Raw genomic sequence first — 227,427 nt, 5'->3', positions numbered from 1 at the left:
TCGCTGCTGCTGTTCGTTCTTCCGATGCTGATTCTGCTCGGTGTCTTCATCTTCATCATGAGTCGCATGCAGGGCGGTGGCCGCGGCGGCGTCATGGGCTTCGGCAAGTCGAAGGCCAAACAACTCAGCAAGGACATGCCCAAGACGACGTTCCAGGACGTCGCAGGTGCCGACGAGGCAGTCGAAGAGCTGTACGAGATCAAGGATTTCCTGCAGAACCCGGCTCGCTACCAGTCGCTCGGCGCGAAGATTCCGCGTGGCGTGCTGCTGTACGGCCCTCCCGGAACCGGCAAGACACTGCTGGCACGCGCCGTCGCCGGTGAAGCAGGCGTTCCGTTCTTCACCATCTCCGGCTCGGACTTCGTCGAGATGTTCGTCGGTGTCGGCGCTTCCCGTGTCCGCGATCTGTTCGAGCAGGCCAAGCAGAACAGCCCGTGCATCATCTTCGTCGACGAGATCGACGCCGTCGGTCGTCAGCGTGGCGCAGGCATGGGTGGTGGCCACGACGAGCGTGAGCAGACCCTCAACCAGCTTCTCGTCGAGATGGACGGCTTCGGCGAGCGCACCGGCGTCATTCTGATCGCCGCCACCAACCGGCCCGATATCCTCGACCCGGCGCTGCTGCGACCAGGCCGTTTCGACCGCCAGATACCGGTCGGTGCTCCGGACCTGGCCGGTCGACGTGCGATCCTCGCGGTGCATTCCGCCGGCAAGCCAGTCGCTCAGGACGCCGATCTGGAAGGTCTCGCCAAGCGGACCGTCGGAATGTCCGGCGCGGACCTTGCCAACGTCATCAACGAGGCCGCTCTGCTCACCGCCCGTGAGAACGGCACCGTCATCACCGAGGCCGCGCTGGAGGAATCCGTCGACCGCGTGGTCGGAGGGCCGCGCCGCAAGAGCCGGATCATCAGCGAGCACGAGAAGAAGATCACCGCGTACCACGAGGGTGGCCACACCCTCGCGGCGTGGGCGATGCCGGACATCGAGCCCGTCTACAAGGTCACCATCCTCGCCCGCGGTCGGACGGGTGGTCACGCGATGACCGTCCCCGAGGACGACAAGGGCCTGATGACCAGGTCGGAAATGATCGCGCGGCTCGTGATGGCGATGGGTGGCCGCGCGGCCGAGGAGCTGGTGTTCCACGAGCCGACGACGGGCGCATCCTCGGACATCGACCAGGCGACCAAGATCGCTCGCGCGATGGTGACCGAGTATGGCATGAGCAGCAAGCTCGGAGCAGTTCGCTACGGGCAGGAACAGGGCGATCCGTTCCTCGGCCGCTCGATGGGTGTGCAGTCGGACTTCTCGCACGAGGTCGCCCGCGAGATCGACGAGGAGGTGCGCAAGCTCATCGAAGCCGCGCACACCGAGGCGTGGGCCATTCTCAACGAGTACCGCGACGTGCTGGACACGCTCGCGACCGAATTGTTGGAGCGCGAGACGCTGACCCGCAAGGATCTCGAGAAGATCTTCACGGGCGTCACCAAGCGGCCGCGGATCACACTGTTCAACGACTTCGGTGAGCGCATCCCGTCGGACAAGCCCCCGGTGAAGACGCCGGGTGAGCTCGCGATCGAACGCGGCGAGCCGTGGCCTCCGCCGCCCATCGCGCCCAAGGTCGTTCCGCCGCAACAGTTCCCTCAGCCCAGCTACGCAGGCTCCCCGCAGCTGACCAAGTCCGGTCAGGACGGCTACAACGGTCAGGACGGGTACAACGGCGGCAGGCCGGGAGCGCACACCAACGGTGCCCCGGCCAACGGTTCCCAGCACAACGGTGGCCCGGTCAACGGTGGCCCGGTGCACGGTGGTCCTGCGAACGGTGGTCCTGCGAACGGTGGTCCTGCGAACGGTGGTCCCGCGAACGGCGGCACACCGTACGGCAGTGCCCCGTACAACGGTGGATCGCGCGGAGGCCAGCACTCCGGTGGTGCCGACGCCACGGGCAGCCACCCGGGCAACGGCAACTATCCGGGCGGGAACTACACCGGTGGCGGTGCTTACAACGGTGGCGGCAGCTACCGCAACCCCGAGACTCCGCGATCGCGTCCGGATTACGGCGCACCTGCCGGCTGGTCGGCACCGGGCTGGCCCCCGCGTGACGCTTCCGGTCCCGGCGGCGGTCGCCCGGGTGAATCGGGTCCGCAGTTCCAGGCGCCGCCGACGTACCAGTCTCCTCAGTACCGTCCGCCTCAGTACCAGCCCCCGGAGTACCGCGAGCCAGGTAACGATGGCAGGTCCGGCACTCCGGATTCCGATGACGCGTCCGGCAGTCAGGGTTCGGCGGGCCAGGGTGGAGGCTCGGCCGCGTCGGGTCAGTACGGCGACCAGCGCCCGTCTCCTCAGTACCGCGACCCCGCCGGTTCGCAGTGGGATCCCCTGGGCGGATTGCCGCTCGGCGGTCCCGTGCCCCAGCGTCCGAACGAACAGGGTCCGAACGAACAGCGTCCGAACGAACAGCGTCCTGATGCACCGCGTCCGGAGAACCAGCGTTCCGATGCGCCGGAGTCCGAGCACGGCGGCGACGAAGGTCCTCGCACGCAGCGGTGGGAAGGTCCCGGCGGGCACAGTTAGGTCAGTCGGGATCGGGCGATAGGCTTACGTGGCGCAATGAGTGGGCCTGCGGTTGTGAGCCGCGGGTGGACCGAAGGAAAGAGCACACGTGTCAGTCACGCGGATGGACGATGAGGGCGCCCCGGTTGCGCCGGACAACCTCGTCGCAGTTGCAACAGGGCGCACGTTCGACCAGCCGCGTGCCGAGGCCGCGGTCCGTGAGTTGCTGATCGCCGTCGGAGAAGATCCTGACCGTGCCGGCCTGCTCGACACCCCGGCGCGCGTGGCCCGTGCGTACAAGGAGATGTTCGGCGGGCTGTACACGGACCCGGATTCGGTGCTGAACACGACGTTCGACGAGGGCCATCAGGAACTCGTTCTGGTGCGGGGTATCCCGATGTTCTCTACGTGCGAGCATCACCTGGTCTCGTTCCACGGCGTCGCCCACGTCGGGTACATTCCCGGCAAGAGCGGCAAGGTGACCGGCCTGTCCAAGTTGGCCCGCGTCGTGGATCTCTACGCCAAGCGTCCACAGGTGCAGGAGCGTCTGACCAGCCAGATCGCCGACGCCGTGATGCGCAAGCTCGACCCGCGCGGCGCCATCGTCGTGATCGAGGCGGAGCATCTGTGCATGGCCATGCGCGGCATTCGCAAGCCGGGAGCCAGTACGACGACGTCGGCCGTCCGCGGACTGTTCCAGTCGAGTGCAGCGTCTCGATCCGAGGCGTTGGATCTGATTCTGCGGAAATGACGTCTTTTCGGCCGTTTCGGCCCGGCGCCCATGTGGTGATGGGCGTTCTCAACGTCACGGCGGATTCGTTCTCCGACGGTGGTCGGTATCTCGACGTCGACGCTGCCGTCGCACACGGTGTTCAGCTGCACGCCATGGGTGTGGACATCGTCGACGTCGGTGGCGAATCGACGCGTCCGGGAGCGGAACGCATCGATCCGGAGGTCGAAGCCCGACGAGTGGTGCCGGTGATTGCCGCCCTCGGTGAGCAGGGCATCCCGACGAGCGTCGACACGATGCGCGCATCGGTTGCCGCCGCCGCGATCGAAGCAGGCGTCACCATCGTCAACGACGTGTCCGGTGGCCGGGCCGACCCGGACATGGCGTCGGTCGTCGCGGACGCAGGCGTGCCGTGGATCCTGATGCACTGGCGGAGCTCGGAGAACTATGCGCACTCCGGTGCGGCCGATCACTACGACGACGTCGTGGCGGACGTTCGACGCGAGCTGCTTCACCAGGTGGATCGCGCTGTCGCTGCCGGAGTCGACCGATCCAACATCGTGTTGGATCCCGGCCTCGGTTTCGCCAAGAACGCCCACCACAACTGGCAACTGCTCCACGCGATTCCCACGTTCGTGGAATTGGGAATGCCCGTCCTGATCGGGGCGTCGCGCAAACGCTTCCTCGGGTCGCTGTTGGCGCAGGACGGCGTCGACCGCCCGCCGGCCGGCCGTGAGGTCGCGACTGCCGTCGTATCGGCGCTCGCGGTGGCAGCAGGGGCATGGGGCGTACGCGTGCACGACGCCCGCTCCACGCTGGACGCGGTGGCCGTCGTCGACGCATGGGAGGCAAGCGCATGAAGGGCGAGCATCGGGTGAGCGACCGAATCGAGTTGCGCGGGTTGAAGGTTCGCGGACACCACGGAGTCTTCGACTTCGAGAAGCGCGACGGCCAGGACTTCGTCGTGGACATCACCGTCTGGATGGATCTGAAGCCGGCTGCCGCGTCCGACGACCTGACGGCAACGTTGCATTACGGCGAACTGGCCGAGGCCGCCGCCGCCATCGTGGCGGGCCCGCCCCGGGACCTGATCGAAACGGTTGCCGCCGAGATCGCAGATTCGGTCATGACCGATACCCGGGTCGACGCCGTCGAAGTGGTATTGCACAAGCCGTCGGCTCCGATTCCTCTGGAATTCGTCGATGTCGCCGTCGTCGCCCACCGAGTGCGCTCATGACGCAGGTCGTACTGTCGATCGGCAGCAACGTCGGTGATTCGCTCGCACACCTGCGGTCCGTCACCGACGATCTCGGACCGCGAGTGCGAGCGGTGTCGAAGGTCTACGTGTCAGCGCCGTGGGGTGGCATCGAACAGCAGGATTTTCTGAACGCGATCGTCGTCGCCGACGACCCGGAGCGCGGACCGTACGAGTGGCTGGAGTTCGCCAGGGAACGCGAAGCGAACGCCGAGCGGGTTCGTGAGGTGCGGTGGGGCCCTCGCAGCCTCGACGTGGACATCGTGGTGTGCCGATCGGATGCCGGCCAGGACGTCGTCGGAACCGATCCGCAGTTGTTGCTGCCGCATCCCCGTGCCCACGAGCGCGCGTTCGTCCTGCTCCCGTGGCTCGACGTGGAGCCCGACGCCACCCTCGCGGTCGGCACGGACGCCAGGCGCGTCGACGACTGGCTCGCGACGTTGAGCGCCGAGGAACGCAGTGGCGTCCGGGCGACCGACATGACACCCGTCTCCGCAGAAGAGCGTCGAGAGTAGACGCGCGCGGATGACCGAGATGAAACCGACACGGGTACGAGACCTCGTCTCCATCGCGCTGTTCGCAGCCGTCGCGATGTGGCTGCTGGTCAGGTCGTTCTACGGGATGCTTCCGCCGATGTCGGTGCTCGTCGGCGCATCGCTGTACCCGATCGCCATCGGTGAGCTGATCTTCGCGTTCGTGCTGCGGTCGCGAGTGGGGACCAGCCGGATCGGCGACGGACCACGCCACGTTCACCCCATCACGGCCGCTCGGGCCCTGGCCCTGGCGAAAGCGTCGGCGCTGGTGGGGTCGGCCGTGACGGGTATCTGGGCCGGTTTTCTCGTTCACATCCTGCCCCAGGCGTCGACCGTGCGAGCCGCGGCCGCCGACAGGCCGGGAGCCATCGTCGGGCTGCTTGCCGGTCTCGCTCTCGTCGGTGCCGCACTGTGGCTCGAACAGTGCTGTCGCACACCGGAGGATCGCGGAGACGATCCGCGCTGACTCGCGTGGGTCCCGTCACGTGGCCGAACCACCCAGCAGGCGCTGTGGCGATCCACAACCGAGGTTGACCGGTTCGTGGCGATTTGCCAGCTACCCTGGTTGCCATGACCGAACCGACTCGCGCAAAGGCCGCACGCCGTTCGCGGCGCAGTGCGAGCCAGTTGTTCATAGCCGCGTTGGTCGTCTTCGGAGTCGCGGCGAGTGTGCTGCTGCTGTTCAGCGAGAACGTCCAATGGTTGCGGGTGGGCCTCGTCTCCGCGTTGTGGGCGGCGATCGTGGGCGCGTTCGCGATGACGAAGTATCGACGCGAGGCCGCGGCGGATCAGACGAAGGCCAAGGACCTGCAAACGGTGTACGAGCTGCAACTCGCGCGGGAGATCTCCGCCCGGCGTGAGTACGAGCTGGGTGTCGAGGCGCGTGTGCGCAGCGAAGTGCAGCTCGAGACCAGTGAGGTCGCGGCCCTGCGGGCGGAACTCGCGCACCTGCGGGAGAACCTGCAGATGTTGTTCGACGGCAATCTCCCCACCGAGCGGGTAGCCCTCCGCGCCGAGGCGACGCGGGTGGCCGAGCTCGGCGGAGGCCGCAACTACGACGGGTACCAACCAGCGCCGTCGGGGTTGTACATCCCCGGGCGTACCGGTGCCAACGAGCCCGACTCGGCGCTCAGGGATCCGCGAGGCCAGCGGCCGAGCGCCCCGGTCTCGCCGGTTCAAGGAATCGCCAACCCGTACGACGAACCCGTGACCGCGGAAACATCGGTGCTCTACCCCGACGTGCCGATCGGCAGCGAGGTACCACTCGGCTACACGCACGCTCCCACCTCCCCAGCTGCCGCGCCCCAGGCGTCCGGCGATGGAACTTCCGGTGGTGGAACTTCCGGTGGTGGAAGCCCGGTACAGCCCCGGCGAGGTGACGCGCGGGCTCCCGGCGGTGGCCGACGGGTCCCGACGCCTCCCCGCGCCTCCGCTGCGCCGTCGGCGTACCCGGAGCCATCCCCCGAAGTACCAGTCGAAGCCGAGTACGCAGACGTGGTGCACGACTCGCCGGCCGAGGTCGTTCCCGAGCCACAGTCGCAGCCCGAGCCCGAGCCCGAGCCCCAGCCCGAAGTTCGGCAGCATTCCGAGCCCGAGCCGCAGCCCGAGGTTCGGCAGGATCCCGAGCCCGAGAGCCCGTCCCAACATTGGGATCTTCCGGATCCCGAGCCGCGGTCACGGCGTCGGCGCCGGGCGGAACCCGAGGACGGGGACACCGCCGGAGCGCACTCCAACGGTCGTTCCGTCGCGGAGATCATGGCAGGACTGCAGTCGGGTTCCGGTGAGCCCACCGAACGCAGGCACCGTCGTCGCGCCGACTGACGCGATCGTGAACTAGATCACGTTGATGCGCCGTGGCCGGTGCCTGCCTGTGAGGCTATTCTCTTGGACAGGACGTCTGGTACCCGCCGAGCGGGACTGGAACGAACGAGAGGAAGTAATCGGTGACCTCATCCGAGTTCACTGCTGATCCCGCACCTGCGCGTTTGGCGGTCGGCATCGTGTCGGCAGGTCGCGTCGGCACAGCTCTCGGCGAAGCTCTCGAGCGCGTCGGACACGTCGTCGTCGCCTGCTCTGCCGTGTCCGAGGATTCGGTGCATCGTGCGCGCACACGCCTTCCGGACACGCAGATACTGCCGGTCGACGAGGTCGCCACCCGCGCCGAGTTGCTGATCCTCGCGGTCCCCGATTCCGAACTCGCCTCGCTTGCAACGGGTCTGGCGGCAACGGGCGTCGTGGCGCCGGGCAAGCTCGTCGTGCACACTTCCGGCGCCAACGGTGTGGGCATTCTGTCGCCGCTGTCCGCTCGGGGTGCCGTGCCGCTGGCGATCCATCCGGCGATGACCTTTTCCGGACTCGCCGAGGACACGGATCGACTGGCCTCGGCGTGTTTCGGCATCACTGCGGCCGACGAGATCGGTTACGCCGTCGCGCAGGCGCTGGTGCTCGAATTGGGCGGAGAACCGGTGCACGTCGCGGAGACGGAGCGAGCGCTGTATCACGCCGCTCTGGCGCACGGATCCAATCATCTCGTCACCCTCGTCGCCGACGCCGTCGAGGCTCTGCACGTTGCTCTCGACGGCCCGGGATTTCCCGGCATGGACACCGAACCCGGTGTGCCGCAGCGTGTTCTTGCGCCGTTGCTGAATGCTGCGCTCGAGAATGCGCTTCGACGTGGACAGTCTGCGTTGACGGGGCCGGTCGCCCGCGGGGATCTGAGCGCAGTGCAGAAACATCTGAGTGTGCTGCGGGAGGTGGACCCGCGGATTGCCGAAGGGTACCGAGCCCTGTCGCTGCGGTCCGCGCAGAGAATCGGCGCACCCGCGCCACTGGTCGAGTTTCTGGAAGGCGAACGATGACACTGGCAGGTAGCTACAAGGCCGGGGAACTCACGGTCCACCACGATCCCGCCGTGATCACCTCGGTGTCCAAAGCTCTTCGCGCAGTGGGCAAAACTGTGTCTCTCGTGCCGACGATGGGTGCGTTGCACGCAGGTCACATCCACCTCGTCCGGCAGGCCAAGCTCACCGGAGCTGTCGTCATCGTGTCGATCTTCGTCAATCCTCTGCAGTTCGGGGCAGGGGAGGACCTGGACGCCTACCCGCGCACGCTCGACGCCGACGTCGAACTGCTTCGTGGGGAAGGGGTCGAGCTGGTGTTCGCGCCCTCCGCGTCGGACATGTACCCGGCCGGTCCGCGCACCACCGTGCATCCAGGCCCGCTCGGGGCGGAGCTGGAAGGCGCTTCCCGGCCCACACATTTCGCGGGCATGCTCACCGTGGTCGCGAAGTTGCTGCAGATCGCGTCGCCGCACGCGGCGTACTTCGGCGAGAAGGACTATCAGCAGCTCACTCTGATCCGTCAGATGGTTCGCGATCTGAACTTCGACGTCAAGATCTACGGCGTGCCGACGGTCCGCGAGCAGGACGGGCTCGCACTGTCCTCCCGCAATCGGTACCTCGACTCCGCGCAGCGAGACGCCGCGATGGTTCTCTCGGCCGCTCTGGTAGCCGGAGCGCACGCAGCGGCAGGTGGTGTGTCGGCGATCCTGTCGACCGCGCGGGGTGTGCTGGACTCGGTCCCCGGGGTCGACGTGGACTACCTCGAGGTCCGCGGCGTGGACCTCGGGCCGGCCCCGGAACGAGGAGACGGGCGACTCCTCGTCGCCGCCAGAATCGGAACCACCCGCCTCATCGACAACGTCGGGGTGGCCGTGGGCACCGGCTTCCTCGAAGCAGGAGTGGAGCCTGCGGAACGACTCGGTAATGCAGGAGTGGAGCCTGCGGAACGACTCGATAAAGCAGGAGTGGAGCCTGCGCAGGCGAACGAATTTACCAAAGCTGAAGGGTGACAACATGTTTCGCACAATGATGAAGTCCAAGATCCACCGCGCCACCGTCACGCATGCCGACCTGCACTACGTTGGCTCGGTCACGGTGGATCTGGATCTGATGGAGGCTGCCGATCTGCTGGAAGGGGAGCAGGTCACCATCGTCGACATCGACAACGGTGCGCGCCTCGAGACGTATGTGATCACCGGTGAGCGGGGCAGTGGCGTCATCGGAATCAACGGTGCGGCAGCTCATCTCGTCAACCCCGGTGATCTGGTCATTCTGATCGCCTATGGAGTGATGAACGAGCAGGAGTGCAAGGACTACGCGCCGCGAGTGGTGTTCGTCGACGACAAGAACGCTCCGGTGGAGTTGGGCTCCGATCCTGCCCACGCGCCCGAGGGGTCCGGTCTGATCACTCCACGCACGCTGCGCGCCGACTCCGTGCTGGTCTAGCTGTGCTGCTCGCAGTCGACGTTCGCAATACCTCGACGACGCTCGGATTGTTCAGCGGAAGTGGTGATCACGCGACGCTGCACCGAGACTGGCGGGTGCGGACCGACCCCAACGTCACCGCCGACGAGCTGGCGTTGATGCTTCGTGGGCTGATCGGGCCCGATGCCGAGCAGATCACGGGAGTGTCGGCGTTGTCGACCGTGCCCTCGGTGCTGCGTGAGACGCGCACGATGCTGGCCCGATACTGGAAGCATGTGCCGCACGTGGTGGTGGAACCCGGTGTGCGCACGGGAGTTCCGTTGCTGGTCGACAATCCCAAGGAGGTGGGTGCGGACCGCATCGTGAACACGCTTGCCGCGCATGATTTGTACGGGAGTGCCTGCATCGTGGTGGATTTCGGCACCACGACGTGCGTCGACGTGGTCTCGGCCAAGGGTGAGTTCCTCGGCGGCGCCATCGCACCGGGCCTGGAGATCTCGACGGCGGCGATGTCGTCACGTTCCGCGGCGTTGCGTGAGGTGGAATTGCTGCGACCGCGTTCCGTCGTCGGCAAGAACACCGTCGAGTGCATGCAGGCCGGGGCGGTCTTCGGGTTCGCGGGCCTGGTCGACGGCCTGGTGAATCGGGTCCGGCGCGAACTGCCGGAGTTCGGGGGCAAGGACGTCGCCGTCATCGGGACGGGTGAGAGTGCGCCGCTCATCATGGCGGAAAGTGCGTCCGTCGAGCACCACGAGCCGGATCTGACGCTCGAGGGCCTGCGTCTGGTGTTCGAGCGAAACCTGGCGAAAAGACGGACCCGCTAGCGCAACTGGAACGGTTGTGTAAGAATCGTCGTCGTGATGATGTGCATGGGACCCCAGGAGTGTTGTCGAGGCTGACCGCTGCCTCGTTCAATTACCTATCCTGGAGAAGTTTCCATGCTTTCCACACCTGTCTTTTCTGGATCTCTGTCGTCCACTTCTGCGCCCAATCTGACGCTTCCGACTCGGTTGCGGCCTCACGACCTGCTGCGGATCACCGATCAGGGTGCGTCCGACGTCCTCGAAGGACGCTTCGACCACCTGCTGCCCGCCGGTGGCAACTGGCCCACCGGTGAGCGCTGGTCGACGCGGTTGCACGCCGACGACGACCTGGATGTCTGGTTGATCAGCTGGGTACCGGACCGCTCCACCGAGCTGCACGATCACGCCGGATCGCTCGGTGCACTCACAGTGCTGAGCGGATCGCTCGTCGAATACCGTTGGGCGGGAGACGGACTGAAGCGTCGTCGACTCGACGCCGGGGATCAGGCGTCCTTCCCGCTCGGATGGGTACACGACGTCATGCGCGCACCCGCATCGATCACCGGGCAGGAGCGGAGCCTGCGGAGTGACCCGATCACTGGGCAGGAGCGGAGCCTGCGGAGTGACTCGACAACTCCTCACCCGACACTGAGTGTCCACGCCTATTCACCGCCGCTGACCGCGATGTCCTACTACGAAGTGACCGACAAGTCGGCACTCCGACGAACCCGCACCGAGCTGACCGATGAGCCCGAAGGACCTTCGAAATGAGCAAGACCGTCGTCCAGATGCTCGACGAAGCACGGACTCGAATCGACCGGATGACCGTCTTCGAACTGCGTGACGCCGTCGAACGCGGCGCGATCGTCGTCGACATCCGTCCGCAGGCCCAACGGGCCGTCGAAGGGACGCTGCCCGGCGCGCTGGCCATCGAACGCAACGTGCTCGAGTGGCGTCTGGATCCCACCAGCGACGCTCGGTTGGTCGCGGCGGTGGATCACGACGTCGAGTGGATCGTGATCTGCTCCGAGGGGTACACGTCTTCCCTGGCTGCAGCGTCGCTGCAGGAGTTGGGGTTGCACAAGGCGACCGACCTCGTCGGTGGCTACCAAGCGCTCAAGTCCGCTGGACTGCTCGGTGTTCTGACGAAGGCGCGGCACTGCGTCCGTGAAGCAGAAGCCGTCACGGCGCACTGATTCTGTCTTTGTCGCACGCGCCGGATAAAGTGTGCTTCCGTGACTGACGCAGCTTCCCCCACCGCCGCCGTTCCAGAATCGTCGGACGCCCAAGAGCTGTCGGACACTCCGGAACAGCTTCGGATTCGTCGTGCCAAGCGGGACCGTCTGCTCGAGCAGGGGCAAGAGGCGTATCCCGTGTCCGTGGACCGCACGCATTCGCTGCTGGAGATCAGGGAGCAGTTCCCGAGCCTCGATGCCGATACCGCTACGGGTGAGCTCGTCGGCGTCGCCGGACGCGTCATCTTCGTCCGCAACACAGGAAAGCTTTGTTTCGCGACGCTGCAGGAGGGCGACGGCACCCAGCTCCAGGCGATGATCAGCCTCGCCGGAGTCGGGGAGGACGCGCTGGCAGCGTGGAAGTCGGACGTCGACCTCGGTGACTTCGTGTTCGTGCACGGCGAGGTCATCTCGAGTCGCCGCGGCGAGCTCAGCGTCATGGCCGACAAGTGGCAGATCGCGTCGAAGGCATTGCGTCCGTTGCCGGTTGCGCACAAGGAATTGAACGAGGAAACGCGCATCCGTCAGCGTTACCTGGATTTGATCACTCGCCCCGAGGCTCGTGAGGTCGCGCGCAAGCGCATCGCCGTCGTGCGTGAGCTTCGCACTGCACTCGAGCGCCGCGGCTTTCTCGAGGTCGAGACGCCCATGCTGCAGACGCTGCACGGTGGCGCGGCTGCACGCCCGTTCGTCACGCACTCCAATGCGCTGGACGCGGACCTGTACCTGAGGATCGCGCCGGAGCTGTTCCTGAAGCGCTGCGTCGTCGGCGGTATCGAGAAGGTCTTCGAGATCAACCGCAACTTCCGTAACGAAGGCGCGGATTCGTCGCACTCACCGGAGTTCGCGATGCTCGAGACGTACGAGGCGTACGGGACGTACGACGATTCCGCACGGATGACGCGTGAGTTGATCCAGGAAGTCGCGCAGGCCGCCCTCGGCACACAGATCGTGCTGCTCCCCGACGGCACCACGTACGACTTGAGTGGCGAGTGGACGACGCTCGAGATGTACCCGTCGCTCTCGGAGTCCATCGGAGTCACCGTCACCCCGGACACGACTGTCGACGAGCTGCTCGCGCTCGCCGAGAAGGTCGGGCTCGAGGTTCCTCGCAAGGACGGCAAGCCCATCTACGGCCACGGGAAGCTCGTCGAGGAACTGTGGGAGCACCAGGTCGGCGACGGCCTGTCCGCGCCCACGTTCGTTCGTGACTTCCCGGTGGAGACGTCGCCGCTGACTCGCCAGCATCGCAGCAAGCCGGGCGTCACCGAGAAGTGGGATCTCTACGTCCGCGGCTTCGAACTGGCCACGGGGTACTCCGAGCTCGTCGACCCGGTGATCCAGCGTGAGCGTTTCGAGGATCAGGCCCGTCAGGCTGCCGCCGGCGACGACGAGGCGATGGTGCTCGACGAGGACTTCCTGGCGGCGATGGAGCAGGGCATGCCGCCCACCACGGGCACGGGCATGGGAATCGACCGGCTCCTGATGGCGCTGACCGGCCTCGGCATTCGGGAGACCATCCTGTTTCCCATCGTGAAACCGCAGGGCTGAGTCCCTCGGCTGTTCGCCAGCAGCGGACAGATAATCGGAAACGAATACGCATCGGCCCGCGTTAAGAACTGTAAGCAGGCACTTCAGTCACCCACAGCAACGCCGAGCGTTGATCCGAGGGGACCGAGGGTCGGCGAGTGAACGACCGGCCAACTACAGTGAGGCTGGAGGCGTAGACGTCGTAGTTGTCGTCGTCGAGCGCCTCCGATGCCGAGCGACCCCGTGTACTGGATACTGTGGTGCTAGAAGACCTGGTGGGAAGTGCTACCTCCCACCGAGAAGTGAGGGAGAGCGATGTTCGAGAGGTTCACCGATCGCGCGCGGCGTGTTGTCGTCCTGGCTCAAGAAGAAGCCCGGATGCTCAACCACAACTACATCGGCACGGAGCACATCCTGCTCGGGCTCATCCACGAGGGTGAGGGCGTAGCGGCGAAGTCTCTGGAGTCGTTGGGTATCTCCCTTGAAGGAGTCCGCAGCCAGGTCGAGGAAATCATCGGTCAGGGCCAGCAGGCTCCGTCCGGTCATATTCCGTTCACCCCGCGCGCCAAGAAAGTCCTCGAGCTCAGCCTGCGTGAGGCTCTGCAGCTCGGTCACAACTACATCGGTACCGAGCACATTCTGCTCGGGCTGATCCGCGAGGGTGAAGGCGTCGCCGCCCAGGTTCTGGTCAAGCTCGGTGCCGACCTCAACCGCGTGCGTCAGCAGGTCATCCAGCTACTGTCCGGCTACCAGGGCAAGGAGCCGTCGGAGTCCGGCAGCAGCCGCGGCGAGGCCGGTACGCCGTCCACGTCGCTGGTGCTCGACCAGTTCGGGCGCAACCTGACCCAGGCTGCACTCGAAGGCAAGCTCGACCCCGTCATCGGCCGCGCGAAGGAAATCGAGCGCGTCATGCAGGTCCTGAGCCGCCGTACCAAGAACAACCCTGTTCTGATCGGTGAGCCCGGTGTCGGTAAGACCGCTGTCGTCGAGGGGCTCGCGCAAGCAATCGTCAACGGCGAGGTCCCCGAGACCTTGAAGGACAAGCAGCTCTACACCCTCGACCTCGGGTCGCTGGTTGCAGGCAGCCGTTACCGCGGTGACTTCGAGGAGCGCCTGAAGAAGGTTCTCAAGGAGATCAACACTCGCGGCGACATCATCCTGTTCATCGACGAGCTGCACACGCTCGTCGGCGCAGGTGCCGCCGAGGGCGCTATCGACGCGGCCTCCATCCTCAAGCCCAAGCTTGCTCGTGGCGAGCTGCAGACCATCGGTGCAACCACCCTCGACGAGTACCGCAAGTACATCGAGAAGGACGCTGCTCTCGAGCGGCGGTTCCAGCCCGTCCAGGTCGGCGAGCCCACCGTCGAGCACACCATCGAGATTCTCAAGGGTCTGCGCGATCGTTACGAGGCACACCACCGTGTCTCGATCACCGACGGTGCACTCGTCGCGGCAGCAACTCTGGCGGACCGGTACATCAACGACCGATTCCTGCCGGACAAGGCAATCGACCTCATCGACGAAGCGGGCGCGCGGATGCGCATCCGCCGGATGACCGCGCCGCCGGACCTGCGCGAGTTCGACGACAAGATCGCCGACGCGCGTCGCGAAAAGGAATCCGCGATCGACGCGCAGGACTTCGAGAAGGCCGCGAACCTGCGCGACAAGGAAAAGCAGCTGGTTCAGCAGCGTGCCGAGCGCGAGAAGCAGTGGCGTTCCGGTGACCTCGACGTCATCGCCGAGGTCGACGACGAGCAGATCGCCGAGGTCCTCGGAAACTGGACCGGTATCCCCGTCTTCAAGCTCACCGAGGAGGAGACCACCCGTCTGCTCCGTATGGAGGACGAGCTGCACAAGCGGATCATCGGGCAGGTCGAGGCCGTCAAGGCCGTCTCCAAGGCCATCCGCCGTACGCGTGCGGGTCTGAAGGACCCCAAGCGTCCGTCCGGCTCGTTCATCTTCGCCGGCCCGTCCGGTGTCGGTAAGACCGAGCTGTCCAAGGCACTGGCGAACTTCCTGTTCGGCGAGGACGACGCGCTCATCCAGATCGACATGGGCGAGTTCCACGACCGCTTCACCGCGTCGCGTCTGTTCGGTGCTCCTCCCGGATACGTCGGATACGAAGAGGGCGGCCAGCTCACCGAGAAGGTCCGCCGCAAGCCGTTCTCCGTCGTGCTGTTCGACGAGATCGAGAAGGCACACCAGGAGATCTACAACACCCTCCTGCAGGTGCTCGAAGACGGCCGTCTCACCGACGGCCAGGGACGCACGGTCGACTTCAAGAACACCGTGCTCATCTTCACCTCGAACCTCGGTACCTCGGACATCTCGAAGGCAGTCGGTCTCGGCTTCTCCTCGGGTGAAGGCACCGGCTCGAACTACGAGCGCATGAAGCTGAAGGTCAACGACGAGCTGAAGAAGCACTTCCGCCCGGAGTTCCTGAACCGTATCGACGACATCGTCGTGTTCCACCAGCTCACCCAGGACGAGATCATCCAGATGGTCGATCTCATGCTCAACCGCGTCGAGGGGGCGCTGAAGAACAAGGACATGGCCATCGAGGTCACCGAGAAGGCGAAGTCCCTCCTCGCCAAGCGTGGATTCGATCCGGTTCTGGGTGCGCGGCCGCTGCGTCGCACCATCCAGCGCGAGATCGAGGATCAGCTGTCGGAGAAGATCCTCTTCGGCGAGATCGAGCCCGGACAGATCGTCCTGGTCGACGTCGAGAACTGGGACGGCGAAGGCGCAGGCGAGGACGCGAAGTTCACGTTCCGCGGCGAGAAGAAGGCCATCACCGTTCCCGACGAGGTTCCGGTCGACCTGGCCAAGGCCGCTGGCGACAGCGACAGCGAGTAGTCGGGTAGTTCCACCACAGCGGGCCGCATCCCTCACGGGGTGCGGCCCGCTCTGCTGCGTAGGGGTGTTCAGCTGCCTGCCTCGCCGGGGGTGTGAACACGTCGGGCAGCCGGCATCGATGCCGGGGGTGGGCCGGGCTGGGCCTGGGGTGGGCCGGGATCAGCGCGCGAGGAGGCCCGCAATCCAGGGCATGACGTCGCCATAGGCGATCAATCCACCGGGGGCGTGGTTGACGCCGGGAACCGGGACGCGGGGGATCGGGTACTCGATGTAGGTGAGGTCGGTGAATCCGGCTGCTGTCCAGCGATCTCGGAGTGTCCGGCTCTGCTGGATCGGCACGGTGTCGTCGGCGACGGATTGCGACAGAAGAACCGGGGCGCTCGGCATTCCGTATCCGACGGTGTTCGCGCGCATCAGCGATGCCGCGGGCTCCTCGGCGAGCCGTGCTGCGAGGGATCGGCCGTCGGAGGTGAGGTCGGTCGATCGCAGGAGCCGGTTGGCGGCTATATCGGTCGAGCACCAGTTCTGTGACTCGTCGAGCAGGGCCTGACCGTTCGAATTGAATTGTGAGCGAAGTCGTTCGGCGTCGTCAGGGTGCGCGTTGATCAGCCCGCCGACAGCGTAGAGCAGTGCAGGAGCAAGCGGCGTGTTGTCGAGGTTGTCGATGTTGAGCGTCGGATCGGCCGGTGGCGCGCCGATGTACGAGCCGCGGACGTCGAGTTCCGGTGCGTACGACGCCGCCAGTTCTGCCGCGGCCCCCGCGGCGTGGCCGCCTTCGGAGTAGCCGAACAGGACGACAGGTGCGTCCGAGTCCCCGGCGCCGACGCGTGCGACGTCGAGCAGGGCGTGAGCTGCGTCGACTCGTTCGAGGTAGGTGTGCCCGCCCGGGGTTCCGAGGCCCACGTAGTCGGTGGCGGCGACGGAGTATCCGGCGAGGAGGAGTGGTAGGACAGCGGGGGAAGACCCGACGGTTCCCAGCACTGCCGAACCGGCGCATCGGTCGGCCATCCCGGATGTTCCCGGGGCGTAGGCGATGACGGGCCTCGGGCCTGGCCCCGGCCAGGGTGCGGTCGGTGTCATCGTGTAGCCGGAGACTACCGTCGGGTCGCCCTGAGTGTTCGTGGTGCGGTAAAGAATTCGGTCGATGTCCAGCCCGAGTCCGTCGCCGAGAGGTGGTCCGACGCGGATCGATCGCACGACATCGCCGTCTGCTCGCGCGGCGATGTCGGGTACGGGTGCGGAGTAGAAGTCGGTGAGCGGATCGGCCTGAGCAGGTGCCGCTCCCAACGAGGCCACGACGAGGGCGATGAGCACCGTGCACCGGATTCGAGTCACAGCCGTCACCGTAGTGCGGACAGACCGGGGTCGCAGGCCAACGACGCGCCCACTCTTGCGAGCGAGAGGGGGCGGCAGAACTTCGCACCCAACAGGTGAGGCGCAGTGTGCGGGCGATGCGCTTGACTGACGGTCGTGCCCCTCGACTCGAAGCCGGCCCGCGCCGGACTGGTGTTGTTCGTTCTGATCCTGGTCGCTGCGGTGGCGAATCTGAACCTTGCCGTAGCGAACGTGGCGCTGCCGGAGATCGGCCGGGACTTCGACGCGAGCCAGACGCAGCTCAACCTGATCGCCGTTGCCTATTCGCTCGGGTTGGCGGCGTCGGTGCTGTATCTGGGCGCGCTCGGTGACCGGTACGGCCGCAAGATGCTTCTGGTGCTGGGCATGGCGTTGTCGGTGCCTGCATGTGTGATCGCCGGATTCGCGCCGAACTTCGAGGTGCTGTTCGGCGCACGACTACTGGGAGGTGTGTCGGCGGGCCTGGCGTATCCGACGACGCTGGCGTTGATCACGGCGCTGTGGTCGGGGCCGGCGCGGACCAAGGCCATTGCACTGTGGTCTGCGCTGGGCGGTGCCCTGTCCGCACTGGGACCGCTGCTGTCGGGGGCGCTGCTCGAGAAGTTTCACTGGGGTGCAGTGTTTCTCGTGACGCTTCCGCTGGCCGGACTGGCGTTGCTGCTGGCTGCCGTGCTCGTACCGTCCCACGCCAACGAGACCACCGACCCGGTGGACAACCTCGGCGGCATGGTGTCCGTGGTGTTCATCGCGGCGCTCGTGCTGAGCATCAACTTCGCACCGGTCGACGGCAAAGGGACACTCGCGATCGGACTCGGGGCGATTGCCCTGGCGGCGGGTGCGGTGTTCGTGCTGCGGCAGGCACGTGCCGAGTTCCCGCTGTACGACCTGTCCATCGCTCGCCGCAAGACCTTCTGGGCGGCGGCGCTCGCGGGCATCATCGTCTTCGGTTCGCTGATGGGCGTCATCTTCGTCGGTCAGCAATTCCTGCAGAACGTGCTCGAGTACTCCACTCTGCAAGCCGGGGCGTCGACGCTTCCCGCGGCTGCCGCCATGGTTCTCGTCGCACCGCAGTCGGCGAAGTTGGTCGAGTCGAAGGGGTCGAGGTTCACGCTGCTGCTCGGCTACATGTTCATCGTTCTCGGTCTCGTCGTCGCGTGGGCTACCTGGAAGGAGAACGTCTCCTACCTGTTCGTCGCCCTGAGCTACGTGCTGCTCGGAATCGGCGTCGGGTTCGCCGGTACCCCGGCGTCGCGCTCGTTGACGGGGTCGGTGCCCGTCGATCGGGCAGGAATGGCGTCGGGAACGGCGGATCTGCAGCGCGATCTGGGCGGCGCGATCATGCAGTCGACGCTCGGGGCCCTGCTGACGGCGGGATATGCAGCGTCGTTGACGTCCGCGATCGCGAATTCGCCGCAGGCGAGCCAGGTCGGTACCGAGACTCAGTCGATCCTGACGAAGTCCTTTTCGTCCGCGGCCGACATGGCCGAGCGGTATCCGCAGTACGGCGATCAGATCATCGACGCCGCGAGGCAGGCGTTTCTCGACGGTGATCAACGGTCGTATGCGGCCGCGATCGCGGTGGTGGTCGTCGGAGCAGTCCTCGTGTTCTTCGCATTCCCTCGTCATGACGAGGAGAAAAGGCTTCTGGCGCACTATCATTCCCAGGACAGCAGGAGTCTGCCGGATTGAATCGCTAACCTTCGAGTATGCGGCCCTGTCGTCCGGCCGGGCGCATGTCGAGAGGAGTCAGACGCTATGCCCATACGTACATCGCGCACTGCATGGAACGGAACTCTGGAAGCCGGTTCGGGTCAGGTGGAACTCACCAGTTCCGGCGCAGCAACGTTCGACGTCTCGTTTCCCAAGCGTGCTGCCGAGAACGCCGACGGCACCACCAGTCCGGAAGAGCTGATCGCTGCGGCGCACTCGTCGTGCTACGCGATGCAGCTGTCCGCCCTCATCGCGGAGGCAGGTGGCACGCCGCAGAGTCTCGAGGTCAAGGCCGAGGTCTCTCTCGGACCGGACGACCCAGGGTTCAAGCTGACGGGGATCGCGCTGACCGTTCGCGGTGAGGTCGACGGCCTCGACGCCGAGGGCTTCGCGAAGGCAGCGCAGGCCGCGAAGGAGACATGCCCGGTCAGCAAGGCTCTCACCGGTGTGGAGATCACCCTCGACGCAGCGCTCGAGTCCTGACGGCCGACCACCGAAGAAAACGGGCTGATCGCCCGAAATTGTGACCTGTCACTGAAGAAGTGAGGGAGGCTAGATAACCTTTCAACCGTCGTGTCTGAGATCCTGGACAAGTCGAGCAATCCGAACGGCAAACGGCATCGAATGCAGTTCTTACGCCTGACGCGATTCGAACAAACGGACACGACGGTGGTTGGGACCCGGAAAGGACTCACTCGGGGCATGAGGTGGTCGAGCTTCCTGTCGGTAGGGCTGGTGGGTACCGGCGTCTACTTGTGGCTGCCGAGCGGATTGCCCAGGATCTCGGTGTACGCGCTGATCACCGCCGCCTGCGTCGTGACGTTCGCCTGCGTCAGCAAGCACCGGAGCCTCGCCAACCGACCCACGTGGTTCTTCCTGCTGATGGGCCTCGTGGCGTGGGGCCTCGGCGATCTGATCACCGCGGTGTATCTACTGGGCGACACAACCGTGCCGATGGTCTCGCCGGCCGACGCCGCCTACCTTCTCGGGCACGCTGCGTTCATCGTCGGTGTGCTTCTGATCCACGACGACAACGGCCATCGCGTTCTCCGGTTGGAGGACGCACTGGAGGGCTCGATCGTTGCCACCGGCGTCGGGCTGGCTGCGTGGATCTTCGTCGTCGGCAGCCGCCCGGACATCTCCCTCGGGTTCGATGCGTTCTCCGAGTACTGGCCTGTGGTGGTCTACACCACCGCAGACGGCTTCGTCGTCTCGTTGCTCGTCATCCTCCTGTTGTCCAAGCGTGCACGAACATTGCCGTTCACGATGACGGCGGCGGGTTTCGTGACGTTCGCGGTGTCGGCGTGGATCAATTTCCTCGCCGTCGAGCGGTTCGAATTCCGCGACACGAGCGTGGTCAGCGCGGGATGGCTCATCGGCTACATCCTTCTGACGGCGGCGACCCTGTATCCGCCACAAAAACTCTGGACCGTGCCCGACGAGAAGCCGAGACGGGTCGTCGAACGCACTCGGCTCGCTGGGCTCAGTGCAGGCATTCTGCTGTCTCCCGTCGTGATGGGCATCGAACTCGTACGCGGCGTGCCGGTCTCCGAATGGGGCTGGGTCGTGTTCGGGTCGTCGGTTCTTGCCGTCGTACTGGTCGCGGCGCGGATGGCATGTTTTCTGGCGGCGCTGCGCCGACAGGCCGAAGCGTTGTCCATCGCCGCGGTGTCGGACCCGGTGACGGGGCTGGCCAACCGACGCCACCTCGAAGAACTTCTCGACCGCTCCCTCGCCGACGCCGGTGCCTGTGGTGTCGTCGTGTTCGTCGTCGACGTCGACCGCTTCGCGCAGATCAACGAGACCTTCGGCTATCCGGTCGGGGATCGCGTGCTCCGTGAGATCGGGCAGAGGTTGTCGGCGGCAGCGGCGAGCGATTCCGTCGTCGGGCGTCTCGGCGGTGACCAGTTCGTGGTGTCCCTGGCCGCGGACCGGTTGGTCGTCTCCACGTCGGTAGCTGCGGATCATTTTCGCAGCGCAGTCAGCGAGACCATGTTCGTCCGCGACATCAATGTGGCTCTGGACGCGACGGTCGGCGTCGTGGAGTCCTCGAAGCTTGCCGTCGTCGACGCCGAGGCCCTCCTGCAGCACGCCCACGTCGCGCTCACCTTCGCCAAGCACGGCCACGAACGCTCGTCGCTGTACAGCCCGGCTATGGACTCCGACCGCCACGATCAGATGCGACTGCTCGGGGAACTCGAAACCGCCATCCGCGAACGGCAACTGCGGGTGTTCTTCCAGCCGTGCATGGATCTGAAGACGGGCCGGATCTCGGGAGTCGAAGCACTGTTGCGGTGGCAGCATCCACGCGAGGGCCTCATTTCGCCCTGGTCGTTCCTCCCTGACGCGGAACGCTCGGGTCTGCTCCCTTCGATCACCGCCTACGTCCTCGACGATGCGCTGGAATGCTGCAGCACCCTCCGCCGAAATCGGTCGGACTTCCGCGTGTCCGTCAACCTCTCGGTCCGCAACCTGCTGGACGCCACCTTGGTGGAGAACGTGGCCACCGCCCTGCAATCCCACCGTGTCCCTGCATCGGCGGTGCAGTTCGAGGTCACCGAGACCACGGCCATGACCGACCCCCGTCGTTCCGTCGATTCGCTCGTCGCGCTCCGGGATCTGGGCGTCTCGCTCGCCATCGACGATTACGGCACCGGCTACAGCTCGTTGGCCTACCTGAGATCCTTGCCGGTCCAGACCCTGAAGATCGACAAGTCGTTCGTCACGGCCATGAACAGTCAACCGACCAATGCGTCGATCGTGCGGTCGACCATCGATCTCGGCCGGAGCCTGGGCATGACCGTCGTCGCGGAGGGCGTCGAGGACGCCAAGACTCTCGACCGCCTGCGCGCACTCGGGTGTGACGGTGCACAAGGGTTCCACATCGGTCATCCGGTCCCCGAGGAAGAACTGGAGACCTCGATCGATCGAATCGAGAGCCTCGTCGGGGCCGGCCGACCGAGCCCCGAATCGCACCCGTCACTGCCCTCGTCATCGGCTTCTCATGGTGCGAAAGCCGTCGGATCGGCAGCGAATCGAAACTGAACATCGAGGAGCCACAGGTCCCGGACTGGGTGGCAGAATTCGCCGCGATTGCCGAACGTTCGCCCGACGCGATGTACCTGCGGGGCGCGGACGGTCATGTGGCGTACGCCAATTCGGCCGCCCAGGGGCTCGTCGGGGCCGGGGCGGCCGGCATCGAGTTCAGGGAATCGCTGCGTGTCGCAGGAGATGTCGACCCAGTCCTGCGGGCACTCGGTGCAGGTGGCGTCTGGACCGGAGACAGTGTCCTGCGGCACGTGCGTTCGGGCGCCGACATCCCTGTCTGGGTATCGGCGTTCGTCGTCACGGGACGACATGCTCGCACGCCTGTCGTGGCCGTCGTCGCACGCGACCTTCGCGGACGGTTCGACGTCGAGTGCCGCCTGCGCGAAGCCGTCGCGGACGCCGCTGCCCACGCGCGTGAGCAGCGGACGGTCGCCGACCTGAGTCGAACTGCGTTGACTGCCGGTCGGTCTCGTATTCTCGCCGAGGCGACCGACGCTGCTGCGGCGCTCGCCGGGATGGACTGTGCCGTCGTCTTCGAGCCGAGCGCTCCGGATCGCTCCGAACTGTTGGCCGTGTCCTACTCCGGTCCCAGCGCCCCGCCGTCCGCAATTCCGTTGTCGCGCTTGTCGCATGCTGGACTCGCGTTGCGCTCCGACGCTCCGGTCACGTGCGCGGACCGGGACACCGAAACGAGATTCCCGACGGATTTCATGGTGGCACGAGGCGTGCGCAGCGGCGCCGCCGTGGTCATCGAAGGATCGGATGAGCCGTGGGGAGTGCTCGCGGTGTACAGCGCGGAGTCAGGGGAATTCAGCGACGGAGAGCTGGCCTACCTGCAGACGGTCGCAGGTGTGGTGTCCGCGGCGATGCGCAGGCAGGACCTGGAGACGGAACTGCGTCGTCGGATAGCGCACGATCCGTTGACCGGTCTGGCCAACAGGGTGCTGGTGCGTCAGCGCATCGCAGACGTGAGGGTCCACGGGAACCCTTGTCCGATAGCGGTTCTGGTGGTCGACCTGGACAACTTCAAGATGATCAACGACACCCTCGGTCACGCGGTGGGTGACCGGGCGCTCCAGTTCGTGGCGACTCTCCTGGCAGATGCCGTCGACCAGGGCGACATCGTGTCGCGGTTCGGCGGCGACGAGTTCGTCGTCCTGCACCTTGGACCCGATCCTGTGGGTGTGGCGATGCGCATTCTCGAGGGACTCGCAGTGTCGTTCGGAATCGACGGCTTCGACATCACCGTCGCGGCCAGCATCGGCATCGCGGTGGACGAGAACTACACCGCCGATGCCGACGACCTGTTCCGGCGCGCCGACTCGGCGATGTACACCGCGAAGAAATCACGAACGACGGGGTACGCGGTGCACGGACACTCGGACCCGCGGCACGGCTCAGCGCCCCGGAGTCACATCCAGCACGACCTCGAATTCGAGCAGTGACGCCCCCGAGGCGACCGGCTTCGCGCGTTCACCGGAATGAGCGGCCCTGGCAGGTCCCGACGCCCACTGCTGGAAGGCCTCTTCGGTCTCCCACTGCGTGACGACGAAGTAGCGGTCCTCGCCTTTGGTGGGGCGGAGAAGTTGGAAACCGAGGAAGCCGGGTGAACCCTCGACGGCACCTGCTCGTGCAGCGAAGCGCTTCTCCAGCTCGGGGCCAGCGCCCTCGGGAACCTCGATTGCGTTGATCTTGACGACAGCCATGACGCCAGATTACCTGCGCGGCTACCATCGTCCTCGATGCTGCACGACGAGGGTGGAGACGGCCCGCCGATCCTGCTGCTGCACGGGCTCATGGGCAGCTCCGGGACGTGGCGGCGCGCCCTTCCCTGGCTGCGCACCCTCGGCCACGTCCATACGTACGACGCTCCGGGCCACCGGCGTCCGCCGCCCTCGACATTGACCACCGAAGCCTTCGTCGAGGATCTGGCGGCGCATGCCGAGACGCTGGGCGGGGCGGCGGTGATCGGCCACTCGATGGGCTCCCTGCACGGATGGTGCCTGGCCGCTGCCCGTCCGGAACTGGTGACGGCCCTCGTCGTCGAGGACATCGCGCCGGACTTCCGTGGCAGGACGGCCGACGCCTGGGCCGCGATGATCAGGAACTGGCCGCAGCCGTTTCCGACGGAGGCCGCCGTCCTCGACTACTTCGGGGAGGTGGCGGGCCGATACTTCCTGGATTCGTTCACCCGACGGGAGGACGGGTGGTACCTGCACGGTGAGGTTTCGACGTTCGAGGCCATCTCGTCGGAATGGGGAAGGCGGGACTTCTGGGCGGAATGGGAAGCCGTCGACGTGCCGTCGTTGCTTCTCGAAGGTGAGTTCGGGATCACACCCGACGGGCAGATGGCGGAGATGCACGCGCGGAACCCGAAGTCCGAGTACGTGTTCGTGCCCGGCGCGGCCCATCTGATCCACGACGAGTCCCCGCAGATCTACCAGGAGGCGGTGACGAGCTTCCTGACCGCACTACGATGACGCGAATGTCGTCGGCGAAGCTCAACGGAATCGAAATCGACTACGAGGTCACGGGCTCCGGCCCCCTCGTGGTCCTGGTGATGGGAACCGGCAGCCCGGGGCGAGTGTGGAAGGCGCATCAGGTGCCCGCGCTGGTGACGGCCGGTTTTCGGGTCGTCACGTTCGACAACCGGGGTGTTTCGCCGTCGTTCGAGGCCGGCCGGTCCATGATGCTCGACGACCTCGTCGCCGACACGGCCGCGCTGATCGAGCATCTCGGTGGCATGCGAGCACGCGTCGTCGGTACGTCGATGGGGGCGCGCGTCACGCAGGAACTCGCGCTCGCCCGCCCCGACCTCGTCTCCCACGCCGTGATGATGGCGACGTACGGGCGGTCGTCGACGATGCAGAAGGCGTGGTCGCAGGCCGAACGCGATCTGTACGACGCCGGGATCACGCTCCCCGCGTCCTACCGTGCGGCGATGACCGCGATGAACAACTTCTCGCCCGCAACGCTGCGGAACGAGCAAGCGATCGCGGATTGGCTTGCCGTGCTGGAATTCTCGGGTGGGCAGCCGACTGCGGGCCGACGCGCACAGATCGGTCTGGAGATGCGCGCGGGCACCGAGCGGCTGACGGCGTATCGCAAGATCACCGCGAAGTCGCTGGTCATCGGATTCGCCGACGACCGATTGATCCCGGCGCACCTCAGCCGTGAAGTCGCACAGGCAATTCCGGGAGCGCGCTACGAGGAGATCCCGGACACCGGGCATTTCGGCTACCTCGAACGGCCGGACGTCGTCAACAAGGTCCTGGCGGACTTCCTGCGCTGATCAGCCCTCGCCCGCCAGACAGAACAGACCGGACTCGGTCTGCTCGACCAGACCGTCGAGCAGCAGCGAATCCAGCGCCCTGTCGCGCTGACCGGGATCGGTGAGCCACACGATGTCCAACTGCGCCCGTTCCACCGGGCCGGGACTCTCCCGCAGCACGGACATCAGCTTTCCGCGCACCTGTCGATCGGTGCCGGCGAACTTCTGCACCTTCTTGACCGGACCTGTGTACGCCGGTCTCCCCGCGTCGATCCACGAGCACTTCGGCAGCGGACACAACAGGCAGGCCGGGTTCTTCGCCGTGCAGATCAACGCGCCGAGTTCCATCAACGCCGCCGAGTACCGCGCCGCGCGAGCCTTCGGGCGGGGGAGCAGGGCGTCCACGTCCGCGAGATCACGCGTCGTCGACGGATTCCCCGGCTCCGCCTCGCCGTGCACAGCACGGGCGACGACACGACGAACATTGGTGTCGACGACCGGAACTCGCCGACCGTAGGCGAAACAGGCCACCGCACGCGCGGTGTACGCGCCGATGCCGGGCAACCCCAGGAGAGTGTCGACGTCGTCGGGCACCACGTCACCGTGCTCGGATGCCAGGACCGACGCGCATTCGTGCAACCGCAGAGCCCGACGCGGATAGCCGAGCTTGCCCCAGGCCCGCAGAACCTCGGCCTGCGACGACGCCGCCATCTTCGACGGAACGGGCCACTTCCGAACCCACTCCTCCCAGATCGGAGCCACGCGAGAGACCGGTGTCTGCTGGAGCATGATCTCGCTCATCAGTATCTGCCAGGCAGTCACTCCGGGCCGACGCCACGGCAGATCCCGCTCCTCGGCATCGAACCAGCTCAGCAACGCTGCCGTATCGATGGGCACGTGTCCTCAACAGCCTTTCGTCCGCGCGACGGTCCGGTGGCCGTCCGGGACCGGCGAGGGAACCTGACTCGCCGGTAATCGTCGACCCATGCACAATGACTTACATGCCTGCCTCCAACCCAGCATCAGCATGGAAGTCTCTCAAAGAGGGTAACCAGCGTTTCGTCGCCGGCGCCCCCCTGCATCCCAGTCAGGGTATCGAGGACCGCACCAGACTCGCCGACGGCCAGAGCCCCCGCGCAATTCTGTTCGGTTGCGCGGACTCTCGCGTCGCCGCCGAGATCATCTTCGATCAGGGCCTCGGGGACATGTTCGTCGTGCGCACCGCCGGCCACACCGTCGACTCGTCCGTGCTCGGCTCGATCGAATACGGCGTAGCCGTGCTCGGTGCGCACCTCATCGTCGTCCTCGGACACGACAAGTGCGGCGCCGTCAGGGCCACCACGGACGCACTCGATTCCGGCGACATCCCCGGCGGCTACATCCGCGACGTCGTCGAACGCGTCACCCCGTCGGTCCTGTCGGCCAGGCGCGACGGCTACACCGACGTCGACGATTTCATGGCCCGCCACGTCGAGGAAACGGGCAACCTGCTCATGCAGCGCTCCCGAATCATCGCGGAGAAAGTCGAATCGGGTGATGCCGCCATCGTCGGATTGACCTACAAGTTGTCCGAGGGAAGTGCGCGATTGCGAGAGGTCATCGGCGACATCGGCGAGAAGCCCTGACGTAAATACCCAGGTCCGACGCGACACGCCGTATGTGCTTGCGGGATGGCTGAGCTACCGCCAATTACGGTAGTTCTGTGTTGCAACCAACCGGGCCGCTGCCTCCCGAAATCTATTGGCGTCGTCGCGCACTCGCCATCGGTGCTGCCGTCGTCGTGCTCGGTTTGATCGTGTGGTTCATCAGCTCGCTCGGTGGCGGTGAGGACGATCAGCAGACCCAACCGGCGGGTGTCGTGTCGAGCGCAAGCCCCTCGACCACGGCCCCGTCGTCGACGAGTTCTCAGCAGCAGGCGTCCGCATCGGACGGCGGCTCGGGTGGGTCCGGCGGTTCGGGAGGATCCGGTGGCTCCGGCGGCGGCGCTCCCGCGTCGTCGGGAGCCTCGGGAACCTCCGCTGCTCCCGCTGCGGATCTCCCGGTGGCCTCCAACCAGTGCGCGGATCAGAGTCTCGCGATCAAGGCGACGCCGGACAAGGCGACGTACCGAGTCGGCGAAGAGCCAGGATTCACCGTCGTCATCACCAACATCAGCTCGACGGAATGCCAACGTGACGTCGGTGCCGGTCTGCAGCAGGCTCTGGTGTTCACCCTCGACGATCAGCGAATCTGGTCCAACACCGACTGCTTCCCGGACGCCCAGTCGGACCTGCGGTCCTTCAAGCCGGGTGAGCAGGCAGGGTTCACGGTCAAGTGGTCGGGAACCAACTCGGTTCCCGGTTGCGGTGAAGAACGCGTCCCCGTCGGCGCCGGTTCCTACAAGGTGATCGCCCAGCTCGGTGAACTGCGCAGCTCGCCGGAACCGTTCAACATCACCACCTAGACGTCAGTCGAACGGCCCCGCGATGGACGATTCGGCCAGGCGCGACAGGCCTTCTCGGATGTGCCGGGCCCAGAGGCCGCCGATGCCCTCGACCGATTGCAGGTCGGCGGCGGTGGCCGCGAGAAGCCCCTGCAGAGTGCCGAAGGATGCGACCAGACGGTGGATCTGGCTGAACTGCAGACGCGGTACCCGCGTCAGTACCCGGTAGCCGCGCGGGCTCATCGGAGTGTCGAGGGCCTCGATCGTCGCGGGATAGCCGAACGCACGCGCCAACGTCGTCAGGTCGAGAAGGTCGACGTCGGTCAGCTTGTCCAGAGCGCCGAGCGCACGCTCGACCGCTGCCGTGCCCGCAGGTTCCGTGCCTGCCAGGTAGTCCCGGACGACGAGTTGACGGTCGATGTCGTTGTCGCCGAGCAGCTCCTCCAGCTGCAGCGCCAATTGCCTTCCGTCCGTGCCGAGTTCGAGAACGTTCTGTTCGATCTCCACCGACACGCGTCGCACCATCTCGAGCCGCTGCGCGACGGTCAACGCGTCCCGCAGGGTCACGAAATCCTCGATCTCGACGACCGACAGTTGCCGGGTGTTGTCGTCGAGACGCGCTTTGTAGCGTTCGAGAGTCGCGACGGCCTGGTTGGCGCGCGATTGAATCGTCGCGGAACCTTCGACGACATGCCGGATACCGGCGACGTAGACGCTGACGATGCTCATCGACTGGCTGACGGAGACGACCGGGTAGCCGGTCTGCATCGCGGTCCGTTCCGCTGCGCGGTGCCGCGTACCGGATTCCACGGTGGGGATCTTGTGGTCGGGCACCAGCTGAACGTTGGACCGCACGATCCGCTTGCCGTCGGTCGACAACACGACGGCGCCGTCCATCTTCGACAGTTCTCGCAGTCTCGTCGGGGCGAACTCGACGTCCAACTCGAATCCGCCGTCGCAGATGGCTTCCACTTCGTCGTCGTAGCCGAGCACGATCAACCCGCCGGTACGGCCTCGCAGGATGCGCTCGAGCCCGTCACGGAGAGCAGTGCCGGGGGCAAGGCGGGCAATGGTCTCCCGGAGAACAGGGGACGTCGGCTCGCCGCGTGTCGAGTCGGTCATGCTCATCCCCTCGTCGATGTCGGCGTTCACGGATGCAGGGGTGGTGCGTGTCCTGCAGGAAAGAGGTTACGTGAGCGGGAGTGGAGCCTGCGGAATGACCCGATTATGCGGGAGTGGAGCCCGCGGAATGACCCGAATTTGCGTGCTGACTAGCGAGAGCGGGGACGGACGGAGGTCAGGGCGTCGGCGAGGTTGGTGACTGTTCTGACTTTCATTCCGGCGGGCATCGGGTCGTCGTGTGGAGGCGTGATGGCGTGGGTGAAGCCGAGGCGTGCCGCTTCGGCGAGTCTTCTGCCGAGGCCGGACACGCGGCGGATCTCGCCTGCGAGGCCGACTTCGCCCAGGATGACGAGGCCGGGATCGAGTGGCACGTTGTTGACGCCGGATGCGACGGCGGCGGCGAGGGCAAGGTCCACGGCGGGTTCGGTGGTTTTCATACCTCCGACCGTGGCGGCGTAGACCTCGCACTTGGCGATCTTGAGGCCGCAGTGTTTCTCGAGGACCGCGAGGATCATTGCGACGCGGGCGGAGTCGAGGCCGCTGACGGCCCGTCTCGGTGACGGCATGTGTGTCTCGACGACGAGTGCCTGCAGTTCGGCGAGCAGGGGGCGCTTGCCGTCCATGGTGACGGTGACCGCCGTGCCTGCGACGGACTCCGTCCGGTGGTGCAGGAACAGCCCGGATGGGTCGGAGATGCCGACGATGCCCGTCTCGCGGAGTTCGAAGCAGCCGACCTCGTCGGATGCGCCGAATCGGTTCTTGACGCCTCGGATCATCCGCAGGGTGGAGTGTTTGTCGCCTTCGAAGTGGAGGACGACGTCGACGAGGTGTTCGAGGGACCTCGGTCCGGCCACCGCGCCGTCCTTCGTGACGTGACCGATGAGCAGTACCGCGACTCCGGTCGTCTTGGCGAGCGAGGTCAATGCACTGGTGATGGCGCGTACCTGGGTGACGCCGCCGATGACTCCGTCGACGTCGGCGGCGAGCATCGTCTGTACCGAGTCGACGATGAGCAGGCTGGGCTTGACTTGCTCCACGTGCCCGAACACCGTGGCGAGGTCCGATTCGGCGGCGAGGAACACACGCTCGTGGACAGCCCCGGTGCGGTCGGCACGCAGACGTACCTGCCCGGCGGACTCCTCACCCGTGACGTACAGGGCGCGTCTGTCCTCACCCGTTCGTGCCCACCGATGGACGACCTCGAGGAGCAGCGTCGATTTTCCGACGCCCGGCTCGCCCGCGAGAAGTACGACGGATCCGGGAACGAGGCCGCCACCGAGAACCCGGTCGAACTCGCTGATGCCGGTGGAATTGGCCTGGGACGTCGTGCTGCTGATCTGGGTGATCGCGGCAGCGGGCGACGTCGGGATCATCGGCGCTAGCGTCGACCGTGTGTTTCCGGCCCCGAGGCCGGACGCGCCTGCTCGGGTGGCGACGGGTGCGAGGACCGTGGCCTCGTCCATCGAACCCCAGCTACCGCACTCCGGGCAGCGCCCCACCCATTTGGCGACGGTGTGATGGCAGGCCGAACAGCGGTAGTTGGACTTCAGTTTGGCCACGGGAGAAGACTAGAGGTGACCACCGACATCGAATGCGTCGAAGATCAGTTGTTCCCGTCCGCGCCTTCTTCGACCTCGGTCTCGACGACGCTCTGCTCGGCTTCCGCAGCTTCGCCGTGCAGCTCCGCCTCGACGGGGGACTTCTCGGAGATGTTGCGCTCGAGGACCTGACCGGCATCGACGGGAACGAGAAGCTCCACGTCGCCCGCGTCTTCGAAGGTGAAGGTGATCGGAACGGTCAAGCCCGGACGAACTTCCTCGCCGATGCCGTTGAGCTCGACGACGATGAACTGAAGCGGAATGTCGGGGTTGGTGGCCTCGTTGTCCACGGGCGTACCGGCGCCGAGTGCAGTCAGCGGTGCGATCTCGGTTCCACCCGGCTCTTCGCCGACGGTGATCGACGACGCCGCTGTCGTGGAGATGCGCGTCAGAGTGTCTGCGTTTGCAGGGCTGTTGTTGACGGCGATGAATCCGAGCTCCACCTTGCCGCCTGCCTCGATCGAGTACTCCTCGGTCTGCGGGTAGACGACGTGAACGTTGCGCAGCGAGATGTCACCGATGTCGGCGGAGTTTCCGTTGACGGCGGACACCTGCGTCGCCGTCTGCGAGATCTGGCCTGCGCCGCACGCGGACAGTGCGAGTACACCGCCGGCTGCGAGGGCGACAACGGCTGCCAGTCGCTTTCCGGGGCGTACCGCAGGCTCCAGGCTGGTACTGGTCTTCGGGTTCGCGGTCGCAGCAATGAACGCAGTCACTTCGTCGTCCTCCAGGTGTGGCCGGTGTCGATGGCGCGGGCGAGGCGGCTGCGTCGTTCAGCCGATTCGTCGGTCCACTAGGCAGAGTAGTAGTCAGCCCGCGGCGATGGATCGCTGGGGCGCGAACACGCTGTCCGATTGCCGACTTCTCGGCGTGTCGGCGGGGTGTCGATTGCATGCTCGGAGGGGTGAGAAAGCGCTGCTCCGTGTCGTCTGCGCCACACGGAGGAGGGATGCGAATCGGGGGTCGAGACCGGAGCCCGCGGGGCGACTCGAGAGGTCGGCACTGCACGTCCAGGCGCCCATGTCAACCCCTGCCGCGTCGGCTCCGTGCCCCTGACCTGCGCCGTTGATCCGGGCGCGTGGTAAACTGGGAAAATCGAAAGGGGCACGGGACACATGATTTTCAAGGTCGGAGACACCGTCGTTTACCCCCATCACGGAGCGGCGCTGATCGAAGCGATAGAAACCCGCACCATCAAGGGTGAACCGAAAGAGTACCTAGTTCTCAAAGTAGCTCAGGGCGATCTCACCGTTCGAGTTCCTGCAGACAACGCCGAATATGTCGGCGTTCGCGACGTAGTAGGACAAGAAGGACTGGACAAGGTGTTCCAGGTTCTTCGTGCGCCGCACACCGAAGAGCCCACCAACTGGTCCCGTCGATACAAGGCGAACCTCGAGAAGCTTGCTTCGGGCGACGTCAACAAAGTTGCCGAGGTCGTTCGTGACCTCTGGCGGCGTGAGCAGGACCGTGGATTGTCCGCAGGCGAGAAGCGCATGCTGGCCAAGGCCCGTCAGATCCTCGTCGGAGAATTGGCTCTGGCCGAGGGAACCGACCAGGCCAAGGCGGACACCATGCTGGACGAAGTACTCGCCGCAGCATCCTGATCACCAGCGACACCACGGTGACAGGAGCCACCTCGGGTTCCGTCGTCGCACTCGTTCCGGCGGCGGGGCAGGGCCTGCGTCTTCAGCAGGGTCTGCCCAAAGCCTTCGTGACAGTCGGTGGCACCACGCTTCTTCGACGCTCGGTCGACGGCCTGATCGCATCAGGATCCGTCGACCGAATCGTCGTGATGGTGCCGGAGGAACTCGTCGAGCACACGCGTGACCTGTTCGCCGACGTCACCGTCGTTGCCGGTGCAGCAGAACGCACCGACACCGTCGCCGTCGGACTGAAAGCAGCCGAGGGCGCGGACATCGTTCTCGTCCACGACGCGGCCCGCGCACTGACCCCTCCGTCGCTGATCGCGCGCGTCGTGGCGGAAGTTCGAGCCGGCCGGCGCGCCGTCGTACCCGCACTGCCGGTAGCCGACACCATCAAGACCGTCGACCTCATGGGCGCGGTTCTGGGCACCCCCGAACGCAGCGGGTTGCGCGCGATACAGACGCCGCAGGGATTCCGCGCCGACCTTCTGCACCGCGCCTACGCGGAAGTTTCGAGCATCGCCACCGACGACGCAGGCCTGGTGGAACGTCTGGGCGAAACCGTCCACACCATCGTCGGCGACGCACTTGCCTTCAAGATCACCACTCCGCACGACCTTCTTCTTGCGGAAGCCATCGTCGGGCGGGAGAACTCATGAGAGTCGGGATCGGTACCGACGTCCACCCCATCGCGAAAGGCCGACCGTGCTGGCTGGCGGGCCTCGAATTCGCCGATGCCGACGGTCTGGACGGGCACTCCGACGGTGACGTCGCATCGCACGCGCTGTGCGATGCACTGCTGTCCGCGGCTGGACTCGGTGACCTGGGTTCGGTGTTCGGCACCGGCCGCCCGGAATGGGACGGCGTCAGCGGGGCTGCGATGCTGACCGAGGTTCGACGATTGTTGACGGAGAACGGGTTCTCCATCGGTAACGCTGCCGTACAGATCATCGGCAACAGGCCCAAGATCGGCCCGCGGCGCGCGGAGGCACAGGAAGTGTTGTCCGCGGTGCTGGGGGCGCCCGTGTCGGTATCGGCGACCACCACCGACGGTTTGGGATTGACCGGCCGCGGCGAGGGAATCGCCGCCGTCGCGACCGCACTTGTCATGAGCGAGTAAATGCACCGGTAGGATTGCTGGTCGTGACCCTTCACCTATACGACACCGAGACGAGGGCCCTGCGGGAATTCTCCCCCTTGGTCCCTGGCCATGCTTCGGTGTACCTGTGTGGGGCAACGGTTCAGGGTGAACCGCACATCGGCCACGTTCGTAGCGGCGTCGCGTTCGACGTCCTGCGTCGCTGGCTGTCGGCGCACGACTACGACGTCGCTTTCATTCGCAACGTCACCGACATCGACGACAAGATTCTGAACAAGGCACGCGACGCGGGGCGCCCGTGGTGGGAGTGGGCCGCGACGTTCGAGCGGTCCTTCACGTGGGCGTACGACAAACTGGGTGTGCTTCCGCCGTCGGCGGAACCGCGCGCGACCGGGCACATCACGCAGATGGTGGAACTGATCGAGCGACTGATCGCATCCGGTCACGCTTACGCTGCCGACGGTGACGTCTACTTCGACGTTGTCAGCTTCCCCGACTACGGCGCGCTGTCCGGCCACAAGCTCGACGACGTCCACCAGGGCGAAAGCGTCGGCGCAGGCAAGCGGGATCCTCGCGATTTCACGCTGTGGAAGGCCGCCAAACCCGGTGAGCCGTCGTGGCCGACGCCGTGGGGCCGCGGTCGCCCCGGTTGGCACCTCGAGTGCTCCGCGATGTGCGAGGCGTACCTCGGATCCGATTTCGACATCCATTGCGGCGGTCTGGATCTGGTGTTCCCACACCACGAGAACGAGCGTGCCCAGAGCAAAGCCGCCGGTGACGGCTTCAGTCGGTACTGGCTGCACAACGGGTGGGTGACGATGGGCGGCGAGAAGATGTCCAAGTCGCTCGGCAACGTGCTGTCGGTGCCCAACGTGCTCAAAAGTGTTCGGCCGCAAGAGCTTCGGTACTACCTCGGCAGCGCGCACTACCGCTCGATGCTCGAGTACTCGGACAACGCATTGCAGACAGCGGCGGTCACGTACCGAGGCATCGAAGGATTCGTCAAACGGACCGTCGAACGCGCGGGCGATATTCCACTCGGGACGTGGACCGAGGACTTCGCCGCGGCATTGAACGACGACCTCGGCGTACCCAAGGCTTTGGCTGCCGTCCATGCGACGGTCAAGGCAGGCAACAGCGCCCTCGAAAGCGGCGACCTCCTGGGCGCCGTCGAGCAGGCCTCGAAAGTGCGGGCCATGTTGTCGATTCTCGGTGTGGACCCACTCGACCCACACTGGTCGTCGGGGGCAAGCGACAACGACGCCGTCGTCGGTGCGCTCGGTGTGCTCGTCGACGCAGAGTTGCAGCGTCGCGCGCAGGCGAAGATCGACAAGGACTGGCCGACGGCGGACGCGATACGCGACCGCCTCGCCAAGGCCGGCATAGATGTGACAGATACCCCGAGCGGGCCGGAATGGACCGTCGGGGACACGAGCAGTAACGACGAAGCAGGGCAGTGATGGCAGGCAATTCCAGTAGGCGCGGCGCAGTACGCAAGTCAGGCACCAAGAAGGGGCAGGTCGCCGGATCCGGTGGCAACCGTCGCCGGGGCCTCGAAGGACGTGGCGCGACCCCTCCGGCCGAGGCCAGGACCAAACATCCGGCGTCGCGCAGGGCGAAGCTGGCGGACAAAGCCGCCCAGAACAGCGGCGGCAGGAACGGCGGCACTCGCCAGGGTGGTGGACGCGTCGCCAGTCGCAAGAACGACGACGGTCCCGAGGTCGTTCTCGGTCGCAACCCCGTCGTCGAATGCCTCCGCGCCGGCGTCCCCGCCACAGCACTGTGGGTGGCCGTCGGAACGGACAGCGACGAACGACTGAAGGAAAGCGTTCAGCGTGCAGCCGACGCCGGCATCTCCATCCTCGAGGTGCCGCGGTCGGACCTGGACAAGCTGAGCGCCAACGGTCTGCATCAGGGTCTGGCCCTGCAGGTGCCGCCGTACCGCTACGCACACCCCGACGACCTTATCGGCAACGCTCGCGCTCAGCAGGAGCCCGCACTGCTGGTTGCCCTCGACAACATCACCGACCCGCGAAACCTCGGTGCCGTCGTCCGGTCCGTCGCCGCGTTCGGAGGCCACGGCGTCGTCATTCCGCAGCGCCGAAGTGCAAGCGTGTCCGCCGTCGCGTGGCGCACCAGCGCCGGTGCCGCCGCTCGCCTGCCCGTCGCCCGCGCAACCAACCTGACGCGAACGCTCAAGGATTGGCAGACCAAGGGCGTCACCATCGTCGGCCTCGACGCCGAGGGTGACACCACGCTCGACAACTTCGACGCCAGTGGCCCCGTCGCCATCGTCGTCGGCTCCGAGGGCAAGGGCCTGTCCCGTCTCGTCCGCGAGACGTGCGATTCCATCCTGTCCATTCCGATGGCCGGACCGGTGGAGTCCTTGAACGCCTCCGTCGCGGCCGGAGTCGTGCTGGCCGACATCGCACGGCAGCGCAGGCTCTGACCACACGGCTCCGAATCAGCTGGTAGGTTAGGCACACCTTAGAGAGGGTGTGTCGAATGATGTCGAAGAAGTCACGGCTGTACGCCGGTGTCGCGACGGCCGGACTGTTGCTCGGATCGGTCGCATGTTCGTCGGAGTCCGCTCCCGATACGGCGAGCGACACCAGATCCGTCGTCCACAAGCTGGGTACCACCGAGGTACCCGTGGACCCGGAGCGCATCGTCACGGTCGGGTACTCCGATCAGGACACCCTGCTCGCGTTCGGTGAGGTCCCGGTCGGCGTCACCGACTGGTACGGCGACTATCCGGACGCGACGTGGCCGTGGGCGCAGGATGCCCTCGGCGACGCCCACCCCGAGGTGTTGAACCGGGGCCAGTTCACCGGTGCGGCCAACATCGATTTCGAGGGCATAGCGAAGCTCGAACCGGACCTGATCATGGCGCAGTACATCGACGTGAGCACCGACGCGTACGCCAGGCTTTCGGAGATCGCACCTACGGTGACGGGTTCGCCCGACTATCCGGATTTCGGTATGCCGTGGCAGGAAAGCGTGCGTCTCGTCGGCGACACGCTGGGCGAGGCCGACAGAGCTGCAGAGCTCGTCCGGAGCGTCGACGCCGAACTCGGCGAGCAGCGCGAGGCCCACCCCGAATTCGAAGGAAAGACAGTAGCGGTGGTCGAATCGGGTGAGCCCGGTTCGTTCTGGGTGCGGTCACCCAACGATCAGCGGTCCCGCCTGCTCACTTCGCTCGGATTCGTCATCCCGCAGCAGATCACGGACCTTGCAGGGGATCTCGATGCATTCGAGATCAGCACGGAACAACTCGGGATGCTCGAACTCGACGTTCTGGTGTGGAACACCGGGGGCACCGAAGGCACGAGCGACCGAATCAGAGCGACACCCACGTATCAGGTGCTGAACGTGGCCAAGGACGGACGGGACGTTTTCGTCGACGACCCCATCGTCTCCGGCGCCCTCACATGGGGCAGCGTCCTGAGTCTGCCGTTCGCGATCGACGCGCTCGTCCCCGAGTTGGCGGCTGCTGCGTCGAAGTGACGCGCAGGCCGAGGCATCTATCGAGGACCGAAGCGCACCGAGTCGCCCGGCCGTAGCTGCCCCAGCCGCGATAGGTCGGCGTCGCGCACCACGCCGATCACCGGGTAACCGCCGGTGACGGGGTGGTCGGCCAGGAAGACGACGGGTTTGCCGTCCGGAGGCACCTGTAGAGCTCCGATCACCATTCCCTCGCTGGGCAGTTCAGTGGAGTCGGTGCGCACCAGTGCGGTGGCGCTTTCGAGACGTACGCCGACACGATCGGCGTCGGCGGTGACGGTCCATTCCTGCTCGAACAGTGCCGACGGATTGTCGAACCAGTCCGCACGTGGACCCGGCACGATCCCGATCGGCCCGGATGATGTGACTTGCGGCGCCAGTTCTGTTGCGGGCCAATCGGATACGTCGTCGCCGATCGCGAGGATGGTGCCTGCCTCGAGCGGCGGGGGTCCCAGGCCGGACATCGTGTCCGTCGACCGGCTGCCCAGAACCTTCGGGACGTCGACGCCGCCGCGCACGGCCAGATAGGTTCGAAGGCCCGACGTCGGTGTGCCCAGGCTCAATTCGTCGCCGTCGTTCAGAATCAGCGTGCACTCCATGCCGTCGGCGATGCCGCCGACCGTCACCGGGCACTCCGCACCGACGACGGCGACGACCACCTGTCCACGCGCCCGAACGCGGAGGCCACCGAAGGTCGCTTCGAGGGTTGCGGCGTCGACGGTGTTTCCGACGAGTCGATTCGCGGCGTCGTGTGCAGCCCGGTCCGCGGCGCCCGACCAACCGACGCCGATCCCGGAATGCCCGGGACGACCGCGGTCCTGGACGGTGCACAGGGGGCCCGGGGTGAGAACCTCGAGGGATTTCATCGTTGTTCGAACCGAACTGTGACGCCCGGCCGGAGCAGTGCAGGTGGATCACGTTCCACGTCCCACAGCACGGCATCGGTCCGGCCGATGAGCTGCCAACCACCCGGTGAACTGCGTGGATACACTCCGGAGAATTGACCGGCGAGCCCGACGGACCCGGCGGGCACCGTCGTACGCGGTGTTGTTCTCCGTGGCACGGTCAAGCGGTCGTCCTGACCGACGAGATAGCCGAATCCCGGTGCGAAGCCGCCGAATGCGACCGTCCACGTCTGCTCGGTGTGCGCCCGGACGACCTCGGCGACCGTCAGGCCGGTGGCCTCGGCGACGTCGCTCAGGTCCTCACCGTCGTAGGTGACGGCTACGACGACGGTGTCGGTGTCGTCCTCGACTTCCTGCGCGGACGGTTCGGTGCTGCGAACCCAGGCGAGTACGGCGTCTCGATTTCCGTTGTGCCGAACCAGAACTGTCCGTGTGGCCGGGACGAGGTCGACCACCGAGTCGATCCGCGATGCCGCCAACGACCGGTAGTTCGCCATGGCGTCGGCGAGATCTGCGTATTCGACGAGCACTGCCCGGTCTCCGGCGTCGCGGACGAACATCAGACGAACGCGGTGATGTCGATGTCGTTGTCGGACAGTATGTTCTGTACGGCCACGGCCATCTCGACGGCGCCGGGAGAGTCCCCGTGGACGCACACCGATTCCGCGTCGATCCGTACGGTCGACCCGTCGATCGCTTCGATCGTGCCCTCCTGCACCAGGCGCAGAGCTCGCCTCGCCACCTCGGTGGGATCGGACAGGACCGAATCGGCTTCCCGCCGGGACACCAGTTCTCCCGCCGGTGTGTAGGCGCGGTCCGCGAACGCTTCGCTCACCGTACGAAGGCCGGCCTGGCTCGCTTCCTCGAGGAACACCGAGCCGGGAAGCCCCAGAACCGGAAGCGCGGGATCGTAGGTGCGGACGGCATCGACGACGGCGCGGGCCTGCTCGCGATGGCCGACGATCGCGTTGTACAGCGCACCGTGCGGCTTGACGTACGAGACAGCGGAACCCGCGGCACGAGCGAGACCGTCCAGGGCGCCGATCTGATACAGCACGTCCGCAGTCAGGTCGGCCGGTTCCATGTCGACGAAACGCCTGCCGAAGCCCGCGAGATCGCGATACCCGACCTGAGCGCCGATACGAACTGCATTGTCGACAGCAGCCCGGCACGTCGCCAGAATCGTCGTCGGATCACCCGCGTGAAACCCGCACGCGACATTCGCGCTCGTGACGAGGGTCAGCATGGCGTCGTCGTCGCCGAGCTTCCACGTGCCGAAGCTTTCGCCGAGGTCGGAATTCAAATCGATGGAAGGCATCGTCGACGATTCTATGCGGCCCGAGGTGACCGAACGGCACATTCGCTCCGAGGTGCGCGGGCGACCCCAGTGCACACAAGTCGGGTCCGGAGGGCCGGATGTGACCCCAGGAGGCGATTCGTGTGCACTCAGGACCGGTGAAACCGGATCAGACGAGCACGCGCCCCGAGTTGGACTTCCTCCGCGAGCCGACGACCCGGCAGACGAGGTAGATGACGAACGAGATGGTGGTGACGAACGTCGAGACGGGAACGCCGGGAGCGAGCGACAGCAGGATTCCGCCCACTGCTGCGGTCTCGGCGAACACGATCGACAGGATCGTCGCCTTCAGCGGGCTCGCGGTGACGCGGGCAGCGGCGGCGGCGGGCGTGATCAGCAGCGACAGCACCAGGAGTGCTCCGACGATCTGGACGCCCAGAGCGCAGGCAACACCGACGAGCACCGCGAACACGACCGACAGTGCGCGCACCGGGACGCCACGGGCCAGGGCGACCTCCGGGTCGGTGCTGGCGAACAGCAACGGGCGGTAGACGACGGCCAACACGATCAGCACGACGACGGCGCAGATCAGCAGCAACTGCAGGCCGCTCTGCCCGACGCCGACGATCTGGCCGATGAGGAGCGAGAAGCTCGTTCCGGTTCGTCCTGGGTAGAGCCAGATGAAGAGGACCGACAATCCGAGACCGAAGGACATGATGACGCCGATGACGGAGTCGCGGTCGCGTGCCTTGGATCCCAGTAGCGCGAACATCACGGCGGCGACGACGGATCCCACGATGGCACCGAGCCCGACGGTGATGCCCACCAGCAGTGCCGCCGATGCGCCCGTCAAGGACAGTTCGCTCGAGCCGTGGACGGCGAACGCCCATTGTCTGCTGACGATGAGTGGTCCCAGTGCTCCGGCGAGGAGTCCGAGGATCGCGGCGGCGATGAGCGCTTGCTGGACGAAGTCGTATCCGAGCAGGTTGGCGGTGGAACTGAAATCGAGCATCTTGGAGAAGGCGTCGACGACTTTCTCGTTCATGAGACGTCCTCGGTCGGGGGGTGGTGCGCACCTGCGGTGCCGAGTGCGTCGATGGAGTCGCCGGTTCCGACGACGACGAGGCGTCCGCGGACTCGGAGGACCTCGACCTCGGTCCCGTAGAGCTCGGAGAGAACTTCGGTGGTCATGACCGTCGACGGCGATCCGATGCGGAACTTGCCGTCGACGATGTAGACGATTCGATCGACGAGGGGGAGGATCGGGTTGATCTCGTGGGTGACGAACAGGACGGCGGTGTCGTGCTCGCGGCGTCGGCGATCGATCAGTTCGGACACGAGGCGTTGGTTGGCGAGGTCGAGGCTGAGCAGTGGCTCGTCGCACAGCAGCACCGACGGATCGCCGACGAGTGCCTGCGCGATGCGGAGCCGTTGCTGCTCGCCACCGGACATCGTTCCGACGGGTGCTCCGGCGAACGCGTTCGCGTCGACCTGGTCGATGGCGGCCTGGACGATGCGCTTGCGCTCACGCATTCCGCGGAAACCGAGGCCCCACTTGTGCCCGTCCCAGCCGAGCCCGACGAGGTCTCGTCCGCGGAGCGGCAGGCCGTCGTCGATGCTGCGTTGCTGGGGGACGTATCCGACGCCGGACTGGCCCCGCCGGACGGGTGAGCCGCCGATGGTCGCCGTGCCCGACGTCAGCTGGTTCTGGCCTAGCAACACCTTGAGCAGGGAGGTTTTCCCCGACCCGTTGGGGCCGAGGATCGCCACGAATTCTCCTGGCTCGACCTCGAGGTCGAGGTTCTGCCACAACGTGCGGTCACCGAACGACAGCTCGGCGTCGCGCAGTTCTACAGCAGACATGGGTTACAGCTTTCCAGCACCTGGGTGGTCAGGCCCACTCAGGATGCACTGAGTGCGGCTTGCAGATCCTCGGCAGCCTTGGTCTGCCACTGGATGTACGTCTGGCCTTCCGGCAAGGTCTCGGTGACCTCGACGACAGGAATGTTCGCGGCCTCGGCCGTGGAACGGATGTCCTGGGTGACTGCGTCCTGGGTCTGGATGTTGTAGATCAGAACGTCGACGCTGTTCGAGGTGAAGAGATCACGTGTCGCGGCGATGGACGCGGGGGACGGGTCGTTGCCCTCCTCGATGGCGTCCTTGAAGTCCTCCGGTGTGCGATCGTCGAGGCTCGACTCCTCGATCAGGTAGTGCGCGATCGGTTCGGTCTGTGCGACAGGTGCATTGGGGTGATCGGCCGCGATCTTCGCGGTCACGTCGGTGATGGCGTGGACCTGCTCGTGGAACGACTCGGCGTTCGCGGTGTACTGCGCCGCGTTGTCCGGATCCAGCTGTCCGAGCTTCTCGGCGATGGATTCTGCTGTGGCAGCGGCGACTTCGGCGTTGTACCAGACGTGCTCGTTGACCTCGCCGTGGCTGTGGCCGTGCTCGTCCTCGGTGGCAGCCTCTCCGGCGGCGGGCTCGTCCTCGTGGGTGCCCTCGCCTTCGTGACCGTGTTCTTCTCCGAGGAGGTCGAAGGCGTTGACGCTCGGGACGTTCTTGCCCTCGGAGGACAGGATGTCGTCGATGAATTCGTCGTATCCGCCGCCGTTGTAGACGACCAGGGAGGCCTCGGCGACCTTGGCTGCGTCACCGGGGGACGCCTCGTAGGAGTGGGGATCGGCCGACGGGTCCGCGATGATGGAGTCGACGGTGGCGAGGTCGCCTGCGACGGCTTCGGCGACGCTGCCCCACACGTTGGTCGACGCCACGATGGTGACGGGGCCGTCGACGGCGGTCGCGGGGGCGGAGTCGGTGGAGGCGGTGGACTGCGTGTCGGAGCTGCAGGCGCTGAGCGCGAGGGCCGCTGCACAGGACAGGCCGACGAGGGTGGTGGCGGTGCGACGCATGGGGGCACTCCTTCGGAGTGAAGAATCAGATGCAATTGGAAACGGTTACCGTTGTATTCTAGCTTCGCGCACGTCAGCGATCGAATCGGGCAAACACGGCCCGATTTTCGCTGCGACCCGGTATGCGACTAACGTCCGAGTATGTCCAGGTCGAGGGAGCCGCGTCGCCCGGCCACATTGGCGTCCATCGCCGCCGAACTGAAGGTGTCACGCACCACGGTGTCGAACGCCTACAACCGCCCCGATCAACTGTCACCTGAGCTGCGGGAACGCGTGCTGATGGCAGCCAAACGTCGCGGATACGCCGGGCCCGATCCCGTGGCACGGTCGCTGCGTACCCGGAAAGCCGGGGCTGTCGGTCTGGTTCTTACCGAGGCGCTGAGCTACTCGTTCCGCGACCCGGCCGCCATGGCGTTCCTCGCCGGCCTCGCGGAATCGTGCGAAGCCGCCGGGCAAGGCCTGCTGCTGATTCCCGCAGGCCCGGACCGAGACGACACCGCCGCCGCGGCTGTCGTCCAACAGGCAGGGGTCGACGCCTTCGTCGTCTACTCCGTCGCCGACGACGACCCCTATCTCCTGGCCGTCCGCGAACGGCACCTGCCCATCGTCATCTGCGACCAACCACGAGGCGTCCCCGAAGCCGCACTGGTCGCCATCGACGACCGCGCCGCGATGAAACTCATCGCCGACCAGGTCATCGCCCTCGGGCACAAGCACATCGCGGTGCTGTGCATGCGCCTCGGACGGGACCGACGCGACGGCGTCGTACCCCCGGTGCGGCTGGCCAACAGTCACTTCCACGTCCAGCGTGAGCGTATCGCCGGAGTCCAGGACGCGATGCGGGAAGCCGGACTCGACCCGGACGCTCTGACCGTCGTCGAACGTTTCGAGCACACACGACGTTCCGGCCACTCGGCGGCAGCCCAAGCGCTGCAAGCGAATCGAGACACCACCGCGCTGCTGTGCACCACCGACGTCCTTGCACTGGGAGCGCTGAACTTCGCGAAGGTCACCGGCATCGACGTCCCCGGCGAACTCACCGTCACCGGATTCGACGGCGTCGAGGACGCCATCCGAGAGAACGTGACGACGGTTCGTCAGGACGCCGAGGAGAAGGGTCGACGCGCAGGCACATTGCTGACGTCGACCGCGCGCTCCGGCGTCGTGACCGCCGAATTCCTGCCGACCGAATTGGTCAAGGGACGTACTGCGGGTGCTCCCCCCACCGCGTGAGCGGCGGGGGTGTTCAGCTGAGCAACGCCGCGCACCTGAGCAGTCCGAGGTGGCTGTAGGCCTGCGGGTGGTTACCCAGTGACCGCTCCGCGACCGGATCGTATTCCTCGCTGAGCAGTCCGGTGGGTCCTGCCGCGCTGACCAGCTGCGCGAACAGGGCTTCCGCTTCGGCGCGCTGCCCGACGAGCAGGTAAGCCTCGACGAGCCAGGCTGCACAGAGGTGGAACCCGCCTTCGCCGCCGGGCAAACCGTCGTCGTGGTGGTACCGGTAGACGGTCGATCCACTGCGCAGTTCGGCTTCGGTAGCGGTGACGGTTGCGGCGAACCGCGGGTCCGAGGGATCGATCAGGCCGGACAGGCCGATGTGCAGCGTGGCGGCGTCGAGGTCCGTGCCGTCGTACGCCGCGGTGTAGGACTGGACCTCGTCGTTCCACCCCTGCTCGAGAACCTCGGCGCGAATCGTCGAACGCAGTGTCTCCCACGTTGGTTCGGCAGTGCGGCCGAAGCTCGCGGCGAGGGTCAGCGCCCGGTCCACCGTCAACCAGCCCATGACTTTCGAGTAGACGTGGTGGCGAGGATTGCCGCGGATCTCCCAGATACCGTGATCGGGTTCGGTCCACCGCCGCATCACGGCCTCCACCATGGACCGGACCAGCGACCAATCGTCCTCGGACAGGGCCTCTTTCCCTTCCAGCCCTGTCGCCTGACGCGCGTGCGCGAGCGACGAGATGAGGTCGACGATCGGCCCGAAGACGTCGAGCTGAACCTGCTGGTTCGCGGCGTTTCCGACGCGCACCGGCCGCGAGCCGGCGTACCCGGGTAGTTCGTCGATGACGGCTTCCGGTGGCAGTCCCAGACCCCAGATGGTGTACAGCGGATGCAGACGTTCCGGTCCCGGAACCGATTGCAGCACACCGTGAATCCAGGACAGGTAGCTTTCCGCCTCGGCGGTGGAACCGACGTTGACCAGCGCCGAGGCGGTGAGGGCGGCGTCGCGTAGCCAGCAGTAGCGGTAGTCCCAGTTCCTGACGCCGCCGATTTCCTCGGGCAGTGACGTGGTGGCGGCCGCCATGATGGAACCCGACTCCGCGTGAACGAGGCCGCGCAGTGTCAGGGCGGATCGCTTCATCAGATCTCGTTTGAGCGGCGGAAGAGCCAGTCCGTCGACCCACTCCTTCCAGTACGCCTCGGCCTGCCGACGTCGCTCGACCTCGGGTACTTCCGACGGTCCGAGATCCTCTGTTCCCAAACGCAATTCGAGAACGACCGGGCCGCTCGACGGATCCACCTCGGCATGAGCGGTTTGCTGGGTGCCGTCGGACACGACGTTCCACCGCACTCCGGGGCTTCGCAAGACCATCGGGTCGGCCGTGCCGTGAATGCGGAGGCCGTCGGCCTCGGGTTCGAGTTGCACTCGGACCTTGCCGAACTCGGGGCGAGGCGCAAACGTCACGACCGCCGCGGCTTTTCCGGTGATCACGCGTGTCACACACGTCTGACCGGTGGGCACGTCGTGCGGAAGGTAGTCGGTGACCTGGAGGCTCGACCACTTGGTCTGCACGGTCATCGTGCCGTCGACGTACTGCTGGCTCAGCGGTAGAGCCGTACGCGTCGGGCCGACGCTGAAATGGCCCGCTTCGTCGCCGCCGAGAAGGTGCGCGAAGACGGCAGCGGCATCGGGCTCCGGATGGCACAGCCAGGTGAGGTCCGCGTCGGGAGTCACCAGGGCGACGGCGTTGGGGCTGGCCAGCATCGTCAGCCGTTCGATACGAGGCGCGTCGGCTCCCGAGAGCCACTGGCGTCGTTCCTCGAGCAAGAACGCCAAGGCCAGCGCAACCTGCTGCGTGGAGTCGATCCGGAACTCGGCCGAACTGTCGCCTGCACCGACCTTGACGCCGATGTCCGGACCGTGGAGGCGAGCGAAGGCCTTCTCGTCGGTGACGTCGTCGCCGAAGAAGACCGCTGCGGTCGCGCCTTCCTGGTGCCGGAGGATGTCCAGGGCGACGCCCTTGTCGGTGACGATGACAGCGAGTTCGATCACCGACTTGCCTTCGGTGACCTGCACTCCGTCACGGCGGGCGACGCCCTCGCGCACGGCGTTCAACGCCCGTTCCGCGTCGACGGGCTCGGCGTTGCGTACGTGCAGCGCAGCGCTCGCCGGCTTGACCTCCACTCCGACGCCGGGGAATCGGCCGGCGATCGACTCCATCTCGGCGGAGATGTCACCGAGCAGCTTCTTGGCCTTGTCGTCGATCGCGTGGATGAAACCGATGTCGAACTCACTGCCGTGGCTTCCGACGAGCTGAACTTCGGCGGGCAACCGGGACAGTGTTGCCAGGTCACGTAGTGCGCGGCCGGAGATGACCGCCGCGGTGGTACCGGCGAGCGTCGCGAGCCCGCGCATGGCGCTGACGGCCTCTGCGTGGGGAAACGCCTTCAGCGGATCGGACACGATGGGAGCCATCGTGCCGTCGTAGTCCGAGGTGACGAGGAGGCGAGGGGTCCGGGCGACGCCGATGAGAGCGCGTCGGAGTTCCAGTGGCAGTTCCAGAGCAGTCACTCGAATGAATCTATGCGATAGCCGCGGAACCGGCTCACCGGTCCCCTCACGTCACATCGACGCTTCGGCGTTTCCGAGGAGCAGGTCGACGGTCAATTCCAGCCTCATCGCAACATCGTTCGCCGACGATCGCCGCGTCAACCACGCCACCAGATTGGACAACCAGACGTCGCTGACGACACGAGCGATGTTGAGCTGCAACTGTGTCGGCTCACCGTCGCTCATCGCCTCGGCGAACATTCGGTCCATCAATCGACCCACATGATCGACCTCGGCGGCCGCGGAGGCGTCGGCCGACATGAATGCTCGGGTCATCGCTTCGGTGAGCAACGGATCACGCTGCATCGCACGTGTGATCTGACTCAGGACCAGATGCATGCGTTCCCGCGGCGTCCGGCCGGACGGGAACGTGCGTTTCGCGGCGATCTTCTCGAACTCGCGGGCAAGCGCGGAGACGAGCAGATGCACTTTCGACGGGAAATAGCGGTACAACGTTCCGACAGCCACGTCGGCACGTTCGGCGACCGCACGCATCTGCACCGCGTCGTACCCGCCCTTCGATGCCAGCGCGAGAGTCGAGTCCAGGATTCGTCGGCGACGTTCACGCTGCGCCTCGGAACCGAGGACCTCGTCCACCAGGGCGCCCGCGGATCGCGGTGACTCGTCACGGCCTCGGCCGGTGTGTCGATCAGTGGGCATCGTGTCACTCACCCCGTGCAGTCTCGGACATCGCGGCGGCGGACTCGGTGACGATCTCGAGCATGGCCTGCTCCGCGGCGGCCGCGTCCCCGGCCTGGATCGACGACGCGACGACGCCGTGGAGACGAATCGCTTCCGGGTCGGCCTGGTGCGGCATCAACGCGTGCCGTGTCCGACCGGCGAGTACCTCGACGACGATCTCCGACATCGAGCGCAACATCGGATTGCCCGACGCCGCGAGCAACGTGCGGTGAAAATCGGAGTCGTGAGCGAGGTAGGCGTCGGAATTCGCGGCGCGAGAGGTGGCCGACATGCCGATCACCGCCGCGGTCAGCTGGCCGCACTGCTGCGGGGTCGCACGATCAGCGGCGAGGCGAGCAGCCAAAGGCTCTATGCCGGAACGAAGTTCACTGAGAACGATCAGCTGCTTCGCGCGATCGGGGCCGGCCAGTTGCCACCGGATCACCAGCGGATCGAGCGCGTTCCACGCCGTCGACTCCTGCACGGTGATGCCTACCTTGCGTCTGACGGTCAGGAGCCCGAGCGACTCGAGCACGCGGACGACCTCGCGCACCACGGTCCGCGAGACCTCGAAGCGGGCAGCCACGTCGTCGGCGGAAATCCGGGTACCCGGGACGATCGTTCCGTCGACGATGTCGCGTCCCAGTTTCTCCAGGACGGTGACGTGCAACTGCAAGGATTCGGCTACCACTTCTCGATCGTGCCACGTGTGCGCCGGGTTCTCTTCCCGCTACTGTGACGGGCGGGAGGGATGTCCAATGACTGCAGACAGAGTCGACGTGCGTTTTCCGTCCGGGGGTATCGAGTGCGCCGCCTGGTTCTACCAGGGGGCTGCCGGTGCACCGGTGGTGGTCATGGGGCACGGCCTCGGCGGCGTCAAGGAGATGAGACTCGACGCCTTCGCGGAGATGTTCGCGGCCCAGGGATATTCGTGCCTGGTGTTCGACTACCGGCACTTCGGCGGCAGCGACGGCGAGCCACGTCAGCTCCTCGACATCGACGAACAGTTGGAAGACTGGGCCGCCGCCATCGCGTTCGCCCGCACCCGGGCCGAGAAGATCGTGCTCTGGGGCACGTCGTTCGGCGGCGGGCACGTGATCGTCGCGGCGGCGCGGGACGGTCACGTCGATGCGGTGATCTCCCAGTGCCCCTTCACCGACGGCATTGCATCGGCGCTTGCGACGAATCCACTGGTCGCGGTGCGTGTTACTGCTCGCGCTCTGCGCGACAAGCTCGGTTCTGCGCTCGGCCGAGCACCCCGAACGATCCCGCTCGCCGGCAAGCCGGGCGCGACGGCGCTGATGTCGTCCGAGGATGCGCTCGACGGTTACCTGGCGCTCCTTCCCAGCGGGGCGTCGTTCCGCAACGAGGTTCTCGCCAGGGTCGGGCTGGACATCCCACTGCGACGACCGGGGCGTCATGCGTCGAACGTCACGTGTCCGATCCTGTTCACGGTGTGCGAGACGGACACCGTCGCCCCGGCGAAAGCAACTCTCCGGCACGCTGCACGCGCGCCGCGCGGCGAGGTCATGAGCTATCCCGACGGGCACTTCGCCATCTACGTCGGCGACGCCTTCGAGCGCGTCGTCGCGGATCAGATCGCGTTCCTGCAGCGAGTGGTGCCCGTCTAGCTATTTGTAGTACAAATCGGCCGAGGTCTTGTCATTCGTCGTACTTTTGGGCATAGTGAGCCGAGTCACCTCCCGGGGGAGGTGCCGACCACCTCACCGAAAAGGTAAATGCCCATGCTCACGACACTTGCTCAGGCCGCCGACGGCGCCACCGCGTCGGACGCTCGACTCATCCTGTCCGCGATCGTCGGCGTCGCGGTCATCATCGGTCTCATCACCTGGCTCAAACTCCACCCGTTCGTCTCCCTGACCATCGGAGCCGTCGGAGTCGGAATCGCCGCCGAACTCGGTGCAGCCGATTCGGTCGCAGCGTTCGTCGAGGGCTTCGGATCGACGATGGGCAGCGTCGGCATCCTCATCGGCTTCGGCGCGATGTTCGGAAAACTGCTCGCCGATTCCGGCGGAGCGGACCGCGTGGTCGACACACTCGTCGGGAAATCCTCGCCCGCGCTCCTTCCGTGGACGATGGCGCTCGTCGGCGCCGTGATCGGGCTTCCTATGTTCTTCGAGATCGGCCTCGTCCTGCTGATGCCGGTGATCATCCTGGTGGCCCGGCGGTCCGGTCAGCCTCTGATTCGAATCGCCATCCCGACGCTGGCTGGACTGTCCGCGATGCACGGTCTCGTGCCACCGCACCCGGGCCCGCTCGTCGCCGTCTCCGCTCTGGACGCCAACCTCGGACTCACGCTCGGTCTCGGAGTGATCGTCGCGATCCCGACGGTCGTCGTCGCCGGACCGCTGTTCGGCAAGCTCGCGTCCAAGTGGGTCGATGTGCCGGTTCCCGCCCTGTTCGAAACATCCGAGAACGAGGAATCGCGCCGACGCCCGACATTTGCGGCGACCCTTGCTGCGATCCTGCTGCCCGTGGTCCTCATGCTCGGCAAGGCAGCGGCCGATGTCATTGCCGCAGAATCGAGTTCACCACTGAAGGGTCTGCTCGACTTCCTCGGCACACCCGTGGTCGCGCTGGGAATCGCCGTCCTCGCCGGAATCTTCCTCCTCGGCCGCGGAGGTGGAATGGACCGGCCCGCGATCGCGAAATCCGTCGAGAGCTCACTGCCCCCGATCGCCGGAATCCTCCTGATCGTCGGCGCCGGAGGCGGTTTCAAGCAAGTACTCATCGACACCGGAATCGCCGACGTCATCGCCGACGCCATCAAATCCAGCAGCCTCCCCGTTCTCTTCCTCGCCTGGTTGGTTGCGGTACTGATTCGCGTCGCGACCGGTTCGGCAACCGTGGCCACGGTGACCGCGTCGGGAATCCTGGCTCCTGTTGCAGCAGAACTGTCCTCGACCCACGTCTCCCTGATGGTCCTGGCCATCGGCGCAGGCTCACTCTTCCTGTCGCACGTCAACGACGCCGGATTCTGGTTGGTCAAGGAATATCTGGGTACCTCCGTCGTGCAGAATCTGAAGACATGGAGCGTGATGGAGTGCGTGATCTCGGTGACAGGCCTGGCCGGTGTCCTGGCGTTGAGTGTGGTGATCTGACATGACAACGCACCCGGTACTGGTGATCATGGGCGTATCCGGATCCGGAAAGTCCACCGTCGCAGGCATTCTCGCCGGAGCACTCAAATGGGACCTGCAGGAGGGCGACGACCTGCACCCCGACGCCAACGTCGCGAAAATGGCCTCGGGCCACCCACTCACCGACGAAGACCGATGGCCGTGGCTCGAGACCATCGCGGACTGGATCCGAGCGCACGCAGAAGCAGGTGAGCCAGGAATCGTCACGTGCTCGGCACTCAAACGCAGCTACCGCGACATCCTCCGCCGAGGCTCGGAGGGCAACGTCGTCTTCGTTCACCTCGCAGGCTCCCGCGAACGCATCAGCGGCAGACTCAACGCCCGCATGAACCACTTCATGCCCAGCGGCCTCCTCGACACCCAGATGTCCACCCTCGAACCCATCGACCCCGACGAACCCGCCATCGTCATCGACGTCGGCCCACCACCCGCAGACATCGCCGCCTCGATCATCGCCGAACTCGAGACCTATCTTCGGACCGAATGAACCGTTCGGTCACTCCAAGTGACCGAACGGCACATTCGCTCACTTCAAGTGACCGAACGTCACGTTCGGTTCGGCGGAGGAGCGAGGTATGAAGCAGCGGTGCTGGTTTTTAAGCATACGAATGAACGACTTTCTTGCCAAAAATATGGTGAATGCGAGAAAGTGAACTAGTTCACGACTACATCATCCGCGCGGACAGGTCACGAGCCTTGTCGCACGAGCGTCCGAAGAGGAGACACCGATGGTGAGAGGTGCGCCGTCCAGGCCGGTGGAGTTGCCGGTACCGACCGCAGATGTGTGGGAGTGGCAGTTGCACGGTCGGTGTCGTGGGTACGACTCGTCGGTGTTCTACCACCCGGAGGGGGAGCGTGGACGCGCTCGCGCGCAACGCGAGCGCAAGGCGAAGGACATCTGCTCGACGTGTCCGGTGCTCCTCCGATGCCGAACGCACGCGCTGTCGGTGAACGAACCGTACGGAGTGTGGGGCGGAATGTCCGCGCACGATCGCGCCGACTACTACCGCGCCGAAGCACGCTTCGCCTAACGGGTCGTTTCTGCAGGCTCCGCTCCTGGCCTGATCTGGTCGTTCCTGCATGCCCCGCTCCTGGTCTGACGGGTCGTTTCTGCAGGCTCCACTCCTGGTGGCCTAGTCTCACCGACGTGGATCGAACTCCGTTGCCGCCTCGGGTGAAGGGATGGGACGTCGCCGTCTCGGTGACTGCTCTCGTGTTCACGGTGATGCTCGGCGGGGTGGCATTGCTGGTCGGGGTGTTTTCGCTGGCGTTTCTCGATCACTGCCCTCCGGAGACGTGCAGTGCCGACGGGGCGGTCACCGCCGTCGGAGCAACACTGGGGGCGGCGGGGCTCGTCGGCGTCGCGGGCCTGGTGACGACTCTCGTTCGCCTGGCTCGCGGACGCGCTGCGTGGCCGTTCGCCGTCGGCACCCTCGTCGTGTGCATGCTCACCTGTATGGCGGGCGTCGTCGGATACGCAGCGGCCGTCGGAGCTTGAGGGGCGAGGCTTTCTGTCGGTGGGCAGGTGCAGGATGTCGAGTCATGAACAAGGTCCTGCGGGCGACGCTGGCTAGTGCGGTCGTCATCACCACCGTCATCGGTATTGCGTCGTTCGTTCTCAGTTTCGCTGCGCTGTGGGACCTGGCGACCATGGCGGGTGTTCCACGGAGCCTGTCCTGGCTGTGGCCCGTCATCGTGGACGGCACGATTCTGCAGGCCACCATTTCGGTGATCGCTCTCGCCCAGTTCGAGGATCAACGCAGTGGTCGACGCTTCTTCTGGGCGGTGTTGGTCACGGCCGCTCTCGTCAGCATCGGGGCAAACGCCATGCACGCCTTCATTTCCGGTGCAGGCACATTGCATCCGGCGCTGTCGGCGACCATCGCCACCGTTGCGCCGGTCAGCTTGCTCGCCGCCACCCACGGCCTGGGCATTCTGGTCAGGGTGCCGTCGGGCACCGTGGTGACGGTCGACCAGATTCCCGACGCCCCCACACCCGACGCCCCCACACCCGACGCCCTCACGCCCGAGGCCGTCGAAACCGGTGCCGGCATCGAAGACCGTCGCGAGATCACCCGGCCGACCGGACCTATCGTCGAGACCGTTCCGGACATGCCGTCCGTTCGGCCCGCGCAACGAGTACAGCCGGAGAGCACAGACGTCGATCCGCTCGTCGACGTGGACCGATGGGTTCTCGACGACGACCGCGTCGAGGATCTCTACCCGGTCGATGCGCCCTGAGCAGGCACGAGGCAGTGAGCTCCGATGGACCGGCGCAGTCCGTGGCACCATCGAGAGGATGACCGACGTGACGCCGCTACAGCCAGGCCCCGGGCAGGAGTCGGTGTGGGACTACCCTCGCCCTCCGCGTCTGGAGCATTCGAACCGATTGATCACCGTCAGGTTCGGGGGAATCCTCGTCGCCGAGACCAGGGAGGCGTGGCGAGTCCTCGAAACGAGCCATCCCCCGACGTGGTACATCCCGCGCGACGACGTCGCCGCAGATGCCCTGAGGCCGTCGGCGGCACGGTCCACCCACTGCGAATGGAAGGGCGCGGCGACGTACTGGGATGTCGTCTGTGGTGACGCGGTCAGCGAAGGCGCGGCGTGGAGCTACGAGACTCCGACCGAGCAATTTCTGCCCATCACAGGGCATCTCGCGTTCTCGCCCAGTCGCTTGGAGTGCGAGGTCGACGGTGAACGCGCCACCCCGCAGGAAGGTGGGTTCTACGAAGGCTGGATCACCAGCGATGTCGTCGGCCCGTTCAAGGGGATTCCGGGCAGCTGGGGCTGGTGAACTACTGCCGCCGGAACCGCTCGTGGTGAACGGCGTCGGACAGGGGACGGCGATGGCGCCAGCCGAAGCGCTCGAGGTCGGGGACCTCCTGGAATTCGGTGACCGGTCCCACGCACAGCCACGCTATGGGCCGCACCGGGGACGGTATGTCGAGTAGTTCGGTGAGGAACTGCTCCTGGTAGAACGAGACCCAGCCGACTCCAATTCTTTCCGACACCGCTGCGAGCCAGAGGTTCTGGATGGCGAGTACCGCGGAGAACAATCCGGTGTCGTCGACGGTTGCGCGCCCGAGGATGTGTGTGCCGCCGCGCTCCGGGTCGTAGGTGACGACGACCCCTGTGCGGCTCGATTCGATTCCCTCGATGCGGATCGGGTCGAACGTCGCGCGCCTGTCCGCAGGCAGCGATTCGGCGAACGCCAGTCGTTCGGCGGCAACGTGCCTCTCGAACGCGGCAAGGGTGTCCGGTGACTGCACGACCACGAAGTCCCACGGCTGAGTGTTGCCCACGCTGGGCGCATGGTGGGCGGCATCGAGAATTCGGTGCAGCATGGCGTCGTCGATGCACGTTCCGTCGAACTCGGCGCGGACGTCACGCCTCGACCGGATGGCCGTGTGAACGGACATGTGTTCCCCGGCGCCGTTGCCGAAAGTCATGATGTTTGCACCTCTCCACCGATTCTCTGTTCGAGTGCAGCGACCACCGCGGGTATGTCGGCGGCCGGCACGGGACGGCCCAGATGGAAGCCCTGAGCGTGGTCGCAGCGAAGTTCCTTCAACGCCAGGAGCGTCTGCTCGTCCTCGACCCCCTCGGCTACGACGGTGAGCCCGAGTGTCCGGGCGAGGTCGATCGTGGAACGAACGATGACCTGGTGTGCGACGACCGATGTCATGTCGGCGACGAAGACCTTGTCGATTTTCAGTTGCTGCACGGGCAGGGTCTGCAGGTACGCGAGCGAGCTGTACCCGGTGCCGTAATCGTCGATGACGAGCGTGACGCCGAGATCACGCAGCTGGTTCAGGGTTTCGATCGCCCCTGGCGGGTCCGTCATCGACGACGTCTCGGTGATCTCGATCGCGAGTGTCGACGGGTCGAGGTGCGAGGTGTCCAGTACTCGCGCAACCTGCTCGACGAGTGTGGTGTCCAACAGGTTTCGGGTCGAGATGTTGACCGACACGGTCAGGTCGATGCCGTCTTCGCTCCATGCGTGCCGTTGGGTGGCGACCTCGGTGAGCACGTAGTCGAGTAGCGGTCTGATCAGGCCGGTGCGCTCCGCCACGGGAAGGAATGCCGCGGGTTCGACGAGACCGCGTTCCGGATGGTTCCATCGCAGGAGGGCTTCGACACCGATCGCCCTCATCGTCGTCAGGTCGACCTGCACTTGATAGTAGATAGCGAGATGTCTTTGCTCGATGGCGTTTCCCAGCTCGCTGAGCAGTGACAGCTGGGCGCTGTTGTCGCGGTCCATCGAACTGTCGTACACGGCAATACGTGGCTGCACTGTTTTTGCGTATTGTGTTGCGCGATAGGCCTGTTTGGCCAATCCTTCGGTGGTGGCCGAGACGTCGGATCGAGTCCTGTTCGCCGACAGGGCAATGCCGATGCTGACTTCCACGAGCAGCGTGGCCGGGCCGACGGTAACGGGCTGATTCAGTGACGCATGCAGGCGCCCGGCGACACTGACGGCGTCCGATCGCTCGGCGTGCAGGACCACGGCGAACTCGTCGGCCCCGACTCGACCGATCACGCCGACTCGACCGATCGAAGCGCCGAGCCGAATCGCAACCGCGCGCAGCACGTCGTCACCGATACCGTGGCCGAAGGTGTCGTTGATCTCGTGGAACCGGTCGACGTCGATGATCAGGAACGCCAGTGGCGTGTCGCGGCGACTGTCGTGGGACATCCATTTCTCGACGCCGATGCGATTGGACAAGCCGGTGAGTTGGTCCGTCTCGGCGACGCTGCGCAGTGCACGCGTCTGTCGTGCCAGAAGCAGGAGCAGCTCGGACACGCGGATGAACACGAGGACGACGAGAACGGTGGCGCATGCCACGACGCCCCAGCCCCATTCCGCCACCGGTTCGCCGCGGATCAAGAGGATGGCCATGGCTGCGGGCGCGGTGAGAGTAGCGGCAGTGACGACCACGACGGTGGGGAAGCTGAACGAGGCAGCCGCTGTGTCCGCCGGGCCTCGTCGCGGTTTCGGCGACGCGAGAGTGCACACCGACGGGTGCAGAGCGGCCGTTCCGACCAGGAGGTAGAAGGCGAGATACCCGGCGTCGGTCACGCCCGTACCTATTCCGACGAACGAAGTGGAGGTCGCTTCGGCGGCGAGATCGGCTGCCAGCACGACGAGTACGGCGACGGTGAGCAGACGATAGGAGGCGCTCCGCCACTGCGGTGCGCCGACGAAGTGAACGAGCAGACCGAGCAGGTACACATCCATCGCCGGATAGGCGACGGCCAGCACTCCTTCGGCGGTGGACACGTCGACCGAATCGGGACGTACGACGAACACCCACAGCAACAGACCGAACGCGATCATCACGATGGCACTGTTGGCCACGTGACCGAGTTGGCCTCGACGCCAGCCCCGGTGGACCAGAAGGTAGAGCCCCGATGCGAGAACGGGGTATCCGGCGAGATAGATGATGTCGACGACGGTGATGGCGGGGGGCGAGTCCGCCGTCGCCAGAGCGAACGCCGTCGCGTCACCCAGGGCCCAGAGTCCGCTCCCGATCGCGATCAGAATCCACCCGGACATCGATGCGGGCCGGTTCACTGCAACGCCGACGACGACTGCGGCGACGGACGCGACGGAGACGGCCACGAAGAGCGTGTTCGAGGGAGTGCCCGCCGGCATCGACAGGTACACGGCGCAGGCGACGATGCCGAACGCGGGGAACAGCCACCATTTCACCAGGGTGCGTCCTTCCCTGCGTCCTGTACCTGCGCTCGGCCGACGTGATTCACTCTAGGTGACCGGGCGCTCGTCGGTTGGCAAGACCGGCAGGCGCGAGCGGGCCGTTTTGCTAGGTAAGGCTTAGCTGGGTTAGCTTTGCTTGCGTGTTCAACAAAGCTATCGTTCGCGCCACCTCCGCTGTGGCAGTACTCGCCCTCGCCGCCGGTTGCTCGACCACTTCCGGGGACGAACCGCAATCCACCGAATCCTGGAACTACACAACCGCATTCGGCAACACCGTGACGGCGGATTCACCGCCGGACACAATCGTCGTCGACGCGTACAGTGCTGCCGCGCTATGGGACTACGGCATCCGCCCGGACGGTGTGTTCGGATTCGGACTGGCCGACGGATCCGCGCTCGGCACTGCCGAAGCCGATCGGATGACCGTCATCGGCACCGACTCGGTGTTCGACACCGAAGCAGCTGCAGCGCTGGATCCCGACGTGATCATCGGGTACGCGAAGAAGACTGCGCCGCAGTCCTGGACGTGGTGGGACGCCGCACAGGCCGAGCAGATCGCCGCTGTGGCACCGTTTCTCGGAGTCGACGTCAGTCTGTCGATCGACGAGTCGCTCGACCAGTACCGATCCATCGCCGAGGCTCTCGGCGCCGACGTCGACAGCCCCGAGATCGCGGCGGACCGTGAGGACTTCGAGGCAGCGAAGCAACGGGTGAAGGACGCAGTGTCGGCCAAGCCGGGGCTGACGGTCATGCCCCTGAACGTCGACACCGACGGTATCTACATCGGCACCGAGAACCTCGTCGTACTGAAACTGCTGCGCGAGCTCGGTCTGACCCTCGCCGGCCCGGAAGCCGACGGCCCGTGGTCGACGGTGAGCTGGGAGAACGTGCCGCAGTACCCGGCCGACATCGTCCTCGAATACCCGGCGAGCAAACCGATCCTCGCCGACTCGGTGATCTACCGGTCTCTGCCCGCAGTAGCGGCCGGCCAGGTCCTCGACTGGGACGACAAGCGCCCCAACACCTACGCCGAGTACGCCGACTGGCTCCGGCAGCTGGCGGAGTCCATCGAGAGCGCGAACAAGCTCACCTGAACCTGCGGACGCATAATCCATGGCGTCGGCGACGAGTTCGGATTACCGTCACGGTTCGTGATCACGTTCCGACGCGTCGTCGACGCGGACTTCCCGCTGATCGGGCAGTGGCTGTCGCATCCCCACGTTGCGCGGTGGTGGAATCAGGACTCCTCCGTCGCCGCGGTGGAACGAGACTTCGGTCCCGTGGCGCGCGGCGAGGAGCCTGCGCAGGATCTGCTGGCCTTCGAGGACGGCGCGCCGTTCGCGCTGGTTCAACGCTGCAGATGGGCCGACTACCCCGAAGACCTCGCGGCGATCGCCGCGTACATCGACATGCCGCCCGAGGCCACCACGATCGACTACCTCATCGGTGAGGTGTCCGAGATCCATCGAGGCCGAGGAACGCGACTGATCGCGGCGTTCGCGGAGGACACCTTCCGGGCCTATCCCTCGTCGAACAGCATCATCGTTCCGGTCGTCGCGGGCAACCGTCAGTCGTGGCGAGCGTTGGAGAAGGCCGGGTTTCGCCGTATCGGCGAAGCGCAGCTCGACGCGGACAATCCGATCGACCCACCACTGCACTACGTGCAGCGCCTGGACCGCGTCTGACGGACGACGACGCCGGGAGCACAATCTCCTCATGGAGATTGCTGTCCTGCTCGTCGTGCTCGCGATCGGTGTCCTCGCGGTCGCGGCACTCGCCGAACGACTCGACGTCCCGGCGCCCCTGCTGCTGATTCTCGTGGGGGCTGCGGCGTCGTACGTTCCCGGAGTCCCCGAGATCCACCTCGAACCGGAGGTGGTGCTTCTCGGACTGCTGCCGCCGCTGCTGTACGCCACGGCAATTCAATCGTCGTTGGTCGACTTCAATGCCAACCGACGGTCGATCCTGCTGCTGTCGATCGTTCTGGTGATCGCGACGACCTTCGGCATCGGCGCCGTCGTACATGCACTCCTCCCCGGCATCTCGTGGCCGGCGGCGTTGGCGATCGGTGCCGTCGTCGCGCCTCCGGACGCCGTCGCAGCCACTGCGATCGGCCGCCGCATCGGACTGCCTCGTCGCGTCGTCACCATTCTCGAAGGGGAGTCCCTGCTCAACGACGCCACCGCGTTGGTCGCGCTGAGCACGGCGATCTTCGCCCTCGGACATTCGGTCCACGTCGGTCGGGTCGGACTGGACTTCCTCGTGGCCGCAGGCGGGGGCGTGGCCATCGGTCTGGTGACCTTCGTGATCGTCGCGAAACTGCGTCGGCGATTGACCAATCCTGTTCTCGACACCGCCATTTCGTTCATCGTCCCGTTCGCCGCGTACCTCCTCGCCGAGGAGGTGCACGCGTCGGGTGTGCTCGCCGTCGTCGTCGCCGGGCTTCTGCTGGGGCACAAGGCGCCCATTCTGCAGTCCGCGCAGTCTCGAATCGCCGAGCGAATCAACTGGCGAACCATCGCCTACATCCTCGAGAACGCCGTCTTCCTGTTGATCGGTCTGCAAGCGTCGTGGCTGCTCCGCGACGTCGGGACCAGTGCTCTGCCCGCGACGACGATCATTGCCGTCTGCGCCGCGACACTCGTCGGCGTCATCGCGATCCGCATGGTGTGGGTGTTCGTCGCGCGCTTCGCGCTGATTCACCCCGGCGCCGACGCGTCGACCGGTGTGGTCCCGTCCTGGCGCTACACGCTCCTGATCGGGTGGGCCGGCATGCGCGGAGTGGTGACGCTGGCCGCCGCGTTCGTGATCCCGTTGGGGACCGAGTACCGCGAAATCCTGCTGTTGATCGCATTCACCGTGGTGGCAGGAACCCTGTTCGTGCAGGGCCTCACGTTGCCGGTCCTCGCTCGTCTGTTGAAGGTGCCGTCGCCGGACCCGATGGACGACGCGTTGGCGCGGGCGACCCTGCTGCAGCAGGCGTCGAAGGCCGGGGAGAAGGCACTGGACGAGCTCGAGTACGACGACCCGCACGGAGTGGAAGCCCTGGTCCGCCAACGCGTCGAGCAGCGGAATTTCTCGGCGTGGGAACGGCTGGGTACCACCGCCGAACAGGAGACCCCGAGCGAGCTGTACGCGCGGGTTCGCCTGACGATGATCGAGGCCGAGCGCGCGCGGATCCTGGAGATCAGAAGCACCGGCACCGTTCCGTCCGAGGTGGTCGGCGAGGTTCTCGCCATGCTCGACGTCGAGGAGTCGATGATCGACATCGCGGGTGAGGACCGCAGCGAGATCAAGGTGTCCAACGCGCGGCGCGTCCATCCCGGGGCGGGGTGCGAGGAACTGGACCGATACCCGGTGGCGGAGAACGTGTCCGACGGTACGTGCCATGAATGCATCCGCGAGGGGACGGAATGGGTCGCCCTTCGGCAATGCCTCGAATGCGGCAACGTCGCCTGCTGCGACTCGTCGCCCAAGCGACATGCGACGGCGCACTTCCATGCCACGACGCACCCCGTCATGGAGTCCGCCGAACCAGGCGAGAACTGGCGCTGGTGCTACATCCACCACGTCACCGCCTGAGAAAAATCCGCACTTGTCGGACCGGCGTGCGAACATATGTTCGTGATCATGCATGCCGATCTCGACTCGTTCTACGCGTCGGTCGAGCAGAGGGACGACCCGCGCCTGAGAGGACGACCAGTCCTCGTGGGCGGCGGTGTCGTGCTCGCGGCAAGCTACGAGGCGAAGGCCTTCGGAGTGCGTACCCCGATGAGTGGGTCGCAGGCCCGGGCACTGTGCCGCGACGCCGTCGTCGTTCCTCCCCGGATGGACGCCTACATCGAGGCGAGCAAGGCCGTCTTCGAGATCTTCCGCGACACCACCCCGCTCGTCGAGGGGATCTCGGTGGACGAGGCGTTTCTCGACGTCACCGGTCTGGGAAAGATCCGCGGCACTCCGGTGCAGGTGGCGCAGCGGCTCAGACGCGAGGTCAAGGAGAAGGTAGGGCTGCCCATCACGGTCGGCATCGCGAGCACCAAGTTCCTCGCGAAGGTCGCCAGCGCAGTCGGCAAGCCCGACGGCCTCCTGCTCGTCGAGCCGGGACGTGAGCTCGAGTTCCTGCACCCTCTGAAGATCGAGCGGTTGTGGGGCGTGGGGAAGGTGACGGCGGAGAAGCTGCATGCCTTCGACATCGTGACCGTCGGTGACATCGCCGCGCAGTCCGAGGCATCGATCGTGTCGATTCTGGGGAAGGGCGCGGGGCATCACCTGTACTCGTTGGCCAACAACCGCGATCCCCGACGCGTGCAGACCTACCGTGGACGCAGCTCGATCGGCGCCCAGCATGCACTCGGGCGTGGTCCGACGTCACCGAAGGACGTCGAGGCCTCGCTCATCGCTCTGGTGGACCGCGTGACGCAGCGGATGCGTGCCGCCGAGCGGACCGGCCGCACGGTCGTTCTGCGGCTCCGGTTCGCGGACTTCACCAAGATCACGCGCTCGCACACACTGAACCGGGCAACAGCGGACACTCGGGACATTCTCGATGCCGCCCTCGCGTTGCTGCGTGAGGCTGCGCCTCTGATCGCCGATCAGGGCATCACGCTGGTCGGGGTGACCGTCGCGAACATCGAGCGCACGGGCGCCGAGCAGCTCGAGCTGCAGTTCGATGCGCCACCGCGCAGCGGGGTGCAGGGCGCACCGAGCGCATCGGCGTTGGACATCGCTCTCGACGGTGTGCACAGCAAATTCGGGAAGAAGGCACTGACCCGCGGGGTGTTGCTGGGCCGCGACTCCGGACTGTCCGTGCCGCTACTTCCGGATTGACACCGTCAGCCGGAAATCCTTCGGCATCAGCGTCAGCCGCTCCTCGACCTTCAGGCGATACGTCGGATCTGCCTGGAAATCGAAGTGCTGCAGCAACGTACCGAGTACGAGGACGGCCTCGTGGATCGCGAACTGCCTTCCGATGCAGGCGCGTTCGCCGGTGCCCCAGGGCTTGTAGACGTGGCCCGGGCGTGAGCGCACCTCGGCCGAGACGAAGCGATCGGGATCGAACACTTCGGGGTTCTCACCCCAGACCGGGTCGCGATGCAACCCGGGAATCAGCACGAACGCCCAATCGCCCTGCTTCATCTCGTGTACACCGCCGATGACGGTGTCCTCCCGAGCTTCCCGCGCGAAGGCAGGTGCTGTCGGCCACAGCCGCAGGGTCTCGTCCAGTACTCGCCGGACGTAGCGCAGCTTGGGTACCTGCTCGAACGACGGTGCTTCACCGCCCCAGACTTCGTCGACCTCCGCGCGTGCGGCGTCCAGTACGTGCGGATTGTTCGCGAGGTAGTAGAGGGCGAACGACAATGCCCCCGAGGTGGTCTCGTGGCCTGCGATCAGAAAGGTCAGTATCTGCTGGCGAATGTTCACTTCGCTCAGCGCATTCGGGTTCCCGGAATCCCGCGCGGCGTCCAGCATGATCTCGAGCAGATCTGCATGGGCGCCCGGGTCGGAACGTTCGTCGCGGCGGGTGCGCACGATGTCGTCGAGGACCTGTTCGAGGTAACGCTGATTCGCGAGGTTGCGCCGGTCGGCTTTCTTGAAGACGAGGTTCGCCAACCAGGGGATGGGAACGATCTCGCGACGCTGATTGTGCGAGAGCACGCCGACCATCGCGTCGACGAATGGGTGGGGCTTGCTTCGGCTGAAGGAATCGAAACCGTAGCTGAACCCGGTGCGTCCGATGGTGTCCAGCGTCAGCTTCGTCATGTCCGAGGAGACGTCGACGGAGGTCTGCGAACGCCAGTGTGCCGCAAGCTCGGACGCAACGGCGAGCATGATGTCGTGGTATCCGCGCATGGCGCTCTGAGCGAACGCGGGGCGCAGGAGGTCGTGTGCCTTCTGCCAGTTCGGTTCATGAGAATAGGCAGTGAACAGTCCGTCACCGCCGACTGATCTGAGACCTTCGATCGCGGGGGACACGTGCTTGACGAATCTGGACTCGTCGCACAGTTCCCCCGCGAGGTCGGCGCCGGAGACGAGCACGTAGCGGCGACCGAGGACGACCCGCTCGAAGATCGGGCCGAGCCGGGCGGCGAGTGCCATCGAGTCCTGGACCGGCCTCGACGCGTGGGCGCCGACGACGTCGCCCAGGACGGGCAGGCGTCGGGGCGGGTGGGGGAGAGCTGCGCTGCGTACTCCGACGTCGACGACCATGTGCGACCTCTTCGCTCGTTACTGAACTCGGATACAACAGTGAACGTACTCGCTACTGAACTCGTGTCAAGTAGCATCCTGGGTGATGAACGGCGTTCGAAAACGACTCTCCCCTGACCTGCGGCGCGCGCAACTACTCGACATCGGGTCGAAGCTGTTCGCCGACAGGCCCTACGACGAGGTGTGGATCGAGGAGGTCGCCGACCTCGCCGGAGTGTCCCGGGGCCTGATGTACCACTACTTCGCGTCGAAGCGAGATTTCTTCGCGGAGATCTTGAAGGTCGAGTCCGCGCGCATCCTCGACACGACCGCGCCGGACACGTCACTGCCGGTGGCGGATCAGGTCGCGGCCGGCCTCGACGCCTACATTCGCTACACCGTCGAGCACGAACACGGCGTCCGGGCCATCAACCGCGGTGCCATGCTGGGCGACGCGGAAATCCAGGCCATCCTCGCCGACGAACTGGAAGTGCAGCAGCAGCGGATTCTGGCCGCGCTGCCCGCCGAGATTCGCGAGGACGAGATCACCCGGACGGCACTGCGTGGTTGGGTGTCGTTCGTGCGTGCGGTCTGCATGGACTGGCTCGATCGCCGATCCATCAGCGAGGACGAGGTCAAGGCGCTGTGCCTGCGTGCACTCGACGGGCTGCTCAGGACGTGAAGACCGGCGGAAAAGTCTATCGTGGCTGGTATGTGCCGAAACATCACCACCCTGCGCGGGCTGGAACCGCACGCGACGGACGAGGAGATCGAGGCTGCGGCCCGGCAGTACGTCCGTAAGGTCAGTGGCGTTCAGAAAACGTCCGACGCCACCCGCGATGCATTCGAGCTCGCAGTTGCCGAGGTCACCGCGACCACTCACAGACTGCTCGACGCGCTTCCCGAGCGTCGCCAGCCGCCACCGACGGTTCCGCCGCTGCGTCGCCCGGAAGTTCAGGCGCGGATCGCAGCGAAAGCCGCCGGCTGATCGATATCAGCCGACCGCCGAGAGGTACTCGCTGTAGAACAGACCCATACCGAGTGCCGAGGCGATGGCTGCCATCAACCACAGCCGGATGATGACGGTGGTCTCCGGCCAACTCGCGAGCTCGAAGTGATGATGGATCGGTGCCATACGGAAGACCCGAACACCGTTGGTGCGGAAGATCGCGACCTGGATGACGACGGACGCAGCCTCGACAACGAACAACGCGCCGATCGCAACGGCGAGCAGCTCGGTCTTGGTGACCACGGACAGACCCGCGAGCAGACCGCCGAGAGCGAGCGATCCCGTGTCACCCATGAAGATCTTCGCGGGCGCGGCGTTCCACCACAGGAAGCCGATGCACGCACCGGCCGCGGCGGCACAGACGATCGCGAGATCGAGAGGATCCCGCACGTCGTAACACCCGACGCGTGGGTCGGTGCTGCAGGACTGCCGGTACTGCCAGAACGTGACGACGGTGTAGGCCCCCAGGGCCAGCGCCATCGATCCCGCGGCAAGGCCGTCGAGCCCGTCGGTCAGATTCACCGCATTCGACCAGGCCACGACCAGGACACAGATGAAGCCGACGAACAACAGGGTCGGCATGTACACGATGGCGAAGTCGCGGACATAGGACAGGTTTCGGCTGCCGGGCGTCACTGCGTTGCTGTCCGGAAAGCGAAGGACGAGAAGCGCGAACACGACCGCAGCGCCGATCTGGCCGACGTACTTGGCGCGCGCGGTGAGTCCGAGGTTCCTCTTGTTTCGCAGGCTCGTGTAGTCGTCGACGAAACCGACGATGCCGAGGGCCGTCGTCAGACCCAGGACGAGCAAGGCCGACGCCGAAGGGCCCCCGCCGTCGTATGCGATGCCGACCACGTGCGCCCCGCCGTATCCGACCCACAGCGCGACGAGGATCGCGACGCCGCCCATCGTCGGTGTTCCGCGCTTCGACTGATGGCTCGCCGGTCCTTCCAGCCGAATCTCTTGGCCGAAGCCCTGCTTCGAGAACTGCCGGATCAGCATCGGGGTGAGCAGAATCGACACCGCGAGAGCTGTTCCTCCCGCGAAGAGAATCAAGATCACCGCGTGTCATCCCCCTGATCGTCTGGCTGCAGTTACTGCCCGGTTATCGGCCGAGTCAACGCGTGCTGTCCGGAGGAATCTCCGGAAGCCCCTCACTGGCACGCAATTTTTCGGCCATCGAGCTCAGTAGATTCTGTGACTCCTCGGACAGATCGAACGCACGCGCCGACAGACGCTTGAGGCCATAGCCTTCGAGCTGAGTCACCAACTCGAGGTCGTGATCGATCTTGCGCGCGTAGATGTCGTTGAAGAAGTAATCCGGCTTCACCTTGAAGAACCGGGCGAGTGCAGCAACGGTGTCGTTCGACGGATTCGTCCGCTGACCGGAACGCAGCTGCGAGATGTACGGCTTGGAGATCTGGTGGCCGTGCTCGGCGAGCGCATCGGCGACTTCTGCATTGGTGTGGGGCTTACGGCCAGGTGGATGCACCGTGTTGAACAGACTGTTCAACCGTGCCGCGAAGTCTGCAGGCATCGGGATCTACTCTCACCCTTCTCGGTATGACCGGGCCGTCTTCGACGCGGCCCGGAAACGATAACGAGTAGGTAACCACATTCCAGGCCGACTGGCTGTTTCGGCGCGACGAACGGTAGAACGTGTTGCTTTCGGATCGGACGACCGGAGAAATGCGGAGCCCGGCGCGGCCCCGCCATCGACCACGTCATTCGAACGATCGACGAGGCACGGGTTCGAGCGCAGGCCGTTTGCCGAGCGTTAACTGCTCACAGCGGATCGTGCTGCACGTGTTCCATCGGGGTGCCGACCTTCCGCAATGCGTAGAGCGTCGTCCGCACCATCGACGGCGAACCACAAATCTGGATCTGCCTGTCCGCCCACGAGCCGAACTGCGTGACGACCTTCCCGATGGACCCGTGCAGCCGATGATGCATGCCCCACGGCAGTTCCGGCGTCGGACCGGAATGCCACCACGGATTCTCGTCCTCCTCGGTCACCGGAACCACCGTCAACCACGGGTTGGACAGCGACAGCTGCCACAGGGTCTCGGCGTCGTACAGATCCCGGGGATACGTGCCCCCGACGAACAGGTGCACTCGCGGGTTGTGGCTGCGTCGAGCCATGTCCATCACCTGAGCACGGAGCGGCGCCAGGCCGGTGCCGCCTGCGATCATCAGCACGTCCTCGGCGATTCCTCGGTCGATCTGCAATCCACCCAAGGGAGGGCTGACGGCCCATCGATCGCCGACGACCGACTCGGTCACCATGGCGGGGGACGCCCAGCCGCCGGACACCCGCCGAACGTGAAACTCGATCTCGCCCTGCGGATTACACGGAATCGCCGGCGACAGGTACCGCCAGAGTTTGGGGCGTTGCGGAATCTGCACGCTCACGTACTGACCCGGGTAGTAGTGAATGCCCTCGTCCAGTTGGAGGCGAATGATCGCCAGATCGTCGAGCACCCGTTGATGCTCGACGATCGTGGCGCCCCAGTACGGGGGCAATTCGTCCGAGTCCGCCGCAACGGCCATGTTGTCGGTGACGAGCGCTAGCGTCCGATGCCAGGCGTCCTCGACTTCGTCCGTCCACACCTCGTTGCCGACGAAGTTGCGGAACGCCGAGATCAGGGCCGAGGCACCCGCTCGGAAGTGGGTGCCGTCGACGCCGTGCTTGCGGTGGTCTCGGCCAAGTTGCTGGAGGAACGACTCGACGCGCTCGTTCTTGTCGAGATTGTCGAAGATGTAGGCCAGCGCACGGACGAAATGGTCGCGTTGCTGGTCCATCGACGCCGGGAAGAACGCCCGGAACTCCGGATGGTCGACGAACAGCTGGGCGTAGAAGGACCGTGCGAGAAGCGCCGGACCGTTCTCAGCGGCCAGAACGGACTTGAAACCGGCACGAACCAGGGAGATCGCCCGTGCATCGAGCATCGATCAACCTCCGCCGCAGCTAGACGGTTCCAAAGTAGACCGCCCGAGGGTATCCCGATTACACACCACTGGCCACAGAAGAAAACTGAGAAAATCAGACTTGAGCGGAACAGACTCAAGTCTTGGTACGTTGTACCCACCGACATCAAATTTTCTCCCAGCAGAAAGCAGGTGACCGGTGGACAGTTTCACCCCCACCACGAAAACGCAGGCCGCACTCAGCGCCGCTCTGCAGGCCGCATCCGCGGCCGGAAACCCGGACATCCGTCCGGCCCATTTGTTGGTGGCGTTGCTCGATCAGACCGACGGCATCGCCTCCCCCCTGTTGAAGGCTGTCGGCGTCGATCCTGCGACGGTGCGCGGTGAAGCTCGCACCCTGGTCGATCGACTCCCGTCGGCAACCGGATCGACAACGACTCCGCAACTCGGTCGCGAAGCGCTGGCGGCCATCACGGCTGCCCAGAACCTCGCTACCGAACTCGACGACGAGTACGTCTCCACCGAGCACCTCATGGTCGGACTCGCGACGGGTGGCAGCGACGTCGCCAAGCTCCTGACCGGCCACGGCGCCGGACCGAACGACCTGCGCGACGCCTTCCAGACGGTCCGCGGCAGCGCGCGCGTCACCAGCGCCGATCCCGAGAGCACCTACCAGGCGCTCGAGAAGTACAGCACCGACCTGACCGCCCGGGCCCGCGAAGGTCAGCTCGATCCGGTCATCGGCCGCGACACCGAAATTCGTCGCGTCGTACAGGTACTGTCCCGCCGCACCAAGAACAACCCGGTTCTCATCGGTGAGCCCGGCGTCGGCAAGACCGCCATCGTCGAAGGTCTCGCGCAGCGCATCATCGCCGGCGACGTGCCGGAAAGCTTGCGCGGCAAGACCGTCGTCTCGCTCGACCTCGGCTCGATGGTCGCCGGTGCGAAGTATCGCGGTGAATTCGAGGAGCGGCTCAAGGCCGTGCTCGACGACATCAAGAACTCGGCCGGCCAGGTCATCACGTTCATCGACGAGCTCCACACCATCGTCGGAGCTGGCGCGACCGGGGAGTCCGCGATGGACGCGGGCAACATGATCAAACCGATGCTCGCGCGCGGTGAACTGCGGCTCGTCGGTGCGACCACGTTGGAGGAGTACCGCAAGTACATCGAGAAGGACGCAGCGCTCGAGCGTCGATTCCAGCAGGTCTACGTCGGCGAACCCTCCGTCGAGGACACCGTCGGCATCCTGCGTGGACTCAAGGAGCGCTACGAGGTGCACCACGGTGTGCGCATCACGGACTCCGCGCTCGTCTCCGCCGCCACTCTGTCCGACCGCTACATCACGTCGAGGTTCCTGCCGGACAAGGCAATCGACCTGGTCGACGAGGCCGCGTCGCGTCTCCGCATGGAGATCGACTCGCGTCCCGTCGAAATCGACGAGGTCGAACGAGCCGTCCGGCGACTCGAGATCGAGGAGATGGCGCTCGAGAAGGAGACCGACGATGCGTCGAAGGCTCGTCTCGAGAAGCTGCGCGCGGAACTGGCCGACGGCCAGGAAAAGCTCAACCAGTTGAGCACCCGCTGGCAGAACGAGAAGAACGCCATCGATTCGGTTCGCGTCCTCAAGGAAGAGCTCGAGAACCTGCGCGGTGAATCCGAGCGTGCCGAACGCGACGGAGATCTGGGCAAGGCAGCCGAACTTCGGTACGGCCGCATCCCGACGCTCGAGAAGGAGCTTGCCGAGAAGACACAGGCAACTCCGGCGCAGGACGACGTCATGCTCAAGGAAGAGGTCGGTCCAGACGATGTCGCCGACGTCGTCGCAGCCTGGACCGGCATTCCTGCAGGCCGCATGCTCGAGGGTGAAACCGCGAAGCTGCTGCGGATGGAAGACGAGTTGGGCAAGCGCGTCGTCGGGCAGAAGGACGCCGTGCAAGCGGTGTCCGACGCCGTCCGTCGTGCTCGTGCCGGCGTCGCCGATCCGAACCGTCCGACGGGCTCGTTCCTGTTCCTCGGTCCGACCGGTGTCGGCAAGACCGAACTCGCCAAGGCGTTGGCGGACTTCCTGTTCGACGACGAGCGCGCCATGGTCCGCATCGACATGAGCGAGTACAGCGAGAAGCACGCCGTAGCTCGACTCGTCGGCGCGCCTCCCGGCTACGTCGGCTACGAGGCAGGCGGTCAACTCACCGAAGCCGTCCGCAGGCGTCCGTACAGCGTGATTCTGTTCGACGAAGTCGAGAAGGCTCACCCCGATGTCTTCGACATCCTGTTGGCCGTGCTCGACGAAGGCAGGCTCACCGACGGGCAAGGGCGCACGGTCGACTTCAGGAACACGATTTTGATCCTGACGTCGAACCTCGGTGCCGGGGGATCGAAGGACCAGGTCATGGACGCAGTCAGGCGCGCGTTCAAACCCGAGTTCGTCAACCGCCTCGACGACGTGGTGGTGTTCGACTCGCTCTCCGAGGATCAGCTGGAATCGATCGTCGACATCCAGCTCGGCTTCCTGGCCCGCAGGCTCGCAGCTCGCAGGCTCACGCTCGATGTGACCTCGCCGGCGAAGCTGTGGCTGGCAGCTCGGGGCTACGACCCGTTGTACGGCGCTCGTCCGCTGCGCAGGCTGATCCAGCAGGCCATCGGTGATCAGTTGGCCAAGCTGCTGCTCGCAGGAGATGTCCGCGACGGCGACGTCGTGCCGGTGAACGTATCGGCAGACGGCGACGCACTGGTCCTGGGTTAGACCGAGTATTTCGCTCCACTCTTGCGCGATATTTGCGGGATTCCGTGAATATCGCGCAAGAGTGGAGCTCTGTGCACGCCTGGACGTTCGTCACCCGCGAGGTGCCGGACGTACCCTCGGTGTCATGAGTCATCCGGACGGTCAGCGCGCGAGAGTGGAGCCCGCGGAAGGACCCCACGACCGGCCGTGGGAAGACGGCACCGCGAATCCGCCTCCGGATCGTCCCGAACCCGATTACGTCGCCGACGGCTGGCAGGCATATCCGGACACTCAGCCGTACCCGGATTCCCAGCCCTATCAGCAGGCACAGCCCTATCAGCAGGCACAGCCCTATCAGCAGGCACAGCCCTACCAGCAGGCACAGCCCTACCAGGACCAGCCGACGCAGCAGTACGGATATCCCCAGCAGTACTCGCCGCAGCAGCAGTACCCAGCCCAGCAGCCCAACCCGACCCAGGTGTTTCCGGCGTACGACCCGAGGCAACACCAGGCTCCGCCCGAGTACGGCGAGTATCAGGCTCCGCCCGAGCCGAAGGGGCCGCGGCGGTGGATGTTCGCGCTCGTCGCCCTGGCCGCGCTGGCGGTCGTCGTGCTGGCAGGAATTCTGGTGTTGACCAATCAACGATCCGACACCGAAGACGTCGCGGTTCGGCCACCGACCAGCCTGGCCCCGATCCCCACGCTCCCACCGAGCCAGGCGCCCCTCGCGCCACCGTCGGCTCCCGGTGGACTCGTCCCGGGAGGTATCCCGGAAATTCTGGGGAACTCCGGCGCGGCGATCGGAAACATCACCGCCATCGACGGTCCGACTCTGACGATCCAGGGCATCGACGGCGCCCCCGTCACGGTTCTCGTCACCCCGCAGACGCAGGTCCTGTCCCTGTCCGGCTTCGACGCCTCCTCGCTGAAGGTCGGGTCGCTCGTCGTCGTGAACGGCAGCCCCATGGAGAACGGTGCCATCACGGCGGACATCATCGTGGAAACCCCCGACCTGGGCGGGTGAGCCATCACGAGGCCGAACCGCTGGACGCTATAAGCTGACCCTCGATGACGGCTATGTGGTTCGGACTTGCAGCGATCGCCCTCCTTGGTGCGGTCGCCCTTCTGTACATCGACCGTTCGCGCCGGGACCAGGTAGGCCGGGTACGGCAGATGTGGGCCAAGGCGCAGGGATACACGTACGAGGCGTCCGACGACGACATCGTGTTGCAGTTCCGTCGTGCTGCACTCGCCAAGCCCGAGCAGACCACTGCGGTGGACCTCGTGAGCGGAGTTCGACGTGGCGAGAAGTTCGTACTGTTCGACGTCGAGGAGACGTCGACGATCGTTGCAGTCCAACGACCCGTCGGATCCGACGTGGACATCGACCTTCGGTTGAAGTCGACGCCGCCTCCGCGCGAATCGGACATGGAGCTGCTCGGGTCTATCGGCCCCCGTGTCGTGTTCGCGACGAACGTCGAAGTGGCGCGCCGCGTGTGCGATCAACGCATGGCTGCGTTCACCGAATCCGTTCCGGCCGGCCTGAACCTGCTGTGGAGCGAGAACGACTGGACACTCGGATCGTTGCCGCTCGGCAGCACCGGACGCGACTGGGACGCCGCCATCGACGCAGTGGCGCGACTGTCCGGGATGCTGCATGTACTCCCGCCCGTCAACAACCGACGTCCATCCGGTCCCGCTCGAACCAGCCCTCCGCAGCGCAGTCGACCCGAAACCACCGTCGGGCGCCAAAGCCCAGAACCCAGGCAGAACCCAGAAGCCAGGCAGAGCCCAGTGCCCAGGCAGAGCCCAGCACCCAGGCAGAGCTCCGAGCCTCGTCGGAGCCCGGAACCCCGCCAGAATCCGGAACCCCGGCAGGCGCGCCCCGAGGTGCGGCGTCCCGAGCCCAGGCCGCCGCTGCGTTCCGGTCCCGTCATCCAACCGTCCGGACCCCGGCCACCGAGCCGTCCGACACCCATCACTCGCGACTCGGACCGCCGCCGCCAGGACTGATCCGCAGGACCGGACATTCGGCGGTGTGGGACTCCACAACACGTCGATCGCACCGTAGCCTTCAGTTTCATGACCGCCGAACCGATCGAACCAGCGTCCCCCCTCACCGTGCGCCCGGTTGCCCTCGTCACCGGACCGACGTCCGGTCTCGGCGCAGGATTCGCCACTCACCTCGCTGCTCGCGGCTACGACCTCGTGCTCGTTGCCAGGAACGAGGTGGGGCTGCGTTCGCTCGCGGACGACCTGCGCGTCCGCTTCGGAGCCGACTCGGAGATCATCCCGGCGGATCTGGCCACCCAGGCGGGACGGGACGTCGTCGCCGAGCGGCTGAGCCGGGGCGTCGAATTTCTCGTCAACAACGCAGGTTTCGGAACTTCGGGTGAGTTCTGGACAGCGGAACCCGAGCTGCTGCAGGCGCAGCTCGACGTCAACGTCACCGCGGTGATGCAGTTGACCCGAGCAGCGCTTCCGTCGATGGTTGCTGCCGCGAAAGGCACCGTGGTCAACGTGGCGAGTGTTGCGGGCATTCTGTCCGGCCGCGGATCGACGTACTCGGCGTCCAAGGCGTACGTCATCTCGTTCTCCGAAGGACTGTCCGGTGGCCTCGCCGGCACGGGTGTCCAGGTGCAGGCACTGTGCCCCGGGTTCGTGCGCACCGAGTTCCACCAGCGCGCGGGCATCGAGATGTCCAGCATCCCGAAGTTCATGTGGCTGAACGTGGAACAGGTCGTGCGTGAATCCATGCGTGATCTGGGCAAGGGCAAAGTCATCAGTGTGCCGGGCGCGCAGTACAAGGTCCTGACGGCGCTCGGCACCAAGGTCCCCAAGAGTGCTGTGCGGAAGCTGACGAATCTGGTCGGTCGAGGTCGCGGCCGAACCTAGGCGACTTCGGCGCGTATGGGCGAGCCTCCGAGCGCGATTCGAGTATCACCGTTAAATTCAGACCTTGTGACTGTTTTCGTGATCGTGGCGATCCTCGTACTTGCAGTTCTCGCCTACGCGGCGAGCGTCGAGCGTCGGGTGCGGCGTTATCGGTCGAACACGGCCGCGAGCAGGCAGCTGGTGACCGTGGAGCTCGAGCGTCGCTACGTTCAGCTGGAGCCGTTCATCGCGGCCGTCGAATCGTCCGGCCTGGACCAGGATCTGGTTCGTCAGCTCGTCGGCGCGAGGTCGTGGTCCAAGGCGGTACGAGACAAGAACCTCGGTCTTCAGGCACAGGCAGCCGCCGAGAACGCGCTGTCGGCGGCGGTGCACGCAGTGCTGTCCGAGTCCGACACCCACCCCAAGTTGCGATCCAACTGGGCTTTCCAAGGCCCCGCCGGCGACCTGGAAACAACGGAGAAGCGCATCGCCGGCGCAGTGCGCGTGTACAACGACAATGCGTACGCGTTGGCGCAGCTGCGTAGTTCGTTCGCGACCAAGCCCATGGCCACGGTACTGAAGGTGGTTCCGCCCGAGCCGTTCGTCGAGCACGTCGACCTCGTCGCCGACGAAAAGCCGGAGGACGTGCCCGCCTGAGCCTGTGGGATTCCGGCCGGTAGATTCATCGACTGAATCGACCGAAGGGAACCTCACATGGCCGACAGTGCCCAGCGTGCCGAACTGGCCGAGCTGGTTCGTGAACTGGCCGTAGTCCACGGCAAGGTGACGTTGTCATCCGGCAAGGAAGCCGATTACTACGTCGACCTCAGACGCGCAACGCTGCATCACCGCGCGAGCGCGTTGATCGGAACGCTGATGCGCGAATTGGTGGCCGACTGGGACTTCGACTCCGTCGGCGGCCTGACGATGGGAGCCGATCCCGTCGCGCTGTCCATCGTCCACGCGGAAGGCCGCCCGATCGACGGCTTCGTCGTGCGCAAGGCCGCCAAGGCCCACGGCATGCAGAGGCAGATCGAAGGACCCGACATCGTCGGCAAGCGCGTTCTGGTGGTCGAGGACACGACGACGACCGGCAACTCACCCCTGACCGCGGTGAAAGCCCTCCGCGACGCCGGTGCCACGGTCGTCGGCGTAGCCACCGTCGTCGACCGGGCCACAGGCGCCGACGACATCATCGCAGCCGAGGGCCTCGAATACCGCTCGCTCCTCGGGTTGGGCGACCTCGGTTTGTGAGTGTTCGTGTGGGTCACGGCCTACACGAACACTCACACCAGCTGCGCGACGACGAAGAAGTTGTCTCCCGTCGGTTCGCCGTTGCGTACGTCGCAGTTGGCGAGGATCAGTCGGCCGGGGACCTGCGCTCGCAGGTCGTTGTCGGCCAGGAGGGAGCCCTTCGGCAGAGGCCCGACCGATTCGACGCCGTATTCGAGAGTGCCGGTCGCTGTGCGCACTACGACGATGTCGCCGACCTGCGCCACTCCGAGTGACCGAAACGGTGCGTCCCGCGTCGAGTAGTTGTGGCCCACCACGACCACTGTCTGCTCAGTGTCGGTTCCGGGTAGCCCGCTCTCGGCCCACCACGCGGGTCGCTCGTCCACGGGGTTGAGTACTTGCGACGAGTCGCGGTACAGGCCGTCGGGATTGACCGTGCTGCTCATGTAGGTCTGCGACTCGGCGGATCGTAGCTCGATCCACTCCGGTTGCGCGGGAGCAACCGGAGACGGTGGAGCCGCAGAAATCTGCGCCTCCACCGCCGACCGATCGGGCGGTGTCACACTGGCCGGCTCCGACTGCGCACAGCCGGTCAGTGTGACACCCAGAGCGATCGCGACTGCGAACTTACGCAGATGCATCGGTCGAGTTGCGACGACGCAGGTAGAGCCCGCCACCCACCGCGGCAACAGCGACGACGCCGACGCCGGCCAAGATTGCCGGTGTCGCGGACGAGCTGTCCGAATCGCCCGACGCTTCGGTGGACGAATCGCCCAGTGCCAGATCGACAGCGGGCAGTTCTCCGGCAAGGACGGTGACACCGTCGTCGTCGGTGGTGAAGTAGTCCGCGACCGTGAACGATCCGTCCTCGTTGGACACGCCCACCAATTCCACACCGGTCTCGTCGACGACCACCGTGGTGTCGTCGACCTGGGTCACGGGGACGTCGTCCTTCGTCGTCCCGCCGATGTTGATGGTCCAGCTGAATTTCGGTCCGCTCGCCGCCAATTCAGCTGCCTTGGCCTTCAGATCGGCTTCGGCCTTGGTCGCTGCATCGGCTGCCGTCTTGGCCTCGGTCGCTGCGGTCTGCGCAGCCTTCACGTCCGCTGCTGCGGTGTCGGACGCGGCCTGAGCTGCCGTCAGATCGGCTTCGGTTCGCGTCACGTCGGCTTCCGCGGTGGCCAGTGCCGCATTGGCTTCCTCGACCGCGGCCTCTGCATCGGCGGCGGCCTTTTCGAGTGCTGCGATGTCCGCATCCGACGGTGCTGCGTCGAGGTCGGCCTGCGCTTGCGTTGCCGCGGCCGCAGCCGCAGTGGCCTTCTCCTGGGCTGCAGTCGCAGCGGTCCGTGCGTCGGCAGCAGCTTTGTTCGCGGCGGTTGCTGCCTCCGTCGACGTCGCCGCTGTCGCTTCGAGATCCCGTGCGTTGGCCTCGGCTGCCGCGGAGACGTCCAACGCTGTGCGTGCGGCAATGGCCGCCGACAGCGATTCGGCTGCTCTGGCCGCCGCCGCGCGGACAGCGGCACTCACCTTGGCGAGGTTGAGAGTCTTGAACGAATCCTGCACTGCGACGATCGAATCCTGCAGCGCCGTGGCAGCTGCTTCGGCGTCGGCAGACGCGGTGGCAGCAAGCTCGGCCTTGGCGGTCGCGTCGGCACGTGCTGCCGCTGCGGCCTCCACCGCTTCCGGGTCACCGGCACCGGCCGCTTCGGCTTCCAACCGGTCTGCCTCGGCGAGGGCTGTGGCTGCGGCAGTGTCGGCGTCGGTCTTGGCCTGTGCAGCCGCAGTATTCGCTGCTTCGAGAGCTGCGGTGTCGGCCTTGGCCTTGTTCACCGCTCCGACGGCAGCGATGCGGTCCAGTTCGGCGGCTGTTGCGTCGGCGTCGGCCTTCTTGGCCTTCACCACCGCGTCCGCCGCAGCGAGCTCTGCCTTGGTGACCGCGGTACTTGCCGCGGCATCTGCGGCGACGGCTGCATCGAGACGAGCCTGCGCCGCGGTGGATGCCTCCGCAGCGGCTTTGCTCTTGGCCTCGGCGTCCGCGAGCGCTTGCTTCTCGGCGTCGCTGAGCTGCGGGACGATGTCGACGTTGATCGTCGCCGTGCCGTCGTCGTTGAACACGACCCCGCCCGTTACCTGGGGGAGAGGTCGATCGGTCGACGGTGCTTCGGGTGCAGGCACCGCTGCTGCCGACGCATCACCTGCGCCGGGTGCAGGAACATCCGCAGGCGGTTGCACGAGTGCATCTCCCGACGGCGTGGCTGCTTCCCCGGTGGGCGCCTGCTCGTCGGCCGGCGGATCGGTAGGTGCCTGCTCGGCGACGCTGTTCGACGGTGGCGGAGTCTCCTCCTGTGCTGCGGCAATTCCTGGTGCAGCCAGTGCGAAGGAGAGTGCGACGGCGGCTCCGGCGGCGGCGATGCGAGTCCTCCGCGAACGGGCGATCGACTTCTGTGACATGGATGTTCAAGCCCTTCGGTCCTGGTGGCCGGAGCCACCGACACCTCCGTCCCGATCCGGAAATGCTTTTAGTGAGGCACACGTACTTGTGCTGCATGGACCGTAACGGACCGAAAGGTCTCTCAGGGTTTACCAAGGAATTGGTTATGCAACTGTTACTGATGGTGTTGGTGTGACGAAAGTGAACATCAGAGGATGAAATCTCAGTCGCCGACGGTGACTGCCCGGGCCTCGTCGACACTGTGAGGTGCGGGGTCGTGATCGTCGACGTGGGCGAGGACCTTGCGGCCGGTCGACAGGACGACGATCGCCAGAAGGGTGCAAACCGCGCCGACCCAGAACGGGACATGAGCGTTGCTCTCTCCCAGCTTGCCCGCGAGGTACGGTGCTGCCGCGCCGCCCACGAAGCGGACGAAGCTGTAGGCCGCCGAGGCGGTCGAGCGCTCCACGGGTGCGGAGATCATCACGGTTTCGGTGATGAGCGTGTTGTTCACGCCGAGGAACAGTCCGGCGACGACGGTGCCGACGATCAGTACCGTCTTGGTCTCGGTGAACAGGGCCATCACTCCGAGGTCGACGGCAAAGAGGAGCAGCGAAAGCATCATCATGTTCAGAGTTCCGTACGCGCGCTGCAACTTCGGGGCGAGGAACACTGATGCCACGGCGAGGCACAGGCCCCAGCCGAAGAAGATGAAACCGATGCTGTACGTGCCCATGTCGAGCGGAAACGGGGTGTAGGCGAGGAGGGTGAAGAAACCGTAGTTGTACAGAAGTGCGGTGATGCCGACGGTGAGCAGTCCGCGGTGGCGAAGTGCACGGAACGGATCGAGTATCGACGTCGTGTGAGCGGGCTTGGGAGTGTCCGGCAGCATGACGATCAACAGAATGAACGCGACGGCCATCAGCGCCGCAACGCCGAAGAACGGTCCACGCCAGGAGAATCCGCCGAGCACACCACCGACGAGCGGTCCAGTTGCGATGCCGATACCCAGTGCTGCTTCGTACAGGATGATCGCGCGCGCGACGCCTCCCGATGCGGCACCGACGATCGTCGACAACGCAGTTGCGATGAACAACGCGTTTCCGAGACCCCAGCCGGCGCGGAACCCGATGATCTCACCGACTGATCCGGAAACTCCTGCGAGAGCAGCGAATACGACGATGATGGCAAGACCGGCCAGCAGTGTCCGTTTCGGGCCGAAGCGGCTGGACACTACGCCGGTGATGAGCATCGCGACGCCGGTGACCAGCATGTAGCTGGTGAACAGCAACGACACCTGGGACGGTGACGCATCGAGTTGTTCGCCGATGGGTTTGAGGATGGGATCGACCAAGCCGATACCCATGAAGGCGATGACACTCGCAAAAGCGACTGCCCACACGGCCTTCGGCTGTTTCAGCAAGCTCTCGGTGTTCGTACTCACGGCTGAGTTCCCCACGACGAGGTTCCTTTCAATCCGTGATCGACGATTTGAGCACGCTGCGAAGCTCGCTCAGTCCGTCGGTCAGTTTCTGTAGTTGCTCCGGGTCCAGTTCGGACAGGTACGGCAGCAGGCCGTCGGCGATCTGGCGTCGTCCGGCGGCCAGCCATTGGGCGCCGGCGTCGGACATCCGGGCGACGACCGCGCGCGAGTCGCTCGGGTCGGTCGTGCGTTCGACGAGCCCGGCTGTGGCGAGCTTTCCCAGCAGCGACGTCGCCGACGGCTGCGAGCAGCGATCGAGGCGAGCGAAGTCGCTGACTCGTAGGGGTTGGTATTCCTCGAGGAGGGACAGCGCTCGCATCCAGGCCTTGGGCCACTCGTCGGAGCCGAAGTGCGCGGCGAGGCGAACGAACCGGGACGATCCCGTGACCAGCTCGGAGAGCAGGTCGCGGAGATGCTGATCGGAAGACGGTTGCTGCACTCCCATAAGCTTACATAAGCTAACTATATTTGCAAACCGGCGATGGAAACGAAAAAGTCCCGGCCGTGTGGCCGGGACTTTCACGTAGGTACGACGTTCAGCTCAGGCTGTTCTCGTCCATGAAGTTCTTGATGGCGAGGTCCCAGTCCGCGTCGCGCTTGTTGTCGAGGCGGAACCGGGTGGCGGAGTAAATGCCGTAGAAAAGGAGTCCGGCCAGGAACAGGCTGCCGATGCCCGTGAAGGCGGCGGCGGCGATGGCGTCGGAATTCGACAGTGGCTGTGATGCTCGGATGCCGTTGTCGTCGACCCAGATATCCACTTCGGTACCCACCGGCGAGCCGCTCACGACGGACACCTGGCCGGTGTGCTCGACGCCCTGGTACGTCCAGGTGGCGTCGACGGTGGAGCTGCTCTGCGAGCTGAAGTCGGACTGAACGAGCGGCGAGGGGGGAGTGACGGACACGGTCTCGGCGGTGACGGCGTGCCGGGTGTACTGCTGCGCGGAGACCTGCTCGTTCTGGAACGACAGCGTCGTCATCGCGAGCCACGCAGCAACGGGAAGCATCAGAATCGTCAGGGTGGTGAGGATGGTCTTCAGCCGTGCCTGGATGCGGTCGGAGCGACGGAGCAGCGGGTTCGAAGCGTAGGCGAGACCTTCCATGGTCGCCCTACGATCATCGGTGTGTTTCCTGCGCATTGTCGTCCCAACGTGTCGAATCGTGTGTTTACCTTCCAACGATGACAAGGTGTACAGCCCTGAATCAAGGCGAAGGGGCCAGCATCACACAATTGGTTAGTTCAACGAATGGTCTGGTCGACGAACTCGGAGTGCCTCGATGAACCGCTCGACGTTGTCCAGAACGGCGTTCGCCTCGGCGTCGGCAGCCACGGTGCTCGGAGCGGTCCTCGGCGCAGACAGACTGCATCGCTTCGCGAAGCCGTTGATCGCTCCATCGCTGATGGCGGGGTTGCCCAAGCCTGCGTCGACGCTGGGTCTGGCGCTCACCGCAGCAACCGTCGGCGACGTTCTTCTACTCGACCCGGACGACGATTCGCGGATCCTGCACGGCGCCGCCTCGTTCGCCGTGATGCAGGGGTGCTACTGCGGGCTTCTTCGCGCTCGAGGTGCACGCGTCACCGCATCGGCGGCGGCGCCGCGAGCGGCGGGCTGGCTTCTCGCGGTCGTGTCGATGGCAGCGCGTTCGCCCGACGTCGCACCCGGCCTCGGCGCGTACGGACTGACGCTGGCATCGATGTCGACGCTTGCCGCGGACCCGACGCTCGTGCCCGGCGCGAGAACGGCGGCCGGCGTCGTCGTTCCCGGTGCGGATCCGGCGTCGAGAATCGCTCTCGGCGGTGTGCTCTTCACGGTGTCCGACGCGTTGATCGTGGCTCGGCGGCTGCTGTTGACCACGGAGTCGCATCGGCGAGCGGCGGAGGGAGTGATTCTCGCGACCTACGCGGTGGCTCAGCTATTCCTCGTCGAAGGTCTGTCTCGGAAGAAGTAGAACGCGGTGGTGGTCGTCCGGATCGACCATGATCGGCACGACTGCGCCTTCGGCGAACCTCGAGATCTCCGAGCGAGGGATGGCGTAGACGATGCGGCCGGAGAACGACTCCGAGCCGGGCACGGTGAACTGCAGTTGAAGTTCGCTTCGGTTGTCGTCGAGTGGGTGCACTTCCTCGATGGTGGCCCAACCTTCGACGCCGTTGCGGGCGATCTGTCGCTGTTCGGCGGTCCGGCGGTTCGCCACCAGCATGGACAGGCCGAGCGCAGCTCCGAAACCGGCGATCAGAGCGGCAAGTTGGTAAGGCAGGGTTCCCGGGGGCGCCGACGGTCGGAACCACAGCGCCCACACCGCCAGGACGGCGACGTAGCCCACTGTGACGACTACTATCGCGCGCAAAGTTCGTTTGTGATTCACCCACATCTCCTACAGGCCACATCCAGAATAGCCCTGAAAAGTTGTCGGAGGTCTTACCGATAACCCTGGTAACGCCTATTCTGTCGAGGTGTCTACACCAACTGTGTTCATCACCGGCGCTGCTGCCGGGATCGGACGATCCACTGCTCTGAAGTTCGCTCGCTCCGGATACCTCGTCGGGGCCTACGACATCGACGAAACCGGGTTGGCGTCGCTCGGTAAGGAGATCACCTCCGCCGGCGGACGCGTCGTGACGGGAACCCTGGACGTCACCGACCCCAAGCAGTGGGAGGCTCGGTTGAAGGAGTTCGACGCCGAGGCCCACGGCCGGCTCGACGTCCTCGTCAACAACGCAGGCATCCTCGTCGCGGGCCAGTTCGAGGACATGCCGCTCGAGGTGCACAAGCGTCAGATCGACATCAACTTCAACGGCGTCGTGTACGGCACTCTCGCTGCGTTCCCCTACCTCAAGGCAACCAGAAACGCCCAGGTCGTGAACCTGTGCTCGGCGTCGGCCATCTACGGTCAGCCGGAGCTGGTCACCTACGGCGCGACGAAGTTCGCCGTACGCGGTGTCACCGAGGCGCTCGATCTCGAGTGGGCCAAGTACGACATTTCCGTCAAGGCCATGTGGCCGCTCTTCGTTCAGACCGCGATGACTCAGGGCGTCTCCACCGGAACGACCAACTCGCTCGGCATCAAACTCACCGCCGACGACGTATCCCAGGCGATCTTCGACGCCACCCGCCCCGCGAAGGGACTGCGGCGGAACAAGGCACTGCGCAAGGTTCACTTCCCGGTCGGATTGCAGTCCAAGGCGTTGTCGCTCGGATCCAGGTTCTCGCCGGCCTGGCTCACCCGCGAAGTCAACCGCCGCCTGAGCCACACCTGATCCTGCTCGACCCATCGACCCCTGCCACGCACCACCGAACGGCACGGGTTTCGGTTCGCCGGTAGGGTCGCTCTGCAACATGATGAGCGAAAGTGGGGTCGGGTTCTTTCATGGCGAGAGCGCGCTTGAAGAAGCGTTCGGTACTGGCAGCATCGGTGGCGATCGTGGCCGTACTGTCCGCGTGCGGTAGCGAATCCGGTGCGGATGCGACGTCCGCACCGGCTACCACGACGACAACCGTCGCGCCGCCGACGACGACGGTGGAACCGGTGTTGCCGCCGCCGTCCACCGAAGCCCCGCCGCCGCCCCCGCCGGAACCCGCACCCGAGCCCGCGCCGCCGCAGACGACGTACGCGGCACTCGACGGTGCGTACTACTTCTCCTCGCCGGACGGGTTGTTCCAGTGCGGGATCGTCACGCTGGCCAGCCGTACCGAAGCGGGCTGCCAGGGCACGACGTCGCCGGTTCCTCCGCGGCCCGAGGACTGCATGATCAGCTGGGGCAACGGCATTCGGGTCACCAACGAGGGTGAGGCCGAGTTCATGTGTTCCGGTGGTGCGGTGTACACCTCGGGCGGCGAGACGATCGATCCTCCGCTCGCAGTCGGGCAGGTCATCAACGCCGACGGGTACTCCTGCGAGTCGACGGCCGGCGGCATCTCGTGCACCAACGACGAGACCGGTCACGGCTTCCGCATCGCCGCCGACAGCAACGAAATCTATTGAGCGACATCGATGTATCAGGTCCGACCGAGTGGGGAGACAACCCCAACGGCGTCGGACCGTGGGAACAGCACCACGACGAACCCCGGCCGACGGGACCGCAGTTCGATCCCGAGCTGCTCGACGCCGGGGACCGGCGCAATGTCGTCGACGCCTACCGCTACTGGACGCGGGAGGCCATCGTCGCCGACATCGACACGAGGCGTCATTCGCTGCACGTCGCAATCGAGAACTTCGCCAACGACGCGAACATCGGGACGGTCGTGCGCACCGCCAATGCGTTTGCCGCGCAGGCGGTTCACATCGTCGGGCGGCGCCGCTGGAACAGGCGCGGCGCGATGGTCACCGATCGATACCAGCACATCCACCACCACGACACCGTCGACGACCTCCTCGCCTACGCCGCCGCCGAGGGTCTGACGGTCGTCGCGGTCGACAACACGCCGGGTTCGGTGCCGATCGAGACCGCGGAACTTCCGAGGGATTGCCTGCTGCTGTTCGGGCAGGAGGGGCCTGGGGTGACCGAGGATGCACGCAACGGCGCGTCGATGACGGTGTCCATCGCGCAGTTCGGGTCCACTCGCAGCATCAACGCGGGCGTTGCGGCCGGAATCGCCATGCACTCGTGGATCCGGCGTCATGCCGACTTGTCACAAGCCTGGCCCTGACTGTTTGTGCTTCGCCCCCGGGCAAGTGGCAGGATTGCCGATCATGCAGGAGCTATGGGCGCAGCGCGCGGACGCTGCGGAGGGGGCCGTCGTCGCGCGACACGTGCGTCGATTGTGGGGCTTGCCCGGTACGGCGCTCGGCGTCGTGGCGTGGCCGCCTGTTCGGCGGGAGCGACTGTTCCTGAAGTGGCATTACTGGTGGCAGGCGCACCTGCTCGATTGTGCGGTCGATGCAGCGAGCCGCGAGCCCACCGCCAAGAGGCGCCGCCGAGTGACCAAAATTGCTCGTGCGCACCGCATTCGAAACATCACCGGCTGGACCAACAACTATTTCGACGACATGGCCTGGCTCGGGCTTGCTCTCGAGCGGGCTCAGCGGCTGCATGCCGTCGGCAACCGCGTCGGGATCCAGAAGATCGAGATGGAGCTGTTCGACGCATGGTCTCCGCAGGCAGGAGGCGGCATCCCCTGGCGCAGGGGCGACGATTTCTACAACGCCCCGGCCAACGGACCCGCCTCGATTCTGCTGGCCCGGACGGGTCGGTTGTGGCGAGCGCAAGCCATGGCCGATTGGATGGACGTCACGCTGAAGGATCCCGAGACGGGTCTGATCTTCGACGGCATCCGTACCGGCGACGTGCTCGATCGTGCGATCTACAGCTACTGCCAGGGTGTGGTGCTGGGCATCGAAACGGAACTTGCGGTGCGGCTAGGGGGTCCGCGTCATCGTGCCCGGGTGCACGCGCTGGTGACGGCGGTGGACGATCGACTGTGTCGTGACCTGGTGATCGTCGGCGGGGGAGGCGGCGACGGCGGTTTGTTCGACGGCATCCTGGCCCGCTACCTGGCGCTGGTCGCGACAACCTTGCCCGGCGACAGCGACGACGATCGGTCCACCCGCGCACTGGCCGCGTCGATCGTGCTCGCGTCGGCGGAGGCGGCCTGGGAGAACCGCCTGGAAGTCGAGGATCATCCACTCTTCGGTGCAGCGTGGGAATCGCAGGCCACGCTTCCCGGGCCCGGGCATTCGGTGGCGAAGTTCAGCGGCGGAACGGTGCGTTCGTCGGCGGTGCCGGAGCGCGATTTCGCGGTGCAGCTGAGCGGCTGGATGTTGATGGAGGCCGCGTACACCGTGGCGGACGCAGGCTTTCGTTAGCTAAGGTACTGGCTATGGGGACTTCGTGGAATCCGACGATATACGGGCACTACGCGGACGAGCGGACTCGTCCGTATTACGAACTGGTCGCTCGGATCAGACACGAATCACCCGATACCGTCGTCGACCTCGGATGCGGGACCGGCGTACAGACCGCCACGCTGGCGCAGCGGTGGCCGACGGCCCACATCACCGGACTCGACTCGTCGGCCGAGATGGTGGCCGACCAACCGTCGGATCTGCCCGCCGGCGTGACCGTCCGGCAAGGAGACATCTCCGATTTCGACGCGACCGGCGTGGACGTCGTCGTGTCCAATGCGGCCCTGCAGTGGGTACCTCACCACCGAGAGCTCCTGGCGACGTGGGCATCGCAACTGGGCGCGTCCAGCACCCTTGCCTTCCAGGTTCCGGGCAACTTCGACGCTCCCTCTCACGTCCTGATGCGTCGCCTCGCGGAATCCGACGAGTGGGCGTCGACTCTGAGCGGCGTTCTACGCGGAGGTGACAGCGTCGACTCCGCCGAGCAGTACGCGTCGGCGATGCTCGACGCGGGATTGACCGTCGACGCGTGGGAGACCAGCTACGTCCACGTTCTGCAGGGCGAGGACCCGGTGCTGCGGTGGGTGACGGGAACGGGCCTGCGGCCCGTCCTGGATGCACTCGACGACGAGACCCGGCCGGTGTTCGTCGAACAGTATCGAGACCTCCTGCGCGACGCGTACCCGTCGACCGCGTCGGGAACGCTGTTTCCGTTCCGGCGCATCTTCGTCGTCGCCCGTAAGGACTGAGTTATTCGAGGACTTCTTCGACCTCGATGGTCTCGGACGGCTTCGACATTTCCTTGCGGTACTGCCAGATGCCGACGCCGGTGCCGAAGACCAGAAGCACGATCATCCCGATCAGAACCGCGGGCAGCAGCCACGGCACCATGTCGAGGAAGCTACCGAAGTAGAACCCTGCCAGCAGTAGTACCGGCGCCCAGATGATCGCGCCGAGCGTGCTGGCGATCGTGTAGCGGCGATGGTTCATCTTGGCTGCGCCCGCGACCATCGGGCAGAGCGTCCGCACCCAGGGAATCCAGCGGGCGACGAGCACGGCCCAGAAACCGTGTTTCTCCAGCAGCAGGTTCACCTTGTGCAGGTTCTTGGTGTTGAGGTACTTGCCGTTCTTGCGCGCGACGAGTGTGGAACCGGTGCGGTGCCCGATGACGTACCCCACCTGGTTGCCTGCGATGGCCGCGATCATCGCGCCGACGGACAACGCCCATATGTGGCCGGTGCCCGATGCATGGGTGGCCATGACGATTCCGGCGGTGATGAGCATGGAGTCACCGGGAAGGAACAGGCCGATGATGACGGCGCATTCGATGAAGACGAAGGTCACCACCACGAGCCACACCACGAGCGGGCCTGCGGTTTCCAGTGGGCCGAACTGACCCATTGCCTCGATCACGGTTGCAACACCCGCACTTTAAGCGCTCGGACGGTCCTGCTGGGTCTCGATGGCGTCTGCGGCCTCCGAGAGCGGTGTCTTGCGGGCTCGGACCATGCGCTTGCCGACCTCGATGACGATGGGCAGAACCGAGACGAAGACGATCAGCAGGAAGATGTAGTCGACGTTGTCGCGGATGAACTGGATCTGTCCGAGCAGGTAGCCGAGCATGGTGACGCCTGCGCCCCACAGGATGCCGCCGACGACGTTGTACGTCACGAAGATCGAGTACTTCATGTGCGAGGCGCCTGCGACCACCGGCGCGAACGTACGCACGATCGGGACGAAGCGCGCCAGGATGATCGTGATCGGGCCGTGCTTCTCGAAGAACGCGTGCGACTCGTCGATGTACTTCTTCTTGAAGAACTTCGCGTCGTTCGACTTGAACAGCGCAGCTCCACCCTTGCGTCCGATGAAGTATCCGACCTGGTCGCCCGCGATGGCGGCGATCGGGATCGTGATCAGCAGGACGCCGATGGGCGCGAACGGCGGGATCTCGTCGGACTTCGATGCGGCGATGAGGCCGGCGGTGAAGAGGAGAGAGTCACCCGGGAGTAGCGGAAACAGCAGCCCCGATTCGATGAAGACGACGAGCAGCAACCCGACCAGCACCCAGGTGCCGAACGAGTTGAGCAAATTCACTGGATCGAGAAACCCCGGCAGGAGCGCCAGGTTCGTCGTCACAGATTCCGAGGCGGCAAGAAGACTCACGGCGCCCACCATACCGGCCGAACCTGGGCCGACCTGAACAACAGCTGGTGAATTGCGACCGTCGAGATGTCCGATTAGTCACGTTCGGGCCGGGAGTGATCAGGTGGGTACCGCGACAGGCGCACCGGAGGCTTGCCATACTGCAACGGACAATCAATCTCTTCACATGGAGGAATGACGCCGTGCCGATCGCAACTCCCGAGGTCTATGCCGAGATGCTTGGCCGGGCCAAGGAACACCAGTTCGCCTTTCCAGCGATCAACTGCGTTGGTTCCGAGTCCATCAACGCCGCAATCAAGGGTTTCGCCGACGCTGGAAGCGACGGCATCATTCAGTTCTCGACCGGTGGTGCCGAGTTCGGCTCCGGCCTCGGCGTCAAGGACATGGTCACCGGTGCAGTAGCGCTGGCCGAGTTCGCTCACGTCGTCGCAGCCAAGTACGACGTCACGATCGCGCTGCACACCGACCACTGCCCCAAGGACAAGTTGGACACCTACGTCCGTCCGCTGCTGGCCATCTCGCAGGAGCGCGTCGACGCAGGCCGCAACCCGCTGTTCCAGTCGCACATGTGGGACGGTTCCGCAGTCCCGATCGACGAGAACCTCGAGATCGCCAAGGACCTGCTCGCCAAGGCAGCAGCTGCCCGCATCATCCTGGAAATCGAGATCGGTGTCGTCGGCGGTGAAGAGGACGGCGTCGAGGCCGAGATCAACGACAAGCTCTACACCTCCAACGAGGACTTCCTGAAGACCGTCGAGGCACTCGGTGCGGGCGACGCGGGTTCGCGCTACCTGCTCGCCGCGACGTTCGGCAACGTGCACGGCGTGTACAAGCCCGGCAACGTGAAGCTGAAGCCGTCCGTCCTTGCCGACGGCCAGCGTGTGGCGTCGGAGAAGCTCGGCCTCGCTGCCGGTTCCAAGCCGTTCGACTTCGTGTTCCACGGTGGATCGGGCTCGGCGAAGAGCGAGATCGAAGAGGCTCTGGACTACGGCGTCGTGAAGATGAACGTGGACACCGACACCCAGTACGCATTCAGCCGCCCCATCGCAGGACACTTCTTCAGCAACTACGACGGTGTGCTGAAGGTCGACGGCGAGGTCGGCAACAAGAAGGCCTACGACCCGCGTAGCTACCTCAAGAAGGCCGAGGCCGGTATGACCGCCCGTGTCATCGAGGCGTGCAACGACCTCAAATCCGCAGGTCGCAGCGTAAGCGCTGGCTGACCCACACGAGTGGAACGGAGCCTGCGGGTCACTCCGCAGGCTCCGCTCCAGGTAGGCCAGGGTCTGTCTCCACTCCCACGAGGGTCAGCAGACCTTCCAGGTTTCGTCTTCCAGCCGCAGATCGAACGTCCGAGGTGACCGCTCGTTCGGATTCGCTTCGGTGTACGCGATGATCTGCGCGATTGCAGTGTCTCCGGTGATCTGAACGGCATCGATGCCTTCCATCACCGGCACGTTCCCCTGTTCGACGGCGACGCGGTGCACGTCCGCGAACTCCGCATCCGGGATGTCCCGGTAGTACGTCGCCAGGTCCCCGCACGACGACGATCTCAGCGTCGCCAGGTCCCCGCTCGCCAACGCCTCGGTGAACGACGTGACCGATGTTCTGATCTGCGCCTCCGGCGAATTCTCGCCGCCGTCACGCGCCAGATAGAAGAATGCGGCGGCACCGACTGCGACGATCACGACGACGGCAGCGGTCAGGGCGCCCAGCCAGCGCTTGCTCGTCTTCCGTGCGGGAACGGAGCCTGCGGAGCGACCGGAAGGCGCCGGAGTGGAGCCTGCGGAGCGACCGGAAGGCGCCGGAGCGGAGCCTGCGGAGCGACCGGAAGGCTGCGGAGCGGTGCTCGCCGCCGACGGTCCGGCGGGTTGCTGAGCCGGGCGGGGGACCTCCCCGCGAGCCGGAATGCGCTGCGGTACAGCGTGGGGTCGCGGCGCAGGCCTGACAGGTGGCTCGACGGCAGGAATCGCGGTCGTCTCGGCCTCCGACGCGTCGGGTTGGGAAGCCTCGGCGTCTTTCTTGTCCTGAGGCGTGGCGTCGGGGAGTTTCGGCGGGGTGGGTGTGCTGTCCGACGTGTCGGGTTCCGACTTCGTTTCGTCCTTCTCCGACACCTGGTGCTCCCTACTTCATTCTTCGACTCTTTCGAAAACGAAAGCCTAGTGGCCGAGGGTGGGTGGCCGGTTGCAGGCGAGGCGAGTGTCGGGCTCGAGAGCGCTGGACGCGGGACCACCGGGTGGAGGGCACAGGAGCATTGCGTGGAGGGCACAATGGTCCCCATGACTTCATTCGGTGACTTGCTCGGACCGCAGCCGACGCTTCTGCCCGGCGACGACGAGGCAGAGTCCGCACTGCTCAACCACGAGGATCCGGCGAAGGTCGCGGCGGAGAATCCGACGGCGTCGATCGCCTGGGCATATTTGGCCGAGGCGTCGTTGGACGCGGGTCAGACCATCACTGCGTACGCCTATGCGCGCACGGGGTATCACCGCGGGCTCGATCAGCTCCGCCGCAACGGATGGAAGGGATTCGGGCCGGTCCCGTACAGTCATGAGCCCAACCGAGGATTCCTCCGCTGCGTCGCTGTTCTCGCGAAGGCTGCGCGTGAGATCGGCGAGAACGACGAGTACGCGCGGTGCCTCGACCTCCTCGAAGACAGTGATCCCAAGGCTGCGGAAGCTCTCGGGCTCGGCTGATCCTGCTGTAACGACGCTGCGTCCGACGGCTCGGCGGGGTAGGGCCCGTGTGAGGGCGGGCCGGGCGAGGTTGCAGCTGTCGTTGTTGCCGATCGTTCAGTGTGCGCTGGCGGCGGGTGTCGCGTGGTTCGTCGCGACGGACATCGTCGGTCATGCTCATCCGTTCTTCGCGCCGATCGCTGCTGTCGTGTCGCTCGGTGTGTCGTTGGGCGCGCGAATGCGCCGGTCCGCTGAGTTGGTGGTCGGTGTCACGGTCGGGATCGGTGTCGGTGACCTGATCATTTCGGCGATCGGCAGTGGGCCGTGGCAGATCGCGCTGGTGGTTGCGCTCGCGATGTCGACGGCGGTGTTCCTCGACGGTGGTCCGATCATCGCGATGCAGGCGGGTTCGTCGGCTGTGTTGGTCGCGACGCTCATTCCTCCTGGCGATTCGGGTGGGATCGACCGAATGGTCGACGCATTGACCGGTGGTCTGGTGGGCATCGCGATCGTGGCGCTCATTCCGACGCATCCGGTGTGGCGGGCGCGTAAGGACGCGGCGCGGGTGCTCGGTATCGCGTCGGATGTGTTGCAGAAGGTGGCCGACGGGTTGGTGGCCAACGATCCGAAGCCCATCGAGGAGGCTTTGAAGAAGGCTCGCGCCACCCAGTCGGACATCGATGCGTTGCGCACGAACCTGAAGGGTGGTCGGGAGATCGCGCGGATCTCTCCGTTGTATTGGGGTCATCGGAACAGGTTGGCGGGTCTGGAGAAGACGGCCGATCCGATCGACAACGCGATTCGCAACATTCGTGTGTTGGCGCGTCGCTCGTTGACGCTGGTGCGGGACGACGAGATTCTCGATCCTCGGGTCGTCGACGAGGTGGAGAAGCTGGCTCAGGCAACGGATGTGTTGCGCCGGATGGTGCTGGCAGATCCGGGCCGTCAGCCGGATGCCGCGGAAGCGGCGAGGGTTCTGCGCGCGGTGGCTGCGGGCGCGAAGCCCGAGTTGATCTCCGATGCGGGCCTGTCGGCAACGGTGGTGCTCGCGCAGTTGCGGTCGATCATCGTCGATTTCCTCCAGGTTGCGGGTCTGAAACGTATTTCTGCGCTGGCGACGCTTCCGCCTACCGTCGCGAAACCGGAGGTCACGCCGGACCTGTTCTGACCCTGTCGAGACCATTGCACATATGCGTATGTACGCATATGGTGAGGTCGGCATCGACGGAAGGGGAAGTGATGGGCGCGGGGCACGGGCACAGTCACGGCATACCGGACTCAGGTGGAACGGCCGGACCGTCCACCAAGCGGATCCGCAACATGGTGATTGCACTGGCCATTCTCGTGGTCTTCTTGATCCTCGAGGCGACGGTCGCGTTGATCATCGACTCCCTGGGCTTGCTGGCCGACGCCGGCCACATGCTCACCGATGTTCTCGGAATGTCGATGGGTCTCGTGGCCCTCCTTCTGGCCCGTAAGGGAAGTGCCGCCGCTGCACGCACGTTCGGCTGGCATCGTGCGGAAGTCCTGACGGCCATCGCCAATGCTGTTCTGCTCCTCGGTGTCGCCGCGTTCATCATGTACGAGGCGATCGATCGAATCGGCGACGCGCCGGAGATCCCCGGTCTTGCGCTGATCGTCACCGCGGCCGCAGGTCTGGTCGCCAATCTGGTCGTCATGGTGCTGATTCGCGGCGACGCGAAGGACAGCATCGCCGTGCGCGGTGCCTACATGGAGGTGCTCGCCGACGCTGTGGGCAGCGTCGGTGTCCTCGTCGCAGGCCTGGTGATGGTGGTGTTCGGATGGACGTGGGCGGACATCGTGGTCGGTGTCCTGATTTCGCTGTGGGTGATTCCGCGGGCCATCAAGCTGGCGGGCTCCGCGCTGCGCATCCTGACTCAGGCGAGCCCGGGTCACGTCGACGTCGAGGCCGTCGAAGCCGATCTTGCTGCCCTACCCGGCGTGGTCGGTGTGCACGATCTGCACGTCTGGACCCTCACCACGGGTATGGACGTCGCGACCGTGCACCTCGAATGCGACGGCTCCGGCCCGGTTCTGCTGGATCGCGCCAAAACGGTGCTCGCGGCCTACGGTCTGGACCACGCGACCGTGCAGGTCGAGCCGTCCTCCCAGGGATCTGCGTGCAAGAACGAACTCACTTGGTGAACGTCTTCACCGGGCTTCCCGGTCGCCACAGCTCGATCTGCATGTGATCGTCGACGAGTGAGGTCAGCACCACCTCGGTGATGTCGAGATCGAAGACGTTGTAGGGCGTCAGTTCCGGGGGTGCTGCGTCGAAGATCTTCTGCAGTGCATCGGGGTCGGTGAGTTCGACGGCTGTGCCCGCGATTTTCGCGTCGCCGCCTTCCATCGAATGGTGGCCGGGGTTGCTGTGCAGGGCGAAGCGTGGATCCCGTTGCAGATCTCTGGCTTTGAGTGCGTTGAGCATCGACCCCAGGCGCAGCACGCCGCCGTCGGCGAATTCCACTTCTGTCCCGCTGACCCGCGGAGACCCGTCCTGTCGAAGCGTTGCGAGCACATGGTGCTTGTTGGCGGAGAACCGTGCCGCCACCCCGTTCGCCAGGGCGGGTGCCGCGGACTCGAAGTCTTTCCATGTCGTCATGCCAGCAGTATGCGGACACATCACTGACACCTTCTGTCAGTAATATCGGCGGTGTGCGTTCCTCGCGGCTGCTGCAGTTGATGCTGTCCCTCCAACACGGCCGTGCGACGACCGCACAGGCGCTGGCCGACGAAGCAGGAGTGTCGGTGCGCACCATCTACCGCGACATAACCGCGTTGCTCGACGCCGGGGTCCCGCTCTGGACCGAGTCCGGACCGGGCGGGGGAGTGCGGCTCCTGGACGGATGGCAGTCGAAGCTGTCCGGCATGTCCGGTGTCGAGACCTCGGCGTTGATGTTGCTCGGCGTGCCGTCCGTGGCTGCAGATCTGGGGCTGGCCGACGTCACGGCTGCGGCCGAGACCAAGCTGCTGGGTGCGCTCCCATTGCCGTTGCGCGCCGGCGCCCAGATGTGGCGTGAGCGGTTGCACGTCGACGCCCCGGGCTGGTTCACCGACGTCGAACCGTCGCCGCATCTGAAGGTGATCAGCGCGGCTGTGTTGGCGGGTCGGCAGCTCGATCTCGACTATCGGGGCTCGACGCGCACCGTCGCCCCGCTGGGACTGGTGGCCAAGGCGGGCGTCTGGTACCTCGTCGCCGCCCGGGGAGACGCCGTCCTGTCGTATCGTGTCGACCGAGCCGAGGGTGCTCGGACGCGGACGGAACCGGTGGCCAGGCCCGACGGCTTCGATCTCGCTCGATGGTGGGCGGAATCGGCGTCGAAGTTCGATCGGGTACTGCTGACTTTCGATTGTCGAGTCAGGTTGTCCGCGGATGCTGTTCGCATTCTCCCTGCTGTCGTCGGTCGTGAAGCAACTCCGGCACTCCCTGGCGCCGACGTCGACGGGTGGACGACCGTCGATCTGCGGCTCGAGACGTTCGACGTCGCCCTGGGGCAGTTGACGACGCTGGGAGGTGGCGTCGAAGTGCTGGAACCGGTGGCGTTGCGGCGGGCGCTGCACCGGGTGGCGTCGGAGATGGCGTCGCGAAACTCCTGACTGCATTCGACCGAAGTCAGGGTAGTCTCGGGGCATGACAGCGATGACATTGTCGGGCCCCCTCGCCGACCGTGATTCGTGGACGGCGAATCACTGCTCGATCGACAAGGCAATGGGTATCGTGGGCACACGCTCGGCCGTTCTCATTCTGCGTGAGGCGTATTACGGGGCAACACGATTCGATCAGTTCGCTTCACGCGTCGGGATCACCGAGGCGGTGGCGTCGGCGAGGTTGAAAGAACTGACGGAGGCCGGACTGTTCGTGAAGTCGCCCTACCGAGATCCGGGCCAGCGGACACGGTACGAGTACCTGCTGACCGAAATGGGTGACGATCTGCTGCCCGTCGTGCTCGGACTGATGCAGTGGGGAGACAAACACCTGCAGTCCGGCCGTGGACCGTTGGTGGTGACGGACGGCAACGGCCGGGTTCAGGTGGAGGTCAGGAGCACCGACGGACGGGCGGTGGCTGCGGACGATCTGGAAGTCAGAGCCAGAACCGCATGAGGTAGTTGCCGTACTGCGCATAGATGTCGGGGACTCCGGAAAGTCCGAACATCCAGTAGATGGCGTCGAAGAACACGATGTTGACCTGGGGCACGAACAGGAATGCGACGAGGATCAGAATGCCGTACGGCTTGAAGTTGGCCAGCGCTCGGCGGGTGTCGTGGGACAGGTTGTTCTCGATCGCGGCGTAGCCGTCGAGACCGGGAACCGGAAGAAGATTCAGCACCGTGGCCATGACCTGCAGAAACGCCAAGAAGCTCAAGCCCCACCAGAACGCGCGATGATCCGAACCCGTTCCCCAGACGCGAATCACGACCAGCAGAACCACGGCGGACACAAGATTCGCACAGGGCCCGGCAAGAGCGATCCTGCGCTGGATCCTCGGCTCGAACATTCCGGTGCGGAGATACACCGCGCCGCCGGGAAGACCGATTCCGCCGATCGCGATGAACACCACCGGCAGCACGATCGACAGCAGCGGATGGCTGTACTTCAGCGGGTTCAACGTCAGGTAACCGCGCAGCTCGACCTCGCGATCACCGGCCCGGAACGCGGTGTAGGCGTGACCGAACTCGTGCAGGCACACCGTCACGATCCACCCGGCCAGGACGAGGACGAACACCCCTATCCGTGCCGAGACGTCGGCTGGCGATTGTGCAGTCCACGCAACGACACCGCCGACCACCGCAGCAGCCACCACGGCCAGGAAGACCGGGCTCGGGCGTACGCGTCGACGCCGCAGGGGGATGCTCACCGGACCAGCAACCACTCCACGTGATGGCGATAGAACGTCGATCGCTTCACTTCTCGGTCGCCGGGCACGCCGTCGCGAGTCAGACTCGCCGCGTACGCTCCGAGCTGCATGGCGCGGCCGTGGGCCCACCGATGCGGAAGCAGGCGTCGGCCCCCGGTGACGCGGGCCTTGAGCCCGGGCATGTTCGGCGTCGGGACGATCTCGACGGCATGCGCCGTGCCGGAGAACAACTTCGTGTCGTCGACGTAGGCCTCACCTTCGAGCGAACGCCCGGAAGTACCGTGTACGACGGCCCGGCCGACCACGGCCTTGCCTGCGTCGTCACGGATCAGCGGGGTCGGCGACGCCGTGCCCGTCATGGCAACCTTCGCGGCCCGCGACCCCGTTCCGAGGCGGTAGACATGCCCCGCGGCCGTCGCCGACTCGGGAACGAACGCGACTTCGACGTCGAGGCGATCGGTACGCATCAACCTCGTCAACACGGCCGCGAGGGACGCGTCGCCGCCGAGGACGATGACCCGCGGGCCAGGTGACCCGGCGGCGTCGGCCAGGAGGGCGTCGCACTCGTCGTTGGTGGGAATCTCCGACGCCGACGTCAGTGGCACATCCGTCAGCGAGATCGGCAGCGGAGGGTTTCCGCAGTGCAGGACGAACGGTGTCACTGTGCTCCCGTGCAGTTCTGTGGTTGTGGCCTGGTGCTCGGTCTCCACCGTAGCGCCATGACCGGTGCCACACTGCCTCGGCTAGACTGACCCCCCGGCCTGCCTCCACACCTGGAAGCAACCTCCCGCACGTCAATTACACAGCTAGTTTTTGCACAGAAGAGACACCAGGAGAGCACATGCCGGCGATAGTCCTGATCGGCGCCCAGTGGGGCGACGAGGGCAAAGGCAAAGCAACCGATCTGTTCGGCGAACAACTCCAGTGGGTGGTTCGGTACCAGGGTGGCAACAATGCGGGCCACACCGTCGTGCTCCCCAACGGGGACAAGTTCGCGCTCCACCTGATCCCGTCGGGCATTCTGACTCCGGGAGTCAAGAACATCATCGGAAACGGCGTCGTCGTCGACCCGGGCGTTCTGCTGACCGAGCTGGCCGGGCTCGAGGAGCGCAACGTGGACACGTCAGGCCTGCTGCTCAGCGCCGATGCGCACCTGATCATGCCGTACCACGTGGCCATCGACAAGGTCACCGAGCGCTTCCTCGGAGCCAAGAAGATCGGCACCACCGGTCGCGGAATCGGACCCTGCTACCAGGACAAGTTCGCACGCGTCGGCGTCCGTGCAGCGGATGTGCTGGACGAGAAGATCCTGACCCAGAAGGTCGAAGCTGCACTGGAATTCAAGAACCAGGTGCTCTCCAAGATCTACAACCGACGCGCTCTCGACCCGCAGCAGGTCGTCGACGAGGTCCTCGGGCAGGCGGAGAAGTTCAAGCACCGCATCGCGGACACGCGGCTCGAGCTGAACCTCGCTCTCGAACGCGGCGAGACTGTGCTTCTGGAGGGATCGCAGGGCACTCTGCTCGACGTCGACCACGGCACCTATCCGTACGTGACGTCGTCCAACCCGACGGCGGGCGGCGCGGCAGTCGGCTCCGGCATCGGACCCAACAAGATCACCACCGTCCTCGGCATCCTCAAGGCCTACACGACGCGCGTCGGGTCGGGTCCCTTCCCGACCGAGCTTTTCGACAACTCCGGCGAATACCTCGCGAAGCAAGGCGGCGAGGTCGGCGTCACCACCGGGCGTGCGCGTCGGACAGGTTGGTTCGACGCGGTCATCGCCCGCTACGCGACCCGTGTCAACGGCATCACCGATTACTTCCTCACCAAACTCGACGTGCTCTCCAGCCTCGATACCGTCCCGATCTGCGTCGCCTACGACGTCGACGGAGTCCGTCACGACGAGATGCCGATGACGCAGACCGGCTTCCACCACGCCAAGCCGATCTACGAAGAGATGCCAGGCTGGTGGGAGGACATCTCCGGAGCGCGCACCTTCGAGGACCTTCCGGTGAACGCACAGAACTACGTGCTCAGGCTCGAAGAGCTCTCCGGCGCCCACATGTCCTGCATCGGCGTCGGCCCCGGCCGTGACCAGACCATCGTTCGTCGGGACATTCTGAACTCCTGATTCGTTCGACAAAGGCCCCGTAGCGTTCGCGTTGCGGGGCCTTTCTCGTCTCGTGGCCTGGTTCGGCCGACGCGTATCGAAAGATACTTGTCGGTCGTTATCTTTGCGCATACGCGACCGTAGGTCCTCCGTCTGACCCTCTTGGCTGACTGCCTCGGCTCTTTCTGTGCTGCGATCGAATGAATCGACGCTTTACATCGACCGTGTCGGTGTAACTGTCGGTTAGGTAAAAGTCCAGTAAAAAGACCTTCGGACTTTTACATTCGCAGGGGTAACAGACCGCGTGGTACTTGCGAAACAATGGACGTCGCACCAGGTGCGCGGGCCGGCACCGGCCGACTCGACCCGAAGAACGCCGGGTCCCTCACTGGCCTTCCATTGGGCCCACACGAAGAGAGAAACGAATGAACAAGGCAACCAAAGGCGCCATAGCCGCGGGGGCGGCAGCTGTCCTGCTGCTCGGCGGTTTGGGATCCTTCGCACTGTGGCAGGACGATGCCGAAGTCGCGGGTGGAGAAATCAACTCTGGTGAACTGAACTTCGAACCGGTCGCGGGGACTGCTCTGTGGACCGAGACGTCGGTAACACCCAACGTCGTCATCGGGCCTAGCCCAGCTGGGTTCTTGATCGTGCCGGGTGACGTTCTGGAATACTCCTCGGACTACGTGGTGAACTGGGCAGGACCCAACCTCCGGGCGACGATTACTGCGGACTTCACGGAAGTGACCGGTGATCCCGCTCTCGCCGCCGCACTGGCCGGCGCGACCGTCTCGGTCAATGGTGGCACCGACCTACCCAATGGATCGGCCGTTCCGCTGCCGCTGACGGCGTCGCCACAGACCATCAGCGTCGAGGTTCGGATCGAATTCGACCCAGACACGGCTGGTTTGGTTGCGCAGAACGAGTCGGTCGACCTGGATTCCTTCACGCTGACGCTCGACCAGGTACGTCCCTGATCTCTGCGAAGTGATCAAGCACGGCCGATACTGGGCACTCGCAGCCGCGTCCGTCGTTGTGGTGGTTTTCGGATCAGCACAGACGACGGGCGCGCTGTGGCGTGACGACGCCATCGTGAGCGGTGGAACCATCAACTCCGGGACCTTGGACATCAAGGTCGGACCCGCAGGGGCAGAGGTGAACGATTATGTGCTCGCCGCGCTCGGCGGGACGAATCTCGGTCCGAACGGGTTTTCGCAGGCATCGTTGTCGATCAAGAATGCGGGAAACGTTCCCTTCGACTACCGACTCCAGAGCACAACGGTCACCGGAACGGTGCCGCTGACGTTGACGGCAAGCCTGGTCGGGGCGGCAGCGAATTGCCCGCCGACGACCGCGCCCACCGGCGCCACTCAGCTGTACACCGGCAATGCCGCTGGGGCGCAGGCTCCGATGGCACCCGCCGCACGTTTGCTCGCCCCCGGAGCGGCGGAGGTCTGGTGTTTTCGGGTGTCCGTAGGTATAGACCCGCCGAAGAGTCAGTCCTCGACGGTGAAATTCTCGTTCCGAGCGGATCAGACATGAGCACCGAAGACACCGACGTGATTCCCGTTGTCCCGCCCGAGATGAACGGGGACGAGCGCACCGGGGTGTGGTGGTGGGTGAGTCGAATCGTGTCGTACACGTTGCTGGCCGCGATGCTGTTCGTTCTGGCTGTCACCGTGGTCGTTCCGCGTGTGTCGGGGGCGACGCCGTACACCATCCTCACGACATCGATGAAACCCACGTATCCGCCGGGGTCATTGGTCGTGATCAAGCCTGTCGACCGTTCCGAGCTCGCTGTCGGAACGGCAATCACGTACCAAATCCGTTCCAATGAACCCGATGTGGTGACGCACAGAATCGTGGCGACTCAGCAGTCCGGTGGCGGTGTCACGACGTACATCACGCGTGGAGACAACAACGGGTCCGATGACGAGAACCCCGTGCAGTTCGGCCAGATACGAGGCAAGGTCTGGTATTCCGTGCCCTACATGGGGTACGTCAACAATTGGCTGAACGGTGAACAGCGCCGAATCACTGTGACCGTCATAGTGATCGGGCTCGCCGGTTATGCGCTGTTCATGTTCGTCGGCGCGGGTCTCGATCACCGTAAGAAGCGGAGGGAGGCGTCGTGAATTCGAACGTCGCCGTTCCGTGCGCTGTCCTGGTGACGGGACTGGCAATCGTAGTGTTGCTCGGAACAGGTTCCGCGAGGCACGTGCAGACCGTCGGGTACAGCTACGACGGCGAGACGTGGGGACCGACGTTGCCGAGTCCGCTCTTCGACAACGAGATTCGATGGGTCCCTGGTGACCGTCGCGATGCTGCATTCCATGTCTTCAACGACACCGACGACGATGGTCGAATCCAACTGAAGCTCGTCGCCGACAGCAGAGAGTTCGGCGAATCGCTGACGGTGTCGATCGATGGGACGGAGTACCGATCGGGTTGCGGAACCGTACTGATCGGCGCACATGAGAAACGTCGGATCGGTGCCACCGTCGACATGACAGTGAATGCGGGCAATGCGACCCAGAATTCCCGAGCGTTTGTCGACCTGGTGGTGCGGTGGGACAACGGAGACAGCGTGGGTTGTGTTTCGGAGAATCAGGAAGGGGCGTACTCGTGATGGCGAGTCACAAGCAGAACCTGGGGGTCCTTCGCCGGATCGTCTCGGCGCTGATCAGCGCGCGGGCTCGCGCCATCATGTCCATCGGTATCGTTCTCGGGCTGGGTGCCGTAGGAACCCTTGCGGCATGGTCGGATACGTCGACAGCTACCTCGGGGACGTTCACGACAGGCACGATCGACATCAAGATCGGCAACCCTGCGGTCGACAACAATCCACCTGCATTCGCAACAGCCCTCACCAATACCGCGATTGCCCCGGGCAATACAGTCACCGCGCCGCTACTCGTGCGGAACTCCGGGACGGTGCCGTTCAACTACACGCTTTCCGTGGCAGCGACCAACACAGGTCTGGGCGGTTTGCTGGAAAGTTTCGTGTACGGGAACTCGGACTGCTCTGGGCCCGCGGTCAGTACGGTGTCCGGGTTGTTTCCGTCGAAGCCTTTCCCCGGCGTGAATCGGCCCATCCCAGCCGGTGGAACCGACCAACTCTGCATCAGGGTGACAATGCCGTCGACCGCCACGGCCCCGGCGACTCCCGCGACCGGAACCATCACCTACTCACTCGTGGCGACGTCGACCTAGATGAGTACCAACGCAGTACGTTCACGCGCGCACTCGAATCGAAGGTGGGTGCGCGAGATCGCGCTGACCGTCGGCGCACTGGCCGGGTTGCTGTGTGTTTTGGTTGCGCTGGCTGCGGTTGTGTTCGGGATTACGCCGCTGGTCTTCCGATCCGGCTCGATGTCACCGGCCATCGAGACGGGTGCACTCGCGCTGAGTAAGACCACGCCCGCGGTCGACATTCAAGTGGGTGACATCGTCAACGTGACCAACGCGGCGGGCAACGGAATCACGCACCGAGTCATCGAAATCGGAGCCGTCGGAAGCGACAGCGTCGAGCTCTATTTGAAGGGCGACGACAACGCGGAACCCGACGCCGAGCCCTACGTCGTGTCGGAAGCGGGACGGGTCCTTTTCAGCGTCCCCAAGCTCGGCTACGCGGTGATGTGGCTGAGCGGACCTGTTGCGGTCTTTGCAGGCGGTGTTCTTGTCGGCGTTCTGTTGATGGTCGCGTTTCGGCCGCGTCGGGTATCTCCGTCGGAAACCGATGAGGAGCCGCATGGGCGGCACAGTCGACTGCCGACATCGGGACTGGTGGTCCTCGCAACGCTCGGGGCCGTGGCTTTGTCGTCGACGAATCCTCCTGTGGCACTGGCTGCTCCGTTGACCGATACTTCGATCGCAACGAGTGGGAATTTCCAATCCGTTGTTCCGATACCGACAGGATTCAGGTGCGATGACTCGGGTGGTGCTCAACTCAGCTGGCAGAACAATCCGGCCCTTGGCTATGAACTGAGTTTCACGCCTGCGCCGGCCGGTGTGACAAACCCTGTCGTCCTGCCTCCCGCCCCCGGAACCACACGAACGTGGAGCGCCGCGCAACTCCTGTCGCTGCTGATGATCGGCACCCGCACCTTTACTCTCAGGGCAACCTACAACGGCGTCCGGTCAGCGCCGACTGGTAGCAGAGGAATCAACTACATCACAGCCTTGCTCACCGCGTGCGTCGCGGTCGGTCCCGCCGGTGCAGCTCCCAGGCTCGCGCCCCAGGCTGCGCCCACGACAACAACACCTGCCCCGGCGTCGACGACGGCGCCTGCGACCACGACGGAGCAGCAAGCCACCACGGCAGTTCCGCCGGCAACGACGACGACAGTTCCGCCGGCAACGACCACGACAGTTCCGCCCGCAACGACCACCACGACGACCACGACGACCACAACAATGGTGCCGACCACCACCACAACTCCGCCTCCACCTGCTGACTTGGTAGCGCCTCGAACTTCCCCGTCGGGCTCGGCGGTGGCGAAGGTGGTGAGTGTCGACGGCTCGCCGACGTTGCAGATCACGGACTCGTCAGGCGACATGCAGTACAGCGGTCCGATCTCGTCGAGCTCGGAGTACGGCTATGGAGTGGCCTGGGCGTCGGGTGACCAGCTGTGGCTCCTCGGACCGAGCCAGTTGGTTCGACTGGACGGAACCGGCGGAGGGTGGAGTCGCACTGTCGTCGATCCGGCGTCGGGAGAAGTTCCGGCCGAGATTTCGGCTCTGTTGAACTGACGCCGAAAAAGAGTCGAAACATATATTTGCTAATTGACGTGCTTTATCAGCGAAGTGGGCGGACAATGGTCGCCAGGTAAAGCGACGGAAGGTCGGTCGATGTCCACTTCGTACAATGGTCTAGATGTCTTCGGGTACCAATTCGACCGCTTCGCCTATGAACATCCGTGGATCGGCGAGGCCGTCGGGGAATTCATGCTCGGACCGAGCGGCGGGGGCATGATGGAGTTCGCCAAGGCCACGGTGTTCGCACTTCCGGAGGGTGGGGCGCACGAGGTTCACGGCGAGATTCTCGCGTGGTACCTGGCGCACGGGGGTCCGTACGGTGCTCTGGGGTACCCGATCAGCAACGAAAAGCCGACCCCTACCGGCTACGGTCGCTACAGCTTGTTCGAGCGTGGCTCCATCGGGTGGATGCCGGAGACGGGAGCTTTCACCATCGGTGGCACGCGTGAAGACGACGTCAGGGTTCCCGGACCCGAGGCGGAGAGCGTGTCCGCGGTCGAGGTACCTTCCGGGACCGAACCAATTTCCGCTTGAAATACCGCACGTCGGAATAGGCGCACATAAACTGGAATTACGGTTTGTTTCGGCAGGCGACTATTGCTTTTATTTCACTCGGCGACCATTCGTATAATGTACTGACAAATGGATAATTCACTCGAGTGAATTAGTTTCGCATTCATCTCTCGCGCGTCGTCGACTAGAACAGCGTCGGCTCCCCGAAGCCGGGAATGCCTTCGATGGCAAGGATTCTTTGCTTCGTCGACGGTCCTCCGGGAGCCGAGAAGCCGCCGACCTCTCGGCCTGCGCCGAGGACTCGGTGGCACGGGATGATCACCGGCACCGGGTTGCGGCCGAGCGCACCGCCAACTGCCTGCGCTGCGCCCGGATGTCCCAGCCGCGCAGCAACAGCGCCGTACGTCATCGTCGAACCTCGGGGGATCGCGCGGGTGACGTCGTAGACGGCGTTGTCGAAGTCGGAGACGTCGAGAACGACCGGAATGGCCGACAGGGCGGGGTCCCCGCCGTCGAACAGTGCTGTGATGCCCTCGATGGCTACGGTGGCGACGCCGTCCGGGTCGCCGGGGAGGGCGTCGAAGCCGGTCAGGTAGTCGATCAATCGGTCCTCGGACTCGGGCAGGGCGACGGCGGTGACGCCGTCGGCGTTCCAGGCCAGGCCGCATTGTCCGAGGGACGTGTCGAACAGCGAGTACGGCATGCGTCCAGTATGGACTGCGTTCGAACTGGACTTCGATCCAAAGGCCAGTAGGATCGGGAAATGGCGATACGGGTGCTGAACGCAACTTCGATGGCGCGTGATCTGGGACGGTGGCGAACCGAAGCCGAGGACGCGTCCGGTCGCAAGCGCACGTCCCGCCCCACGTACCGGGCCTTGGCCGACGGGATCAGGCTGCTCATCCACGACGGCCGGATTCCGCTGGGAGTGGGGTTGCCGAGCGAGCGCGATCTGTCGTCCGCGCTCGACCTGAGCCGTACGACGATCACGTCGTCCTATGCCGTGCTGCGTGAAGAGGGCTATCTGATCAGCAAGCAGGGTGCCCGCAGCACTGTCGCGCTGCCGGACATGGCCAAGCCCAACGGGTTGCTGGTGCAGTCTCGCTCGACCGGGCCGGTCATCGATATGTCCCATGCGGCGATGGCAGCGCCGACGGACGCCATGCTGCACGCGTACAACTCTGCGCTGCAGGCACTTCCGGCCTACCTGTCCAACCACGGTATGGAACCGATTGGGCTTGCGGTGTTGCGTGAATCCATTGCCCGACGGTTCGTCGAGCGCGGGTTGCCGACGACCCCGGATCAGATCATGGTCACTTCCGGTGCGCAGCAGGCAGTTCGGTTGTTGCTGGGCACTCTCACGTCACCGGGGGATCGGGTACTGATCGATCACCCGACATACCCCAATGCGCTGGAGGCGATCAGGCGCGTCGGCGCTCGCCCGGTCCCGGTTCCGATCAGGCCGGACGGGGAGCCCTGGGATCTCGACGGAATCCGCAGTGCTGCACGGCAGACCGCATCCAAGGTTGCATACATGATTCCGGACTTCCACAATCCGACGGGCCGTTGCCTTCCCGCCGACGGTCGCGCCGAGCTCGCCAAGATCGCCAGGGACACGTCGATGACGTTGATAGTCGACGAGACCATGGTCGATCTGTGGCTGGATGCGCCTCCGCCGCCGCCCGTCGCGTCGTTCGGGCGTGTGTCGGGCACGGATGTGGTGACGATCGGTTCGGCGTCGAAATCGTACTGGGGTGGGCTGCGTATCGGATGGATCCGAGCCAATCCGTCGTTGATCAGCAGGCTTGCTGGATCGCGAGCTGCGCACGATCTGGGCACGTCCGTCATGGATCAGCTTGCCGCCGGGTTCCTGTTGCAGGACGCGGATGCGATTCTCGACACGCGCCGTGAGCAACTGCGCGAGCGTCGGGGCGTGCTGGAATCCGCTCTTGCGGAGCACCTTCCGGGCTGGACGTACCGACGGTCGACGGGCGGGATGTCGTTGTGGCTGCAGATCCCGACGCCCGTGTCGAGTGCACTCGCCGCGACGGCGCCGACGTTCGGCGCCGTCCTCGCGGCGGGCCCCCGGTTCGGAGTGGAGGGTGCGTTCGAGCGGTTCCTCCGTCTGCCGTACACCCGGGAGCCCGCGGAGATCACCGCGGCCGTCGTCGCGACCGCCGGTGCTTACGCTGCCCTGGCGCCGAGCGCGGACGACCGAGAGCCCGCGCTCGTCTTCTGATGTGAGTACTTGTGTAGGCCCTGGCCTACACAAGTACTCACAGCCAGAGGGTGTCCGGATCGACCGCAGTCGATGCGGGTGCGGTGGGGATTCCGTTGGGAGTGCGGGAGAAGCGGGGCGCCGGCCGGTGCTGGGTGATGCCGTCGACCTCGATCAGAGTTTCGCGCGCGGCCAGATGCTTGTGGTCCGATGCTTCGCCGAACGTGAGGATCGGCGAGACGCAGGCGTCGGTGCCGTCGAAGATGGCGGCCCACTCGTCGCGCGTCTTGGTCTTGAACACCCGCGTGAAGATCTCACGCATCTCGGGCCAGCGGTCGCGGTCGCCCTGGCCCGGTGTGGTGGCTAAGTCGAGTTCGAGCAGACGGAGCAGCTCGGCGAAGAACTGCGGCTCGAGTGCGCCGACGGCCATGTGCTTACCGTCGGCGGTTTCGTAGGTGTCGTAGTAGGGCCAGCCGGTGTCGAGCATGTTGACGCCGCGCTCGTCCGACCAGGCGCCGACACCGCGTAGGCCCCAGATCATGTGCGACAGCGCTGCTGTCCCGTCGACCATCGCGGCGTCGACCACCTGGCCCTTGCCCGAGGTCTGACGCTCGAACAGTGCGGCGAGGATGCCGAAGATCAGGAACATCGATCCGCCGCCGAAATCGCCGACCATGTTCAGCGGTGGTACTGGACGCTCACCCTTGCGTCCGATGGCGTGCAGTACGCCCGTCACGGAGATGTAGTTGATGTCGTGGCCCGCCGCGGACGCCCACGGTCCGTCCTGTCCCCATCCGGTCATGCGGCCGTAGACGAGCTTGGGGTTGCGTTCCAGCGCGACGTCGGGGCCGAGTCCGAGGCGTTCGGTCACGCCCGGTCGGAATCCTTCGATGAGGACGTCCGCACGTTCGATCAGTCCCAGAATTCTCTCGACGTCGGCCGGGTCCTTGAGGTTGGCCTCGACGAGGGTGCGGCTGCGCAGCTGCTGATCGTGCTCCGAGATCTGGCCGGCGCGCTGAACGCGCACGACCTCGGCTCCCAGGTCGGCCAGCAGCAGGGCGGCATGGGGGCCGGGCCCGATTCCTGCAAGTTCGACGACTCGAAGTCCTGTCAGCGGTCCACCGGTACTCGACACGTATTCCTCGTTCCGATCAGTATGAAATAAGCGAATCGAGGTTAACTTAGCGCGACTGGAGGCGCGAGGGAACCCCGAGGCCGTGGATAATGAGCGGCGTGAGCGCAGGAGACGAAGCAGTCCGGATCGGCACACCTCTGACCCCGGGAGCCACGCGAGTGATGCTCCTCGGCGCGGGCGAGTTGGGCAAGGAGGTGATCATCGCGTTCCAGCGCTTGGGCGTCGAGGTCATCGCCGTCGACAGATACGACAACGCGCCGGGCCATCAAGTTGCTCATCACGCCTTCACGATCGACATGAGCGACCCCGAACAGCTCCTGGCATTGATCGACGCTCAGCAACCGGACTTCGTCGTTCCCGAGATCGAGGCCATCGCGACCGACGCGCTCGCCGAGGTCGAGAGTCGAGGCAGGAGTGTCGTCATTCCGACGGCCCGGGCGACGCAGCTGACCATGAACCGCGAGGGGATCAGGCGGCTCGCGGCCGAGGAGTTGGGACTTCCGACGTCGCCCTATGCGTTCGCCGACTCGCTCGAGGACGTTCGCAGCTCCCTGGACTCCATCGGCTATCCAGCCGTCATCAAGCCGGTGATGTCCTCGTCGGGCAAGGGGCAGTCGGTTGTCCGAGGACCTGAGGACGTCGCGGCGGCATGGGACTACGCGTTGAAGGGCGGACGCGTCGACCTCGGTCGTGTCATCGTCGAGGGATTCGTCGACTTCGATTACGAGATAACACTTCTCACCATCAGGTCGACGGCGGGAACGGATTTCTGCGAGCCCATCGGGCACCGTCAGGAATCCGGTGACTACGTCGAATCGTGGCAGCCGCAACCGATGTCGGACGGTGCGCTCGCTGCGGCGAAGGACGTGGCGGACAAGATCACCACTGCTCTCGGAGGGCGAGGCCTGTTCGGCGTCGAACTGTTCGTTCAGGGCGACAACGTCTACTTCTCCGAGGTCAGCCCCCGTCCACACGACACAGGGTTGGTCACGCTTCGTACGCAACGGTTCTCGGAGTTCGAACTGCACGCCCGTGCCATCCTCGGACTCCCGGTGGACACCACGCTCGTCTCGCCGGGTGCGTCGGCGGTCGTCTACGGCGGCGTCGACGCGGAGGGCATCGCGTTCGAGGGTGTCGCCGACGCCTTGGCCGTACCGGAGACCGATGTTCGGTTGTTCGGCAAGCCGGAGAGCTTCGTGCGTCGACGGATGGGCGTTGCGGTGTCGACGGCGTCCGACATCGATTCGGCTCGCGCGCGGGCAACCGAGGCTGCAGGCAAGATTCGTCCCGTCACGTGAGTGCCTGGGGGGAGGTGCTGGTCGCTCTGGCGATCCTCGTGGGGTTGGTCGGGATCGTCGTGCCGATTCTGCCCGGCGTGATTCTGATCTTCGCGGCAATTGCGGTGTGGGCGTTCGTGACCGGTGGCGCCGCGGCCTGGGTGGTCCTGGGAATCGCGACGGTTCTGCTGGTCGCCAGCGGCGTCGTGAAGTACACCTGGCCGGGGCGAAAGATGAAGGACGCAGGCATCCCGACGCGTTCGCTGGTGGTCGGCGGTCTCGTGGGCATCGTGGGGTTCTTCGTCATCCCCGTCGTCGGCTTGTTCGTCGGGTTCGTCCTCGGCACTTATGTCGCGGAACTTCCCCGGCACCGCAATCACGGTCAGGCGTGGAGATCCACGGTCCATGCGACCAAGGCTGCGGGGCTGTCCATCCTCGTCGAACTGTTCGGTGCACTCCTCGCGACCGGTGTGTGGCTCGGAGCGGCGATCTTCATTTGACCCGGTACCAGGCCCGGGCGTTGCCGCCGAGGACCGCGGGAAGGTCGCCTCCCACGGCTTCGGCGACGAGATCGATATCGGTTTCCAGGAACCGTCGGGGCGCTCGGGTGCCCGGTAGATCGGTCCCGAACATCAGGGCGGCAGGGTCGACGGCGTGGATTTTCCTCATGGCATCGACGATGTCCATGTCGACTCGGCCGAAGGCGGAGGCTTTCACGCGGACGCCACGCTCGACGAGGTCGAGCAGGTAGGGCAGGCCCTGCGCGGACATGCCGAGATGGTCGATGCTCACCGCGGGAAGCTTGGACAGGATCGGTTCGAGCGAGAGCAGCATCGAGGCTTCGACGTACAGTTCCGCGTGCCAGCCGACCAGTTCGTGGGCTCTGCGGGCTTGGGCGGTGAGCGTCTGGACGTCCGTCGCGCCTCGTTTGAAGTTGAGCCTGATGGCGCGGACGCCGGCTCGATCGAGTTCGACGATCTCGTCGTCGGACGTATCGGGATCGAGCTGGGCGACGCCTACCCAGCTGGGCCCGAGCGCGTCCAACGCGGCCACCAGGTACGCCTGGTCGGTGGTGTGGAACGACGAACTGATGACCGCGCCGCCGGTGATTCCGAGGCCGTCGGTGTCGCGGTCGTAATCCTCGATGGTGTACGGCTCCGGTGGGTACCCCTGATTCTCGACCAGCGGGAATCGCGGGTCGAGGATGTATCGGTGGGCGTCGAACACAAGGGACAGCATGCCAGCAATGCGATTTCGGCACCCGGGGACCCGCGCCGGTGTTTGAATGCGAAACATGAGAGCTGAAGCAGAAATCGTCCTCGACGGGTACACCTTCCTCGAGTGTCCGCGCTGGCGAGACGGCCGAATCTGGGTGTCCGACTTCTACAGCCAGCGGGTGGTGTCCGCTCGCGGTGACGGGTCGGACGTTCGCGTCGAGGCCGAGGTGCCGCAGCAACCGTCGGGACTCGGGTGGTTGCCGGACGGCCGATTGCTCGTCGTCTCGATGCGAGATCAGAAGTTGCTCCGGCGTGAGGGCGACGGTTCGCTCGTCGTGCACGCAGATCTGTCGTCGTACGTGAAGGCGAACCTCAACGACATGCTCGTCGACGACCGAGGACGCGCCTACGTCGGCAATTTCGGGTTCGATCTGATGAACCTGGCGACGCCGGACACGGCCGATCTATTGCGCGTCGATCCCGACGGTTCGGTGCACGTCGTGGCGAAGGATCTCTATTTCCCGAACGGGATGGGTCTGACGCCCGACGGGGAGCTGGTGGTCGACGAGACGGTCGGCAACCGCATCAGTGTCTTCGCGGTGCACCCGGACGGTTCGTTGGGGGAGCGGCGCGACTGGGTGAAGTTCGCGGAGCTGCCGGACGTGACGTCGATGGAGTCCGCGCTGGGGCAGCTGTCCGTGGCGTCCGACGGCTGCGCGATGGATACCGACGGATCGTTGTGGGTGGCCGACGCGCTGGGTCAGCGAGTTGTGCACGTGGTGCCGGGCAAGGGAATCGTCGATCAGCTCGAATTCGACACCGGGGTGTTCGCGTGCGGCCTCGGTGGTGACGACGGCCGAACGCTGTACGTCTGTGCGGCTCCGGACTTCAACGAGCACCAGCGCAAGGTCGAGACGGAGGGGAAACTTCTGGCGGTGCGGGTCTAGCCGCCGTGAGTAGGAAACGCACAGCGCTCTGTGCGTTTCCTACTCACGCGTGAATCAAGCCTTGTCGGGCTCGGAAGCGCGGAGCATGTCCTCGCGTTCGACGACCTTGACGCGTTCGCGGCCTTCGGGCTCGCCGAGGGAGCGTTCGTGGGCGTCGAGGCGGTACCAGCCGTCCCAGGTGGTGAAGGGAACCTTCTTGTCTTCGAGGAACGTGGTGACCGCGTCGAGATCGGGGTCGGTGGCGCCGGTGAAGCCGGGTGCGTCCTCGAGGAGGTTGGCGACGGTTTCGTTGGCGTCGCCCTTGGTGTGACCGATCAGGCCGACGGGTCCACGCTTGATCCAGCCGGTGACGTAGGTGGCCGGGACCGGGGTGGTCGAGGACGGGGACTCCACGACGCGGCCTGCTTCGTTGGGGATGGTGCCGGCTTGGTCGTCGAAGGGGAGTTGGGCGATGTTCTGGGAGAGGTAGCCGACGGCGCGGTAGACCGCTTGGACGTCCCAGTCGTTGTAGGTGCCGGTGCCGCGGACGTTGCCGGTGCCGTCGAGTTCGGTGCGTTCGGTGCGTAGTCCGACGACCTTGCCGTTCTCGCCGAGGATTTCGGTGGGGGATTCGAAGAAGTGCAGGAACAGTTTGTGGGGGCGGTTGCCGACGTCGCGGATGGCCCAGTCCTGCAGGGTGTTGGCGACCATGTCGACCTGCTTGGATCCGCGGCGGGCGGCTTCGGAGCCTTCGTCGTAGTCGATGTCCTCGGGGGCGACGATGACCTCGATGTTGGGGGAGTGGTCGAGTTCGCGGAGTTCGAGGGGGGTGAACTTGGCTTGCGCGGGTCCGCGGCGTCCGAAGACGTGGACTTCGAGGGCCTTGTTGGCTTTGAGGCCTTCGTAGACGTTGGCGGGGATTTCGGTGGGGAGGAGTTCGTCGCCGGTCTTGGCGAGGACGCGGGCGACGTCGAGGGCGACGTTGCCGACGCCGAGGACGGCGACTTTCTCGGCGTCGAGGGGCCAGGTGCGGGGGACGTCGGGGTGGCCGTCGTACCAGGAGACGAAGTCGGCGGCGCCGTAGCTGCCGTCGAGGTCGATGCCGGGGATGTTCAGTGCGCGGTCGGCGTTGGCGCCGGTGGAGAAGATGACGGCGTCGTAGAAGCGGCGCAGGTCGTCGAGGGTGATGTCGGTGCCGTAGTCGATGTTGCCGAGCAGGCGGACCTGGGGCTTGTCGAGGACCTTGTGCAGGGCGGTGATGATGCCTTTGATGCGGGGGTGGTCCGGTGCGACGCCGTAGCGGATGAGGCCGAAGGGTGCGGGCATGCGCTCGAACAGGTCGATACTGACATCTGTGTCGGACTTCATGAGTGCGTCGGCGGCGTAGATGCCTGCGGGTCCGGCGCCGACGATGGCGACGCGGAGTGGACGAGTCTGATCGGTCATGTGCAGCGAACTACCTTCGTCGAGGGCATGTACGGACACCCCAGCATAAATTAAGTGTTACCTGATCTGGGCTGGTGGTCGTCACTCAAGGCTACGTCGCACTCCGGGCACACTCCAAGGCATCCGGACTTGAGCTATTTCCCGGTTTCAGGTAGGAATTGCATCATGCAGACGACATTCCTGGTCCGGCGAATCGCCCTGGACCTTTGTCGTACCTGCACCACCATGTGTTGTCGGTGACCTCTCCCGCGCACCGGGCCCTCTGAGCGCCCTTCGCTTCTTTCGCCACACATCCAGTACGGCTGCACCGACCACGGTCTCGGCGCGGACGGGCCATGCGGCTCGCCGTCGAAACGTCCGCGGCCATCATGAATCGAGGACAGACATGACCACTGTGGAAACCACGGTTTCACTCACGCTCGACAAGTTCGGCCCGAGTTTCGGTGCCGAGGTGATCGGGCTCGATGTGGCGTCGGCGTCCGATGCGCACATTCGAGCGGTGCGCGACGCACTGGTCGAGCACAAGGTTCTGGTACTGCGCGGGCAGTCCCTCGACGATGCGGGGCAGATCGATTTCGGTCGACGGCTCGGCGAGCTGACGGCGGGGCATCCGGTGCACGACAGTGGTCATGTCGCTGCCGAGGTCTATGCCCTCGACAGTCAGGACAACGGGTTCGCGGACATCTGGCACACGGACGTGACGTTCATGGAGCGTCCGCCGATGGGGTCGATTCTGCGGCCCGTCGTCCTCCCTCCGCACGGGGGTGACACCAACTGGGCGGACAGTCAGCTCGCCTACGAGTCGTTGGCTGCGCCGGTGCGGCAGATGATCGACCAGCTGACCGCGGTGCACGACGGTAACCGCGAGTTCGGCTACTACCTCGCGCAGAAGCGAGGAGGCAAGGGCAACGTCTGGGACGGCAAAGAGGTGACTGCGCTGGTACCCGTCGAGCATCCGGTTGTTCGGGTGCACCCGGAGACCGGTCGCAAGGGCATTTTCGTCAACCCTGGTTTCACGTCGCACATCGTCGGTGTCTCCGAGGCGGAGAGTCGGGGCATCCTCGACTTCCTGTACGCGCATCTGACCAAGCCGGAGCACGTGGTGCGTCACCGCTGGCGTCTCGGTGACCTGGTGCTGTGGGACAACCGGAGCACCTCGCACTACGCCAACCGTGATTACGGCACCGAGCACCGCAAGATGCACCGCATCACCCTGCGCGGCGACATTCCAGTCGGACCCCAGCAGCACTAGAGGTTTGCCGGGCGGGGAAGATTGTCGCCATGGCGTCGTGGCGTGAACGTAGGCAACAGTGGGTCGACAGTCGTGAGGAAGCGCAGAACAACGCGTCTGCAGCAGCTGCCGCGTCGGGTGAACGCCGCCCGCCGAACGCGTGGCCGTTTCTGATCGCCGTCGGCATCGTCGTCGTGCTGCTCGCCGGAATCTTTCTCGCGGCTCGGTTCGCTCCCGCCGAGGACAACGTCACTCAGGCTCAGTTGCTCACCGACAGCATCACCGAGTTCGTCGACGCCCAGAACGAGGGCGACGCCGACGCTCTGCGCGCCGTCACCTGTGACGAGCAGGTGAGCAGCCTCGTCACCGGGTCCGATCAGGACTACACCGACGCTCGGGTTGCCGATGTGGAGGAGAACGGCAAAATTGTGGTCGACGGGGCTCCCAGTGAGTACGAGATCAACGGTGACCGCGGGGTCGTCACGGTGCCGACGAAGTTCGAGAAGACCGGGGCTACGTCGAGCGAGGTGTGGAAGTTCGTCCGCGTCGACGACAAATGGCTGGTGTGCAACGTATGAAAGGCTTGATCCGTGACTTACGCAGGTGACATAACCCCGGAGGCGGCCTGGGAGCTGCTTCGTGACAATCCCGAGGCAGTTCTGGTCGACGTCCGCACGCACGCCGAGTGGCAGTACGTCGGCGTCCCGGACACGTCGTCGATCGAGCGGCCCACTCACCTGATCGAGTGGGTGAGCTACCCGAACGGCGCGCGGAACGAGAACTTCGTCGATCAGCTGAAGGAAGCCGGTGTCGACGGCGAGCGCCCGGTGGTGTTCCTGTGCCGCTCGGGGCAGCGTTCCATCGGTGCGGCGGAGGCCGCGACGGCCGCGGGTATCGGCCCGTCCTACAACGTGCTCGACGGTTTCGAGGGTGCAACCGACGCCGACGGTCACCGCGGCGTCGTCGGGTGGCGTGCAGTGGGACTTCCGTGGAGGCAGCAGTGAGCGAGCAGAGGATTCCGGGCCTGCCCAAAGGCGGAGGCTTCGACAAGAAGCTGCCTGACGGTGTGGGGCAGGGAACGCTGGGTGTTCGCGGCGGGTTGATGAGGTCCGGGTTCGACGAGAATGCGGAAGCGTTGTATCTGTCGTCGGGCTTCGTCTACGAGAGCGCAGGTGCGGCCGAGCAGGCGTTCACCGGGGAGATCGATCATTTCGTCTACTCGCGGTACGGCAATCCGACGGTCAAGATGTTCGAGGAGCGACTGCGGTTGATCGAGGGCGCCGAGGCGTGCTTCGGTACCTCCAGCGGTATGTCTGCGGTGTTCACGGCCCTCGGTGCGCTGTTGAAGGCGGGTGACCGTCTGGTGGCTGCGCGCAGCTTGTTCGGTTCGTGCTTCGTGGTGTGCAACGAGATCCTCCCGCGGTGGGGCGTCGAGACCGTGTTCGTCGACGGTGAAGACAACGCGCAGTGGGAAGAGGCGCTGTCGGTACCGACGACTGCGGTGTTCTTCGAGACGCCGTCGAACCCGATGCAGTCGCTGGTGGACGTCAGGCGTGTGTCCGAGCTTGCTCACGCGGCGGGCGCAACGGTGGTGTTGGACAACGTGTTCGCGACGCCGTTGCTGCAGAAGAGCTTGGAACTGGGTGCGGATGTGGTGGTGTATTCCGGCACCAAGCACATCGACGGCCAGGGACGTGTCCTCGGTGGTGCGATTCTCGGTAGCAAGGAGTACATCGAGGGCCCGGTGCAGACGTTGATGCGTCATACCGGCCCTGCGCTGAGCCCGTTCAACGCGTGGACGCTGCTCAAGGGTCTCGAGACCATGCCGGTTCGGGTGCGTCATTCGACGCAGTCGGCGCTCGAGATCGCGACGTTCCTCGAATCCCATCCTGCGGTGTCGTGGGTGAAATACCCGTTCCTGGAGTCACATCCGCAGCACGAGCTGGCGAAGAGTCAGATGACGGGCGGCGGAACCGTCGTCACTTTCGAGCTCGCTGCTCCCGAGGGTGAAGGCAAGAAGCGTGCGTTCGAGTTGCTCGACGCTCTGCGTGTCGTCGACATCTCCAACAACCTCGGCGACTCGAAGACTCTCATCACGCACCCTGCGACCACGACGCATCGCGCCATGGGGCCGGAAGGCCGTGCTGCAGTTGGTCTTTCCGACGGGGTCGTTCGTATCTCGATCGGCCTGGAGGACACCGAGGATCTCATCGCGGACCTGAAGCAGGCGCTCGGCTGAGCTCAGACGCCGAAGGCGGCCAGTACCGTTCGGAACTTGGCTGTCGTTTCGGCGAGTTCGGCGTCGGGGTCGGATTGGGCGACGATCCCGCCGCCGGCGGTGGCGAGGGCCGAGCGACCGTCGGCGGCGAGTTCGAGGCCTCGGATGGCCACCATCCATTCACCGTCACCCACGGCGTCGGCCCATCCGACTGCGCCTGCGTAGAAGCCCCGTGGTCCTTCGATCCGCTTGATCGCGTCCATCGCCGCCCGGCGCGGTACGCCCGCGACGGCAGGTGTGGGATGCAGGGCGATCGCCAGATCGAGCGAGGTCGTCGCCGCGTGGCGCAGAGTCCCGGTGATGGGTGTGCTGAGGTGCCACAGTTGCGGGGTGCTGCTGAGCTGCGGTTCCGGCGGGATGTCGAGGTCGCTGCACAGCGGTTCCAGTGCGGACCTGATCTCGTCGACGACGAATCGGTGTTCGGCTTGGTCCTTGGCGCTGGCTGCGAGGCGAGCGGCGATGGCGGCGTCCTCGTCGGGGATGTCGCTGCGCGCCGCGGTTCCGGCGAATGGATGGCATGTCACGGCGCGGCCGTGGCGCCGAATCAACAGCTCCGGGCTCGACCCGACGAGGTACGAGCCCGCATGCTCTGCCCCCGCTGCGGAGAGGTCGACGGCATAGCCGTTTCCCAGGACGTCCTTCTCGACGAGGGTGCCGAGCAGGGCCATGGGGTCGATCGGGGAGTCGGCAAACAATCGGAGCGATCGCGCCAGCACCACTTTCTGCACCGACCCGTCGCGCATGCTGTTCACCAGTGCGCGCACGCGCGCGACGTGTTCCTCCGCAGAAGGGATCTGTTCTCCGACGCGGACCCGGGGCAGCGCAGTCGTGAACGCTCGCCAGGGACCGTCGGTTCGACGCAGTGATGTCGGGTGTGTCAGGGCCACCGGGTCGGCGTCGTCGAACGGCAGGGCACCGACGACGGGCGTTCCACTGCGGACGGCTGCGACGGCGTCGTCCGTCGACGCGTACGCGTTCTCCACTCCGTCTGCTTCGACGTTGTAGGTGCTGCGTGACAGAACGAAGGTCGGTGTACCGGTGGGCGAGGGCGCCATCAGAACGGCGACTGGGTCCGGCCGACGAGATCGGCGACCGAGTTGATCACCTTCGTCGGGCGGAACGGGTAGTTCTCGACGGACGTCTTCGTGGAGATTCCGGTGAGTACCAGGATGGTCTGCAGGCCTGCTTCGAGTCCGGAGAGAACGTCGGTGTCCATGCGGTCACCGATCATCAGCGTGCTTTCGGAGTGACCGCCGATGGCGCGCAGCGCCGAGCGCATCATCAGCGCGTTCGGCTTCCCGACGTAGTATGGCTCTTTGCCGGTTGCCTTGGTGATGAGGGCTGCGACGGACCCCGTCGCGGGCAGGGAGCCTTCTCGCGACGGCCCGGTGGCGTCGGGATTGGTGGCGATGAACCGAGCGCCCTTCTCGACGAGGCGAATGGCGGTGGTGATGGCCTCGAACGAGTAGGTGCGGGTCTCACCGAGCACGACGTAGTCCGGGTTGGAGTCGGTGAGCACGTATCCGATGTCGTGCAGCGCCGTCGTCAGACCTGATTCGCCGACGACGTACGCGCTGCCGCGGGGACGTTGGTTCCCCAGGAAGTTGGCCGTCGCCAGTGCCGACGTCCAGATGGACTTCTCGGGGATGTTCAGGCCGGTGCGTTCGAGCCTCGCGCGCAGGTCGCGGGGTGTGCGGATCGAGTTGTTGGTGAGCACGATGAACGGAATCTCGTTCGCCTGCAGCTCCGCGACGAACGCGTCGGCGCCGGGTATGAGGTGATCCTCGTGGACGAGCACACCGTCCATGTCCATCAGGTAGGTCCAACGCTGGGGCTCGTCCTTGTCGCTCACCCCTACAGTCTTCCACTCGCGACGTTTTCCACTCGCGGGAAGTGCGATCTAGCCGGCTTTCTTCAGTGCCGTGCGCCGCAGGGCCCGTTCGCGGGCGGTCATTCCACCCCACACTCCGAACGGCTCGTTGGTCGCGAGGGCGAACTGACGGCACTGAACGATGACCGGGCATTGTTCGCACAACACCTTCGCCCTGTTCTCGCGCTGGCGCCGTGCGGTCCTGCCTTCGCCCGACGGGGAGAAGAACACATCGGAGATCGGATCGGGGCCTGCGGAGTCTTCGGTGGTGCCGTGCCCACGGCAAACCGCGTCCAACTGCCACTGCCATGCTGTTGTCGTTGGGGCCATGAACCGATGATGGCGTTCCTGCAGACCACGGAGAAGGTTTCGAATCATCGAGCGTCTAATGATGGAGTGAACATCTGGTGACCGCGTAGGGCAACGGTGTTCAGTGGTGACAGCGCCTCTACCGAGACCGGCAATAGAATCAGCCTGATTCTGAGTTTACCGAGTGCGCGAAAAGCATTGTCTTCGTGGGCCTTCGATGCACTTGTGCACTTCTCTTGTCGTCGAATTCAGGGAGATGTGAAGGTACGGGAACTAACCTCCTGACCGAAGTGTCTTCACTCGACGGGAGATCTGGATGACGACGTTGGCGGCGGTGCGGCCATCTCGACTGCGCGAACTGTACGAGGATTTCCACCGTTGGCCGGAGGTGGCGTTCCAGGAGAGACGGACTACGGCCGTGATCGCCGACGAGTTACGCGGCCGCGGACTTCACGTGTCCACGTCGGACACCGTGACCGGTCTCGTCGCGACGCTGGAGAACGGGCCGGGGCCGGTGGTCGGCCTTCGCGCGGACATAGATGCGCTGCCCATCGCGGAGCAGACGGGCGTTCCGTACGCGAGCACTACCGGTGCGATGCATGCCTGTGGCCACGATGTGCACATCACGTCGCTGATCGGCACGATCGACAGGCTCCTGGCGGTGCGGGACCGGTGGTCGGGCACCGTCGTCGCGATCTTCCAGCCTGCGGAGGAGGTCGGATCGGGGGCACGCGCGCAGTTGGCGTCGGGAATCTTCGACGATCATCCGACCCCGCACATCGTGCTCGGGCAGCATGCCAGCGGCGCACTTGCTCCGGGCACCGTCGGGTCACGGCCCGCGGTGTTGCAAGCCGCTGCCGATACCTGGCAGATAACTCTGCGCGGCGACGGTGGGCATGCTGCCGGTCCGCACAAGACCGTCGATCTCGTCGTGCTGGCGGCGTCGATGATCCTGCGTTTGCAGACCATCGTGTCCAGGGAGGTTCCGCCGAACGAGACTGCGGTGGTATCGGTGGGCACGATTCATGCGGGCACCGTCAGCAACATCCTTCCCGACGAATTGACGTTCACCGTCAACGCTCGGTCGTTCACCGAGGAGGTGCGGTCTCTGATCGAGCGATCCGTGCGTCGAATCGTCGTTGCCGAAGCCCAGGCCAGCGGCCTCCAGGCAGAACCCGAATTCGAGCACACGGTGCACTTCCCGCTGAACGTCAACGACGTCGCCGCATTCGAGACCGTTCGATCGGCGCTCGAAACCGAGTTCGGCGAGCACGGCTTCACCGTGGTCGACCCGGTCACCGGTTCGGAGGACTTCGGCGAATACGGCACCAGTTTCGGTGTCCCGTCTGTCTATTGGTACTTCGGCACCGGTCTGGCGGAAGAAGTGGCGAGCAGGGTTCCGGTGCCGAACGGTCACAGCCCCTGGTACGCGCCCGACCCCGACGTCGCCATCGACGTCGGGGTGCGAGCGTTCACCTCGGTTGCGCTCGCAGCGTTGAATTCGGTCGTGCCGCCTGTTCGTCAGAACGGCGGCGGCCGGTAGCGTTCACGCGCGGTCACGACTGCGCGATGTTCGAGGAGTCGTTCTCGGAGGAAAATCGCGTCGGCACGTGCCGTGGGGTCTGTCAGTCGCGCGATGTCACCGAGCGACGGCACGTAGGCAGCCCGATCGGTGTCGGCCACGTCGCCGTATTCGCTGTACTCACCGATGTACGTTTCCCACCACGTGGGTGCATACAGCTCGTCGGGTGGATCGCCGGTGGGGGTGGTCGGTCGGGGTGTGCGTGTGCGTTTGTTCTTGCGCGCGGGTACACCGTTGCCCGGGACCATCACCGTGCCGAAGGAGGACGGTGTAATTCTTCGCAGACCGGAGCGCGATGTCCAGAACACACTGTCGCCGTCCAGTTTCGCGGCAGCCCAGAGCTTCATGGTTTTGGCTTGATGGTGAAACGCGCACAGCGGCTGCAGATTCGACGCAACGGTCCACCCACCGGCCAGCGGGTCGGTGTGATCGAACGGAACGACATGGTCGATCTCGCACTGCGCGGCGGGCACACTGCACCCAGGGAACGTACAGGTGCAATGGGTCGCACGCGTCAGCGCGGCCAGCTCGGCCGACGGCCGGTACGTCAGTGCACCGGCAGGGGGTTCGCTGAACCCTCCGTGACCGTCCGGGTGCATCCCGGAGGCAAGCGAGGGGTTTTCGCCGACAGCGGCCAGAAATGCGTCGATGGCAGCCGACAGACGAACATCTCGTCCGGCGCCGTTACGGCCGGTCCTCGCCTGATTCGGATCGGGAAGTGTGGCGGCTGAACGGGTTCGGCCCCGCGCAATGATGCGGAAGGCTCTCGGCTCACCTGGTGATCCGGTAATGGTGTCGGGCTCGGGTTCGGGTGTCGTGTCACCTGAACTGTCGTCGGCAGCAGCTTTCTGTGCCTTGGCGGCGTCGAGGAATTCGGTGAGAAGTAACTGCCAGCGGGCGTCGCCTGCGATGAGGCGTGCCGTGTCGGGGTCCAGTACGGTGCCGTCACCGAGGGTCGCGGGTTCGCTGGCCAGACCGAGCAGTGTTTCCGCGCTGATCAGTATCTGCAGGAGGTGAGGGCGACGCCTCCGGCCGAGGTCGCCCGATCCGCGGACAGGGCAATCCTCCCTGCCGCACAGGCACGCGATGGCCTCCTCGCGGTGGATCAAGGCAACCAGAGCATGTCCGCGCAGCTGTCTCGTGGAACGCGGGTCGCGCGCACAGACCGTGCCTGCGATCTCGTCGAGAACCGAATTGCATTCCACGCCTTCGAGAGCGGTCATCTTTGCGAACAGAGTGGCCATTCCGTCGGCGCCGTGTTTGATCGATGCGCACCGTTCTTCCGATTCTGCTGCCTTGCGTGCCGCCAGTGCTTCGGCCTCGTTGTAGTCGAACCAGTGCGCCCAGATGCGCTCGCGCAATCGACGGATACTGCACCGACGTGCAGAGGCCAGAACATTTGCTTCGATCCCGCGGACGGTGTTGTCGCTCGCTTTCGACAGCACGAGCGCGATGGTGCGAACCCGTTGATAGTCGAGGTCGCCCGCTCTGAATGCGTCGAGGATGGCCGGGAGTCGCTCCTCCAATTCCCTGCCCACGATCAGTCTCTCGCGAGTCGCTGTGCGCGACAGAGCAAGAGTCACCGAGGCCTCGCATTCGACGGCTCGCTGCGCGAGTGTCACGTCCGCTTCGCCGCCCTGGCTGTGGATATCCGCCTCGGTGGCCAGCCTGAACTCTCCGAGTGCGTACACGCCGCGGATCAGTTCGGCCGAAGCTCGGTTTTCGGCCCTGCGTGACTCTGCAAGGCCGTCGAGGATATGCGCAGCCGCGTCGGCCTCGCTCCGTACCCGCTCTTCGATGCCCCCCGGCTTCCCCATGGCTTCGAACGTACTCGAACATGTGTTCGATTGCAACGCACTCCGAACAATCCGTTTTCCTGGATGCAAGGTTTGAAATCAGGGTGATTCGAACCCTAACGTCAAGCGCCGCTGCACAAATCGGTTGCGCTGACTTGACGGTTGCACTATCGAGCGAATACATTCCTGTCACCATCCAGAGCGACCGAGAGACCTTGGCTCTACGACGTCGCAGCAACCCCCTGCCTCACGGTAGGTGTGGGTGCTACCGCCAGGACCGATGGAGGACACATGAACAGCGCACCGCTGTACCGGACCGAGTGGCGTCGTCTGCACGTCGACCTGTGCCGTATCGCGACGTACTGCTGTAGCTAGCGCGCTACCCGCATCGCACCACCCCTCGCTCTACTTACCTCGGCAAAGGCTTCGATCATGCATGCTCACACCCGGTGGATCCGGTGACTCAATTGGACGCGCGGCCCGCCGCCGCAGAACCGACCGTCGACGACGAAGATCTGATCGTCGCCAAGAAATGGCACCCGTGGCGCTGGATCGTCAGCGTGGTGGTTCTCGTACTCGTGGCGCAGTTCGTCCACGGTCTGGCCACCAACCCGGGCTGGGATTGGACGACGTTCGCTCAGTACTTCACGGCGGCGTCGGTCATGTCCGCGCTGTGGTTGACGATCCAGCTGACGTTCTGGGGCACGCTGATCGGGTTCGCGATCGGTATCGGTCTTGCTGTCGCTCGGTTGTCCAACAACCCTGTTCTGCAGGTCATTTCGTGGTTCTACATCTGGTCGTTCAGGTCCATTCCGCTGATCGTGCAGCTTCTGTTCTGGTTCAACATCGCGTACCTGTATCAGACATTGACGCTCGGAATTCCCTTCGGTCCTGCGTTCTTCGAGTTCAACGTCAACAACGTCATCAGTGGATCGACGGCCGCGATCATCGGTCTTGCTCTTCATCAGGCTGCGTACTCGGCCGAGATCGTCCGTGCCGGCATCATCTCGGTGGACCAGGGTCAACTCGAAGCCGCTGCCGCGCTGGGTATCCCGAAGCGGCGCGAGTTCTTCAAGATCGTTCTGCCACAGGCGATGCGGGGCATCCTGCCGAATGCCGCCAACGAGGTGATCAGCCTCTTCAAGGGGACCTCGATCGTGTCCGTCATGGCGATCGCCGAGCTGTTCTATCAGGTGCAGGTCATCTACGGCCGTAACGGCCGCGTCGTTCCGCTGCTCATGGTCGCGACGGTCTGGTACATCATCTTGACCTCGGTTCTGTCCGTAGTGCAGTTCTACGTCGAACGGCACTACGCCAAAGGCGCGGTGCGGACCATTCCCCTGACGCCGATCCAGAAGATTCGCAAGCGGGTTGCCGAGATCACCGCACCGCCGCGCGGAGGAGCTACGCGATGACGACGCTCGACGCCACCACGCCCACCGAGAACAGCAAGTACGCCGTCGAGGTCCGGGGCGTGCACAAGTCCTACGGACCACTCGAGGTCCTCAAGGGTGTCGACCTCGTCGTCCGGCCCGGTGAGGTGACGGTGATCATCGGTCCCTCCGGATCGGGCAAGTCGACGCTGTTACGCAGCCTCAACCACCTCGAGAAGGTCGATCAGGGAACGGTCCGTGTCGACGGCGACCTCGTCGGATACCGTCGTCGGGGCAACAAACTGCACGAGCTCAGCAACAAGGACATCCTGAAGCAGCGCTCGCAGATCGGTTTCGTGTTCCAGAACTTCAATCTGTTTCCGCACCTGACCGTTCTCGAGAACGTGCTCGAAGCTCCGGTGTCCGCGCAGAAGCGCAAGCGTGCCGACGTCGAACCCGAGGCGCTCGCCCTTCTCGAGCGCGTCGGGTTGAAGGACAAGGCACACGACTATCCACGACGCCTGTCGGGCGGGCAGCAGCAGCGTGTGGCGATCGCACGCGCACTTGCTCTGCGTCCCAAAGTGATTCTGTTCGACGAACCGACGTCGGCCCTCGACCCCGAGCTGGTCGGAGAGGTACTCGAAGTCATCCGAGGACTGGCCCGTGAAGGCGCGACCCTGGTGATCGTGACCCACGAGGTCGGATTCGCCAAGGAAATCGCCGACACCGTCGTCTTCATGGATGCCGGGCAGGTCGTCGAACAAGGCACTCCTTCCGAACTGCTCGACAATCCACAGGAACCGCGCACCAAAGCTTTTCTCGCGCACGTTCTCTAGACCTCCACACCCACACAACACAAGGAACAACCATGCCCAGATTCAACCGGGGACTTATTGTCCTCGCGTCTGCACTCTCTGCTGCGGCCGTGACCCTCACCGCATGCAGCGAGCCGGCGGCGGAATCCGAGGTGGTGACCGAGACAGGTCAGACCTTCGATCTCTCGCCGGAGCAGGAAGGCCGCGTCCACGCCGACAAGGTGGACGACATCGCAGCCAAGGTTCCGCAGGCGATCCGTGACAGCGGCGTGCTGACCATCGCCGGAACATCCGGAACTGCCCCGCCGCTGCGCTTCTACGCCACCGACGACACCACCGTCGTCGGATCCGAGGTCGACTTCGGCATCCTCATTGCCGACATCCTGGGATTGAAGCCCGAGATCACCGTCGCCGACTGGGCGCAGAACTTCGTCAAGATCGACTCGGGCGAGAACGATGTCTTCATCTCGAACGTCACGGTCACCGAGGAGCGCAAGGACAAGTACGACTTCGCGACGTACCGTCTGGACAACCTCGCGTTCGAGACGCAGAAGGACACGGACTGGACTGTCGACAAGCGAGAGGACATCGCGGGCAAGAAGATCGGTGTCGGATCGGGTACCAACCAGGAGCAGCTGCTGGTGGAGTGGAACGAGGCCAACATCGCCGACGGGTTGGCTCCGGCCGAGATCGCCTACTACCAGAACACGTCCGACTATTACCTCGCACTGTCTTCCGGTCGCATCGACGGCTACGTCGGGCCGAACCCGAGCGCTGTCTATCACGCTGCCACCAGTGGCGAGAGCAAGATCATCGGCACGGTCTCCGGAGCAGGCGACGCTTTGCAGGGGGAGATCGCCGTGACGACGAAGAAGGACAACGGGCTCATCGAGGCCGTGCAGGAGGCGATCGACCATGCGATCGAGACCGGTGATTACCAGAAGGTCATCGACCGGTGGGGCCTGAAGGACGAGGCAGTCACCGAATCGGTCGTCAACCCGCCGGGTCTGCCGCGCAAGGCTGGATAATCGGTACATGAACGTAGTAGTCGTCGGTGGCGGAGTGATCGGTGCGGCGTCCGCCTGGGTGCTCGCACGGCGTGGCCACAGCGTCACCCTGCTGGAACAATTCGCGCCGGGCCATCGTAACGGCGCGTCACACGGAACTTCCCGCATCTTCCGTCATGCCTACGCCGACGACTACTACGTCGACCTCGCCGCGCGTGCGTACACACTGTGGCGAAAGCTCGAAAACGAGACCGCTACAGAGCTACTGACGCTCACGGGCGCCGTCGATCACGGTGCACCCGTCATCGTGACTCCGCGCGTCGAGGCGCTCGCGAAGGCCGGGCTGGCGAGCGAGGTCCTCGAACCGCGTGAGGCACAGAAGCGTTGGGCAGGGCTGAAATTCGACACAACAGTGCTTTATCACCCGGACGCCGGGCGGTTGCACGCCGACCGTAGTGTGGCCGCGTTCACCGCTGCGGCTGCCGCCTTCGGGGCGAGAATCGAGTACGGCAGTCCGGTGCGCAGCATCTCCGCGAGCGAGGTGTCCACCGACGCGCACACCTACGTGGCCGACCACATCGTGGTCGCCGCAGGTGCCTGGACGTCGAAGGTAGTCGACTCGCACGTCACCCTGCCCGAACTGGTCACCACACAGGAACAACCCGCACACTTCCTACCGACCACCTCGGCCGACTGGCCGAGCTTCATCCACCACCCCGGCGCCGAACTCGACGGTGAGGGGATCTACGGTCTGCAGGGCGAAGAGGGCGTCAAGATCGGCGAACACGGAACCGGACCGATCGTCGATCCCGACACGCGAAATTTCGTCGCTCGCGAGGACGGTGTCGACCGACTGCAGACGTATGCCCGCACCTGGCTGCCCGGCGTCGACGCCGCATCAGCCGACCCTCTGACCTGCCTGTACACCACAACGCCCGACTCCAATTTCGTCGTCGACCGTGTCGGGAACCTGACCGTCGCCGGTGGATTCTCCGGACACGGCTTCAAATTCGCGCCTGCGATCGGCGAGCTCGTCGCGGACCTGGTCGACGGTGGGACGTCCGAGACACCCTTGTTCCGGCTGGGAGCTCGACAGATTTCCTAGCAATCGGGAATGGAACAGCACCGGTCCCGGTTCGTACAACTGAAAACACCATCCAGACCATCCAGAGCGACCGAGAGACCTTGGCTCGACGACGTCGCAGCAACCATCACGCCGTGTGCGTGCGGGTGCTCCCGCCAGGACCGATGGAGGAGAAACATGACAACCTCGCTGGGAACCACAGCACTGCAGTTCGTTGCCGTCCACCAGACCGATCCGCTGGCGGCGCCGCTGATCGAGGAGCTGGCACTCGAGTATTCGAGCCGGTACGACACCACGCCGGGGCAGATGTACAGCGAGTTGACGTCGTATCCGGCCGACGAGTTCGAGCCACCGGGCGGTGCGCTGGTGGTGGCGATCGCCGAAGGTGTTCCGGTGGCCGGGGGAGCTTTTCGTCAGTACGACGCCACCACTGCGGAATTGAAACGCATCTGGACGTCGGCCTCGCACCGTAAGAGGGGTTACGGAAAGCTCGTCGTTGCCGAACTCGAGCGTATCGCGTCCGAGCGGGGTTACCGCCGTGTCTACCTGACCACCGGATGGAATCAGCCCGAGGCTGTTGCGCTGTACCTGTCCACCGGGTACACAGCGCTCTACGATCGGTCGCTGCCCTCGGCGGAAGTCGGCGTTCACCCGTTCGAGAAGTCCTTGAGCTGTGAGGGCGCAGAATGAAGTTTCTGCTGATGAGCCTCATCGCCCACCGACCGGATCCGATCTCGCAGGAGAAGAAGAGTCCTGCGGAGAGGTTCACGGATGTGGTCGAGACTGCAGTTCTCGCAGAAGAACTGGGTTTCGACGGATTCGCGGTCGGTGAACGTCACGAGGACCCGTTCATCTCGTCGTCGCCGCCGGTGGTGCTCAGCAACATCGCGGCTCGTACGTCGCGGATCGGGTTGTTCACCGCCGTCACGACGCTGAGTCTGTTGGATCCGGTTCGAGCGTTCGAGGATTACTCGACGCTGGGCAACCTGTCGGGTGGCAGGCTCGAACTGATCATCGGCAAGGGGAACGGTAGCGCGCAGGCAGATCTGTTCCATGTCACCCCGGACGATCAGTGGGACCGTAACCGCGAGGGTTACGAGTTGTTCCGCACGCTGTGGGAGAGCGATACCGTGACCTGGTCCGGTCGGTTCCGGCCGTCGTTGAACAACGCCAAGGCGCTCCCGCGTCCGCTGCAGGAGCGCATCAGAATCTGGCACGGTAGCGCAACCAGCACCGAGTCCGTGGATCTTGCTGCGCGCTACGGTGATCCGCTGTTCTCGGCGAACGTCAGCCACCCTGTTCAGCCGTACGCCGAGCTCATCCGCTACTACCGCGAGAGGTGGGAGCACTACGGGCGTGCTCCACAGGACGCACTCGTCGGCGCGGGCACAGCAGGCTTCCACGTGGCGCCGACCTCGCAGGAAGCTCTCGCTGCGTACCGCTTCACCTTCGAGGCACGCCTCGCGGCGCAGCGTAAAGCCGGTCTGCCCGTCGTCTTCGACACGTTGGAGGACCTGGTGGAGCGCAGCTCGGCGTTGATCGGCAGCCCTGAGCAGGTGATCGACAAGGTCGGCCGCTACCACGAACGGTTCGGCCACGAGGTGATCCACCTCAGCGCCGATGCCGACGGTGTGACCGCATCTCAACAGCGGCGCAGTCTGGAACTTTTTCAGTCCGACGTGGCTCCCGTTCTGCGCCACCGCATTCCCAGCCGGCCGCTGGTTTCCGAAAGTTCTCCGAAAGAGGTTCTGGTATGAGCATTTTCGCCCTCGGTATCGAGCTGGACGGGGAGGGAACGCATCCAGCGGCATGGCGTCGGGCGGCGCACGCACCGAGCGAATCCCTGTCCGGTCGAGTGCTCGGCCGCCGCGTCGCTGCCGCGGAGAACGCAGGATTCACGTTCGCGACGTTCGACGACTCCATCGTGGCTCCCACCGGGGACGTGGGCGCCCGGGTCGACGCCGTCAACCGCGCGTCGTTCGTTGCTGCGACCACGTCGACGATCGGGTTGGTTCCCGTCGTCGGGACCACCTACGCAGAGCCGTTCCACACCGCCTCGCAGCTCGCCACGCTGGACTACGCGTCCCGTGGCCGCGGCGGATGGATTCCGGTGCGGGTCGACGACGCTGCTGCGGCGCGGGCGTGGGGCCGTCCCCTCGTCGAGTCTGCGGTGGACCTGGACCGCGAACAGGCGGACACCATCACCGTCGTACGGCAGTTGTGGGATTCGTGGGAGGACGATGCCGTTGTGCGTGACGTCGCGACCGGACGCTTCCTGGACCGAGACAAGCTGCACTACGTGGACTTCGAGGGCGAGAGCTTCTCGGTGAAGGGCCCGGCGATCGTGCCGAGGCCGCCGCAGGGGCAGTTGGTCGTCTTCGGTACCGAAGACGACCGGGATCAGGTCGACGTCGTGCTCGAGTCGAACGAGAGCACACACCGCGGCGACGGGCTCACGTTCCTCGAACTGGACGTCACGCTCGACGCGTCCGGCGTCACGGCGTCCGAACGTACGGAGCTGTTGAATTCGCAGGGGAGTGCGCCGACGAGCGGACGGCGCGAATACGTCGGTGACGCGGCCGGATTGGTGAACCTTCTGACCGACATCGCAACGCGATACGACGGCGTTCGCCTGTTTCCGACCGTCGTCGACGAGGACCTTCCGGCCCTCGCGCGCTACGTTCTACCGCCGCTGTTGAAGTCAGGTGTTGCACATCGACCCGTACCCGGATCGACGTTGCGCGCCAACCTCGGACTGACTCGGCCCGCCAACCGCTACGAAAGGGTCTGACATGAGCCCGTACCGCCCCGACGCCCAGGTTCACTTCGGTGTCTTCTTCCAAGGCGTCAATCACACCACCATCTGGTCGGATTCGGCCAGCGGTTCGCAGATCGACTTCGAGACGTTCCGTCGGATGATCACGACCGCGGAACGGGGACTGTTCGACGCGTTCTTCCTCGGTGAAGGCCTGCGCCTGCGCGAGCAGGAAGGCAAGATACTCGACCTGGACATCGCGGGCCGTCCCGACGCGATCGCGCAATTGTCCGCGTTGGCCGGCATCACGTCTCGGATCGGCCTGGTCGCGACTCAGAACACGACGTACAACGAGCCGGGTGATCTCGCGCGTCGTCTGGCCGGCCTGGATGTTCTGTCCGACGGCCGGGCGGGATGGAATGCCGTCACCACCGACAATGCGTGGACGGGTGAGAACTTCCGGCGCGGCGGCTTTCTCGACCACGAACTGCGTTACGAGCGAGCCGGACAGTTCATTCGGACTGCCCGTGCGATCTGGGATTCCTGGTCGGACAACGCACTCGCGACCTCGCGTGACAGCCAGTACTGGGCCGAGAAGAACGCCGTCCAGCGGGTGTCGAGAACGACGTCCCAGTTCGACCTCGAGCTCGATGCGACTCTGCCACGCAGCGCGCAGGGGCATCCCGTCATCTTCCAAGCCGGTGACTCGTCGACCGGTCGCGATTTCGCTGCTGCGAACGCCGACGTCATCTTCTCTCGACACGGAACCGATTTCGACGAGGCACTGACCTTCGCCGACGACATCCGCGCCCGGCTTCGCACCGCGGGTCGTCCGGAGGACGACATCAAGATTCTTCCCGGTACTCAGATCGTGTTGGCGGAGAACGCGTCCGAGGTGGAGGAGAAGGAGCGGTGGGTTCGGGAGGGACAGTTCACCGGTCCGACCGCGCTGTCGCTCGTCGGCCTCGTCTGGGGCAAGGATCTGTCCGATCGCGACCCGGACGGGCCGTTGCCCTCCGAGGATCCGGTATCGGCGCCGATCTCCGGAACCCGGGGTGCGTTCCGAGACGGCAAGGATCCCAACGCGATCGCCAAGGAGTGGCGCGCATTGGCCGAGGCCAAGAACCTCTCGCTACGCGAGGTCGCCATCGAGACGACGGCGCGCTCCGGGTTCGCCGGTACGCCAGGGCAGGTCGCCGACGAGCTCACGAAATGGGTCCGCGAAGGAGCGACGGACGGATTCAACATCTCGCCGTACATCGTCCCCGGTGGCCTCGACGAGATCGTCGACTGGCTGGTTCCGGAACTGCAGGAGCGCGGTGCGTACCGGACCGAGTACACGGAGACCACGTTGCGTGGCCATCTCGGTCTTCGCGAACCGTTGACGTGGAGAAAGACCGGTGAGACCGATAGCAGCGCTGCAGGCTGATCTCGAGCAGCAACGAACCGGTGTCTCGCGAAAGGACGTATACGTCTGCGCGGCAGCGGGGTTCACCACCCTTCTGGACTCCGCGGTTCTGAGTATCGGCGTGCCCGCGATCCGGTCGTCACTGGATGCGGGCACGTCCGAGGTGCAGTGGATTCTGGCGAGTTACTCCCTGACGTTCGGTCTCGCTCTATTACCGGCAGGCAGGCTGGGCGACGTCATCGGGCGACGACGGTTGTTCCTCGCAGGACTCGGTGTGTTCTCCGTCATGGGCCTGATCGGGGCAGGTGCGGCCGAGCCGTGGATAATCGTCGCAGCGCGGCTGGGACAGGGGATAGGTGCCGGCACCGTCAGCTCGCAGGTTCTGGGCATCATCACCGATCGGTCCAGTGGCCGCGAACGCGCGAAGGCGCTCGGTGTCTACAGCACGGCGGGCGGCCTGGCCGGCCTCTGTGGTCCGATCCTCGGCGGAACGCTTCTCGGCGTCGCCGATCCAGACGTCGGCTGGCGCCTGCTGTTGCTGCTCAACGTCCCGTTCGCCGTAGCGACCCTGATCGCGGGTTCCCTGTGGCTGCGCAGGGATTCCAGTAGACGCTCCGGCGCCAGCATCGACGTGCTCGGTCTCCTCGCTCTCGGTGTCGCGACGCTTCTGCTGTTGCTGCCCATGGTGTCTTCGCTCGGCGCGGTGTTCTCGATCCTGTCGGTGGTCGGATCGGTGGGACTGCTGGTGGGCTTCTGGTTCTGGGAGAAGCGTTTCGCGTCGAGGGGCGGCACACCCGTTCTCCTGCCTGCACTGCTGGCCGCCAAGGGATACACGCTGGGGACGGCCGTTGCGATGTTCTGGTTCGGCGCCGTGCTGGCGCTGCAGGCGGTGCTGAGTCTCTACCTCATCGAGGGCCTGGGATACCCCGCGCTGCAGGCCGCTCTGATCATGGTCGGCAGTTCGATTCTGATGGCGGTGACGTCTGCGTTCGGATGGAGGGTCGTAGCGAAGTTCGGTCGCAGTGCCGTGGTCGGTGCGATCGTGCTCGAACTGTTCGTGGTGGCCGGCTACATCGGCGTGATCGCATACCTGCCCCGGGGTGCGACGGTACCGGCGTTCGTCGTGCTCGCGGTGTTGTCCGGCGTGGCAAGTGGATTCGTTGACGCACCGAATCGCGCGATGACGCTCGAGTACTCGCCTCCCCAGGCCAACGGCGTCGCGGCCGGATTTCTGCAACTGTCCCAACGACTTTCGGCAACAATTTCCCTCGCCGCGGTGCCGGGCATCTACCTGGGGGTTCTCGCGGCCGACGACACCGACTTCGGGCGTGCGGCAGGCCTCGGACTCGGGGTCAGTGGCATGATGCTGATCGGGTCTCTCGTATGTGCAGTGGCGGACAGCCGGCGTAGAGCTGATCGGAGACAGCAGTGACACGAACAGAAGCGACACGAACAGAAGTGAGCCAGAAGGCCTCGGTGACAACGAAGTTCTCGTGGTTTCTCCCGACGGGCGGTGACGACGAACGTCTGGGTGGTGCGTCGCACGGAGTCGGCATCGGGGCCACCGGAGTCGTCGTTGCGGACACCGGCCACCGGGAGGCGTCGCTCGACTACCTCACGCAGGTCGCGCAGACCGTCGATCGGCTGGGTTTTCACGCGGTTCTGACGCCGACGGGTGCGCATTGCGAGGACGCGTGGCTGGTGACGTCGGCGCTGATTTCGGCGACGAAGAATCTGAAGTTCCTGGTGGCTTTTCGTCCCGGTGCCGTGGCGCCCGTTCTGTCCGCGCAGATGGTGAGTACGTTCCAACGATTGTCGGCCGGACGCGCGTTGTTGAATGTCGTCGTCGGTGGAGACGACGCCGAGCAGCGAGCGTACGGCGACACGCTGGACAAGCAGTCGCGGTACCGTCGAGCGCAGGAGTTCCTCCAGATCGCGCGAGCCGTGGGCGACGGCGAGGCAGTCTCGGTGCACAGTGAGTTCTACGAGGTGGACCGGCCTGCAGGTGGATTCGGCGGGTACGCATCTACTCCGCTGCCCGAGGTGTACCTGGGCGGGTCCTCGCCGGAGGCGATCGACGTCGCAGCCTCCGAGGCGGACGTGTTTCTCACCTGGGGAGAACCGCCCGCGCAGGTCGCGGACAAGCTCGCCGCGGTCAAGGCCGCCGCGAGGGAGAAGGGGCGGAGCATTCGCGGCGGGATTCGCCTGCACGTGGTGACGAGGGAAACCAGTGAGGAGGCGTGGCAGGTCGCGGAGAATCTGATCTCGGGTGTCGACGACGAACTTGTTGCGCGGCGCCAGAAAGCGTTGCGCAGTATCGGGTCCGAAGGGCAGCGTCGAATGCTGGATCTGCACGGTGGCGATCGAACGAAGCTTGTGGTCGGACCCAATCTGTGGGCCGGATTCGGGCTCGTTCGCGGCGGAGCGGGCACGGCCCTCGTCGGGAGCCACGACGAGGTGGCCGAGCGAATCCGCGAGTACGTCGACGTCGGGATCGAGGAGTTCATCTTCTCCGGCTATCCGCACCTCGAGGAGGCCGAGCACTTCGGGGAAGTACTGCGCAAGAACTTCACCTAGTTTGCCGGTAGGAAACCGACCCAATTGGCGCAGCCCGACCGCGTCGTCGTAGACTCGTCGGCGAAACACCATCCAGAGCGACCGAGAGACCTGGCTCTACGACGTCGCAGCAACCCCCCGCGGGGTGAAACACGCGGGTGAGGGTGCTACCGCCGGGACCGATGGAGGAACGATGACCACCACGCAGCTCAGCGAGGGCTTCGTCACGGCCTGGGGCCGTATTCACGTGGATCTGTGCCGGTTGACCGGTTCGATCTGTCGCGGCTGAGTTCTCACTCGGTCTGCTGTTCTCTCCCTCCCTCTCCGCCTGACTCGGCGCGCCTGCGTGCGCGTCGACGGCGTCCTATCAAGATCCGGAGTATCTCGGTGTCTTCACGTTCCGTTTTTGCAGGTGTCAGCGCTGTCGCTGCCCTGAGTGTCGTGCTCACAGCCTGCGGAGGTGGCGGGGCAACCACCTCGGCCGATGCCGGAGAGCCCACTGCCGGCGGCACTCTGCGCTACGGATTGTCGGGTGCTCCCACCTGCTCGGACCCCGCTCAGTCCGGGACCAACCAGACCATCTACGTCGTCAGGCAAGTCGTCGACTCGCTGACGGATCAGGATTCGGAGACGGGGGAGATCACTCCGTGGCTCGCGGAGAGCTGGGAGGTGGCACCCGACGCGTCGTCGTTCACGTTCAAGCTGAAGGACGGTGTCACCTTCAGCGACGGCACACCGGTCGACGCGGAGGCGGTGAAGGCCAATTTCGACTCGATCGTGAACATCCTGACCACGGCCAAGTCGCCGCTCGGTGGTAGCTACCTGTCGGGTTACCAGGGCACCACCGTCGTCGACCCGCTCACTGCGCAGGTCGACTTCGACGGCCCGAACGCACAGTTCCTGCAGGCGACGTCGACGGCGCAGTTGGGCCTTCAGGCGCTGTCCACCGTCGCCAAGCCTGCCGAGGAACGGTGCGACGGCTCCAACGTCGGCAGCGGGCCGTTCACCTACGCCGATTATCAGCAGGACAAGTCGGTCACGTTGGCCAAGCGCACCGGGTACGACTGGGGCTCGGACGTGTTCGGACACGAGGGCGAGGCATACCTCGACACGATCGAGTTCACCGTCGTACCCGAGTCGGGTGTGCGTACCGGCAGCTTGTCCTCCAACCAGCTCGACGCCATCTCCGACGCGCTTCCTCAGGACGCGCCGCAGATCGAGGCCACCGGAGGGCAGATTCTGACGACGTCCAACCCGGGCACACCGTTCGGCTTCCAACCCAACGTCACTCGCGGGGTGCTGCAGGATCCTGAGGTCCGTAAGGCGCTGGTGCCGGCGATCAACCGTCAGGAACTGATCGACACCATTCTCGGACCCGACTTCAAGGTCGCGACGAGCACGCTGGCCAGCAAGACCCCCGGTTACACGGAGTTGGCGGACGTCACGTACGACCCGGAGAAGGCGAAATCGATTCTCGACGCAGCAGGCTGGGTGCCCGGTGCCGACGGAATCCGCGAGAAGGACGGCCAGAAGCTCTCGTTCAAGGTCATGTTCAGCGCGGTGTTCGCCGGTAATCAGGCGATCCTCGAACTGACGCAGCAGCAGCTTCGCGACGTCGGAGTGGATCTGCAGCTCGAGCTCGTTTCCAATTCCGAGGCCACGGCGCGTCAGGGGACGAAGGACTACGACTCGACGTACTACAACAGCACCCGCGCCGACGGCGACATCCTGCGTACGTCCTTCGCCGTGGACGGGCGAAACCTCAACGCCCGCGGACCGATTCCCGACCTCGACGCCTCGCTCGACGAGGAGTTGGCCACCACCGACACCGCTGCCAGGAACGAGATCATCGCTACCGCGCAGCAGCAGGTTCTCGACAACGGACTGTGGATTCCGACGATCGAACTGTCGCAGGCCATCGGTGCCGGACCGAACGTGCAGGACCTGAAGTTCGAGGCGTCGGCCCGGCTGCAGTTCTTCGACACCTGGCTGAGCGGACAATAACCATGATTCGTTATCTCGCACTGCGCGTCGTGCAGGCCGTCCTCGTTCTCTGGGCGGCGTTCACGATCTCGTTCATCGTGCTGTTCCTCCTGCCGTCGGACCCCGTCAGCATCGCCGCCGACTCGGCGGGGTCCGGTACGCCCGTCGACGCGGCGGCCATCGCCGAGTTGCAGGCGCGATACGGACTGGATCAGCCGGTGTGGGTGCAGTACTGGAACTCTCTGAGCGGTGCAGTGCGAGGTGACTTCGGGTTTTCCATCGCCACCGGTCAGAAGGTCACGACGGCCATCCTCGACGCACTGCCGAGCACCCTGGCGTTGGCGACGACCGCGCTGGTGCTGTCGCTGATCTTCGGCGGATCGGTTGCCTTCCTGGCCACCTACACGCGTGTCCAGTGGCTGCGTACCCTTCTGTTCTCCATCCCGCCGTTGGGCGTTGCGGTGCCGACCTTCTGGGTCGGGCTGCTTCTGCTGCAGGTGTTCTCGTTCCAACTCAGGATCTTCCCCGCGTTCGGTGACCAGGGAGCGTCGTCGCTCGTGCTGCCTGCGATCACGCTCGCGTTGCCGACGGGTGCCGTGATCGCTCAGGTTCTCGCCACGTCGATGACCACGACGTGGAAGCAACCGTTCGTCGAATCTGCCCGTGCCAAGGGAGTGTCACGTCTGCGAGTACAGACCAAGCACGTCGTGCGGCTGTCCTCGATTCCGGCCTTCACCATCGCCGGTGTACTCGTCGGCAACCTGCTCGCCGGATCGGTCGTCGTGGAGACGGTCTTCTCCAGGGCCGGTGTCGGCAGGTTGACTCAGACGTCCGTTCTGGCGCAGGACATTCCCGTGGTGCAGGGCATCGTCGTTCTGACGTCGCTGGTGTTCGTTCTGGTCAACCTGCTGGTCGACCTGTTCTATCCGTTGATAGACCCTCGGATCGTGTCCGAGTACAAGCAGTCCGCTCCCGCGAAGGAGAAGGCACATGTCTGACATCCTGACCCGCGTCGAGACGGTCGCCACCGCTGAACCCGTCGTCCCGAAGCCGAACCCTGTTCGTCGTAGACCGCGTGTGCGGTCACTGGTGAAGAACATCTGGCTAGCGCTGTCGGTCGTCGTACTGGTTCTCGCCGTCGGCTTCGCATTGTTTCCCTCGCTCTTCGCCAGTGGGGACCCTCTGAAGGGAACGCCTGCGGACAAATTGCAAGGGCCGAGCGCGGCGCACTGGTTCGGAACCGACAACATCGGACGTGACCTCTACACCCGCGTCGTCCACGGTGCCGGGTTGTCGCTCACCGCAACGTTGTTCGCGGTCGCGATTGCACTCGTGGCCGGATCGCTGATCGGTCTGCTCGCAGGCGCCGTCGGCGGCGTCGTCGACGCGATCCTGATGCGCATCGTCGACGTGCTGCTGTCGATTCCCGCACTTCTGCTCTCGCTGGCGCTGGTCACGGCGCTCGGGTTCGGTACACGCAACGTCGCCATCGCTGTCGGTGTCTCCCTCGTCGCGAACTTCGCGCGCGTCATGCGCTCCGAAGTGCTGCGGGTGCGGCAGTCGCTGTACGTCGAAGCCGCCTACGCCTCCGGCGTCCGGTGGTACGACGTGTTCGGGCGCCACATTCTCCGCAACTCCTACGGACCGGTCATCGCCCTTGCCGCAGTGGAATTCGGCCAGGCGGTGCTGGCGGTGTCCGCCCTCAGTTTCCTCGGATTCGGCGCTGTTCCACCGACACCCGAGTGGGGATCGTTGATCTCCGAGGGCCGGAGTTTCCTGGCCACCGCATGGTGGATGACCACACTGCCCGGCCTGGTGATCGTGGCCGTCGTCCTGTCGGCGCACCGCGTCGGCCACGCAATCGAGGGAGGCACACGATGAGCCCCATTCTGGAAGTCGAGAACCTCCAGGTGGCCTACGGCAACGGTGCCGCGGTCCGAGGAGTGTCGCTGACAGTCGAGCGCGGCGAAGTGGTGGCGGTGGTGGGTGAGTCCGGATCGGGCAAATCGACGACGGCACACGCGATCATCGGTCTGCTTCCCGGCGCGGGTCGCATCACGTCCGGCGAAGTCCGCTTCGACGGCAAGCGGATCGACGATGCCTCCGAGAAGGTGCTGGACCGCCTGCGCGGGGCTCACATCGGTCTGGTTCCCCAGGACCCGACGACGTCGCTCAACCCGGTCATCCGAGTCGGTGAGCAGGTGGCCGAGGTGCTCCGCGTGCACGGGCTGGCCACCAAGCGGTCGGCGAAGCTCGAAGCGATCAGGATCCTCACCGAGGCCGGGATCGACAACCCCGAGGTGCGGGCCCAGCAGTACCCGCAGGATCTCTCGGGCGGTCAGCGTCAACGCGTTCTCATCGGCATCGCACTGGCATGCACGCCCGAGCTCGTGATCGCCGACGAGCCCACGTCCGCGCTCGACGTCACCGTGCAGCGCCGCATCCTCGACCACCTGGACGCCCGTATCGCCGAGACGGGGACGGCCGTTCTGCTCATCACGCACGACCTCGGGGTCGCTGCCGACCGCGCCGACCGGCTCGTCGTCATGAGCAACGGTGAAATCGTCGAGACCGGGCGTACCTCCGAAGTTCTCGCGAACCCGAAGCACGAGTACACGAGGTCGCTGCTGGCAGCCGCACCCAGCCTGGGGACGGCACTGCGGCCGGCCAGGCCGTCGACGACACCGATTCTGACGGCCACCGAGGTGTCCAAGACGTTCCGAATCGGACGGCAGGAGTGGAGCCTGCGGAACGACCCGAAAGGCGGTGTGCACCTCGATGCGGTGAAGGCTGCGTCGTTGACGGTCGAACGTGGGCGGACACTGTCGCTCGTGGGGGAGTCCGGATCCGGCAAGTCGACGTTGGCGCGCATCACCATCGGGTTGGAGAAGCCGACGTCCGGGCGCGTCGAGTTCGACGGGACCGAGGTGACGGGCTTGCGTGGCTCGCGGCTTCGTGATCTTCGCCGACGCGTTCAGATCGTGTACCAGAACCCCTACGCCTCGCTCAACCCGAAACTGACCGTCGAGCAGATCATCGAGGAACCACTCGACGCGTTCAAGGTCGGGACGAGTGCCGAGCGTTCGGCGCGGACCGCGGAGCTGTTGAATCGAGTCGCGTTGCCTGCCGACTACTCCCGGCGCAAACCCGCGGAACTGTCCGGCGGGCAACGCCAGCGCGTTGCGATCGCGCGAGCGCTGGCACTCAGGCCGGACCTGGTGGTTCTGGACGAACCGGTGTCCGCACTCGACGTCTCGGTGCAGGCTCAGATTCTGGACCTTCTCGACGAGTTGCAGACCGGACTGGACCTGAGCTACCTGTTCATCTCGCACGACCTCGCCGTCGTGCGGCAGATCAGCGACACCGTCGCGGTGATGCAATCCGGGACGATCGTCGAATACGGGCCGACGGCACAGATATTCGATTCGCCACAGCGTGAGTACACCCGTGAGTTGCTGGCGGCCATTCCCGGCAACTCGCGCCCGAGAAGTCACGACAAGGAGACCGCAGGTGCCCGATAAGTTCTTGATCGCCGTCGAACTGCGCGGAGCCGGAATTCACCCGCATGCCTGGCGGCGGGAGGATTCTCGCGCCGAGGAACTGTTCACCGCGCAGTACTGGACCGATCACATCGAGGCGGCCGACCGCGCAGGGATCGACATCGCGTTCCTCCCCGACGCATTCGCGCTTCAGAGCGGTGATGGCGTCGAACTGGGCAGGATCGAGGCGGCGGCGATCGCCGCACGGGCTGCCGCGGGCACCCGCTCGATCGGCCTCGTCCCGACGGTGACCGTCACGCACACCGAGCCGTTCCACGTGTCGAAGCAGATCGCGAGCATCGACTACGCATCGTCGGGTCGCGCAGGCTGGGAAGTCGCTGTCTCGCAGGACGCCGACGAAGCGACGCTGTTCGGGCGCAAGGGCCCGCAGACCGTCGACGAACTCTGGAATGAGGCCGACGACGCCGCCGAGGTCGTCACCCGGTTGTGGGACAGCTGGGAGGACGACGCGGAGATTCGCGACGCGTCCACCGGACGCTTCATCGACCGAGACAAACTGCACTACATCGACTTCGAGGGCGACTACTTCTCGGTGAAGGGCCCGTCCATCACGCCGCGCCCGCCGCAGGGGCAGCCGATCGTCGTCGTCCGGGCCGAGGACGACCCGTCCACGGCCGTTGCCGCCAAGCGCGCGGACATCGCGCGAATCTCCGCGCCGACGATCGACGACGCAGCCGTCGTGGCCGCGCGGGTGCGTCGTGCCGTCGTGGCCGAGGGACGTGACCCTGCCGAGGTTCACGTGGTGCTCGATCTCGAAGTGCACGTCTCGGATACCGCGGCGGCCGACGTCGATCAGCTGAACAGCTGGTCGCCGTACGTGCCGGACTCGGTGAGCTTCCGGGGGAACGCCGCGGAACTGCAGGAGTTGCTCGACGGCCTCGCCGCATCCGGCGTCGTCGACGGCGTGACCCTGCGACCGTTGGCGCTCGCCCAGTCGGTCGAGGCCATCACGACCGATGTCGTACCCGGCTTGGCCTGGCACGATGGTGCAACGCCCCGTCTGCGCCCCGGTCCGCTGCTGCGCAGCAGGCTCGGCCTTGCACGACCGGAGAACCGATACGCAGTACGCCGTCAGGCAGCACAGGGAGCGTCGAAATGAGCGCGATCAAGAAGCAAATCCATCTGGGAGCGCACTTCCCGGGTGTCAACAACACGACGGTGTGGCAGGACCCGGAATCGAAGAGCCAGATCGAGTTCGACTCGTTCGTCCACCTCGCGGAGACCGCGGAGCGCGGGTTGTTCGACTTCTTCTTCCTGGCCGAAGGGTTGCGGCTGCGCGAGCACCGAGGCCGTATCCACGACCTGGACGTCGTCGGTCGTCCCGACACGTTGATCGTGCTCAACGCGTTGGCCTCCGTCACCACGCATCTCGGGCTGGCCGGCACCATCAACACGACGTTCAACGAGCCGTTCGAGCTGGCGAAGCAGTTCGCGACGCTCGATCACCTGTCCGGTGGCCGCGCGGCGTGGAACATGGTGACCTCGTCGGATGCGTTCACCGGCGAGAACTTCCGCCGCGGTGGATATCTGGACCGAGCGGATCGGTACGTCCGTGCTCGCGAGATCATCGACACGGCCCGAGAGCTCTGGGACAGCTGGTCACCCGACGCGCTCGTCGTCGATCGAGAGAACGGGGTGTTCGCACGTCGCGAGCACATCGCACAGGTCCGCCACACCGGACCGCAGTTCGACATCGATGCGGCGTTCACGGTGCCACGTAGCCCGCAGGGTCACCCGGTGCTTCTGCAGGCGGGCGATTCCGACGAGGGACGCGAGTTCGGTGCCGCGAAGGCCGACGCCATCTTCACCGTCCACGGCACGCTCGAGGCGGGGCAGGCGTTCTACTCCGACGTCAAGGGCAGGCTGGCGAAGTACGGCCGGGAGCGTGACGATCTGAAGGTCCTTCCCGCCGCGACGTTCGTCCTCGGCGACACCGCCGAGGACGCGGAGGAGCGAGCCGACGCCATCCGCCACCAGCAGGTCGGGCCGCAGACAGCGATTTCGTTCCTGGAGCAGGTGTGGGGGCGTGACCTGTCGGAATACGATCCCGACGGTCCTCTTCCCGACGAAGACCCGACGGACGACGTCAACATCACCCGAGGCCGGGTCCGCCACGCCGATCCGGTGCAGGTTGCGCGCGACTGGCGTGAGCGGGCCGAGTCGAAGGGTCTGAGCATCCGCGAACTGATCATCGAGGTCACCACGCGTCAGCAGTTCGTCGGCACGCCTGCACAGGTGGCCGAGGAGATCGACAGTTACGTACAGAACGACGCGAGCGACGGGTTCATCCTCGTCCCGCACATCACCCCGGCGGGGCTGGACGAGTTCGTGGACAAGGTGGTTCCGATTCTGCAGGACCGCGGCAGCTTCCGTACCGAATACTCCGGTACGACGCTGCGCAGCCACCTCTTCGGATCCGATTCCGCCGCGCTGAACCATCCGGACACCGAGCGAGAAGGAGTGCGAGCATCATGACCGCCACCGTGAACGAGACGTTCGAAGCATCGTGGAACCAGTGGCACAGCGAGCGTGAGAGTTACTACAGCGACCCACTCGGATGGGTGTCGCTCACCGGGCTGTACTGGCTGACGGACGAATTCGAGACCGTCGGAGATCTTCCCGGCCGCTGGCGCGCCGACGAGGATGTCGTTCATGTCGACGGATTGTCGGTCACCACGCTCGAACCGGTCGAGGGCGCACCGGGCATTCTGGTCGAGGACGGTGACCGACGCATCGAGGTCATCCGTCGTACCGGTTCGGTGGCGCTGCGAGTGCACGACCCCGCATCACCCCACCTTCAGGAATTCTCCGGAATTCCGACCTACGATCCCGACGAGAAGTGGAGTGTCACTGGCACGTTCACGCCGTATCCCGAGGCGAAGATCGTCACCACCGGTGCCGTCGTCGAGGGACTGGAGCACCACCACGCCGCGGTCGGTGTCATCGACTTCGAACTGGGCGGAGACAAGCAGCAGTTCGTAGCTTTCGGCGGCAAGGACGGTGGGCTGCGGGTGATGTTCACCGATGCGACGTCGGGTGTGACGACGTACCCGGCCGCGAGGACGCTCGTCGTGACCGATCCGACCGACAGCGGCGAGGTGATCCTGGACTTCAACCGTGCGTCGAACCTGCCGTGCTCGTTCACCGATTACGCGACGTGCCCCGTGGCGCCGGCGGAGAACAAGCTCGCCGTTGCGGTCGAGGCGGGCGAGAAGAATCCGCGTCCGTTCGGCAGCGCGTCGTGAGTAGGGTTCCGCTGTCGGTACTGGATCTGTCGCCGATCAGCGAAGGTTCCACCGCCGCCGAGGCATTGCGCAACACTCTCGACCTGGCGCGTCAGGCAGAGGAATGGGGGTACGAGCGCTACTGGGTCGCCGAGCATCACTTCGTCGCGGCCGCCAGTTCGTCCCCGGCCGTGCTCGTCGGGTTGATCGCGGCCGCCACCAACAGGATTCGCGTCGGGTCGGCGGCCGTACAGATCGGTCATCACACGGCTGCGTCGGTCGTGGAATCGTTCGGCACCGTCGACGCCGTGTATCCCGGTCGTATCGACCTGGGTATCGGACGATCGGGTCAGCGCAGGCAGGAAGCGCTGGCGGGTAAGGACGTTCCGGAGCCCGAGCACGAGGAACGGGTCGTCGACGGCATTCTGTTCCCGAAGCCGTTCCGTTCCGGCAAGCTCGTTCTCTCCGAGCGGGTGCTCGCATCGGGTGAGGTGCTGCAGCAACCACATGCAGTCGCCCCGGATTTCGACACCCAACTGCAGGACGTCCTCGACTTCCTCGGTGGGCGATTCTCCACGTCCGGTGGTGTGGAACTGACGGCCACACCCGGACTCGGTGCGCAGGTCGAAGTTTGGCTCTTCGGTAGCAGCGGTGGCCAGAGCGCACAGGTCGCCGGAGCACGAGGATTGCCCTTCGTCGCCAACTACCATGTCAGTCCCGGTACGACGCTCGACGCCGTCGAGGCCTACCGTGCGGCGTTCGTGCCCTCGGACACCGTGAAGGAGCCGTACGTCGTCGTGTCGGCGGACGTCGTCGTAGCGGACACGGATGCGGACGCGCAGTACCTGGCCTCGTCGTTCGGCCAGTGGGTCCACAGCATCCGTAGTGGACACGGTGCCATTGCGTATCCGGATCCCAAGACTGCGGCGCCGCTGACCCCGGAGCAGGCGGAGTTGGTGTCGGACCGAGTCGCCACTCAGTTCGTCGGCTCCGCCGTCACGGTGGCGGAGAAGCTCGACGGTCTGCAACGAGCCACGGGAGCCAACGAACTCGTCGTGACCACCGCGACGCATGGACACGGAGACCGGCTGCGGTCCTTCGAACTGCTCGGGAAGGAATGGGGACTGCCACGGCTGCGCGTGTAGGGGCCCCACGCGCATGATCGTTGTGGGCCAGGAACAATCCGTGACAGCGAGGAGTTGAAAAGTTAAATGACACGAGTAGCGGTAGCAACGGCATTCGGTGGACCCGAGGTGGTGCGCATCGTCGACGAGGCCTTGGCCGCCCCGGCGGCCGGCCAGGTCTCGATCGAGGTCAAGGCCATCGGCGTGAACCCGATCGACTACAAGCTCTACAGCGGAGCGTTCGGCTCGGACCCCTCCACTCTCCCACTTCATCTCGGAAGTGAGGCCAGCGGTGTCGTTGTCGCCGTTGGCAATTCGACCAGTGGTCCGGGCGGGCAGATCTCCGTCGGCGACGAGGTCATCGTCTCCGGGGCGAAGGGAGCGTACGCGGAGAAGCTGCTGGTTCCGGCAGATGCTGTGCTTCCCAAGCCTGCGTCGCTCGGCTGGGAGGCCGCAGCAGGACTGCTCGTCGTTGCCGGGACGTCGTACGACGCCCTCGAGGTCACGAAGGTCGCCGAGGGCGACACGGTGCTGGTACACGGCGCAGCGGGAGGTGTCGGGTCGATCGTCGTTCAACAGGCCAAGGCACGAGGCGCGCGGGTCATCGGCACCGCTCGGCCCGTCAACCACGACGCACTGCGTGAACTGGGCGCCGAGCCCGTCGAGTACGGTGACGGATTGCTGGAGCGGGTGCAGGAACTCGCTCCCGACGGAATCGATGTCGCGATCGACACGGTCGGTACCGACGAGGCCGTGGACGTCTCGCTTGCTCTCGTCTCGGACAAGGATCGCATCGTCACGATCGCCGCATTCGACCGCGCGGCCGAGGAAGGGTTCCCCTCCGTGGGCGGTGGCAACCCGGAGAGTGCGAAGCGCCGCAAGGCAGCCCGACTCGACCTGGTGAACTCGGCCGGTGCAGGCGATTTCATCGTGACAGTCGCCAAGACGTTTCCTCTCGCGGAGGCGGCCACGGCACACGAGGAATTGAAAGCCGAACACCCGCGCGGGAAGTTCGTGTTGATCCCGTAACTCGTGTGCCAGGTGTGGAATCAATCTCGATCGCCGATGGTTCGTCGAACGGTGAGCAACAGATACTGGGCGCTGCTGGCGTCGGCCATCGTGTCGGAAGTAGCGGCATCGCTGTCGTTGAAAGCTGCGCTGAACACGCCGGCCTGGTACGGCGTCGTGGTGGCAGGGTACGGCGCATCGTTCGTACTGCTGTCGCTGATCCTGCGGATGGGCTCGCCCATCGGGAAGACCTACGGGATCTGGGCTGCGTCGGGAATCGCGTTGACCGCCGTACTGGGTACCGCGGTGTTCGGTGAACCGCTGACGCCGACGATGCTGGCCGGCATCGTGCTGGTCATCGGGGGAGTGGTGTTGGTGGAATTCGGCGCGGGCAGGGCGCACGCCTGATGTGGTTGTTACTTGCCGGAGCAATCGTCACCGAAGTCATGGCCACGCTGTCCTTGCGAGCATCCGAGGGAGGACGCAAGAAGTGGTGGCTCGTCCCCGTCGTCGCAGGCTACGGAGCCGCGTTCACTCTGCTGGCCCTGACACTGTCGGCCGGGATGGCTGTCGGTGTCGCCTACGGCGTGTGGGCAGCGAGCGGCGTGGCCTTGACGGCCATCGCCGGCCGCTACCTGTTCCGAGAACCGTTGACCTGGGTCATGGGCGCAGGTATCGCCCTGATCATCGGCGGCGTTCTGCTGATCGAGATCGGTGCGTAGCGCTACACGGGTACCGCTGTGAACCGGTTGGCCGGACGCGGAAGACCGTAGTGCTCGCGCAATGTGGTCCCGGTGTACTCGCTGCGGAACAGCCCACGGGCCCGCAGAATGGGCACCACTTCGTCGACGAAGATCTCGAGTCCCGACGGCAACGCAGGCGGCATGATGTTGAAGCCGTCGGCTGCACCGCCGAGGAACCATTCTTCGATGGCGTCGGCGACTTGCTCGGGCGTGCCGGTGAACGTGTGGTGTCCGCGGCCGCCGCCGAGTCTGCCGATGAGTTCGCGCACGGTCAGCGACTCCCGTCGCGCAAGCTCGACGATCAGCGTGTAGCGACTCTTGGCTTCCTCGATGTCGTCTTCCGCCAGCAGATTCTCCGGTAGCTGCTCGTCGAGCGACAGCGCCGACGGATCCACCTTCAATGTCTTCGCGAGCTGCAGCAGTGCGTATTCCGGAACGATGAGGCGGTCCAGCTCGGCGTCGAGTGCACGAGCCTCGGCCTCGGTGGAACCGATCACCGGAACGATGCCGGGCAGAATCTTGATGTGGTCCGGGTCACGGCCGACGGCGACGGTGCGCGCTTTGAGGTCCGAGTAGAACGCCCTCGCGTCCTCGATGGTCTGCTGCGCGGTGAACACGGCCTCGGCGTACTTCGACGCGAGGACCTTGCCGTCGTCGGACGAACCCGCCTGAACCAGAAGCGGATACCCCTGTACCGGACGCGGAACGTTCAACGGGCCGCGCACGGTGAAGTAGTCACCTCGATGGTCGACGGTGCGAACCCGGTCGTTGTCACCCCACACTCCGGAATCCTTGTCCGCGAGGACGGCGTCGTCGTCCCAACTGTCCCAGAGTTTCTGCGCGACGTCGACGAACTCGGCCGCTCGGGCATACCGATCGCCGTGCGCAGGTAACGCGTCGAGATTGAAGTTCTGGGCCGCATCGAGCCCCGCTGTGGTGACGATGTTCCATCCCGCGCGGCCACCGGAGATGTGATCGAGCGACGCGAACGCTCGGGCCAGGTTGTACGGCTCGTTGTAGCTCGTCGTCGCCGTGGCTACGAGGCCGATTCGCTCGGTGACCGTCGACACCGCGGTCAGGATCTGAAGAGGTTCGAGATATCCCGACGGCCGACGACCGACGTCGGCGACGAGCTGGGGGCTGTCGGCGAAGAAGATCGAATCGAACTTCCCCCGTTCCGCGATCTGCGCGAGCCGCTGGTAATGCTTGATGTCGACACCGGCGAGCGGGTCGGACTGAGGTAGACGCCAGGACGACTCGTGATGCCCGGTCGTCATCAGAAAAGCGTTGAAGTGCAATTGCCTTGTCATGCCGTCACTTTCTCGAAAGCGCCGAGCGCGGTCAGCAGATCTTCACGCTGAGCGGCGAACTTCGGATCACTGTGTGTACGGGGCGTGTCGAGTTCGACTGTCCGATCGGAGACGATGCGACCGTCCTGAAGGACGAGTACACGATCTGCGAGCAGAAGAGCCTCGTCGACGTCGTGGGTGATGAACAGAACTGCAGGCGTGTGCTTGGCGCACAACTCGCGCAACAGAGCGTGCATGCGGATTCGAGTGAGTGCATCGAGGGCACCGAACGGCTCGTCCGCCAACAGGAGTTCGGGCTCACGCACCAACGAACGCGCCAGTGCAACGCGCTGCTGCTCGCCACCGGAAAGCTCCTTGGGCCAGGCCTTCTCGCGGCCGGCCAAGCCGACCTCGGCCAACGCCGCTTGGCCTCGCTCCGCTGCATCGCGGCCGGGAAGACCGAGGATCACGTTGTCCAGCACTCGGGACCACGGAAGCAGGCGTGAATCCTGGAACACCACGGACCGATTCGCCGGCACCTGGAGTTCACCCGAACCGAGTACGTCGTAGTCCAACTCCGCCAGCGCCCGCAGCAACGTGCTCTTGCCGGACCCACTGCGTCCCAGCAGCGCCACGAACTCACCCCGTGCGATATCGAGATCGATGGCATCGAGCACCACCCGATCACCGAACCCCCGGCTCAACGACCTCGCACTCACCACCCGACCGGCCTGATCGCCGCCCGTTCCTACCCGGCCGGCGTGATCCCCGCCCGTTCCTACCCGCCCAGTGTCCTTCCCGCCCGTTCCTACCCGCCCAGTGTCCTTCCCGCCCGTTCCTACCCGCCCAGTGTCTGGCGCCATGACAATGCTCTCCTTTCCACTCGCCTGACCAGGAAGTCGCCCACGAGTCCGAAGATCGCGTAGACGACCAGGCCGACGACGATGATGTCGATCTGTCCGTACGTTCGCGCCTGGGTCATCAGGTAACCGATGCCGCTGGTGGCGTTGACCTGCTCGACGACGACGAGGGCGAGCCACGAAATGGTCACGGCCATGCGAAGTCCGGTGAAGAAACCGGGCAACGCGCCCGGGAGGGCGATTCGCCGGACGAACTGCCACCTGGACAGACCGACCGTCTCGGCGAGCTCGACGTAACGATTGTCGACACTGCGCAACTGCGCATGGGTGTTGATGTAGACGGGGATCAGCACGCTGGTGGTGATGACGATGATCTTCATCGACTCGCCGATGCCGAACCACACGATGAACAGCGGAATGAGCGCAAGCGTCGGGATCGCTCGTTTGATCTGGACCGGGCCGTCGATGATCGATTCTCCGAGCCTCGACAGACCCGACACGAGTGCGAGTACGACACCGATCGCCACACCGAGAACGAGCGAGATCACTGCCCGCTGCAGCGACGTGAGCAGGTTGCTCTGGAGTCGACCGTCGTCGATCAGGTCTCGCGCGGCCTCGACGATGGTCAGCGGTGCGGGCAGGGTCTGAGGATCGAGTATCCCTGCCGCCGAGGATGCTACCCATGCCACGACCAGGATGAGCGGACCGATCGCGAGACCGTACGGTATGGCCTTACCAGGCCCCAGCCTGCGACGCGCGATCTTCCGGGGTCGTAGAACCGTCGACGACGCCGTGTTCTTCGATGTACCCGTGTTCTTCGAGGTACTCGCGGTCCTGGATTTTCTCTTGTTTCCTACCGGGGTTGCGATTGCCATCAGCTCTCACTCCTGGTGAACGATCCGCCGACTTCTTCGACGGTGCGGGCACCGACGTCGCCGAAACGGAGGTCGAATCCGTCCGAGGCCTGTACGGACTTGGGTAGCTCACCGGCGTCGTCGATGACGTCGATGGTCGACTGCTGCTGCTCCACGAGACTGTCCAGCTTGGGAAATGCGTACGCGCCGAGCGAGTCGACGATGCGCCGGCCGTCCTCGGGCGTCAACCCCTGCCCCTCGACGTAGTACTTCTGCAGCCACTCGTCGGGATGCTCGTTGGCCCACTGGACGGCACGCGTGAAGCTGGCGATGTACGCCTGCAGCGCAGCGGCTTTGGCGGGATCCTGAATGGCTTCACGACGGGCGTAGAGGTAGGACAGGCCCGTGGACGTGCCCCCGGACTCCGACGTGTCGATCAGCGTGGTCCCCGGATTGTTCAGAAAACGAGTCAGGTTCGGCTCGTTCAACGGAGCGACGTCCACCTGTCCGGTCCTGATGGCGTCGGGAAACTCCGAGAGTTGCAGACGGACCAGTTCGACGTCGTCGGTGCTCAGATCGGCCTTGGCGAGTGCGCGCAACACGATGGCCTGCTGCGCGGTGCCCTCGGCGTAGGCGATCTTCTTGCCCTTCAGATCGGCCAGTGTCGTGATGTCCCGGTCCGCAGCTACAGCCAACCGAGTGTTGTTCGGCTCGGATTGAGTGGCGTGGATGATCGGGACGTCCTGGCCGGCGATGAGCGCTTGGATCGGTGGGGTGTCGCCCACTCTCGCAGTATCGGCTGCGCCTGCCCGGAACGCTTCGAGAATGGCCGGGCCACCGACGAAGTTCGCGAACTCGTACTCGAACGGCAGCTTGTCCAGCTCACCCGAGGCGCGGAGGACGGATTGCTGGAACTCGGACTGGTCGGCGATGACAAGCGTGGTGCCGGCCGGGATCTCGGTCGGAAGTGCCGCATCCGACGCAAGTGCGTTCTCCGGAGTGTCGCTGCCGGCGCAGCCGGCGGCCATTCCGACCGCGAGGACAAGTGAGGTGAGGGCAATTGCTGTCCGCCGCGTCGATCTTCGGCTTGCCAAGAATGTTCGCATCCGCACAGCCAACATCGGCAGCGAAGCGCCGACAACAGTTTACGTTTCCGTGAATATAAGTATGTGCAGGTCGGTCCGAGCGCCCCGACTTCTCAGCCGTCGACTTTCCAGCCGTCGAATTTTTAGCCTTCGACGGCCACCGGATACGGAAGCGACGGGACCGAATCGAGGAGCTCGACGGTGTAGCTGTGCTGTGGGTCCTCGAAAATCTGCTCGGCTCTGCCTCGTTCGACGATCGCCCCGTCCTTCATGACCGACACGGTGTCGCTGACATGGCTGATCACACCCAGGTCGTGGGAGATGAAGATCATCGACACACCGGTTCGTGCCCGGAGGTCGAGCAACAGATCGAGTACCTGGGCCTGGATGGACACGTCGAGTGCCGAGACCGGCTCGTCGCAGATCAGGATGTCCGGCTCGGTTGCCAGTGCCCGGGCGATCGCCACGCGCTGACGCTGGCCACCGGACAGCCGGCGCGGTGTGCGAGCGAGGTGATCAGGGTCCAGGCCCACCTGGTGGAGCAGTTCGATCGTCCGAGCCTTGCGCGCGTCGGCATCGAGTGTTCCGGTCTCGACCAGTGCACGATCGATTACGTTGGCGACCGTGAATCTGGGGTCGAACGAGCTCAGTGGATCCTGCCAGATCGGTTGTATCCGCGACCGGTGCGCACGCCTGCCTCGTTCTCCCGGGCCGCTGGGTGAGTTCCAGTTCAGGCTCGCCCCACCGGGTGGGGTCAGACGTACCGTCCCGGTATCCGGTTCGACGAGTCCGAGGGCTATCGACGCGAGAGTGGACTTCCCCGAACCGGATTCGCCGACGAGACCGTGGATCTCACCCTGACGGAGCGTGAGCGAGACCGAATCGACCGCCCGGTGCCGTGAGCCGTCACGCCGATCGAAGGACTTGCTCACCGCGTCGACGACGAGCACAGGATCGCCTGAGTGGGCGGACGGGACAGCGATCGGTGTCCGGCCCACCAGAGTCGTTCCTCGTGTCGCTCCGCTCGGGGCTGCGCTCAACAGGGCTCGTGTGTACTCGTGCTGCGGATCCCGCAGAATATCTTGGGCTGCACCCTGTTCGACTATCCGACCGTCCTTCATCACTGCTATTCGATCGGCGAGTGCGGCGACGACGGCCAGATCGTGGCTGATGAGCAGCAGACCGGTGCCGTCGTCTCGGAGGTCACCGAGCAGAGCGAGAATGCGTGCTTGAACCGTGACGTCGAGCGCCGTGGTCGGCTCGTCCGCGATCAACAGTGAGGGGCCTGCAGCGAGACCCGATGCGATCAAAGCACGTTGACGAAGGCCGCCGGACAACTCGTGCGAGATCTGCGTAGCTCTGACCTCGGGGTCGTCGATACCGACCGAGCGGAGCAACTCCACGGCAGCACGTGAACGCGCGTGACGCGGGACGGTGTTGTGTATCGCCATGGGCTCGGCGACCTCGCGGCCGATGGTACGCAGCGGATCCAGCGACACCAGAGCGTCCTGCAACACCAGTCCGATCGTCGTGCCACGCAGTTGCCGGAACTGCTTCTCGCCGAACGACGATGCGTCGACGCCGTCGATGTGGAACCGCGACATGCGGACGTCCGCCCGTCGCCCGGCCAGGCCGATGACGGCACGTGCTGTGACGGACTTGCCCGAACCCGATTCGCCGACGAGGGCGAGGCACTCGCCGGAGGAGACGTGCAGTGACACGTCCTGCACGGCGCGCACCGGCGCCGATCGTCGACCGGCCGCCGGGAAGGACACGGACAGGTTCTCGATGTCCACCAAGCGTTGTCGTACCGGCATGGGTCAGACCTCCGAGTTTCTGCGCTGCAGTGCCCGCCCGAGCACGGTGATGGAGACGACGGTCGCGGCGACGGCCAGGCCGGGAAAGATCGAGATCCACCACGCCAACCTCAGGAACTCGCGGCCCTGGGCAAGCATCACGCCCCATTCGGCGTCCGGAGGCTTCACTCCCAGGCCGAGAAAGCTCAGTGCAGCGACGGAGATTATGGCGGTCCCGACACCGACGGTCGCCACCGCGAGCAGCGGGCGCACCGTGTTGGGGAGGATGTGGAGACGAACTATTCGCAGTCGCGGCGTTCCGAGTGCGACGGCGGACGTCACGTACCCCGCGCCGGCGACGGGGAGCGCCTGCGCACGTACGACCCTGGCGAACCGGGGAACCATTCCGAGAGCGACGGCGATCAGCGTGTTGAGCGGCCCGGGTCCGAGCACGGCGATCACGAGCAACGTCAGCAGCAGGTCGGGAAATGCCATGGCGATGTCGATGCCGCGTAGCAGTGTCGCGCGCACGACACGGGGACCGAGCGCGGCCGCGATGCCGAGTGCAGTGCCGATCACGACCGCGAGAACAGTTGCCCCCACGCCGATCAGCAACGAGAACCGTGCCCCGTGCACGACCCGAGCGAACACATCGCGACCCAGGTTGTCGGTCCCGAACAGGTGGTCGACACCGGGTTCGGCGAACGGTGAGGCGGGATCGGTGAGGTTCGGATCGGCCGACGCCAGCAGCGTCGGAAAGGCGGCCGCGATCGCTGCGATCACGACAAATACCGCGGCCAGGGCGAGGCCGGGGCGGGTGGTCCGCGGAACCGATCGCCGCGCGGTGAGTACACCGGTCACGCGGGAACCTCCTTCGCCGTGCCCGGGCGTCGGCGAGAGGTCGTGCGGAGCCGGGGGTCGATGACCACATACAAGGCGTCGAGCACGGTGTTGACGACGATGAACACCAGCGCGGACAGCAGGACTATGCCGAGTACGACGGGCATGTCCTTGGATCCGATGGCGGCGAGCGTCACGCGGCCGAGTCCTGGCCTGGCGAAGACGGTTTCGGTGAGGACTGCCCCGCCCAGGGTCGCGCCGACGAAGTACGCCGTCAGTGTCGTGGCAGGCAGGAGTGCGTGCCGAAAGGCGTGCACGAGAAGGACGCGTGCCCTCGATGCACCTCGTGCCTGGGCGGTGAGGACGAACGGTTGAGCCAGGGCGTCCTCGACACCGTCTCGAAGGACCTGCGACAGCAGACCTGCGACAGGAAGTGCAAGAGTGACGACCGGAAGAACAAGGGAAGCATCGGTTTTCGCGGACGACGCAGGGAACCATCCGAGGGTGAACGCGAACACCCACAGCAGCAGGATTCCGATCCAGAAGGTGGGGATCGACACGGACAGCAGCTCGAAACTCGACGCCCAGGACCGTGATCTGGGACGGCCTGCGGTGGTCAGCGCCAGGACGCACGCAATGACGACGGCGAGAACGACAGCCGGAACCGCCAGCGACACCGTCGGCCACAGCTCGGCCCCGATGACGTCGGCAACCGGTCGCTGCAACTGGTAGGACCGGCCGAGATCACCGGTGAAGACTCGCTTCAGATAGCTCAGGTATTGGAGCAGCACTGGCTGATCGAGCCCGTACGAGCTGCGTATCGCATCCCTCTCGGCGGGCTGCACCACGGAGTCGCTACCCAGGATGATGTCCACCGGATCGCCTTTGATTGCGTGCAGAGCCAGGAACGTCGCCGTTCCCGCACCCCACACCACGAGAACCGCGGCGAGCGCCTTACCGCCCACTGCACGGACCAGGCGGTGTGCGGTGGACGGCGGCGCTGTGTCGACCGGCGCTGTCTCGACCAACGGCGCTGTCTCGACCGGCCGTGAGGCGTCAGTCTGTGAGGAAGGCATCGTAGAACAGTGGTGATGCGTTGGTGGCGAACTTGATTCCGTGTACGCCGTTGGACGCCCCGAGCCGATAGGCCTGAACGTAGACCGGTACGTAGTACGCCTTGTCGATGACCTCGCGCTGCACGTCGGCGTAGATCTGCTCACGATCCGGGCCGTTGGCCGTAGCCGCGCCCCTGGTCAGGAGTTCGTCGAGTGCGGGATCGGTGTTCCGTGCATAGGCGCCACCGTTCGGCGGGGTGTTGGTGGAGAGAAAGACGGTACGGAGAATGTCCGGCTCCGGTCGCACGAAGAAGATGGCCGCAGCCTCGTAGTCACCCCGCGCAGCTCGGTCCGTCCACGTACCGGTGTCGATGGGCTCGACGACGAGGTCGAAGCCGACGTCGCGCTTGATCTGGTCCTGGAACGCTTCGAGCAGAGGCGCGTTCTCGGCGAAGTAGCTGGAGGAGTCGTACGGGAAACGTACGGTGAGGCGCTGACCGTCCTTGGTGCGGTACCCGTCGGCGTCGCGTCCGGTCCACCCCGCCTCGTCCAGAAGCGAATTGGCCTGGTCGGCGTCGAATCCCCACGACTGCGCGATCGAGGAATCGTAGTACGGCGTCTTCGGGCCGAGAACGTTGTCCGCCGCCGCGAGCTGTCCGAAGAACACCGATTGCACGAGCTCAGGCGAGTTGAGCGCGCTCTGGAAAGCCTTCCGAACTCTGACGTCCGTGAACGGTTCCGCCTGTGTGTTGAGGAAGATGCCGTAGTTGACACCTGGATTCTCGTACTTGATCAGTTGCAGATTCGGATCCTCTTCCACCACGGGCGCATTGGCAGACGGCACCGCCGCGATGGCGTCGACCTCGCCGTTCTCGAGCGACCCGAGGCGGGTGGAGTTCTCCGGCAGAATGCGGAAGTTCAGTCGGTCGAGGTACGCGGCGCCGGTGTGATCGGCGTACCCGGGTCCCCAGTTGTAGTCGTCACGCTTGGAGAGTTCGAAACCGACGCCCTTGGTGTAGCTGTCGAGGACGAAGGGACCGGAGCCGACGACGGTGGTGCACTCGGCATTGTCGGTGCCACGCAGGTGAGTCGGAGATTCGATACCCAGGAACGGTAGCGATGCGCCCTGCAGGAACGACGGATAGGGCGCGGTGAAGTCGACGCGGACCGTGGTCGGATCGACTGCGGTGACCTCACGCAATGGGCCCAGCAACGAGCGTGCGTAGTTGGACTTGGTGGCCGGATCGAATATCCGATCCAGATTGAACTTCACGGCGTCGGCGTCGAGTGGCGTTCCGTCCGAGAACGTGACGCCGTCGCGTAGCGAGAACGTGTAGCTCGTCGCGTCGTCGGACACTTCCCAGCTCTCCGCCAGCCACGGCGTGAACTCGTTGTTCTCGGTATGTCCCACAAGCGAATCGAGAACGTTGCGCGACACCAGTGCGGCAACGGAACTGCCGGTCTGCTGTGGATCGACACAATCGAGGTCCGAGTTGAGACCGAAGGTGAAGGTGCCGCCGCTGACGGGCTCGGCGTTCTCGTCGAACGTACTTGTGGTGTCGCTGTCGCCCGCGCAGGCGGACAGCAACAGACCGGCGGCGACGGCGAGAGCTGACGCCGACAGGACATGGTTGCGCCTCATGTCCCCCAGCCTGTATCAGTCGGGCAGGCCGTAAAACCCTTTCGATCAGCGTGATTCGTTGGCGCCGGACGTGAGGAGCTCGACGGCGAGAGCATCGTTGTGGCGGAAGAATCCGGCGTTGGTCCGAGGTCGCGGGAAGGCAGAGGACCAGGTGTGACCCGCGACCCACGGACCGACCGCGAACCGAGCGGGGTGAACGCTGCCGTCGGAGTGCAGGATTCGGGACCGTCCGTCGACGGAGATCTTGGCGGCACTGCGTTCGTTGGCGCGCACCTCCACCATCTGTCCACGTTCGTGCAGGGAGCGAAGCAGTGCGTCCCCGCTGGATCGGATGGACGCGACGGGAAGTCTGGCGTCGACGAGCGTTCGCGCGGTGACGGTGTCGTCGTGTGACGCGCTCCGAGCCGTGAACACGCCGGCGTTGGTATCGGCACTGAACGTGGTGTCGGGGCCGAGGAACCGAACGATCCCGCTCGACGCGAGCGCGCGCAGCTGTTCGAGACGTTGTGGAGGAGGGCCGCTGGCGATGAAACTGAAGAACGAGTGCAGCCACCCTTCGATGTCCTGCGCTACCGACTCGGCAGGAATTCGACCGCGTCTCAGCAATTCTCCCGTGGTCATGTACACCGACAGCAGCGCGTTGAACACCGCTGCGTCGCTACTGTAGTGATGATCGGCGCGTCGGGCCAGGTCCGATTCGATGTATCCGATGATGCGCGCGGTGGCGTCGTCGACGCTGTCGTACGTCTCACCGGTGAGAGGGCGATCGATCAGAGCGAGATCGATACGGTCGTCGTCTTTGGGTACGAACCGCTCGACCAGGGCTGCCGACTCCTTGGAACCCCAGGCGACAGCGTCGAACTCGATCTCGAAATCCTGCCACGTGCCGGTGGTGCGGTCGGCGTGCGAGGCGAACAGCTCGTGATAGTGAGCGCCGGCAAGCTCTTTCGCTGCGGTCGGCCACACGTCGCGCCGGAAGTCGAGAAACCCGTCCCCGGGGAAGCCGTCGGCGGTGAAGTACTTCGGGAGCGGTGGCCGGGCGGCGGCGATGTCGTAGCCGATCTTCGAGTGGTACGGCACGCCGCGGCGCGAGCCTGCATAGATTGTCGGCTCACGGCCCGACGGCCGGTAGGTCAAAGTTCCGTCCGGTAGCCGCGAGAACGTTCCACCGCGGCTTTCGGCGAGCAACACCATCCAGTCGACGAACGCGAGCCCCAGGCCTGCCACCAGGATGGGTTCCGACTCCGGGACGACGTCCGGATCCAGGTCGGCCGTGTACCCGGGCCCGACGTACGTCAGTCCGTGGGTACCGGCGAACGTGTGCAGATACTTCTCGGCGGACGACGGCAGGGCGTCCGGATGGCCCTGGGACAACAGCACGACATCGACCCCGACCACCGAACCGTCGTCGAGAATCAGGCGCTGCCCGGGCTCGTCGTCGACGATGTCGACGACGGTGTTGCGATGCACCGTGACATCCACGGGAGCGTCCGTCACGGCTCGCGCGAAGACCCACTCCAGGTAGCGGCTCTGCAGTGTCCGCGAAGCGAACGACCTGGGTGTGAAATCGGCAAGCTCGGCGGTGAGCGCCGGGTCGTCGCGGAGGGATTCGAGGTTGCTCTCGACCCATTCGGCGAGAGTCGGGCCGGTCGAGACCGGCCCGGCGACCACGGTGGTGTCGTCGGTGAACATGGTGACGTCGGCGGCGACCGAGTTCATCCACAGCAGCGGCGGTTGCGAGCCTCGCCAGATGCGGCCGGCGCCGGCAGGAAAAGGATCGAAGACGTCGACGGTGACGCGGCGCCCCGGCGTCGCGTCGAGATGGGCGAGCAGTCGCTCGAGGACACCGGTACCGCGCGGTCCCGCACCGACGATCGCAATACGGTGCGCGGGGGTGGTGCTCATAGTTCTGGTGCCTCCGTCGACCCTGGTAGTACCGCCTGATTGTTGCGGGAGTCGCATTGAAGAGTCAACGCAGAATCACGCTGATTCTATTTCTGTTCAGGGCCGTCGAAGCTCCTTAAACTTGCGTGTTGCTCTGCCGCGTGTGCTGTGTCCACGGCGGCTTTCCTGTTCGTTCTCGTTCGTTGGTGAGGTGCAGATGTCCATGGTGTTTACCCGATGAGCAGACGTCGAACACTCAAGACGGTCACCGGAGTCAGCGGCGGCCTCGACGTGTACGACGCCGCGGTCGACCCGACGCGGTCCACCCTCGCGTCGTCGATCGAGATCGCGAAGATCGCCGAGAACAACAAGATCGACGCGTTGTTCGCCGCGGACCTGTTGAGTTTCGGTGCACAGGGGGCGATCGGGGCCCAGGAGCCACTGATCTACCTTGCGGCGCTGGCGGGTGTGACCACGGACATCGGGTTGATCGCGACCGTGACCACGACGTTCCATCACCCGTACAACCTGGCGCGACTGTTCGGGACGTTGGATCACGTCAGCAACGGACGGGCCGCCTGGAACGCGGTGACGTCCTCGCTGGGTGAGGAGAACTACGGAGATCAGGACCTGCCGAGTCCCGAAGAACGGTATGCACGTGCCACCGAGTCGCTCGAAGTGGTGAACGCACTCTTCGACAGCTGGAAGCCGGGCGCGCTGGTGCCGGGTTCCGGCGGCGCAGTGTTGGATGCGTCGTTGGTGCGACCCATCGAGTACCGCGGCGCGTACTACACCGTCCAAGGGCCGCTGAACATTCCGTCGCTGCCTCAGGGCAGGCCCGTTCAATTTCAGGCCGGACAGTCTGCCGGAGGAATCGAACTCGGAGCGCGTTTCGCCGAAGTCGTGTTCACGTCGCTGGCGACCCTCGAGGATGCCATCACCTACACCAAGACCATCCGAGCCCGCGCTGCCGAGTTGGGGCGCGGTGACGAACTTCCGTTGATCTTCAGTTCGTTCCACGCAACGTACGGTGCGACGGAAGCCGAGGCCCGACAACGGGTCGAGGAGTCGATCGGCACTCTGGACCTCGTCGCCGGACGCGCACGGTTGGAGGACATGCTCGGAGGCGGAATCGACCTGTCGGAGCTGTCGTTGGACAAGCCGATCCCGGTGGAGTTGCTGCCCGACCCGAAGACAGTCAACCGCCGTCGTGGACGAGTGGAGATATTCGGCAAGCTCGCCGCGGAGGGAAAGACGCTGCGCGAGTTGATCATCGCCTCGAAGGACACCGGACATTGGGCCGAGTCCGGGACACCCGAGCAACTGGCCGACGCGATCGCGCAACGGTACGACGCCGGGGTCCTCGACGTGATCAGTCTCGGCGGTCTCGGTGATCCACGCACACGCGATTTCGTCGAGAACGGATTGCTGCCGGAGCTTCGGCGCCGCGGAATCGTCGGAAACGATTATCGCGGAGAAACATTCAGGGAGAATCTCGAACTCCCTCCACTCGCTCGATTCCAGGGGGAAGCATGAAACGGTCGGCTTCGGTTGTGCTCGCGGTGTCGGCGACGACGCTCGTCGCCGCATGCGGCGGATCGGCGGAATCGACGTCGCAGGACGGGGAGCCGCAAGCCGGTGGCACGCTCCGGTACGCGCTGTCGCAGGCCCCGACGTGCTCGGATCCCGCGCAGGGTGGCACCAACCAGACCATCTACGTGTCCCGTCAGATCGTCGATTCCCTGACCGACCAGGACCCCGAGACCGGTGAGATCACGCCATGGTTGGCCGAGAGTTGGGAAGTCAGCAGTGACGCAACGCAGTTCACCTTCGTTCTGAAGGACGGCGTCACGTTCAGCGACGGAACTCCTGTCGACGCGGAAGCGGTCAAAGCCACCTTCGATTCGGTCGTGAACGTTCTCGGCGCCCCCAAAGCGCAGCTCGGTGCCAGTTACCTCTCCGGTTACGCGGGCACCACCGTCGTGGATCCGTTGACGGCCCGAGTGCAGTTCGACGCCCCGAACGCGCAGTTCCTGCAGGCCACGTCGACACCTCAGCTCGGACTGCTGGCCAAGGCGTCCACGGACAAGCCTGCCGAGGAACGGTGCCTCGGCGACAACATCGGCAGTGGCCCGTTCGTCTACGAGTCCTATCAGCAGGACAAGGCGATCACGCTGAAGAAGCGCTCCGGCTACGCCTGGGGTTCGGGCGTGTTCTCCCACGACGGGGAGGCATACCTCGACGCGATCGAGTTCACGATCGTGCCCGAGTCCGGGGTGCGGACCGGCAGCCTGGCTTCGGACCAGCTCGACGCCATCAGCGACGCGCTGCCGCAGGATGCGCCGCAGATCGAGGCGTCGGGTGGCCGTGTGCTCACGACATCCAATCCCGGCACTCCGTTCGGCTTCACACCCAACATCACTCGTCCCGTTCTCGGCGACGTCGAGGTACGCCGTGCGTTGATCCCGGCCCTGAACCGTCAGGAACTGGTGGACACGGTGCTCGGGCCGGACTTCCTGCCTGCCACCGGGACGCTTGCGAGCAAGACCCCGCAGTACGTGAAGCTCGACGACGTCACCTACGACCCTGATCGTTCACGCGACATCCTCGACGCCGCCGGATGGGTCCCGGGCGCCGACGGAATCAGAGAGAAGGACGGCCGACGGCTGTCGTTCTCCGTCACGTTCAGCGCGGTGTTCGCCGGTAACCAGGCCATTCTGGAGCTGGTGCAGCAGCAACTCGCGGACGTGGGCGTCGAGCTCGTCCTCGACCTGGTCTCGACGCCGGAAGCTCTGGCGCGGCAGGCGAGCGGTGACTTCGACTCCACCTACGGAAACAGCACTCGAGCCGACGGCGACATCCTGCGCACCTCGTATGCACTCGACGGTCGCAACAACAACCGTCGCGGCCCCATCCCAGAACTGGACGATGTGCTGGCGCGGCAGTTGAGCACGACCGATCCCGCCGAGCGAAAGGAAATCCTCGCCGACGCGCAGCAACTGGTGTCGAGCAACGGACTGTTGATCCCGACCATCGAGCTCTCCCAAGCCATCGGTGCAGGGCCACGCGTACACGATCTGGAATTCGAAGCATCCGCCAGATTGCAGTTCTTCGACACCTGGATCGGGTAGTTCCGGCGGGCAGGTTAAGAATCAGGCTGATTCGAAGGGTCCCGCTGCGGTGTCGATGGGTCTAGGTTGCTCTACATGTCCTGGCTGAGGCGCTTGTTCGACCTGCGATGGTTCGACAGTCACACCGCATGCGGAGTCGGCTGTGCCCGGGCTGCGGTGGATCTGTCCGTTCACGGCTGAGCCTCGACCAGTCTGATCGGGGCCCTCGTTCTCTGGGGGTTCCACGTTCAGGTCTCGTCCCAGAGTCGGCAGTAGAAGTCGAGTTTCCGGCGGTCCAGTTCGATGCCGTAGCCGTCGAGAACTTCGGACGTGAACCGACGGCCGTAGTTCCACTCCGTGCTCATGATTGCAGGCGCCAGATCAGCCCATCGGTCGGCGACGCCCAGAGAACCCAGGTCGACGTGGGCGACCCAGTTGCCGTCGTTGTCCAGCAGCGTGTTCGGAGCGCACGCGTCGCCGTGACACACCACCGGGTCTATTGGAGGTGCTGTACCGACGGACGGATTCGACCCCAGCTTTTCGGCGGACTCGACTCGGGATTCGATCGACCAGTCGTAGGGGCACGTGGCGCGAGGCACTGCGTCGTGAAACGCGCGTAGACCGGTGCCGATGGAGCGGGCCGCGACGGTGGGATTCGCCGTCCAGGCATCGTCGACTGCATTTGTCCCCGGTAGCGCTACGGTCACCAGCCACTGCGCGTCGGAGTCGGAACCGGCGTCGACAACCTCCGGAACCCGAGTGTAGGCCGAAACCCAGCGCAACTTGTCGGCCTCGACAGCAAGGTCGATCTGCACGTCCAGCGGACACCATTTCACGAACACCTGTCCGGCGCGGAAAGTCAGTCCACCCAACTCGTTCAGCCAGACCGGCTCTATCTCGGAGCTGCCTGCGTGGCGCCGCACCACATGCGGAATCGACACCGAGGAATCCGGACGGGTCACGCCACCATTCCACCACAGCGCAGTAGTCGGCACCGGTCTCTTTCTCGACGACTGTGCTGCGCCTGTCAGAACGGTGCGGGGTCATCGGTGTCCGCTGCGTAGGTCGGCGGGGCAGTGGTGTCGTCGAGATCGGATTCGGGTTTATCGGTGCGGTGGTGGGGTTGTCGTCGTTTCTTCGGTATGTGGGGTAGGAGTGAGCTCGGGGCCAGGTCGGTTCGGCCGGTGGTGTTTCCGGGGAGGGTTACTGCCGTGGTGCCGGAGTTCGACTTCCAGTATTCGACGGCTCCGGCGAGCATGGTGGGTGTCCAGGCGCCCATGGTTTTGAGGGAGTGGTGGTATCTGCAGAGGCAGTGGAGGTTGGTGAGGATGGTCCAGCCGCCGCGGGTGGGGTTGCGGTGGTCGAAGGCGATGACGTGGTCGATCTCGCAGCCGGCTGCGGGGACGTCGCATCCGGGGTGGCGGCAGGTGCGGTCGCGGTGTCGGACGAGGTCTGCGAGCGCGGTGCCTGGTCGGTAGGTCAGTGCGCCGGGTGGTGGGGTGGTGAGTCCGCCGTGGCCGTCGGGGTAGAGAGCGACGGCGAGTGCAGGGTTGGTTTCGATGGCGGTTTCGAGTGCATCGATGAGTTGATAGGTGCCGCTGTAGTTTTCAGTAGAACGTCCGGTCGCCGTGTTCGGAAGAGTGGGTGGGGTAGGGAGTGTGAGTCCGCTGCGACGTCGTCCGCGGCCGAGTGGGTTGAAACTGATGTGCGTCGGTCGCGGTTGTGCCGGGGCAGTGGTGATGCCTGTGCGGTCGGCGAGGTTGGTGGCGTCGGTGAGGATGACGTTGAAGTGGCTGTTGGCGGCCAGTTCTCGGGCGTATTCGGGGTCGATGATGCCGTGGCCTGCGAGGTAGGCGGGGAGGTCGTGGAATCCGAGGAGTGTGTCGATGTCGATGGTGATACTGGTCAGTGGGGTACGGCGGTCGGGAAGTTGAGGGTTGGCGGTGCAGGGTTTGTCGTCGTCGGGTGTGCAGGTGCAGGTGAGGTGGGTGTCGCGGTGGATGAGTGCGACGAATGCTGCGGCGAGGCGTTGGCTGCGGGTGCGTGGGTCGCGGGGGCAGAGGGTGGCGGCCGTTTCGGTGATCAGTTGCCAGCATTGGGCGGCTTGGGCTGCTGGGAGGTTGGCTTCCAGGGTGGCGATGACGCCTTTGTCTCGGTAGCGCAGTGAGGTGAGTTTGTCGGTGACGTCTTTGCGGTTGGTTTCGGCTTCGTCGGGTGCGGTTCGAGTGATGATGGCGTTGATTTCGGTGGCGAGGGGCCCGGGGGAGAGGCGTCGGGCTGCGGTGAGGGTTTCGGTTTCGATGCGGTGGGCGGCGTCTGCGGTGAGGCTGGCGGTGGTGCGGTAGATGGCGCGGATGCGTGCGAAGTCGATGTCGCCGTCGGCGAATGCGGCGGCGACGGCGGGTAGGCGCAGACGTAGGTCCATGCCGACTTCGGCAAGGGTGTCGGCGACGGTTTTGGAGCAGCCGAGGGTGGCGGCGGTTTCCGAGGCGGCGTAGTTACCGGCATCGGTGATGAAGTCGCCGATCTGGACGGTCTGGTTCACGCAGGATTCCCAGATTTGGGCGGCGAGTGCGATTTTGCGGGCGCAGGCTCGGTTTTCCTCGCGTGCTGCGTCGGCGAGTTGGGTCAGTAGCACGGGATCGATGGTGGGTTGTGGTTGTGGTCCTGCGCATCGGGCGAATGTGCTGCGTGGTGCGGTGCGTGGCATATGGTGAACCCCCCGGTTCATGGGAACGTATGTTCGAATATACCGCTCCGCTCGGGATCTGGCAACAGTCTTGCTGTTGCTGTGCAACGGTTTTCGATGGCTGTGTCGCTACCACACGCCACCGACACTGTGGTGCTCAGCGCACCATTCGGATGGTGACGTAACCGTCGATCCCAAGGAGGTCCTGGGCTGAACCGTCGGGCTCGAAGCCGTTGCGTCGATAGAACTTCATGGCACGTCGGTTCGTTTGGGCGACCCAGAGTTCGGTCGGTTCGTCGGTCAGGACAGTGTCGAGCAGCAGTTGCCCAACGCCGGTGCCGTGGAACGCTTCCAGAACGTAGAGTGCAAACAATTTTCGTCGGCCGTCCTCGAGGCCGCAGTGTGCAATCCCGATGATGTTGGAATCCACCACTGCAACAGCAACATTCTGGCCTTGTTGGTTCGGGTCGAGTACTGTCCGCCAGTGCTGAGTTCGCCGTGTGATCGAACCCTCGTCGAAGTAGGTGTCCGGAACCGATCCTCCGTAGGTAGTGCGCCAGGCCTCGGTATGCATCCGAGCGATCGCCTCGGCCTCGTCTCGACCCGGCCGTCGTACTACTGGAGTCATGGTGTCACGCTAATCGGCAAATCGGGCACAGTCAGCGATATCATGCAGTCCGTTGCTGCAAACGAGCAGATATCCGGCTGAACACTGAGCTCATCGATTCGCGTCGGGGCTCTGACTGTTGGAAAGATGCAGAATCGATTGTGCAGCAGCAGCCTCGACGGTCTGAGCCTGCAGTACGGCTATCGTCATCGGGCCCACTCCGCCGGGGACGGGGGTGATCCACCCTGCTCGCTCGGAGGCACGATCGAATTCGACGTCGCCGACGTTGCCTGCGTTGTAGCCGGCGTCGACGACGACTGTGCCCGGTTCGATCCAGTCTCCGCGGATAAGTTCCGCGCGTCCGACGGCGGCGACGACGATGTCGGCTTCCGCGATTCGATCGGCAAGGTCCTCGGTATGGGAATGGCAGTACGTCACTGTCGCATTCTCGGCGAGGAGCAACATGCCGACCGGCAAGCCGAGAATTGCGCTGCGTCCGACGACGACCGCGTGTTTTCCACGCAGTTCGATTGCGTTGTCCTGCAGCAACCGGATGATTCCGCCGGGAGTACACGAACGAAAGCCATTTCCATGCAATGCCATAGCTGAAAACGATGCGGAGGTGACACCGTCCACATCCTTTCCCGGCGCGATGGCGTCGAACGCCTGTCGTTCGTCGATGTGGGCGGGGACCGGATGCTGAAGGAGGATGCCGTGTACGTCGGTGTCGCTGTTCAACGAGTCGATAGCGTCGAGTAGTTCTTCGGTGGTGGTACTGGTGGGCAACTCGATTCGTCGGGATTCGATGCCCACGTCTGTTGCACGCCGCGCTTTCATTCGGACGTAGGTGTGGGACGCAGGATCATCGCCGACAAGGATGGTTGCCAGACATGGCGTGACGTCCAAAGCGGAGACGCTCGAACGTACTTCGTTCAGCAGAGCTTCGGCCGAGCGGCGGCCGTCCAGAATTCGAGCAGTCAACATATGCTCCTTCACACCGTTGTAGTGTGAAGCACCCAGGCGGACGACGCTTCAGGCAGATCAGCACTTCCCGGTGGTGAACCACCCTCGCCAGTCGTGCGTGGAACCTACTCTAACGCCCGAAGCCGGAGGGTGCATGAACGCGGACTGTCTGCTCTGCCTCGAGGTCGAGGGGAAAGTCCCGCTGCCCGGTGGGGTGTACGAGACTCCGATGTCCGTGGCATTTCATCTACCCGAGCAACTGAGCGGTGACGTGTTGCTCGGGTATCACCTGGTGGTACCGAAGAGGCACGTCCACGATCACGGCGGACTCGACGAGAACGAGGTGAAGGACGAGCCCGGATCGCACAGAGTCGACTTCGCCACTGCTGCTTCGTTTGCCGAACGAGTTCGCTGGAATTTGGGTGATTTCAACCCTTGACGTAAAACGCGTCGATGGGTTGCATGGGCGGATGCCGAACGCACTGTCGCCGAGGTGTTGCGGGTCGATCTGACCCGCACCGACCATTCTTCACTCGACTCATGGAGCACACGCAGTGAAAACAATCATTCTTATCGGCATCGTGGGGCTTGCGGCCCAACTCGTCGACGGCGCACTCGGCATGGCGTACGGCGTCACGACGACGACGCTTCTGCTCGCCATCGGCACCAATCCCGCGGCCGCGTCGGCCACCGTGCACTTGGCGGAGATCGGCACCACGTTCATTTCCGGGCTGTCGCACTGGAAGTTCGGCAACGTCGATTGGAAGGTCGTTCGGCGGATCGCCCTACCCGGTGCGGTGGGTGCGTTCGTCGGAGCGACGGTTCTGTCCAACCTGTCCACCGAAGCCGCAGCTCCCGTCATGGCCTTGATCCTTCTGGGCCTCGGGTTGTACATCCTCATCAGGTTCACCGTCCAGGGGATTCCTCGGGGGAATCTCGGAAAGCCGCTGCGCAAGCGGTTCCTGGCGCCGCTCGGGTTGCTCGCGGGCTTCGTCGACGCCACCGGCGGAGGCGGGTGGGGCCCCGTGGGAACCCCGGCCATTCTCGCCAGTGGACGGCTCGAGCCGCGGAAGGTCATCGGCTCGATCGACACGAGTGAGTTCGTGATCGCGCTGGCCGCGAGCCTGGGCTTCCTGTTCAGCCTCGGCTCGCAAGGAATCAACATCAGCTGGGTCCTGGCGATCCTTGCCGGTGGCGTCGTCGCGGCTCCTCTCGCGGCCTGGTTGGTCCGTCACGTTCCGCCTCGGTTGCTGGGGGCTTCGGTGGGCGGCATCATCGTGCTCACCAACACGCGGAGCCTGTTCCGGAGTGGTTGGTTCGAGCTCAGCGGCGCAGTCCAGGCCACTGCGTACGTCACCATCGTCGTGGCCTGGGTGGGGTGCTTCGTGTTCTCACTGAAGGCGTACCTGCAGGACCGCGAGAACGAATCGGCGGACAAGATCTCGGAGGAGGCGAAGACCAATGCGGAGCAGGAAGTCGCTGTCTGACCTGGCCTCGATCGCCAGATCAGCCCTGATCGGGTTCGGATCGACCATTTTCGCCGGCCTCACCACGTACGGCGAGTACCACCTCGGCGCGCACTGACACACCGGAATTACGAACCTGCCCGATTCGAACCATTGACGAGGTTCTGTGCTGGTGGTGGACTTCGAGGATGCCATTCTTCGACGGGGCGCGGGGACCGATCTACTACCGGCACTGGGCCGCAGAGGTTCCGCGCGCGAACGTAGTGTTCCTCCACGGTTACGGGGAACATTCCGGTCTCTATCACCGATTCGCGGATTCTCTCAGCGCCGACGGTATCGACGTGTGGGCGTTGGATCTGATCGGCCACGGGCTGTCGTCGGGGGACCGCGGGGACTTCCGGTCGTTGCGTGACCTGCAAGCGGACGCGGGCGCCCTCACCTCGCTGGCCAGGGTGGGTGTGCCCGACGTTCCTACCGTCGTCATCGGGCACTCGCTCGGTTCGGTCGTCGCGACGCTGTCGGTCCTCGACGAGCCGGATCGCTACGTCGCCGCCGTGATCTCCGGTGCGACGCTGGCACCCATCCCGTGGTTGGACCCCGACAACGCTCGATTCGATCTCGATCCGAGTGAACTGTCGGCGGACCCGTTCTACCTCGACGCATTGATCAACGACCCGCTCGCATTCGTCAGTGCGGATTCGGGTCGACTGCTCGGTGCCGAGCTACGGACGGCGTGGGACAGGTTCGACGCCGACCTGGCCGCACTGCGGGTGTCGACGCTCGCAGTGCACGGCGACGCGGACACGGTGTCGCCTATCGAGAACGTCCGGACCTGGGCGGGACGAGTTCGTGAACTCGAACTACGTGAGATCGCCGGCGCCAGGCACGACGTGCTGAACGAGGCCGGGCATCGTCGAACCGCTGCCGTCGTCGCCGATTTCGTTCTCGAACGTGCCGATGCTGCATCACTTGTCGTCTACGAGGAGGAGCCGTCGTGGCGAGGCTGACGATCACCGACGCGCAACGGGCCGCCCTCGCCGACGCGGCCGCATTCCCGCTGCTCGACGCGATAGCCGGTCGACGGTCACGCCGTTTCCCTCTCGGTGGGAAGATCCCCGACGGTCCGCTGGCGTACGAGAGCACTCACCCGGTCACGCCGATCAGCGAGGTCGAACGGGCTCTTCTGCTGTCGGTCGTCGGCGGAGTCACCGGGTGGCACTACGGCATCACCCGCCACGGTGGGTACGCGCCGAAGTTCCCCAACTACTCAGGGAGTGCTGTGGGAAGAGCCTTTCCGTCGGCCGCCGGATTTCACACCAGTCAGCTGTTCTTCACCGACGATTCGGGAACGTACCTGCTCCCGACACGTGACACCCCACCGTCGCCCGGCGAGTTCGATCTCGAGGAGTGGCTGAATCACACTGCGGATCAGTATGTTCGGCTCGGTGACACGCGACTGGAAATCCCGCGCGAAGAGCCTTACATGGAGGGTCACAACACCTGGATAGCCAACCATCCGGGAAGCTTGCTCGCGTTTCCCGTTGCCGACCTCTCCGAGCACCTGATCGCCAACCTGTCCTTCTTCGCCGCCAACGGGTACGTCGTCTTCGACGACGTGCACGACCGGCCGATCCCGGGAATCGACAAGTTCTCGGCTCTGGCTCACTTCGACGATCCGGTTCCGCTGTCGTTCGTCGAGCAATACACCCTGACCGAGGCAAGCGCGGAGCTTGCGACGGCAACCCACAACGGCGTATTGGTTCTGCAGGCACTCGGTCTCGGCGGGTGGATGTTCGACGGACTCGACCGACTGTCCGTGCTGGGCGGATCCGGTGATCCGCGCGCTCCAGGTCTGGGCTTCCGGTCCGACAACGACCCGAGCTGGCCGTTCCCCAATGCAACCGGCTTGGACGGCGTGTTCGAGACATTGACTCCGCCGCATGTGAACACCGTCGCCGACGGTGTCGCCAAGTACATCGACCGCAAGTACGGGCCGGGTGGGCCGTTCCACCCGGACACACCCGGGGCATGGTCGGAGACGCCCAAGGTCCGTGCAGCCGCCCTGCCCGCGGACGCAGTGCAGGAACTCGTGACCGCGGAGGCGTCGTACATCTACGACGCATTCGGCAAACTGCCGGGAACCGTACCCACCGTCCACGTGCTGATGTATCTGCAGGCCCAGAACATCGACCTGGACTTCTACGACACTCACTTCGCCCCGGGGGCGTACCTTCACACCCACGCCGAGCATGCCCGGCGCGGGTGGTGAGGACGCTCCATCTCACTCCAGTTTGAACCCGACCTTGATCGTCACCTGGAAGTGAGCGATCGATCCATTTTCGATGTGGCCGCGGGTTTCGAGTACCTCGAACCAGTCGAGGTTGTTGAGGGTGGTGTTCGCGCGCGCGATCGCCTTTCGGATGGCGTCGTCGGTGCTTTCGGTGGAGGTTCCGACGATTTCGGTGACGCGGTAGATGTTGTCGCTCATGGGTTCTTTCGCTCCTCTGCAGTCTGGTGGACTTTCCGACTGCTGATACTTCTCCTGCAATGCCGATTTCGAAACAGAACGGTGAAATCGTCTGCTGTAGGCGCTGGTCGAGGCCACGCGCGGAAAAATCATCGTGATTCGAAGGGTGGTTTCCCGTCCGGCGACGGACCACACTCGGGCATCGGCATGAAGTGAAAAGCGAAGACCGGACGAGTTCTCCGAACCTGCAGCGCCTTTCATTCGAGCATGTCGCCCCATCGAGCGCCGGTGCTGTCCCTGTCGTCCTTCTCGAGGAGTATCTCCGCAATGACGCTTCGTCGCTTGTCCTTGTCCAGAATTCCGATGGCCGTTGCAGTTCCAGCCTCCGACGACGAAGCCGGACCGGGCACCGCAGCGGCGGTCTGAGGTGTACGACGTCAAGAGGCTGATACTGCTGCGAGATCTCGCGGAGTACGCGACGATGTCCGCCGTCGCCGAGCTGCACGGCATCACCACCTCGGCTGTGTCGCAACAGCTTCGTACTCTCGAAGACGAAGTCGGTGCCGTCCTGACGCGGCGCGACGGTAGGACGTTGCGGCTCACCGGCGCAGGCAGGGTGCTGGTGGATCACACAGCACGCGTTCTCGCCGCACTGGAAGAAGCCGAGAGTGCGGTGGCGGCGACCGGCGACGTCATCGCGGGTGTCCTGACCGTCGCATGCTTCCAGACCGCAATGGCGCAGCTCGCGCTGCCGGTGGCCGCGGGCCTGGAGAGCGCGCACCCGGGACTGCGTATCCGGTTGATCGAGTCGATGCCGGTCGATTCCGTTCCGGCGGTACGCAATCAAGAAGTGGATCTGGCAATCACGTACACCTACTCGTTCGGGGCCACCGACCTGCCCACCGGCATGACGACGGACTACCTGTTCGACGACCCACTCGTCGTGCTGGCGCCTACCGCGTGGCACGAGCGAATTTCGGAGATGGGTCTCGCGGCGCTCGCCGAAGCCGACTGGATCGCAGCAGCCGACGGTGCGCCCTCCGTACAGTCGGTGGTGTTCAGCTGCCGGCAAGCAGGGTTCACTCCGCGGATCCAGCACCGCAGCAACAGTTTCGCGATGATGGCCGTGATGGTAGGGCGCGGATTCGGTGCGACCATCGTGCCGCAGATGTCCGTGCCCGACGATTTCAGGCACCTCGTATCGCAACCCGGTGTCACCCAGCCGATCATCGACGGTGCCCGACGGCTCGGCGTGACGTACCGACAGGCCTCGAGCGAACGGCCGGCGGTAGCCGAGGCCGTACGCGCGTTCCATCGGCGCGTTCGCCCGGTCGAACTGGCGTCCTGACTTTGTCGAACCCCGGTTACTCGACCCTCGTGCATGTTCCTGGGTGCACACAGATCGCTTCGCGAGGGCCGGATGTGCCCTGCCGAACCGACTTGTGTGCACCCAGGAACACCGTCACCCCAGAACACGTCGCCAAGCACGTGGATCGGACGCTGACACCCGTGTTCACGCGCTGCGGAGGGATACCGGTTCGGTCACCACGCGGATGCCTGGTTCCGGATCGAATCGGTATCCGGTGCCGCGCACCGTGGTCACGAGCCGACCGAACGATCCCAATTTGGTGCGCACTCTCGACAGATGTACGTCCACGCTGCGACCGCCGCCGCTGCGGGTCAGCTCGTCACGTCCGACGACGACCCGCGGGTTGCGCACGAGGTGGGAGAAGATCTCGAACTCGGTGTGACTGAACGACACACTCTGTCCGCCGACGACGACGTCACGTGCAGGCAGATCGATCACCAGTGGCGAGTTGCGGTCGTTGAACCGCACGTCGAATCTCGTCAGGATGCGTGCGTTCGGGGCGAACGTTTCGGTGGTTCGGCGCAGCGCATCCGCGAGCGCGTGCAGTTGCGCCCTGGACAGGCCCTCCAGGGAGGGCGTACCCGTGTCGGAGATGTGCAGCACCACGGTGTCTTCGACAGTCATTCTCTCCCCCCCCGAAATCTTCGGCGCGACGGGTGAGTCCCGACGTCGGTCCATGGAATCTCGTCGACGCGCACTTGGGAAGATATTCGCTCGAGTTGATCGAAAACGAGAGGATCTGCGTGATCGAAACCGTTGACGTGCGCCGGCCCGCGGTGATGGACTTTTCGGCGTGAATGTCGAGAACGACCTGGTGACAGTGGCCCTGCGGACGGAGGAGGTCCCGTGGGACCACGCCGATGCCGAAGCCTTGCGGGCGGCGATGGCCGCGGAAGTCGGGCCGCGGTACGCCGACCGGGCCGCGGACATGGCCCGCACGCAGGCGAACGCCGTCGACCCGGACACTGTGCACCGCACCATCGTCGTCTACGCGGGAGAAACACCCGTCGGGCACGCAGCGGTCCGATGGAACGCCGGTGACCTGGAACTCAAGCGCATGTTCGTCCACCCGGACCACCGCGGAACCGGGGTGTCCACGGCGTTGCTCACCGCGTCGGAGGACGCGGCCCGAGAACTCGGACTGCCGCGGCTGATCCTGCAGACCGGCGACCGCCAGCCCGACGCCGTGCGCCTGTACGAGAAGAGCGGCTACACGCGCATCCCGATCTTCCCGCCCTACGAGGCCATGCCGTTCTCGAACACCTTCGAGAAAGTCTTCACCGACTGAGCCTGAACCCGATGTGGCTGCTGGAGGTGTCCTCCGTGACGCCCGAACGGGCCGAGGTGCGGTATCGCCGGCAGTAACTGGCGTGGCACAGGTGCGACCCGCCGCGGATGACGGCCCGGATGTCGCGGCGGGCGGCGTCGAACGTCCCGGTGGTCCATTCCCAGACGTTGCCGGTGGTGTTGTAGAGGCCGTAGCCGTTCGGCTCGAACGACCGGACGGGTGCAGTGAACACCGTGTCGACGTGCTCGCCGGGGAACTCACCGCGCCACGTGTTCATCCGGTCGAGCGATTCGTCCGCCCCCCAGGGGAACGGTTGCTGCTCCAACCCGCCGCGCGCCGCGTACTCCCATTGCTCCTCGCTGGGCAACGACGACCCGGCCCATGCGCAGTACGCGTCGGCGTCACGCCGGGACACGTGGGTGACGGGGTGATCGGCCACCGGGCTGATCGACGACGCCGGGCCCGACGGCCGCCGCCACGACGCCCCCGAGACGACGCGGAACCACGGCGTCGCGGTGACCGCGGGCGACGAGTCCTCGGCGGGGAGCGATCCGGCGAAGACGAGGGAATCACCGAACTGTTCGGCGTCGGTGACGTAGCCGGTCGCGGCGATGAACGCATCGAACTCGGCAACGGTGACCGTCGTCGGCGCGATAGAGAACGCCTCGACTTCGACGCGGCGGACCGGCCCCTCCAGATCGGCCGGATACGCCAGGGGATCCTCCGATCCCATCAGGAACGTCCCACCCGGCACCTCGATCAGCACGCCCGGCTCGGCGCCGCGCTCGGGAAGGTCCCGACGCCCACTGGACTCGTCGCGATCGGGCGCACAGCATCCACCGCTCATACCCCCATGCTGCCACCTGTCCCCCTGAGCGAGGGCCGGACATGTGCTAGGCAATAGGAATGACGAAAGAGAACGTCCTGCTGATCCACTGGCACGATCTGGGGCGGCATCTCGGCGCATACGGGCACCGCTCGGTATCGAGCCCGCGGGTCGACGCGCTTGCCGCGGAGGGCTTTCTATTCACGCACGCGCACGCGACGGCGCCGTTGTGCTCACCGTCGCGAGGGTCGCTCTTCACCGGCCGCTATCCGCACAGCAACGGGTTGGTCGGATTGGCTCACCACGGGTGGGAGTACCGCCCCGGTGTGCAGACCTTGCCCGCGCTGCTCGGTGAATCCGGTTGGCAGACGGCCCTGCTCGGCATGCAACACGAGTCCTCGTTTCCGTCCCGGCTGGGTTTCGATTCCTACGACGTCTCCAACTCGTACTGCGAGTACGTCGTGGAGAAGGCCGACGCCTGGTTGCGCGAGGATCGCACCGAGCCGTTCTTCCTGACCGCGGGATTCTTCGAGACGCACCGTCCGTACCCCGCCGAGCGGTACACCCCGGACGACGCCGATGCCGTGGAGCTTCCCGACTACCTGCCGGACACGCCGGAGGTCCGCGAGGACCTCGCCGAGTTCCACGGATCGATCACCGTCGCCGACGCTGCCGTGGGCGAGCTGCTCGACACACTCGCCGAGACGGGCCTCGACCGTTCGACGTGGGTCGTGTTCATGACCGACCACGGTCCGGCGTTTCCCCGAGCGAAGTCGACCCTGTACGAGGCAGGGACGGGGATTGCGTTGATCGTCAGACCACCGACCGATCGCGGTCTGGCGCCCCGGGTCTACGACGATCTCTTCAGCGGCGTCGACCTGGTGCCCACCCTGCTCGACCTCCTGGGTGCACCCGTGCCCGACGAGGTGGAAGGGCTCTCGCACGCAGCCAACCTCGCGTCGGGACGCGCGCCGGTGCGCGACGAGGTGTTCACCTCGAAGACTTACCACGATTCCTTCGACCCCATCCGCGCCGTGCGGACGAAGGATTTCAGCTACATCGAGAACTACGCCGAACGTCCCGTACTCGACCTGCCGTGGGACATCGAGGAGAGCCCGTCGGGCCAGGCCGTGGCCGAATCGGTGCGCTCACCGCGTGCGCCCAACGAGCTCTACGATCTGCGCAGCGACCCGGGCGAGACAGTGAACCTGCACGAGGATTCGGAGTACCGTGCCATTGCCGAGGACCTGGCTCTGAGGTTGCACACGTGGCGTGAATCCACGCGTGACGTGATTCCGTCGGACTTCGTCGGGTCGCGCATTTCCGACCGCTACACCCACGACTACCTCGTCACGAAAGGCCTGAAACTGCCGTCGCGGTCTCCGCTGTCGTCCGAGCGCGGGATAGCGGAGGGTACGCAGGACGGTACCGCTGCACACTGAGTTCGGTTTGGCAATGGTTTGACGCAACAGGATCGAAAATCCTGTTGTGCAAAGTGTTTCGCGTGTGTCTAGTATTCCCGGCATGAGCGATCAGCCGCGTTCGTACCTCGTCCTCGCGTCACAGCGAAGCGGAAGCACCCTGCTCGTCGAATCGCTTCGTGCAACCGGGCAGGCGGGCGAGCCACAGGAGTTCTTCCAGTACCTCCCGAGCACGTCGCTGGCGCCTCAGCCGCGTGAGTGGTTCGCCGGCGTCGACGACGAGAACATCCTGAGATTGCTCGCGCCGTGGAAGCCCGGAACACCGTCCACGGAGACGCCGCAGGAGTGGCGCGCCCGAATCCTCGATGCCGGGCGCACCCCGAACGGAGTGTGGGGTGGCAAGCTCATGTGGAACCAGACGCCGCTGCTCACCGCATGGGCCGACGGATTGGCAGGCCGGCAGGCCGACGATCCGGACGCCGGCGACCTGAAGACTGCCATCGAGGACGTACTGGGCCCGGACGTTCTGCTGGTGCATGTCGCACGGAAAGACACTGTGGCGCAGGCGGTTTCGATGTGGCGCGCCGTGCAGACCCAAGTGTGGCGTGGCCGTGCCGACCCGGAGGTGGACGCTCGCGCCGAGTACAACGCCGACGGCATCGCTCATCTCCACGCCATTCTGGAGGATCAGGAGCGGCAGTGGGCGCGATGGTTCGGCGAGGCCGGTGTCGAACCCCTCGACATCGACTACCACGAGCTGGCATCGGACACGACCGGACAGGTCGCCAGGGTGCTCGTCGCCTTGGGGCTCGATCCGGAGTTGGCGCCGCCGCCCGCCCTGCAGCGGCAGGGCAACGACAGGTCGAACGACTGGATCGAGCGTTACCGCGCAGAAAGGATTTCAGTATGACGACCACCGACGAGGTGACCCCCGACGTCACTCACGTGGACGAGCTCCGCGTTCTCGAAGCCGAGGCCGTGCACATCATCCGCGAGGTGGTGGCCGAACTCGAACGTCCTGTTCTCCTCTTCTCCGCGGGCAAGGACTCGATCGTTCTCCTTCGTTTGGCGGAGAAAGCGTTTCGTCCGTCACCGCTTCCGTTCCCGGTGATGCACGTGGACACCGGGCACAACTTCCCCGAGGTCATCGAGTTCCGTGATCGCAGGCTCGAAACGGCGGGACACAGACTGATCGTCGCCTCCGTGCAGGAATCCATCGACTCCGGGCGTGCGAGCGAGATCGGTGGCCCCAACGGCTCGCGGAACCGACTGCAGACCAGAACGCTGCTCGACGCCCTCGAGGCGGGCCGGTTCGATGCTGCCTTCGGCGGTGCGCGACGCGACGAGGAACGGGCACGTGCCAAAGAGCGCGTACTGAGTTTCCGAGATGCATTCGGGCAGTGGGATCCTCGTGCGCAGCGGCCCGAGCCGTGGTCGCTGTACAACGGCCGAATCAGACGCGGCGAGCAGGTGCGCGTGTTCCCGCTCAGCAACTGGACCGAACTCGACATCTGGCGGTACATCGAACTCGAAGGCCTCGAGCTCCCGTCGATCTACTTCGCGCACGAGCGCGAGGTGTTCGCCCGAGACGGAATTCTTCTCGCCACATCGGAATTCACATCTCCAGCAGAGACCGAACAGGCTGCGACGGAATGGGTTCGATACCGCACCGTCGGTGATCTCACCATCACCGGCGCCGTCCGCAGCCATGCAACCGACATCGCCGGAGTGATCGGGGAGATCTCGGCCGCGACGGTATCCGAACGGGGAGAGACGCGCGCCGACGACCGGACTTCGGTGGCCGCGATGGAAGATCGCAAGCGCGAGGGGTACTTCTGATGACACGGCAACTACTGCGACTGGCAACCGCGGGCTCGGTCGACGACGGCAAGAGCACGCTCATCGGACGGCTCATGTTCGACACCGACAGCCTACCCCTCGATCACCTCGAAGCAGTGACGCGCGACGACGGTGTCCCCGACCTCGCGGCCCTGTCCGACGGATTGCGCGCCGAACAGGAACAAGGCATCACCATCGACGTCGCCTACCGGTTCTTCTCCACCGAGAACCGCAGCTACATCCTCGCCGACACACCGGGTCACGAGCGGTACACCCGCAACATGTTCACCGGCGCATCGACCGCACACGTCGCCGTTCTCCTCGTCGACGCCCGGGCAGGCGTACTGCGGCAGACCAGACGGCACGCACGGATCTCGTCGCTGCTCGGCGTCCGGCACCTGGTCGCCGCCGTCAACAAGATCGATCTGATCGACTATGCGGAAGACAAGTTCCGTGACGTCGAAGCCGAGCTGCACACGCTCGCCGGCCGTCTCGGCGCCACCGATCTGACGGTGATCCCACTCGCGGCCAAGGACGGCGACAACGTCGTCCACCGATCGACCAACACCCCGTGGTACACCGGCCCCACCTTGCTCGAGTACCTCGAATCCGTCGAACTCGTCGCTCCTGCAACAAGTCCGGAGGAACTGCGCCTTCCCATCCAATGGGCGTCGCGACCCACGGCGAACGAGCGGCGACGCTACACCGGTCGCCTGTCCGCCGGAACGCTGCAGGTCGGTGACGCCGTGGTGGCACTGCCGTCCGGAGCGCGCAGTACCGTCACCGCGCTCGACACACTCGACGACAACCGCTCCACCGCGGTGGCACCGCTCTCGGTGTCCATCTCCCTCGCCGACGACATCGACATCGGTCGCGGCGACGTCGTCGTCAGCGGCGCCGAGGCCGCACACGTTCCGGTCCTCGCCCGCGAGATCGAGGCAACCGTCTGCTGGTTCGGCGACACCCCGCTGCGCGCCGGTGATCGCGTCGCGCTCAAGCACACGGCGTCGACCGTGCGTGCGACCGTGCAGGCACTGCACTCCCGGCTCGATCCCGAAACTCTCGACGAGCAGGATCAACCGGTCGAACTGACGCTCAACGACATCGGCACCGTGACACTGCGAACGTCCTCGGTGATCCTCGCCGACCCGTACACGGACAACCGCGACGCCGGTGCCTTCATCCTCATCGACGAGACGTCGAACGACACCGTCGGCGCAGGCACGATCTCCGAGGCCCGCGAGGTCAAACCCGGCGAACAGACCCGCAACGACATCAAATGGCACCCGTCGGCTCTCGACCGCGCCCACCGATGGTCGTCCACCGGTCAACACGGAGCGACGGTGTGGTTCACCGGGTTGCCGGCGTCGGGCAAATCGACCGTCGCCGTCGCACTGGAGCGCGCGCTCGTCGAATCGGGCCGCGCTGCATATCTTCTCGACGGCGACAACGTCCGGCACGGACTGTCCGACGACCTCGGATTCACCCCGGGCGACCGAGCCGAGAACATCCGACGCGTCGGGCATCTGACGAGGCTGCTCGCCGACGCAGGCGTCGTGGCCATCGCATCCCTCGTCTCGCCTCTCGAATCCGACCGTGCCATCGCGCGCGCCCTCAACGACGCTGCAGGACTCACCTTCGTCGAGGTCGCCGTCAGCACGCCGCTCGAAGAATGCGAGCGCCGCGACCCCAAGGGTCTGTACAAGCGTGCCCGCGCCGGCGAACTCAAGGGACTCACCGGCATCGACGCGCCCTACGAGCCGCCGTCGTCGCCCGACCTGACCATCGACACCACCGGCGCCGACATCGACGACCTCGTGGCCCAGGTCCTCGCCGTGCTCGACCGGGGGTGAGCACACTCGTCGTCCTCGCCGGACTTCCGGCCACCGGGAAGACGACGGTGGCGCGGGAAGTCGCGTCCCGTCTTCAGTGGCCGTACCTGCGACTCGACACGATCGAGCACCGCATCACCACCGCGGGAATCGTCCCGGGGACGGTGGGGTACTCGGTGCTGTACGCGCTGGCGGCCGATCAGCTCGCCGTGGGGGTGCCCGTGGTGGTCGACAGCGTGTCGCCGGTGGCCGCGTCGCGCGACGCATGGCGGAAGGTGGCGTCGGAAACCGGAGCCGAGATCGTCCTGATCGAGGTGGCCTGCTCCGACGTCGACGAGCATCGCCGACGCGTTCGGACGCGCGACGTCGGCATTCCTGGGCTGGCGGTGCCGACGTGGGCCGACATCCAGGGCCGCGACTACGAGCCGTGGACATCCGCGCATCACGTCCTCGACACGGCAGGCCATTCGGTGGAGGAATCGGTGGAGCAGGTGCTGCGTTGGATCGATGTGATGAAGGGCAGAGAGTTCTCGAAAGGCACACGGTGAGCATCAACTTCCTCGACGAGCAGGCGGGTCACCCGCTCGACGATCCGATTCGCAGTTCACTGCTGGGGGCGCACGCCAGGTTCGCGCGCACGGTGGGCCGCAGTTTTCGCTTCGACCCGGAGGTCGCGCCGTTTCTCGGCCACCCGCCCGTGCTCGAGCAGTCCGATTGGAACGACATCGTCGAACTGTTCGGACACGGTGAGATCGTGTCGCTGCGCGGCACCGGGCACGTGATTCCCGACGGCTGGGAGCTGATCGACCAGTTCGGCCTCGTCCAACTCGTCGGGACTCATCTCGAGACCCGGCCGTACGCGGATGCCGTCGTACTCGGCGCACCCGACGTTCCGGAGATGCTGGATCTCGTCGACCGCACCAAGCCGGGACCGTTCCTGCCGAGGACGTTCGAGCTCGGAACCTACCTCGGGATCCGCGACGCCGACGCCGGGGGTGCGCTGGTCGCGATGGCGGGGGAGCGGATGCACCCGCAGGGGTGGACCGAGATCAGCGCGGTGTGCACCGATCCGGCCTACCGCGGTCGTGGCCTGGCCACCGAACTCGTGCGTGCCGTCGGGCACGGTATCCGGGAACGCGGCGAGAAGCCGTTTCTGCACGCGTCGGCGTCGAACGAGAACGCCATCCGGTTGTACCTGTCCATCGGATTCGAGCTGCGCCAGCGTTCGGAACTGACGTTGGTACGCACTCCGGCCTGAGGTGTCCATTCGACTCAGGCTGATCCCAATCCTTTTTCCTACCCGGTCCGTGGGGAAAGATAGTTGGTTGATTCAGGCAAGTAACGCCACCTTTTCGTGAAAGAAGGACCATGAGCTCGAACGACGCATCACTGATCTCTCCCGCCGAGGCAGCTTCCGCCACCGCGACATTGATCGACGTCCGAAGTGAGAAGTCGCGAATCGAGTTCGGCACCGTCGCCGGAGCCGTCGTCGTCGACAAGGCTGCCGTCGAGGCCGAGTTCGGCGCCGCCGACCGTGATCGCGACGAGCCGATTGTCGTGTTCTGCGGATCCGTCAAGGGCTCGGGCCCCGTCGTCGACGAACTGAAGGGGCTCGGCTACACCAACGTCTCGCACGTGGACGGTGGGTTTCCTGCACTGAAAGAGCACGGCGTCCCGACGGTGCACACGCAGTGAGCACAGGAAACGGACTACTTCTGGCTGTCGAACTGGACGGCCGCAACGAATCGCCCAGGGCACTGAAGGAAGCGGTGACGGCCGCCGAACGCGCCGGGTTCACCCTCGTCACGTTCGGGGATGCGCTCGTTCCCGAAGCCGACGAGGAATACCGCATCGACGCAGGCACTCGTGCCGCGTTCGTCTCGTCCACGACGTCGACGATCGGACTGGGGCCGACGGTCCACACGCTCACCACCGAGCCGTTCTTCCTCGCCACCCAGCTGGCGAGCCTCGATCACACCTCGCACGGACGCGGTGCCTGGGTCGTCGGCGCCGACAATCGCAGCGCAGCCCACGATGCAGTGGGGACCGACGTGCGCGACGCCGACGCGATCACGCGGGAAGTACGCGACGTCGTCGATCTCGCACGGCGACTGTGGGATTCGTGGGAGGACGACGCCGTCATCCGCGACACCGCGACCGGCAGGTACCTCGACCCGGACAAGGTTCACCACGTTCGATTCGAAGGAGAGTTCTTCGACGTCGTCGGACCACTCATCACTCCGCGCTCGCCGCAGGGTCAGATCGTCGTCATCGGTCGCGCGGACCTCGGTATCGCCGATCTGCTCGACATCGTCCTCGTCGACGATCCGACCTCGGCCGCCGAGCACGACCGGCTGGTGTTCGCGGATGTGTCCGTGACGGACGATGTTTCGCCGCTCGTCGGTGTCGTCGACGGAGTGCGGTTCACGCCGGCATCCGCCGAGGAGCTCGGTGACCTGATCGACAGGGTCGCGCCCGCACTGGCCGAGGCAGGGGTACTGCGCCGCCCGGAACCGGGCCGCACACTCCGAGAGAACCTCGGACTCGACCGTCCCGTCAGCCGCTACGCCGTGACGGCACAGAACTAGGAGAACTCTTGTCGACCATCGACAGCCATCCCGACACCGGTGCCGCCTACGACGAGAACGCGCAGATCCACCTCGGAGTCTTCTACCCCGGCATCGGTGCCCAGACCGTGTGGGAGGACCCGAACGCCCCCGACCAGGTCGCCACGGACACGTTCGTCGAGGTCGCGCAGAAGCTCGAACGCGGACTGTTCGACGCCTTCTTCCTCGGTGACGGCCAGCGCGTTCGCGAGAACCGCGGCGCCATCCTGTCCACCGACATCGCGGGCCGGCCCGACGCCATCACCCAACTCGCGGCACTCGCGAGCGTCACCGAGCGCATCGGGCTCGTCGCAACGCAGAACACCACGTACAGCCTGCCGGTCGAACTTGCTCGGCGCCTCGCGAGCCTCGACGCGCTCTCCGAGGGGCGCGCAGGCTGGAACATCGTCACCACCGACAATGCCTGGACCGGTGAGAACTTCCGGCGTGGCGGGTGGCTCGCCCACGAACGTCGATACGAGCGCGCAACACAGGTCGTCGAACTCGCCAAGCAGTACTGGGCCGGTGAGAAGATCGGCTCGGACACCGACCTTCTGACAGCGCACGCGACGCCGAACGTCCCAGCCAGCGCGCAAGGTCGACCGATACTGTTCCAGGCCGGCGACTCGACGGGCGGCCGCGATCTCGCTGCGCGTCACGCCGACGTCGTGTTCTCGGCCAACAACGCCTACGACGACGCCGTCGCCTACGCACGCGATCTCCGCACCAGGACCGCGGCGTTCGGGCGGGCGGCGGATGCCGTGAAGATTCTGCCCGGCGTGACCGTCGTCCTCGGGGACACGCCCGACGAGGCCGAGGAGAAGGTCCGCTGGCTGCGATCCAACGCGCACAACGGTGTTCGCGCCATCGCGTTCCTGGAACACTACTGGGGCAAGGACCTGTCGGCGTACGACCCGGAGGGTCCGCTCCCGGACATCGATCCGGTGGACTCCGAGCTCGATCCATCCAGGGGCACGCTGTCGATCGACGCGCGCACCGGAAAGTTGGATCAGATCGAGCGGTGGCGAAAGCTGGCGTCGGACAAGGGGTTGTCCATCAGAGAGCTCGTTCTCGAAGTGTCGCCCGCGTCGCGTTTCCACTCGGGTACGCCGGCCCAGGTTGCCGACCGCTGGACCGAGCTGGTGCGCCACCGCGTCGTCGACGGATTCAACATCAATCCCTATCACCTGCGCGACGGTATCGACGACCTCGTCGACAAACTTGTTCCTGCCCTTCAGGAACGTGGTGTCCACCGCACCGAATACACATCCACCACATTGCGTGGCCACCTCGGTCTGGACGACGAGCACGCCGCATCGGACCGGAAAGCATCATGACCTACTCAGCAGCAGAGAACCGTTACGACAACGCGCAGTTCCGCCGCAGCGGTAGAAGCGGATTGAAGCTTCCCGAGTTCTCCCTCGGTCTGTGGCAGAACTTCGGCGACAACCGACATTTCCAGACCCAGCGCGAGATCATCCTCCGTGCGTTCGATCTGGGCATCACGCACTTCGATCTCGCCAACCGCTACGGTCCGCCGTTCCGTGCCGCGGAGAAAGTGTTCGGTCGGGTGCTCGGCAGCGATCTCGGGAAGTACCGTGACGAGATCGTCATTGCGTCGAAGGCGGGCAACCCCATCGGCGCGAGCCCGTACCTGGTCGGTGGCGGGCGGAAGACCCTGCTCGATTCCATCGACATCACCCTGCGTGACCTGGGAGTCGATCACGTCGACATCTTCTACTCGCACAGCCCGGACCTCGACACGCCGCTGGACGAGACCATCGGAGCCCTGGCCTCCATCGTGGCGCAGGGCAAAGCCCACTACATCGGCATCTCCAACTACACCGCCGAGCGTGCTCACGACGCGGCGATCATCGCGGAAAAGCTGGGCACACCACTGCTCGTGCACCAATCCAGGTACTCCATCTTCGATCGGACCGTCGAACGGAATGGCCACCTGGACACCGCAGCTCAGGACGGCACCGGTGTGGTCGCCTTCTCGCCGCTGGCACAGGGACTGCTCACCGACAAATATCTGCAGGGCACCGTGCCCGCGGATTCACGCGCCGCCGACAGTGCTTTCCTGAATGCCGACGACATCTCCGACGTCTACGTCGAGCGAGCCGCCGCGCTGAACAAGATTGCGCAAGCACGTGGTCAGTCGTTACCTCAGCTGGCGTTGCAGTGGGTTCTTCGCCGTCCGGAGGTCACCACCGCCCTCATCGGTGCGAGCTCGACAGCTCAACTCGAACACAACCTGGCAGCAACCACTTTCGCCGATCTGGACGACGCCGAGCTCGCCGCCATCGACGAGCACGGAGTGCACGGAACGGTGCTGCGCCCGAAGAAATAGCGGTTCCAGCCGATGGTGCATCATGTGGAGTGTGACCGACGAGCCGCCTGTTGGACCGCCCGCCCGCCCGGACGAACGATTCACCCTGGCCAGCGAGCGCACCTTCCTGGCGTGGATGCGCACGTCGCTCGGTTTGCTCGCGGGCGGCATCGCCATCGTCCACCTCGTTCCCGATTTCAGTACCGGATGGGTTCGCACGACGCTCGGACTGGTCCTGATCGGCATGGCGGCGTCGGCTGCCGTCGTCGGATTGCGACGCTGGTTGCAGGTCCGTCGGGCACTCGAAGCCGGAGCGCCGATGCCCGACGCCAAAGATCTCTGGATGTTCGCCGTCGGAATCGGTGCAGTTGCCGTAATGGCCGGAATTGTCACGGTGCTGGGGATCCACTAGCCCACCGTTTCCGTCGGGAGTGCACAATCGAAGGATTAGTGACATTCGACAAGGGAGCAGCGCGTGGCACAGGCTTTGAAACTGGGATACAAGGCGTCGGCGGAGCAGTTCGGACCGCGCGAGCTCGTCGAACTCGGTGTTCTCGCCGAGCAGCACGGCATGGACTCGGCGACGGTCAGTGACCACTTCCAGCCCTGGCGGCACGAAGGCGGACACGCACCGTTCTCGTTGGCATGGATGACGGCCGTCGGTGAACGAACCAAGACCATCCAGCTCGGCACCTCGGTCCTCACCCCGACCTTCCGCTACAACCCCTCCGTCATCGCCCAGGCATTCGCCACGATGGGCTGCCTGTACCCGGGGCGAATCATGCTCGGCGTCGGCACCGGCGAAGCACTCAACGAAATCGCCACCGGATTCACCGGAGAATGGCCCGAATTCAAGGAACGCTTCGCGCGCCTCCGCGAATCCGTGCGCCTGATGCGAGAACTGTGGCTCGGTGACCGCGTCGACTTCGACGGCGAGTACTACACCACCAAGGGTGCATCGATCTACGACGTCCCCGAAGGCGGAATCCCCGTCTACATCGCCGCGGGCGGACCCGTCGTCGCCCGGTACGCAGGCCGCGCAGGCGACGGCTTCATCTGCACTTCCGGCAAGGGCATGGAGCTCTACACCGACAAGCTGCTTCCCGCCGTCGAAGAGGGCGCAGGCAAAGCCGAACGCGACGCAGGCGACATCGACAAGATGATCGAAATCAAGATCTCCTACGACACCGACCCGGACCTCGCGCTGGAGAACACCCGATTCTGGGCGCCACTGTCACTGACCCCGGAGCAGAAGCACTCCATCGACGACCCGATCGAAATGGAGAAAGCAGCCGACGAACTGCCCATCGAGCAGGTCGCCAAGCGGTGGATCGTCGCCTCCGACCCCGACGAGGCCGTGGAGAAGGTCAAGCAGTACACCGACGCGGGCCTGAACCACCTCGTCTTCCACGCCCCCGGACACGACCAGAAGCGCTTCCTCGAACTCTTCGAGCGCGACCTGTCGCCGCGGCTGCGCAAGTTGGGTTAGTTCGACCGCTCCCCGCCGGCATGGATGTGCCACCGCAACGCGTAGGCGGTGGCACATCCATGCGGGTGGTCAGGGCTGCACGGCCGCCAGTTCGAACATGCGCATGTCCCGGTCGGTGCGGTTCTTGTACTCCCCGTAGACGCGGACCATGTCGTTGAACGCCGCGTAGATGCGAGCTTTCTCCGCGCCGACGACGGGGGTGGCGGTGACGGGGATCTTCTTGCCCCCGATGGCGACGGTGGCGTTGGGGTCGGCGAGGAGGTTCGACGTCCATGCCGGGTGGTGCTGTTGCCCGAAGTTGCTGCCGACGACGTACAGCTTGTCGCTCTCGCGGTAGTACAGCAGCGGGGACGTTCTGGGTCGACCGGATTTGCGGCCGGTCGTCGTCAGAAGCACCACCGGCGCGGCGATGGGACCGAGGATCGTGAACCGGCCGTTCGTTCGCTCGAGCAGCCTACGGTCGACGCCTGCGAGGTTCCGGATCACCCACGATCCTGGTTTGGTCGCGGCGAACGCGACGGCGGGTGTGCGGATGAAGCTCGTTTCGCTGCCCCAGCGCACATCGGGAAACGGTGATTCGGCCATGACCGATCTGACTACCGCAGGTCACCTTCTGTCAACAGCAGGAACCAGTACGCTGACTCCCATGGCCGAGCCTGCATCGAGCATCTACATCGCCTCACCCGAGGGCGACACCGGTAAGTCGACCATTGCACTCGGAGTGCTCCAGATGCTGTGTGCGTCTGCGGCCCGGGTCGGTGTCTTCCGGCCCATCGCGAGGTCGACGACGGAAACCGACTACATTCTGGAACTTCTCGTCGACCACACGACGGCGGATCTGTCCTACGAGCAGTCACTCGGCGTCACCTACGAGGCCGTGCACGCCGATCCCGACGCCGCGCTCGGCGAGATCGTCTCACGCTTCCACGACGTCGCCGCGCAGTGCGACGCAGTGGTGATCGTCGGCAGCGATTTCACGGACGTCGGCAGCCCGTCGGAACTGAGTTTCAACGCCCGTGTCGCAGCGAACCTCGGCGCGCCTGTGCTGCTTGCGCTTCGAGGCTCGGAACGGTCGACGAGCGAGATCGTCCAATTGGCGCAGCTGTGTCAGGCCGAGCTTCGTCAGCACCACGCGCACCTCGCCGCGATCGTCGCCAACCGATGCGATCCCGACAAGCTCGACGAGGTCACCGAGGCACTGACACCGCTCGGAGTGCCAGCGTGGAGCCTGCCGGAGATCCCACTGCTGATCGCCCCGACGATGGCCGAGCTGCTCGAGGCCGTCGACGGAAAGCTCTACAGCGGAGACCCCGAGCTCATGCAACGCGAAGCGCTTCGGGTCATGGTCGGCGGGATGACGGCCGAGCACATCCTCGAGCGTCTGACGGATTCAGTGGTGGTCATCGCCCCGGCCGACCGCTCGGACGTGCTGCTGGCACTGGTCAACGCCCATGAAGCAGAGGGCTTTCCCTCGCTCGCCGGCATCATCATGAACGGGGGCATCGAGCCGCACCCCGCGATCGCCAGGCTCGTGTCCGGTCTCGGTCCCAAACTGCCGATCCTGACGACGGACCTCGGTACGTTCGACACCGCCTCCGCGGCGGCGAAAGCACGTGGCCGGGTGGCCGTCGGCTCGCAGCGCAAGGTGGACACCGCACTGAGCCTGATGGAACAGCGCGTCGACGCTCGGGCCCTGCTGGATCGGCTGGAGCTGAGCATTCCGTCGATCACCACCCCGCAGATGTTCGAGTACCAGCTGATCCACCGCGCTCGCGCCGATCAGAAACACATCGTCCTCCCCGAGGGCGGTGACGACCGCATCCTTCGCGCGGCGGGAAGGCTGCTGCAGCGGCAGGGGGCCACGCTGACGATCCTCGGCGAGGAAGGCCCCATCCGGCGTCGCGCAGCGGAACTCGGTGTCGACCTCGGCGACGCGCAGGTGCTCGACCCCAAGACCTCGGACCACGCCGAGGACTTCGCCGCCGAATACACCGAACTACGCAAGCACAAGGGCATGCGCATCGAGCGGGCACGCGAGATCATGACCGACATCTCCTACTTCGGAACCATGATGGTGTACAAGGGAATTGCCGACGGCATGGTGTCCGGCGCCGCCCACACCACAGCCCACACGATCCGTCCGTCGTTCGAGATCATCAAGACGGCCGACGGCGTCGACACCGTCTCGAGCATCTTCTTGATGTGCCTGTCCGACCGCGTTCTCGCCTACGGCGACTGCGCTATCGTGCCGGACCCGACGGCGGAGCAACTGGCCGACATCGCGATCTCGTCGGCGACCACGTCCGCTCAGTTCGGCATCGAACCCCGCATCGCGATGCTGTCCTATTCCACCGGCGACTCGGGAACCGGCGCCGACGTCGACAAGGTACGCGAGGCCACGCGGCTCGTGCGGGAACGAAACCCGGAACTGCTCGTGGAGGGCCCGATTCAGTACGACGCAGCGATAGAGCCGTCCGTCGCGAAGTCCAAGCTGCCCGATTCCGATGTCGCCGGCCGCGCAACGGTGTTCATCTTCCCGGACCTCAACACGGGCAACAACACGTACAAGGCGGTGCAGCGCAGCGCAGGTGCCGTCGCGGTCGGGCCGGTTCTGCAGGGTCTTCGCAAGCCCGTCAACGACCTCTCTCGCGGTGCACTGGTGGAGGACATCGTCAACACCGTTGCCATCACGGCCATCCAGGCACAGGGGCACCAGGCATGAGCGTCCTCGTCGTCAACTCCGGTTCGTCGTCGGTGAAGTTCCAACTGGTGGAACCCGAGACCGGCCGGTCCGTCGCCTCCGGGCTGGTCGAGCAGATCGGGGAGCCGGAAGGTCGCGTCGTCCTCGAGTTCCACGGTGAGGAGATCGAGAACCGCCGGGAGATAGCCGATCACGGTGTCGGTCTCGCCGTCGCGTTCGAGATGCTGGAGAACGCGGGAGTGGAGCTGGGTTCCGACGTGACGGCGGTGGGCCACCGCGTCGTACACGGCGGGGAGATCTTCTACCGACCGACGCTGATCGACGACGCGGTCGTCAAGCAGATCTCCGACCTCAGTGCGCTTGCGCCGCTGCACAATCCACCCAACGTACTCGGCATCGACGTTGCGCGCGAACAATTGCCGTCCATCCCGCACGTCGCCGTGTTCGACACTGCGTTCTTCCATTCGCTGCCCGCCGCCGCGGCCACGTACGCGATCGACCGAGACGTGGCCCGCCGGAACGGGATCAGGCGCTACGGCTTCCACGGCACGTCGCACGAGTACGTGTCGGGTCGGGTGTCGGAGTTCCTCGGCCGAGACGACCTGAACCAGATCGTGTTGCACCTGGGCAACGGAGCGTCTGCATCCGCGATCCGCAGCGGCGTTCCGATCGACACCTCGATGGGCCTGACGCCCTTGGAAGGCCTGGTCATGGGCACCCGCAGCGGTGACATCGACCCGGGCGTCGTCATGCATCTACGGCGCAACGCGGACATGGACGTCGACGAGATCGACCAGTTGCTGAACCGGAATTCCGGGCTCAAAGGACTCGCAGGTGTCAACGACTTCCGAGTGCTCGCCCAGAAGATCGACGACGGTGACGACGACGCCGCACTCGCCTACGACGTCTACATCCACCGTCTCCGCAAGTACATCGGTGCCTACATGGTGAACCTGGGCCGACTCGACGCCATCACGTTCACCGCCGGCGTCGGCGAGAACGCCTCCGCGGTACGCGCCGACGCCCTGGCGTCGCTGGAAGGGTTCGGTATCGTCGTCGACTCCGAGCGAAATGCCGTACGCAGCAAGGATGCTCGTGTGATCTCGACCGACGACTCGGCGGTGACCGTCCTCGTCGTCCCGACCGACGAAGAACTCGCCATCGCCCGCGCCACCGAACAGGTCGTGTCGGAGCAGAACGGGTCAGAAGAGTGACTGTGGCCTGATGGCGTTGGCGAGGTCGACGAGCGTGTAGCGGTGCGCGCGGTCGGTCGCGTTACGGGCAAGGGCGCGTAACCCGGTCTCGGTGCCCGAGCGCAGGCCCGTCTCGGTGAACGGGGCACCGAGAATCGGCTCACGTTCGGTCTCGACAGCATGACCGGACCGAACCCAGTCCATTGCCATCGCCAGAACCAACGTGCGCATCTGCAACGCTCGAGGTTCGCGCCGGGGGAGCATGGCGACACGTCTCGCGGCCTCGCGGAAGTCGTCCTCCTCGAGGTCGGGGGACGGCCGATCCATCAACAGCGTCAGCACACTCGTCATACGAGCGACGGCGTAGTGCCGCGAGCTGATGGGAACCTGATCCAGCACTCCGACGGCCGCGGTGGGGTCGCTGCGATACATCATCTGGCGCGCAAGGCCGAAGGCGGAGCTGACGACGGCGCGATTGGTGCGCCACACCGAGAGATAGTACGACTCGGCGCAGGCCCGCCACTTCTCGCGCTCTTCCGGCTCCTGGACGGAGGTGCCCTCCATGATCAGCTCGGCGCTCGCGGCCAAGGCGATCTTGGGGGCCAGCTCACCCGGCATCGCATCGAGAACGTTCTCGAAATGCGTCGATGCGTCGGAGAACTCGTTGCGCAACAGGTCCAGAAGGCCGGAGTACCACTCGACCCGCCACGGATCGGGGCCGTCGGTGATCACCTGGTTCAGCACCGATTGCGCGGTCCCGGTATCTCCGAGGTCGATGTGCGCCTTCACCTCCGCGAGGGTGATCTCGAGTCCGCCCGGCGATCCGTCGGCGAACCTCTCGATACCGTTGCGGCGGGCGTGCGCAAGGGAATCGAGCGTCTGCTGCGGTTCGCTGTGCACCGCCGCCGCCAGTAGAGGTGCGCTCGGATCGAGTGGATCGACCAAGGGAACAGGAAGCGCGGAGACGACGTCGCGAGCACTGATTCTGTCGCCGCGCACCTTGCCGTCGACGTACGTGTCCGTGCGCCCGACGGATTCTTCGGTGCCGAACGTGGTGCGCGGCGGACTGAACGCCGTCGACAGGCCGGGACGTTCCGTTCCGGTCTGCAGCGACAGAATCTCGCGGAGTACACCGGTGGCCTGGCTGGCCAGCACGTCGGCGGTGGAGAACCGCTGTGCCGGATCGGGATTGGTGGCACGCAGCAGCAATCGATGGAACGAGGGGTACCGGCGGAGCAGTTCGTGATCCTCCGGCGACGGAATGCCCGGGTCGTACTTTCCCTTCGTCTGCGGCATGTCCAGAGTGAGAACCGCCAACGTGCGCCCGACGGTGTAGATGTCCGACGCCACCGTCGGGCCGGTCTCGACGATCTCCGGGGCTTGATATCCGGCAGTGCCGTAGAGGTATCCGAAATCCTCGATACCCGCGACCGCGCCGAGATCGATGAGCTTGATCTGATCGTCGGTGACCATGATGTTCTCGGGCTTGAGATCGTTGTACACCAACCCGATGGAGTGCAGGTAGGACAACGCGGGAAGAACCTCCAGCACGTAGGCGATGGCCTGCTCCACCGGCATCCGAACCCGCGCACCCGACTCGGCGTCCTTGCGAGAGGACAGAATGTCCCGCAACGAACGCCCACCCACGTACTCCATGACGATGAACCCGATGCGGGTGCCGTCGGTACGTGGCTGCTCGACGAAGTTGTAGATCTTCACGACGCCCGGATGCGCCACCTCCGCGAGGAACTGACGCTCGGCGACGGCGACCGCGTGGGCCTCGTCGTCACCGAAGTGCAGCAGACCCTTCAACACCACCCAGCGATCGCTGACGTTGCGGTCGATGGCCAGGTAGATCCAACCGAGACCGCCGTGCGCGATACACCCCTGCACCTCGTACTGCCCGACGACGAGATCGCCCGGCTCGAGCAGCGGCGTGAAATCGTACGTCGAGCCGCAATGAGGACAGATGCCCGACGGCTTGTCCGGCTCACCGTCTGCACTCCGGCCGACCGGTGAGTTGCATTTCCAGCAGAACCGTTTGCGTTGCGGAACAGTGGGATCCGACATCACCGCCGTCGCAGGGTCGACAGGATCGACACGAGGAATGTCCACCAGGCCCGCGCCGAGGCGTCGGCGAGGATCCGTTCGATTCGACCGAGTCGGCCTCGTCCGGCCGGACGTCCGCGACGAACGAACCTGCGAGACAGGAGAAGCCTGAGTTCGGTCGGCAGCCTGAGTCCTGTCGGCGGCCTGGGTGCGCTCGGACGCTTCGGTTCTGGCGACGGCTTCGGTACGGGACACGGCCTCGGTGCGGGACACGGCTTCGGTGCGCTGTGAGGGCGCGGTGGATCGACCGGTCGGAGTCTCGGGGTCTCGGGCGCTCATGTCAGTCCACGTACTGGGGGAACGGCGGGCCGGGCGAGCTGCCCAGGACCGACAGCCAGCGGGAGTACAGGCGGTTCCAGGTTCCGTCACCGCGGATTCGCTCCAGGGTGCCGTTGACGAACCGCACCAGATCCTCACTCTCCTTCTTGATTCCGACACCGTACGGCTCGGGGCTCAGGCTGTCGCCGACGAGTTCCAGGTACGGATCCTGCGCGGCGAGACCGGCGAGGATCGTGTCGTCGGTGCTGACGGCGTCGACCTGACGTTGTTGGAGGACGACGAGGCAGTCGGACCACATCGCGGCCGTGGTGATCTGCGCAGTCGGGACGATGCGCTGCAGCCGCCGCAGCGACGTCGTGCCGTCGACCGCGCAGACGCGTCGATTCGCCAGGTCCGCAACACCGTTGATGCCGGAGTTCTTGACCGCGAGCACCCGGTGCTGCGCCTGGAAGTACACCGTGGAGAACGACACTTCCTCCTTGCGCGCACAGGTGATGGTCATGGTCTTGACCACCACGTCGACCGTCGAGTTCTGCAAGGCCTCGATACGTTCCGCGGAGGTCAGGATGCGGAAGTCCACTCGATCCGGGTCACCGAAGAGGTCGCGTGAGATCTCGCGCGCGATGTCGACGTCGAACCCGACGAGCTTGCCGGTCATCGGATCACGGAAGCTGAAAAGGTTGCTGCCGGTGTCCAGCCCGACGATCAGTCGACCGCGCTCTCGGATCTGGTCGACGGTCGGAGACGGTGGCGTGTTCTCCGGGGCAAGACCGGCCAGTCCTGGTCCGAACTGCAGGGGACGAAGACTGGCCGTCGGGCGCGCGCACTGCGGGTCGGGGGAGTCGACTTCCGGTGCACCCGTTGCCGGGCCCGCACCGTCGGGCATGGGTGGTTCGGTGTAACTGATGTCCGGCTCGGGCGGCAACGCCTCCGGTGCAACGCAACTGGTGGTGAGCAGACCCACGAGGATCGCGGCGACGACGAGAAGAATTCGGTTCACAGGTACTCACGCAACCTTGGAACGAGACCGCCTGCGACGCCCGCCGCAGCGGCGATCGTGAGGACGATGGCTCCGGAGCTCAACGCGACGAGGGAGGTCTTGGCCCGCTCGACGTTGCCCCGAAGCTCGGTACGGCCCTGTTCGATGCCGGCGATCAGCATGTCGTCGAGAGCCTTGAACTGAACCGCCGAATCTGCGACGCCGCTTCCCGTCGCGATGGTGACGGCGGTGTTGAAATCGCCGACGGCCAACGCGTCGTCGATCCGCTGATGCGCGGTCTTCCACTTGGCCAACGACTCCGTCATCGCCGCATCACCGTCGAACAGATCGGCCAGTTTCTGCGTGTTGTCGTTGAATTCGGCGTCGTACTCGCGGGTGCTGCCGCGGCGCACGAGGTTGAGAGTCTCGTCGGACCTGGCCTGCTGAGCGAGGATGAACCCCGTGGTGAGCTTCTGCAGCGGGGTGACACCGCGGTCCAGCGCACGGTCGGTCGCGGTCGCGGAGATGAGCCCGGCCACCAGCATCCACCCGAGGAGCACCGTGACCAGACCCGACGCCGTCAGAAACCCCCAGTTCAGGGTCCGGTGCGTGCGCCGCGACAAGTACAGCTGAGCCAACACCAGCAGTCCGAGGACGACGACGATGGTCGCGATAGCGAACACCGGTGGGTGGACGAACCTTTCCTGATCCGTCGACACCCGCGATGCCTGCGCCGTGTACAGGCCCTCGGCGCGGGGAAGCAGCGAGGTCTGCATCAGCGTGGACGCCTCACCGAGGTACGACGATCCGACGGGATTGCCACTCCGATTGTTGGAACGGGCGGTCTCGACGAGGCCCGTGTACACCGGCAGTGCCGCACCGATCTCCGTGAGAGCGTCCCTGGCCTCGGTGTCGGACTCGCCGAGCCCGCCAGACGCCCGGATCAGCTCGGTGCCCGCGTCGCCGATGGCCTGCGCGTACCGGTCACGCACCGCCTGAGGTTCCAGGCCACCGGAGATGAACGCCGTCGACGCCGCGGCATCCGCGACCGACAGGGCGCCGTACAGATTCTGCGCGGAATTGGCCAGAGGCTCGGTGCGCACCAACAACGAATCGAGCGTGGACTCGCGATCGGACACAGCCTCACTCGTCACGAACCCCGTCGCGACCAGCAACACGATCAGCAGACCGCCCAGGGCGATCATGCGCGCAGGCGTCGAGCGTGCCAGGCGCCGCAACTCACGCCGCGAGTCGCTCTCCGAGGCCGTGGCGGCCGTCGTGGGAGGTACGGCAGCAGTGGGTGTAGTGCCGACCACGTTCACAGGTTCGAGCATATAAGTTTCCGCCCGCGGTGCGTACGTGGACGGCGAACACTCCGAAGGTGCAGTCCCCTAAGGTGTGGAGGTATGCGCGGCGACGGTGACGGGTGGGTAGTCGGGGAGAACGGCACGCGACACTGGGGAAGGTACGGAGCCGCAGGTCTGCTCCTGCGTGCACCGTCCGCAGACGGTGAGCCGACGGTACTGCTGCAACACCGCGCCCTCTGGAGTCACCAGGGCGGAACCTGGGCGCTTCCGGGCGGCGCGAAGGACTCGCACGAGAGCGCAGTGACGGCCGCCGTCCGTGAAGCCGACGAAGAAGCAGGAATCGGCGCGGCCCGGCTCAACGTCCGAGGAGAAAAGCTCACCGCGACGGCCCCGAGCGGTTGGACGTACACCACCGTCGTCGCCGACGCCGACACTCAGCTTCCCACCACCCCGAACGGTGAAAGCACCGAACTGCGTTGGGTTCCCGAAAGCATGGTCGACGCCCTGCCTCTGCACCCCGGCTTCGCGGCGAGCTGGCCCACCTTGCGGACCGAACCTCTCCGCGTACTGCTCGACACCGCCAACGTGCTCGGCTCCCGCCCCAACGGCTGGTGGAAGGACCGCAGCGGCGCAACCGGCGAGCTGCTGACCTCCCTCGCCGACGTCCTGCCGCGCACCGTCGAACTGCCCGGCGGCACCTACGGGTGGCTCACCACCATCGAAGCCGTCCTCGAAGGCGACGCCCGCGCAGCCCGATTCGACGACGCCCGAGTCCCCGTCATCCATGCGTCGGGCAGCGGCGACGACGAACTCGCCCGGCGCGCACACGACGGAAGCGCGCTGACCGCGCTCGTCACCGCGGACCGCGGCCTGAAGGAACGGTTGCCGACGGCGGTGCAGGTGCTCCCGCCGTCGACCGTCCTCGCCTGGCTGAGCTAGTTGCCCTTCAGCTTCTCCGCCAGCGCCTGAGCTGCGGCCTGCGGGTCGCGGGCCTGCGTGATGGCACGCACGACGACAACACGGTCCGCGCCGGCCGCAAGGACCTCGTCGACGTTGTCGGCGTCGACACCGCCGATGGCGAACCACGGCCGTGTCGGAGCCGAGTCGGCCGTGCTGCGCACCAGTTCGAGGCCCGCGGCCTTGCGATTCGGCTTCGTCGGCGTCGCCCACACCGGCCCGGTCGCGAAGTAGTCCACACCGTCCTCGATCGCCGCCAGACTCGCCTGGCTACGGTTCTGCGTCGAACGTCCGATCACCACATCCGGTCCGAGGATCTGCCGCGCGTAATGCACCGGCAGATCGCCCTGGCCCAGATGCAACACATCGGCGTTCGACGCCAACGCCAGGTCCGCGCGGTCGTTGACGGCCAACAGCGCGCCGTGACGCCTGGTGGCCGCGGACAGGACGGCCAGCGCAGCCAGTTCGTCCTTGGCCTCCAGCGGACCGAACTCACGCTCACCTGCGGAGTTCTTGTCGCGAAGCTGAATGATGTCGACGCCGCCGGACAGTGCCGCCTCGGCGAACTGGGCTAGATCGCCGAGCTCGCGCCTGGCGTCGGTGCACAGGTACAGGCGGGCAGAGTTCAAGCGTTCACGGGAGCTCTGAGTGGGATGCACGTCTCCAGACGGTAGTCTTCTCGTCGGAAAGACAGATACACGGGAGTCCTGGGGTACGCGGGGCTGAGAGTGGACACGCCCGTCCTTACCGTCAATACCTGAACCGGATCATGCCGGCGCAGGGAGTGAGGGTGGTTCTCGGTGAAGTTCGAAAAGTCGCAGTTCGACGGGCCGCAGTTCGAAAAGTCGGGGCTCGGAACGCTTGCCGTCGTCGGAGGCGGCGTCATCGGCCTCGCCGTCGCAGCCAGGGCGCAGCGCGACGGATGGTCGGTCCAGCTGTACGACCCGAACATCGGGTCGGGCGCGTCCTGGGTGGCCGGCGGAATGCTCGCACCGCTGTCCGAGGGATGGCCGGGCGAACACGAACTACTGAAGCTGGGGGCGCGCTCGCTGGACCGCTGGCCCGAGTTCGCACGCGAGCTCGGAGTCGACGTGTTCACCGCATCGGGCTCGTTGACCGTCGCACTCGACGCCGCCGACGCCCAGGACCTGCGGACCATCGCAGAATTCGTCGGCGAACACGGGCACCAGCTGGACATCCTGAACCGGGCGCAGATCCGGGAACTCGAACCTTCGCTCGCGCAGAACATCCGCCTCGGACTTCTCGCGCCGACGGAACAGGCCGTCGACAACCGCGCCCTCGTCGACGCACTGACAGCGTCCGCAGCCGGCGTCGACTTCGTCGCCGAACAGGTGACCGACCTCGACGCCCTGACTGCCGACCGAATCGTCGTCGCCGCCGGAGCGCAGGTCTCCGCCCTTCTCCCGGACATCCCCGTCCGACCCGTCAAAGGCGAAATACTCCGACTCAGACGACGACCCAGCGCGACGGCTCCGCCCAGCCGAACCATCCGAGGCAGCGTCCACGGCCGCCCCATCTACCTCGTGCCACGCGGCGACGGCCTCGTCGTCGGCGCCACCCAGTACGAATCCGGCCACGACACCCAGGTCACCGTCGCCGGAGTCCGCGACCTCATCGCCGACGCCGAACGACTGATGCCCAGCATCGGCGAATACGAACTACACGAAGCCGCCGCCGGACTGCGCCCCATGAGCCCCGACGGCCTACCGCTCATCGGCCGCGTCTCCGAACGCGTCATCGTCGCCGCCGGACACGGACGCAACGGAATCCTGCTGACACCCATCACCACAGACGCTGTCGCCGCACTACTCACCGGCGACACACTCCCCGAAGCCAAGGCTGCAGATCCAGCCCGATTCGAGACAGGAAGGCACCGATGATCACCGTCAACGGCGAAGAACACGCACTCTCCGAGGGGCTGACGATGCGTCGACTCCTCGCCGATCTGTCCATGCCGGACACGGGCATCGCCGTCGCCGTCGACGGAACAGTCCTGCCGAAGAGCCGATGGGACGCCACCACCGTCGAACCCGGCTGGACCATCGAAATCCTCACCGCGGTGCAGGGTGGCTGACGTGCTGACTATCGCGGACAGAACCTTCGAATCCCGACTCATCATGGGCACCGGAGGAGCAGCGAACCTGACCGTCCTGGAAGAGGCACTGGTGGCGTCGGGCACCGAGCTGACCACCGTGGCCATGCGACGCGTCGACGCCGCAGGCGGCACCGGTGTCCTCGATCTACTGCGCAAGCTCGACATCGCACCCCTGCCCAACACCGCCGGCTGTCGCGGCGCCTCCGAAGCCGTTCTCACTGCACAGCTCGGACGTGAAGCACTCGAAACCGACTGGGTGAAGCTCGAAGTCATCGCCGACGAGCGAACACTGCTGCCCGATGCCATCGAACTGGTCAAGGCCGCAGAGCAACTCGTCGACGACGGGTTCAACGTACTCCCGTACACCACCGACGACCCCGTCCTGGCACGCAGACTCGAAGACATCGGCTGCGTCGCCGTCATGCCACTCGGTGCGCCGATCGGCACCGGACTCGGCATCTCCAACCCACACAACATCGAGATGATCGTCGACGCGGCAGGCGTTCCCGTCATCCTCGACGCAGGCATCGGCACCGCCAGCGACGCAGCCGTGGCGATGGAACTCGGGTGCGACGCAGTTCTTCTCGCCACCGCCGTGACCCGCGCCAAAGACCCCGCACTGATGGCGTCGGCGATGCGGCACGCGGTGAGCGCCGGATTCGAGGCCCGCCGCGCGGGCCGCATTCCCAAACGTTTCTGGGCCCAGGCCAGTTCTCCTATGTGAGTGGTTGTGTAGGCCAGGGCCTACACAACCACTCACATAGGAGCGGGTGTCATCCGAAAGGATGAGTCGAATCGCGACTCGCGGGCGATGTGCGAGCACCCGTCGATCGGGCACAGTGGACCCCATGATTCAAGTGACGGGGTTGACGAAGCAGTACGGTGCGGTGAAGGCGGTCGATGATCTGTCTTTTTCCGTGAAGCCGGGGATTGTGACGGGTTTTCTCGGGCCGAATGGTGCGGGGAAGTCGACGACGATGCGGACGATTTTGGGTCTGGATCGTCCGACGAGTGGTCAGGCGTTGATCGAGGGTAAGCCGTATGGCGAGTTGAAGCAGCCGTTGCGGAGTGTGGGTGCGTTGTTGGATGCGAAGTGGGTGCATCCGAATCGTTCTGCGCGTGCGCATTTGGAGTGGATGGCTGCGTCGAACGGTATTCCGAGGTCTCGTGTGGACGAGGTGCTTCGGTTGGTGGGGTTGAGTGAGGTTGCGAAGAAGAATGCGGGTGGTTTCTCGCTCGGTATGTCGCAGCGGTTGGGTCTGGCGGGGGCGTTGTTGGGGGATCCGAAGGTGTTGTTGTTCGATGAGCCGGTGAATGGTCTCGATCCTGAGGGCATTGTGTGGATTCGTAAGTTCATGCAGCGTTTGGCGGCGGAGGGTCGGACGGTGTTGGTGTCGAGTCATCTGTTGTCGGAGATGGCGCAGACGGCGGAGCATCTGGTGGTGATCGGTCGGGGTCGGTTGGTGTCGGATACGTCGGTGCAGGATTTCATCGATCATGCGTCGGAGGCGTCGGTGAAGGTGCGTAGTCCTCAGTTGGATGCGTTGCGGAGTGCGTTGACGTCGGCGGGGTTGACGGTGCGTGAGCCTGCGGGGGTGGATCAGTTGCAGCCGGCGATCGTGGTGACGGATTCGACGACCGAGGTGATCGGTGATATCGCTGCTCGGCATCAGATCGTGTTGCATGAGTTGTCCTCGCAGCGTGGGTCTTTGGAGGAGGCGTTCATGAAGCTGACGGGTGAGGATGTTCAGTATCACGGTGCGGGTGCTGATGGTGTGGACGGTCAGGGGTCGGATTACAAGGCGATGGGTGGTGCTCTCTGATGGGTGTGTTGGCTGCGGAACGTATCAAGATCACCTCGACGAAGTCACCCTGGTGGTGCACGATCGCCATCATCGCCCTCGGGTTGGGGCTTGCCTTCGCGGTGGGACTGGCGGCCAAACTGGGTCTGCAGTCCTACAACAACCAGATCGCCGAGGGCAACAAACCCGAATTCGAGCCCTACCTACCGTCGGTCTTCGAAGTGGTCGGCAGTGGCGTCGGCGGCATGGGGCTCATGGTCCTCATGATCCTGGCTGCGCTGACGGTGACCAGCGAATACCGCTTCGGCATCATCAGAACCACGTTCCAGGCGGTCCCGAACCGCGCCGCAGTGCTGGTCGCGAAAGCGTCGCTCATCGGTGTGTTCGGTTTCGTGCTGACGTTCGTTCTCGGACTGCTGGCGTTCTACATCGGTAAGGCAGTCGCCGGACCGGATGCAGGCGCTCTGCTGAGCTTCGACATCGACGGCACCTGGCGAGCGATCTACGGAACCGCGATCCTGGCCTTCCTGCAGGTGTTCATCGCCGTCGGAGTCGGTGCGCTTCTTCGCCAGTCCGCAGGCGCCATCGCACTGCTGCTGCTCTGGCCGCTACTGGTCGAGTCGCTGTTCGGACTGTTCGGATCCTTCGGCCGCGCGATCCAGCCGTTCCTGCCCTTCGGAAACGCCAGCCACTTCCTCGGTGAAGCCGGAGGCGTCGACTATCACTGGGGACCGTGGGGAAGCCTGGTCTACTTCGCGATCTTCACCGCCGTCGTGTTCGGTGCAGCATTGCTGGTCGTCAACCGCCGGGACGCGTGAGTGTAAAGTAATACAAACCGCAAAGAACCTCCGAAGGAATACCTTCGGAGGTTCTTTGCATCTCAGGGAAAACCCTGACGAAATTCCGCTTTCCGTCATCCGTGAGAACGACTCGAAAGAATACTTCCGAGCGATGCGGTACGAACCGGAACAGGGCAGTATTTCCGTTCATGATCGAAGTGACGGGGTTGACGAAGCAGTACGGTGCGGTGAAGGCGGTCGATGATCTGTCTTTTTCCGTGAAGCCGGGGATTGTGACGGGTTTTCTCGGGCCGAATGGTGCGGGGAAGTCGACGACGATGCGGACGATTTTGGGTCTGGATCGTCCGACGAGTGGTCAGGCGTTGATCGAGGGTAAGCCGTATGGCGAGTTGAAGCAGCCGTTGCGGAGTGTGGGTGCGTTGTTGGATGCGAAGTGGGTGCATCCGAATCGTTCTGCGCGTGCGCATTTGGAGTGGATGGCTGCGTCGAACGGTATTCCGAGGTCTCGTGTGGACGAGGTGCTTCGGTTGGTGGGGTTGAGTGAGGTTGCGAAGAAGAATGCGGGTGGTTTCTCGCTCGGTATGTCGCAGCGGTTGGGTCTGGCGGGGGCGTTGTTGGGGGATCCGAAGGTGTTGTTGTTCGATGAGCCGGTGAATGGTCTCGATCCTGAGGGCATTGTGTGGATTCGTAAGTTCATGCAGCGTTTGGCGGCGGAGGGTCGGACGGTGTTGGTGTCGAGTCATCTGTTGTCGGAGATGGCGCAGACGGCGGAGCATCTGGTGGTGATCGGTCGGGGTCGGTTGGTGTCGGATACGTCGGTGCAGGATTTCATCGATCATGCGTCGGAGGCGTCGGTGAAGGTGCGTAGTCCTCAGTTGGATGCGTTGCGGAGTGCGTTGACGTCGGCGGGGTTGACGGTGCGTGAGCCTGCGGGGGTGGATCAGTTGCAGCCGGCGATCGTGGTGACGGATTCGACGACCGAGGTGATCGGTGATATCGCTGCTCGGCATCAGATCGTGTTGCATGAGTTGTCCTCGCAGCGTGGGTCTTTGGAGGAGGCGTTCATGAAGCTGACGGGTGAGGATGTTCAGTATCACGGTGCGGGTGCTGATGGTGTGGACGGTCAGGGGTCGGATTACAAGGCGATGGGTGGTGCTCTCTGATGGGTGTGTTGGCTGCGGAACGTATCAAGATCACCTCGACGAAGTCACCCTGGTGGTGCACGATCGCGGTGATCGTCCTCGGATTGGGCCTCGCGGGAATCGTCGGATTCACCTCCGAACTCGGCCTCGAATCCTACAAAGATCAAGTGGCTCAGGGTGACACACCGGACTACGATCCGTACCTCCCCACCGTCTACGACGCGGTCGGCAGCGGCGTCGGAGGTTTCGGAGTCATGGTGTTGATGATCCTGGCCGCCTTGACGGTGACCAGCGAGTATCGCTTCGGCGTCATCCGTACGACGTTCCAGGCGATGCCCAATCGCGCATCGGTACTCGTCGCCAAGGCATTTCTGATCGGTGTTCTGGGGCTGGTGCTGAGCTTCGTCCTCGGTCTCGGCGCGTTCTACATCGCCAAGGTGTTCGCAGGCGCCGAGGCAGGCGAACTGCTGAGCTTCGACATCGACGGCACGTGGCGCGTCATCTACGGGACCGCGATCCTCGCCTTCCTGCAGATCGTCGTCGCCGTCGGAGTCGGTGCCCTTCTTCGCCAGTCCGCAGGCGCCATCGCACTGCTGTTGCTGTGGCCGCTGGTGGTCGAGAACCTCTTCGGCCTGTTCGGATCCTTCGGTCGCGCGGTGCAACCGTTCCTGCCCTGGCTCAATGCCTCTCACTTCCTCGGATCCGACGGCGGAGTCGACTTCCACTGGGGACCGTGGGGGAGCCTGGTCTACTTCGTGGTCTTCACCGCCATCGTGTTCGGCGCCGCAGTGTTCGTCACCGATCATCGAGACGCCTGACGGCCGGAGAAGCTAGGGTGCTTCCATGCCACGGAAGACCTTGCTTGCAAGTTTCGCAGTCGGCGCGCTCGTCCTGGCCGGTTGCTCCACGTCCTCGGACAACTCCGGGGCCGAGGAGCAGCCGGCCGTGTCGGTTCCGACGCCGATCTCCAGTCCCGACGGCCCAGGGCTCGCGGACGCCGTCACCGGCGACGCCGTGGTCGCTCACCTCAAGGAGCTCGAACGGATCGCGTCGGAGAACAACGGCAACCGCGCCGCCGGCACCTCCGGATACGACGCCAGCGTCGACTACGTGAGCGGAAAACTGCAGGCAGCCGGATTCGACGTCGAGACACCGGAATTCGACTTCGACCAGTTCACGGTGGACACCGAGTTGCTGTCGGCCGGAGACGAGCAGATCTCGGTCAAAGCCCTCGGATACTCTCCAGCCACCCCCGAGGACGGCATCACCGCACGCGTCGTCGCAGCTCCCGCCGACGAGTCACCCGGTTGCGAGGCAACCGATTACGACGGACTCGACGTCAGCGGTGCCATCGTTGTCGTGAACCGGGGTCTGTGTCCCTTCGTCGCCAAACAAACCGTCGCGGCGGACCTCGGCGCCGTCGCGGTCGTCGTGGTCAACAACGTCCCCGGGCCCGTGGACAACGGCACTCTCGGCAGCAAGGACGACGCCAAGATCCCGACGGGCGGCGTCTCGCAGGAGGACGGCGCGGCCGTCGCGTCGGCGCCGGAACTGACGCTCACGCTGGACACGGTCACCACAACGACCAAGAGCCGCAACATCATCGCGCAGACCTCGACGGGAGACACCTCGAACGTCGTGGTCGCGGGCGCCCACCTGGACAGCGTCGAGGAAGGCCCGGGCATCAACGACAACGGCAGCGGCACCGCGGCGGTGTTGGAATCCGCGCTGCAACTCGGCAGCGAGCCGGACGTGACCAACGCCGTCCGGTTCACGTTCTGGGGCGCGGAAGAGAACGGACTCGTCGGATCGACTGCCTACGTCGAGGGCCTGAGCGACGAGGACAAGGCCGACATCGCGTTGTACCTCAACTTCGACATGATCGGCTCGCACAACGCCGGATACCTCGCGTACGACGGAGACGACTCCGACAAAGTCGGCGAACCGGCTGGACCGGCAGGGTCCGACGCCATCGAGCGTGTGTTCGTCGACTACCTCGGCGGAGAAGGAATCGCCGTCGACGGAACCGATTTCGACGGCCGATCCGACTACGGCCCGTTCATTGCCGCCGGCATCCCGGCAGGCGGAGTGTTCAGCGGCGCCGACGACGAGAAGACCCCCGAACAAGCAGAGAAGTGGGGCGGCACGGCCGGGGAGACCTACGACGAGAACTACCACACCGCCGAGGACACACTCGCGAACGTCGATCGCGAGGCACTCGCGAAGAACGCGTCGGCGATCGGTTTCGGAATCGGCACGTACGCGGAGTCGGTCGAAGGACCCAACGGCGTTCCGGTCGGGGACGCCCGCACCCAGGCGCGTTCGGGCCAGTGACCCACGAACCGGGGATCTTCGGGCTACGAAGTGTCTGTAACCCTCGGTTACGCTTCGTGTCGTGAAACTGTCGTCGATGGTCGGCTGGGTGCAGGATGTCAACCGCAGCCCAGGGGTCGTCGACGTGGTGCGGAGGTTCCGACGGGTTCTGCCGGGCGACCCCACGTTCGGTGATCCGCTGTCCCTGGCAGGCGAAGGGTCGGCACTCGCCGTGGCCCGCGTAGCCGACAAGTTCCGCGGTGACGAGCCTGGTGCCACCCGAGAAATCGGACTCGGAGCACTTCAGGTGTGGCAGGCAGTGCTCGAGAGAACCGGCCGAGGCCGGGGAGAACGCGACGTGACCATCGTCTTCACCGATCTGGTGGGATTCTCGTCGTGGTCCCTCGTCGCAGGCGACGCCGCGACTCTGACCCTGCTGAGGAAGGTGTCCCAGGCAGTCGAGCCGGCCGTCGCCGCGGGCGGTGGACACGTCGTCAAGAGGCTGGGCGACGGCATCATGGCGGTCTTCTACCGACCCGACCAGGCGCTCGAAGCGGTGGTCGCGGCACGGACGGCGCTGTCGGAGGTCGACGTCGACGGATACACACCGACCATGAGGGTCGGGATTCACACCGGAAATCCGCGACAGATCGGATCCGACTGGCTCGGCGTCGACGTCACCATCGCCGCCCGCGTCATGCAAACCGGCGGTAACGGCAACCTGATGATCTCCCGGAACGCGTTCGACGCAGTACACCCCGACACGGTCGACGCACTCGGATTGGTTCCGCGGCCCTACCGTCGCGGATTCTTCGCCCCCAAACTCACCGGCGTACCCGAGGACCTGAAGATTCTCCGGCTGGTACGCCACCGCTGACCGGGGTCCAGCGCGCCCTACGAGCTTTGGACGTGCAGCCTCCACAGCGGAGAGACGGGACCGTGGCCTGCGCCCAGGTCGTACGACGCCGCGAGGCACTCGGTGACCCAGTCCTTGCCGAACGCGACCGCGTCCGGCACCGAATACCCGTTGGCCAGCGCGCTGGCGATGGCGGCAGCCAACGTGTCTCCACCTCCGTGATCGTTGCCCGTGTCGATTCGCGGCCGGGAGAATTCGGTGAAGGTATCGCCGTCGAACAGGATGTCCGTGCTGGTCGTCGACGTGCGTAGGTGACCGCCCTTCACTATCGCCCACCCCGCGCCCAACGCATGCAGCGCTTCGGCCGCCCGGCGGGCGGTGGCGTCGTCGATCACGTCGATGCCGGTGATGAGGCGAACCTCGTCGAGATTGGGGGTGACGACAGTGGCGATGGGGATCAGAACGTTCCGGATGGCGTCCAACGCCTCCGCGTGCAGAAGCGGATCACCGTGCATCGACGCGCACACCGGATCGACGACGAGCGGGATCGTGCCGTTCTTACCGATGCCGACCTCGGTGCAGACATCGGTGACGGCTTCGATGATGGCTGTCGACGCCAGCATGCCGGTCTTGGCGGCGCTGATTCCGATGTCGCCGACGACGGTGCGGACCTGGTCTGCGACGACGGCCGGCGGGATTTCGTGGAAGCCACTGACGCCGACGGTGTTCTGCACGGTCACCGCGGCGACGGCGACGCACGCGTGCACCCCGCACATCGCCATGGTGCGGCTGTCCGCTTGGATGCCCGCACCGCCGCCGGAATCGGTCCCGGCAATGGTCAGAGCGCGAACCGGCGTGGAGCCGTTGGGGGGCAGCGGTAGGAACTTCACATCGCGACAGTACCGGCACGGCCGGTGTGGAGGACGCCCGGTTTTACCGCACCTTCGGGAGATGCACGGTAGTGCATGAATGTTGTTGCATCACAACGGTGATGGAAACTCTGTATGACCGATACCAGGGTCTGTGTTGCATGGAGGTTGCATACCTACGGAACCGAAGGTTTGTTGCTACAAACGGGTGACAAGCTATCTGATCGCATGTTTAATAGTGGTGCACGTCACATGTAATTGCTTCACTGCACATCCCGGAAATGCAAAGGAGGTGACCCATGCTTGCCAGTACTCCCAGTGCTGATGTCTCCATCAACACCGACCAGAATCGTTTCGAGTTGCGGCTCAACGGTGATCTGGTGGGAATCGTCGGCTACTTCGAAGTCGAGAACACGCAGAAGCGCGGAGCCCGTACGCACGTCGTGTCGTTCATGCACACCGTCGTCACCGAGGACTTCGGCCATCAGGGCCTCGCGGCTATCCTCGTCCGCCGATCCCTCGACAGTGCGCGCTCGTATGGATGGAAGGTGAAGCCGGTGTGTACGTACGTACAGCGGTTCCTCGCCGCCAATCCGGATTACTCCGACGTGGTCGTTCCGCTCTGAGTCGTCCGGTAACGGTCCGGGTTCGGCGCGACGTCGAATTGCTATCCAAGTAGCCGACTGTCCCTCGTGACGGGCCGACCTCCGCTCTACTCGGGGGATGGATCACACGTCGAGCACACTGGCAGCGTCGGTTCGCATAGTGGACAACGCCGAGCATCACCGATTCGACCTCTTCGTCGGGGGCGATCTCATTGGCATCCTCGGTTACCGCCGTTCAGGCAGTGACGCCTCCGTGGCGTTCATGCACACGGTCGTCACGGAAGATTTCGGTGACCGCGGCTGGGCGGGTGTACTCGTCAGGGGTGCACTCAACACCGCACGCGACCGGGGCTGGTCCATTCTTCCGGTATGCACCTACGTCCAGCGCTATCTGGCCCGGAACCCGGAATTCCTCGATCTCGTCGCACCGGACTGAGAGCAGTGCTCTTGTTTTCTCCGTGTGCCTGGTGAATACTCACTTCAGAACGAGAGCACCGCTCTCGCATCCTGAAGGAGGGCACGCATGCGATCGACTGTCGGGCTTCTGGTCGCCACGGGCGTTCTGTTCGCCGTCTATCCCGTTCTGAGGCCCTACTCCTCCGATTCAGGGCAGGCCGGCGCCGACGCGTTCGGGTCCGGACTGTGGGTAGCGGCGCACGTCAGCGCGATGCTCGGGTTCATCACGCTCGCTCTCGCAGTACGCACGATGAACGTCGGCGCCGTCGCCGAAGTGACGACGTGGGTCGGCGTCGGACTGACACTGCCGTACTACGGCGCCGAGACGTTCGCACTCCACGTGCTGGGATCCGACGCGCTGAGCACCGGCGATCTTCGGCTGATCGACCTCGCCGAACCCATCCGATACGGCCCCACACAAACGGTGATGTTCGGTGCCGGACTGATCCTCGTGGCCATCGGTACCGTTGCACTTGCGCGGCGCGTGCCCGGCTGGCAGTCCGCGCTCTTCGCGTCGGGCTTCGTCCTGTTTCTTCCGCAGTTCTTCGCGCCCCCGTGGTTGCGTGTTGCGCACGGACTGCTCGTTCTCGCCGGCGCAGCAGCGCTGGCGGTCCACGTCGCTGCGGGGCGTGATCGTCAGGAAATATCGACGACGACGGGTGCGTGATCGCTGGCACCCTTGCCCTTGCGCTCCTCACGATCGATCGAGGCGCCCGTCACCCGGGACGCAAGAGCCGGGGAAGCCAGAGCCATGTCGATACGAAGTCCCTGCTTCTTCGGGAAGCGAAGCTGCGTGTAGTCCCAGTAGGTGAACGTCCGCGGCTCGGGCGTGAACTGCCGAGTCACCTCGGTGAATCCGACCTCCGCGAACGACTCGAACGCATCCCGCTCCGGCTGCGACGTGTGGGTCTTGCCCTCGAACAACGCCGGATCCCAGACATCGTCGTCGGTAGGCGCGATGTTCCAGTCCCCGACGAGCGCGATCTGCGCGTCCGGGTCCGCCGACACCCAGGCCTGAGCGTCGGCCCGCAGCTTGGCGAGCCACTCGAGCTTGTACGTGTAATGCGGATCCGCCAGCTCGCGCCCGTTGGGTACGTACAGGCTCCACACGCGAACCCCGCCGCACGTGGCTCCGATGGCCCGCGCCTCGCGCACCGCCTCGACCTCCGGGTCCTTGCTGAACCCGGGCTGATCCTCGAAGCCGATCTGCACGTCGTCCAACCCGACCCGCGACAGCAAGGCGACACCGTTCCACTGGCTGAGGCCGACATGGGCGACCTCGTACCCGATCTCGGTGAACCGCTCGTACGGAAACTGCGCGTCCTTGCACTTGGTTTCCTGCATCGCCAGCACGTCGACATCGGATCGCTGCAGCCAATCCACGATCCGATCCTGACGAGAGCGGACGGAGTTCACATTCCAGGTAGCCAATCGCACGGCGATCAGACTAACGGGTGCTCACATAAGGTCGGCGTAGCGATAGCGATGATGCTCGGTGAAGCCGAGGCCCTCGTACATGGCCACGGCGCCTGCATTGGCCGCCGAGACCTGCAGGTACGCGTGCGTCGCACCCTGCGTGCGACCCCAGGCGACCAGTTCGCCGCAGATCCTCGTTCCGAGGCCGTTCCGTCGATGCGCCTCCGCGACCTCGATGGCCGTCAGACCGACCCAGCGTCGACCGTCGGGCGCGTCCGTCACCGCTGCACGCCCGATCGCCAGCATCTCGCTGGACGCCGAGCCGATCCGGCCGAACGCCGCCACACCGTCACGCACCGACGAGATGACCTCGAGCGCACCGTCGGGCAGGGGTCGCCCGCGGTAGCGGTACACGCCGAGCCAGTCGGCGTCGGGCACGTCGGAGAAGACCGACAGAGTTTCGACGGGCAGCTCCAACCGGGAGATGTCCGCGGCCATGACCAGTGTTTCGTCCCGCGTCACCCACCCGGCGGGCGGTGAACCCAGTCGGTCGGGCAGCAGGAGCACGGCAGGTAGGCCGCGCTCGGAGAACCATCGGACGATGTCGTCGAGGGACACATGACCGGCCGACGGTTCCACCGGCAACGCGGAGTTCGCCCGGCCGGTGAACCCGTGCCCGGCGCGCAGGAGCCAGCCGTCGATCCAGGCCTGTTCGACGCCGGGCCAGCCGTCGGCGGCAGCACGTTCCAGCGATCGAATCTCCGACGTGCGAATCGGACGCGGCCCGAGCTCCTTCAGCGCGACGACACGATCGGGCGCGACTCTGACTTCGCGACCGTCCGCGGACTGCACCGCGACCACCGACCGGCTGTGCTCGATCAGTTCGCCGATGACGTCCGTCATCGGGTGGCTGTGGCCGGGTGGCAGCCGGTAGCGCAGCATGACCCGCGGTCCCACCGCGTCAGTCCTCGTGGCCGAACGGATCTTCGACGGTGCCGGGGACCCAGGACAGACCCGGCTTGCCCCAACCGGCGCGTTTGATCGCCTTCTTCGCGGCACGCGCATTGCGGCCGATGAGAACGTCGACGTACAGGAAACCGTCGAGGTGCCCGACCTCGTGCTGCAGCATGCGAGCGAAGAAACCCGTTCCTTCGATGTCGACGGGCTCGCCCGCGGCGTCGGTGCCCGTGACGCGTGCCCAGTCCGCACGTCCGGTGGGGTACTGCTCGCCGGGAACCGAAAGGCAGCCCTCGTCGTCGTCCTCGGGATCCGGCATCGTCTCGGGGATCTCCGACGTCTCCAGAACCGGGTTGATCACCTCGCCGCGGCGACGGACGACCTTGCCGTCCTCGCCCTCGTCGGGGCAGTCGTAGATGAACAGCCGAAGGGGTTCGCCGACCTGGTTGGCGGCGAGTCCGACGCCGTTGGCGGCGGCGAGCGTGTCGTACATGTTCGCGATAAGGTCGGCGAGTTCGGCGGGCGTCTCGGTGACGGGCCGGGTGGGGGTGTGCAGTACCGGGTCGCCGACGATCCGGATCGGGAGAATTGCCATGGTCGACAAGAATACTGGCGTGAAGCCCCTCTCCGTGCACACGGTGAGGGGGCGCGACTCGCCGCACGTCCTGCGAGCTGTGCCCAAGCACTGCGCACCGTGGTTCAATAACAACCGAAACACACGTGTGTAATTTCGTGCCGACTGCCCGCCCCTCGGGTGCGTCGACGCGGGTCTGGGGCTCGTGGCAAAAGGTGGGGACCGGCATGACGGCACAGGACAGCATCACGGCACAGGATCGGGATCCGTCGACACGGATCCGCGAAGTCGAGGAGTGAGATGGACGGCGCAGCAGCGCGTGACTCGAACCAGTCTCAGCAACCGGGAAACACGGGGGACATCAACGAGGTCGGAGCAGACGGCCTGACCCGTCGTGAACACGACATCCTGTCCTTCGAGCGCCAGTGGTGGAAGTACGCAGGCGCAAAGGAAGAAGCCATCAAGGAACTCTTCTCGATGTCCGCGACTCGCTACTACCAGGTGTTGAACGCACTCGTCGACCGCCCGGAATCACTGGCAGCCGATCCCATGCTGGTGAAGCGTCTGCGCAGGCTCCGCGCGAGCCGTCAGAAGGCAAGGGCTGCGAGGCGACTCGGCTTCGAGGTCTAGCCGTCAACTAGTGTCTTCCAGTGTGAGCAGTCCCAACCCGGAATCGTCCGGCCCTCCGCTCCGCGCCTTGGCAATGGTTCTCATTTCGCTCGCGATTCTGTTCGCAGCGATCGGTGCACTGTCGTTGACCGGTTCCGGAGACAGTGAAGAAGCGGCCGCCCCCGAGGCCACCAGCGAAGTCGCGGAAGCGACCTCCCCGGCAGCTCAGGCGCCGGCGGCCTCGACCACCAGCGCCCCGACGACGTCCGTCGCACCGGCCGAGGTCGAGGTACGCGTGCTGAACAACAGCGACGTCTCCGGTCTGGCAGCCACCACTGCGGACACGCTCACCGCCCAGGGCTGGACGATCGCCGAAACGGGCAACTACGCCCAGACCCAGGTCCCCGCCACCACGGTGTACTACGGAGACGCCTCCGGCGCGGAGGCCGCGGCGCAGGAGATAGCCCAACAACTGGGCGCCACCGCCGAAGCCATGCCGGCCACACTGACCGGGTTCGGAGACAGCGTCGTCGTGATGGTCACCCAGTAGAGCCCCGACCGACCACGTGTCGACCGGGCTACTGCCGACTGGACTACTACCGGGGATAGTTATGATCTACGCAACGCCCAGCCTGTCCGACGAAGGAGCATTTTCCATGGCATCGACCAGCACAGCCCGATCCCGGACGATCAGGTCGTGGCGCTTCGCTACTCCCGTCGTCGCTGTCGCCGCATTCGGACTGGTCGCATGCACGGCCCCGGAAACCCCGTCCGACGTAGCGGGCACGACGCCTCCCGTCTGGACCGGCCACGAGGATCCCTCCGGTCACGGCGTCGCCGCCGACAGCCCTGAGGGCACCGTCGAAGCCGAGTTCGAGAACGCCGCAGGCACCACCGTCGGCACCGTCTCGTTCGTCGAAGAGGGCGACCACCTCGTCGTCACCGTCGAAGCAGAAGGCCTCACTCCCGGATTCCACGGTCTGCACGTCCACACCGCGGGCGTCTGCGAGCCCAACTCCGTGGCACCTGCAGGCGGCGAGCCCGGCAACTTCCTGTCCGCCGGCGGGCACCTGCAGGTCGGCGGCCGCACCGAACACCCCTCCAGCGGTGACCTGACATCGCTGCAGGTCGGCGAGGACGGAACGGCCATGCTGGTCACCACGACCGACGCCGTCACCCTCGACGACCTCCGCGCCGACGGCGGACGATCCGTCATCATCCACGAGGGCCCGGACAACTTCGCCAACATCCCGCCGCGCTACACCCTGCCCGACGGCGGCGCCGTTCCCGACATGAACACCCTCATGACCGGCGACGCGGGTGGCCGCGCCGCCTGCGCGGTCCTGGAATAAGCGGTTCCCGCTCACATGCCGGGCCGCCCCACCCACTCCGCAGGCTCCGCTCCTGCGGCATCGGGTCACTCCGCAGGCTCCGCTCCTGCGGCATCGGGTCACTCCGCAGGCTCCGCTCCTGCCATAGCGTTCAATTCCTCCCCGCGCCCGACCCTCGGCGTGGAGTGGGAGATCGCGCTGGTGGACAAGGATTCGCTGGATCTCGTCAACTCGGCCGCCGACGTCATGGACGGCGTGACCGAGCTGGCGGGCGCGGAGACTCCGCGCGTGACGAAGGAGCTGCTGCGCAACACCGTCGAGCTCGTCACCGGAGTGTGCGAGAACGTCGGTGAAGCGATGGACGACCTGGGCGAGTCGCTCGATCTGGTCAGGCGCGCTGCGGCCCCGCTGAACATCGACCTGTTCAGTGCCGGCACGCATCCCTTCGCGGAATGGTCGACGCAGGTACTCACCAGCACCCCGAGCTACGACGAGTTGATCGCTCGCACGCAGTGGTGGGGGAGGCAGATGCTGATCTGGGGCGTGCACGTCCACGTCGGCGTGTCCTCGCCGGACAAGGTGTTTCCGATTCTCAACTCGCTGCTGCTGCAGTATCCGCACCTGCTGGCACTGTCGGCGTCGTCGCCGATCTGGTCCGGAAACGACACCGGATACGCCAGCAACCGGGCGCTGATGTTCCAGCAGCTCCCCACGGCGGGCCTGCCGTTTCAGTTCGAGGACTGGGGTCAGTTCGAAGGCTTCGTTCGAGACCAGATGAAGACCGGCGTCATCGAACAGCTCGGCGGAATGCACTGGGACATCCGGCCGGCGCCGAAGTGGGGAACCATCGAGGTGCGAGTGTGCGACGGCGCGTCCACCAAGCGTGAGCTCGCCGCGCTGGTCGCACTGACGCATTGCCTGATCGTCGACCTCGACCAGCGTCTCGAAGCAGGCGAGACACTGCCGAGCATGCCCCCGTGGCACGTTCAGGAAAACAAGTGGCGTGCGGCCCGGTACGGGCTCGACGCCGAGATCATCCTCGACGCGGACAGCAACGAGCGCCTCGTCACCGACGACCTTGACGATCTCCTCGAACGACTCGCGCCCACCGCGGTGCGGCTCGGATGCGCCGACGAGTTGGCGTCGGTCGCCGACATTCCCCGGCGGGGCGCGTCGTATCAACGTCAACGCAAGGTCGCGGCAGATTCCGACGGAAACCTTCGCACCGTGGTGCAGTCGCTGGTGGACGAACTGCGCCGGTGATCGACCTTCGATCGTGACCTTCTGGATGTAATTCTTCGTTCATGCTCCGTTTACTATGAACGACGTGCTTCAGGGGGAAGAGCGAACGTCACACGTCGAGAGAGCGGCGCCGGGCGCACTACGCGTCTACGGTGTCGGCGCTGTCGTCGTTCTGATTTTCCTCGCATCGCTGCAGGTCGTCGCGTTCTGGAAGGGTTTCCCCGGCCCGCTTCCGAGTATCTGGAACGACTTCTTCGGCACCCCCAAGTCGATGGCCGTGCCGTGGGGCGGTCTGGCGTTGGCCCTCGTCGGCGTACGCATGCCGATTCGGCTGTGGGCACTCGGAATCGCCGTACTGATCGATGCCGTGGGCGCGCTCGCTCGGTTGGAAGCCGGTCACCCGTTCGTCGTCGGCAACGGAGCCGTGATCGCACTGGCCGGATTGGCCGTGTTCACCATCTGGCGCCGCGACGCCGGCGGCATCCGAGCAGTGTGCCTCGGCGGACTGCTCATCCTCGCCACCAAGGGCGGCGACGCATGGTTGCAGATCACCACCATCGTCCGGCCCTACGTCCTGGACGAGTACGCGCAACTAGCCGACCACGCGCTCGGCAACCCGTCGTGGATCGTCGGAAGCTGGCTCGATGCGCTCGGCCCGATCGTCTACGCGGTGCTGCACTGGGTCTACATCCAGCTCCCGGTCGCCGCCATCGCCATCGCGATCTACCAACTCCGTGGCGTCTCGCGCACCGGACTGTGGCCGTCGCACTACCTGGTCAGAACATTTCTTCTCATCGGCCTCGTCGGACCTGTCTTCTACGTGCTGTTCCCCGTCGTCGGCCCGGTCTTCGCATTCGGTTCGGCCGGCGAGGGGTTCCAGCTCGGAAACTACTGGCCGACGCTGGTTCCGTTCGACGCATCGCCGACGGCCATCGGTTTCGACGAACTGACTCCCCGAAACTGCATGCCGTCGCTGCACACCGCCTGGGCGCTGAGCTTGTTCATCCACTCGAGGCGTGGTCCGTGGTGGCTCCGATGGGGTGGAACGGTGTGGCTGGTGTGCACCCTGGCCGCCACGCTCGGCTTCGGCTATCACTACGGTGTCGACCTGGTCGCAGGCGTCGTACTGTGCCTGACCCTCGAATCGGTGCTGCGCGACCCCGAGCGCGGGCTGAAAGATCCTGCCCGCATCCGGATGGTCGCGTTCGGCGTCGCGACGATGGTGGGGTTGTTGCTCTGTTACCGCTACCTCGCCGTCCCCATGGGAACGTATCCGGAGCTGTTCGGGCCGCTGATCCTGATCGCGATGGGATCGGTGATCGGGATGTTCTACGCAACGTTCTTCGCGAACAGCACCGTCAGCGATCGTCCCCTTCGTTCGTCTCCATCTCGTTGACGATCAGCAGTCCGTCGCGACCACGCTGCTCGCGGTAGGCGACACGTCCGACGGTGTGCGCGATGACCGGAGCCGTCACCAGGGTGAACACCCCGACGAGCACCAGCATCCAGATGTCGACGTTGCCTCGCAGTTGGATCACGGCGCCCGCCAGCACCAGTAGCAGGCCGACGACCTGAGGCTTCGTCGCGGCGTGCATGCGTGACAGCGTGTCCGGGAAGCGCACGATCCCGACGGCCGCGGTGAACGCGAGGATCGCGCCCAGCAGAATCAGAATGCCCGAGATTACTTCCAATACCGTGTTCATTCGTCCCTCACCCTGAACCTCGCGACACTGACGGATCCGATGAAACTCACCAGCGACAGTGCGACGATCGCGGGCACGATGGTGGTGTCGGCGCTGTAGACAGCCCACACCGCCAGCCCGCACATCGACACCGCGAGGATGGTGTCCATGGCGACGAGGCGGTCGAGTGTGCTCGGCCCGTCGAGCAGACGGTAGGCGGTCACGACGGCTGCAGCGATGAGCAGGATGCCGGAAACGGCAAGTACGACGGTCACTTCCACTCACCCTTTCGTTCGTCGTCGGTCTTCTTGTCGTCCCGGAAAGTGCCGTCCGTACCCGGTGCCGACGCGATGTCGTCGCCCAGGACTCCGTGGTACCGCTCGTACTCCTGGAAGTGAAGCGGGCTCGGCTTCCAGTCGGAATCACGCTCGAACGCGGCGATGAACAGTTTCTCCAGGTGACGTACGTAGGCGTAGAACGAATCGACTGCCTTCTGGCTGCCCATGTCCAGCACGTGTACGTAGAGCAGGCGCCTGGTCTGATCGATCTCCAGAACCATGGTTCCCGGAACGAGATTCATGGCGTCGACGAACAACGTGAGAACCAGATCGGACTTGATGGCGATGCGGCAGCGGAGAACACCGGTGACCGGCGGAGCCTTGGGGCGGACCGCAAGCCAGGCGACGTTCACCGACGACTCGGCGGCGTAGTAGAAGAACCAGAAGGTCAGCTTCAGCAAGGACCACAGGTGAATTCGACCTTCGACGGGCACCTTCGGCAACGGAAGCAGGATCATGATCCCGAGGCCGACGACGATTCCGCCCAGGACGTTGGCGGCACTGACGTTGCCCCACAACAACACCCACACGGCGGTGAGCCAGCCGAGAATCCACAGGCGCAGCAGGACGAAGCGGTTCAGATATTTCATCGTCCAGCCTCTTCTCCGGCGACCTGGTCCATGGATTTGTCTCCGAGGAACTCGGCACCTCGTACGGCGTCGATGTAGACCGAGCGATCACGAAGGTCGGCGGCGGCGCGGTCGCTGATGTCGATGATGCGGCCCGCGAAGACCGTCAGCGCCAATCCGACTGCGACGAGCCCTACCGTCGGGATGAGCATGAACGCGGGCATACGGCCGACGTCCTCGCGGTCCGCGAGTTGGATGTCGCTGGAATCGTCGAGCAGAGCGGACGGGCTGTTGTCCGCGAGGTCGCCCTCGGGAGCGTCGGCGCGAGCACGCCAGAACGCCTTCGTCCACACGCGGGCCATCACGTACAGCGTCAGCAAGCTGGTGATGGTGCCGCCTGCAACGAGGATCCACGCGAGGACGCTGCCCTCGGCGCTACCGGCCTGCAACAGCGCCACCTTCCCGATGAAGCCCGAGAACGGCGGAATACCACCGAGATTCAACGCGGGCACGAGGAAGATGATCGCCAACACGGGGCTCGCGGCGGCCAGGCCGCCGAGACGTCGCAGCGAGGACGACCCGGCCTGACGCTCGATGAGTCCGACGACCAGGAACAGCGTCGTCTGCACGATGATGTGGTGCGCCACGTAGTAGATCGCTCCCGACAGTCCGGACTGCGTGGACAGTGCGACGCCGAACACCATGTACCCGATGTGGCTGACGAGAGTGAACGACAGCAGTCGTTTGATGTCGCTCTGTGCGATGGAACCGAAGATACCGACGAGCATCGTGAGCAGACCGCACACGAGCAGGACGTTGTCCAGGCCTCCGTCGGGGAACAGCAGCGTGTGTGCACGGATGATCGCGTACACACCGACCTTGGTGAGCAAACCGGCGAACACCGCGGTGACGGGGGCCGGGGCGGTGGGGTAGGAGTCCGGAAGCCACGTGGACAGCGGGAACACCGCAGCCTTGATGCCGAAGGCGACGAGCAGGACCGCGAAGATCGCCGTCCTGGTGCCCGACGGCACGTCGTCCAGGCGGGTGGCGATGTGCGCCAGATTCAGCGTGCCGGTCGCGGCGTAGACCAGCGCGATGCCGAACAGGAAGATCAGCGACGAGACCATCGACACCATGACGTACGAGACGCCTGCACGCACGCGGTCGGCGCTGGCTCCGAGAGTGAGCAGCACGAACGACGCGGCGAGCAGAACCTCGAATCCGACGAACAGATTGAACAGGTCGCCGGCGAGGAACGCGTTGCACACGCCCGCGCTCAACGCCAGATACGTCGGAAGAAAGATCGAGACGGGCTGGTTCTCGTTGCCGTCGCGAATGCCCTGACCGATGGAATACACCATGACCGCCAGCAGCACGATCGCGCTGACCAGCAGCATCAGTGCGGAGAGGCGGTCGACGACCAGTGAGATGCCGATCGGGGAGTCCCAACCACCGACCTGCAGCGCGAACGTTCCGTCGCGGTCGGCAAGGTACAGCAGGAATGCCGACACGACGACGATGGCCGTCAGCGAGACCATCGTGATGACGCGTTGGGCCCGTGGCCTCCTGCCCGCCACGAGTGTCAACGCTGCGGCGAACAAGGGGATCAGGACCGGTAGCGGGGTGAGAGCGCTGATGGTGCTTGCGGGGATGCTCATTCGGAGCCTCCCTTCTTGCGCTTCTTGGCGCTGGGTTTGGATGTGTCCTTCACTGCGCTGTCGATGCCGTCGAGGCCCTTCAAGTCCGGTTCGTCGTCGTCGTCGAAGTCACCCTCGTGCAAGTCTTCGTAGCACTCGAGGTCCTCGATGTTCTTGAGTTCCTCGATCGGAATCGGGTTGCCCTGGCTGTCGAAGGCGTCACCACTGAAACTCGGCTCACCGGTGACCGGGTCGTCGGACCGGTCGCGGTCCGGCATGTCGGCCATGGATCGGCGCTTGGAGACCTTGGTGTCCTCCGGGTCGTTCTCGACGTCGTCCTTGGTGTTGAGCGTGAACGAGCGGTACGCGAGTGCCAGCACGAACGCCGCGATACCCATCGTGATGACGATGGCGGTCAGAATCATGGCCTGCGCCAACGGATCCGCCATGGTCTCGTGGATCGACGTCGTTCGGCCGACTATCGGGGGATTGCCCGTCGGGCCACCGACGGTCAGCAGCAGGATGTTGATTCCGTTGCCGAACAACAGGAGTCCGAGCAGCATCTTCGTGATCGAGCGTTCCAGAAGCAGGTACACCCCCGTCGCGACGAGGATGCCGACGACTATCAGCATGCCGAGGTTCGCGGTCATCGGGCCTTCACCTGGCTCTGCATCTCCACCTGTGCGTCGAGACGTGCACCGAGGCTTCGGAGGACGTCGAGTACGAGACCGACCACGATGAGGTAGACACCGAGATCGAAGAACAATGCGGTGACCAACTTGATGTCACCGAGTATCGGCAGGGTCACCTCGAGGGTCGCCGACGACAACGCCGGGGCGCCGAGGAACATCGACGCGATCGCGGTGCCCGACGCGAGTATCAGGCCGAGGCCGAGGATCTTGCCTGCGTCGATCGGAACGGCTTCGCCGAGTTCGTATCGGCCGCCTGCGAGGTACCTCAGTACCAGCGCGAGACCCGCGGTCAGTCCACCGGCGAATCCGCCGCCCGGCGCATTGTGTCCGGAGAAGAAGAAGTACACCGACAGCACCATGATCGTCGGGAAGATCAGGCGAGTCGTGACCTCGAGGATCAACGACCGATGCCGAGGATCGATCAGGTCTCCGCCCAGCAACCACGTCGTGTCGGTGCCGGAGGGGCTGTCGGAATCGGTTGCCGGCGCATCCGAGACGCGGGGTGCGCTGCCGAAGCGTCGGTTGCGGAACACCAGCGATGCGACGCCGGTGGCCGCGACGAGCAGCACCGAGATCTCACCGAGCGTGTCCCACGCACGAATGTCCACCAGGAGAACGTTGACGATGTTCTTGCCGTCGCCCAGCAGGTAGGCGGCGTCGGGAAGTTGCAGGGAGATCGGGTCGGTGCTGCGCGCGTTCATCGCGAACGCTCCGAGGACGGTGACCGTCGCGCCGACGGCGATCGCGAGGGCTGCGCGAGGCAACCTCGACCCGGCTGCGCCCCGGTCGTCGACCTCGGCGGGCAGTTTCCGCAGCACGAGCACGAAGACGACCAGAGTCAACGTCTCCACCAGGAACTGGGTCAACGCCAGATCCGGTGCACCGTGCACCGCGAAGATGACGCCGCAGCCGTAGCCGGTGAGGCCGACGAGGATGACGCTGGCGAGGCGGTTGCGCATCACCGTCGCGCCGAGCGCCCCGGAGATCATGATGAGCGAGACGATGACCTGAAGTGGAGTGTCGAACAGGACGAAATCCAGTCCGGGTTCGCGTCCGAACGCCAGCACGGCCATCGGAAGCAGCACCAGCGTCAGCAGGATCGTTCCCTGCGTCAGAGGCAGCGATCCTCGCTGGGTGGTGCCGGTCAGACGGAGCGAGATGGTGTCCATCGACTTGAGCACCGCGTCGTAGACCCGGTCCGCGTTGCCGAGCGGCGGATGCTCGAACTTGAGGCGGTTGACCATGCGGTGCGCGATGAACAGACCGACACCGCCGGTGACGACGACGACCGTCAACCCGAGCGGCAGGTTGACGCCGTGCCACAGGGCGAGGTGGTACGGAGCCTGCCCGTAGGAATCGACGGTGGCCGCGTACGGACTGACGATGGCGTCGACGACGGGCGAGAAGATTCCTGCGGCTGCACCCAGAAGAGCGAGGAAGGCCGGTGCTGCGAGGAAGAGCGCCGTGGGCTCGTGCATGTTCTTCACCGCGGGGCTCGGTCGCTTGAGTTGCTTGCGCCCGAACGCTCCCCACACGAACCTGATGCTGTAGGTGACGGTCAGGATGGACCCGACGACCATGCCCGCCACGACAATCCAGGCGACGGCAGGGTTGAGCGTCGGAGTGTCGATGACCGCCGACAGTGCGGTTTCCTTGCCGACGAACCCGAGGAACGGGGGCAGCCCCGCCATGCTGGCCGCGGCAAGTGCGGCGACGGCGCCCAACAGCGGTGCCTTCTTGCCCAGGTGCGCGAGCTTGCGGATGTCGCGAGTGTGCGTCGTGTGGTCGATGATGCCGACCACCATGAACAGTGCGGCCTTGAACATCGCATGGGCGATGACCATGGTCAGACCGGCGAGCATCGCCTTCTCGGAACCGATGCCCACCAGCACCATCAGGAAGCCGAGCTGACTGACCGTGCCGAACGCGAGGATCAGCTTGAGATCGAATGCGCGCAGCGCACGCCATCCCGCCAGGATCATCGACAACAGACCGAGGGTGATCACCGTCGCGCGCCAGGGGCCGGAATCGGCGAATCCCGGGGCGAGGCGAGCGACGAGGTAGATGCCCGCCTTCACCATCGCCGCCGCGTGCAGATACCCACTGACGGGTGTCGGTGCGGCCATGGCGCCCGGCAGCCAGAAATGCAGTGGCACGATGGCGGACTTCGACAGCGCACCGATGAGGATCAGCACGATGGCAACGCCGGCAAGCCATCCCGACGGGGCGTCGGCGACCACGTCGGACAGGTTGTAACTGCCGGCCACCTGACCGAGGACGATGATTCCGACGAGCATCGCGAGACCGCCCGCGGTGGTGACCAACAGCGCCTGGGTGGCGGCGCGTCTCGAGGATGCGCGCTCGGCGTAATGCCCGACGAGCAGGAACGACAGAACTGTCGTTATCTCCCAGAAGATGTAGAGCACCAACATGTTGTCGGCGGTGATGAGTCCGAACATGGCGCCGGCGAACGCGACCATCTCGGCGGCGAAGATGCCGAGTCGTGGTTCGTCGTCCTCGAAGTACCGGGCGCAGTAGACGAGGATCAGCGCGCCGATACCGAGCACGAGCAGCGACATGATCGCGGCCAGTGAATCGAACCGCATGTCCAGGTCCATCGACAGGCCGGGGACCCACTCGATGTTCAGAGACTGTTCGGTGTTCCAATTGGCGAACACCCACACCAGGCTGACGAGTGGCACCAGTGCAAGCGGAAAGAATGCGTTACGGCCCCACCAGCGGACCAACAAGGGCGCAAACACGGCCGCAACCGTGTGCGCGAGCAAAATAGCGAGCAAAAACGTACTCCGTCGTCTCGGGTCGCGTGATCCTGGCGCGGATCACGCGGTGGTCGTGGGGCGGCGTCGAGTAGGCGAACAAACGGAAAATATGCTCGCGAGCCGTGTGCTCGGCCGGCGAGTATAAGTTCACTCCATCCTACTTTGCGTGGTCGACGCGCTGCCATTCGGTACTGTTTGCACCTTTTCGTTGACTCGGAGGCGTTCGCGTCGTACTGTAATCAACAGTTCAGTTGATAAAGGAAGTGGTTGACAATGGGCGCTCGAGCCGCCGACGACGATCGACTCGACGAAGCCTTCACGGCCCTCGCCGACCCGGTCCGTCGAGCACTCGTCGCCCGCTTGAGCCGCGGCCCGCAGACGGTCAACGATCTCGCCGAGCCGTTCGAGATCAGCAAGCAAGCGGTGTCCAGGCACATCCAGGTCCTCGAGAATGCGGGCCTGGTGACGAGGACCCGAGACGCACAGCGTCGGCCGGTCCACCTGAATCCCGACCGGCTCGAACAGCTCACCGTGTGGATCGACAAGTACCGCATCATCCACGAACAGCAGTTCCGCAAGCTCGACAAGCTGCTCGCAGAGTGAGTGGGGCCTGCGGAGCGAATCCAAACAGGAGTGAGTGGAGCCTGCGGAACGAATCCAAACAAGAGGCGAGTCGAAAGAACACTTCGAGAAGGAGAAGTCATGACGAATCCAGTTGCCATCACCGTCCCCGACGGCCTGCCGTTCATCACCATCACCCGGGAATTCGACGCTCCCGTCGAGGCGGTGTTCCGGGCGCACAAGGAACCCGAGCTGATCGAGCAGTGGCTCGGGCCCAACGGATACGACATGGCGATCGAGCGCTACGAGTTCGTGACCGGCGGCAGTTACCGATACGTGCACACCAACCCCGAAGGAGCGACATTCGCATTCCGCGGCGTCTTCCATGTGGTGCGGGAGAACGAGTTCGCCATCCAGACGTTCGAGTACGAGGATTTCCCCGACGTCGTCAGCCTGGAGGCGTTGACCTTCGTCGACCTCGGTGACGGTCGGACTCGGCTCGAGATCGCGTCGGCCTATCCGTCCGTCGAATCGCGCGACGGAATGGCACAGAGCGGAATGGAGAGAGGCGTCTCCGAGGGGTACGAGCGTCTCGACGCGATCCTCGGAAGGAGCTGACCGTCGTGGACTGGACTTTGGAAGTGGTCGTCGTACCCGTGTCGGACCTCGATCGGTCGATCGAGTTCTACCGGGACAAGGTCGGGTTCGATCTCGACCACGACACCCGCAACGAGCACATGCACATTGCGCAGCTGACGCCGCGAGGGTCGGGATGCTCGATCGTCGTCGGGTCGCTGGCGTCGCAGCGTGAGATGGAACCGGGTTCGTTGAAGGGGCTGCAACTCGTCGTGTCCGACGCGCACGCCGCCCGTGAGGAGTTGCTGTCCCGCGGTGTCGAGGCCGGTGAGATCACCGTGTTCGACGACAGGGACGGGGGCACCTTCTTCGGGTTCGCCGATCCCGACGGCAACACCTGGGCGGTGCAGCAGTTGAAGGTGCGGGCGGACAAGCCGCTGATCCCGCGGAACCAGTGATCAGGACTGCTGGGCTGGCGTTCGTCCGGGGTCGACGAATGATTCAGGCTCGTTCGGTGGGGAAGTCGGCGTTCTACATGGCGGGAGGCAAGATCGATCCGGGCGAGACGCCTCTCGAGGCGCTGCACCGTGAGATTCGCGAGGAGCTCGACGCGGCGGTGGTCGACGCTCGGCTGCTGGATGTGTTCGAGTGCGAGGCGTGGGGGCATCCCGCGGGAACCGAGCTCGAGATCCATTGCTTCATCGCGGGATTGGCGTCGGAACCGACGCCGACCAGCGAGATCGCGGAAATTCGCTTCTTCACTCGCGACGAGTACGCGTCGATGCCGGATGTCGCTCCGGGGTCGCTCATGGTGTTCGACCGGATGCAAGCGCTCGATTTGATCGACTGATGCGGGTACGTTGTCGGTAGGAGAACGCACGTTCTCCCGCCTCGACGCATTAGGAGTCTCCATGACGAGCTTGTCCCAGAAGGCAACAACCCTCCTCGAACTCCACCAGCCCGGAAACCCCGTCGTGCTGCCGACGGTGTGGGACGCATGGTCGGCCAACCTCGCGGTCTCGGCTGGATTCACGGCACTCACCGTCGGAAGCCACCCGGTGTCCGACTCCATCGGTAAGCCCGACAACGAGGGCATCACCTTCGACGAGCTGCTCACACGCATCTCCCAGATCACCTCCGCCGTCGACGTCCCGCTGTCCGTCGACATCGAGTCCGGATACGGCGAGGACCCCAAGCGCCTCATCGAGGGCCTCGTCTCCGCGGGCGCCGTCGGCCTCAACGTGGAGGACACGGTGCACAGCGAAGGTGGACGTCTGCGTGAAGCTCAGGAGCACGCCGACTTCGTTGGCGCGCTGCGTGCAGCATCGGACGCCACCGACGTTCACGTCGTCCTCAACGCCCGAACCGACCTGTTCGTCAAGCAGATCGGTGACGAGAACGACCGCGTCGACCGCGCGATCGCCCGGTTGAAGCTCGCCGCCGACGCCGGCGCCGACTCGCTCTACCCTGTCGGCTTCCACAACGACGCGGACTACAAGCGTCTGGCCGAGGAGCTTCCGCTGCCCATCAATGCCATCGCCAACCCCGCGGACGGCGATCTGAAGCACTTCGCCTCGCTCGGAGTCGGCCGGATCAGCTTCGGACCGCTCTTCCAGGGTGCGCTGGCCGGAGAGGCAAGCAAGATCCTCGCGCGCTGGAACTAGGCACTCACGGCGAAGTGCGCGAGCCGTAGGCCTCGAGGTGCGCCACTTGCTCGGGATCGAGCGAGGGGCGCACCGTCGCGCGTGCGGTCGCCACGTCTGCTGCGGTGACGTCGGCCGCATCCATCGACCGGCGCATGGCCGTCAGAGCGGCCTCGCGCAGGAGTGCCGCGCAGTCCGCCGCCGAGTATCCGTCCAGATCCTCGGCGAGGGCATCGAGATCGACGTCGTCGGCGAGGGGGACTGCTTTGCCGGTGGCACGCAGAATGTCCTTGCGCGCGTCGGCATCCGGGGGCGGCACGAACACGAGACGCTCCAGTCGGCCCGGTCGCAGCAGCGCCGGGTCGATCAGATCCGGTCGGTTGGTTGCGCCGAGTACGACGACGTCACGCAGAGGTTCGACGCCGTCGAGTTCGGTGAGCAGTGCCGCGACGACGCGATCTCCGACGCCGGAGTCCGACGATTGTCCGCGTCGGGGTGCGAGCGCGTCTACCTCGTCGAGAAAAATCAACGACGGCGCCGAGTCGCGGGCGCGCTGAAACAGCTCTCGCACCGCCTTCTCCGAGGATCCGACCCACTTGTCCATCAGCTCGGCACCCTTGACGGCGTGCACGCTCAGCTGGCCGGAACTGGCGAGAGCGCGAACCAGGAACGTCTTTCCGCATCCCGGAGGCCCGTAGAGGAGAACCCCGCGGGGAGGTTCGATTCCCAGCCGCGAGAACGAGTCCGGATGCCGAAGGGGCCACAGTACGGCTTCGGTGAGGGCTTGCTTGGTTTCCACCATGTCGCCGACGTCGTCCAGCGTGATGCTGCCGATCGCCAGTTCTTCGGAACCCGAACGAGACAGTGGGCGGATGACGTCGAGGGCGCCGAGCAGATCGCTCTGCAGGATCTTCGGATCCGCCTTGTCGGCGCTGGCTCGCGATGCTGCACGCAGAGCTGCCTCGCGCACCAGCGCCGCCAGATCTGCGACGACGAATCCCGGTGTGCGCAGAGCGATGTCACCCAGGATCAGACCCTCGGTGGGGGAGGCGCGCAGTAGATGTTCCAGTAGTGCGGTTCGGCCTGCGCCGTCGGGAAGCGAGAGCGTCAGTTCTCGATCGCACAGGTCCTGCGACCTCAGACGTGCGTCGGTCGCCTCGGGGTGAGCGGTGGTGGCCACCAAGGCAATTCCGGGCGTGTCGACACCCCGTTTCAGTTTCTCGAGCACCAGAGTGGACACCGGTTCCGCAGTCGCCGGCAGCAACGCGTCGATGTCGGTGACGAGCAGAACCCCGCCGGCGCGCAACCGCTCGAACGCGGACGCCACGGCGTCGACGCGCGCGGAGGCTTCCAGTGCCCCGATCGACGGACCGTCCAGTTCGACGACCGGCCGGCCGGCGAGAACCGCACGTGCGAGCGTCGACTTTCCGACTCCCGCCGGACCGGTGATCAGGACTCCTAGATGCGGCGACGCACCCAACGTGGCCAGCAGTTCCGATTCGTCGAGGGCCAACCGAAGCCACTCGGTCAACTTCGACTGCTGAGCGGCCACCCCGACCAGCTCCTTGACCTCGACCGGCGCGGGCTCGGCTGCGGCGGGTGGCTGTTCGTTCCTGTCCGACACGGGTGTTCGCGCTCCGGTGCCCCAGCTGACGGCCGAGTTGGGTTGCACGCTGACCGGACCTCCGCTCGGATCGGTGGCCGAGACCGTCAACAGCTCGCTGGTCCACGCAACCCCGAACGAACGTGACAATGCCTGGGTCGCGGCGCTCGTGCTGGTACCGGGACCGAGATCCCGTGGCAGCAGCGAGACGGTGTCGCCCGCAGTCAGAACCTTCCCGAGAAGGGCCTTGCGCAGCGTCGCGTCGGGAATGGATCCGACGGCCAGCGTCGAACCGGACAGCGTCACCGTCCTGGCCCCGTACACGGTGACGGGAGCGACGGCGATGGAGCCGTCCTCCTTGATGCCCGCGTTGGACAGCGTGACGTCGTCGAGCAGTGCTGTGCCCTGCGGGGTGCCGTCGGGTGCTGTGCCCACCACAGCCGAGGTCCGGCGCGCGCCGATCAGTGCAACAGCGTCCCACTCGCGAATGCCGAGGGCCGCCAACACCTCCGGGTGCAGCCGGACGACTCCTCGGCGCGCATCCGCAGCCGACGTGTTGAGCCGCGCGGTCAGCACCAACTCCGGTGCGGTCACCGTGACGTCTCGCTCATCGGGGGCTCTTCGGGCGACGAAGGCCGAGCCTGGCTGCGGACCTACGGTTGTTGCCCGGCGCCCGGCGGATGGCCCGGCGCTCCGCTCGACGCTCCGCCGGCTTGGCGTCCCAGGTGTAGGGGCGGGCGGCGACCCAGCGCTGCGACCGAACGGCGAACGGAATGTGCGCCAGGTACATCGCGACGAGAACCATCAGCAGAACCAGCGGATACGTGATCAACGCGGCAGCGGCCAGCGCCACCAGAATCAGAAGCGCGGCTGCCATTCGCGGCGGAACCGAGACTGTTTTGAGGGCGAGAGTCGGGATGCGGCTGACTGCGAGGCCCGCGGTGAACACGGTCCAGCCGACGACGACGTAGAACGACGACCACCAGCCGTCACCCCATTCCTGGAACGCCGCGATCGGGGTGAGCACGATCAGCGCACCGGCGGGCGCCGGGACGCCGGTGAAGAACTCACTGGCGTAACCGGGTGAGTCGTCCTCGTCGAGAAGAGTGTTGAACCGTGCCAGACGCAGCACCATCGCCACCGCGTACACCAACGCGATGATCCATCCACTGCTCGAACCTTCCAACAGCGTCACGTACAGCACGAGAGCCGGTGCCACGCCGAAGGAGATGGCGTCGGCGAGTGAGTCGAGTTCGGCGCCGATGCGGCTGGTGGCGTCGAGCAACCGGGCGATTCTGCCGTCGAGTGCATCGAGAATCGCGGCCGCGCCGATCATCGCCAGCGAGGTTCCCAGCTGACCGTCCAGGGCGAACTTCACCGCGGACAAGCCGGCGCACAACGCCAGAATGGTGACGACGGACGGCAGCAATCGGACGGCTGCGGGCGGGCGGGCGCGTCTGGTGATCATCGCCGGCTATCGGGGAAGCTCGCCGAGCACCGTCTCGGCTCCGACTGCCCGCTGGCCCGGTTCGACCAGCAGAGTCGAACCGGAAGGGAAGTACGTGTCCACCCGGGAGCCGAACCGGATGAGGCCGTAGGTGTCACCGATGGTCAAGGCGTCGCCGACCTTCGCGTTGTTGACGATGCGTCGAGCGATCAACCCGGCGATCTGCACGACTCCGAGATCGTGTCCCGACGGGGTGCGGATGTGCATGCTGTTGCGTTCGTTGACCTCGCTCGCCTCGGCGAGGTCCGCGGATTTGAACTGGCCCTTGCGGTGCACGACCTCGACGACCTCGCCGGCGACGGGCACGCGTTGCACGTGCACGTCCAGGACCGAGAGGAAGATGCTGACGCGGGGAACGGCCTCGGTTCCGAGATCGAGCTCGGCGGGCGGCACCGCGGTGTCGACGAGTGTGATCAGCCCGTCCGCAGGTGCGACGACGACGCCCTGACGGTTCGGCGGAACGCGGCTGGGGTGGCGGAAGAACGTGGCGCACGCGCCGGCCGCGGTGAGTCCGGCCCGGCGGATCCACTTGTGCCTGCGGCCGAGTGCAGCGACCGCGAGCGGCCCGGCGACGAAGGGAAGGCCTGCTGGATGCAGCGGCGGAACGGTGTTTTTCACCAGCTCGGCGACATGCGCTATGCCGCTGCTGGGTGGTTGACCGATCGGGGCTGGACGGCGGGCCACTTCGCTCCTTAGAACATCTCTGGGGGCAGTGCCTGAAACGGACACTGCCGGGGCTTCACACAGTACGTGAGAAGCCCCGGCAGCCGGGAACGAGCAGTGACCGTCAGGTCCTCGAGCGACCCGTCACAGCCTTGACGATGAACAGCAGAATCACTGCGCCCAGCAGGCAGGTGAGGAAGCTGAAGATCAGGCCGCCGCCCTTGACATCGACTCCGAAGACGCTGAGCAACCAGCCGCCGAGGAATCCTCCGATGATGCCGACGACGATGTTCAAGATGATGCCCATCGATGCGTCCGTCTTCATGATCTTGCTACCGATCCATCCGGCCAAGCCGCCGATGACGATCCAACCGATGAAACCGAGTGCGGGTGTCATGTCATGCCCCTTTTTGTTCGTTGCCGTTTGACAACTGGGGCTGCCCAGAAACTTCACTCGTCAAACATTTTACCGAGCGCGCTCGCTTTCCGACTTGATGCGCTGCAGGGTCTTGTTCATTCCGTCGACGAGTTCGACGTCGAACTGCTCGATGCCGCCGAGAACGTTCTTGACGAGGAAGCCGGACACGGCGCTCGTGCCCGTCGGGGCCTCACGCTTCTCCACCACGGTGGTTCCCGTTGCCGACGGGGTGAGTGTGTAGGACCAGATCGTCTTGTTCTCCGCGATGCGGAACGCGATGGCCTTGTTCGGCTGGAATTCGACGACCTTCGCCGTGGTCGGCCAGACCAGCAGGCCCTTCCGATTGATGTTGAGCGTCGTCGTGCCCTTGCGGACATCGCCACCGAAGACCTTCATCTTCTTGCACTGAGGACTCCACTCACCCATGCGCTTCAGATCCGAGACGACCTTCCACACCTGCTCGGGACTGGCGTCGACGTCGATGCTGGCTTCGAGGGTCTTGCTCACGTGTTCCTCCGTAGATGCAACCGATAGTTACAGGTAAACGTAGTCGACAGGGTAGGTGTGGCGTGGCACTTCCGCCCGTTCCGGCGGGGATCCCCGACGGTAACCGAGCACGGGGAACGTCACGCCCGCCCGAGCATCTCCAGGTAGTGAGGGTTGGTCATGATGCCGAGGACGTTGCCGAAAGGGTCGACCACGGATGCGGTGTCGAAGCCTTCGCCGCGGGCTCGGATCTCGTCGTGCAGTGTTGCGCCTGCGGCGAGGAGCTTCTCGAGCGATCCGGCGAGGTCGTCGACGTGCCAGAAGGTGATGGATTCGGACTTCGAGGTTCCCGGGATCGCGTATTTGCGGTCGACGATGCCCAGTTCGTGCTGGAAGTCGCCGACTCGGAACTCGACGTAGCCCGGTGTTCCGTCCGGGTTGTCGCGGCGAAAGTACGGAGCGATTCCGAGGATGTCGGTGTACCAGTGGCCTGCCGCGTCGACGTCGTCTGCGTAGAAGCTGATGTTGCTGAGTCCTCTGAGCATTGCGTTCTCCCTCTCTCGTGGTTGTGGAGTCGACTATGCACGTAAAAGTGCTCATCTTCTGAGCACTTTCGGAGGGATACTTTCCTGCATGCGCGCAGACCGGCTCGTGGCGACACTTCTCCTGATGCAGACCCGTGGGCGGATCACCGCAGCCGAGGTCGCCGAAGAACTGGAGGTGTCGGCCTCGACAGCACGCCGGGACCTGGAATCGCTGTCGTCCGCCGGTATCCCGGTCTATCCGCAACCGGGTCGGAACGGCGGATGGCAACTGATCGGTGGCGCACGAACGGACCTGACCGGACTGAGTTCCACGGAAGCGCAGGCGTTGTTCACGTTGGTCGGTCCGGGCGCCGCATTGTCGCCGGACGCCAAGGCCGCGGTGCGCAAGCTGGTGAAGGCGTTACCCGAACCCTTCAGGGTCGACGCGCAAGCCGCGGCCGATGCGACGACGATCGATCCGGCCAGGTGGGGGCAGGAGTTGTCCGCAGGCTCGGAGCATGTCGGACTGCTGCAGCGCGCGGTGGTTCGGCGAGTGAACGTGACGTTCGGTTACAAGACGTTCGGTCACACTGGGCCCGGGCACCGCGAGGTCGGTCCACTCGGGCTGGTGGACAAGAACGGGCACTGGTATCTGATCGCATCGACGGCTCACGGCCTGCGGACGTTCCGCCTCGACCGGATGTCCGAGGTCGCGCCCACCGACACGGTGTTCTCGCGTCCGGCGGATTTCGATCTCGCCGACGCGTGGGCGTCCGTCGTCGAGACCGTGGAAGACCGGCAGCGCGCGACGTCGGCGGTCGTCGAGATCCCGGAGAGGTTGCTGTCGGTGCTGCAGGCGCAGTTCGGCAAGCATTGTGTGGTGCAGAACGTCGTCGACGGACGGCTGAGGGCGACGGTCTCCGCGCCTGCGCCGGTGATGATCGCCCAGCACCTGGCGGGCTGGGGTGCCGAGCTCGAAGTCGTCGAATCCGATTCGGTGCGAGCCGAGCTCGCGCGAATCGGATCCGAACTCACCTCCCTCTACGGGTAGAGGCCCTCACATGCGTGCGTGACGAGCGAGGACGAAGGCGTACAGGCCGTAGAGCGCGATGCCGACGCCGGCGAGGACCAGGAGTATCTGGCCGAACGGTTGTTCACCGAGCGTCTTGACGGCACCGTCGATGCCGGTGGCCTTACTGGGGTCGGAGGTGAACACCGCGACGACGACCAGTGCCCCGGCGCCGATCAATGCGGCACCCTTGGCGGCGTACCCGGCGATGCCGAGATACTCGACGCCTTTGCTCTGGTTGCCTTCCAGGTCGTCGAGGAAGTTCTTCGATACGCCCTTGTAGACGTGGTAGCCGCCGACACCGATCACGACGAGTCCGACGACGATCAGCACGATCTTGCCGAATCCGTTCTCCATCAATCGCGCGGTCATGCCTGCGTTCTGTTGACCGCTCGATTGTCCGGAGCCCTTGGCGAAGCCGAAGGTGGACCAGGCGAACGCCAGGTAGACGACGGCGAGGGCGGCGGCTTTGAGCCGGTCCATCGCGCTGCCTTCGTCCTGATCCGACTTCTTGCCGACGACGGCTTCCATGACTCGCCACAGTGCGAGTGCGACGAACGCGACGACGGCGACCCACAGTGCGATGGCACCTCCGGGTTTGCTGCCCAGTTCGGCGAGCGCACCGGACTGGTCGGCGTTGCCGCCCTGCCCGAAGGCGAGTCGAACGGCGATGTAGCCGATGAGGATGTGCAGCAGCCCGCTGACGAAGTGACCGGCCCGGGCTGCTCGTTCGAACCACGTGTTGTTCTGGACCGTTTCCGCGGCGCCTGTTGCGCTCATTTCGTGCCCCCGACTTGTCGATTGGTAATCCATCTCTTTACCCGGCTGCGAACCCGACGAAACGCACATGCGTCGAAACTTCTTCAGCGCGCCTCACCCGCGAACGGTAACGAGAGGCGAAGACTGGGCGATGCAACGAACGAGGAATCAGGCCAAAACGAATTTTGTTCGGAGTGATCGATCGTGAACCTTCATTCGATCTTGCGTCGTCCAGGCTCGGGCGTGCCGCTGCTCGAATCGGCGCGGATGAGCGGAAGTCCAAGGAAGTGGCCGAGCGAAAAGCTCGAGCGCTTGTTGACCGCCCAGGAAATCGACCTCATCCGGCGCGGGCAGGTCTGACACCCCCTGCCGGCACCCCTGCTGGCACCAAGGCGCGGTGACGTCCGGCGCGGCATACTTGTCTTCAAGTAGCTGCCCGACCGGGAGGGTCATGAAGCCTGCAATTCTCAGCGTCGACGACGATCCGGGTGTATCCAGATCCGTCGCACGCGATCTTCGTCGCCACTACGGCGAGAACTACCGCATCATCAGGGCCGAGTCCGGTGCTCAGGCGCTCGATGCGTTGAAAGAACTGAAACTGCGCGGCCAGCCGGTCGCGATCCTGCTGGCCGATTACCGGATGCCGCAGATGAACGGCATGGAATTTCTCGAGCAGGCGATGGACCTGTATCCGGCGGCTCGCCGGGTCCTGCTGACCGCGTACGCCGACACCGACGCGGCCATCGATGCCATCAACGTCATCGACCTCGATTATTACCTCCTCAAGCCGTGGGATCCGCCGGAGGAGAAGCTCTACCCGGTGCTCGACGCTCAGCTCGAGGCGTGGGCGTCCAGCGATCACCGGCCGGTGGAGGAAACCAAGGTGATCGGCCACCGCTGGTCCGCGAGGTCGTCGGAGGTTCGGGAATTCCTGGCTCGCAATCAGCTGCCGTATCGCTGGTACATGGCCGACGACCCCGAAGGGGTGCGGCTGCTGACGTCGGCCGGTGTCGACGACACCGTGTGCCCGGTGATCGTGACTGCGGACGGCACAGCACTGTGTGCGCCGTCCGACTCGGAACTCGGCAATCATCTCGGCCTCACGACGACACCGTCCGGTGAGTTCTACGACCTGGTCGTCATCGGTGGTGGACCGGCAGGTCTGGGTGCGGCGCTGTACGGCGCGTCGGAAGGACTGCGCACGACGCTCATCGAGCGCACCGCGACGGGTGGGCAGGCAGGACAGAGTTCCCGTATCGAGAACTACCTGGGATTTCCCGACGGCGTGTCCGGTGCTCAGTTGGCCGAGCGTGCGCGTCGGCAAGCGTTGAAGTTCGGCGCCGAGGTGGTGACGACGCAGGACGTCGTCGGGCTCGAGGCCAACGGTTCGGCCCGGACGATTCGGTTCGCGGACGGTCGGAGCATCGACGCTCAGACCGTGATCCTGTCGACGGGGGTGGCGTACCGGCAGTTGGCGACGCCCGGCATCGAGAAGTTCACCGGCCGCGGAGTGTTCTACGGATCGGCGATGACGGAGGCCGCGCGCTGCGCGGAGCAGGACGTCTACATCGTCGGCGGCGCCAACTCGGCCGGTCAGGCAGCGGTGTACCTGGCCCGCGGAGCGAAGTCGGTGACAATTCTGATCCGTGGGCAGTCGCTCGAAGCATCGATGTCGTACTACCTGATCAAGCAGATCGAGGATCATCCGCGAATCACGGTACGGACGTGCACCGAGGTCGTGGGCGTCGGCGGCGACGATCACCTGGAGTCCATCACCCTGCACAACCGTGTGACGGACACCGACGAGACGGTTCCCGGGCAGTACCTGTTCCTGTTCATCGGTGCGGCACCTCGGACGGAGTGGCTCGACGGTGTCGTGGTGCGCGACGAGCACGGCTTCGTCGTCACGGGACCCGATCTGGTGGTCGACGGCAAGGGACCGACGGGATGGGATCGCGACAGGTTGCCGCACCATCTCGAGACCAGTGTCCCCGGCGTGTTCGCGGCCGGTGACGTGCGATCCGACTCGGCGAAACGCGTCGCGTCGGCTGTGGGAGAGGGAGCGATGGCCGTGATGCTGGTGCACAGATACCTGGCGAACCCGTGAGCGTGCAGAGCGACCCCGGATCGCTGCGGTGTAGTCCGGAGGAGCTGAAGACGCTGTTCCTGTTCGAGAAGTTGTCGGACGAGCAGGTGGAGAAGCTGTGCCACGAGGGGCACATCGAGATCATCGAGCCAGGGCCCGTGTTCAGCGAGGGTGAACCTGCCACGTGCTTCTACGTGCTGATGGACGGTTCGTTGGTGCTGACGAAGAACTCCAGCGGCGAGGAGATGGTGATCAGCCGGACGTCTCAGCGCGGGGTGTACGCCGGTGCGTGGCAGGCGTATCTGCGTGATCGGGTGCCGCAGACGTACCCGAGTTCGATGCGTGTGACCGAGACATCGCGGTTCTTCGTGCTCGACGCGGCGTGTTTCGCGGAGATCGTCGAGGAATGGTTTCCGATGGCGCTGCATCTGCTCGAGGGCTTGTTCGTCGGTGCGCTCAACACCAAGCAGATCGTCGACCAGCGTGAGCGACTGCTGGCGCTCGGGTCGTTGTCCGCCGGCCTGACGCACGAGCTGAACAATCCGGCCGCGGCAGCGGTACGGGCGACGGATGCGCTGCGCGATCGGGTCGCCCACATGCGCCAGAAGCTGAAGATGATCGCGAACGGTTCGCTCGACCCGGCGTCGCTGACTTCCCTCGTCGGATTGCAGGAGGAAGCCGTCGAGCTGGTCGCGAAGGCTCCCAAGCTGTCGCCGCTCGAGGCGTCGGATGCGGAGGACGAACTGGGGGACTGGTTCGACGATCACGGCATCGCGGGTGGGTGGGATCTGGCTCCGACGTTCGTGCAGGCAGGCCTCGACATCGCGTGGCTGGACAAGGTCGCGGCCACCGTCGACGAGTCCAAGACGCTCGAAGGTGCGATCCGCTGGCTCAACTACACCGTCGAGACCGAATTGCTGATGAACGAGATCGCCGATTCGACGACCCGGGTGTCGACGCTCGTCGGTGCGGCCAAACAGTATTCGCAGATGGATCGAGCGCCGTACCAGACGATCGACTTACGTGAACTGCTCGACAGCACTCTGGTGATGCTCGCACGGAAGATCGGCGACGACATTTCGGTGGTCAAGGACTACGACCCGGCAGTGCCTCCGATTCCCGCCTACGCGGCGGAACTGAATCAGGTGTGGACCAACCTCGTCGACAACGCCGTGCAGGCGATGAACGGGGCCGGAACACTGACCGTGGCAACGAGACTCGATCACGACCACGTATTGGTCGAGATCGGCGACACCGGGCCCGGAGTGCCGGAGAACATCCGTTCACGAATCTTCGAGCCCTTCTTCACCACCAAACCGGTCGGTGAGGGAACCGGCCTCGGCCTCGACATCTCGTGGCGCATCGTCGTCAAGAAGCATCACGGCGACCTACGTGTCGAATCCGAGCCGGGAAACACGCGTTTCGTCGTCAGGCTTCCCATCGAGCCGACAACCGAAGCAGAGCCCACAACCGAAGCGACAGAGGGGGAGTCATGACCGAGCCGATTCCTGGAATCGATGTCACCGCCGAGCCGTCGGGACCGGGGTGTCTCGAATGTTCGACCAGCGACGGTTGGTGGTTCCACCTTCGTCGGTGCGCGCAGTGCGGGCACGTCGGGTGTTGCGATTCGTCTCCGTCGCAGCATGCGAGCAAGCACGCCGAAAGCACCGGCCATCAGTTCATCAGAAGCTTCGAACCGGGGGAGAGCTGGTACTACAGCTACGCCGACGAGCAGATGTACGACGGGCCGGAACTTGCTCCGCCGCAGCATCATCCGCTCGATCAGTCGACGCCGGGGCCCGCGGACCGCGTGCCGTCGGGGTGGCAGAACTACCTCAACTGACATGAGCGAGAGCAAGACCGGGCCGACGGCGACGGACGTGGTCGCGTGGCTCGAGAGCGTCGAGCATCCGGTGCGCCGCGCCGACGGGTTGGCGTTGCACCGGCTGTTCACACGTGTCACCGGGGAACCTGCCGTCATGTGGGGTCCGTCGATGGTGGGTTACGGCCGGTACCACTACCGATACGACAGTGGCCGGGAAGGCGACGCACTCGCGGTCGGCTTCTCGCCCCGTAGGACCTCTCTCGTGCTGTACGGGTTGACGTACGCTCCCGAATCCCAGGCACTGCTGAACGAACTGGGCAAACACAAGCCCGGGGCCGGATGTCTGTACGTCAACAAGCTCGCCGACGTCGACTCGGCGGTGTTGGAGAAGATGATCGAGCTGTCGTATCCGTACGTGGTGGGTACGCTCGGCACATGACTCTGATCGCGGAGGATCTGTTTCTGGTTCTGGTCGACGACGTGACGGGTAAGCCGATCGTCGACAGTACGAAATTCCCGCGTGTGCTGGCGGGTGCGTTGGTGCTCGAGCTGGCCATGAACGGCGCCGTACGCATCACCGCGAAGGGTGAAGCGGTCAAGGACGGCAGGCTCGTGGTGTCGGGGCCGCCCCCGCAGGATCCGCTTCTCGCGCGGGTCCACGCGTTCATCGGAACCGAGAACAACCCGCCGAAACCGCAGAAAGTCATCGAGAAGCTCCACAAGAACCTGAAACAGGAGATCGGTCTCCGCCTGGCGCATCGAGGTGCGGTCACACAGCACGAGGACAGAATCCTCGGCCTGTTCCCGACGACGTCCTGGCCTGCCCGTGACACCACACGCACAGCATGGCTGATCCAGTGGATTCACAGCGCGATCGTCGACGGTACGACGCCGTTGCCGGAGATATCGGCTGTCGTGTCGATGTTGTCCGCGATCGACGCGGTCCACAAGGTGTTGCCTGCCGCCGACAAGCGAGCGGCGAAACGTCGAGCGAAGGACATCGCCGAGGGCGACTGGGCGGGCGAGGCCGTCCGGAAGGCAGTGCAGGATGTGAACGCCGCGCTGGCGGTGGCGATCGTCGTCCCCGCCATCGCTGCGTCCGGTAGCTGAGCACTGGGCAGCAGGTCCTGCGATGATCGTGCGATGACGCGATCTCTCGCCATTCTGATGTTCGACGACGTCGAGGTGCTCGACGCATGCGGGCCGTTCGAAGTATTCTCGGTGGCGAACCGAATCACCACGCGCGACGGGGGAGTGCGCGCGTTCGACGTGGTGCTCGTCGGAGTCGACGACGGTCCGGTGCATGCCCGCGGTGGCATGCGCATCGCGGTGGACACCACGATCGACGACACCAGGCGTTACGACGTGGTGCTCGTGCCCGGTGGTGTCGTCGACGAGGTACCTGCGGCCGCTGCGGCGTGGATCCACACGCAGTTCGGCACAACGGAAGTGACCGCGTCGGTGTGCACCGGTGCGTTTCTGCTGGCCGACGCCGGGGTGCTGGATGCACGTCCGGTGACGACGCACTGGGAAGACGTCGACGACCTCCGGCGGCGGTGGCCGAGTCTCGATGTCCGCGAGGATGTCCGGTATCTCGATCACGGCGACATCGCGACGTCCGCGGGCATCAGTGCAGGACTGGACCTGGCGCTGCACCTGGTCTCGCGACTGGTGAGTCCGGACGTCGCAACGAGCACCGCTCGGCAGATGCAGTACGAATGGTCAGACGGTCAGTAAACGCAGGACCAGTGCTGCGACAGCGACGACCGTCAGGAAGGCCGACGGTCCGATGCCTGCGGTGTCCTTGACCCGAAGGTGCGAGATCACGGCCCCGACGAAGTACAGGATGACGCCGACGGCTGCGGCCGCCCCGATGGGCCACCAGAAGAGTCCGACGATCAGGCCGACGCCGCCGGCGATTTCGAGGTAAGCGAGGACAGGAATCTTGTCCGCCGGAACGCCGACCTTCTCCATGATGGGGATGACGGACGGATTCTTGGTCAACTTGCCGACTGCGGAGAAGGTCAGTGACACGGCAAGAAAGATCGAAACGACAACGGTTGCAGCGAACATGGTGGTCAGGCCCAATCGAGTGTGTCGGCGGGATCCGATCGCGACAGGCGATCGAACCATGGGTTTTCACCGGGGTGTCCGATGTCGACGACCAGTATGGCCTTCCACCCGCCGTCTGGGAAATAGTCGGCGCGCTCACTGTCCGGGTCCACGACAACCTGTCGCCGCCGGAAGACACGAAAAAGGGGCCCGGTCGAACCGGGCCCCTTTTTCTACTTCTCGCTCAGGAATTCGACTGCGTCTGTCCCTCGTGGGAATCGGCGAATTCGGGAGTGTCGAACACTTCGCCTCCGAGCGGGTCGACGGGACCGCTGTCCGCCGAGTACTCCACTGCGCCGGTATCGGGATCGACCTCGAGCGATTCTGTCGACACTTCGTGCACGGCGAGGACGACTGCGCCGTCGGTGGGCGTGGCCACACCGATCTGCGACGGTCCGAGGCCCGAGAACGTCGACGAGATACCGGCTCCCCGACGACGTTTCTGTGTGTCCGCGTTCGTACCGGAGCTGTCGCCGTCTGCAGTGGGTGTCGCGGTGACCCGGACGTACCGCGGGGTCGTCGCGACGTCGTATCGGAACGCCTTCAACATGGACACGCACGCCAGCACGAGGATTATCGAGAACGGAACGGCCGTCGCGATGGACATCGTCTGCAGTGCCGTCAGTGACCCGGCGCCGCCGACGAGAAGCAGAATCGTCGCCGCGGTGCCTTCGAGGATCGACCAGTAGACGCGCGTGATCTTCGGCGGTTCCAGATCGCCTCCGGTAGACAGGATGTCGATGACGAGCGATCCCGAGTCCGAGGACGTGACGAAGAAGAACACGATGACGAAGATCGCGAGCAAGCTGCTGATCGTGGCCAGAGGCAAGCCGTCGAGCAGCTGGAAGAGCGAGGTGTTGGTGTTCACCGCGCCGTCGACGAGGAGATCGCCCTGCTCGCGCTGCCG

The 227,427-nt window shown here is 65.3% G+C and carries 233 protein-coding genes, 1 pseudogene and 5 riboswitches (2 of these 239 cut by a window edge); of the genes and pseudogenes, 152 read left to right on the top strand and 82 right to left on the bottom strand.

All coding sequences use genetic code 11. The features are described from left to right. The 15 genes and pseudogenes from ftsH to BH95_RS15765 all read left to right on the top strand — a co-directional run. A pseudogene (gene ftsH, locus BH95_RS15835) lies at positions 1-1,614 on the top strand (ATP-dependent zinc metalloprotease FtsH); its annotated part reaches 342 nt to the left of the window's first position; the annotation flags it as partial. 1,060 nt (positions 1,615-2,674) lie between these two features. Next, on the top strand, positions 2,675-3,301 hold the full coding sequence (gene folE / locus BH95_RS15830) for a GTP cyclohydrolase I FolE (RefSeq protein WP_019663055.1): 627 nt from the start codon (positions 2,675-2,677) through the stop codon (positions 3,299-3,301). Beyond that, on the top strand, positions 3,298-4,140 hold the full coding sequence (gene folP, locus BH95_RS15825; RefSeq protein ID WP_026347420.1) for a dihydropteroate synthase: 843 nt from the start codon (positions 3,298-3,300) through the stop codon (positions 4,138-4,140). Before folE ends, folP begins: the two co-directional genes overlap by 4 nt. Before the next feature lie 14 nt (positions 4,141-4,154). Then, a complete protein-coding gene (folB, locus tag BH95_RS15820) occupies positions 4,155-4,517 on the top strand; it encodes a dihydroneopterin aldolase (protein WP_026347421.1) in 363 nt (120 codons plus the stop codon). Next, positions 4,514-5,050: a 2-amino-4-hydroxy-6-hydroxymethyldihydropteridine diphosphokinase gene (gene folK / locus BH95_RS15815; protein WP_019663058.1), complete on the top strand. Its 537-nt coding sequence runs from the start codon at positions 4,514-4,516 to the stop codon at positions 5,048-5,050. The genes folB and folK overlap by 4 nt, the downstream gene beginning before the upstream one ends. A gap of 19 nt (positions 5,051-5,069) precedes the next feature. After that, positions 5,070-5,534 carry a DUF3180 domain-containing protein gene (locus BH95_RS15810; protein ID WP_179275297.1) on the top strand — a complete coding sequence of 155 codons (465 nt, stop codon included), beginning with the start codon at positions 5,070-5,072 and terminating at the stop codon, positions 5,532-5,534. Positions 5,535-5,638: 104 nt separating this feature from the next. Next, a complete protein-coding gene (locus BH95_RS15805; RefSeq protein WP_052060066.1) occupies positions 5,639-6,889 on the top strand; it encodes a DUF6779 domain-containing protein in 1,251 nt (416 codons plus the stop codon). Positions 6,890-7,011: 122 nt separating this feature from the next. Next, positions 7,012-7,926, top strand: coding sequence for a Rossmann-like and DUF2520 domain-containing protein (locus BH95_RS15800; RefSeq protein ID WP_019663061.1), 915 nt, complete (start codon positions 7,012-7,014; stop codon positions 7,924-7,926). Beyond that, positions 7,923-8,918 (top strand): pantoate--beta-alanine ligase, encoded by a 996-nt coding sequence (gene panC, locus BH95_RS15795; protein WP_037183057.1) that lies wholly within the window; start codon positions 7,923-7,925, stop codon positions 8,916-8,918. Before BH95_RS15800 ends, panC begins: the two co-directional genes overlap by 4 nt. A gap of 4 nt (positions 8,919-8,922) precedes the next feature. Then, positions 8,923-9,354 (top strand): aspartate 1-decarboxylase, encoded by a 432-nt coding sequence (gene panD / locus BH95_RS15790; RefSeq protein WP_019663063.1) that lies wholly within the window; start codon positions 8,923-8,925, stop codon positions 9,352-9,354. A gap of 2 nt (positions 9,355-9,356) precedes the next feature. Next, positions 9,357-10,157, top strand: coding sequence for a type III pantothenate kinase (locus BH95_RS15785; RefSeq protein WP_019663064.1), 801 nt, complete (start codon positions 9,357-9,359; stop codon positions 10,155-10,157). A 114-nt stretch (positions 10,158-10,271) separates the two neighbouring features. Then, the gene (locus BH95_RS15780; protein ID WP_094709823.1) at positions 10,272-10,907 is read left to right on the top strand and encodes a cysteine dioxygenase; all 636 of its coding nucleotides are present in this window, start codon (positions 10,272-10,274) and stop codon (positions 10,905-10,907) included. Beyond that, entirely contained in the window at positions 10,904-11,332 is a 429-nt protein-coding gene (locus tag BH95_RS15775) for a rhodanese-like domain-containing protein (protein WP_019663066.1), read from the top strand. Before BH95_RS15780 ends, BH95_RS15775 begins: the two co-directional genes overlap by 4 nt. A 39-nt stretch (positions 11,333-11,371) precedes the next feature. Continuing rightward, the gene (gene lysS / locus BH95_RS15770; protein ID WP_019663067.1) at positions 11,372-12,922 is read left to right on the top strand and encodes a lysine--tRNA ligase; all 1,551 of its coding nucleotides are present in this window, start codon (positions 11,372-11,374) and stop codon (positions 12,920-12,922) included. A 294-nt stretch (positions 12,923-13,216) separates the two neighbouring features. Next, positions 13,217-15,757, top strand: coding sequence for an ATP-dependent Clp protease ATP-binding subunit (locus tag BH95_RS15765; protein WP_019663068.1), 2,541 nt, complete (start codon positions 13,217-13,219; stop codon positions 15,755-15,757). A gap of 159 nt (positions 15,758-15,916) precedes the next feature. Here the strand turns inward: BH95_RS15765 and BH95_RS15760 are convergent, their stop codons facing one another. After that, entirely contained in the window at positions 15,917-17,092 is a 1,176-nt protein-coding gene (locus BH95_RS15760; protein WP_244164984.1) for a lipase family protein, read from the bottom strand. Between the two features lie 135 nt (positions 17,093-17,227). On the opposite strand from BH95_RS15760, the gene BH95_RS15755 reads away from it, so the two are divergent. The 4 genes from BH95_RS15755 (at position 17,228) to BH95_RS15740 (ending at position 23,313) form a co-directional block, all read left to right on the top strand. Further along, on the top strand, positions 17,228-18,799 hold the full coding sequence (locus tag BH95_RS15755) for an MFS transporter (protein ID WP_037183049.1): 1,572 nt from the start codon (positions 17,228-17,230) through the stop codon (positions 18,797-18,799). 66 nt (positions 18,800-18,865) lie between these two features. After that, entirely contained in the window at positions 18,866-19,303 is a 438-nt protein-coding gene (locus BH95_RS15750) for an OsmC family protein (RefSeq protein WP_037183047.1), read from the top strand. Between the two features lie 219 nt (positions 19,304-19,522). Continuing rightward, positions 19,523-21,865, top strand: a complete 2,343-nt coding sequence (locus BH95_RS15745) for a putative bifunctional diguanylate cyclase/phosphodiesterase (RefSeq protein ID WP_230594317.1) — start codon at positions 19,523-19,525, stop codon at positions 21,863-21,865. A gap of 29 nt (positions 21,866-21,894) precedes the next feature. Continuing rightward, positions 21,895-23,313, top strand: a complete 1,419-nt coding sequence (locus BH95_RS15740) for a sensor domain-containing diguanylate cyclase (RefSeq protein WP_019663073.1) — start codon at positions 21,895-21,897, stop codon at positions 23,311-23,313. On the opposite strand, the gene mhuD is transcribed toward BH95_RS15740, so the two are convergent. Further along, positions 23,266-23,574 carry a mycobilin-forming heme oxygenase MhuD gene (gene mhuD / locus BH95_RS15735; protein WP_019663074.1) on the bottom strand — a complete coding sequence of 103 codons (309 nt, stop codon included), beginning with the start codon at positions 23,572-23,574 and terminating at the stop codon, positions 23,266-23,268. The two genes, BH95_RS15740 and mhuD, sit on opposite strands and share 48 nt — an antisense overlap. 36 nt (positions 23,575-23,610) lie before the next feature. Here mhuD and BH95_RS15730 point away from each other — a divergent pair, with 36 nt between their 5' ends. Both BH95_RS15730 and BH95_RS15725 read left to right on the top strand, forming a co-directional pair. Then, the gene (locus tag BH95_RS15730) at positions 23,611-24,348 is read left to right on the top strand and encodes an alpha/beta fold hydrolase (protein WP_020110912.1); all 738 of its coding nucleotides are present in this window, start codon (positions 23,611-23,613) and stop codon (positions 24,346-24,348) included. 5 nt (positions 24,349-24,353) lie between these two features. Then, positions 24,354-25,160: an alpha/beta fold hydrolase gene (locus BH95_RS15725; protein ID WP_019663076.1), complete on the top strand. Its 807-nt coding sequence runs from the start codon at positions 24,354-24,356 to the stop codon at positions 25,158-25,160. On the opposite strand, the gene BH95_RS15720 is transcribed toward BH95_RS15725, so the two are convergent. Next, a complete protein-coding gene (locus tag BH95_RS15720; protein ID WP_020110911.1) occupies positions 25,161-26,036 on the bottom strand; it encodes an A/G-specific adenine glycosylase in 876 nt (291 codons plus the stop codon). It lies immediately after the preceding gene. A gap of 104 nt (positions 26,037-26,140) precedes the next feature. Here BH95_RS15720 and BH95_RS15715 point away from each other — a divergent pair, with 104 nt between their 5' ends. Both BH95_RS15715 and BH95_RS15710 read left to right on the top strand, forming a co-directional pair. Then, positions 26,141-26,764, top strand: coding sequence for a carbonic anhydrase (locus BH95_RS15715; protein ID WP_019663078.1), 624 nt, complete (start codon positions 26,141-26,143; stop codon positions 26,762-26,764). A gap of 77 nt (positions 26,765-26,841) precedes the next feature. Next, on the top strand, positions 26,842-27,582 hold the full coding sequence (locus BH95_RS15710; RefSeq protein WP_020110910.1) for a hypothetical protein: 741 nt from the start codon (positions 26,842-26,844) through the stop codon (positions 27,580-27,582). Between the two features lie 3 nt (positions 27,583-27,585). On the opposite strand, the gene disA is transcribed toward BH95_RS15710, so the two are convergent. The 3 genes from disA to BH95_RS15695 all read right to left on the bottom strand — a co-directional run bounded on the left by disA (position 27,586) and on the right by BH95_RS15695 (position 30,949). Continuing rightward, positions 27,586-28,683 carry a DNA integrity scanning diadenylate cyclase DisA gene (gene disA / locus BH95_RS15705; RefSeq protein WP_019663080.1) on the bottom strand — a complete coding sequence of 366 codons (1,098 nt, stop codon included), beginning with the start codon at positions 28,681-28,683 and terminating at the stop codon, positions 27,586-27,588. A gap of 149 nt (positions 28,684-28,832) precedes the next feature. Further along, on the bottom strand, positions 28,833-30,242 hold the full coding sequence (gene radA, locus BH95_RS15700; protein WP_020110908.1) for a DNA repair protein RadA: 1,410 nt from the start codon (positions 30,240-30,242) through the stop codon (positions 28,833-28,835). A gap of 44 nt (positions 30,243-30,286) precedes the next feature. Then, complete coding sequence (locus BH95_RS15695; RefSeq protein WP_371828088.1) at positions 30,287-30,949, bottom strand: hypothetical protein; 663 nt, start codon at positions 30,947-30,949, stop codon at positions 30,287-30,289. A 447-nt stretch (positions 30,950-31,396) separates the two neighbouring features. Between BH95_RS15695 and carD the strand changes: the two genes are divergently transcribed. The 6 genes from carD to BH95_RS15665 are packed head-to-tail and all read left to right on the top strand — an operon-like array spanning position 31,397 to position 36,530. Further along, complete coding sequence (carD, locus tag BH95_RS15690; RefSeq protein ID WP_019663083.1) at positions 31,397-31,885, top strand: RNA polymerase-binding transcription factor CarD; 489 nt, start codon at positions 31,397-31,399, stop codon at positions 31,883-31,885. A gap of 17 nt (positions 31,886-31,902) precedes the next feature. Further along, positions 31,903-32,583 (top strand): 2-C-methyl-D-erythritol 4-phosphate cytidylyltransferase, encoded by a 681-nt coding sequence (ispD, locus tag BH95_RS15685; RefSeq protein ID WP_037183042.1) that lies wholly within the window; start codon positions 31,903-31,905, stop codon positions 32,581-32,583. Further along, positions 32,580-33,044, top strand: a complete 465-nt coding sequence (gene ispF, locus BH95_RS15680) for a 2-C-methyl-D-erythritol 2,4-cyclodiphosphate synthase (protein WP_037164153.1) — start codon at positions 32,580-32,582, stop codon at positions 33,042-33,044. Before ispD ends, ispF begins: the two co-directional genes overlap by 4 nt. Before the next feature lie 23 nt (positions 33,045-33,067). After that, a complete protein-coding gene (gene cysS / locus BH95_RS15675) occupies positions 33,068-34,483 on the top strand; it encodes a cysteine--tRNA ligase (RefSeq protein ID WP_037185168.1) in 1,416 nt (471 codons plus the stop codon). Next, positions 34,483-35,472 carry a 23S rRNA (guanosine(2251)-2'-O)-methyltransferase RlmB gene (gene rlmB, locus BH95_RS15670; RefSeq protein ID WP_019663087.1) on the top strand — a complete coding sequence of 330 codons (990 nt, stop codon included), beginning with the start codon at positions 34,483-34,485 and terminating at the stop codon, positions 35,470-35,472. Before cysS ends, rlmB begins: the two co-directional genes overlap by 1 nt. A 56-nt stretch (positions 35,473-35,528) precedes the next feature. Beyond that, on the top strand, positions 35,529-36,530 hold the full coding sequence (locus BH95_RS15665) for an iron-siderophore ABC transporter substrate-binding protein (protein WP_244164981.1): 1,002 nt from the start codon (positions 35,529-35,531) through the stop codon (positions 36,528-36,530). Between the two features lie 17 nt (positions 36,531-36,547). On the opposite strand, the gene BH95_RS15660 is transcribed toward BH95_RS15665, so the two are convergent. The 6 genes from BH95_RS15660 to BH95_RS15635 all read right to left on the bottom strand — a co-directional run bounded on the left by BH95_RS15660 (position 36,548) and on the right by BH95_RS15635 (position 41,638). Further along, positions 36,548-37,393, bottom strand: coding sequence for a biotin-dependent carboxyltransferase family protein (locus BH95_RS15660; RefSeq protein WP_037183037.1), 846 nt, complete (start codon positions 37,391-37,393; stop codon positions 36,548-36,550). Then, positions 37,390-37,992, bottom strand: coding sequence for a 5-oxoprolinase subunit B family protein (locus tag BH95_RS15655; RefSeq protein ID WP_037143395.1), 603 nt, complete (start codon positions 37,990-37,992; stop codon positions 37,390-37,392). Before BH95_RS15655 ends, BH95_RS15660 begins: the two co-directional genes overlap by 4 nt. Then, a complete protein-coding gene (locus BH95_RS15650) occupies positions 37,992-38,750 on the bottom strand; it encodes a LamB/YcsF family protein (RefSeq protein ID WP_037183034.1) in 759 nt (252 codons plus the stop codon). The genes BH95_RS15655 and BH95_RS15650 overlap by 1 nt, the downstream gene beginning before the upstream one ends. 148 nt (positions 38,751-38,898) lie before the next feature. Then, complete coding sequence (locus BH95_RS15645; RefSeq protein ID WP_037164151.1) at positions 38,899-39,774, bottom strand: metal ABC transporter permease; 876 nt, start codon at positions 39,772-39,774, stop codon at positions 38,899-38,901. Beyond that, on the bottom strand, positions 39,771-40,592 hold the full coding sequence (locus tag BH95_RS15640) for a metal ABC transporter ATP-binding protein (RefSeq protein WP_037183032.1): 822 nt from the start codon (positions 40,590-40,592) through the stop codon (positions 39,771-39,773). The genes BH95_RS15645 and BH95_RS15640 overlap by 4 nt, the downstream gene beginning before the upstream one ends. 38 nt (positions 40,593-40,630) lie before the next feature. Further along, positions 40,631-41,638 (bottom strand): metal ABC transporter solute-binding protein, Zn/Mn family, encoded by a 1,008-nt coding sequence (locus BH95_RS15635; RefSeq protein WP_019663094.1) that lies wholly within the window; start codon positions 41,636-41,638, stop codon positions 40,631-40,633. 141 nt (positions 41,639-41,779) lie between these two features. Here BH95_RS15635 and BH95_RS15630 point away from each other — a divergent pair, with 141 nt between their 5' ends. Further along, the gene (locus BH95_RS15630) at positions 41,780-42,871 is read left to right on the top strand and encodes a LacI family DNA-binding transcriptional regulator (protein WP_026347426.1); all 1,092 of its coding nucleotides are present in this window, start codon (positions 41,780-41,782) and stop codon (positions 42,869-42,871) included. 13 nt (positions 42,872-42,884) lie between these two features. On the opposite strand, the gene otsB is transcribed toward BH95_RS15630, so the two are convergent. Genes otsB through BH95_RS15615 form a run of 3 tightly spaced genes read right to left on the bottom strand, consistent with a single transcriptional unit; the run spans position 42,885 to position 46,842 of the window. Beyond that, on the bottom strand, positions 42,885-45,431 hold the full coding sequence (otsB, locus tag BH95_RS15625; protein ID WP_019663096.1) for a trehalose-phosphatase: 2,547 nt from the start codon (positions 45,429-45,431) through the stop codon (positions 42,885-42,887). Positions 45,432-45,482: 51 nt separating this feature from the next. Beyond that, positions 45,483-46,130, bottom strand: a complete 648-nt coding sequence (gene kstR / locus BH95_RS15620; protein WP_037144636.1) for a cholesterol catabolism transcriptional regulator KstR — start codon at positions 46,128-46,130, stop codon at positions 45,483-45,485. A 4-nt stretch (positions 46,131-46,134) separates the two neighbouring features. Further along, positions 46,135-46,842 (bottom strand): FadR/GntR family transcriptional regulator, encoded by a 708-nt coding sequence (locus tag BH95_RS15615; RefSeq protein WP_037143407.1) that lies wholly within the window; start codon positions 46,840-46,842, stop codon positions 46,135-46,137. A gap of 67 nt (positions 46,843-46,909) precedes the next feature. Between BH95_RS15615 and BH95_RS15610 the strand changes: the two genes are divergently transcribed. The 7 genes from BH95_RS15610 to BH95_RS15580 all read left to right on the top strand — a co-directional run bounded on the left by BH95_RS15610 (position 46,910) and on the right by BH95_RS15580 (position 52,109). Continuing rightward, positions 46,910-47,782, top strand: coding sequence for an alpha/beta hydrolase (locus BH95_RS15610; RefSeq protein ID WP_037183029.1), 873 nt, complete (start codon positions 46,910-46,912; stop codon positions 47,780-47,782). Positions 47,783-47,896: 114 nt separating this feature from the next. After that, the gene (locus BH95_RS15605) at positions 47,897-49,273 is read left to right on the top strand and encodes a GntP family permease (protein ID WP_037183026.1); all 1,377 of its coding nucleotides are present in this window, start codon (positions 47,897-47,899) and stop codon (positions 49,271-49,273) included. A gap of 1 nt (position 49,274) precedes the next feature. Continuing rightward, positions 49,275-49,799, top strand: a complete 525-nt coding sequence (locus BH95_RS15600) for a gluconokinase (protein ID WP_019663101.1) — start codon at positions 49,275-49,277, stop codon at positions 49,797-49,799. A gap of 241 nt (positions 49,800-50,040) precedes the next feature. Then, on the top strand, positions 50,041-50,343 hold the full coding sequence (locus BH95_RS15595) for a WhiB family transcriptional regulator (RefSeq protein WP_033190153.1): 303 nt from the start codon (positions 50,041-50,043) through the stop codon (positions 50,341-50,343). Positions 50,344-50,486: 143 nt separating this feature from the next. After that, positions 50,487-50,810 carry a hypothetical protein gene (locus BH95_RS15590; protein WP_037164144.1) on the top strand — a complete coding sequence of 108 codons (324 nt, stop codon included), beginning with the start codon at positions 50,487-50,489 and terminating at the stop codon, positions 50,808-50,810. A gap of 44 nt (positions 50,811-50,854) precedes the next feature. After that, positions 50,855-51,553 carry a DUF2637 domain-containing protein gene (locus BH95_RS15585; protein ID WP_037164142.1) on the top strand — a complete coding sequence of 233 codons (699 nt, stop codon included), beginning with the start codon at positions 50,855-50,857 and terminating at the stop codon, positions 51,551-51,553. Positions 51,554-51,611: 58 nt separating this feature from the next. After that, entirely contained in the window at positions 51,612-52,109 is a 498-nt protein-coding gene (locus tag BH95_RS15580) for a DUF427 domain-containing protein (protein ID WP_026347429.1), read from the top strand. A 1-nt stretch (position 52,110) separates the two neighbouring features. Here the strand turns inward: BH95_RS15580 and bluB are convergent, their stop codons facing one another. After that, a complete protein-coding gene (gene bluB, locus BH95_RS15575; protein ID WP_037183023.1) occupies positions 52,111-52,764 on the bottom strand; it encodes a 5,6-dimethylbenzimidazole synthase in 654 nt (217 codons plus the stop codon). Then, on the bottom strand, positions 52,761-55,028 hold the full coding sequence (locus BH95_RS15570; RefSeq protein ID WP_037183020.1) for a putative bifunctional diguanylate cyclase/phosphodiesterase: 2,268 nt from the start codon (positions 55,026-55,028) through the stop codon (positions 52,761-52,763). Before BH95_RS15570 ends, bluB begins: the two co-directional genes overlap by 4 nt. 146 nt (positions 55,029-55,174) lie before the next feature. Here BH95_RS15570 and BH95_RS15565 point away from each other — a divergent pair, with 146 nt between their 5' ends. The 4 genes from BH95_RS15565 to dinB are packed head-to-tail and all read left to right on the top strand — an operon-like array spanning position 55,175 to position 59,861. After that, positions 55,175-56,128: an ABC transporter substrate-binding protein gene (locus BH95_RS15565; protein WP_244164980.1), complete on the top strand. Its 954-nt coding sequence runs from the start codon at positions 55,175-55,177 to the stop codon at positions 56,126-56,128. A gap of 57 nt (positions 56,129-56,185) precedes the next feature. Continuing rightward, positions 56,186-56,719, top strand: a complete 534-nt coding sequence (locus BH95_RS15560) for a GNAT family N-acetyltransferase (protein WP_019663109.1) — start codon at positions 56,186-56,188, stop codon at positions 56,717-56,719. 31 nt (positions 56,720-56,750) lie between these two features. Next, a complete protein-coding gene (locus tag BH95_RS15555; protein WP_037143430.1) occupies positions 56,751-58,616 on the top strand; it encodes a Na+/H+ antiporter in 1,866 nt (621 codons plus the stop codon). 36 nt (positions 58,617-58,652) lie between these two features. Beyond that, the gene (gene dinB, locus BH95_RS15550) at positions 58,653-59,861 is read left to right on the top strand and encodes a DNA polymerase IV (protein ID WP_019663111.1); all 1,209 of its coding nucleotides are present in this window, start codon (positions 58,653-58,655) and stop codon (positions 59,859-59,861) included. Here the strand turns inward: dinB and BH95_RS15545 are convergent. Beyond that, positions 59,847-61,241: a cytochrome P450 gene (locus BH95_RS15545; protein ID WP_019663112.1), complete on the bottom strand. Its 1,395-nt coding sequence runs from the start codon at positions 61,239-61,241 to the stop codon at positions 59,847-59,849. The two genes, dinB and BH95_RS15545, sit on opposite strands and share 15 nt — an antisense overlap. A gap of 85 nt (positions 61,242-61,326) precedes the next feature. Here BH95_RS15545 and BH95_RS15540 point away from each other — a divergent pair, with 85 nt between their 5' ends. Then, entirely contained in the window at positions 61,327-61,902 is a 576-nt protein-coding gene (locus tag BH95_RS15540) for a TetR/AcrR family transcriptional regulator (RefSeq protein ID WP_019663113.1), read from the top strand. A gap of 30 nt (positions 61,903-61,932) precedes the next feature. Further along, on the top strand, positions 61,933-62,208 hold the full coding sequence (locus BH95_RS15535; RefSeq protein WP_019663114.1) for a DUF2277 domain-containing protein: 276 nt from the start codon (positions 61,933-61,935) through the stop codon (positions 62,206-62,208). Between the two features lie 6 nt (positions 62,209-62,214). On the opposite strand, the gene mraY is transcribed toward BH95_RS15535, so the two are convergent. The 3 genes from mraY to BH95_RS15520 form a co-directional block, all read right to left on the bottom strand. Continuing rightward, positions 62,215-63,291, bottom strand: a complete 1,077-nt coding sequence (gene mraY / locus BH95_RS15530) for a phospho-N-acetylmuramoyl-pentapeptide-transferase (RefSeq protein WP_019663115.1) — start codon at positions 63,289-63,291, stop codon at positions 62,215-62,217. A gap of 55 nt (positions 63,292-63,346) precedes the next feature. Further along, a complete protein-coding gene (locus BH95_RS15525; RefSeq protein ID WP_019663116.1) occupies positions 63,347-63,766 on the bottom strand; it encodes a helix-turn-helix domain-containing protein in 420 nt (139 codons plus the stop codon). Between the two features lie 248 nt (positions 63,767-64,014). Then, the gene (locus BH95_RS15520; protein WP_037183017.1) at positions 64,015-65,178 is read right to left on the bottom strand and encodes a globin domain-containing protein; all 1,164 of its coding nucleotides are present in this window, start codon (positions 65,176-65,178) and stop codon (positions 64,015-64,017) included. Between the two features lie 178 nt (positions 65,179-65,356). Between BH95_RS15520 and clpB the strand changes: the two genes are divergently transcribed. The 6 genes from clpB (at position 65,357) to pyrE (ending at position 72,010) form a co-directional block, all read left to right on the top strand. Next, complete coding sequence (gene clpB / locus BH95_RS15515; protein WP_037183014.1) at positions 65,357-67,903, top strand: ATP-dependent chaperone ClpB; 2,547 nt, start codon at positions 65,357-65,359, stop codon at positions 67,901-67,903. A 124-nt stretch (positions 67,904-68,027) separates the two neighbouring features. Continuing rightward, positions 68,028-68,906: a DUF5666 domain-containing protein gene (locus BH95_RS15510; RefSeq protein ID WP_244164979.1), complete on the top strand. Its 879-nt coding sequence runs from the start codon at positions 68,028-68,030 to the stop codon at positions 68,904-68,906. Between the two features lie 53 nt (positions 68,907-68,959). Next, on the top strand, positions 68,960-69,895 hold the full coding sequence (locus BH95_RS15505) for a hypothetical protein (RefSeq protein ID WP_037183011.1): 936 nt from the start codon (positions 68,960-68,962) through the stop codon (positions 69,893-69,895). 69 nt (positions 69,896-69,964) lie between these two features. Next, a complete protein-coding gene (locus tag BH95_RS15500; protein ID WP_019663121.1) occupies positions 69,965-70,777 on the top strand; it encodes an SDR family NAD(P)-dependent oxidoreductase in 813 nt (270 codons plus the stop codon). Between the two features lie 66 nt (positions 70,778-70,843). Then, complete coding sequence (locus BH95_RS15495) at positions 70,844-71,413, top strand: LemA family protein (RefSeq protein ID WP_019663122.1); 570 nt, start codon at positions 70,844-70,846, stop codon at positions 71,411-71,413. A 57-nt stretch (positions 71,414-71,470) separates the two neighbouring features. Next, on the top strand, positions 71,471-72,010 hold the full coding sequence (pyrE, locus tag BH95_RS15490; RefSeq protein WP_037143444.1) for an orotate phosphoribosyltransferase: 540 nt from the start codon (positions 71,471-71,473) through the stop codon (positions 72,008-72,010). Positions 72,011-72,042: 32 nt separating this feature from the next. Here pyrE and BH95_RS15485 read toward each other — a convergent pair whose 3' ends face one another. The 5 genes from BH95_RS15485 to BH95_RS15465 form a co-directional block, all read right to left on the bottom strand. Next, on the bottom strand, positions 72,043-72,630 hold the full coding sequence (locus BH95_RS15485) for a class F sortase (protein ID WP_037143447.1): 588 nt from the start codon (positions 72,628-72,630) through the stop codon (positions 72,043-72,045). Then, positions 72,617-74,440, bottom strand: a complete 1,824-nt coding sequence (locus tag BH95_RS15480; RefSeq protein WP_037183007.1) for a hypothetical protein — start codon at positions 74,438-74,440, stop codon at positions 72,617-72,619. The genes BH95_RS15485 and BH95_RS15480 overlap by 14 nt, the downstream gene beginning before the upstream one ends. Before the next feature lie 203 nt (positions 74,441-74,643). Further along, complete coding sequence (locus tag BH95_RS15475) at positions 74,644-75,879, bottom strand: MFS transporter (RefSeq protein ID WP_037183004.1); 1,236 nt, start codon at positions 75,877-75,879, stop codon at positions 74,644-74,646. 13 nt (positions 75,880-75,892) lie between these two features. Next, a complete protein-coding gene (locus BH95_RS15470) occupies positions 75,893-76,348 on the bottom strand; it encodes a MarR family winged helix-turn-helix transcriptional regulator (protein ID WP_037183001.1) in 456 nt (151 codons plus the stop codon). A gap of 91 nt (positions 76,349-76,439) precedes the next feature. Then, positions 76,440-77,003, bottom strand: coding sequence for an Rv1733c family protein (locus BH95_RS15465; RefSeq protein ID WP_019667892.1), 564 nt, complete (start codon positions 77,001-77,003; stop codon positions 76,440-76,442). Positions 77,004-77,178: 175 nt separating this feature from the next. Between BH95_RS15465 and BH95_RS15460 the strand changes: the two genes are divergently transcribed. Then, a complete protein-coding gene (locus BH95_RS15460) occupies positions 77,179-77,850 on the top strand; it encodes a lysoplasmalogenase family protein (protein WP_037143459.1) in 672 nt (223 codons plus the stop codon). On the opposite strand, the gene BH95_RS15455 is transcribed toward BH95_RS15460, so the two are convergent. Continuing rightward, positions 77,815-78,267 (bottom strand): hypothetical protein, encoded by a 453-nt coding sequence (locus BH95_RS15455; RefSeq protein WP_037185166.1) that lies wholly within the window; start codon positions 78,265-78,267, stop codon positions 77,815-77,817. The genes BH95_RS15460 and BH95_RS15455 overlap by 36 nt on opposite strands. A gap of 88 nt (positions 78,268-78,355) precedes the next feature. Here BH95_RS15455 and BH95_RS15450 point away from each other — a divergent pair, with 88 nt between their 5' ends. From BH95_RS15450 to BH95_RS15430, 5 genes are all read left to right on the top strand, one after another. Further along, entirely contained in the window at positions 78,356-79,159 is an 804-nt protein-coding gene (locus BH95_RS15450) for an SDR family oxidoreductase (RefSeq protein WP_027499102.1), read from the top strand. 110 nt (positions 79,160-79,269) lie between these two features. Beyond that, a complete protein-coding gene (locus BH95_RS15445; protein WP_026348262.1) occupies positions 79,270-79,884 on the top strand; it encodes a DUF6636 domain-containing protein in 615 nt (204 codons plus the stop codon). Further along, positions 79,881-80,549, top strand: a complete 669-nt coding sequence (locus BH95_RS15440) for a TrmH family RNA methyltransferase (protein WP_037182999.1) — start codon at positions 79,881-79,883, stop codon at positions 80,547-80,549. Before BH95_RS15445 ends, BH95_RS15440 begins: the two co-directional genes overlap by 4 nt. Positions 80,550-80,592: 43 nt before the next feature. Then, entirely contained in the window at positions 80,593-81,705 is a 1,113-nt protein-coding gene (locus BH95_RS15435) for a glycoside hydrolase family 76 protein (RefSeq protein WP_026348263.1), read from the top strand. A 14-nt stretch (positions 81,706-81,719) separates the two neighbouring features. Next, the gene (locus BH95_RS15430; RefSeq protein ID WP_037143462.1) at positions 81,720-82,493 is read left to right on the top strand and encodes a trans-aconitate 2-methyltransferase; all 774 of its coding nucleotides are present in this window, start codon (positions 81,720-81,722) and stop codon (positions 82,491-82,493) included. 1 nt (position 82,494) lies between these two features. On the opposite strand, the gene BH95_RS15425 is transcribed toward BH95_RS15430, so the two are convergent. Together BH95_RS15425 and BH95_RS15420 are read right to left on the bottom strand one after the other, a co-directional pair. Continuing rightward, on the bottom strand, positions 82,495-83,145 hold the full coding sequence (locus BH95_RS15425; RefSeq protein WP_033188616.1) for a DedA family protein: 651 nt from the start codon (positions 83,143-83,145) through the stop codon (positions 82,495-82,497). Between the two features lie 30 nt (positions 83,146-83,175). Beyond that, a complete protein-coding gene (locus tag BH95_RS15420; protein WP_020113352.1) occupies positions 83,176-83,919 on the bottom strand; it encodes a VTT domain-containing protein in 744 nt (247 codons plus the stop codon). Positions 83,920-84,089: 170 nt separating this feature from the next. On the opposite strand from BH95_RS15420, the gene fbaA reads away from it, so the two are divergent. Continuing rightward, a complete protein-coding gene (gene fbaA / locus BH95_RS15415; protein WP_019667903.1) occupies positions 84,090-85,130 on the top strand; it encodes a class II fructose-bisphosphate aldolase in 1,041 nt (346 codons plus the stop codon). Between the two features lie 84 nt (positions 85,131-85,214). On the opposite strand, the gene BH95_RS15410 is transcribed toward fbaA, so the two are convergent. Beyond that, positions 85,215-86,021 carry an Rv0361 family membrane protein gene (locus BH95_RS15410; protein ID WP_037182996.1) on the bottom strand — a complete coding sequence of 269 codons (807 nt, stop codon included), beginning with the start codon at positions 86,019-86,021 and terminating at the stop codon, positions 85,215-85,217. A gap of 165 nt (positions 86,022-86,186) precedes the next feature. Between BH95_RS15410 and BH95_RS15405 the strand changes: the two genes are divergently transcribed. From BH95_RS15405 to BH95_RS15395, 3 genes are all read left to right on the top strand, one after another. Beyond that, the gene (locus BH95_RS15405) at positions 86,187-86,603 is read left to right on the top strand and encodes a DUF3151 domain-containing protein (RefSeq protein WP_026348265.1); all 417 of its coding nucleotides are present in this window, start codon (positions 86,187-86,189) and stop codon (positions 86,601-86,603) included. A 76-nt stretch (positions 86,604-86,679) separates the two neighbouring features. Next, positions 86,680-87,750, top strand: a complete 1,071-nt coding sequence (locus tag BH95_RS15400) for an FUSC family protein (protein ID WP_026348266.1) — start codon at positions 86,680-86,682, stop codon at positions 87,748-87,750. Positions 87,751-87,821: 71 nt separating this feature from the next. Further along, on the top strand, positions 87,822-88,748 hold the full coding sequence (locus BH95_RS15395) for a cation diffusion facilitator family transporter (RefSeq protein WP_037182993.1): 927 nt from the start codon (positions 87,822-87,824) through the stop codon (positions 88,746-88,748). Here BH95_RS15395 and BH95_RS15390 read toward each other — a convergent pair. Then, the gene (locus BH95_RS15390; protein ID WP_026348267.1) at positions 88,738-89,205 is read right to left on the bottom strand and encodes a pyridoxamine 5'-phosphate oxidase family protein; all 468 of its coding nucleotides are present in this window, start codon (positions 89,203-89,205) and stop codon (positions 88,738-88,740) included. The two genes, BH95_RS15395 and BH95_RS15390, sit on opposite strands and share 11 nt — an antisense overlap. Before the next feature lie 53 nt (positions 89,206-89,258). On the opposite strand from BH95_RS15390, the gene BH95_RS15385 reads away from it, so the two are divergent. Both BH95_RS15385 and BH95_RS15380 read left to right on the top strand, forming a co-directional pair. After that, positions 89,259-90,200 (top strand): helix-turn-helix transcriptional regulator, encoded by a 942-nt coding sequence (locus tag BH95_RS15385; RefSeq protein WP_037163981.1) that lies wholly within the window; start codon positions 89,259-89,261, stop codon positions 90,198-90,200. A gap of 34 nt (positions 90,201-90,234) precedes the next feature. Beyond that, a complete protein-coding gene (locus BH95_RS15380) occupies positions 90,235-90,705 on the top strand; it encodes a winged helix-turn-helix transcriptional regulator (RefSeq protein ID WP_037182990.1) in 471 nt (156 codons plus the stop codon). Here BH95_RS15380 and BH95_RS15375 read toward each other — a convergent pair. Continuing rightward, positions 90,686-91,459, bottom strand: a complete 774-nt coding sequence (locus tag BH95_RS15375; protein ID WP_026348268.1) for a site-2 protease family protein — start codon at positions 91,457-91,459, stop codon at positions 90,686-90,688. The genes BH95_RS15380 and BH95_RS15375 overlap by 20 nt on opposite strands. Next, positions 91,456-92,121 carry a hypothetical protein gene (locus BH95_RS15370; protein ID WP_026348269.1) on the bottom strand — a complete coding sequence of 222 codons (666 nt, stop codon included), beginning with the start codon at positions 92,119-92,121 and terminating at the stop codon, positions 91,456-91,458. Before BH95_RS15370 ends, BH95_RS15375 begins: the two co-directional genes overlap by 4 nt. A 179-nt stretch (positions 92,122-92,300) precedes the next feature. Here BH95_RS15370 and BH95_RS15365 point away from each other — a divergent pair, with 179 nt between their 5' ends. The 8 genes from BH95_RS15365 (at position 92,301) to BH95_RS15330 (ending at position 98,864) form a co-directional block, all read left to right on the top strand. Continuing rightward, a complete protein-coding gene (locus BH95_RS15365; RefSeq protein ID WP_019667913.1) occupies positions 92,301-93,593 on the top strand; it encodes an adenylosuccinate synthase in 1,293 nt (430 codons plus the stop codon). Between the two features lie 404 nt (positions 93,594-93,997). After that, a complete protein-coding gene (locus tag BH95_RS15360) occupies positions 93,998-94,549 on the top strand; it encodes an alternate-type signal peptide domain-containing protein (RefSeq protein ID WP_020113358.1) in 552 nt (183 codons plus the stop codon). Positions 94,550-94,559: 10 nt separating this feature from the next. Then, positions 94,560-95,114: a hypothetical protein gene (locus BH95_RS15355; RefSeq protein ID WP_037182987.1), complete on the top strand. Its 555-nt coding sequence runs from the start codon at positions 94,560-94,562 to the stop codon at positions 95,112-95,114. After that, positions 95,111-95,707 (top strand): signal peptidase I, encoded by a 597-nt coding sequence (locus BH95_RS15350; protein WP_037182984.1) that lies wholly within the window; start codon positions 95,111-95,113, stop codon positions 95,705-95,707. The genes BH95_RS15355 and BH95_RS15350 overlap by 4 nt, the downstream gene beginning before the upstream one ends. Then, the gene (locus tag BH95_RS15345) at positions 95,704-96,201 is read left to right on the top strand and encodes a hypothetical protein (protein WP_037182981.1); all 498 of its coding nucleotides are present in this window, start codon (positions 95,704-95,706) and stop codon (positions 96,199-96,201) included. The genes BH95_RS15350 and BH95_RS15345 overlap by 4 nt, the downstream gene beginning before the upstream one ends. After that, a complete protein-coding gene (locus BH95_RS15340) occupies positions 96,201-96,785 on the top strand; it encodes a SipW-dependent-type signal peptide-containing protein (RefSeq protein ID WP_020113360.1) in 585 nt (194 codons plus the stop codon). The genes BH95_RS15345 and BH95_RS15340 overlap by 1 nt, the downstream gene beginning before the upstream one ends. Next, positions 96,786-98,324 (top strand): signal peptidase I, encoded by a 1,539-nt coding sequence (locus BH95_RS15335; protein ID WP_244164977.1) that lies wholly within the window; start codon positions 96,786-96,788, stop codon positions 98,322-98,324. It abuts the gene before it with no gap. 99 nt (positions 98,325-98,423) lie between these two features. Then, complete coding sequence (locus BH95_RS15330) at positions 98,424-98,864, top strand: LGFP repeat-containing protein (RefSeq protein WP_019667920.1); 441 nt, start codon at positions 98,424-98,426, stop codon at positions 98,862-98,864. Positions 98,865-99,027: 163 nt separating this feature from the next. Here BH95_RS15330 and BH95_RS15325 read toward each other — a convergent pair whose 3' ends face one another. Then, positions 99,028-99,546 carry a methylated-DNA--[protein]-cysteine S-methyltransferase gene (locus tag BH95_RS15325; protein ID WP_037182977.1) on the bottom strand — a complete coding sequence of 173 codons (519 nt, stop codon included), beginning with the start codon at positions 99,544-99,546 and terminating at the stop codon, positions 99,028-99,030. Positions 99,547-99,606: 60 nt separating this feature from the next. On the opposite strand from BH95_RS15325, the gene yczR reads away from it, so the two are divergent. Then, positions 99,607-101,082 (top strand): MocR-like transcription factor YczR, encoded by a 1,476-nt coding sequence (gene yczR / locus BH95_RS15320; protein WP_037143478.1) that lies wholly within the window; start codon positions 99,607-99,609, stop codon positions 101,080-101,082. A gap of 37 nt (positions 101,083-101,119) precedes the next feature. Here yczR and BH95_RS15315 read toward each other — a convergent pair whose 3' ends face one another. Continuing rightward, positions 101,120-102,196: a CaiB/BaiF CoA transferase family protein gene (locus BH95_RS15315; protein WP_037182973.1), complete on the bottom strand. Its 1,077-nt coding sequence runs from the start codon at positions 102,194-102,196 to the stop codon at positions 101,120-101,122. An 89-nt stretch (positions 102,197-102,285) separates the two neighbouring features. Here BH95_RS15315 and purT point away from each other — a divergent pair, with 89 nt between their 5' ends. Together purT and BH95_RS15305 are read left to right on the top strand one after the other, a co-directional pair. Continuing rightward, positions 102,286-103,494 carry a formate-dependent phosphoribosylglycinamide formyltransferase gene (gene purT, locus BH95_RS15310; RefSeq protein ID WP_020113365.1) on the top strand — a complete coding sequence of 403 codons (1,209 nt, stop codon included), beginning with the start codon at positions 102,286-102,288 and terminating at the stop codon, positions 103,492-103,494. Beyond that, the gene (locus BH95_RS15305; RefSeq protein ID WP_037182970.1) at positions 103,491-103,973 is read left to right on the top strand and encodes a DUF456 domain-containing protein; all 483 of its coding nucleotides are present in this window, start codon (positions 103,491-103,493) and stop codon (positions 103,971-103,973) included. The genes purT and BH95_RS15305 overlap by 4 nt, the downstream gene beginning before the upstream one ends. On the opposite strand, the gene BH95_RS15300 is transcribed toward BH95_RS15305, so the two are convergent. Further along, the gene (locus BH95_RS15300; protein WP_019667926.1) at positions 103,966-104,712 is read right to left on the bottom strand and encodes an amidohydrolase family protein; all 747 of its coding nucleotides are present in this window, start codon (positions 104,710-104,712) and stop codon (positions 103,966-103,968) included. The two genes, BH95_RS15305 and BH95_RS15300, sit on opposite strands and share 8 nt — an antisense overlap. 46 nt (positions 104,713-104,758) lie before the next feature. Between BH95_RS15300 and BH95_RS15295 the strand changes: the two genes are divergently transcribed. Continuing rightward, positions 104,759-105,637: an SMP-30/gluconolactonase/LRE family protein gene (locus BH95_RS15295; RefSeq protein WP_037182967.1), complete on the top strand. Its 879-nt coding sequence runs from the start codon at positions 104,759-104,761 to the stop codon at positions 105,635-105,637. 54 nt (positions 105,638-105,691) lie between these two features. Here the strand turns inward: BH95_RS15295 and BH95_RS15290 are convergent, their stop codons facing one another. After that, complete coding sequence (locus tag BH95_RS15290) at positions 105,692-107,062, bottom strand: FAD-dependent oxidoreductase (RefSeq protein WP_037143485.1); 1,371 nt, start codon at positions 107,060-107,062, stop codon at positions 105,692-105,694. Positions 107,063-107,447: 385 nt separating this feature from the next. On the opposite strand from BH95_RS15290, the gene BH95_RS15285 reads away from it, so the two are divergent. Genes BH95_RS15285 through BH95_RS15270 form a run of 4 tightly spaced genes read left to right on the top strand, consistent with a single transcriptional unit; the run spans position 107,448 to position 110,532 of the window. Further along, positions 107,448-108,314 carry a TauD/TfdA dioxygenase family protein gene (locus BH95_RS15285; protein WP_019663192.1) on the top strand — a complete coding sequence of 289 codons (867 nt, stop codon included), beginning with the start codon at positions 107,448-107,450 and terminating at the stop codon, positions 108,312-108,314. 29 nt (positions 108,315-108,343) lie between these two features. Further along, positions 108,344-108,871: an Rv0361 family membrane protein gene (locus tag BH95_RS15280; RefSeq protein ID WP_037182964.1), complete on the top strand. Its 528-nt coding sequence runs from the start codon at positions 108,344-108,346 to the stop codon at positions 108,869-108,871. A gap of 12 nt (positions 108,872-108,883) precedes the next feature. Next, the gene (locus BH95_RS15275; RefSeq protein ID WP_019663194.1) at positions 108,884-109,297 is read left to right on the top strand and encodes a rhodanese-like domain-containing protein; all 414 of its coding nucleotides are present in this window, start codon (positions 108,884-108,886) and stop codon (positions 109,295-109,297) included. Positions 109,298-109,308: 11 nt separating this feature from the next. Then, a complete protein-coding gene (locus BH95_RS15270; protein WP_026347444.1) occupies positions 109,309-110,532 on the top strand; it encodes an O-succinylhomoserine sulfhydrylase in 1,224 nt (407 codons plus the stop codon). A gap of 2 nt (positions 110,533-110,534) precedes the next feature. Here BH95_RS15270 and BH95_RS15265 read toward each other — a convergent pair whose 3' ends face one another. The 3 genes from BH95_RS15265 to BH95_RS15255 all read right to left on the bottom strand — a co-directional run bounded on the left by BH95_RS15265 (position 110,535) and on the right by BH95_RS15255 (position 112,771). Then, positions 110,535-111,626 carry an isochorismate synthase gene (locus BH95_RS15265; protein ID WP_037182960.1) on the bottom strand — a complete coding sequence of 364 codons (1,092 nt, stop codon included), beginning with the start codon at positions 111,624-111,626 and terminating at the stop codon, positions 110,535-110,537. Continuing rightward, positions 111,626-112,384 (bottom strand): HAD-IIA family hydrolase, encoded by a 759-nt coding sequence (locus tag BH95_RS15260; protein ID WP_371828087.1) that lies wholly within the window; start codon positions 112,382-112,384, stop codon positions 111,626-111,628. The genes BH95_RS15265 and BH95_RS15260 overlap by 1 nt, the downstream gene beginning before the upstream one ends. 87 nt (positions 112,385-112,471) lie before the next feature. Then, positions 112,472-112,771: a WhiB family transcriptional regulator gene (locus tag BH95_RS15255; protein WP_026347446.1), complete on the bottom strand. Its 300-nt coding sequence runs from the start codon at positions 112,769-112,771 to the stop codon at positions 112,472-112,474. 295 nt (positions 112,772-113,066) lie between these two features. Between BH95_RS15255 and BH95_RS15250 the strand changes: the two genes are divergently transcribed. Further along, positions 113,067-114,293 carry an amidohydrolase gene (locus BH95_RS15250; RefSeq protein ID WP_033190166.1) on the top strand — a complete coding sequence of 409 codons (1,227 nt, stop codon included), beginning with the start codon at positions 113,067-113,069 and terminating at the stop codon, positions 114,291-114,293. Here the strand turns inward: BH95_RS15250 and BH95_RS15245 are convergent. After that, the gene (locus tag BH95_RS15245) at positions 114,272-116,149 is read right to left on the bottom strand and encodes an HNH endonuclease signature motif containing protein (protein WP_037182956.1); all 1,878 of its coding nucleotides are present in this window, start codon (positions 116,147-116,149) and stop codon (positions 114,272-114,274) included. The genes BH95_RS15250 and BH95_RS15245 overlap by 22 nt on opposite strands. Positions 116,150-116,317: 168 nt before the next feature. After that, positions 116,318-116,415: riboswitch (SAM riboswitch) on the top strand. Between the two features lie 162 nt (positions 116,416-116,577). On the opposite strand from BH95_RS15245, the gene BH95_RS15240 reads away from it, so the two are divergent. The 22 genes from BH95_RS15240 to BH95_RS15140 all read left to right on the top strand — a co-directional run bounded on the left by BH95_RS15240 (position 116,578) and on the right by BH95_RS15140 (position 138,747). After that, complete coding sequence (locus BH95_RS15240; RefSeq protein WP_037182953.1) at positions 116,578-117,543, top strand: amino acid ABC transporter permease; 966 nt, start codon at positions 116,578-116,580, stop codon at positions 117,541-117,543. Beyond that, positions 117,540-118,337 (top strand): amino acid ABC transporter ATP-binding protein, encoded by a 798-nt coding sequence (locus BH95_RS15235; protein WP_019663202.1) that lies wholly within the window; start codon positions 117,540-117,542, stop codon positions 118,335-118,337. Before BH95_RS15240 ends, BH95_RS15235 begins: the two co-directional genes overlap by 4 nt. A 32-nt stretch (positions 118,338-118,369) precedes the next feature. Then, entirely contained in the window at positions 118,370-119,344 is a 975-nt protein-coding gene (locus tag BH95_RS15230) for an ABC transporter substrate-binding protein (RefSeq protein ID WP_026347448.1), read from the top strand. A gap of 7 nt (positions 119,345-119,351) precedes the next feature. Further along, positions 119,352-120,428, top strand: a complete 1,077-nt coding sequence (locus BH95_RS15225; protein WP_037182949.1) for an FAD-dependent oxidoreductase — start codon at positions 119,352-119,354, stop codon at positions 120,426-120,428. Positions 120,429-120,482: 54 nt separating this feature from the next. Continuing rightward, positions 120,483-120,578: riboswitch (SAM riboswitch) on the top strand. 6 nt (positions 120,579-120,584) lie between these two features. Further along, the gene (locus BH95_RS15220; RefSeq protein ID WP_033190170.1) at positions 120,585-121,097 is read left to right on the top strand and encodes a GNAT family N-acetyltransferase; all 513 of its coding nucleotides are present in this window, start codon (positions 120,585-120,587) and stop codon (positions 121,095-121,097) included. Further along, complete coding sequence (locus BH95_RS15215) at positions 121,094-122,164, top strand: LLM class flavin-dependent oxidoreductase (RefSeq protein ID WP_037182946.1); 1,071 nt, start codon at positions 121,094-121,096, stop codon at positions 122,162-122,164. The genes BH95_RS15220 and BH95_RS15215 overlap by 4 nt, the downstream gene beginning before the upstream one ends. Next, complete coding sequence (locus BH95_RS15210; protein WP_037182944.1) at positions 122,161-123,198, top strand: LLM class flavin-dependent oxidoreductase; 1,038 nt, start codon at positions 122,161-122,163, stop codon at positions 123,196-123,198. Before BH95_RS15215 ends, BH95_RS15210 begins: the two co-directional genes overlap by 4 nt. A gap of 1 nt (position 123,199) precedes the next feature. Then, positions 123,200-124,591, top strand: a complete 1,392-nt coding sequence (locus BH95_RS15205) for an NtaA/DmoA family FMN-dependent monooxygenase (protein WP_037182941.1) — start codon at positions 123,200-123,202, stop codon at positions 124,589-124,591. Then, positions 124,563-126,002 (top strand): MFS transporter, encoded by a 1,440-nt coding sequence (locus BH95_RS15200; RefSeq protein WP_037182938.1) that lies wholly within the window; start codon positions 124,563-124,565, stop codon positions 126,000-126,002. Before BH95_RS15205 ends, BH95_RS15200 begins: the two co-directional genes overlap by 29 nt. A gap of 44 nt (positions 126,003-126,046) precedes the next feature. Continuing rightward, entirely contained in the window at positions 126,047-127,147 is a 1,101-nt protein-coding gene (locus BH95_RS15195) for an LLM class flavin-dependent oxidoreductase (protein ID WP_037185161.1), read from the top strand. Between the two features lie 65 nt (positions 127,148-127,212). After that, positions 127,213-127,315: riboswitch (SAM riboswitch) on the top strand. A 4-nt stretch (positions 127,316-127,319) separates the two neighbouring features. Continuing rightward, positions 127,320-127,415 carry a putative leader peptide gene (locus tag BH95_RS29910; RefSeq protein ID WP_329955143.1) on the top strand — a complete coding sequence of 32 codons (96 nt, stop codon included), beginning with the start codon at positions 127,320-127,322 and terminating at the stop codon, positions 127,413-127,415. 98 nt (positions 127,416-127,513) lie between these two features. Further along, positions 127,514-129,130, top strand: a complete 1,617-nt coding sequence (locus BH95_RS15190; RefSeq protein ID WP_020110843.1) for an ABC transporter substrate-binding protein — start codon at positions 127,514-127,516, stop codon at positions 129,128-129,130. 2 nt (positions 129,131-129,132) lie between these two features. After that, on the top strand, positions 129,133-130,107 hold the full coding sequence (locus BH95_RS15185) for an ABC transporter permease (protein ID WP_037112284.1): 975 nt from the start codon (positions 129,133-129,135) through the stop codon (positions 130,105-130,107). Then, positions 130,100-130,990, top strand: coding sequence for an ABC transporter permease (locus BH95_RS15180; protein WP_033190175.1), 891 nt, complete (start codon positions 130,100-130,102; stop codon positions 130,988-130,990). Before BH95_RS15185 ends, BH95_RS15180 begins: the two co-directional genes overlap by 8 nt. Then, positions 130,987-132,630, top strand: coding sequence for a dipeptide ABC transporter ATP-binding protein (locus tag BH95_RS15175; RefSeq protein ID WP_037182934.1), 1,644 nt, complete (start codon positions 130,987-130,989; stop codon positions 132,628-132,630). The genes BH95_RS15180 and BH95_RS15175 overlap by 4 nt, the downstream gene beginning before the upstream one ends. Then, the gene (locus BH95_RS15170) at positions 132,620-133,768 is read left to right on the top strand and encodes an LLM class flavin-dependent oxidoreductase (RefSeq protein ID WP_019663216.1); all 1,149 of its coding nucleotides are present in this window, start codon (positions 132,620-132,622) and stop codon (positions 133,766-133,768) included. The genes BH95_RS15175 and BH95_RS15170 overlap by 11 nt, the downstream gene beginning before the upstream one ends. Then, a complete protein-coding gene (locus tag BH95_RS15165; protein WP_019663217.1) occupies positions 133,765-135,144 on the top strand; it encodes an NtaA/DmoA family FMN-dependent monooxygenase in 1,380 nt (459 codons plus the stop codon). Before BH95_RS15170 ends, BH95_RS15165 begins: the two co-directional genes overlap by 4 nt. After that, on the top strand, positions 135,141-135,914 hold the full coding sequence (locus BH95_RS15160; protein WP_037163927.1) for a DUF1684 domain-containing protein: 774 nt from the start codon (positions 135,141-135,143) through the stop codon (positions 135,912-135,914). The genes BH95_RS15165 and BH95_RS15160 overlap by 4 nt, the downstream gene beginning before the upstream one ends. Beyond that, positions 135,911-137,038 carry an LLM class flavin-dependent oxidoreductase gene (locus BH95_RS15155; RefSeq protein ID WP_037182931.1) on the top strand — a complete coding sequence of 376 codons (1,128 nt, stop codon included), beginning with the start codon at positions 135,911-135,913 and terminating at the stop codon, positions 137,036-137,038. The genes BH95_RS15160 and BH95_RS15155 overlap by 4 nt, the downstream gene beginning before the upstream one ends. A gap of 66 nt (positions 137,039-137,104) precedes the next feature. Continuing rightward, complete coding sequence (locus BH95_RS15150) at positions 137,105-138,046, top strand: NADP-dependent oxidoreductase (RefSeq protein WP_026347449.1); 942 nt, start codon at positions 137,105-137,107, stop codon at positions 138,044-138,046. 36 nt (positions 138,047-138,082) lie between these two features. Continuing rightward, the gene (locus tag BH95_RS15145) at positions 138,083-138,433 is read left to right on the top strand and encodes a DMT family transporter (RefSeq protein WP_019663222.1); all 351 of its coding nucleotides are present in this window, start codon (positions 138,083-138,085) and stop codon (positions 138,431-138,433) included. Further along, a complete protein-coding gene (locus BH95_RS15140; RefSeq protein ID WP_019663223.1) occupies positions 138,433-138,747 on the top strand; it encodes a DMT family transporter in 315 nt (104 codons plus the stop codon). The genes BH95_RS15145 and BH95_RS15140 overlap by 1 nt, the downstream gene beginning before the upstream one ends. 2 nt (positions 138,748-138,749) lie before the next feature. Here the strand turns inward: BH95_RS15140 and BH95_RS15135 are convergent, their stop codons facing one another. The 9 genes from BH95_RS15135 to BH95_RS15095 all read right to left on the bottom strand — a co-directional run bounded on the left by BH95_RS15135 (position 138,750) and on the right by BH95_RS15095 (position 150,094). Continuing rightward, positions 138,750-140,078: an LLM class flavin-dependent oxidoreductase gene (locus BH95_RS15135; RefSeq protein ID WP_019663224.1), complete on the bottom strand. Its 1,329-nt coding sequence runs from the start codon at positions 140,076-140,078 to the stop codon at positions 138,750-138,752. After that, positions 140,075-140,779 (bottom strand): ABC transporter ATP-binding protein, encoded by a 705-nt coding sequence (locus BH95_RS15130; RefSeq protein WP_026347450.1) that lies wholly within the window; start codon positions 140,777-140,779, stop codon positions 140,075-140,077. The genes BH95_RS15135 and BH95_RS15130 overlap by 4 nt, the downstream gene beginning before the upstream one ends. A gap of 116 nt (positions 140,780-140,895) precedes the next feature. Beyond that, positions 140,896-141,792, bottom strand: a complete 897-nt coding sequence (locus BH95_RS15125) for an ABC transporter permease (RefSeq protein ID WP_037182928.1) — start codon at positions 141,790-141,792, stop codon at positions 140,896-140,898. After that, entirely contained in the window at positions 141,792-142,799 is a 1,008-nt protein-coding gene (locus tag BH95_RS15120; protein ID WP_020110833.1) for an ABC transporter substrate-binding protein, read from the bottom strand. Before BH95_RS15120 ends, BH95_RS15125 begins: the two co-directional genes overlap by 1 nt. 200 nt (positions 142,800-142,999) lie before the next feature. Further along, complete coding sequence (locus BH95_RS15115) at positions 143,000-144,673, bottom strand: dipeptide ABC transporter ATP-binding protein (RefSeq protein ID WP_244164973.1); 1,674 nt, start codon at positions 144,671-144,673, stop codon at positions 143,000-143,002. Positions 144,674-144,676: 3 nt separating this feature from the next. Then, on the bottom strand, positions 144,677-145,513 hold the full coding sequence (locus BH95_RS15110) for an ABC transporter permease (protein ID WP_037182923.1): 837 nt from the start codon (positions 145,511-145,513) through the stop codon (positions 144,677-144,679). Next, complete coding sequence (locus tag BH95_RS15105) at positions 145,510-146,568, bottom strand: ABC transporter permease (RefSeq protein WP_230595773.1); 1,059 nt, start codon at positions 146,566-146,568, stop codon at positions 145,510-145,512. Before BH95_RS15105 ends, BH95_RS15110 begins: the two co-directional genes overlap by 4 nt. After that, positions 146,549-148,189, bottom strand: a complete 1,641-nt coding sequence (locus BH95_RS15100) for an ABC transporter substrate-binding protein (protein WP_037163915.1) — start codon at positions 148,187-148,189, stop codon at positions 146,549-146,551. Before BH95_RS15100 ends, BH95_RS15105 begins: the two co-directional genes overlap by 20 nt. 45 nt (positions 148,190-148,234) lie before the next feature. Beyond that, the gene (locus BH95_RS15095; protein ID WP_037182921.1) at positions 148,235-150,094 is read right to left on the bottom strand and encodes an FAD/NAD(P)-binding protein; all 1,860 of its coding nucleotides are present in this window, start codon (positions 150,092-150,094) and stop codon (positions 148,235-148,237) included. 216 nt (positions 150,095-150,310) lie between these two features. Between BH95_RS15095 and BH95_RS15090 the strand changes: the two genes are divergently transcribed. Both BH95_RS15090 and BH95_RS15085 read left to right on the top strand, forming a co-directional pair. Continuing rightward, positions 150,311-151,609, top strand: coding sequence for an NtaA/DmoA family FMN-dependent monooxygenase (locus tag BH95_RS15090; RefSeq protein ID WP_037163910.1), 1,299 nt, complete (start codon positions 150,311-150,313; stop codon positions 151,607-151,609). Then, complete coding sequence (locus tag BH95_RS15085; protein WP_037163907.1) at positions 151,606-153,204, top strand: ABC transporter substrate-binding protein; 1,599 nt, start codon at positions 151,606-151,608, stop codon at positions 153,202-153,204. The genes BH95_RS15090 and BH95_RS15085 overlap by 4 nt, the downstream gene beginning before the upstream one ends. A 227-nt stretch (positions 153,205-153,431) precedes the next feature. Here BH95_RS15085 and BH95_RS15080 read toward each other — a convergent pair whose 3' ends face one another. The 4 genes from BH95_RS15080 to BH95_RS15065 form a co-directional block, all read right to left on the bottom strand. After that, on the bottom strand, positions 153,432-154,145 hold the full coding sequence (locus BH95_RS15080; protein ID WP_037182918.1) for an aminoglycoside 3'-phosphotransferase: 714 nt from the start codon (positions 154,143-154,145) through the stop codon (positions 153,432-153,434). Positions 154,146-154,210: 65 nt separating this feature from the next. Beyond that, the gene (locus tag BH95_RS15075; protein WP_052060063.1) at positions 154,211-155,821 is read right to left on the bottom strand and encodes an HNH endonuclease signature motif containing protein; all 1,611 of its coding nucleotides are present in this window, start codon (positions 155,819-155,821) and stop codon (positions 154,211-154,213) included. Positions 155,822-156,029: 208 nt separating this feature from the next. Then, the gene (locus BH95_RS15070; protein ID WP_037163901.1) at positions 156,030-156,500 is read right to left on the bottom strand and encodes a GNAT family N-acetyltransferase; all 471 of its coding nucleotides are present in this window, start codon (positions 156,498-156,500) and stop codon (positions 156,030-156,032) included. 90 nt (positions 156,501-156,590) lie between these two features. Further along, positions 156,591-157,463 carry a bifunctional 5,10-methylenetetrahydrofolate dehydrogenase/5,10-methenyltetrahydrofolate cyclohydrolase gene (locus tag BH95_RS15065; protein WP_037182911.1) on the bottom strand — a complete coding sequence of 291 codons (873 nt, stop codon included), beginning with the start codon at positions 157,461-157,463 and terminating at the stop codon, positions 156,591-156,593. 23 nt (positions 157,464-157,486) lie between these two features. Beyond that, a riboswitch (ZMP/ZTP riboswitch) is annotated at positions 157,487-157,568 on the bottom strand. Positions 157,569-157,596: 28 nt separating this feature from the next. On the opposite strand from BH95_RS15065, the gene BH95_RS15060 reads away from it, so the two are divergent. The 4 genes from BH95_RS15060 (at position 157,597) to BH95_RS15045 (ending at position 161,177) form a co-directional block, all read left to right on the top strand. Beyond that, positions 157,597-157,881: a hypothetical protein gene (locus BH95_RS15060; protein ID WP_037182907.1), complete on the top strand. Its 285-nt coding sequence runs from the start codon at positions 157,597-157,599 to the stop codon at positions 157,879-157,881. 115 nt (positions 157,882-157,996) lie between these two features. Continuing rightward, positions 157,997-158,929 (top strand): sulfite exporter TauE/SafE family protein, encoded by a 933-nt coding sequence (locus BH95_RS15055; protein WP_019663243.1) that lies wholly within the window; start codon positions 157,997-157,999, stop codon positions 158,927-158,929. Between the two features lie 167 nt (positions 158,930-159,096). Further along, positions 159,097-159,915 carry an alpha/beta fold hydrolase gene (locus BH95_RS15050; RefSeq protein WP_037182904.1) on the top strand — a complete coding sequence of 273 codons (819 nt, stop codon included), beginning with the start codon at positions 159,097-159,099 and terminating at the stop codon, positions 159,913-159,915. Further along, positions 159,903-161,177, top strand: coding sequence for a hypothetical protein (locus BH95_RS15045; protein ID WP_020110815.1), 1,275 nt, complete (start codon positions 159,903-159,905; stop codon positions 161,175-161,177). The genes BH95_RS15050 and BH95_RS15045 overlap by 13 nt, the downstream gene beginning before the upstream one ends. 12 nt (positions 161,178-161,189) lie before the next feature. On the opposite strand, the gene BH95_RS29245 is transcribed toward BH95_RS15045, so the two are convergent. Together BH95_RS29245 and BH95_RS29090 are read right to left on the bottom strand one after the other, a co-directional pair. After that, on the bottom strand, positions 161,190-161,396 hold the full coding sequence (locus BH95_RS29245; protein ID WP_026347454.1) for a dodecin: 207 nt from the start codon (positions 161,394-161,396) through the stop codon (positions 161,190-161,192). 236 nt (positions 161,397-161,632) lie between these two features. Next, positions 161,633-161,785, bottom strand: coding sequence for a hypothetical protein (locus BH95_RS29090; protein ID WP_167336909.1), 153 nt, complete (start codon positions 161,783-161,785; stop codon positions 161,633-161,635). A gap of 17 nt (positions 161,786-161,802) precedes the next feature. Here BH95_RS29090 and BH95_RS15035 point away from each other — a divergent pair, with 17 nt between their 5' ends. After that, the gene (locus BH95_RS15035) at positions 161,803-162,723 is read left to right on the top strand and encodes a LysR family transcriptional regulator (protein WP_037182902.1); all 921 of its coding nucleotides are present in this window, start codon (positions 161,803-161,805) and stop codon (positions 162,721-162,723) included. A 165-nt stretch (positions 162,724-162,888) separates the two neighbouring features. On the opposite strand, the gene BH95_RS15030 is transcribed toward BH95_RS15035, so the two are convergent. After that, complete coding sequence (locus BH95_RS15030) at positions 162,889-163,368, bottom strand: winged helix-turn-helix domain-containing protein (RefSeq protein WP_033188703.1); 480 nt, start codon at positions 163,366-163,368, stop codon at positions 162,889-162,891. A 169-nt stretch (positions 163,369-163,537) separates the two neighbouring features. Here BH95_RS15030 and BH95_RS15025 point away from each other — a divergent pair, with 169 nt between their 5' ends. After that, a complete protein-coding gene (locus BH95_RS15025; RefSeq protein WP_019663254.1) occupies positions 163,538-164,032 on the top strand; it encodes a GNAT family N-acetyltransferase in 495 nt (164 codons plus the stop codon). Here the strand turns inward: BH95_RS15025 and BH95_RS15020 are convergent. Continuing rightward, complete coding sequence (locus tag BH95_RS15020) at positions 164,022-164,879, bottom strand: formylglycine-generating enzyme family protein (protein WP_080738020.1); 858 nt, start codon at positions 164,877-164,879, stop codon at positions 164,022-164,024. The genes BH95_RS15025 and BH95_RS15020 overlap by 11 nt on opposite strands. Before the next feature lie 59 nt (positions 164,880-164,938). Here BH95_RS15020 and BH95_RS15015 point away from each other — a divergent pair, with 59 nt between their 5' ends. The 12 genes from BH95_RS15015 to fgd all read left to right on the top strand — a co-directional run bounded on the left by BH95_RS15015 (position 164,939) and on the right by fgd (position 176,377). Further along, positions 164,939-166,300 carry a sulfatase family protein gene (locus tag BH95_RS15015; RefSeq protein WP_037182900.1) on the top strand — a complete coding sequence of 454 codons (1,362 nt, stop codon included), beginning with the start codon at positions 164,939-164,941 and terminating at the stop codon, positions 166,298-166,300. Between the two features lie 82 nt (positions 166,301-166,382). Continuing rightward, positions 166,383-167,189, top strand: a complete 807-nt coding sequence (gene stf0, locus BH95_RS15010) for a trehalose 2-sulfotransferase (protein ID WP_027498639.1) — start codon at positions 166,383-166,385, stop codon at positions 167,187-167,189. Then, positions 167,186-168,118 carry a sulfate adenylyltransferase subunit CysD gene (gene cysD / locus BH95_RS15005; protein WP_019663258.1) on the top strand — a complete coding sequence of 311 codons (933 nt, stop codon included), beginning with the start codon at positions 167,186-167,188 and terminating at the stop codon, positions 168,116-168,118. The genes stf0 and cysD overlap by 4 nt, the downstream gene beginning before the upstream one ends. Beyond that, a complete protein-coding gene (gene cysC, locus BH95_RS15000; RefSeq protein WP_037182898.1) occupies positions 168,118-169,971 on the top strand; it encodes an adenylyl-sulfate kinase in 1,854 nt (617 codons plus the stop codon). Before cysD ends, cysC begins: the two co-directional genes overlap by 1 nt. Next, the gene (locus BH95_RS14995) at positions 169,968-170,498 is read left to right on the top strand and encodes an AAA family ATPase (protein ID WP_037182895.1); all 531 of its coding nucleotides are present in this window, start codon (positions 169,968-169,970) and stop codon (positions 170,496-170,498) included. The genes cysC and BH95_RS14995 overlap by 4 nt, the downstream gene beginning before the upstream one ends. Next, positions 170,495-171,208, top strand: coding sequence for a GNAT family N-acetyltransferase (locus tag BH95_RS14990; RefSeq protein ID WP_019663261.1), 714 nt, complete (start codon positions 170,495-170,497; stop codon positions 171,206-171,208). The genes BH95_RS14995 and BH95_RS14990 overlap by 4 nt, the downstream gene beginning before the upstream one ends. Positions 171,209-171,318: 110 nt before the next feature. After that, complete coding sequence (locus BH95_RS14985; protein ID WP_020110804.1) at positions 171,319-171,645, top strand: rhodanese-like domain-containing protein; 327 nt, start codon at positions 171,319-171,321, stop codon at positions 171,643-171,645. Further along, positions 171,642-172,538, top strand: a complete 897-nt coding sequence (locus BH95_RS14980; RefSeq protein WP_019663263.1) for an LLM class flavin-dependent oxidoreductase — start codon at positions 171,642-171,644, stop codon at positions 172,536-172,538. Before BH95_RS14985 ends, BH95_RS14980 begins: the two co-directional genes overlap by 4 nt. Positions 172,539-172,546: 8 nt before the next feature. Then, a complete protein-coding gene (locus BH95_RS14975) occupies positions 172,547-173,893 on the top strand; it encodes an LLM class flavin-dependent oxidoreductase (protein ID WP_019663264.1) in 1,347 nt (448 codons plus the stop codon). Continuing rightward, the gene (locus BH95_RS14970; RefSeq protein WP_037182892.1) at positions 173,890-174,909 is read left to right on the top strand and encodes an aldo/keto reductase; all 1,020 of its coding nucleotides are present in this window, start codon (positions 173,890-173,892) and stop codon (positions 174,907-174,909) included. The genes BH95_RS14975 and BH95_RS14970 overlap by 4 nt, the downstream gene beginning before the upstream one ends. A gap of 22 nt (positions 174,910-174,931) precedes the next feature. Beyond that, complete coding sequence (locus tag BH95_RS14965) at positions 174,932-175,300, top strand: YidH family protein (RefSeq protein ID WP_037182890.1); 369 nt, start codon at positions 174,932-174,934, stop codon at positions 175,298-175,300. A 63-nt stretch (positions 175,301-175,363) separates the two neighbouring features. Then, positions 175,364-176,377, top strand: coding sequence for a glucose-6-phosphate dehydrogenase (coenzyme-F420) (gene fgd / locus BH95_RS14960; RefSeq protein ID WP_019663267.1), 1,014 nt, complete (start codon positions 175,364-175,366; stop codon positions 176,375-176,377). A gap of 69 nt (positions 176,378-176,446) precedes the next feature. Here the strand turns inward: fgd and BH95_RS14955 are convergent, their stop codons facing one another. Next, the gene (locus BH95_RS14955; RefSeq protein ID WP_019663268.1) at positions 176,447-176,962 is read right to left on the bottom strand and encodes a nitroreductase/quinone reductase family protein; all 516 of its coding nucleotides are present in this window, start codon (positions 176,960-176,962) and stop codon (positions 176,447-176,449) included. A 61-nt stretch (positions 176,963-177,023) separates the two neighbouring features. Here BH95_RS14955 and pta point away from each other — a divergent pair, with 61 nt between their 5' ends. Then, complete coding sequence (gene pta / locus BH95_RS14950) at positions 177,024-179,099, top strand: phosphate acetyltransferase (RefSeq protein WP_037185155.1); 2,076 nt, start codon at positions 177,024-177,026, stop codon at positions 179,097-179,099. After that, on the top strand, positions 179,096-180,292 hold the full coding sequence (locus BH95_RS14945) for an acetate kinase (protein ID WP_020110801.1): 1,197 nt from the start codon (positions 179,096-179,098) through the stop codon (positions 180,290-180,292). The genes pta and BH95_RS14945 overlap by 4 nt, the downstream gene beginning before the upstream one ends. On the opposite strand, the gene BH95_RS14940 is transcribed toward BH95_RS14945, so the two are convergent. The 3 genes from BH95_RS14940 to BH95_RS14930 are packed head-to-tail and all read right to left on the bottom strand — an operon-like array spanning position 180,281 to position 184,972. Further along, the gene (locus BH95_RS14940) at positions 180,281-182,659 is read right to left on the bottom strand and encodes a serine/threonine-protein kinase (RefSeq protein ID WP_167336908.1); all 2,379 of its coding nucleotides are present in this window, start codon (positions 182,657-182,659) and stop codon (positions 180,281-180,283) included. The two genes, BH95_RS14945 and BH95_RS14940, sit on opposite strands and share 12 nt — an antisense overlap. 1 nt (position 182,660) lies before the next feature. After that, positions 182,661-183,659, bottom strand: a complete 999-nt coding sequence (locus tag BH95_RS14935; RefSeq protein WP_037182887.1) for a glutamate ABC transporter substrate-binding protein — start codon at positions 183,657-183,659, stop codon at positions 182,661-182,663. Then, on the bottom strand, positions 183,656-184,972 hold the full coding sequence (locus tag BH95_RS14930) for a hypothetical protein (protein ID WP_027498635.1): 1,317 nt from the start codon (positions 184,970-184,972) through the stop codon (positions 183,656-183,658). The genes BH95_RS14935 and BH95_RS14930 overlap by 4 nt, the downstream gene beginning before the upstream one ends. A 72-nt stretch (positions 184,973-185,044) precedes the next feature. Between BH95_RS14930 and BH95_RS14925 the strand changes: the two genes are divergently transcribed. Further along, positions 185,045-185,884, top strand: a complete 840-nt coding sequence (locus BH95_RS14925; protein WP_019663275.1) for an NUDIX hydrolase — start codon at positions 185,045-185,047, stop codon at positions 185,882-185,884. Here BH95_RS14925 and thiE read toward each other — a convergent pair. Then, positions 185,881-186,561: a thiamine phosphate synthase gene (thiE, locus tag BH95_RS14920; protein WP_019663276.1), complete on the bottom strand. Its 681-nt coding sequence runs from the start codon at positions 186,559-186,561 to the stop codon at positions 185,881-185,883. The genes BH95_RS14925 and thiE overlap by 4 nt on opposite strands. Before the next feature lie 29 nt (positions 186,562-186,590). Beyond that, a riboswitch (TPP riboswitch) is annotated at positions 186,591-186,703 on the top strand. Between thiE and thiO the strand changes: the two genes are divergently transcribed. From thiO to BH95_RS14875, 9 genes are all read left to right on the top strand, one after another. Beyond that, positions 186,703-187,803 carry a glycine oxidase ThiO gene (thiO, locus tag BH95_RS14915; RefSeq protein ID WP_037143572.1) on the top strand — a complete coding sequence of 367 codons (1,101 nt, stop codon included), beginning with the start codon at positions 186,703-186,705 and terminating at the stop codon, positions 187,801-187,803. It overlaps the preceding riboswitch by 1 nt. Further along, positions 187,800-187,997 carry a sulfur carrier protein ThiS gene (gene thiS / locus BH95_RS14910; RefSeq protein ID WP_019663278.1) on the top strand — a complete coding sequence of 66 codons (198 nt, stop codon included), beginning with the start codon at positions 187,800-187,802 and terminating at the stop codon, positions 187,995-187,997. The genes thiO and thiS overlap by 4 nt, the downstream gene beginning before the upstream one ends. Beyond that, entirely contained in the window at positions 187,990-188,742 is a 753-nt protein-coding gene (locus tag BH95_RS14905; RefSeq protein ID WP_019663279.1) for a thiazole synthase, read from the top strand. The genes thiS and BH95_RS14905 overlap by 8 nt, the downstream gene beginning before the upstream one ends. A 124-nt stretch (positions 188,743-188,866) precedes the next feature. After that, positions 188,867-189,841, top strand: a complete 975-nt coding sequence (locus tag BH95_RS14900) for an ABC transporter ATP-binding protein (protein ID WP_037182884.1) — start codon at positions 188,867-188,869, stop codon at positions 189,839-189,841. Beyond that, positions 189,841-190,638 carry an ABC transporter permease gene (locus BH95_RS14895; protein WP_019668066.1) on the top strand — a complete coding sequence of 266 codons (798 nt, stop codon included), beginning with the start codon at positions 189,841-189,843 and terminating at the stop codon, positions 190,636-190,638. Before BH95_RS14900 ends, BH95_RS14895 begins: the two co-directional genes overlap by 1 nt. 170 nt (positions 190,639-190,808) lie before the next feature. Further along, positions 190,809-191,783 carry an ABC transporter ATP-binding protein gene (locus BH95_RS14890; protein WP_037182882.1) on the top strand — a complete coding sequence of 325 codons (975 nt, stop codon included), beginning with the start codon at positions 190,809-190,811 and terminating at the stop codon, positions 191,781-191,783. Beyond that, positions 191,783-192,580: an ABC transporter permease gene (locus tag BH95_RS14885; RefSeq protein WP_020112594.1), complete on the top strand. Its 798-nt coding sequence runs from the start codon at positions 191,783-191,785 to the stop codon at positions 192,578-192,580. Before BH95_RS14890 ends, BH95_RS14885 begins: the two co-directional genes overlap by 1 nt. 25 nt (positions 192,581-192,605) lie before the next feature. After that, positions 192,606-194,096 carry a M28 family peptidase gene (locus tag BH95_RS14880; RefSeq protein WP_037182879.1) on the top strand — a complete coding sequence of 497 codons (1,491 nt, stop codon included), beginning with the start codon at positions 192,606-192,608 and terminating at the stop codon, positions 194,094-194,096. Between the two features lie 76 nt (positions 194,097-194,172). Continuing rightward, positions 194,173-194,952, top strand: a complete 780-nt coding sequence (locus BH95_RS14875) for an adenylate/guanylate cyclase domain-containing protein (protein ID WP_230595877.1) — start codon at positions 194,173-194,175, stop codon at positions 194,950-194,952. Positions 194,953-194,969: 17 nt separating this feature from the next. On the opposite strand, the gene thiD is transcribed toward BH95_RS14875, so the two are convergent. Continuing rightward, on the bottom strand, positions 194,970-195,821 hold the full coding sequence (gene thiD / locus BH95_RS14870) for a bifunctional hydroxymethylpyrimidine kinase/phosphomethylpyrimidine kinase (protein WP_019666651.1): 852 nt from the start codon (positions 195,819-195,821) through the stop codon (positions 194,970-194,972). A gap of 278 nt (positions 195,822-196,099) precedes the next feature. Between thiD and BH95_RS14865 the strand changes: the two genes are divergently transcribed. From BH95_RS14865 to BH95_RS14855, 3 genes are all read left to right on the top strand, one after another. After that, positions 196,100-196,426, top strand: a complete 327-nt coding sequence (locus tag BH95_RS14865) for a GNAT family N-acetyltransferase (protein WP_019666650.1) — start codon at positions 196,100-196,102, stop codon at positions 196,424-196,426. A gap of 97 nt (positions 196,427-196,523) precedes the next feature. Then, a complete protein-coding gene (locus BH95_RS14860) occupies positions 196,524-196,841 on the top strand; it encodes a GNAT family N-acetyltransferase (RefSeq protein WP_020112592.1) in 318 nt (105 codons plus the stop codon). Between the two features lie 87 nt (positions 196,842-196,928). Next, complete coding sequence (locus BH95_RS14855) at positions 196,929-197,528, top strand: hypothetical protein (protein ID WP_020112591.1); 600 nt, start codon at positions 196,929-196,931, stop codon at positions 197,526-197,528. Here BH95_RS14855 and BH95_RS14850 read toward each other — a convergent pair. From BH95_RS14850 to BH95_RS14840, 3 genes are read right to left on the bottom strand one after another with little or no spacing between them, the layout of a single operon-like run. After that, entirely contained in the window at positions 197,498-198,298 is an 801-nt protein-coding gene (locus BH95_RS14850; RefSeq protein WP_026348066.1) for an exodeoxyribonuclease III, read from the bottom strand. The two genes, BH95_RS14855 and BH95_RS14850, sit on opposite strands and share 31 nt — an antisense overlap. A gap of 21 nt (positions 198,299-198,319) precedes the next feature. Further along, entirely contained in the window at positions 198,320-199,234 is a 915-nt protein-coding gene (locus tag BH95_RS14845; RefSeq protein ID WP_019666646.1) for an N-acetylglutamate synthase, CG3035 family, read from the bottom strand. A 4-nt stretch (positions 199,235-199,238) separates the two neighbouring features. After that, positions 199,239-199,829, bottom strand: a complete 591-nt coding sequence (locus BH95_RS14840; protein WP_019666645.1) for a peptide deformylase — start codon at positions 199,827-199,829, stop codon at positions 199,239-199,241. A gap of 279 nt (positions 199,830-200,108) precedes the next feature. Here BH95_RS14840 and BH95_RS14835 point away from each other — a divergent pair, with 279 nt between their 5' ends. From BH95_RS14835 to BH95_RS14815, 5 genes are all read left to right on the top strand, one after another. Beyond that, positions 200,109-200,438, top strand: coding sequence for a DUF3263 domain-containing protein (locus tag BH95_RS14835; RefSeq protein ID WP_019666644.1), 330 nt, complete (start codon positions 200,109-200,111; stop codon positions 200,436-200,438). A gap of 73 nt (positions 200,439-200,511) precedes the next feature. Beyond that, positions 200,512-200,967, top strand: coding sequence for a LytR C-terminal domain-containing protein (locus BH95_RS14830; RefSeq protein WP_019666643.1), 456 nt, complete (start codon positions 200,512-200,514; stop codon positions 200,965-200,967). A 106-nt stretch (positions 200,968-201,073) separates the two neighbouring features. Then, positions 201,074-201,769, top strand: a complete 696-nt coding sequence (sodC, locus tag BH95_RS14825) for a superoxide dismutase[Cu-Zn] (RefSeq protein ID WP_208601174.1) — start codon at positions 201,074-201,076, stop codon at positions 201,767-201,769. A 15-nt stretch (positions 201,770-201,784) separates the two neighbouring features. Continuing rightward, positions 201,785-203,011 (top strand): glutamate--cysteine ligase, encoded by a 1,227-nt coding sequence (locus tag BH95_RS14820; RefSeq protein ID WP_157773091.1) that lies wholly within the window; start codon positions 201,785-201,787, stop codon positions 203,009-203,011. A gap of 55 nt (positions 203,012-203,066) precedes the next feature. After that, positions 203,067-204,386, top strand: a complete 1,320-nt coding sequence (locus tag BH95_RS14815; protein WP_037182873.1) for a phosphatase PAP2 family protein — start codon at positions 203,067-203,069, stop codon at positions 204,384-204,386. On the opposite strand, the gene mnhG is transcribed toward BH95_RS14815, so the two are convergent. Genes mnhG through BH95_RS14785 form a run of 6 tightly spaced genes read right to left on the bottom strand, consistent with a single transcriptional unit; the run spans position 204,349 to position 210,706 of the window. Next, positions 204,349-204,693: a monovalent cation/H(+) antiporter subunit G gene (gene mnhG, locus BH95_RS14810; protein WP_019666639.1), complete on the bottom strand. Its 345-nt coding sequence runs from the start codon at positions 204,691-204,693 to the stop codon at positions 204,349-204,351. The two genes, BH95_RS14815 and mnhG, sit on opposite strands and share 38 nt — an antisense overlap. Then, complete coding sequence (locus BH95_RS14805; protein ID WP_019666638.1) at positions 204,690-204,947, bottom strand: monovalent cation/H+ antiporter complex subunit F; 258 nt, start codon at positions 204,945-204,947, stop codon at positions 204,690-204,692. The genes mnhG and BH95_RS14805 overlap by 4 nt, the downstream gene beginning before the upstream one ends. Next, entirely contained in the window at positions 204,944-205,591 is a 648-nt protein-coding gene (locus BH95_RS14800; protein ID WP_230594354.1) for a Na+/H+ antiporter subunit E, read from the bottom strand. Before BH95_RS14800 ends, BH95_RS14805 begins: the two co-directional genes overlap by 4 nt. Before the next feature lie 5 nt (positions 205,592-205,596). Then, positions 205,597-207,237, bottom strand: coding sequence for a Na+/H+ antiporter subunit D (locus BH95_RS14795; RefSeq protein WP_019666636.1), 1,641 nt, complete (start codon positions 207,235-207,237; stop codon positions 205,597-205,599). Next, positions 207,234-207,866 carry a Na(+)/H(+) antiporter subunit C gene (locus BH95_RS14790; RefSeq protein WP_019666635.1) on the bottom strand — a complete coding sequence of 211 codons (633 nt, stop codon included), beginning with the start codon at positions 207,864-207,866 and terminating at the stop codon, positions 207,234-207,236. The genes BH95_RS14795 and BH95_RS14790 overlap by 4 nt, the downstream gene beginning before the upstream one ends. Continuing rightward, positions 207,863-210,706: a Na+/H+ antiporter subunit A gene (locus BH95_RS14785; RefSeq protein ID WP_026348063.1), complete on the bottom strand. Its 2,844-nt coding sequence runs from the start codon at positions 210,704-210,706 to the stop codon at positions 207,863-207,865. Before BH95_RS14785 ends, BH95_RS14790 begins: the two co-directional genes overlap by 4 nt. A 255-nt stretch (positions 210,707-210,961) precedes the next feature. Here BH95_RS14785 and BH95_RS14780 point away from each other — a divergent pair, with 255 nt between their 5' ends. The 5 genes from BH95_RS14780 to BH95_RS14760 all read left to right on the top strand — a co-directional run bounded on the left by BH95_RS14780 (position 210,962) and on the right by BH95_RS14760 (position 213,489). Beyond that, positions 210,962-211,291: an ArsR/SmtB family transcription factor gene (locus BH95_RS14780; protein ID WP_037182870.1), complete on the top strand. Its 330-nt coding sequence runs from the start codon at positions 210,962-210,964 to the stop codon at positions 211,289-211,291. Positions 211,292-211,390: 99 nt separating this feature from the next. Continuing rightward, positions 211,391-211,867 carry an SRPBCC family protein gene (locus BH95_RS14775; RefSeq protein ID WP_020112586.1) on the top strand — a complete coding sequence of 159 codons (477 nt, stop codon included), beginning with the start codon at positions 211,391-211,393 and terminating at the stop codon, positions 211,865-211,867. A gap of 5 nt (positions 211,868-211,872) precedes the next feature. Continuing rightward, on the top strand, positions 211,873-212,283 hold the full coding sequence (locus BH95_RS14770) for a VOC family protein (protein WP_037143589.1): 411 nt from the start codon (positions 211,873-211,875) through the stop codon (positions 212,281-212,283). Between the two features lie 38 nt (positions 212,284-212,321). Beyond that, positions 212,322-212,675 (top strand): NUDIX hydrolase, encoded by a 354-nt coding sequence (locus BH95_RS14765; protein WP_033188689.1) that lies wholly within the window; start codon positions 212,322-212,324, stop codon positions 212,673-212,675. Between the two features lie 61 nt (positions 212,676-212,736). Continuing rightward, positions 212,737-213,489, top strand: a complete 753-nt coding sequence (locus BH95_RS14760) for an isocitrate lyase/PEP mutase family protein (protein ID WP_019666629.1) — start codon at positions 212,737-212,739, stop codon at positions 213,487-213,489. A 4-nt stretch (positions 213,490-213,493) separates the two neighbouring features. On the opposite strand, the gene BH95_RS14755 is transcribed toward BH95_RS14760, so the two are convergent. The 6 genes from BH95_RS14755 to BH95_RS14730 form a co-directional block, all read right to left on the bottom strand. Next, positions 213,494-215,665, bottom strand: coding sequence for an AAA family ATPase (locus BH95_RS14755; RefSeq protein WP_019666628.1), 2,172 nt, complete (start codon positions 215,663-215,665; stop codon positions 213,494-213,496). A gap of 13 nt (positions 215,666-215,678) precedes the next feature. Then, positions 215,679-216,539 carry a CDP-diacylglycerol--serine O-phosphatidyltransferase gene (gene pssA / locus BH95_RS14750; protein WP_019666627.1) on the bottom strand — a complete coding sequence of 287 codons (861 nt, stop codon included), beginning with the start codon at positions 216,537-216,539 and terminating at the stop codon, positions 215,679-215,681. 6 nt (positions 216,540-216,545) lie between these two features. After that, positions 216,546-217,262, bottom strand: a complete 717-nt coding sequence (locus BH95_RS14745; RefSeq protein ID WP_026348061.1) for a phosphatidylserine decarboxylase — start codon at positions 217,260-217,262, stop codon at positions 216,546-216,548. A gap of 103 nt (positions 217,263-217,365) precedes the next feature. Beyond that, a complete protein-coding gene (locus BH95_RS14740) occupies positions 217,366-217,638 on the bottom strand; it encodes a GlsB/YeaQ/YmgE family stress response membrane protein (RefSeq protein ID WP_019666625.1) in 273 nt (90 codons plus the stop codon). 69 nt (positions 217,639-217,707) lie between these two features. Beyond that, positions 217,708-218,166 carry an SRPBCC family protein gene (locus tag BH95_RS14735; RefSeq protein ID WP_020112583.1) on the bottom strand — a complete coding sequence of 153 codons (459 nt, stop codon included), beginning with the start codon at positions 218,164-218,166 and terminating at the stop codon, positions 217,708-217,710. A 119-nt stretch (positions 218,167-218,285) separates the two neighbouring features. Next, positions 218,286-218,690, bottom strand: a complete 405-nt coding sequence (locus BH95_RS14730) for a VOC family protein (RefSeq protein WP_037182867.1) — start codon at positions 218,688-218,690, stop codon at positions 218,286-218,288. Between the two features lie 88 nt (positions 218,691-218,778). Here BH95_RS14730 and BH95_RS14725 point away from each other — a divergent pair, with 88 nt between their 5' ends. Then, entirely contained in the window at positions 218,779-219,720 is a 942-nt protein-coding gene (locus tag BH95_RS14725) for a helix-turn-helix transcriptional regulator (RefSeq protein WP_019666622.1), read from the top strand. Between the two features lie 6 nt (positions 219,721-219,726). Here the strand turns inward: BH95_RS14725 and BH95_RS14720 are convergent, their stop codons facing one another. After that, positions 219,727-220,518 (bottom strand): DUF1206 domain-containing protein, encoded by a 792-nt coding sequence (locus BH95_RS14720; protein ID WP_019666621.1) that lies wholly within the window; start codon positions 220,516-220,518, stop codon positions 219,727-219,729. Positions 220,519-220,948: 430 nt separating this feature from the next. Between BH95_RS14720 and BH95_RS14715 the strand changes: the two genes are divergently transcribed. Genes BH95_RS14715 through BH95_RS14690 form a run of 6 tightly spaced genes read left to right on the top strand, consistent with a single transcriptional unit; the run spans position 220,949 to position 226,145 of the window. Continuing rightward, complete coding sequence (locus tag BH95_RS14715; protein WP_033188686.1) at positions 220,949-222,604, top strand: FAD-dependent oxidoreductase; 1,656 nt, start codon at positions 220,949-220,951, stop codon at positions 222,602-222,604. Continuing rightward, positions 222,601-224,079, top strand: a complete 1,479-nt coding sequence (locus BH95_RS14710; RefSeq protein WP_037182864.1) for an ATP-binding protein — start codon at positions 222,601-222,603, stop codon at positions 224,077-224,079. Before BH95_RS14715 ends, BH95_RS14710 begins: the two co-directional genes overlap by 4 nt. Continuing rightward, the gene (locus BH95_RS14705) at positions 224,076-224,426 is read left to right on the top strand and encodes a UBP-type zinc finger domain-containing protein (protein WP_019666617.1); all 351 of its coding nucleotides are present in this window, start codon (positions 224,076-224,078) and stop codon (positions 224,424-224,426) included. The genes BH95_RS14710 and BH95_RS14705 overlap by 4 nt, the downstream gene beginning before the upstream one ends. Position 224,427: 1 nt before the next feature. After that, positions 224,428-224,847 carry a DUF1801 domain-containing protein gene (locus tag BH95_RS14700; protein ID WP_019666616.1) on the top strand — a complete coding sequence of 140 codons (420 nt, stop codon included), beginning with the start codon at positions 224,428-224,430 and terminating at the stop codon, positions 224,845-224,847. Beyond that, positions 224,844-225,518: a GOLPH3/VPS74 family protein gene (locus BH95_RS14695; RefSeq protein ID WP_019666615.1), complete on the top strand. Its 675-nt coding sequence runs from the start codon at positions 224,844-224,846 to the stop codon at positions 225,516-225,518. Before BH95_RS14700 ends, BH95_RS14695 begins: the two co-directional genes overlap by 4 nt. Positions 225,519-225,551: 33 nt before the next feature. Continuing rightward, positions 225,552-226,145 (top strand): DJ-1/PfpI family protein, encoded by a 594-nt coding sequence (locus BH95_RS14690; protein WP_037182862.1) that lies wholly within the window; start codon positions 225,552-225,554, stop codon positions 226,143-226,145. Here the strand turns inward: BH95_RS14690 and BH95_RS14685 are convergent. Together BH95_RS14685 and BH95_RS14680 are read right to left on the bottom strand one after the other, a co-directional pair. Further along, complete coding sequence (locus BH95_RS14685; RefSeq protein ID WP_230595777.1) at positions 226,131-226,541, bottom strand: DoxX family protein; 411 nt, start codon at positions 226,539-226,541, stop codon at positions 226,131-226,133. The genes BH95_RS14690 and BH95_RS14685 overlap by 15 nt on opposite strands. Before the next feature lie 163 nt (positions 226,542-226,704). After that, a protein-coding gene (locus tag BH95_RS14680; RefSeq protein WP_019666613.1) for a BCCT family transporter crosses the window boundary here: on the bottom strand, positions 226,705-227,427 show its 3' portion. The gene runs 1,146 nt beyond the window's last position; 723 of the gene's 1,869 nt are visible here — the last part of the coding sequence; its start codon lies beyond the right edge, outside the window; its stop codon occupies positions 226,705-226,707.

Origin of the sequence: Rhodococcoides fascians A44A, assembly GCF_000760735.1 — a bacterium.
Classification (GTDB): domain Bacteria; phylum Actinomycetota; class Actinomycetes; order Mycobacteriales; family Mycobacteriaceae; genus Rhodococcoides; species Rhodococcoides fascians_E.
This window is presented reverse-complemented; position numbering and strand designations above follow the sequence as displayed.

Excerpts from the sequence above, each read along its gene's own strand:
- BH95_RS15260 (WP_371828087.1), bottom strand. The coding sequence starts at position 112,384 with ATGGACATGGACGGTGTGCTCGTCCACGAGGATCACCTCATACCCGGC.
- BH95_RS15585 (WP_037164142.1), top strand. The coding sequence starts at position 50,855 with ATGAACAAGGTCCTGCGGGCGACGCTGGCTAGTGCGGTCGTCATCACC.
- BH95_RS14730 (WP_037182867.1), bottom strand. The coding sequence starts at position 218,690 with ATGCTCAGAGGACTCAGCAACATCAGCTTCTACGCAGACGACGTCGAC.
- BH95_RS14835 (WP_019666644.1), top strand. The coding sequence starts at position 200,109 with ATGGACGGCGCAGCAGCGCGTGACTCGAACCAGTCTCAGCAACCGGGA.
- BH95_RS15775 (WP_019663066.1), top strand. The coding sequence starts at position 10,904 with ATGAGCAAGACCGTCGTCCAGATGCTCGACGAAGCACGGACTCGAATC.
- BH95_RS15555 (WP_037143430.1), top strand. The coding sequence starts at position 56,751 with ATGGAGATTGCTGTCCTGCTCGTCGTGCTCGCGATCGGTGTCCTCGCG.
- thiS (WP_019663278.1), top strand. The coding sequence starts at position 187,800 with ATGATCACCGTCAACGGCGAAGAACACGCACTCTCCGAGGGGCTGACG.
- BH95_RS15295 (WP_037182967.1), top strand. The coding sequence starts at position 104,759 with ATGCGAAACATGAGAGCTGAAGCAGAAATCGTCCTCGACGGGTACACC.
- BH95_RS14885 (WP_020112594.1), top strand. The coding sequence starts at position 191,783 with ATGGGTGTGTTGGCTGCGGAACGTATCAAGATCACCTCGACGAAGTCA.
- BH95_RS15660 (WP_037183037.1), bottom strand. The coding sequence starts at position 37,393 with ATGAAATCCCTCGAGGTTCTCACCCCGGGCCCCCTGTGCACCGTCCAG.
- BH95_RS15780 (WP_094709823.1), top strand. The coding sequence starts at position 10,272 with ATGCTTTCCACACCTGTCTTTTCTGGATCTCTGTCGTCCACTTCTGCG.
- BH95_RS15465 (WP_019667892.1), bottom strand. The coding sequence starts at position 77,003 with ATGGAAGGTCTCGCCTACGCTTCGAACCCGCTGCTCCGTCGCTCCGAC.
- BH95_RS15175 (WP_037182934.1), top strand. The coding sequence starts at position 130,987 with ATGAGCCCCATTCTGGAAGTCGAGAACCTCCAGGTGGCCTACGGCAAC.
- BH95_RS15285 (WP_019663192.1), top strand. The coding sequence starts at position 107,448 with ATGACCACTGTGGAAACCACGGTTTCACTCACGCTCGACAAGTTCGGC.
- BH95_RS15365 (WP_019667913.1), top strand. The coding sequence starts at position 92,301 with ATGCCGGCGATAGTCCTGATCGGCGCCCAGTGGGGCGACGAGGGCAAA.
- BH95_RS15525 (WP_019663116.1), bottom strand. The coding sequence starts at position 63,766 with ATGCCTGCAGACTTCGCGGCACGGTTGAACAGTCTGTTCAACACGGTG.
- BH95_RS14725 (WP_019666622.1), top strand. The coding sequence starts at position 218,779 with ATGCGCGCAGACCGGCTCGTGGCGACACTTCTCCTGATGCAGACCCGT.
- BH95_RS14940 (WP_167336908.1), bottom strand. The coding sequence starts at position 182,659 with ATGAGCGCCCGAGACCCCGAGACTCCGACCGGTCGATCCACCGCGCCC.
- BH95_RS14760 (WP_019666629.1), top strand. The coding sequence starts at position 212,737 with ATGACGAGCTTGTCCCAGAAGGCAACAACCCTCCTCGAACTCCACCAG.
- BH95_RS15610 (WP_037183029.1), top strand. The coding sequence starts at position 46,910 with ATGACTGCAGACAGAGTCGACGTGCGTTTTCCGTCCGGGGGTATCGAG.
- BH95_RS14795 (WP_019666636.1), bottom strand. The coding sequence starts at position 207,237 with ATGAGCATCCCCGCAAGCACCATCAGCGCTCTCACCCCGCTACCGGTC.
- BH95_RS15255 (WP_026347446.1), bottom strand. The coding sequence starts at position 112,771 with ATGGCCCCAACGACAACAGCATGGCAGTGGCAGTTGGACGCGGTTTGC.
- mnhG (WP_019666639.1), bottom strand. The coding sequence starts at position 204,693 with ATGAACACGGTATTGGAAGTAATCTCGGGCATTCTGATTCTGCTGGGC.
- BH95_RS15470 (WP_037183001.1), bottom strand. The coding sequence starts at position 76,348 with ATGGGAGTGCAGCAACCGTCTTCCGATCAGCATCTCCGCGACCTGCTC.
- BH95_RS15325 (WP_037182977.1), bottom strand. The coding sequence starts at position 99,546 with ATGCCGTACTCGCTGTTCGACACGTCCCTCGGACAATGCGGCCTGGCC.
- BH95_RS15115 (WP_244164973.1), bottom strand. The coding sequence starts at position 144,673 with ATGCCGGTACGACAACGCTTGGTGGACATCGAGAACCTGTCCGTGTCC.
- kstR (WP_037144636.1), bottom strand. The coding sequence starts at position 46,130 with ATGCCCACTGATCGACACACCGGCCGAGGCCGTGACGAGTCACCGCGA.
- BH95_RS15405 (WP_026348265.1), top strand. The coding sequence starts at position 86,187 with ATGACTTCATTCGGTGACTTGCTCGGACCGCAGCCGACGCTTCTGCCC.
- BH95_RS15090 (WP_037163910.1), top strand. The coding sequence starts at position 150,311 with ATGAGCAGACGTCGAACACTCAAGACGGTCACCGGAGTCAGCGGCGGC.
- BH95_RS15235 (WP_019663202.1), top strand. The coding sequence starts at position 117,540 with ATGACGACGCTCGACGCCACCACGCCCACCGAGAACAGCAAGTACGCC.
- BH95_RS15435 (WP_026348263.1), top strand. The coding sequence starts at position 80,593 with ATGCAGGAGCTATGGGCGCAGCGCGCGGACGCTGCGGAGGGGGCCGTC.
- BH95_RS15725 (WP_019663076.1), top strand. The coding sequence starts at position 24,354 with ATGTCGTCGGCGAAGCTCAACGGAATCGAAATCGACTACGAGGTCACG.
- BH95_RS14790 (WP_019666635.1), bottom strand. The coding sequence starts at position 207,866 with ATGACCGCGAACCTCGGCATGCTGATAGTCGTCGGCATCCTCGTCGCG.
- BH95_RS14820 (WP_157773091.1), top strand. The coding sequence starts at position 201,785 with ATGCCGGGCCGCCCCACCCACTCCGCAGGCTCCGCTCCTGCGGCATCG.
- BH95_RS15540 (WP_019663113.1), top strand. The coding sequence starts at position 61,327 with ATGAACGGCGTTCGAAAACGACTCTCCCCTGACCTGCGGCGCGCGCAA.
- BH95_RS15290 (WP_037143485.1), bottom strand. The coding sequence starts at position 107,062 with ATGACCGATCAGACTCGTCCACTCCGCGTCGCCATCGTCGGCGCCGGA.
- cysC (WP_037182898.1), top strand. The coding sequence starts at position 168,118 with ATGACACGGCAACTACTGCGACTGGCAACCGCGGGCTCGGTCGACGAC.
- BH95_RS15645 (WP_037164151.1), bottom strand. The coding sequence starts at position 39,774 with ATGAACGAGAAAGTCGTCGACGCCTTCTCCAAGATGCTCGATTTCAGT.
- BH95_RS14815 (WP_037182873.1), top strand. The coding sequence starts at position 203,067 with ATGAACGACGTGCTTCAGGGGGAAGAGCGAACGTCACACGTCGAGAGA.
- BH95_RS15520 (WP_037183017.1), bottom strand. The coding sequence starts at position 65,178 with ATGCTCGATGCACGGGCGATCTCCCTGGTTCGTGCCGGTTTCAAGTCC.
- BH95_RS15030 (WP_033188703.1), bottom strand. The coding sequence starts at position 163,368 with ATGACTGTCGAAGACACCGTGGTGCTGCACATCTCCGACACGGGTACG.
- BH95_RS15300 (WP_019667926.1), bottom strand. The coding sequence starts at position 104,712 with ATGCTGTCCCTTGTGTTCGACGCCCACCGATACATCCTCGACCCGCGA.
- pta (WP_037185155.1), top strand. The coding sequence starts at position 177,024 with ATGGCCGAGCCTGCATCGAGCATCTACATCGCCTCACCCGAGGGCGAC.
- BH95_RS15210 (WP_037182944.1), top strand. The coding sequence starts at position 122,161 with ATGAGCATTTTCGCCCTCGGTATCGAGCTGGACGGGGAGGGAACGCAT.
- BH95_RS15120 (WP_020110833.1), bottom strand. The coding sequence starts at position 142,799 with ATGGCCGCCGGCTGCGCCGGCAGCGACACTCCGGAGAACGCACTTGCG.
- BH95_RS14890 (WP_037182882.1), top strand. The coding sequence starts at position 190,809 with ATGATCGAAGTGACGGGGTTGACGAAGCAGTACGGTGCGGTGAAGGCG.
- folK (WP_019663058.1), top strand. The coding sequence starts at position 4,514 with ATGACGCAGGTCGTACTGTCGATCGGCAGCAACGTCGGTGATTCGCTC.
- BH95_RS14860 (WP_020112592.1), top strand. The coding sequence starts at position 196,524 with ATGGATCACACGTCGAGCACACTGGCAGCGTCGGTTCGCATAGTGGAC.
- BH95_RS15510 (WP_244164979.1), top strand. The coding sequence starts at position 68,028 with ATGAGTCATCCGGACGGTCAGCGCGCGAGAGTGGAGCCCGCGGAAGGA.
- carD (WP_019663083.1), top strand. The coding sequence starts at position 31,397 with ATGATTTTCAAGGTCGGAGACACCGTCGTTTACCCCCATCACGGAGCG.
- BH95_RS15215 (WP_037182946.1), top strand. The coding sequence starts at position 121,094 with ATGAAGTTTCTGCTGATGAGCCTCATCGCCCACCGACCGGATCCGATC.
- BH95_RS15085 (WP_037163907.1), top strand. The coding sequence starts at position 151,606 with ATGAAACGGTCGGCTTCGGTTGTGCTCGCGGTGTCGGCGACGACGCTC.
- BH95_RS14970 (WP_037182892.1), top strand. The coding sequence starts at position 173,890 with ATGACCTACTCAGCAGCAGAGAACCGTTACGACAACGCGCAGTTCCGC.
- BH95_RS14865 (WP_019666650.1), top strand. The coding sequence starts at position 196,100 with ATGCTTGCCAGTACTCCCAGTGCTGATGTCTCCATCAACACCGACCAG.
- BH95_RS15020 (WP_080738020.1), bottom strand. The coding sequence starts at position 164,879 with ATGAGCGGTGGATGCTGTGCGCCCGATCGCGACGAGTCCAGTGGGCGT.
- BH95_RS15485 (WP_037143447.1), bottom strand. The coding sequence starts at position 72,630 with ATGCATCTGCGTAAGTTCGCAGTCGCGATCGCTCTGGGTGTCACACTG.
- rlmB (WP_019663087.1), top strand. The coding sequence starts at position 34,483 with ATGGCAGGCAATTCCAGTAGGCGCGGCGCAGTACGCAAGTCAGGCACC.
- BH95_RS15070 (WP_037163901.1), bottom strand. The coding sequence starts at position 156,500 with ATGACTCCAGTAGTACGACGGCCGGGTCGAGACGAGGCCGAGGCGATC.
- BH95_RS15105 (WP_230595773.1), bottom strand. The coding sequence starts at position 146,568 with ATGCCTTCCTCACAGACTGACGCCTCACGGCCGGTCGAGACAGCGCCG.
- bluB (WP_037183023.1), bottom strand. The coding sequence starts at position 52,764 with ATGACTTTCGGCAACGGCGCCGGGGAACACATGTCCGTTCACACGGCC.
- BH95_RS14955 (WP_019663268.1), bottom strand. The coding sequence starts at position 176,962 with ATGGCCGAATCACCGTTTCCCGATGTGCGCTGGGGCAGCGAAACGAGC.
- panD (WP_019663063.1), top strand. The coding sequence starts at position 8,923 with ATGTTTCGCACAATGATGAAGTCCAAGATCCACCGCGCCACCGTCACG.
- BH95_RS15100 (WP_037163915.1), bottom strand. The coding sequence starts at position 148,189 with ATGAGGCGCAACCATGTCCTGTCGGCGTCAGCTCTCGCCGTCGCCGCC.
- BH95_RS15745 (WP_230594317.1), top strand. The coding sequence starts at position 19,523 with ATGAGGTGGTCGAGCTTCCTGTCGGTAGGGCTGGTGGGTACCGGCGTC.
- BH95_RS14900 (WP_037182884.1), top strand. The coding sequence starts at position 188,867 with ATGATTCAAGTGACGGGGTTGACGAAGCAGTACGGTGCGGTGAAGGCG.
- BH95_RS14880 (WP_037182879.1), top strand. The coding sequence starts at position 192,606 with ATGCCACGGAAGACCTTGCTTGCAAGTTTCGCAGTCGGCGCGCTCGTC.
- BH95_RS15350 (WP_037182984.1), top strand. The coding sequence starts at position 95,111 with ATGAGCACCGAAGACACCGACGTGATTCCCGTTGTCCCGCCCGAGATG.
- BH95_RS15650 (WP_037183034.1), bottom strand. The coding sequence starts at position 38,750 with ATGCCTTCCATCGATTTGAATTCCGACCTCGGCGAAAGCTTCGGCACG.
- BH95_RS15445 (WP_026348262.1), top strand. The coding sequence starts at position 79,270 with ATGGCGAGAGCGCGCTTGAAGAAGCGTTCGGTACTGGCAGCATCGGTG.
- BH95_RS15605 (WP_037183026.1), top strand. The coding sequence starts at position 47,897 with ATGCTCACGACACTTGCTCAGGCCGCCGACGGCGCCACCGCGTCGGAC.
- BH95_RS14715 (WP_033188686.1), top strand. The coding sequence starts at position 220,949 with ATGAAGCCTGCAATTCTCAGCGTCGACGACGATCCGGGTGTATCCAGA.
- BH95_RS15380 (WP_037182990.1), top strand. The coding sequence starts at position 90,235 with ATGACAGCGATGACATTGTCGGGCCCCCTCGCCGACCGTGATTCGTGG.
- BH95_RS15180 (WP_033190175.1), top strand. The coding sequence starts at position 130,100 with ATGTCTGACATCCTGACCCGCGTCGAGACGGTCGCCACCGCTGAACCC.
- BH95_RS14695 (WP_019666615.1), top strand. The coding sequence starts at position 224,844 with ATGACTCTGATCGCGGAGGATCTGTTTCTGGTTCTGGTCGACGACGTG.
- BH95_RS15135 (WP_019663224.1), bottom strand. The coding sequence starts at position 140,078 with ATGACAAGGCAATTGCACTTCAACGCTTTTCTGATGACGACCGGGCAT.
- BH95_RS15230 (WP_026347448.1), top strand. The coding sequence starts at position 118,370 with ATGCCCAGATTCAACCGGGGACTTATTGTCCTCGCGTCTGCACTCTCT.
- BH95_RS15050 (WP_037182904.1), top strand. The coding sequence starts at position 159,097 with ATGCCATTCTTCGACGGGGCGCGGGGACCGATCTACTACCGGCACTGG.
- BH95_RS15160 (WP_037163927.1), top strand. The coding sequence starts at position 135,141 with ATGACCGCCACCGTGAACGAGACGTTCGAAGCATCGTGGAACCAGTGG.
- BH95_RS29245 (WP_026347454.1), bottom strand. The coding sequence starts at position 161,396 with ATGAGCGACAACATCTACCGCGTCACCGAAATCGTCGGAACCTCCACC.
- BH95_RS14840 (WP_019666645.1), bottom strand. The coding sequence starts at position 199,829 with ATGGCAATTCTCCCGATCCGGATCGTCGGCGACCCGGTACTGCACACC.
- BH95_RS15420 (WP_020113352.1), bottom strand. The coding sequence starts at position 83,919 with ATGGTGGGCGCCGTGAGTCTTCTTGCCGCCTCGGAATCTGTGACGACG.
- BH95_RS15535 (WP_019663114.1), top strand. The coding sequence starts at position 61,933 with ATGTGCCGAAACATCACCACCCTGCGCGGGCTGGAACCGCACGCGACG.
- BH95_RS15360 (WP_020113358.1), top strand. The coding sequence starts at position 93,998 with ATGAACAAGGCAACCAAAGGCGCCATAGCCGCGGGGGCGGCAGCTGTC.
- BH95_RS15430 (WP_037143462.1), top strand. The coding sequence starts at position 81,720 with ATGGGGACTTCGTGGAATCCGACGATATACGGGCACTACGCGGACGAG.
- sodC (WP_208601174.1), top strand. The coding sequence starts at position 201,074 with ATGGCATCGACCAGCACAGCCCGATCCCGGACGATCAGGTCGTGGCGC.
- BH95_RS15715 (WP_019663078.1), top strand. The coding sequence starts at position 26,141 with ATGCCTGCCTCCAACCCAGCATCAGCATGGAAGTCTCTCAAAGAGGGT.
- BH95_RS15665 (WP_244164981.1), top strand. The coding sequence starts at position 35,529 with ATGATGTCGAAGAAGTCACGGCTGTACGCCGGTGTCGCGACGGCCGGA.
- BH95_RS14930 (WP_027498635.1), bottom strand. The coding sequence starts at position 184,972 with ATGCTCGAACCTGTGAACGTGGTCGGCACTACACCCACTGCTGCCGTA.
- BH95_RS14830 (WP_019666643.1), top strand. The coding sequence starts at position 200,512 with ATGGTTCTCATTTCGCTCGCGATTCTGTTCGCAGCGATCGGTGCACTG.
- BH95_RS14700 (WP_019666616.1), top strand. The coding sequence starts at position 224,428 with ATGAGCGAGAGCAAGACCGGGCCGACGGCGACGGACGTGGTCGCGTGG.
- BH95_RS15395 (WP_037182993.1), top strand. The coding sequence starts at position 87,822 with ATGGGCGCGGGGCACGGGCACAGTCACGGCATACCGGACTCAGGTGGA.
- BH95_RS15220 (WP_033190170.1), top strand. The coding sequence starts at position 120,585 with ATGACAACCTCGCTGGGAACCACAGCACTGCAGTTCGTTGCCGTCCAC.
- BH95_RS15125 (WP_037182928.1), bottom strand. The coding sequence starts at position 141,792 with ATGGCAATCGCAACCCCGGTAGGAAACAAGAGAAAATCCAGGACCGCG.
- BH95_RS15635 (WP_019663094.1), bottom strand. The coding sequence starts at position 41,638 with ATGCGTCGCACCGCCACCACCCTCGTCGGCCTGTCCTGTGCAGCGGCC.
- yczR (WP_037143478.1), top strand. The coding sequence starts at position 99,607 with ATGGCGATACGGGTGCTGAACGCAACTTCGATGGCGCGTGATCTGGGA.
- BH95_RS15065 (WP_037182911.1), bottom strand. The coding sequence starts at position 157,463 with ATGTTGACTGCTCGAATTCTGGACGGCCGCCGCTCGGCCGAAGCTCTG.
- dinB (WP_019663111.1), top strand. The coding sequence starts at position 58,653 with ATGTTCGTGATCATGCATGCCGATCTCGACTCGTTCTACGCGTCGGTC.
- BH95_RS14740 (WP_019666625.1), bottom strand. The coding sequence starts at position 217,638 with ATGACACCCGCACTCGGTTTCATCGGTTGGATCGTCATCGGCGGCTTG.
- ispF (WP_037164153.1), top strand. The coding sequence starts at position 32,580 with ATGAGAGTCGGGATCGGTACCGACGTCCACCCCATCGCGAAAGGCCGA.
- BH95_RS15185 (WP_037112284.1), top strand. The coding sequence starts at position 129,133 with ATGATTCGTTATCTCGCACTGCGCGTCGTGCAGGCCGTCCTCGTTCTC.
- BH95_RS15595 (WP_033190153.1), top strand. The coding sequence starts at position 50,041 with ATGGTGAGAGGTGCGCCGTCCAGGCCGGTGGAGTTGCCGGTACCGACC.
- BH95_RS15225 (WP_037182949.1), top strand. The coding sequence starts at position 119,352 with ATGAACGTAGTAGTCGTCGGTGGCGGAGTGATCGGTGCGGCGTCCGCC.
- BH95_RS29910 (WP_329955143.1), top strand. The coding sequence starts at position 127,320 with ATGACCACCACGCAGCTCAGCGAGGGCTTCGTCACGGCCTGGGGCCGT.
- BH95_RS14720 (WP_019666621.1), bottom strand. The coding sequence starts at position 220,518 with ATGAGCGCAACAGGCGCCGCGGAAACGGTCCAGAACAACACGTGGTTC.
- BH95_RS15805 (WP_052060066.1), top strand. The coding sequence starts at position 5,639 with ATGACCGAACCGACTCGCGCAAAGGCCGCACGCCGTTCGCGGCGCAGT.
- BH95_RS15730 (WP_020110912.1), top strand. The coding sequence starts at position 23,611 with ATGCTGCACGACGAGGGTGGAGACGGCCCGCCGATCCTGCTGCTGCAC.
- BH95_RS15330 (WP_019667920.1), top strand. The coding sequence starts at position 98,424 with ATGTCCACTTCGTACAATGGTCTAGATGTCTTCGGGTACCAATTCGAC.
- BH95_RS15765 (WP_019663068.1), top strand. The coding sequence starts at position 13,217 with ATGTTCGAGAGGTTCACCGATCGCGCGCGGCGTGTTGTCGTCCTGGCT.
- BH95_RS15145 (WP_019663222.1), top strand. The coding sequence starts at position 138,083 with ATGGTTCGTCGAACGGTGAGCAACAGATACTGGGCGCTGCTGGCGTCG.
- BH95_RS15640 (WP_037183032.1), bottom strand. The coding sequence starts at position 40,592 with ATGTCTGCTGTAGAACTGCGCGACGCCGAGCTGTCGTTCGGTGACCGC.
- BH95_RS15505 (WP_037183011.1), top strand. The coding sequence starts at position 68,960 with ATGTGGTTCGGACTTGCAGCGATCGCCCTCCTTGGTGCGGTCGCCCTT.
- cysD (WP_019663258.1), top strand. The coding sequence starts at position 167,186 with ATGACGACCACCGACGAGGTGACCCCCGACGTCACTCACGTGGACGAG.
- BH95_RS15390 (WP_026348267.1), bottom strand. The coding sequence starts at position 89,205 with ATGACGACATGGAAAGACTTCGAGTCCGCGGCACCCGCCCTGGCGAAC.
- BH95_RS15095 (WP_037182921.1), bottom strand. The coding sequence starts at position 150,094 with ATGAGCACCACCCCCGCGCACCGTATTGCGATCGTCGGTGCGGGACCG.
- BH95_RS14765 (WP_033188689.1), top strand. The coding sequence starts at position 212,322 with ATGATTCAGGCTCGTTCGGTGGGGAAGTCGGCGTTCTACATGGCGGGA.
- BH95_RS15425 (WP_033188616.1), bottom strand. The coding sequence starts at position 83,145 with ATGGGTCAGTTCGGCCCACTGGAAACCGCAGGCCCGCTCGTGGTGTGG.
- BH95_RS15480 (WP_037183007.1), bottom strand. The coding sequence starts at position 74,440 with ATGTCACAGAAGTCGATCGCCCGTTCGCGGAGGACTCGCATCGCCGCC.
- BH95_RS14875 (WP_230595877.1), top strand. The coding sequence starts at position 194,173 with ATGGTCGGCTGGGTGCAGGATGTCAACCGCAGCCCAGGGGTCGTCGAC.
- BH95_RS14985 (WP_020110804.1), top strand. The coding sequence starts at position 171,319 with ATGAGCTCGAACGACGCATCACTGATCTCTCCCGCCGAGGCAGCTTCC.
- mhuD (WP_019663074.1), bottom strand. The coding sequence starts at position 23,574 with ATGGCTGTCGTCAAGATCAACGCAATCGAGGTTCCCGAGGGCGCTGGC.
- BH95_RS14685 (WP_230595777.1), bottom strand. The coding sequence starts at position 226,541 with ATGGTTCGATCGCCTGTCGCGATCGGATCCCGCCGACACACTCGATTG.
- BH95_RS15265 (WP_037182960.1), bottom strand. The coding sequence starts at position 111,626 with ATGGCGCCCTCGCCCACCGGTACACCGACCTTCGTTCTGTCACGCAGC.
- BH95_RS15600 (WP_019663101.1), top strand. The coding sequence starts at position 49,275 with ATGACAACGCACCCGGTACTGGTGATCATGGGCGTATCCGGATCCGGA.
- BH95_RS15655 (WP_037143395.1), bottom strand. The coding sequence starts at position 37,992 with ATGTTCGTCCGCGACGCCGGAGACCGGGCAGTGCTCGTCGAATACGCA.
- BH95_RS15150 (WP_026347449.1), top strand. The coding sequence starts at position 137,105 with ATGACACGAGTAGCGGTAGCAACGGCATTCGGTGGACCCGAGGTGGTG.
- BH95_RS15630 (WP_026347426.1), top strand. The coding sequence starts at position 41,780 with ATGTCCAGGTCGAGGGAGCCGCGTCGCCCGGCCACATTGGCGTCCATC.
- BH95_RS15205 (WP_037182941.1), top strand. The coding sequence starts at position 123,200 with ATGAGCCCGTACCGCCCCGACGCCCAGGTTCACTTCGGTGTCTTCTTC.
- BH95_RS15280 (WP_037182964.1), top strand. The coding sequence starts at position 108,344 with ATGGCGTCGTGGCGTGAACGTAGGCAACAGTGGGTCGACAGTCGTGAG.
- disA (WP_019663080.1), bottom strand. The coding sequence starts at position 28,683 with ATGACCGACTCGACACGCGGCGAGCCGACGTCCCCTGTTCTCCGGGAG.
- BH95_RS15335 (WP_244164977.1), top strand. The coding sequence starts at position 96,786 with ATGAGTACCAACGCAGTACGTTCACGCGCGCACTCGAATCGAAGGTGG.
- BH95_RS14965 (WP_037182890.1), top strand. The coding sequence starts at position 174,932 with ATGTGGAGTGTGACCGACGAGCCGCCTGTTGGACCGCCCGCCCGCCCG.
- BH95_RS15580 (WP_026347429.1), top strand. The coding sequence starts at position 51,612 with ATGACCGACGTGACGCCGCTACAGCCAGGCCCCGGGCAGGAGTCGGTG.
- purT (WP_020113365.1), top strand. The coding sequence starts at position 102,286 with ATGAGCGGCGTGAGCGCAGGAGACGAAGCAGTCCGGATCGGCACACCT.
- BH95_RS15060 (WP_037182907.1), top strand. The coding sequence starts at position 157,597 with ATGAACGCGGACTGTCTGCTCTGCCTCGAGGTCGAGGGGAAAGTCCCG.
- panC (WP_037183057.1), top strand. The coding sequence starts at position 7,923 with ATGACACTGGCAGGTAGCTACAAGGCCGGGGAACTCACGGTCCACCAC.
- BH95_RS14895 (WP_019668066.1), top strand. The coding sequence starts at position 189,841 with ATGGGTGTGTTGGCTGCGGAACGTATCAAGATCACCTCGACGAAGTCA.
- BH95_RS14945 (WP_020110801.1), top strand. The coding sequence starts at position 179,096 with ATGAGCGTCCTCGTCGTCAACTCCGGTTCGTCGTCGGTGAAGTTCCAA.
- BH95_RS14780 (WP_037182870.1), top strand. The coding sequence starts at position 210,962 with ATGGGCGCTCGAGCCGCCGACGACGATCGACTCGACGAAGCCTTCACG.
- stf0 (WP_027498639.1), top strand. The coding sequence starts at position 166,383 with ATGAGCGATCAGCCGCGTTCGTACCTCGTCCTCGCGTCACAGCGAAGC.
- BH95_RS15810 (WP_179275297.1), top strand. The coding sequence starts at position 5,070 with ATGAAACCGACACGGGTACGAGACCTCGTCTCCATCGCGCTGTTCGCA.
- folE (WP_019663055.1), top strand. The coding sequence starts at position 2,675 with ATGGACGATGAGGGCGCCCCGGTTGCGCCGGACAACCTCGTCGCAGTT.
- BH95_RS14925 (WP_019663275.1), top strand. The coding sequence starts at position 185,045 with ATGCGCGGCGACGGTGACGGGTGGGTAGTCGGGGAGAACGGCACGCGA.
- BH95_RS14690 (WP_037182862.1), top strand. The coding sequence starts at position 225,552 with ATGACGCGATCTCTCGCCATTCTGATGTTCGACGACGTCGAGGTGCTC.
- pssA (WP_019666627.1), bottom strand. The coding sequence starts at position 216,539 with ATGATCACCAGACGCGCCCGCCCGCCCGCAGCCGTCCGATTGCTGCCG.
- BH95_RS15015 (WP_037182900.1), top strand. The coding sequence starts at position 164,939 with ATGACGAAAGAGAACGTCCTGCTGATCCACTGGCACGATCTGGGGCGG.
- BH95_RS15250 (WP_033190166.1), top strand. The coding sequence starts at position 113,067 with ATGACGACGTTGGCGGCGGTGCGGCCATCTCGACTGCGCGAACTGTAC.
- BH95_RS14775 (WP_020112586.1), top strand. The coding sequence starts at position 211,391 with ATGACGAATCCAGTTGCCATCACCGTCCCCGACGGCCTGCCGTTCATC.
- BH95_RS14855 (WP_020112591.1), top strand. The coding sequence starts at position 196,929 with ATGCGATCGACTGTCGGGCTTCTGGTCGCCACGGGCGTTCTGTTCGCC.
- folP (WP_026347420.1), top strand. The coding sequence starts at position 3,298 with ATGACGTCTTTTCGGCCGTTTCGGCCCGGCGCCCATGTGGTGATGGGC.
- BH95_RS14705 (WP_019666617.1), top strand. The coding sequence starts at position 224,076 with ATGACCGAGCCGATTCCTGGAATCGATGTCACCGCCGAGCCGTCGGGA.
- BH95_RS15500 (WP_019663121.1), top strand. The coding sequence starts at position 69,965 with ATGACCGCCGAACCGATCGAACCAGCGTCCCCCCTCACCGTGCGCCCG.
- BH95_RS15245 (WP_037182956.1), bottom strand. The coding sequence starts at position 116,149 with ATGGGGAAGCCGGGGGGCATCGAAGAGCGGGTACGGAGCGAGGCCGAC.
- BH95_RS15340 (WP_020113360.1), top strand. The coding sequence starts at position 96,201 with ATGGCGAGTCACAAGCAGAACCTGGGGGTCCTTCGCCGGATCGTCTCG.
- BH95_RS15140 (WP_019663223.1), top strand. The coding sequence starts at position 138,433 with ATGTGGTTGTTACTTGCCGGAGCAATCGTCACCGAAGTCATGGCCACG.
- BH95_RS15750 (WP_037183047.1), top strand. The coding sequence starts at position 18,866 with ATGCCCATACGTACATCGCGCACTGCATGGAACGGAACTCTGGAAGCC.
- pyrE (WP_037143444.1), top strand. The coding sequence starts at position 71,471 with ATGGCCGACAGTGCCCAGCGTGCCGAACTGGCCGAGCTGGTTCGTGAA.
- BH95_RS15165 (WP_019663217.1), top strand. The coding sequence starts at position 133,765 with ATGAGCGCGATCAAGAAGCAAATCCATCTGGGAGCGCACTTCCCGGGT.
- BH95_RS15460 (WP_037143459.1), top strand. The coding sequence starts at position 77,179 with ATGAACCGCTCGACGTTGTCCAGAACGGCGTTCGCCTCGGCGTCGGCA.
- BH95_RS15545 (WP_019663112.1), bottom strand. The coding sequence starts at position 61,241 with ATGGTCGTCGACGTCGGAGTACGCAGCGCAGCTCTCCCCCACCCGCCC.